The following is a 230,686-nucleotide window of genomic DNA, read 5'->3' as shown; positions in this document are numbered from 1 at the left end:
TCGGCTCCCAGCACCTGATCGACGATCGGTGCGATCGTGGGATGGACGTCCTCGATCACGACCAGGCACAGAATCGGCACGATCAACAGGGCAGCGTAGAGCCCGAGGGCCACCGCCAGCACGGATATCGGTCGCCACCAACGCCACGGCTGAGACAGCTGGGCCAGGCGATGAAACTCGAGGAATTCGGGGACCGGGTTTGATGGTGTGGTCATGATCGCCACTCTCGGGGAGCCAACTGGTCGGGCACATCGGAGCGCGGACCTGAGTAGGTTCAACCCTTCGGTGGAGGCGGCGGTGGAGCGGCCTCGGTACCGTCTACGGGTGACCTCGACGCCTCAGCCGCCGGCTTCGGTGACACCGGCTCGCGACCGGTGGCGGAGCCTCCGCACGGTGGCGATCTGTGGCGTGCTCGGGTTGGGGCTCTTCGTGCTCACTGCTGGCATCACGCTGGAGTTGTTGCCGGATCCGCCGCGGCCGGAGCAAGATCTTGCGCTCGGTGCCCTGCTGGTGCTCGATCTGGCGGTCGGCACGATGGCGCTCGTCGTCTTGGCGGCGGTGGGACGCCGTACGCGGGTCTGGGCTGCCGTGCTGATCGCGATCACGACCTCGGTGTCAGCGCTGGCGGTGCCGGCCCTGGTCGTGGTCTTGGTGCGGGCCGCCGCCTCCCGGGCCTATCGCCTGCTGGCACTGGTCGGTGCCATGGTGGTGGTTGCGGCGGTGGTGAGTGACTGGATCTGGTCGACCGCCCTCCGCCTTCCGCCGCAGCCCTGGTGGCAGGTGGCCGGTCTCGCCGTCATCCTGCTCTGCGTCCCGGTGCTGATCGGTGTCGCCCGAGGCCGACGCGATGCCGAGGTCACCGCGCTGGCCGAGGCTGCGGCGGCCGCCCAGCGCGAGCACGCCGCGCTGGTGCGGCAGCGAGAAGCCGAAGAGCGCGAGCACGAGGCCCGGCTGGCCCGGACGCGAGAAGCCGAGCGCACCCGGATCGCCCGCGAGATGCACGACTCGCTGGCCCATCACCTGAGCCTGGTCGCGGTGCACGCCGGAGTGCTGGAGTATCGAGCCGATCTCGGTCCGGAAGCGACCCGGGAGGCGGCCGCGACCGTCGGGTCCGCCGCTCGGAGCGCCAATGCGGAGCTCCGGGAGATCCTGGGCGTGCTGCGCAGCGGTCAGGATGCGGCGGCACCGCAGTCCGATCTCGGCAGACTGGGCGAGCTGATCACCGACGGTGTGACGCTGCTGCCTGCCGAGGAGTTCATGGTCGGGGACGTTCCAGCGGGAACGTCGCGGCACGCGTACCGGATCGTGCAGGAGGCGTTGACCAACGCGCGCAAGCATGCGCCCGGTCAGCCGGTCATGGTGCGGTTGTCCGGTGCACCCTCGGCGGGGGTCTCGATCGAGATTCGCAATCAAGTGGCCGCCGGCGAGTCACCTGGAGTCGCCGGGCTCGGGTCGGGCCTCGGGTTGGCCGGCATGGCCGAGCGGGCTCGCCTGGCCGGTGGTTGGTGCCGCGCCGGAACTGAGGGACAGGAGTTCGTCGTGACGGCGTGGCTGCCGTGGTGAGAGTGCTCATCGCCGATGACGAGGCGCTGCTGCGTACCGGGCTGCGGATGCTGCTCGACGGGGCCAGCGGGATCGAGGTGGTGGCCGAGGCCTCTGATGGTGACCAGGCGGTGGAGCTGGCCCGGGCGACCAGGCCGGATGTCGTGTTGATGGACATCCGGATGCCGCGGCGGAATGGCCTCGATGCCGCACGTGAGCTCGCCTCCGACGGCATGGCGGTCGTGATGTTGACCGCTTTCGACACCGACGACTTCATCCTGGATGCGCTGCAGGCCGGTGCGGCAGGGTTTCTGCTGAAGGACACAGAGCCCGCCGACTTGGTCGATGCCGTGCTGCGGGCGGCGGAGGGTGATCTCCGGCTGTCTCCGGCGGTGCTTGCCCGGTTGGTCACGCTTGCCGGCGCCGGCCGTTCGCCGGATCGCCCAGCTCCGGCGCGGATCGATCCGCTGACCAGGCTGACCAACCGGGAGCAGGCCGTGGCCGAGAGGGTGTCTCGCGGACTGACCAATGCCGAGATCGCTCGGGAACTCCACGTCGGGCTCGCCACGGTGAAGACCCATCTGGTCAACATCAACACCAAGCTCGGCACCACCAACCGTGTGCAGGTCGCGCTGCTGTTGCACGAGAGACAAGCCTTCACCCAACTGGGCGAGGGTCAGGGCTGCTCGCTCGACGGCGGGAAACGGGCGGCGGACGCCTCACGCTGAGCCAGTCGGCGGAGAGCGAGCAGCACGGGTTCCGCCAGGACGGTGCCCAGCACCACGTACCGCACGGCGGCGTCGGCCGACTCGGTGGGGATCCTGGCGATCTCGGCCTGGGCGACCTGCATCATGGCGTCGGCGTAGGTGTCGAAGGTATCGACGGGGATCTCGAACCCGGCCTCGGCCAGGGCAGTCACGGCCATCGCCAGGGCCGCCAAGGCGTCGTCGACCTGACCCGGATCGGTCGCGGCAGCCGTCAGACACGCCGCCCAGCCCCATCGACGGAGGAGGTCGACGGCCGGGGTCAGGTCGACGTCCTCGGGACGATCGGGAGACACGGCGGCGTGCGCGGCGCCGAGCACGGCCAGCGTCAACTCGGCGGGTTCGTCGACCTGGCGGAGGACCTCCCGGGTGGTGGCCAGGGACAATCCGCCGGCTCCGACCAGGGCGCGGATCAGGCGTAGTCGTTGCAGGTGGGAATCGTCGTACTGGGCTTGATTCGGCGAGGTGCGCACTCCCTCGGACAGCAAGCCTTCTCGCAGATAGAACTTGACGGTCGGCACCGGGACGCCGCTGACCCGAGACAGCTCCGAGATGCGCATCCTCGTCCTCCTCATTCGTCGCCCTTCTCTTGACAACGGACAGTAACACTATCTAATAATAGAGAGTAGCCAGTGACACTATCTATAAGACGGAGAAGGCGATGGCGAAGATCGAGAACGGCCGGATCACCCACGACTACGACGGCGAGTTGGTCGTGTTCCTGATCGGGATGCGGATCAACCGATGGTGGCGGCCGGATCTGTGGCTGCCTGTTTTCAACGCGATGCCACCGATGCTCGCCGAGCTGGCGAAGGACCCCGACTCGGGGATGCTCGGCTACCGGCTGACCATGGGGGAGGGCGGGCCGCTGGTCGTCATGTACTGGAACAGTCACGACAAGCTGTACGCGTATGCGTCCCGGCCCGACGCCCGGCACCGGCCGGCCTGGGCCCGCTTCAATCAGCGCGCTCGGCGAGCGCCGGGTGCGGTCGGGATCTGGCACGAGACGTTCCAGGTCGCCGTGGCTGAGTCCGTCTACGCCGGCATGCCCATTCGCGGACTTGCCAAGGCGACGGCCGCGATCCCGGTCGGCCGACGTGGTGATCGCGCACCCGATCGGTTCCGCCGGGGTGGGACGGACGTCCGCGCCGTGCGAGTGTCGGTGGGCGCTGACACGATGAGGACATGACGCGTACGCAGTATTTCACCGCGACCAGCATCGACGGATTCATCGCCGATCCGGACAACTCCTTGGACTGGCTGCTGGCCCTGCGGCAGTCCGAGGAGGGAGAGCAGGAGTATCCGGCATTCATCGCCGAGGTCGGCGCGATCGCGATGGGCTCCACCACCTACCAGTGGGTTCTCGATCACGAAGAGCTGCTGGAGGAGCCAGGGACGTGGCCGTACGAGCAGCCGACCTGGGTGTTCACCAGTCGTGATCTGCCGGCAGTGCCGGGTGCCGATATCCGCTTCGTGAGCGGCGATGTGGCGCCGGTGCACGCACAGATGGTCGAGGCCGCGGCCGGTAAGAACGTCTGGCTGGTCGGCGGTGGCGAACTGGTCGGTCAGTTCGCCGATGTCGGGCTGCTGGACGAGATCATCCTCGGCGTCGGCTCAGTGTTCCTCGGTGGCGGGGCGCCACTGCTCCCGCGCCGTCTCACCCCGCCTCGGCTCAGACTGATCAGCGCGACACCGGACGGCGAGGACTTCGTCACCCTGCGGTACGCGGTGGGTCCGCCGGCGAGTGGCTGAGGAGTTGGCGCGCTCAGGAGCGGACCAGGCGGGCGATGGCTTGGGAGGCCTCGTGCAGCTTCGCTTCGGCTTCCGCACCGCCCTCGGCGGCGGCTTGGACGACGCAGTGCTGGAGATGTTCGTCGAGGAGCCCGAGAGCAACCGACCGCAGCGCGCTGGTCATCGCGGAGACCTGGGTGAGGATGTCGATGCAGTACTTTTCCTCTTCGACCATTCGCTGCAGACCTCGGGCCTGGCCCTCGATCCGGCGAAGTCGCTTGAGGTAGTCGTCCTTGGCGTCGATATAGCCGTGCTGAGCGTGCCCGGTGGGGCCCTCGGGGTGGGTCGGATCGGCGATGGTGGGCTCGGCCGGGTGGCTCATCGGACTCCTCGGAGACGGGCCGGACGCATCCGGCGCGATACCCCCCTAGAGTATGCGATCGGGAGCGTTCGCCCAAGTCCGGACCGGAAACGCCGATCGAACGGCAGGTGTCCGAAAGCGGCTGGACAATCGGTTGGGTTGTGCACAAGGCCTGTGGAATCTCATGTGAAGGAGGGCTTTGTCAAGGTGGGACAGACGCTGTCCGAGACGGCGAAGACGCGCCCGAAAGAAGTTTCTGTCCACCGGCTGCCATTCACATCGCACCTAGTCAGAGAGCAGTTTGTCGGAGTAGGCAGGAACTGTCCCCAGGCTTGTACCCAGGGAGTGCACAACCCCGTCGCGTGTCCTCCACACGGGTCCCCAAGTTGTCCACACCCCCTGTGGATAACTTGTTCACCTGGGCTGGCGCCGGACCGAGGAACGGGCGTAGCTTGGCACGCGCTGCCCCGGCCGACTCCGATGATCGCGGTCATCGAAGGGCTGTCAGTGGTGGCTCGTAGCGTACGAACATGCTTGCTAATGACGCCGCCCGTCGGGTGCGGCACGAAGGGGGACGTGGCGTGAGTCTGGCCGAGGCAATCCCCCAGTATGGTGACGACTCGGTCCGCGGTCTTGATCGGACTCCGCCTCAGGACATGACGGCCGAGCAGTGTGTGCTCGGCGCGATGATGCTGTCCAAGGATGCGATCGCCGAGGTCGTCGAGGCACTGCGCGGCAACGACTTCTATCGCCCGGCCCACGAGCTGGTCTATGACGCGATCATCGACCTCTACGGCCGGGGCGAGCCCGCCGATGCCGTCACCGTGGCGGCGGAGCTGGGCAAGCGCGGCTCACTGCTCCGGGTCGGTGGTGCGCCCTACCTGCACGACCTGCTGCAGAGTGTGCCCCTGGCGGCGAATGCCGGCTTCTATGCCGACATCGTGCGGGAGAAGGCGATCCTGCGCCGACTCGCCGACGCGTCCGTACGGATCGCCCAGATGTCGTACTCGGGCGAGGGTGAGGTCGACGAGATCGTCGACCGGGCTCAGGCCGAGGTGTACGCCGTCACCGAGCGCCGCGCCACCGAGGACTACAAGCCGCTGTCAGAACTGATGCAGCCGACCCTGGACGAGATGGAGGCCATCTCCTCCCGGGATGGGTCCTTCGGCGGCGTGCCGACCGGCTTCTCCGAGCTGGATGAGCTGACCAACGGACTTCATCCGGGCCAGATGGTGATCGTGGCCGCGAGACCTGGCTGCGGCAAATCGACCCTTGCACTAGATCTGGCGCGGTCGGCGTCGATCAAGAACGGTCTGACCTCGGTGATCTTCTCGTTGGAGATGAGCCAGATCGAGATCACCATGCGGCTGCTCTCGGCCGAGGCGCAGATCCCGCTCGGCCATATTCGTGGCGGCCGGATGAGTGACGACGACTGGAGCAGGGTCGCGGCGAAGATGGGCCAGGTGTCGGAAGCGCCGCTCTACATCGACGACTCCCCGAACCTCACCATGATGGAGATCCGGGCCAAGGCCCGGCGGCTGAAGCAACGGCATGATCTCAAGCTGGTGGTGATCGACTACATCCAGCTGATGACCTCCGGCAAGCGGGTCGAGTCCCGTCAACTCGAGGTGAGCGAGTTCTCCCGCCAGATCAAGCTGCTGGCCAAGGAGCTCGAGGTGCCTGTGGTCGCCCTCTCCCAGCTCAACCGTGGCCCGGAGCAGCGCACCGACAAGCGGCCGATGCTCTCGGACCTGCGTGAGTCCGGCTCGCTGGAGCAGGACGCCGACATGGTCATCCTGCTCAACCGTCCTGATCTGTACGACAAGGAGTCCGACCGGGCCGGCGAGGCCGACTTCGATGTGGCCAAGCACCGCAACGGACCGACCAAGAGCATCACCGTCGCCTTCCAAGGCCACTACAGTCGCTTCGCGGACATGATGCATTGAGTTGAGTTGATGGTTATCAGGATGCGACGAAGTTGGCACAGCCGCACTCTCAGTGCGGCAACGTTGGTGAGCCTTGGTGGCTCTACCTGCGCCGTGACCTGCCGTCGGCGTACCCGCAACGCTTGGATCGCGCGATGAGCGCTACTGCTGAGGGCTCGGAGTCGGAGTTCGTGCCGACTCCCGAGGGCCAGCGCGTGCGTGACGTCTTCGACTTGCATGAGTTCGGGGTGGCGCTTTACCGCCAACGAATGCGCCGGGAGAACCCCGACGCTGACGACGTGGAGATCGATGCCTTGACTCGCGCGTGGCTGATCGCACCGCCGCAACCCGACCGGCTCCGGAATGCGCTGGGGGATCGGGCATGGTGAGCGCCTTCGACGCCGCCGTGAAGCGAGCCGCGAACGACCTGGACGAGGTCGAAGCACGTTGGGCGATGATCGGTGGGCTGGCGGTTGCTGCCCGGTCGATCCCGCGATTCACGAAGGATGTCGACTTCATCGTCGCAGTCGACGACGACGCGGCCGCCGAGTTGGTCATCCATCAACTCGGCGCTCGCGGCTACCCGCCTCAGGGGATCGTCGAACACGAGTACCTCGAGCGTCTCTCGACCGTCCGCCTCATCGCCGACCCGTTGAACGTCGCCGTCGATCTGCTCTTCGCCAGTTCGGGGATCGAAGCCGAGATCGTCGCGGCCGCGACCTCGATCGAGATCCTGCCCGACCTTCGGGTGCCGGTCGCTTCGACGGGACACCTGATCGCCCTCAAGGTGCTAGCTCGACGCGGCCAGGACCTGACCGACCTCGACGCGCTGCTCGCCGCAGCAGTCGAGGCCGACATCGCACAGGCGCGCGAAGCTGTCGCGCTCATCGTCGCCAGAGGATTTGACCGCAGCCAGGATGTCGTCGGCGACCTCGAGCAGGTCATCGCTGCGCGGGACGCGTGATGGCCGACCACACGAGACTGTCTTCGAGTCCGAGATCTGCGGGCACTGACAGCGGAGGCGCCTCAGATCAGCCGGTAGCTCGGGTAGCGCAGGGTGATCTCTCGCAGGATCGCCCAGAGCGGAGCCGAATCGAGGTATTCGGAGAAGTCCGGGTTGGTGGGGAACGAGTCGGCGGCGGGGGTCCACAAGGTGATGTTGGTGCGGCCCGTCAGTGTGCTCTGGCTCCAGAGTCCGTCGAGATCCGGCCAGGTCTCGGCAATCGCGCGGGCCCAGGTCCGGCAGGTTGACCTCGGGCCCGAGACCAGGGAGTGGGAGGCACCGTTGCGCAGTGCCCAATCGCCAGTCAGGTCCAGCAAGTGCAACGGCCGGGTCGGTCGCCACGAGGTCGCCTTGGGACGACCGCCTGCGACATCGATGACCCGCTGCTGCTGGAAGACCTCCACCACGGCGGTGGCGAGGTCAAGTGCGACATAGCTGACGCCGATCTCCCGATGGATCCCTGCTGGGGGTGGATGCGGATCGAATCGCATGGTGACCGCCGGTCCCCAGTGCCGCAGCGCCGACCACGCCAGCACGTTCTCGCCGACGGTTCGGTGGACGCGCCACAGGACCGGCTGTTCGACCAGGACGTCGCTGTCACGGCGGGTGAGCGGCGCCTGCGGCTTGGTCGGGCGCTTGGGGTACCGAGGACTCACCGATTCCCCAGCGCGTCCAGCCACTCCTTGATGACCTCGACCGACCCGTACGAGCACACGTGCTCAACCGGTGACCTGCCGCCGAGGTCGTCCAAGGGCTCGGTCATGAACGCCTCGACCGCGAGTGGGTGCATCTCTCGTGGGATGGCCGGCACGATCTGTGTCAGTCCGGGAATGGTGTCTTGCGAACCCCCATCGGGTTCCTGACGGAACTGCCAGCGGGGGAGATAGCGCCGGTCCCGGAGGGTGATCGCGTACAGGCTCCGGTCCCTGATCCGATGCGAGATCCGGGACCGAGACAAGCCCAGCGCCGTCGCCACCTCCTTGATCGTCAGACTTGTTCGCAGCAGTTGCTCCAACGTCTGTGCCGTGGTGACCGCCTGGTCCTGTTGAACGGCAATCTCGTCGTACCGTTCGAGCGCCGCGCGAGCCTCTTCGCCCCCGTGCTCCGCGAGGTAGTGCATCGCGGTCGCTGAGATCGGTGCAGCACCCGCTGTCGGCGTACGGCTGAGCTCGACGTCAACCTCTTCCGGTGTAAGCCCAGGGAAGTGTCGCGCGAGGACATCCTGCGCTGTGACAGTCATGCGCATATTCTAGCAATGTATGCGCATATCTGCGCCTTCGGGCAACGCTGAGGGATACGAATCCAGCTGTTGCCTATCCTGACCAGCATGTCCACCCAGGTCACGACGGAACCACGCCCGGAGGGCGTGGCGGTGCCGAAGGCCATCGGGTTGGTTGTGGCGGCCATCGTTGCGGCGCTGGCGCTGGTCAGTCTCGCGGTCACGCTCACCGCGGACCGGCTGCCGACCGGGCCCGCGTTGGACCCGCCCCCGCCGCCGGCACCCACGCTGGGCTATTCCGCCTCGACGCGGAAGGCGACTGTGGGCCCGGTCTCGGTGACCATGCCGAACGACCCGTACCTGTGTCCTCGCTCGCCCCGGCCGCTGGGTTCGCTGCTCACTGACGCGGTCGTCTGTGATGCCGCCGTCCACTCGAACTTCCGCGGCACTGACAACTGGTCGGCAACAGCCGGCTTCGGGCTGCTGTCTGCCGAGCTCGCAAAGCCGACCGCCGCCGCCACTGCCCAGGCCGCCTTCGAGGACATCAGGGTCAGGTTCTTCGCCGACCAGAAGACGACGCTGACCGACCAGGCCGCCGACACGGTCCGGCTCGGCGGCCACGAGGTCGCGGTCGTCTCCGGTGAGGTGCACTACCGGGTAGCCGGGCTGCCCAGTCGTTACGACCGGGTCCTCGTGATCGCGCTGCCCCTGGATGATGGGGCGTACTCGCTCTACTTCTCCAGCCGGCCGAACGACACCCCGAAGTCGACTCTCGAGGTGCTGGACGCCTCGATCAGCACGTTGGGCTATCGATAGCGCGAGTCCGGACCTCAGCGCCGTCGTCGCTCGTAGGCATACAAGGCCAAGCCGAGCACCGCCAAGGTGATGAGGAAGGCGTAGATGCCGGGCAGCAGGGTGTCCGTCCGCCAGACCACGTACGCGCCGACCGTCGCGCAGACCAGCGACAGCCCCCAGAGTCGGGCCGTCTTCGCGATATCGGCGCGGATGTTCGTGCCCGGCGGTCCGGGAGTACGTCGTCGGCGCGGCGGATCGGCTGGCATGGCTCGATTCTTGCGCATCCGCGGCCTTTGACTCACGCCCTCTTGACATTCAACGGTCAGATCCGATTACATCGACGTATGACGATGAATCGCGAGGAGCTGACCCTGCCGCTCGAAGACGTGGCCGAGTCCGACGTCACGGCCGCCGTCGCGCTGTTCCGCAGCCTGGCCGATCCGGCCCGGCTGGCGATTCTGCGCCATCTGACGCTGGGTGAGCATCGGGTGGTCGATCTCACCGCGCACCTCGGCCTGGCCCAGAGCACGACCTCGGCTCACCTCGCCTGTCTACGCGACTGCGGTTTGGTCTCGGTCCGCGTGGTCGGGCGTTCCTCGCACTACTCGCTCGCTGTGCAACCCGAGCTGATGGATGTGCTGGGTGCGGCCGAGCGCTTGCTCGCTGCCACCGGAGACGCTGTCGCCTTGTGTTCGACGAACGCCATCGGGGTTGCCAACCCGGTCGAAGCCGCCACCGCCGGAGCGGTGATCGAGTGACCGGCCATGGACACGGCCACGATCACGGCGCCGGAACGGCCACCGGCAGGCACCGACGCCGACTGATAGCCGTCCTCGCCGTCAGCGCGGGGGTCTTCGTGCTGCAGGTGATCGGCGGCCTGCTCTCCGGCTCGCTCGCGCTGCTGGCCGATGCCGGGCACGTGCTGACCGATTCGACCGGTCTGATCATCGCCTTGATCGCAGCGTCACTGGCAGCGCGACCGGCGACGCCCAACCGCACCTTCGGACTGCAGCGAGTGGAGATCCTGGCCGCCCTCAGCAACGGGCTGCTGCTGGTCGGGATCGCGGTGTGGGTGCTGATCCAAGCAGTGCAGCGCTGGTCGGAGCCCGAGCAGGTGGACTCCGATCTGATGCTCGGCGTCGCCGTCGTCGGTGCCGTCGCCAACACCGCCGGGTTGCTGATCCTGCGGGGTGGAAAAGACGAGAGCCTCAACTTGCGTGGTGCCTACCTGGAGGTGCTCGGCGACCTGATCGGCTCGATCGCGGTCATCGTCGCCGCGGTCGTCATCGCGGTGACCGGCTGGGTTCGCGCCGACGCCGTCGCCTCGCTGGCGATCGTGGTGCTGATCCTTCCTCGGGCCTGGTCACTGCTCCGTGACGTGGTCGACGTCTTGCTCGAGGCGGCGCCCAAGGGCGTGGATCTGGCGATGGTCCGTGAGCACATCCGTACGCTTCCCGGAGTGGTCGACGTCCACGACCTGCACGCCTGGACGATCACCAGCGGAGTCCCGGTGCTGTCCGCGCACGTGGTGGTCGACGATGCGTGTCTGGCCGAAGGGCGGTCCGGGGAAGTGCTGGACCGGCTGGGGGAGTGTCTCGGCCATCACTTCGACGTCGAGCACTGCACGTTCCAGCTGGAACCGGTCGGACACGCTGCGCACGAGGGCGCCCGGCACGCCTGACGCCTCAACAAGCCTGAAGGCGGTGGTCAGTGTGGGCTGGGGACCGGTTCCGGCTCTGCGGAGGCCGGCGTCTCGTCCTGGGCCTCATCGCTCTGGTCGCTCGACTCGGCCGCCGGAGTGGGCTGAGTCGGGACCGGTGCCACCCGGACTGTGAGCGCACCAGGAACGACCTCCGCCACCAGTCGAGCGCAGTCGCCCACCGTGTCGCCGTCCATCTGATACTGATCGCGAGGCTCGACGGTGATCTCCACCCGCCGTCCGGTGAGCCGGTCGAGCTGCTCGTCGTCTCGCTGCCGGCGAGCCAGCACCTGCGTGATCAGCCGGGTCCAGTCCCGCAGCGTCCGCGGTGAGGCGACCAGCACATCGAGCAGACCATCGTCCGGCTTGGCGTCGGGGATGAGCAGGATGCCGCTGGGCAGCAGACCGACGTTGCCGACCACGATCACCGCCGCCTTGCGCCGGATCGGCGGCTGGTTGTCGACCCGGATGGTGGCATGCAGCGCGGGATGGTTGGCGTTCTTGGCCGCCGAGACGAAGTACGCAGCGGAGCCGACGGTCTTCTTCAGATCGGGATTGGTGTCCTGCATGATCACCGCGTCGACGCCGACGCCCGCCATCACCGCGAAGTAGTCCTCACTTCCGCCGTCGGCGGTCAGCCGGACCAGGTCGATCGTCTTGCCGTGCCCGTCCAGGGCAACCCGAAGCGCTGCCGCCTCGTCCCGAGGAATGCCGAGATTGCGAGCGAGCAGGTTCGACGTACCGGCCGGGATCAGTCCGAACGGGATGCCGGTGCCGGCCAGACCGGAGCAGATCACCCGTATGGTGCCATCGCCGCCCGCACCCAGCACCAGGTCGACCCGTTCAGCCACCGCCTGGGCGGTCTGGGCCCGCCCCGGGTCGTCGACCGTGGTCTCCAGCCACAGCGGTGGACCCCAGCCTCGGGACGTGAGCTCGTACTCCACATGGCGACGGAAGACCACACTGTCGACGACCTTCACCGGGTTGTAGATGACAGCGCATCGCTTCAGCGGTGCGGCGGGCGGCGGACTCGCCGCCACCTGCCGCTCGCGGACGATCTCGACCACGTCGATGTGTGGGGTGGGGACCGTGACGCCGCAGACGACCAGGCTGAAGCTGGCGACGAAGGCGCCGAGCAGGGCGCCCCCGATCAGATCACCGATGTGATGGGCGCCCAGGAACCACCGATTGAAGCCGACCAACGCGATCAGGACCAAGGCACCGACCATCCATCGCAGCCTGGCCTCGGGACTACGCCGGATCACGCGGAAGATCGCGCCGACTGCGACGCAGGAGGCCACCACGCCCACCATGTGCCCGGAGGGGTAGGAGTAGCCGATCGCGGTGATGACGTCCAGATGATCGGCCGGTCGAGGCCGGGCGATGATGATCTTGAGCAGGTCGGCGGACCCCCAGCCGAGAGCCACGGTCAGCAGCAGGGCCGTGGCGAGCGCACGCAATCGCCGTCGGAAGGCCCAGACGGCCAGGCAGGCCAAGGCGATGTACTCCAGGCCCGGCCAGGTCAGCAGGGCAAAGGCGGCCATCACCTGCGCGCCGATGGACATGGGATCGAGCGGTGGCGCCACCAGCCGCTCGTCCAGGGCCCACAGCGCCGGCGAATGGAACAGCAACAACGACCAGGCGATGAACGCCACGCCGAAGGAAACGGTGATGATGATGGAGCTCGTCCTGCGGCGCCGGCGCGTCATGGGCAGAATCATCCCATCGTCACCGGCCTGGAGCCCGCACTGAAGTATTCGCGGTGCGTGTCACACCAGGTCTGGATAGGCTGCCACGGTGATTGATGTCAAGGTGCTACGCGCTGAGCCCGACCGGATCAAGGCGTCGCAACGCGCTCGCGGGGAGTCGGAGGCGATTGTCGACGAGGCCTTGGCGGCCGATAGTGCGCGTCGGGCGTCCATCGCTGCGTACGAGGCGCTGCGTGCCGAACAGAAGGAACTCGGCAAACAGATCCCGCGGGCTTCGGCTGAGGAGCGGGTCGAGCTGCTCGGTCGGACCAAGGAGCTCGCCGAGCAGGTGAAGAAGGCCGAGGCCGCCGAGCGTGACGCCGGCGAGAGCTTCGACCGGTTGCTCAAAGCGGTGCCGAACCTGATCATCGACGGCGTCCCGGCTGGTGGCGAGGACAACTTCGTGGTGCTGGAGGAGCGAGGCACCGTTCGCGACTTCGCCGCCGAGGGCTTCACCCCTCGGGATCACCTCGAGTTGGGGCAGCTGCTGGGTGCGATCGACGTCGAGCGCGGTGCGAAGGTCTCGGGATCGAGGTTCTACTTCCTGACCGGTCAAGGGGCCGAACTCGAGCTTGCCCTGCTGAACCTGGCGATCGGCACAGCCCAGCGAAATGGGCTGGTCCCGATCATCCCGCCGTCGTTGGTGCGGCCTTCGGCGATGGAGGGCACCGGATTCCTGGGTCAGGCCGCCCAGGACGTCTATCACCTGCCCGACGATGACCTCTATCTGGTCGGTACGGCCGAGGTGCCGCTGGCGGCGTACCACAGCGACGAGATCCTCCCCGCCGAGTCACTGCCACGCCGCTACGTCGGCTACAGCCCCTGCTTCCGACGTGAAGCGGGCGCCCACGGCAAGGACACCCGCGGCATCTTCCGGGTGCACTGGTTCGACAAGGTCGAGATGTTCGTGTTCTGCGCGCCTGAGGACGCCGAGGCCGAGCACGCTCGGCTGCTGAGCTGGGAGAAGCAGTTCATCGATGCCCTCGAGATCCCGTACCGGGTGATTGATGTCGCGGCCGGCGATCTCGGGCTGAGCGCGGCCCGCAAGTTCGACTGCGAGGGCTGGCTGCCGACCCAGCAGCGCTACCGGGAGATCACCTCGACCTCGAACTGCACCCAGTTCCAGGCACGACGGCTGAACATCCGGGGCCGGTTCGCCGGCGGCGTCGGACCGGTCGCCACCCTGAACGGGACGCTGTGCGCCATGCCGCGGATGATCATCATGCTGCTGGAGAACCACCAGCAGGCGGACGGCTCGGTCCGGGTGCCGGCCGCACTCCAGCCCTTCCTCGGCGGTCGCACGCACCTCTCCCCGGTGTGACGCGGCCGCGAGTGCTAGGACGGCCCTGACCGGATCCACGAACGAGCGTCAGCGAGTGAGTCCCCGTCGCGAGCGGCCGCGCGACTCTGCCGGGGGTCCACGAGGGAGCGTCAGCGAGCGAGTCCCCGTCGCGAGCGGCCGTGAAGCGGAGCGCCCGATTCTGTCTGGACTGAGGAGTGAGCAGACAACGCTTTATCGTCTGCGAACGACGAGGGAAGACAGAATCAACCGGCGCGCAGCGGAACAGCGAGTGACGACCAGCACAGCGAGTGATGAGTAAAGGGAACGCCCACCCGAGGCCCTGCGGTCTCCCAGGTGAGCGTTCAGTTGAAAGGTACCGTTTCTCAGGCCGCAGCGCGACGGGATCCTGAGTTTTCGGCAAGAACTTCTGCCGTGGCCTGCCGGACCTCGGTGTGCGTGGGTCGCGGCCTGGCCGCCAGCGAGGCACCGGACGGCTGCTTACGCTCCTTCCGCAGGTGCCGTTTCACGGTCGAAAGGGAGCAGCCGAGGCGTCGGGCGATCCGTTCCAGGCTCTCCTCGGGATGGGCCTTGCGCAGCCGTACGACCTCGTCGTGGTCCACCGTGCGCTGACCGCCGACCACTCCGGCGAGATTGTCGAGGTCTTCCGGCTCGACCTCGATCTCCAGCAGATCGCGGATCGCTGACCGCTGCCGCTCGGTCGTGCCGGCGACGAAGCCGGCCACGTCGTACTCGACCACGGCGCGGTAGAGACACGCGGTCAGCAGCGGGCAGGAAGCGCAGACCTCCGTGGCCGCCGCGGCGAGCGCGGCATGCTGCCTGCGTACTCGGGCAGGCGCGCTCGGCACCGGCTCGGTCTCCAGGGCAGGATCGAGGAAGAGCTCCGGGTACGCCGCGCAGGCCGGCTGGCCCGGCTCGACGTACCGCTGGGGCTCCACCGGCACACAGGGCTGGGCGCTGCTCTGACGGACAGCGCTGCTCTGACGGATAGCGTTCCTCTGACGGACAGCGCTGCTCGGGCGGACGGGGTTGCTATCACGGACAGGGGAGTAGGGGCGGTCGACAACAATGGTCGGCATGCGATCTCCAGTCTCTTCGGCGCTTACAGGGCGCGGATGAGACGTTCCTCCTGAGCTATCGGTTCCCTCCGCACCACAGAAGATCCCTGACGAATCCTCTGACTGCTCCCGAGTCGGCTCCGGCCGTGGAGATACATCGTCTGCCGATTCTTTTCTAGTGATCCACCTCTCACTTCGGGTTGTCGGGCCTACAGGTACATGCCACCAGCGCCGGGCGGTGGAGCGGCGTCCGGACCCGGATGCGCCTGACCCATCGGCAGAGCGCGTCGCATCTGCTCGAGCTGGGCGCGGGCAGCCATCTGCTGGGCGAAGAGCGCGGTCTGGATGCCGTGGAAGAGACCCTCCAGCCAGCCGACCAACTGGGCCTGGGCGATCCGCAGCTCCGCGTCCGTCGGGGTGACGTCCTCGCCGAACGGCAGACTGATGCGTTCCAGCTCGGCGACCAGCTCCGGGGCCAGACCTTGCTTGAGTTCGGCGATCGAGGCGGAGTGGATGTCGCGTAGTCGTTGTCGGCTGGCTTCGTCCAGTGGCGCCGACTTCACCTCCTCCAGCAGCTGCCGGATCATGTTCCCGATCCGCATCACCTTGTCCGGCTGCGCCACCATCTCGGTGACGGACTTCTGGTCCTGCCCCGCATCCTCGACCTCCACCGGCGGTGGGCCCTCGACGGCCATCGAGGTCGGTGTGACCACATAGACACGGCCGTCGTCGGTCGTGCCTGCGATCCCGCGGGTGCTCGGCTCCTCGGGCTGTTCACTCATGGTCGCGATCATAGGTAGCGCCACCGACACACCTCGGCGCAGCCGGTCTCGCCCGCCTCGGCTGATCCGCTCAGCCGTGGCGGCGAAAACTCGCTGGTGGGCTGTCGGTGCTGCCACATACGGTGGTCTGGTTATGCGCGACTTCCCGCCGGATGTTCCGGAGTTCAGCACCGTCGTGGCCAGCGAATCGACCATCGTCACCGGCCGCGGCGGGCGTTCCGCGCGCCGGTGGTCCTTCGCCGAGCCAGACACCTCCTCGCCCGCGCGCTACCTCTGGTGGCTGCTGCGACAGCAATGGCCGGTGCTGGTCGTGCTCAGCCTGCTCGCGATGCTGCAGTGGTTCCCGGGGGCCGTCGGGCCCTATCTGGTGGGCCAGATCATCGACCAGGGCCTGCTCGGCGGTGACAGCTCAGCGGTCTGGAGGTACGCAGCGGGCCTGCTCGGTCTCGCGCTGGTCGGCGTGACGGCCGGCGTCCTCGGCCACACGGTCGTGGTGCGCTCCTGGCTGATCGCGATGTACGGCTCGATGAAGCTCATCACCCGCAAGACCACTCAGCTGGGCCATGTGTTGCCGCAGCGGGTGCCGACCGGTGAGGTGCTGAGCGTCGCCAGCGGGGACTCCGACCAGATGGGTGCCCTCACTGAGGTGCTGACCCGAGCCGTCGGCGCGCTGCTGGCGTACCTGGTCATCGCGGGCATTGTCCTGCACACCTCGTTCGAGTTGGGCGTGGTGGTGCTGCTGACCGCCCCGCTGCTGGTCATCTTGGCCATGCCGTTGCTGAAGCCGTTGGAGCGTCGCCAGGAACGGGAGCGCACCCGGTTGTCCGATCTCACCTCGCTGGCGACCGATATCGTCGCGGGGCTGCGGATCCTGCGCGGCATCGGTGGCGAGCAGACCTTCGCGGGCAACTACGCCGACCAGTCGCAGCTCACCCGGCAGGCCGCGGTCTCCGCCGGACGCTGGCAGGCAGCGGTGGACGCCGCAAGCGTGCTGTTCTCCGGCATGTTCTTGGTGACCTTGACCGTGCTCGGTGCGCGGGAAGTCGCTGCCGGCGAGTTGCAGGTGGGTCAGCTGGTCAGCTTCTTCGGGTACGCGGTCTTCATGGTCTGGCCCATCCAGACCTTCTTCGAGCTCGCCCAGAAGTGGGTCCGGGCTCTGGTCGCCGCGCGCAAGACGGTCGCGGTGATGGAGCAGCAGCCGCCGTGGCAACAACCGGAGCAGCCGTTGACGCTGCCGCACGGAGCCGATCTGCATGATCTCGAGTCGGGATTCGTGGCAGGTCATGGTCGCTTCACCATCGTGGTGTCGGGCACGCCGGAGGACTCGGCGGCGCTGGCTGACCGGTTGGGTCGCTATCTGCCCAGCGATCACGATCCGGTGGGACTCGACGTCGAGGACGGGCTGAGCGGCCGAGCCGCTCGGCGTGCTCGCCAGCGGAAGGCCCAGCAGCGGGCCGAGTTGAAGGCCAGGGACGCGGCGCTGGCTGCCCGGCGGTGGGGCGTCACCCTGGGCTCGGTGGACCTGGCGGACGTGCCGATCGCGGACGTACGCGATCGGATCCTGGTGAGCCACACCGCCGCTGTGGTGTTCGCCGGCACGTTGCAGGACACCGTCGACCCCGCCGGCCGGCTGACCCGGGAGGAAGCAGAGCGGGCGTTGCTGACCGCGGCTGCCGAGGACGTGTTCCAGCTGATGCCGGCCGGTTGGCAGGGCCAGATCGACGAGCGCGGCCGGGGGCTGTCCGGTGGGCAGCGGCAGCGACTGGTGCTGGCCAGGGCGCTGGCCGCCGATCCCGAGATCCTGGTGCTGGTCGAGCCGACCTCGGCGGTGGATGCGCATACCGAGGCCGCGATCGCCGCGCGGCTCGCCGAGCATCGGCGGGGACGGACCACGGTCGCGATGACGGTGTCGCCGCTGCTGCTGCATCACGCCGACCAGGTCGCCTATCTGGAGGCAGGCAAGGTCGTCGACGTGGGCACCCACGACGAACTGCTGGCACGCAGTGCCGGCTACCGCCGAGTCGTCGTGCGGTCGCTGGACGAGGACGAGGGGAAATTCGAGGATGAGGGGAGCCGATCATGACTGAGGTCGTGACACGGCTGACCGGGTCGGCCGAGACCTGGCGTACCGGGCCTGCCGAGCCTCGGGTGCCTGCCACCTTGCTGCCGCCGCCCCCGGCCAGCGCCTCGGGCCGAGAGCGGCTTCGGCTGTGGCACTCCCGCCACCTGGAGCGGGAGCAACGAGCGCGCGACACCTTTGCGCGGTCGCGGAACCCGGAACGCGGTCTGCCGGTGGCGAGCATGCCGGCCGTGGTGACCTTCTTGACCGAGCTGCTGGCCCGCCGGCGGTGGATGGTCGTGGTGCTGCTGGCGCTGCATGCCCTGGCGGCGATCGCGGGGCTGATCGTGCCCCGGATCCTCGGCAACCTGGTGGACCGGGCGGCGGCACCGGGCACGGTGGCCTCACAGCTGACCTACCTCGGTCTGGCTGTCGGTGCGGTCGTGGTGCTGCAAGCCCTGCTCACGTTCGGCGCACTGCTGGCCTCGACGGTGTTCAGTCAGGACGTGCTTGCGAGCGCCCGGGAACGGATCGTTCGTACGGTGCTGCGGCTGCCGCTGGGCAAGGTGGAGAGCGCGAGCTCGGGTGACCTGGTCACTCGGGTCACCCGGGATGTCTCGACCATGAGCGAGAGCGTTCGGTATGGGCTGCCGGAGGCAGTCATCGCGGCGGTGACCGCTGCGCTGACGCTGGTGGCGATGCTGCTCAACTCGGTGGTCTTGACCCTGCCGTTGCTGGTCGTCGCGCCGCTGCTGGTGGTCAGCGTCCGGCGTTATCTGGCCCGTGCGCCGAAGGGCTACATCACCGAGGGTTCGACCTATTCCACGATCAACACCACCTTGACCGAGACGGTCGAGGGAGCGCGGACCGTCGAGGCCTTCGGGCTGCAGCGGGAGCGGATCGCGATCGGTGACGAGGACATCGCGGTGTCGGCGCAGGCCGAGCGCTACACCATGTCGCTGCGCAACATCTTGTTCGCGTTCATCGGGTTGGCCTACGACACGCCTCTGGTGATGGTGATGGTGATCGGCGGGATCGGTTACGCCAATCACAGCCTGACCTTGGGGCAGATCACCGCCGCCACGCTGTATCTGCAGGCGCTGATCGAGCCGCTGGATCGACTGATCCGCAACCTGGACCGACTGCAGGTCGGGGTGGCCTCGACGACCCGGTTGCTCGGCATCGCTGAGGTGCCGCAGGACCGGGTTGCCGGTGACGAGCAGCCGGCCGGGACTCAGCTGGCTGGACACGATCTGTGGTTCTCCTACCGGGAGGGCCAGGAGGTGTTGCACGGGGTTTCGTTGGAGCTGACCCCGGGCGAGCGGCTGGCGATTGTCGGACCGAGCGGATCGGGCAAGTCGACCTTGGGTCGGCTGCTGTCCGGCATCAACCCGCCAGGATCCGGTCGGGCCACCGTCGGTGGGGTCGATCTGGTGTCGCTGCCGCTGGACCAGTTGCGTACCGAGGTGGCTCTGGTGACCCAGGAGCATCACGTGTTCACCGGAACCATCCGGGACAACATCGTGCTGGCTCGGGAGGACTCCTCCGACGATCGGGTGTGGGAGGCGTTGCGGGCGGTCGAGGGCGCCGAATGGGTCGACAAGCTGCCGCAGCGGCTGCGTACCATGATCGGCGCCGGGCACCTGACACTCACTCCGGCGCAGGCGCAGCAGGTCGCCCTGGCCCGGCTGGTGGTGGCGGACCCACACACGCTGGTGCTGGACGAGGCGACGTCGCTGATCGACCCGCGGACGGCGCGGCACCTCGAGGGGTCGATGGCCTCGCTGCTGGACGGACGGACAGTCGTCGCGATCGCCCACCGGCTGCACACGGCGCACGATGCGGACCGGATCGCGGTCGTGATCGACGGGCAGGTCGCCGAGCTCGGCAGCCATGAGGAGCTGGTCGCCGCCGACGGGGAGTACGCGGCCCTCTGGCGGGCTTGGACCAGCTAGACCTGGCCGGCGTCGAAGTAGGACCGCAAGGCCGGATCGAGTTCGGGCACCTGCAGGGCAGACCCGTCGCCCCGAAGCGACTCGGTGGCCGTGGCTCCGGCCGCCACGGCCTGCCGGGCCGCGACGGGCGAGGTCTGGGTGGGCTCACCGGTACGGACGAATCGCAGGAACTCGGCCACCATCAGCTCGTCCGCACCGCCGTGGCCGTCCTGGGTGCCGGTGATGGGGATCTCCTCGTCGGGCGGAGCCCAGCTGGGATGCCGCCGATCCCAGATCGCCACGCGACCACCCGGACCGTCACCGAAGTTCTCGATCCGCCCGGCGTCACCGATGACGGTGTAGCTGCGCCAGTAGTCCGGGGTGAAGTGACACTGCTGATACGAGGCCAGCACACCGTTGTCGAGCTCCATCAGCATCAGCGACAGATCCTCGACATCGACCACCGGGTTGAGGTCGGTCAAGGAGGCCGGGGGCCAGCCGGTCGGGTCGTGCCAGTCGGTCATCCGCGCCTCTCCCTGGTCGCGCCGGGCGGTGAGTGATCCGTACACGGCCAGCTGACCCATCGCCGACGTACGCCGTGTGTAGCCGCCCGCCAGCCAGTGGATGACGTCGAGATCGTGAGCGCCCTTCTGCAGCAGCAGGCCGGTGGAATGGCTCCGCTCGGCGTGCCAGTCCTTGAAGTAGTAGTCCCCGCCGTGGCCGACGAAGTGTCGACACCAGATGGAGCGGACAGCGCCGATCCGACCGGAGGCGATCACTCCGCGAAGCAGGTGGATGACGGGCATGTGCCGCATGTTGTGCCCGACATACAGCCGAGTGCGCGTTGCATACGCCACCGCAAGCAGGTCGTCGCAGTCGGCGACGCTGGTGGCCAGCGGCTTCTCGCAGAACACCGGGATGCCGGCGTGCAGCGCAGCGACGGCCACGTCATGGTGGGTGTAGTCGGGGCTGAGCACCAGGACCGCCTCCACTCCGGAACCGAGCAACTCGGTCAGCGAGTCGGTGAGCCGAATCTCCGCGCCGAGCATGCGTCGCGCGTCGGAGCGGCCACGTGTGCTCGGATCCCAGACTGCGGTCACCTCGCCGAGACCGCTGGCTTGCACGACTGAGGCCAGCGAGGCCCGCACCCCGAAGCCCACAACGCCGACTTGGACCATTCCGGTCATGCGGTGTCGATCGTGAGAACCACTTTGCCCAGGTTGTCGCCGGATTCCAGGTGCCGGTGGGCTTCGACGACCTGCTGCAGGGTGAATCGAGTCTGCGGGGCTGAGACGATCGCGCCCTCGGCCACCAGCGGCCAGATGACTTCCTCGACGCGACGGCAGATGGCGGCCTTCTGGTCGATAGGCCTGGAACGCAACGTGGTCGCCAGCACGGACCCGCGGATCCCGAGCAGCCGACCCAGATCCAGCGTGGCCTTGGTGCCGCCCTGCAACCCGATGACCACCAGCCGACCGCCGGTGGCGAGCAACCGGACATGCTGCTCCAGATACTTGGCGCCGATCACATCCAAGATCACGTCGGCGCCGCGACCATGGGAGAGATCGCGTACCGCGCCGACCCAGTCGTCACGATAGGAGACCGCCAGGTCGGCACCGATCGAGCGGCAGTAGTCGAGCTTGCCCGGCGAGCCGGCAGTGGCCGCGACCACCGCGCCGAGCGCCTTGGCGTACTGGATCGCCATCGAGCCGATCCCGCCCGCCCCGCCGTGGATCAAGACGACCTCGCCTGGCCGCACGGCCGCGGCATCGAAATTGGACACCACCGTCGCGGCCACCTCGACCAGCCCGGTCGCGGTCACCAGGTCGACGCCCTCCGGAACCGTCAGCAGTTGGCCGGCGGGCACGCTGACGAACTGGGCGTAGCCACCCCCGGCCAGCAAGGCCAGGCAAGGGTCGCCGATCCGCCAACTGGACGGCTGCTCCGCCGGACTGCTGACACTCGCGTGGCCGAGACCAGCCACGTACCCGGCGCACTCCAGCCCGAGGACCTCGCTCGCTCCGCGAGGTGGCGGGTAGTGCCCCTGGCGTTGCAGTAGGTCGGCCCGGTTCACGCCCGCGGCGACCACCCGGACCAGCACCTCGCCCGGTCCGGGCTCCGGGACCGGCCGCTCGGCCACCTGCAACTGTTCGGGACCACCCGGCTCGGGAGCGACGACCACCAGCATGCCTGCCAACCTTGCATACGGACCCCCGATCCCCACTTCGCACCAGGTAGTGCGACTGCGCACCGGGCGTACCCTGTGCGCAGTCGCATCAAATGGTGCGAAGTGGGAGAGGCGGGTCACGCTAGGATGTCCCGCGACGTGGGCGAGGTCGCATAGTGGACTAGTGCAGCCGCCTTGAAAGCGGCCGAGCGGCACAAACCGTTCCGTGGGTTCGAATCCCACCCTCGCCGCCCTCCACCCCCGAGACGACGCACGCCGGTTCCCGGCCGATGACCTTAAGGATTCGATCAGGTGAGCAATCCAGCCCTGCGGCCGGAGGACAGCCAGCGATTCGCACTCCGGGCGACACCGCCGATCCGTGCCTATCTGATCGCCGCCGTCGGCTCGGTCATCGGTGCCGTGCTGGTCGTCGGCTGGCAGTCCGGCTGGCACCTCGTGCTCGGGGTGGTCGGCATCGCGGTCCTACTGCTCGCGCTGCTGCTGGCGCTGGCCGCGACGGTACTGACCTGGATGTTCCAGACCACCCTGCTGGTCCAGCGGGACACGCTGACCGTCACGTCGGGCCGGCGGCGGACGGTGTTCAACTGGCGCGATATCGCCGAGATCAATGTCAAGGGTGCTCGACTGGTGGTGAGTCCGGTCGACGGCAGCAAGCCGATGGTCGCGTACGTGAACCCGCGTCAGATCGGTCAGCCGGGATTCCAGGCCCTGGGGTCCTTGCTGGCCGCCCGACTGGACGCCAGCCGCGGCTATCGCATCGACTGACTACACGACACCAGCTACCGCGCGGGTTGTGCCGTGGCGGCCACCGAGGGCTGGTACGCGCACGAGTCGGCGATGTCCTCACTGGCCTGGCTCTTACCCGATCCGCCACTCGTCGACGGCTTCGGCGACTTCGTCGACTTCTTGGTCGAGCCCGAGGACGGCTTCTCGTTCTTCGTCTCGCTGAGGGCGTCCTTGACCCGCTTGCGCATCAGCGCGAAGTCGGGGTGCGGGCTGGAGAATCCGTCGACGCCGTGCTTGAAGACCACGCTGCGGACGTTGCCGTCCTTGACCCGCAACGACAGATCCACCATCAGCGGCAGCACTTCCTGGGGGATATCGGTCTTCACGATCTGCTTGCCGGCCTTGGCGATCTCCTCGTAGCGAGCCAGCATGTTCGCTGGATTGGCCTGCTTGATGATCGCGTTGATGACACAGCGCTGCCGGTCCATCCGGGCGAAATCGTCGGATCCGTAGCGGCCACGGGCATACCAGAGCGCCTCCCGGCCCTTCAGGTGCTGCTTCGGCCCGGGCTTCAGATAGTCATCCGGCGGGATGCCGAGGTCGGTGTTGCCGCCGATCGGGATATAGGTGTTGATGTTGACCGTGATCCCGCCCAGCGCGTTGATCATCTTCTCGAAGCCGGCCAGGTTGATCAGCACGTAGTAGTCGATCTTCAGCCCGGTGGCCTCCCCGACGGAGAGCTTCATCACATCGGCACCGAGATTGTCGGTCTCGCCCAGAATGTCGTGCGGGACCTGCTGCGGCACGTTGTCGTACATCGAGTTGAGGAAGTATTCGGCATTGTCACCGTTGCCGTCGGTGAAGCCGTTCGGCCAGCGCTCATGCAACGGGGAGTTCTTCGGGAACGGCATCCGGCCCGTGTTGCGCGGCAGGCTGATCAAGGTGGTGTCGCCGGTCTTGGTGTCGATGCTGGCGACGATGACGGTGTCGGTCCGGGTGCCGGTGCGTCCCTTTCCGGCGTCACCACCGAGCAGCAAGATGTTCAACCGGGGCTTCTTGGCCCACGGATCGGCGGAGGGCTGATCGGACGGCTTCTCCCAGGCGCTCGGCTTGGTCGCGGACTTGGTCTCCTTGTCGCTCTTGAACAAGGTGGACATCAAGCTGGCGGAGTCATAGCTGTAGCGAGCCGCGACCGCCATCGGAGCAGCCACTGCGAAGGCCAGCACACCGACCAGGATGCCCCCGGCGATGCGTTGCGGCTTGCTCGGCGTGGTGCGCAGGGCAAGGTGTGTGGCGATCACGATCCCGACCCAGATGACTGCCGTGACGACCAGGATGACGGCCAGAGCGTTGAGGATCGACGGCCGAACTGCCAGGGCGGCGAGTCCCTGCGGATCGGAGATCGCCCAGCCGGCGACGACCACGATCACGCCGAGGAAGACCGCAAGCACGATGCCACCGGCGATGCGTCGCCTGGCCGCGAGCAGTCCGAGACCAGGGATGATCGTCCCTGCCACGGTGAAGCCCATCGTGCGTCGGAAGTGCGGGTCGGACGCGGGTTGGGGAGGTGCCTGATTGGTCCCGACGGCGGTAGTTTCCGCTGCGCTACGGTCCTCGTCAGCCATCGACCATCCCTTTCACTTCTCCGCACCGCCCCAGACCGGATCGGCTTTTTCGCTCCTCCCGAGTGTCGCTTGGCCGGAGTCCGGCTGCCTTCTGGTATGGATCGCGGCAACCACTGTACGTGTGACTAGGAAGTCCGCGCCATCTGAAGCGTTGGTAGAGGTTCACAGTCGGGTCACTCGGAGTTCGTACGGAGTTGGTCGGACTGCGGCCCACTGATCGCAGGGCGGCTGCTTTTGCTCCGTTCGCCGCACATCGGTACGCTTACCGGGCGGTTCCGCGGGTTCCCTGAGGATTCGTGAGTCGCAGCATTGGGGAGGCGTCGCCTAGTCCGGTCTATGGCGCCCGCCTGCTAAGCGGGTTTGGGTCTTAAAGCCCATCGCGGGTTCAAATCCCGCCGCCTCCGCCACCAGAATCACTCGCCTGGGTCGCCTTCGGCCCAGGCGAGTGACATTTCGAGGCCTGACTGTGTCGAAGCTCAGCCCGAGATGGGCATCAGCAGGTAGATGCCGAAGAGCACCAACAGACCGGCCAAGCCGAGCAGCGCGTAGCCGGCGAGCTTGACGACCTGTGAGCCGGCTGACTGCTCAACCGGAGTGGCGCCCTGCGCGACGAGTCGGATTCCGCCGGAGAGAAGTGCGGTGAAAGCCAGCGTGACGAAGATCGAGACGATGGCGACCACGCCGAGAGCGGCCCAATCGATCTTCATCATGCGGCACTCCTCTGTTTCTTGCGCTTCTTCTGCTTCGGTCGCTCGGCCTTGGCCGGCGGCGCGATGTCGCTCCGCCGAGAGCCGTTCAGCTGCGGTTCGCCAGGAGTGTCCGAGGCCGCAGCCGAGGACAGGACCGCGACATCGGCGCTGTCGGTCACGTTGTGATGACTGATCTGGTTGCGACGAGACAGCCGCCAGATCACCACGCAGGCGATGGCGAGCAAGCTGACCAGGATGATCGAGCCGACCACGCCGTGCTCGGCGAGCAACGCGGCGAGCCCGCCGACAATCGCGGCACCGGGCAGAGTCAGCACCCAGGCAGTTACCATCCGCCGGGCGACACTCCACCGTACGGTCGCGCCGCGACGCCCGAGCCCGGAGCCGAGGATGCTGCCGGTGGCCACATGAGTGGTGGACAGACCGAAACCGAGGTTCGCCGACGCCAGGATCGTGGCGGTGGTCGCCGCACCCGCGGCAGCCCCCTGGGGAGTCTCGATGTCGACGATCCCTTTGCCCATGGTGCGCATGATCCGCCAGCCACCGGAGTAGGTGCCCAGGCCGGTCGCGAGACCGGCCGCCAGCACGACCCACCAGTGCGGCCCGGTGCCGGAGGCCTGGAAGCCGGAGACGATCAGCACCAGGGTGATCACGCCCATGGTCTTCTGTCCATCGGAGGTGCCGTGGGCGAGCGCGACCAGTGACCCGGTGAACGCCTGGCCGCGCTTGAACCCCTTCTCGCTGTACTTACGTGGGGTTCTCCGGGTGACACGGTAGGCCAGCGCGGTCGCTCCGGCGGCAGCGATACCTGCGACGGCCGGCGCGACCAGGGCCGGCAGCAGCACCTTGGACACGACCACCGAGTAGTGAACGCTGGCGAAGCCGGCGCCTACGATCACGGCGCCGATCAGGCCGCCGAACAAGGCGTGGGAGGAACTGGACGGGAGGCCGAGCAACCAGGTGACCAGGTTCCAGATGATGGCGCCGACCAGTCCCGCGAGCACGATCGGTGCAGTGATCAGCGTGTCATCGAAGAAGCCGCCCGAGATCGTCCTGGCGACCTCGGTGGACAGACAGGCGCCGACCACATCCAGGACGGCTGCAATCAGCACGGCAGTCTTCGGTTTGAGTGCTCCGGTGGCGATTGGCCCCGCCATGGAGTTGGCACTGTCGTGGAACCCATTGGTGAAGTCGAAGATCAGCGCGACAACGATGACGGTGATCACCACGAACAGCACAGTCACGTAGAGGTCCCATCTGGGAAGGGGGGAATGTCGGTGTCAACCAACACCGGGTTACGACTCGACGTTAAAGCGACGAACGTGAAGTGAACAATAGGTCACAAGACCCGAAAGTTGCACAACGGCTAGTACCAGTGAGCCAGTGGTTCTGTCAAAGCCGTGCGGGGGTGATCAACCGAGTTGGGCAAGCGTGACACATGCGGCTAGACTCTGGCGTCGTTGCCTCGATATGAGATCGTCGAGGTGCGAGGGCACCCGTAGCTCAACGGATAGAGCATCTGACTACGGATCAGAAGGTTTGGGGTTCGAATCCCTACGGGTGCGCGATGAACCGCGACGAGGTTCTTGCCACGCTTCGCCGGACCAGTGTGTTCGGTGGGCTCGATGGCACCGCTTTGGGCGAGTTGGCCGCTGTCTGCGTGCCGCGCACCTACCGTCGGGATCAGTACCTGATGTATCAAGGCGACCCCGGTGATCATCTGGCGGTGGTCGTCGAAGGGCTGGTCAAGATCACGGTGACCTCCGATCGCGGGGACGAGATGGTGCTGGCCACGGTCGGTGCCGGCGAGGTGTTGGGCGAGTTGTCCCTCATCGACCAGGGTCCACGGTCGGCCTCGGCGGTCGCCGTGCAGGCGACCACGGCCCTGGTCGTCAACCGTGCCGCCTTGCTCCAGGCGATGCAACGCAGTCCTGTGTTGCTCGATGAGTTGCTGCGGACCTTGGGTGCGATGGTTCGGCGGCTCACCGAGCAGGCCAGTGATCTGGTGTTCCTCGACCTTGGCGGCCGGGTGGCCAAGCTGCTCGTCCAGACTGCCGAGCGGCAGCCTGGCAGGGCCGCCAGCCGCCTGTCGGTCGACCTCCATCTGACGCAGACCGAGCTGGCGCAGATGGTTGGTGCCTCGCGTCCGGCGGTCAACCGGGTGCTGCAAAGCCTGGTCGGGCGGGGCTGGATCGACGTCGACGGAAAGACGATCGAGATCCGGGACGCCGCCGCGCTCCGCCGCCGGGCCGGGCTCTAGCGGGCCCATCAAGGTCAGCTTCGGTCGATCAGATAGTCGACCAGCGCCCGGAGCGAGTCCAACTCGGCGGAGGCCGGCAGGTCGGCAAATGCCTCGTCGAAGCTGCGGCGGGCGGCTTGGCCAAGCACCTCGGCCAGCTGTTCGGCGTACGCCAGACTGCCGGCCTCGACCATCATCCTCAGCAGCTGGCTCTGCTCGAGCTGAGTTCGCTCGTGCTCTGCCTTGCCGAGGTAGCCGACGATCCACTGCCGCTGGTCCGGGGGAGTGACTGACAACAGGTGGATCAACATCACTGTGCGCTTGCCCTCGGCGATGTCGCTGTGCGGTTCCTTGCCCTCCTGCCCGCCGGGAGTGACATCCAGTAGATCGTCGCGGATCTGGAAGGCACAGCCGGCCAGGAACCCCAGCCGGTCCAGTGCGGCTGATGCCGGTTGCCAGCGCCCGAGCAGGGCAGCGATCCGCAGTGGCGCCATCGTCGTGTACCAGCAGGTCTTCCGACCTACCAGTTCCAGGTAGTCCACCTCGGTCAGGTCCACCACCGTGTGACGACGCCAGCCGAGCTCCAGCGCCTGCCCCTCCGTCGTCTGCCGGATCGCCATCCGCAGCTCGGCCAGCACCTCCCGGGACCGATAGCGCGGGAAGGCGCTCGACATCAACGGCTGGGTGGCGAGGTTGGCGAGCGCATCACCGGCGTTGATCGCCAGCGGGACCCCGTGTAGCTCGTGCAGCGTGGGCTTGCCGCGGCGCAGCCGGCTGTGGTCCTCGACGTCGTCATGGATCAGGAACGACGTGTGCAGCAGTTCCAGGGCCGTTGCCGCCGGCAGCGCGGTCCGGATCGACGCGCCACAGGCTTCGGCGGCGGCCAGCAGCAGCCCGGGACGCAGACCTTTGCCCTGCCGGTCGGTGTAGTCCCGGAGCAGCTCATAGAGATAGCTGCCGGGGGCGCCGCCGGCCACGGTCTCGGCCATGGCTGCGCGGGTGAGGCAGGCATACGACTCCAGCAGCTCGGTGGCAGTTCTCATGTCAGCGTGCTCATGTCCAGGTTCTCATGTCAGGGTCACCACGATCGGTACGGCGGCACCGATCACCCCGTGGGCGAAGACGTGCCCGTGGTAGCAGCCAGCAGCTGCGCCGGCCGGCACCCAGAGCCTCAAAAGAGTGCCCGCGCCGGCGGTGACCGGGGTGGCGATCTGTTCCGGTGTGAAGCCGGCCAGCGACCCGGGAATCGTCCCACCGCTCGCGGTGACCAGGTCGCTGAGCAGGAAATGCAGCGCGCCGGAGGCGAGATCCCCCACCGGATGCACCCAGACCCGGGCCTCGGCCACCGTGCCGGCCGTGGCCTGCACCCGCACCGGCTCGCCGTTCGGCATCGGTGTGGTGGCTCCGGACTCGTGATCGAGACCCAACAACGACTCCAGCGGCAGCTCCGACAGACCCGCCAGCAGCTCGGTGACTCGGTCGCCGGCCCAGCGGATGGCGTCGGCGAGGTCCAGATCGGGTGGCATGGTCGCCAGTTGTTCGGGCACCCCGGCCATCACTCTGGCGAAGGCCTCTTCCGCGGCCTGCAGCACTCGATCCTCGAGGACGGATTCGCTGATCGGCGCTGTCTGGTCCCGCTCCGACTCCTTCACACTCCGACCCTGCTCACGATTCAACCCTGCTCACGATTCAACCCTGCTCACGATTCAACTCCGTACCAGGAACCGGAGACATCGCTCATCAACGGGCGACCGAGCACCGTGTTCGCCGCCTCCAAACCGCTGAGCACCGCCGCCTCGACGCAGCCGGCATTGAGCCCGCAGTTGGTCCAGTCGCCGGCCAGCACCAGATTCCGGTAGCCGGACTCGTCGACCCGGAGCCGGGATCGCTGCGTTCCCGGTATCGACTGGACATAGCGCTCGGATCCGGTGACGTTGGCCCGGACGTACTGCCCGGCCAGCCGTCGGCCAGATTCGGTCGGCGAACTCGTGCCGTCGGCCAGCAGCTCCCAGCGAAAGCCGGTGGAACTGGCTGCCGCAGGCCAGAAGTGTCCAGCATGCCGGTCGAGAAATCGGATCGCGTTGGTCGTGACGACCTCGACCGGATCAGCGGCGGCATCGCTCAGCTGCAGCGAGCCACAGAAGTAGCCCAGCGTCTCCGGCCGGTTCTTCTCCGGCCACGCCTCCCGGGCCAGTAGGTGGGTCATCGACGCGTACGTGTCGAACGGCGGCAGATAGCCGCTGACGGTGGAAGCGGGGAAGCTCCAGCCCAGGGCGGCCTCGGCGGGTCGGAGCCACAGCTGCAGGGACTGGGTGGCGACCGTCGCCACATCGGCGATCATCGCCTGCCAGCGCGCCGAGCTCTCGATCAGCTCCACGCAGGGTTCCGGCAGCGAGCCGATCGAGGCGGCCAGCACGACCGTGTCGAAATCGTCACCGGCCCGCAGCTCGAACTCGGTGGACTCGTCGCCGGGCATCAACTGCGTCTCGTCGGGCTCAGCACCGAAGCAGGGCAGGCCCTCGACGCTGATCAACGGCGCATACTCCGCCGCTGTCACCGAGCGGGTCCGGGTCAGGCGGAGACCCGCGATCTGCTGTCGATCCGCGTCGAGCACCAGCCGGTCGAGTCGATGGAAGAACTCGAACCGTACGCCGCGCGCTCGCAGCACCTGATACATCGGGGCGAACACGACGTCACCCATTCCGGCCTGCAGGTGCCAGAACAGCGAGCCGCGATAGTCGAAGAAGAACTTGCCGGCCAGGAACAGACCGAGCCCGGCGCAGAACTGCGGCTGCGTCCGGTCGCCGTTGCGATAGGCGAAGACCAGGTCGTACATGCCGCGGACCAGGGCCGACTCCAAGGTGGGAGGACGTGCCCCGTGCCGACGCAGCCAGTCGCGGAAGTCGAGATCGTCGATCGCTCCGAAGCCCCGTGGATCGGTCAGCAGCCGGTCCTGAACGATGCCCAGGCAGCAGCTGACGACCAGGTCGGCCAGCTCGCCGAGGCGTCGCAGGCTCGGATCCCCGCGACTGACCACGACATCCAGGTCGACCCGCATCCGGTCCAGCTGTTCGGTGAGCGCATCGAACATGCCCGGTGGCACGGACTCCCCGAGCAACCGGATCCCTTCGATGGTGGCGATCACGGCCGCGAAGCGGGCCTGTTGCAGCAACCCGCCGAGATCCCGGCGACCCGCTCTGGGAATCGGCGGCGGTTGCGGAGACCCGCTCAGCACGACCGCCGGTGTCGAGGCGGCCTGGTCGGCGGCGCGCATCTCCAGCAGCGAGGCGGAGAAGTCGGCCAGCAGCCCGACGGCACGGCGCAGGAACTCCGCCGGCGCCGCGGTCCCGCCCACCGCGCCGGCATCGCCAGGCTCTCCGCTGGTGGCCCGGAAGGTGGCGACCCAGTGCTGCCAGCTCTGTCCGGTCTTCTCCTCGACGCCGACCCGGCCGGCGGGTGCGAACCCGTCCCGCCAGGTCTTGATCGGACACCCCGGGGCGGTGCGCGCACGGTCCAGCTCGGTGTAGACCTCGCGGATCAGCCGGAACGCGTTCTCGTAGTAGCCGAGCCACACATGCAGGCCGTGCTCCTCGATGCGTCCGTGGACGCCACGGCCGCTGGCGCCCTTGCCGCCGAGCTGCCAGCTCTGCTCGTAGACGGTGATCTCGATCGGTCCTTGGTCCGGCTCGCCGACCGCGTGGCTCAACCGCCAGGCTGCCGTCATGCCGGCCATGCCGCCCCCGATGATCGCGATCTTGCGAGGGCGAGCGGGCTCGGACCCACTCATGCCGTGACGGCCAGGGCATCGTGTGCGCGAGCTGCGAACAGCTTCGCCCCTTGCCGCTCGGCCACGAACAGTGCCTGCCGACAGTCCTCCAGCGCACCGGGTCGGCCGAGGGCGGACTTGGCCTGGGCCCGGCCGCGGAGGGCCTCAGCCTCATAGAACCGGCTGCCGTTGGCGTACGCGATCTGCAGCGACCGGTCGAACGCGGCGAGCGCCGAGGTCGCATCACCGACCAGCAGGTGAGCGAAGCCGAGATCGGCGAACCACTGCGGTGTCCACGAGTCGATCGCGACCACGTGGTGCCAGGCGTCGACCGTCTCGGCGAATGCCGGCAGCAGACTGTGATCGCCGAGCCGGATCCCGGAATAGAGACAGTGCATCCGACCCGACAGGCTCCAGATCGTAAACCCGTGGCGGTCCCCGACCTTGACCAGGCGTTGGCCTATCTCGGCAGCGCCCACGGGGTCGCCGTCCATGCTGCGTGCGGTGGCCAGCAGACTGTCGACGTACTGGCCACTGAAGGGGCCGATGGGGTAAGGCAGCGACTCCGCGCGCGCAAGTCCCTCGTCGGCAGCCTGCTCGGCAGCCGCGCGGTCACCCAGCGCCACCAGCGTCGGCACGAGATGCGCGAAGGCGGCGGCCCGGGGATCATTCGGCAGGGTCCACTCCGGCGGCAGCTGCAGGTCGGCGGTCCAACCGTTGTCCACGGCGTCGCGCAGCTGCCTGGCGGCTTCGGCGAAGTCTCCCTGGAAGAAGTCGACGACGCCCTTGCCCAGCGAGACGCCAGGAAAATAGATCCCGGCGGCTTCGGTCCGGCGGATGACGTCGTTGTTGATTTCCTCGGCCTGGACGAAATCGCCGCGCGCGCTGTAATAGGTCCACTGTCGGATCAGGTACGGCAGCACCTCGGCGTCGCGGACCGACTCCTCGATCAGCTGCCGGCAGCGTGGATAGTCCTCGGCGGTCTCCGTCGCGGCGTAGCCACGCGCCGTGACTGCGCTGAAGCTCCGCAGCTCGCGGACCGCCAGCTCGGTGCGGTCACGTTCCAGCCCGGCCGGGGTCGGCTCCAGCAGCTCGAGCACGCGCGTGAGCCGTCCCGCCGCTTCCTCGTGAGCGCCGAGGGCCTGATCGGCCTGGGCGATCTGGATATGGGCCGCCACGGCGTGGGCCAGACGCCCGGCGCGTTCGAGGTGATGGGCGGCCGCGACCTGGGTGGCGCGATGCCCGGCGCCCTCGCCGCTGGCCAGCAGATCGGCGAGGGTGCTGTGCCGTTCCCGGAGGACGGTACGCCGCTGCGTCTCGTACGCGACCTCGCGGATCAGCTCGTGACGGAACCGGAGTTTGGCGCCGGTCAGCTCCATCAGACCGGCGTCCAGCAGCGTCCGCAGCCGGCGCTCGAACTCGGCGTTCTCGATTCCCGCGGCCCGCTGCAGCAGGTCCCGATCGACATCGCGACCGATGATCGAGGCGAGCTGCGCGAGCTCCAGATCGACCTCGGGACGGGACAGCCGAGCCAGCAGCGGATCGCGGAGCGCGGGCGGGATCTTGTAGGCACTGAACTGCAGCGAGCGGTGCGGGATCCCACCGGACTCGGTCTGAGCCGCCGTCACCAGCAGTTCCTCGACGAACAGCGGCACCCCGTCACTGCGCTCGATCAGCTCGCGACTCCGCTCCGGACTGAGCATGGCCGCTCCGGGAGCGTGGCGGACCAGCTCGGTGGTCGCGTCGGCGTCCAGCGGGTTGAGCACGATGCGCCGCACCAGCGTCTCCGGCCAGGGTGGCTCGTACCCGTCGCGCGCCGCGATGACGATCTTGAGCTCAGGCAGGGTGAGCAGCACGGCGAGCAGGTCGAGGGTGGACTGATCTGCCCACTGGATGTCGTCGACGAACACCAACGAAGGCTCCCGGCCGGCATGAGCGTGGGCGAGCTGCGCGGCGGCGAGCAGTGCTTGGCGGCGCAGTCGGTCCGGCTGCACCTCGCTGGGGGGCGAGATCAACTCCAATCCGATGTCGAACACTGCCGCGAGGAACGGCAGGTCGCCACCAGCAGCGGCATCGGTGCCCGGCTCAGGCTCCGGGTTGCTGCTCGTGGCCTGCACCCGGGCCCGAAGTTTCGCCAACCGGACCTCGGGGCGATCGTCGACCGTCATGCCGCAGGCCTGGGCAAGCAGATCCCGGAACGGGTGCAGGCTGACATCTCGTTGCATCCGCGAGCAGGCGCAGACCAGTGGCCGCAGACCCAACCGGCGCGCGGTCTCCATGGTGAACCGGGTCTTGCCCATGCCGCCCGGACCGATCACGCAGACCGCGCGAGCCACGGTGGGGGCGGATTCCTGATCGTCCGCCGGGGCTGGGCCGTCGGCGTCGGGGCTGTCATCGCTGTCGTTGCCGGACGGCAATGGGACTGGCGCCAGCCAGGCCATCTTGCCGAACTCCGCCTCCCGGTTGACGAACGGGCTGACCCGGTCTCGCCAGGTCCGGCCACGAGGAGCCGGCAGGGCGGCCTTGACGGTGAACACCTCGATCGGACGCGAGACGCCGCGCAGCGATTGAGGGCCGAGGGACTCGGTCTCGAACCACGGCCACACCAGGTCCTGGGTGGTGTCGCTGATCACGACGGTGTCCGGCGCGGCCAGCGCCTGGATGCGGGCGCATTCGTTGGCGGTCGACCCGGTGATGCCATCGGCCACCACCACCAGGTCGGTGTGCACCGAGATCCGGACCTGCAGTCGTGAGCCCGGCAACCCGGCGACCGACAGCCGCTGCACCCGCTCGACCATCTGCAGTCCGCACAGCACGCCGCGCCGAGCGTCGTCCTCATCGACCTGCGGATAGCCGAACAGCACCAGCATCCCGTCGCCACGATGATCGTCGATGTAGCCGTCGAACTCGGCGACCGCCTCGACGCAGGCCGCGCGATACTGCTCGATGATCGCGGTGACCTCCTCCGGATCGCGCTGGTCGGCGAGCTCGGTGGAGCCGACGACGTCGCAGAAGAGCAGCGTCATCTGCCGTCTGGTGGCAGCGCCCGCGCGCATCGCGGCCGCGTCCGCGTTGCCCGGGTCGAGCGCGTTGACCGCGTCCAGCAAGGAGCTCGCGGTCTTCCAGTCGCCGGCGTCTCGCGCTTCCTGGGCATCACTCAGCAGGTCGGCGATCCGGCTCGCGATCCGCGAGCTAGGCATGCCGGTGCCTCGGCGGCTGCATCATGGCGATCACTACTTGACAGACTCCTACGACCCTCGATCCGACATCCTCGCATCCCCCGGACCGGTGACGGCTACTCGACCACGACTCGCAGGTTCGCCAGCGGCAGCGGCGGACCGGTCAGATAGATCAGTCCGACGTAGGTGCCCGCGATCAGCTTGCTCTCGGCTGCGTCGAAGTTGAGGGCTTCCAACAGATAGGAGCGGGCACTGCCGTCCCGGTTGGCCCGCAACCGGAGGTCGAGCGCGCGGAGTGCTTTGCCGGCCGACGCCTTGGGATCGGTGGGATTGCCGCTGATGGTGATCTCGGCGGAGTCGGCCAGAGTCTCGCGCTGGTGGTTGACCGGAATGTGCACCGGATCGGGATTGTCGTGGCCGCCCGACTGATCGGGATTCTTGGTGAAGTACATGAACGCCGTGGGCAGCGTCTGCGCGTACACCTCGCGCTGGGCCGGCTCGAAAGCGGTCAGCCACAGATCTTGCGCCGTCTCCATCGCGACCGACATGGCACGGGCAGTGTTGGCGGCGAGGGTGTCCGCGGTGACGGGACCGGTCCGCAGGCTGCCTGCGACGTCCTTCCAGAAGTCGAAGTTCCGCTGGGCGAGGCGGGTCCAGGTCTGCTGGGCCGTCTCCATGTAGATGCCGACCTGATTCCAGGCGTCCTTGACCGCCTGCTGATCGGCAGTCGATGTCGTCGACTTCTTCTCGTTCTCGCTCATGCTGCTCCATCCTCGCTGGTCGGGGCCGACAGCTGACTGGCTGCCGCCCGCTGTCCCAGGCTGTAGGTCTCAGTCTCCACCCACCAGCTCAAGGCCGCGGGGGCGAGGTAGTTGAGCATCTGCCCGAAGTCCGTCAGGCCGGTGCCACCGCTGTACGGCGTCCGGTCGCTGAACTTGAGCAGCTTACGGGAGGTGATCCGCCAATGGCTTCGGCCGAGCGGGGTGATCCGCAGGAAGCCCTCGTTCATCGTGATGCCGCCGCGGCGGTGATCCCACAAGACATCGCTGGAGATGCTGCGGCACAAGGAGAACTTGACCTTGATGGTGGGCCGCGCGGGCCGGGGTGGCTTCTCGACCGACTGCGTCACGTTCAACACATTGCGGAACTCAGCCCGCTGCGCCTGGTCATCTCCCCAGGTCATGGCCGCCACCTCGTGCAGGAATCCGGTGACCCCCGGCTTCGGTGCGGTCTGCGAGTGGTCATCGGGACGCATCGGGTCGCTGATGTAGTCCGATCGGCTGATCACGTCGCTGCCGTCGTGCCAGTTGGCCGGATCGGCGGCCTTCAACAGGTCGTGATAGTTGCCGGTGGCCAGGGTGGTCACGGTGGCTCTGGTCCACAGCTGTTCGGTGCTCTGCTTGATCACCGAGGACACCGGATAGACCGTCAGCGGAGCCCGCTTGGTGTCATTGCGCCAGCGTGGACGCTTCTCGATGAAGGCCTGGTACGCCGCGGTCGCGGCCAACTGCTCGACATAGGCGGCGATGCCGATGCCGACCTCGCGCTCGACATCGTCGATCTGTCGCCAGGTGTCCGACCAGTGCTCGTCGATCCGGCTGATGAAGGCCTCCGGCTCTTCGTTGAACAGCAGCCGAACGACATCCTTGAAGCCCTGATTCTGCCGCAGTGTTCCGACCTCGGTCGCCTGGCGGAGAGCGTCGAACAGCGGGCGGTCATCGTGGTGACAGGCCCGCAGACAGGCGCTGACCAAGCTGGCGCCCCGGCGGTACTTGATCCGCTCGTCGTCGAGCTCGAGTTGGTCCGCTCGCGACAGGTACGGCTCGATCTCTTGGGGATAGCGCGGGTCATCGTCGTGGGCCTGGCGGATCGGGGTGGTGCGGACGATCTGCCACAGCGCCTTGGCGAGCCGATCCGGATCGTTTCGCAGGATCCCAAGTGCCTCGGCCAAGGGAAGCGGTTTGACCTCTGGTGGGATCGCGATCGATGGCGCACCGGACACGGTGAACTGGTCGTCGATCGAGTCGTAGTAGACGCTCAGCATGGCGTACTTTGCCAGCGCGTCGCTCACGGGCTGCGTGGCCGTGTCCGCGCTGGTCACGCTCGGCTCCGGTGTCGCGGGCCCATCGTCGGGGATTTCACAGTTCCACGATAAATGAGGGCGTCGCACCTCATCAGGTCACGCTGCCAGCAACACCTCGTCGCCGGTCGTCAGCAACGCCTGGACCGATGGTGCCGACTGCAGCTTGCGCAGGCAGCGCGCCCGAGTCGGACCGATGCTGCCGATCGGCAGTCCGAGCTCGGTGCTGATCTGTGCGTACGGCACGGCCGGCTCGGCGACCAGCATCAGCAGCAGATCTCGCTGGTTGGCCTTCAAGGTCGCCAGACCCGCCCGGATCGCGGCCTGCTCCTCGGTCCGCAGCAGGTCGGTGTCGATCTCCTCGACGCTGCTGGAGAACCGGAGCTCAGCAGGACTGGCCTGTCCCTCGTAGAAGTCGGCGATGGGCTCCAGCGAGGTCGTCCGCCGTCCGATCCGGATCAGCCGGAACGCCTCGCGCTCCGCAGTGACCTTGATCCAGCCCGGCAGGGCGCGTGGCTCGCGAATCGAGTCCAGATGGCTGGTCAGCTGGAGCCAGACGGTCTGGCTCACATCGGCGGCGTCCTCATGGCCGAGCCGGTAGCGCCGGGTGACCGCATCGATGATCGGCTGGTGCTGGAGAACGAGCTCGCGCCAGCAGTCCTGATCGCCTTCCCGGGCGCCGTGGACAAGATCCTCGATATCGATGGTGGTGAAAGAGATAGTCACGATCGTTGTCCCGTCTGCGAGCTCTGGTTGCTATACGTCAACCCTGGTCGCTCGCCGGCGGCGACGCTGTGCTCTGGGTAACACCCCCGCTGTTCACTGTGGCACACGCGTTTTGGAGCCGGGGCCGCGCGGAACGGGGGTGGTTGCTACCTGCAGGTCAGGCGGAATGCGTACGCCGCAGCCAGCCGGGCAAAGCCGGTGTCGAGGTCGATCCGCGGTTGCCAGCGCAACAGGTCGCGGGTCTGCCGTTGGTCGAACCAGTGCGCGGTGCTCAACTGCTCGGCGAGGAACCGGGTCATCGGCGGGTCGTCGGCGGCCGGCCGGCCGAGGAGCCGACGGGCGCCCCAGACCGCCTCGACCACGCCACCGGCGGCTCTCCCGACAGCGGCCGGGAGGTGGCGGTGCGGTGCCGGAGCGCCGCCGGCGATGGCGAACCCGGCGATCAGCTCGGCGATCGGCCGCGGCTCGCCGTTGGTGATCACCAGCGCGCAGCCGTGCACCTGGTCGACCCGATCGAGTGCCGCGACGGTGGCGTCGACGGCGTTGTCCACATAGGTGGAGTCGACCAACGCGGCTCCGGTGCCGAGCACCGGCAGGCTGCCGCGGCGAGCCCGATCGACGATCCGCGCCACGAGCTGAGTGTCGCCGGGACCCCATACGACGTGCGGGCGGATGGCCAGCACCCGGAGATCGGGCTGATCGGCCGCCAGCGCGAGCTGCTCGGCCATTGCCTTGCTCCGGGCGTAGTGACCGCTGGCCTGGTCGGGATCGGCGGGCGTGGCCCCGACGCCGATCAAGGCCGAGCCACTGTGCGCGACCGAGGGCGAGGAGACGTACACCAGGCGGGGAATGCCCAGCTCGCGGCAGGCGGCGACGATGGTGGCGGTGCCCGTCACATTGGTGGCGACGAACTCCGGCCAGCTGCCGGAGATGCCGACCTTGGCGGCGAGATGAAGGACGGCGTCCTGACCGTCCACAGCACGGCGGACCGCGCTGCCGGCCGCCGGATCGGCCAGGTCGGCAAGGACCTCGGGCAGCCCGAGCCCGGCAGGACGGCGCTGCAGCAGCGTCACCTGGTCGCCCCGGTCGGCGAGCTGCCGCGCCACGGCCGCCCCGAGCATGCTCCGGCCCCCGGTCAGCAAGACCCTCATGGTCGGCGATCCCGATGCAGGAGTGAATCTCCGGCCAGCACCTGCTCAGCCCATCGGGCCACCCGGGATCTGTCGATCTTGGAGGCGTGTCGGATGTCGACCGGGAGCCGGTCGGTGACCAGCACGGCGGCGATGGGGCTGCCGGCGGCCTGCCGCACGCTCGCCGCCAGAGCGGCCGGGGCCAAGGGCCGCCGAGCGGTGGCGCCGCCGGTCGGGACGAGGACGACGACCGTCTGCTGGGTGCCGGCGGGCCCGACGCCGACCGCTGCAGCCAGCTCGACACCTGGCAGCGCCTCGACCCGCTGCTCGATGCCGACCGGCGTGATCGGTCCGGCTGGGCTGGTGATCACGTGCACGAGCCGACCTTCGACCCACAGTCGCTGCCGCGCGTCGACATGGCCGACGTCGCCGGTGCGATGCCAGCCCGTCCGTCGTTGGCCAGCCTGCTGCTGGCCGGCGGCCACGCTGCGCTGCTGGGTCAGCCAGAGCCGGTCATAGTGGTCCTTGACATGCGTCGCGGAGATGCAGATCTCGCCCGTGCAATCGGTGAGGTCCGTGCGGTCGGTGACGTCGACCGGCTCGCCGGCGGGAACTGCGTCCGGGCCCAGCGGCGCGATGCCGATCCGTACGCCCGGCACCGGCCGGCCCACGCAGACGCCGTTGGCCCGGCTGCCGACCTCGGCTACCGCTTGTTCGATCTCCGCCATGGTGACATCGGTAGCCGGAAGTGCCTCGGTCATGCCGTACGGCGTATGCAGCTCGGCGTTGGGCAGCAGCGCCTGCACTCGGCGCAGCAGCGGCAGCGGCACCGGCGCTCCCGCGGAGAGCAGGATTCGCACGCTGCCCAGCTGGGCGCGGAGGTCGTCGGTCAGCCCGTCTGCGGTCGCGACGACGTTGCGCAGCGCAGCGGGCGAGGCGAACACCACCGTGGCCGAGACCGCGGCGACCGCTTCGGCCAGCGCCTTCGCCGTCAAGGTGCCGGGTTTGGTGACATCCATGTCCGGCACTGCGGCGGCCGCGCCCAGCGCAGCCGCATAGAGCGCGAACGGTGCGAACGCGGCAACCAGCCGGGCGCCCGGTCGGAGATCGCCCACCCGGCCGAAGAGGTCGATCTGCGCACGCAGCTGGCGGTGCCGATAGACGACACCCTTGGACGGACCGGTGGCGCCGGAGGTGAACAGCACGGCTGCCTCGGCGTCTGGGCCGGGGCTGGGCGGAATCGCGGCCAGCTCAGTCAGCTCAGCGGGGGGCGTCAGCTCGGGGATGCCGGCCCGCTGATCGAGCTGGCGCGCGTGCCGGCCAAGCTCTTCGAGCTCGGCGAGTGTGTGGCTGACTCGCATCCGGGCCCGCATGATCGGCGGCAGATCGCCGGCGACGATCCGGTGCCCCGGTACGCGGAGGGCATGGGCGGCGGTGAGCCCGGCCGGAATGGCGATCAGGTGATCAGGATCGGCGCTGCGCAGCGCCCGGCCAAGATTGCGCAGGCCGAGACCGGCGTCGGCCACCACGATCGCGGCTCCGGCGCGCCAGCAGGCGTACACCGCGACAGTCAGGTCGATCCCCGGCCGAACCAGCACGGCCACCCGCTGGCCCGGCCCGACTCCGGCTCGGACCAGCCCGATCGTGAGGTCGGCCACCCGGCGTTCAAGCGCCGCGAAGCTGATCGGGACGACGCCTCGCGGACCCAGCTCAGCGATTGCGGTGGCGGGATCGTCCGCCCGCTCCAGCAGCCCGGCCCACAGCGGGCGTACCTCGGTGGTGATCTCGGATTCGGGGTCGGCCGGGTGCCGGAGAGCCCGGTGGGGGTCGGCGGAGAGGGGTGCCTGCTGCACCCACTCCCAGATGTCGGCGGCCGCGGTGGGCGCATCCTCGACGACCAGGTGCGATGCGGCGGGATAGAGCTGGATGTCGGCCTGGGGGAGCCGGCGACGCAGATCGTGCAGATAGCGGATCGAGAACACCGGGTCGCGGGGGCCCCAGGCGAGCAGGGTCGGCACGTCTGCCAGATTCGCGAGTCCGTCGACCACCTGGTCGAGCGCAGCCCGGCTGGGATGGTCGGACTCCAGCGGGATGTCGGCGACGAAGTCCCGGACGGCCCGACGACGGCCGGCGATCGCGTACGGACTGGCGTACGCGTCGCGGATCTCCTTCGGCAGTCGTGGCCGGGAGATCGCCGTGGCACCCCGGACGAAGGCCGGGGTGCGGACGCAGACCGATTCCAACATCGGTGCAGAGCGGGCGATCCGGATCAGCGGGGGCAGGGTGGTGCCGGCCGGAATCGCGACGCCCGTGTTGGTCAAGACGATGCCGGCCAGTTGATCGCGATGGCGTTCGGCCCAGCCGAGCAGCACCGGCCCGCCCCAATCGTGTGCCACGGCGACCACCGGTCCGGTCACGCCGAGCGCCTCGGTCAACCGAGCGAGATCGTCGATCCGCTGCGCCAGACTGCGCGGTTGCTCGAGTTGCTCGGACCAGCCCATGCTGAGCTGATCGGGAGCGATCACCCGCCAGCCGTCCGGCGCGAGCTGCAGGAAGCGGCGCCACAGGTAGGACCAGGTCGGATTCCCGTGCAGACAGATCATGGTGCCGATCGGCGATTCGGAGTTGGCTGGTCGCTCCAGCAAGTGCCAGGTCCTCACGATCTGGTCGGCGTCGGGCACGTCGACCCGCCGTGACCAGGTGGGATCGATTCCGGGCAGGCCGTCCAACAACGGCGCCGCTGCCGTCCTTGCGGAGTTCACCAGACGATCTCGGCGAAGGAGGTGTTCAGCCCTGAGCCGATGCCGATCAGCACGATGCGATCCCCGGCCCGCATCCGGTCGGCGTGGTGGGCCAGGGTGAACGGCACGGCGGCCGGGCCCATGTTGCCGTACTTCTCCACCGTCGTGGGGAAGTGAGCCGAGCTCACACCGACCGCTTTGGCCATCGCTCGTAGATGCACGGTCGAGGTCTGGTGGGCGATGAACCAGTCGACGGCACCGTCCCAGTCGAACTCGTCCTTGGCGTCCTCCCAGGTCGCCACGGCCAAGGCGATGCCATGATCGAACAGCTTCTTGCTGTCGGTTCGCATCATGTCCAGACTGCCGACACACAGATCGTGGTGCTCGGAGCCGGTCCGGCTGGCGCCGCCGATCACCCGATGACCCTCCGGGTGCCGATCGGCCCGACCCAACACGAAGGCGGCGGACCCGGAGCCGATGGTCAGCGACGCAAACTGTTCCTTGAACTCGGCCGCGGTCGCGGTCGGTGACGACAACCGGTCCAGGGTCAGCTCGTGAATCTGGCGCGAGCCCTCGGCGTCGACGATCAGCGCGTAGTCGAGCTGACCCGAGTCGATCAAGGTGCCCGCCAGCTGGATGGCATTGACGAAGCCCAGACAGGCGTTGGCGACGTCGAAGTTCAAGCAGTTGGTCGGCAGCCCCAGCTGGTGGTGGACCGCGACCGCGACCGAGGGCTCCAGATGGCTGCGGCAGACCGAGGTGTTGATCACCACACCGACCTGTTCTGGTCGGATCCCGGCCTCGGCGAGCGCCTTCGCTCCGGCCATCGCCGCCGCATCGGCAAAGGTCACATCCTCCGGCCACCAGCGACGTTCCTGCACGCCGGCCAGCCGCACCAGCAGACCCGGCCTGGTCCCCACCCGCCGGTAGGTCTCGGCCAGCCGCTCGTCGAAGGCGGCGGACGTCGCCACGATCGGCGCTTCGACCGCGCAGGCCGCCAAGATGGTGGTGTTGCTCAGCCGATAGGTTGCATTCCCGCTCATCCTCGTCCTCTCCCGGGGACGCCGATCCCAGGTTGCTCGTACGACTTGTGCCGCCCTATCGTGGCACGTTCTTTTCGCATGCCCTATTGCGCCTGAGATCACATTGCCGCCATGCTGCCTCCTATGGCGACCAGCAAAACGTCGAAAAGTCAGCAGGCAGCCCCATCTCATCCGGTCGGAAACACGGCCCCACCGCACCAAGCCCGATTGGTGCCGATCGCCGACTATGGGTTTCTCAGCGACGGTGAGGTGAATGCGCTGATTTCTCCGGGTGGGTCGGTGGACTGGATGTGCGTGCCACGATTCGACTCGCCGAGCCTCTTCGGCCGGGTTCTCGGGCGCCATGCCGGCGCGTTCCGGATCTCACCGGTCGATATCGAGGTGCCGGCCGACGTCCGCTATCTGCCGGGCACGATGATCATCGAGACCAGCTGGGGCACGCCGACCGGCTGGATCGTGGTCCGGGACGCGTTGCTGATGGGCCCGTGGCGGCATGAGGACACCCGGTCCAAGACCCACCGTCGGACGCCGACCGATTATGACGCGGAGCATGTGCTGCTGCGGACGGTGCGCTGCGTCTCTGGCGAGGTGCAGGTCTCGATGGAGTGCGAGCCGGTGTTCGACTACGGCCGCAAGACCGCTTCGTGGGACTACACCGAGCACGGCTACCACCAAGGCCAGGCGACGGCTGACGGTGAGGATCTCCGGCTGACCCTGACCACCGATCTGCGGCTGGGCTTCGAGGGTGGGCAGGCGAATGCTCGCACCTTGCTCAAGGAGGGGGACACCCGCTTCGTTGCCTTGTCGTGGGGCAGCAAGCCGCCGCCGCTGACGTACGCCGAGGCCTATTCTCGCCAGGTCTGGACCGCGCATCACTGGCAGCACTGGCTGGCCCGGGGCAAGTTCCCGGATCATCCCTGGCGGACCTACCTGCAACGCAGCGCCCTCACGCTCAAGGGACTCACCTACACCCCGACCGGCGCCATTGCTGCCGCCGGGACCACCTCGCTGCCCGAGACCCTGGGTGGTGGCCGGAACTATGACTATCGCTACACCTGGATGCGGGACGCGACGTTCGCGCTGTGGGGGCTCTATTCGATCGGTTTCGACTGGGAGGCGTTGGACTTCTTCTCCTTCATCGCCGATGTGGCGACCCGCGACGACCACGTCCAGATCATGTACGGCATCGCCGGGGAACGGGAGCTGGACGAGTACGAGCTGGACCATCTGCCGGGCTATGCCAATTCCCGGCCGGTCCGGATCGGCAATGCCGCATACAACCAGCAGCAGCACGACGTCTGGGGCGCCCTGCTGGATTCGGTCTATCTGCACGCCAAGACCGCCGACCACCTCGACGGGCGGATGTGGCCCATCCTCAACAAGCAGGTCGACGAGGCGCTCAAGCACTGGCGCGAACCCGACGCCGGGATCTGGGAGGTACGCGGCGGGCTGAAGCACTTCACCTCGTCCAAGATCATGTGCTGGGTCGCGGTGGATCGCGGCGCGAAGCTGGCCCGAATCATGGGGGAGACGGGCAAGGCGCAGGAGTGGGAGCTGGCCGCCGAGGAGATCAAGGAGGACATCCTCACCCACGGCGTCGACAAGCGCGGGGTGTTCACCCAGCACTACGACACCACTGCCCTGGACGCATCGCTGCTGCTGGCGCCGCTGCTCCGGTTCCTGCCGCCCGACGACCCGCGGATCCGCGCCACGGTGCTGGCGATCGCCGACGAGCTCACCGTGCACGACCTGGTGCTGCGCTACAAGGTGGAGGAGACCGACGACGGGTTCTCCGGCGAAGAGGGCTCGTTCACCATCTGCTCGTTCTGGCTGGTCTCAGCCCTCTGCGAGATCGGGGAGTATCAGCGGGCCCGCAAACTGTGCGCCAAGCTGCTGTCGTTCGCCGGGGCGCTGAACCTGTACGGCGAGGAGATCGACGCACACACCGGCCAGCATCTCGGCAACTTCCCGCAGGCGTTCACCCATCTGGCCCTGATCAATGCCGTACTACACGTGATCAAGCTCGAGGCGCGGCATCATCACGACGGCAACCGGCAGGAGGACACCATGATGAGCTCACAACCTCACCCTGCCGACTGATCACCCTGCCGACTGATCACCCTCCACTGATCACGCTGGGCTGATCGGCTGATAGGTCCGCTGCACCTGCCACCGCCGCGCGAACAGGACCAGCACCGCGGTGACGATGAGCAACGCCGCCATCGGCACCAGCATGAAGGCGCCGCCGACTCCGGCGCTGCGGTCCAGGTTGATCTCCTGGCCGGCCAGGATCACGACGCCGAAGGCCAGCATGTTGTTGACCGCGTGCAGCACGATGCCGGCTTCGAGTCCGCCCGTACGCCAGGCGAGAATCGACATCGTGACGCCGAACAGGAAGTAGTAGACGTTCAGCCACGGGTCGCCGGCGCCGTGGGCGAGCATGAAGAGCACCGACGGCACGAGGGCAGCGATGATCAGGCCGGGCAGCGGGGAAGCCACCCAGGAGCCGGCAGCTCGCATGATCAGGCCACGCGTCCCGTACTCCTCACCGGCCGCCTGCAGTGGCGTGGTCAACAGCATGATGATCAGCAGCGCGACGCTCTCGGCGGTGAAGCCGCCGCCTGATGGGGTACCGGCCGGTGCGGGAAACGCCACCGCTGAGATCACCATGTAGGCAATCCACAGTGGCACCACGATCAGGGCGCTGCGTGCCATCAGCCGCCATCGGACGTATCCGGTCACCGAGTGCAGCCAGCGGACCGGCTGACCCCAGACCAGCCACTGGACCAGCATGGCGAGCGGGATCGCCAAGGCGTTGCCGATATTGGTGGCCAGGAACAGCGCCGGGGTGAACTCGACGGCCCCGGTGCTGACCGATTCCCAGGCGGCGCGTCCGGTGGCGAAGTCGATGATCATGGCCGCGACGGTGAGCGCACTGGTGATCAGCAGATAGCCGACGACGAAGCTCCCGATCGCCACCACACCCTTCCACCACACATTGCGAGGGGTGCGGAAGAACCGGTGGTACTCGCTGCCGGCTGGTGGCAGTGGGTCACGCCACGCCGTCGGTCCCAACGGTCGATACCCCTGGGTTGGGTACGGCGCGTGAGCCGGGTATGGGGGTGCTGGGTATGGAGACGGTGCTGCAGGCGGGAATGCCGGCTGCGGTCCGGTGGTTGAGCCTGCGACGGGCATGCCGGGCAGGGGATCGGGATGCTGCTGGGACGAATAAACGGGCTGCTCTTGATTCATATGTCTGCGATGATCCTACGCCGTCGGCCTGATCCAGGCCCTCCAGACCGACCTACAGGAGCATGATCATGACGACGGCCGCTGTCGCCGAGACAAAATTGCCTCGCCGCCACCGCAATGTGATCGCGACGTTGCTGGTGGCGACCTTCGTCGTCATCCTCAACGAGACCATCATGGGCGTCGCGCTGCCGGTGCTGATGGAGGATCTGCACCTGTCGGCCGGCACCGTGCAATGGCTGACCACAGCGTTCATGCTCACCATGGCCGTGGTGATCCCGACCACCGGCTTCCTGCTGCAGCGGTTCTCGACTCGCAGGATGTACGGCATGGCGCTGGGCCTGTTCAGCGCCGGCACTCTGCTCGCCGGCATTGCTCCAGGATTCTGGGTGCTGTTGCTGGGCCGGATCGTGCAGGCCAGCGGCACCGCCATCATGCTGCCGCTGCTGATGACCACCATCTTGACTCTGGTCCCGGTGTCCCGGAGAGGCGCGGTGATGGGCAATGTCAGCATCGTCATCTCCGTGGCGCCGGCAGTCGGGCCGACGCTGTCCGGGCTGATCCTGCAGTATCTGCCCTGGCGCTTCATGTTCTTGCTGGTGCTGCCGATCGCCCTGGCCGCCTTGGTCTTCGGGCTTCGTGGCCTGACCAACGTGAACGCCGAGGGCGACCAGCCGCTGGACATCGTCTCGGTGCTGTTGTCGGTGCCGGGCTTCGGCGGCATCGTGTTCGGGCTCAGTCAGCTCGGCGAGTCCAGCAACGGTGGCGTCGGCTGGCTCGGGCCGGTCGCGCTCGGCATCGGGGTGATCTGCGTGGTGCTGTTCGTGCTGCGCCAGCAGGCGCTGGTGAAGGGCAAGGGTGCGCTGCTCGACCTCCGAGTGTTCGGCTACGCGATGTTCCGTCGCGGCGTCGCGCTGCTCGTCATCGCCGCGGTCGCGCTGTTCGGGGCAATCATCTTGCTGCCGATCTATTTCCAGAACATCCGTGGGCTGAGCACCCTCGGGACGGGGATGCTGCTGCTGCCCGGCGGGCTGCTGATGGGTCTGCTCGGACCCTTCGTCGGCCGGCTGTTCGACCGGTACGGCCCGCGCTGGCTGGCCACCAGCGGTGCCACCTTGTTGATGCTCACGATGCTCGCTCTGACCCAGGTCACCCCGACGACGCCGGTTCCGGTGCTGCTCGGCATCCACCTGGTGCTGTCGACCGGGTTCGCCTTCTTGTTCACGCCCGCGTTCACCACCGCCCTGAATCCGCTCCCGCCGCATCTCTACTCGCACGGCAGCGCGATCCTGTCCACCATGCAGCAGGTAGCGGGTGCCGCGGGCGTCGCCTTGCTCGTGGCGGTCATGACGCTGCGGATGGTGGCTGCCCAGGCCGGTGGCACCGAGGCGGTAGCCGCCGAGGTGTCCGGGCTGCATCTGTCGTTCGCGGTCGCCGCGGGTATCGGTGCCGTGGCCGTCGGGTTGGCGCTCTCGCTGCGCAAGACCGAGGCGGCCGCCCCGCACTGAGTCTGGTCGGGGCCGTCCCTGTGCAAGACCGAGGCGGTTTCGTGCCGCCGGACCGGCGAGTTTCTGCCCGGCGGTGTGACTGTCCACCTGCTCCTCGCTGATCGAATACATGTTCTGATGCTAATCGGCTACGTATTCGATCACAAGGGTTGGGGCAGGTCCACCGAGAAGGAGCAGTTGCAGGTCAAATCGCCCGTTTGACCTGTAACCGCGCCTTTTCGAGGACCACTTCTCCTTTTCGGTGAACCACGAAGGCACGAACAGGGTGCCGCTCGTTCCGCAATCTGGTAGGGAAGTGACGGATGTGACAAATGAGACTCCGGCAACCCGTCCAGCCAACCGACCCGAGCGAGGCCGACAACCCGAGCAAGAGTCGAGCCGCTGATCGGATTGTCAGCGGGTGCCGCTAGCGTTTCGTGGGTGAGCGATGCAGACAGCCTTGAAGCCAGCATTTCCTCCCCGGCACCGACCCCGGACGCGGCCGGGCAGCGGATCGCGATCGTGACCGGCGGGGGCTCCGGCATCGGTGCCGCGTCGGCCTTGGCGCTGGCTCGTGACGGGTGGACCGTCGTGGTGGCCGGCCGGCGGTCCGAACCGCTCACCACTTTGGTCGCCGAGCATCCGGAGCTGGACCTGGACTGCTGCGTCACCGATGTGACCGACCCGACCTCGGTGCACAACCTGTTCGCGCGGACGGTCACGCGCTATGGGCGGGTCGACCTGCTGTTCAACAATGCCGGTCGGGGTGCCTGGGCGTCGGAGATCGACGAGCTCGACGTCAAGGAGTGGAAGGCGGTCGTCGACGTCAACCTGAACGGCGCGTTCCTGTGCACCCGCGAGGCGTTCCGGGTGATGCGTCGGCAGGACCCGCAGGGTGGCCGGATCATCAACAACGGCTCCATCTCGGCGTACGCGCCTCGGCCGCTGTCGGTGGCGTACACCACGACCAAGCACGCGATCAGCGGACTGACCAAGACCACCGCATTGGACGGCCGGCGATACGGGATCGCCTGCGGCCAGATCGACATCGGCAACGCCGCGACCGATCTGACCACGAACATGGCCGACGGGATCCTGCAGGCGAATCACGAGAAGCTGGTTGAGCCGCGGATGGATGTGGCCGATGTGGCGCGCGCGGTGGTCTACATGGCGAGTCTGCCGCCCGAGGCGAATGTCTTGTCGATGACGGTGATGGCCACCACCATGCCGTTCGTCGGACGGGGCTGACCATCGCGACCGTCCTGCTGGATCCCGCTGCTGTCGGCCCGGACCCGGATGCGATCTATGAGTCGTTCGTCGGCTGGGCCGCCGGACGCGGGCTGACGCCCTATCCGGCCCAGGACGACGCACTGCTGGAGCTGGTCACCGGCTCGAACGTGATCTTGGCGACGCCGACCGGATCCGGCAAGAGCCTGGTGGCGACCGGTCTGGAGTACGCGACCGCGGCGCAGGGCGGTCGGACCTTCTACACCGCGCCGATCAAGGCCCTGGTCAGCGAGAAGTTCTTCGCCGCCACCGAGATCTTCGGTGCCGAGCGGGTCGGCATGATGACCGGCGACGCCTCGGTCAACGCCGACGCCGACATCATCTGCTGCACCGCCGAGGTGCTCGCCAACCTGGCACTTCGTCAGGGCCCGGAGGCACGGATTGCCAGCGTGGTGATGGACGAGTTCCACTTCTATGCCGAGCCCGATCGGGGCTGGGCCTGGCAGGTGCCACTGCTGGAGCTACGCGATGCCCAGTTCCTGTTGATGTCGGCCACGCTGGGCGATGTCACCCGATTCGAGCGGGATCTGACCCGGCGGACCGGTCGGCCGACGGCGGTGATCACCTCGGCCGAACGCCCCGTGCCGCTGCACTACGAGTGGGTGACCACGCCGGTGCACGAGACGATCGAGGAACGGTTGGCCACCCACCAGGCGCCGATCTACGTGGTGCACTTCAGCCGTGCCGCGGCGATCGAACAGGCTCAGGCGCTCAACTCGTTGCGGGTCTGCACTCGTGAGGAGAAGGACCAGATCGCCGATCTGATCGGCAACTTCCGGTTTGCCGCCGGCTTCGGCAAAGTGCTGTCCCGGCTGGTCCGCAACGGCATCGGTGTGCATCACGCCGGCATGCTGCCCAAATATCGTCGGCTGGTCGAGCTGCTCGCCCAAGCCGGGCTGCTCAAGATCATCTGCGGCACCGACACCCTCGGCGTCGGCATCAACGTACCGATCCGCACGGTGCTGTTCACTTCGCTCAGCAAGTACGACGGGGTGAAGCCGCGGTTACTCACCGCCCGCGAGTTCCACCAGATCGCTGGCCGGGCCGGTCGCGCCGGGTATGACTCGTCGGGCACCGTCTTGGTGCAGGCGCCGGATCATGTGGTGGCCAACCTCAAAGCCTTGGCCAAGGCCGGCGACGACCCGAAGAAGCGCCGCAAGGTGGTCCGCAAGAAGCCGCCGGAAGGTACGGTCGGCTACGGCGAGCCGACGTACGAGCGGTTGATCAGCGCACCGCCGGAGCCGTTGGAGTCCAGCTTCGCGGTCACCCACGCCATGATCATCAACGTCATCTCCCGGCCAGGGAACTGCTGGACTGCGATGGAGCAGCTGCTGACCGACAATGACGAGCCTCCCAAGCGCCGTCGCAAGCATGTCCACGATGCGCTGACCATCTATCGCGGGCTGCTCCAGACCGGCGTGGTGGAACGGTTGGACCGGCCTGACGACCAGGGCCGGTTGGCTCGGCTGACCGTCGACCTGCAGGCCGATTTCGCGCTGAACCAGCCGTTGTCGCCGTTCGCGCTGGCTGCGGTCGATCTGCTGGATCAGCAGTCGGAGACCTATCACCTGGATGCGCTCTCGGTGATCGAGTCGATCCTGGAGAATCCCCGGCCGGTGCTCTCGGCGCAGCGCTCCATCGCTCGCGGTGAGGCCGTCGAGGCGATGAAGCGGGAGGGACTGGACTACGAGGAGCGGATGGAGCTGCTCGAGGACGTCACCTATCCGCAGCCGCTGGCCGAGCTTCTCGAGGTGGGCTATCGGGCGTACGCGCGGAGCCATCCCTGGGTGCTCGATCACGAACTGGCGCCCAAATCGGTGGCGCGCGACCTGTTCGAGCGGTCGATGACCTTCACCGAATACGTGGCGTTCTATCGGCTGGCGCGAGCCGAAGGGCTGGTGCTGCGCTATCTCGCCGATGCCTACAAGGCATTGCGGCAGACCGTGCCCGAGACGAAGCGGACCGAGGCGCTGGAGGACCTGATCGCCTGGCTGGGAGAGCTGGTCCGCCAGGTCGACTCCAGCCTGCTGGACGAGTGGGAGAAGTTGCGGCAGGGTGATTCTGTGCCGCTCCGCGGCGTGGCGGATCCGGAGGCCGAGCTGGTCGCCGAGGCGGACCGTCGCCCGCCGGCGGTCACTACCAACGTTCGTGCCTTCACTGTGCTGGTCCGCAATGCGCTGTTCCGTCGGGTGGAGCTCGCGGCACGCCGCAACTGGTACGAGCTCGGCGAGCTGGACCGAGAATCGGGCTGGAACACCGCCCGCTGGGAGTCGGCGATGGTCGACTACTTCGCCGAGCACACGACCATCCAGACCGGCGCCAATGCCCGCGGCCCGGCCTTGCTGATCATCGACCGACAGCCGGCGACCTGGCAGGTACGCCAGATCCTGGACGATCCCGAGGGCGATCACGACTACTCACTCACCGCCGAGGTCGACCTGGCCGCCAGCGACGAAGCCGGTGAGGCGGTGATCCGGCTGACCGGGGTTGGTCGCACCGCGTCCTGGTGACACCTCGACCGCTCCAGACTCGACCGCATCCAGCCGCAACCAGACGTAGCACTGTCATGCTTGGCCGATGGTTCAGCCTTTGGTCCGCCTGGAGGACGGCACCGTACGTCAGGTCGGTCCGCTCACCGGCACGTACGTGTGGACCATCCCGGGTCGGGCGAACCGCCCGATCAGCCACGCCGCCGCGTCGTCGCACCCCTTGGTCGGCGACGACGCCGACCGGCTGTGCTCCTTCTGCCCGAAGCGCTATCTCGAGACCACGCCGGAGAAGTCCCGGCTGATCGGTACCGGACTCGACGCCAGGATCGAACGAGGTCGGCTGCCAGCGAGGCTGCAGCAGGGCGTGGCTGCCGCACGCCGGTTCGCGAATCTGTTCGAGATCGTCTCGACCCGCTCTTGGCGGTTGAACCACGGCTTCCGGCCGTCGCCCGCGGTCCTGAGTTGGGCGGAGGACTATCTGGCCGATCCGCTCGGGATCGACCACATCACCGCGATTCTCGGCTTCCGGCACCGGATGGGCGGGCCACCGGCTCCCGCCCGCGACGATCGGGCCGCGCTGATCGCAGCGACCGTCGACCTGCTGGCCGGTTCCCACGACGTGATCGTCCCTCGGCGTCATGTGGTCGATGGAGCAGCCACCAGCGACCAGCTCGCCGCCTCCGGCACGATGACCCCGGCCGAGCACGCCGACGTCCTCTCCTACACCGTCGACACACTCGCCGACATCTTCCGCGCCCAACCTGCCGCCGCGTACGTCGCCGTGTTCCAGAACTGGCTGCCACCGGCGGGTGCCTCGCTGGAGCATCTGCACAAGCAGCTGGTGGCGATCGACTCGTACGGACCGCAGGTGCGGCACGAGGCCGCACTGCTGAGCGGAGACCCGCAGCTCTATCAGCACGCCGTGCTCGATCTGGCCGTGAAGGAGCACCTGGTTGTGGCGGCCAACGACCATGCGATCGCGTTGGCCGGGGTAGGACACCGCTATCCGAGTCTGGAGGTCTACTCCACCTCGCTGCACCAGCTGCCCTGGGAGCAGTCAGTGGCGGAGCGAGCGTCGATGGCGGACCTGCTGCACGCGCTGCACGCCGCCACCGGGCCGGCGGTGCCGACCAACGAGGAGTGGCACTACCGGCCGCCCGGACTCGATCGGCCGATGCCGTGGCGGATCGTGCTGAAGTGGCGCATCTCGGTGCCCGCGGGATTCGAGGGCGGCACCAAGATCTACGTCAACACCATCGATCCCTGGACGCTCCGCGACCGGATGCTCGCCGCGCTGCACACGCTGCGCCGGGATCGACTGATCGCGCCACTGCGGATCGGCGACGAGGTGCTGGCCAGTGAGGTACGTCTCCCGCGGTTGTCCTGAACCCAGGGACCTGAGACCAGATCGACCGAGTCGTGCAGTTGGTCCGAGCGGCAGGATGAGGACATGGCAGCGACGCACGAGGTGCTCAATCAGGTTCCGCCGTTCCGGCCGACCGATCTGCTGCAGACCGACCGAGGGCTGCTGGCCGGACAGACGCACTACGCCGGAAAGTCGACTGAGCGCTCCTTGGCCGAGCTGGGCAGCCTGACCGGCTCACCAGAGGTCGAGGAATGGGGCGAGCAGGCCAACGCCAATCCGCCAGTGCTGCGGACCCACGATCGCTTTGGCCATCGGATCGACGAGGTCTCCTTCCACCCCGCCTGGCACCGTCTGATGCAGGCCTCGGTGGAGAACGGCCTGCACGCTGCCCCCTGGGCATCACCCGAACCGCATGCGCATCTTCGTCGGGCGGCCGGCTTCTTCCTGATGAGTCAGGTCGAGGCCGGGCACGGCTGCCCGATCTCGATGACGTACGCAATCTGGCCGGCGCTGCAGCACAATCCTGAGCTGGCTGCCGCGTACGGTCCGGGGCTGACCGCCAAGGCGTACGCGCCCGGACTGGTCGACCCGCTGACCAAGCCCGGACTGCTCGCCGGGATGGCGATGACCGAGAAGCAGGGCGGTTCCGATGTCCGGGCCAACACCACTCGTGCGGTCGAGCAGCCCGACGGCAGCTATCGGTTGACCGGGCACAAGTGGTTCTGCTCGGCGCCGATGTGTGATCTCTTCCTGGTGCTTGCCCAGCTCGAGGGCGCCGGACTCTCCTGCTTCCTGGTGCCGCGAGTGCTGCCCGGCGGGGAGCGGAACGCCTTCGCTCTGCAGCGGCTCAAGGACAAGCTCGGCAACCGGTCCAACGCTTCCTCAGAAGTGGAGTTCGACCAGACCGTGGGCTGGCTGATCGGGCATGAGGGCAAGGGCGTACGGACCATCATCGACATGGTCACCATGACGCGCCTGGACTGCGTGATCGGCTCGGCCGCTGGTCAGCGCGCTGCGTACGCGCTCGCCCGGCATCACGCCGAGCACCGATCCGCATTCGGCGCCCAGCTGATCGACCAGCCGGTGATGCGAGCGGTGCTCGCCGATCTCGCGCTGGAGTCCGAGGCCGCCACGGCCACCTTCCTCCGGCTGGCGGCGGCGGTCGACAACACCGAGCAGGCCCTCACCAGGATCGCGGTGGCGGCCGCGAAGTTCTGGGTCTGCAAGCGCTCGCCGATGGTCGTCGGAGAGGCACTGGAATGTCTGGGTGGCAATGGATACGTCGAGGAATCGGGCCTGCCGCGGCTGTTCCGGGAGTCCCCGCTCAACTCGATCTGGGAAGGATCGGGCAACGTGATCGCGCTCGATGTGCTGCGGGCCTTGACCCGTGACGAGGCAGCCGCGACCGCGTTGCGGACCGAACTAACCGAGGCCCGCGGTGCCGACACCCGCTACGACGCTGCCTTGACGGGCCTGGAGCGCCGGCTCTCCTCAGATCTGGAGCCGAGCAGCGCTCGCCGTTTGGCCAGTGAGCTCGCCCTGCTTCTGCAGGCCTCGTTGCTGCTACGCACCGCACCCGGTGTGATCTCCGACGTCTTCTGTGCGACCCGCCTGGGCCCGCAGTCTGCCGCGGTGATCGGCTCCGGCGTCAGCCGGCAGCAAGCCGATGCCGTCCTGGCAGTGCGCTGAGAGCAGCTGATGTCGGCTGTGTGGCCGGTCTCGCCAGGTGTCAGTTCTTGGTGGCGTGCTCCACCGCGTCGGCGGCTGCGCGGACGGCGCTCGAAGCCGGGTCGGGGAGCTTGTCGGCATGCGACTTCACCTGGCCAGCCAACGATGACACCTGCGAGCGAACCCGGGGATCGTGGGCGAGCTCGTCGGCCTTCGCCTTGATCTGCTCGAACTGGGCCCGGCCGGCCTTCGTGCCGAGCAGATAACCAGCCGTGGCCGCAGCGGCCACGAACACCAGTGTCTTCAGCTTCATGCGCCTTCTCTTCCTTGGGTGAGGATCAGTGCGTCGCCGAGTCTAGTGCTGTGTTGGTCGTCCCTCGCTGTTCGGCTGCGCTCCCAGGACTCCGTCTTCCTTCCTCGCTCGCAAGACGAAGAACGTGTCTTGCTCCCTCGTCGGTCCAGACGGAGCCCTCGCTCCGCCTCACGGCCGCTCGTGACGGGAGTCGTCGAGCAGGCCGGCGAGCGTCGCGGCCCGGTAGGCGGAGCCGAGGGCCTCCTTGGTTGCGGCGACGGTGGCAGCCCGGTCGCCCTGCTCGATCGCCGGGACCGGGGTCTTGATGTCGGCGCGGAGGCGGTCAGCGGCGCCGAGCTGGGCCGCGGCCTGCCGGAAGTCGCCGGTCTCGACCGCTATCGCTGCCAACTCGTCGTGCACACTGGCCATCCGCCACCGGTCACCCAGTTGCGAATGCCCGGCCAGGCTCGCCTCCTGCAGCTCGCGGGCATTCTGGATCTGCCCGGTCAACCTGGCGACCACGCCGAGCTGGTTGCGAGTCCAGGCGATCCCCTCGGCGTAGCCCACCTGTTCACTGACTTCGAACGCCTGGTGCAGCAAGATCTCCGCGCCCACGAGATCACCGCGATAGCGCGCGGTCACCCCGCTGTTGATCAGTGCCCAGGCGATCTGCTCGCGATCGCCGCCGCGGCGCAGCCGGTGCATGGCAGCATCGCCGAGGCTGTCGGCGGCATCCAGATCCCCGCGCAGCCAGGCGACGAAGCTGAGGTAGTTGAGCTCGGTCGCCACCATCTGCTCGTCGTCGAGCTGCTGAGCGATCGCCAGCGACCGACGATGCCGACGCTCCGCGGTGGTGTAGTCGCCGAGCTCGCGGGCGATCGACCCGAGTCGGGTCAGGCAGGAGGCCATGCCGGTGTCGTCGCCGAGCTCTTCGTACAGGGCCAGCGCCTGGCTCAGCGTCTCGCGAGCTACCTCGTAGTCACACTGGAGGAAGGAGAGCATCCCGGCTCCGGCCAGCACCGGAGCACGCAGCTCCGCAGGCGCGGCGGCGGCGGCATCCAAGGCACCGCGCATCCAGCTACGACCCTCGGTGTAGCGGCCACGCAGATAGCACCAGCGCCATAGATGGCGGGCCAGCCGAAGGGCGCCCTCGGGGTCGTTGGCGGTCAGGTAGTCCATGGCCAACCGGATGTTGCCGGCCTCCGCGTCGAGGACCCGCAACCAGTGCTCCTGCTCGGCCGAGGTCAGATGCTCGGCTGCTTCGGCCGTCACCTTGGTCACGTAGGTGGCCTGCCGGCGATAGGTCATTGCTGCGTCGCCGGATGCCTCCAGCTGCTGGCGAGCGAACTCCCGGACCAGTCGCAATAGGACGAATCGGGCTGGATCGGTGGCCTCATACATACGGCTGACCAGGGATTTCGCTGCCAGCGAGGAGAGAGCGTCAAGCACCTCGTGGGTTGAGTACAGGTCGTCGCAGACGGCTGCCGCCGACTCGTGACTGAACCAGATGAACACCGACAGCCGGGCGAGGATCCGCTGTTCGGCCGGGCTCAGCAGCCGATAGCTCCAGCCGACCACCCGCTCGATGAGGCTGTCCTCGGATGTGCTCTCCGGTTCCAGCAAGCTGCCGACGGTGTCGTCCAGGGCATCCGCCAGGGATCCGACCGACAGCACCTGAGCGCGCGCGGCGGCGAGCTCGATGGCCAGCGGCAGCCCGTCGAGACGCCGGCAGATCCGGGCAGAGGCGGCGTACTGGCGTGCCGTAGGGCGACTTCTGGTCGCCAGACCGGACCGATCCCAGAACAGCTGTACGGCAGGTGCCTCGGCGATCTGCGTGCTGCCGTCGCCGACGTCCGGTGTGCCCAGCGGACGGATGACCATGGTCACCTCGCCGGGGAGCTGTAGCTGATGGCGGGTGGTGACCAGGAAGGTGATGCCAGGGCAGGCCGCCACGATGGCGCGGATCAGTTCGCGGACCGGGTCGAGCTGGACCTGGGCGCCATCGGTCACTAGCAATTGTCTGCGGGTCATCAGACCTTCGACGATTCCGCCGATGCTGATATCGGGATCGCCACTGATGCCGAGGACGGCCGCGAACGCCGGCACCAGGTCCTCGGCGCGGGCGACGCCACCGATCGGCAACCAGGTGGCCCCGTCAGGGTAGCTGTCGGTTTGTGTCGCGGCCTCGTGAGCGAGCGCTGCCGCCAGTCGGGTCTTGCCGATCCCTCCAGGGCCGGTCAGGGTCACCAACCGGTGGTCGACGAGCAGGGTCCGGATGGCAGCGAGGTCCTCGCTCCGGCCGAGCAGCGGATCCGCGAAGGTCGGGGGCAGGGGCTTGGGCAGCGGACGAGGCGGCGGCGGTGCCGGGGGCGCCGCGAGAAGGGCGCCGAAGAAGCGCTCTCGCTCGTCGGGGCGAAGGCGGAGTGCATCGGCCAGCAGACTGAGGGTCGTGATTCGCGGGGAGCGGCGGCCCCGTTCGAGCAGCGAAACGGCCTCCGGGCTGAGCCCTGCTCGAGCGGCGAGTCCCTCCTGGGACATGCCGGCGCGCTGTCGGTACCACCGCAGTTCGCTTCCGAACGTGCTCACACGCACCATCCCGGTAGATCCGGCCAGTTCAGCCACACACTAGGCCATGACCCGCCGGCTCCGCCCGGGTGCTGTTGGGGGCATTGTCCGTCCGTTGTCCGTGGCTGGTGTCGGTGGACTGGCGCGAGACTGCCGGTGTCGCGGGTCGAGGTGCGTCGGGGGATCCCCAGATCTAGCGCTGGGACCGTGAAGCTTGAGGGGCGTACTCCACGGGGAGCGACTCGGTTTCGGGGGCCGAGGAGCTGGGGTCGCCCTTCAAACATGTCTGCTCCCCGGGTCGGACTGGGTGAATCAGGGCTGGGTGGAAGCGGCAGAGGTTAGGTAAGCCTGTTCTTGGTACGTAGACTGCTCGCTATGAGCAGGCGAGCGGACCGCTGAAGTGGAGCACTTTCGAGGGCTGCCTTTCCCGCTGGCGGTGGCGACTCTGTTCGTCATCGTGTTGCTCCGCGCGGGTGGCACATATGCCCTCGGGCGGGCCGCGCGGTCTGGCGCCAGTCGGACCCGGGTGCAGCGGCTGGCCGAGTCACCCCGCTTCGAACGGGCGCAGGAACTCCTCGCCAGGTGGGGCGCTCCGGTGGTGGTCCTCTCCTTCCTCACCGTGGGATTCCAGACCCTGGTCAATCTGGCTGCCGGGATCGGCCGGATGCCGTTGCGGCGCTATCTGCCGGCACTGGTGATCGGTGGCGCGATCTGGGCTGTCCTCTACGCGACGGTCGGACTCGTCACCTTTGCGGCTTTGGCGCGCCTCTATCAGCTCTCGCCCGTCGGCGCGGTCGTCGGCGGGCTCGCCCTGATTTCCGGCCTGGTGGGCTACATCGTCTGGCAGGTCCGCCGCAATCACCGGAGTTCTGGTCACTGGTCCACCGCTGACGTGGACCAGTAACCAAAAGTTGTGCGAGTTGGGCCGGTAGGGTCCGGACGTGACCTTCGACCCGCAGCTCTGGTCGCCCGTCCCGGGCTTCGACCTGACCGATATCACCTATCACCGGGCCGTTGACGCCCCCGTCGTCCGGATCGCCTTCGACCGGCCCGAGGTACGCAATGCGTTCCGGCCGCACACCGTGGACGAGCTCTATCGGGTGCTCGATCACGCCCGGATGAGCTCCGATGTCGGCGCGGTGCTGCTGACCGGCAACGGGCCGTCCCCCAAGGACGGCGGCTGGGCCTTCTGCAGTGGTGGTGACCAGCGGATCCGCGGTCGGGCCGGCTATCAGTACGCCGAGGGGGAGACCGCCGAGACCGTGGATCCGGCGGCGCTCGGCCGGTTGCACATCCTGGAGGTACAGCGGCTGATCCGGTTCATGCCCAAAGTGGTGATCGCGCTGGTCAACGGCTGGGCCGCCGGCGGCGGACACAGCCTGCATGTGGTGGCTGACCTGAGTCTGGCCAGTCGGGAGCATGCTCGGTTCAAGCAAACCGATGCGGACGTGGGCTCTTTCGACGGCGGGTTCGGGTCGGCGTACCTGGCACGTCAGGTCGGGCAGAAGTTCGCCCGCGAGATCTTCTTCCTCGGCGACGTCTACGACGCCGAGGAAGCCCACCGGATGGGCATGGTCAACAAGGTGGTGGCGCACGACGACCTGGAGCGGATCGGCCTGGAGTGGGGGATCAAGATCTGCGGCAAGAGCCCGACCGCCCAGCGGATGCTCAAGTTCGCTTTCAACGCCATTGACGACGGTCTGGTCGGCCAGCAGGTGTTCGCCGGTGAGACGACTCGGTTGGCGTACATGACCGACGAGGCCGTCGAAGGCCGTGACTCCTTCCTGGAGAAGCGCGCACCTGACTGGTCCCGCTTCCCCTACTACTACTGAGTCGAGGGCATGCTGGTCGTCGGAGATCTTTCGGCCCGCCGAAAGATGACAGCGGGCGTAGACTGTGGGCCATGTCGCTGAGCGCATCGGAGTTCTATGAGGCGGGGATGAACCTGCCTCCTTCGGCGCGGAAGGACGTTGCCCTCCGGCTGTTGGAGTCGCTTGAGGTCGCAGACCAGGAGTCGGTCGATGAGGCGTGGACGGCTGCGATCGGCTCACGCATTGATGACGTGCTCAGCGGCAAGGTCGAGACAATCCCCGGCGAAGAGGTCTTTGCTCGAATCGATGCGCGCCTTGCCGCACGCGAAGCTGCCCGGAACGCATGAGCCTTGCCTTCGAGTTTCACCCGGAGGCGGATGCTGAGTTCGACGCGGACGTTTTCTGGTACGAGGATCGAGAGCCTGGTCTGGGGCGTCGGTTCAGGATGCAGGTCGGTGCAGCCGTCGATGCTGTGGTGCAGGACCCGGAGGCGTGGGCGGTTTGGCCGGGCTGGGATCGTGAGCCCGTGGTGCGGTCCAAGGGTGTCCACAGCTTCTCGTACCGGGTCGTCTACTTCGCGCAGGACGACGTACTGACGATCGTTGCGGTGGCCAATACGAAGCGGCGACCCGGCTATTGGCGAGACCGCGTCGGCGTCTGACTGCTCCGGTCCCGAACTCAGACCACGCCGTACAGCCGATCCCCGGCGTCGCCGAGGCCGGGCACGATGTAGCCGCGCTCGTTGAGCCGCTCGTCCACAGCAGCGGTGACCAGGGTGCACGGTGTGTCCAGATCATCCAGCAGCGCCGAGACTCGCTCGATTCCTTCGGGTGCGGCCAGCAGACAGATGCAGGTGATCTGGCTGGCGCCGCGCAGCACCAGATAGCGTACGGCCGCGGCCAGGGTGCCACCGGTCGCCAGCATCGGGTCCAGCACGAAGCACTGCCGTCCGGACAGGTCCTCCGGCAGCCGTTCCGCGTACGTCGAAGCGGCCAGAGTCTCCTCGTTGCGGACCATGCCGAGGAAGCCCACCTCCGCGGTCGGCATCAGCCGGGTCATGCCTTCCAGCATCCCCAGGCCGGCTCGCAGGATCGGGACCACCAGCGGCCGAGGTCGAGCCAGCCGCACCCCGGTGGCCGGGGCGACCGGGGTCTGCACCGTGACCGGAGCGACCCGGATCTCGCGGGTGGCTTCGTACGCCAGCAGCGTCACGAGCTCCTCGGTCAGCCGGCGGAAAGTCGGCGAGTCGGTCTCCACGTCGCGCAGCGTGGTGATCTTGTGGGCGACGAGCGGATGATCCACGATGCACAGGTCCACAGCCGAACGGTACCGAGTCGGCGGCCGATCTCGACGCCCGAGGATCGGTGATATCGGGGTCGTGGATCTTGGCCCGGTCTGACACGATGGGGACGGCTCAGTTCGGGCCGAGGCGTTGGAGGAGATGGCATGTCGCAGATCGACGACGAGGGCTACGAGTCGTTCGAGCCGGACGACGCCGTGGACGACCGGCCCGGGCTCGACGAGGATCTGGACGAGGCCGAGGATGAGGCCGCCGAGACCGACGACACCGACGACCTCGAGGATGGCGACGAACTCGACGATCCTGACGAGGGCGACCTGGATGATGACGACGAGCCGGAGGACGCCCAGGCGGACGAGATCGACTTCGTCGTCGCCGCCTACCGCGAGGACGGGCAGCTGAATGTCGTCGCGTTGGCCGCAGATCTGGCCAACGACCTCGAGGAGCTGATCACCCAGCTGCGTCGGCTGCCCGGCGATGCCGGTGCCATCGGGTTCGTCAGCCTGGTCGAGGAGGTGCTGGTCATCGTTCGGGTACGTGGGCGCCACGTCCAAGTGCTGCTGAACGACACCGCAGCCGCGTTGGACTGGCCGATCGCTCGCGATGTCCTCGACCTGTTGGGCGAGGAACTGCCCGACCCCGATGACGACGCAGAATCGATCGGCGATCTGGGCATCTTCGCCGATCTGGGTCTCAGCGAGTTCGACCTCGGCGCGATCGTCGACGACCTTGATCTCGCGTCCGACCAGGCGCTGATGGACATCGCCGATCGGATCAAGATCGGGCCGCAGTTCCGCAAGGTCGCCGAGGCAGCCCTGCACGGCTGAGTCCTCGGACCAAGCTCATGGCCGGTCGCTGGGATGACGCGATGCGGCTCGCCCTGGCCGAGGCTGCCCGGGCGGCCGCACGACCCACCCGGCCTGATGTGCCTATCGGGGCGGTGGTCCTCGACCCGGCCGGCCAGGTGGTCTCGGTGGCCGCCAACGAGCGTGAGCTGACCGGCGATCCGACGGCCCACGCGGAGGTGCTCGCCCTGCGCCGGGCCGCAGCCCAGCATCGCGGTATCGATGAGGGCCGCTGGCGGTTGGACGGCCATACCCTGGTCGTCACCCTGGAGCCGTGCACGATGTGCGCCGGTGCGCTGGTGCTGGCGCGCATCGAGCGGTTGGTCTTCGGCGCGTACGACCCCAAGGCTGGCGCGGTCGCCTCCCTCTTCGACGTCGTACGCGATCCACGGCTCAACCATCGCGTCGACGTCCGGGGTGGCATCCTCGAGACCGAGTGCGGCGAAGCCCTGCGGGCCTTCTTCGGGCGCTGAACCCGGCCGCTGATCCGGCCTGGCCGAAGAGCGTCGATTGTCCTGGGCGACCCGAGGTCTTGCCCTGAGAACGGATTTCCTCTGATCTGCCCGCGTTCGGTACTGTTCTCCGCGGTGGCGTGTCTGAGCGGCCGAAAGAGCGCGCCTCGAAAGCGCGTGAGGGGCAACCCTCCGCGGGTTCAAATCCCGCCGCCACCGCCATAGGACCCCGTCTTCGATCTGGTTGAGGACGGGGTCGCTTCGTAGTCGGCAGAAACGTTACGGCGAGGTTTCATCTGGAGGGGGAGACGTTGATCAATCTCGACCTGATCCTGCTCGTCGGATCGGTCGTCGTGATGGTCGCGATTCTCGCTGCTCGGCTGGGGACTCGGGTCGGTCTGCCCGCCCTGTTGCTGTTCCTCGGCGTCGGCATGCTGCTCGGCGAGACCAGGGTCACCTTCGACAACCCAGAGCTGGCCCACGCGCTCGGCTTCGGCGCCCTGGTGATCATCCTGGCCGAAGGCGGCCTGACAACGAAGTGGAACGACATCAGACCGGCGATCGGGTTGGCGGCCGTCCTCGCCACGGTCGGCATCGGCATCAGTGTGTCGTTGATGGCGTTCTTCGGACACTTCGTGCTCGGACTCGACTGGTGGGTCGCGATCCTGCTCGGCGCGGTCTTCTCGCCCACCGATGCTGCTGCGGTGTTCTCGGTGCTGCGCAATGTGCCGCTGCCCTATCGACTCCGCGGTGTGGTCGAGGCCGAATCCGGTCTGAACGACGCACCCACCGTGTTGCTGGTGACCTTGGCGTCCACGGCAGCCCTGACCGGCCACAGCGAGCACGGCCCGGTCGCGCTGGTTGCGCTGGTCGGCCTGGAACTGATCGCCGGCATCGGGATGGGCTTGGTGCTCGGCTGGGTCGGGGTGCAGATGATGCGCCGAGTCGCGTTGCCCGCCTCCGGCCTCTACCCGTTGGCCACGATGGTGTGGATCGTGTTCAGCTACGGAGTCACCGCCGAGATCCACGCCAGCGGGTTCGCCGCGGTCTACGTCTGTGCCCTGATGCTCGGCAACGCCCAGCTGCCACACCGGTGGGCGACTCGATCGTTCGTGGAAGGCACCGGCTGGATCGCCCAGATCGGGTTGTTCGTCATGCTCGGCATGTTGGCCGTCCCGGGCCGGCTGAACCTGCAGGAGACGATGGTCGCCCTCGCCGCGGGTCTGTTCCTCACCTTCGTCGCCCGACCTGTCTCGGTGATCGTCTCGGCGGTGGTGTTCCGGATGCCCTTCCGGGAGCAGCTCTTCTTGTCCTGGGCGGGCCTGCGCGGGGCGGTCCCGATCATCATGGCGACCGTGCCACTGTCGATGGGGGTGCCCAATGCGCCGTACCTGTTCGATGTGGTGTTGATCTTCGTCATCTTGTTCACCTGTCTGCAGGCGCCGACCCTGCCGTACGCCGCCCGCAAGCTCGGCCTGGTCGATCTGGAGGCGGCTCGCGATGTGGAGATCGAGGTCGCGCCGCTGGACAAGATCGCCGCCGACCTGTTGCAGGTACGCATTCCCGACGGATCCCGGATGGCCGGCCTGGAAGTGAGCGAGCTGCGACTGCCGCCGCATTCCGCGGTCACCCTGATCATCCGCAACGAGCGACCGTTCGCGCCGGCGGGCCGGGAGCGGCTGAAGGTGGGCGACGACCTGCTGATCGTCACGCCGTCGGCGGAGCGGGAGCGGACCGAGCAGCGACTGGCGCTGCTCAGCCGCCGCGGTCGGCTGGCCAAATGGCGCGAGGGCGCCCGAGAACGTCGGAACAGGACCGGCGAACGAAACGGCGCAGCTCCGGAAGACCTCTAGCGTTGGGTTGGCCGTCCGCTGATCAGACCAGATCGCGCTCCCAGGCCACCCGGACGGCCGACGATCCGCTATCCGGCGGACGCGTCGTACTTCGTACGGAATCAGTTGGCGGCTGGTGTCGCGGACTGCGACGGCGGCAGGCACGCCTTCGCCGATTTCACGGTGACGGCCTTGGGGGCCTTCTTGTTGAAGCCGCCGTACTTGTCTCCGACCAGCACATCGACGGTGCCGTCCTTGCGCTTGTCGGCACGCACGGTGGCACCCTTGAAGAAGCCCTTGACCAGCACGACCTCAGGGTTGGACGCGTTCGCTCCGACGATGACGGTGGAGGAGATCTTCTCCTTGGTGTTCGTCGTCTTCAAGACCCGGAAGCCCTTGTCGCGCAAGGCCCGGCCCACGTCGCCGGCGAGTCCTCGGCGGTTGCCGCCGTTGTAGATGTTGACGGTGACCTGGGTCGAGCGCAGCTGCGAGTTCGGCAGCTGCTGCTCCACACACGGTTCGGGCGGCAGCGGCGGCACGGGTGCGAGCACATTCGTGTAGCCCCACCAGGCCCCGTAGCAGAGGACCCCGAGCAGGATCAGCAGCGTCAGGGGTGTCCGGACAATCCGGAACACGCGACCGATCACTGCTGGGTTTCCCTTCTCCGCGCCACCGGAGATCGAAGGCTGGGGGTTACTGGACTAGGTCAGGACTACTTCAGGTCGAGGACTCTGGCATGCATGGTCTGTCGCTGCTGGAGCGCGGCGCGCAGCGCCCGGTGCAGGCCGTCCTCGAGGTAGAACTCGCCCCGCCACGACACGACATGGGCGAACAGGTCGCCGTAGAACGTGGAGTCTTCCTCGAGCAGCGCCTCCAGATCGAGCGTGCGCTTGGTGGTGACGAGCTGGTCCAGGCGCACCTGGTGCGGGGCGATAGCAGCCCACTGCTTCTGCACGTACCCATGGTCAGGGTAGGGACGCACATCGCCAACGCGCTTGAAGATCACGCGCCCAACCCTAGACGACCTAGTCCGGGGGTCTTGCTCACGACCCGATTACGATTTCTACTCGATCAGAGGTCGTTACGATGCCCTGTGTATCTGCCGCCGGGTATACCGAGAGGTTCCGTTCATGAGTGATTCCGTGGAGACATCGGAGCCGGCCGGCCTGCCGCCCGAAGTGACCAAGATCCAGGCGGGCTACACCTTCGAGGAGCCCGCCATCGATCTCGGTGTGCTGATGGAGAACGATGCGCCGGTTCGCCAGGTACGCGTGCGCATCCCGCTGTCGATGCTGAACAGGCACGGTCTGGTCGCGGGCGCGACGGGCACCGGCAAGACCAAGACGCTGCAGGTGCTCACCGAGGCGCTGTCCAACGCGGGCGTGCCGGTGTTCGCCGCCGACATGAAGGGTGACCTGTCCGGTCTCGCCGCGCCGGGGCAGCCGAGCGAGAAGCTCCTGGCCCGGACCCAGAAGATCGGCCAGGACTGGCAGCCCCAGGGCAGCCCGGTGGAGTTCTACTCCCTGGGTCGCGGCGACGTCGGCGTGCCGCTGCGCGCCAGCGTCAGCTCGTTCGGTCCGATCCTGCTCGCCAAGGTGCTGGGCCTGAACAAGACCCAGGAGTCCTCGCTCGGGCTGATCTTCCACTACGCCGACACCGCAGGGCTGCCGCTGCTCGATCTGGCCGACCTGCGCTCGGTCCTCACCTACCTGACCAGCGACGAGGGCAAGGGGGAGTTGAAGGGGATCGGCGGCCTCAGCTCCACCACGGTCGGGGTGATCCTGCGCAGTCTGATCACCTTGGCCGATCAGGGCGCGGATGAGTTCTTCGGCGAGCCCGAGTTCGACACCGCCGATCTGATGCGGACCACCGCCGACGGCCGTGGGGTGATCTCGCTGCTGGAATTGCCGAGTCTCGCGAGCCAGCCGGTGCTGTTCTCCACCTTCTTGATGTGGCTGCTGGCCGACCTGTTCGCCGACCTGCCTGAGGTCGGCGACGTCGACAAGCCGAAGCTGGTGTTCTTCTTCGACGAGGCCCACCTGCTGTTCAACGGAGCTTCCGAGGCGTTCCTGACCGCGATCACCCAGACCGTGCGGCTGATCCGCTCCAAGGGCGTGGGGATCTTCTTCGTCACCCAGACGCCCAAGGACGTGCCCGACGATGTCCTCGCGCAGCTCGGCTCCCGGGTGCAGCACCAGCTCCGAGCGCACACCCCGAACGACGCCAAGGCGTTGAAGCAGACGGTGGCGACGTTCCCGAGCTCGCACTATGACCTGGCCGAGACGCTCCAGTCGCTCGGCATCGGCGAGGCGATCGTCACGGTGATGGACCCGGATGGGGCACCGACGCCAGTGGCCTGGACCAGGATGCTGGCGCCCCAGTCGCTGATGGCGGCGATCCCGCCCGACGATCTGCGTCCGGGGATCGCTCAGTCGTCGATGATGACCAAGTACGGCCAGGCGATCGACCGAGACTCCGCGTACGAGATGCTCACGCGCAAGCTCGAAGCGGGTGCTCAGGCCGCCGAGCAGGACCGGCTGGCGCAGGAGGCGGCGAAACAGCAGGCGGAGTACGCCAAGCAGCAGGCAGCGGCCGCCACCCAGGCGGAGAAGGATCGGATCGCCGCCGAGAAGCAGGCCGCGAAGGCGCGAGCGGACGCCGAGCGGCAGGCAGCCCGCGATCGGGCCGAGGCGGAGCGGCAGGCGAAGGCGCAGGAGCGGGAAGCGGCGCGGCAGCGAAAGCAGGCGGGCAACATGATCGGCTCGGTGCTGCGTTCCGGCGTGGCACGCGAGATCGTCCGCGGCATCTTCGGCAACGCCCGCCGGCGGTAGTCGACGCTGCACAACGTACGACACCCCCGGCTGCCTCGTGAGCTACCGGGGGTGTCGCGGTACCTTCCTTGTCGGCCGCCATCGTCGGGTTCAGACGGCGGTGGTGTAGGACTCTTGGCTGCGGCGGTCAGCGCGGCGCCGACGTTCGGCCCTCCGCTCTCGGAGCGCTTGCAGACGCTCGAATCGCTGGGATGCGTGTCGGCTGACCTCGTACTGGTCGACGGAGACGTAGCAGCTGACGAGCTGTTGCTGATATGCGAACATGACGAATTCCTTTGTGGGATGGGCTTGTCGTGGGATGACTGGTCAGGGTCCAGCTCGGGCAGGATGCAGCCCGGGTAGAGCTCGGCCTGGGCAGGATTCAGCCCGGGTCGTGGTCGGTGTCAGTGATCACCGCTGTCCTGGCCGTCTTCGGTGAACCCGAAGAGACGACTACGCGAGCGCGAGGGAGAGTTGCTCTCAGCGGCCGAGATCGACGGCGTCGGCGAGGGCGGCTCCGGCGCAGGGCGTGGCAGCGCGATCGCGCCACTCCCCGGTGACCTTGAGTGTGAACATTCCGAAGCACCTCCTCTCGCCTGGGGATCGAGATCCCCTGAGCAACTGGATCTGATGTTGATCGGCGGTCCATCCCGCCTGCTCAGCAAGCCTACGAAGGGGCTCTGATCGAGCGCAACGGCTTTTCCGGTATGCCTCGGGACCGCGAGTCTGCACCAGCTGCTGGCTCGTCCCCGATGTCGGGGATCAGCCTGCAGCTAGTCGGGCCATCGGTCGAGTCAGCGGGAACTGGGCTCTGTAGCTCAGACCACGATGTACCTCAGACCACGATGCGCCGGGCGGCAACCAGGTTGCCCTTCTGATAGCCCTGGGCCAGCACCACCGTGCCCGCCGCTGCACCGGTGGCGGACAGGGTGACCGCAGCTCCCGCGACATCGGGGGAGGCGACCGGGCGGCCGTTCACCGACACATCGACTCGATCGACGCCGTCGGCGTCCACCACGATGCTGAGATCGGAGCCGATCCGGGTGGCCGAGACCGCCAGCCGTCGCATCGGCATTCCGGCCAGGATCTCCCCGGCACGTTCCAGCAGATCGACGTTGCCGTGCAGGATGTCGGCCCTGGTCAGCTCGTGCCGCACCGTCGGCGTCACGCCCAGGTCTTCCACGGGCGTACCGGCGAGCGCCCCCACCCGCAGCCCGCGGCGGATGGCTACTCGCATGTTGGTGCCCTGTGGAAGTCGGGTGTAGGGCGAGGTGGACTCGCTGCTGCGGTCGCCGAGCAGCTGCAGCAGCAGCTGATGGGTCCACACGTTCGCACCGCCGGCGCCGGTTCGATCATCGACCCCGAGAATCGGACCGATCTCGTGATCGGCCCAGCCGGCCGCGAAGAAGTCGGTGGCGGAGTAGCAGCGGGCATCGGTCACCAGCACAGTCGGCCCGTGATAGGTCTGCCCGAGCTCGTTCGCCCCCGCCGGCGGAGTGATCGAGTAGCCGGCTGAGAAGGTCGCGCCGGTCTCGATCGCCTGATCCAGGGACGGGAACCAAGGGCCGAGATCGATGCCCTCGGCGCCGGCGGCATGCCGTCGGCACAGCGCGAGATTGAGCGGGGTGGCGATGAACTGCACCGGCTCCGGCGTGATCGCCCGCGGGGTGAGCGTCTGCAGCGTGAACTCGCTGGCGTGCAGGTGACCACCCCCGTTGCCGCGCACGTCGACGATCAGACCGTGCTGCGGCAACAGTCCGATCAACCGGACGAACTCGTCGCGGAAGGCGATCGGATCGGTCACCGAGAAGGTGAAGATCCGGATCTGGCCGAAGGTGCCATGCGTGGTCTGCACTGTCCGAGCTCGGAAGACCGCAGGCATGGTGGTCGGGATATCGGCGCTGCCGACGGCCGCAGGCTCGGCAGGTTGCCCACTCTCGGCATGCACCTGCTGCTCCTGCTCCAGCCGCACCACGTCGTGGTGATAAAGCTGCTTGCGGGCCTGGTTACGGGCGTCGGCGTCGAGATCGACGGCCGAGGCCAGGGAAGCCGGTGAGAGGGTGTCCAGATCGGTCGTCGGCGGCAGGTTCGGTCCGACCTCCCAGGCCACCCGGGTCTCTGCGACGCTGCCGTCCCCGGTCAGATAGGTGACCTGCACCCATTCCTCCTCCGGCGGCAGTTGCGTGATCAGCGGGCGGATGGTCAACGAGTCCAGCCCGCGGGCCAGGTTGGCGGCCTGGTTGCTGCCGGCCAGGCGGAGCCCGTTGATGGCGACCGCCGTGCCGATTGGTACGCCGTTCCAATGGGTCACTTCGACACCGAGCTCGAAACCGGGCGCGCTGAAGCCGGTGATGATGCTGGTCACCAGGTAGTGGTCGATGCCGTCTTCGGTCGCCTTCTCCAGCACGAACGGCAGATAGGCGACCTGTCCGGCGAAGGGCTTGGGCAGCAGGTAGTTGGTGTGCAGGTCGCGTACCGACATGAAGATGCTGGCCATCTCGCGGTGGAACTGCCACTCCGGGCCCATCGTCTGCTGGGTCACGCGGGTGAGCTGGGTACGCAGCAGCCGGAGCCGCTGGACCGGATTGACCGCGTGCATCGCGATCTTGAGCGGCAGATGGACGTAGTTCTGCTCCAGCAGGACCAGGGCCTGATCCACGATGAGACGCCGATCGGCCAGCGTCAGGGTGCCGGCCGAGTTCTTGAGGAACTCCGACACCGAGAGCCCGCCCTCGAGGTCGGCCCGCGCCGGCAGGGGCGCGACATCGGATGCGGATTGGGTGGATCTGCTCATCGTCGGAACCTTTCGCATGGCCTTATCGGAAAGGTGTACCGCACTGGGGTTCCAGATACGTGTTTGCTCGCTCGTCGTTCCAGACGGAGCCGTCGCTCCACCTCTCGGTCGCTCGCGACGGGAGGCGGGTCCGCTACTTGCGGCCGACGAGGGCGCGCAGGAAGAAGACCAGGTTGGCGGGGCGCTCGGCCAACCGACGCATGAAATAGCCGTACCAGTCGTTACCGAACGGCAGGTACGTACGCACATGGAGACCATCGTTGATCAGTTGGCTCTGCTCCGCATCGCGGATGCCGTAGAGCATCTGGATCTCGAATTTGCTGGCGTCGCGTCCGGCGGCGATCGCGTACGCCTGGGCCGAGGAGATGATCTGCGGGTCGTGCGAGGCGACCATCGGGTATCCCTGACCCTCCATCAAGATCCTCAGGCAGCGCAGGTAGGAGGCCGTCACGTCCTCCTTGCTCTGGTAGGCGACCTCGGCAGGCTCCTTGTAGGCGCCCTTGCAGAGCCGGATCCTCGAACCAGGACCAGCCAGGTCTCGGCAGTCGTCCTCGGTCCGGTGCAGGTACGCCTGCAGCACGGTCGCGACGGACGGAAACTCCTGACGCAGCTCGCGCACGATCCGCAGCGTCGAATCGGTTGTGGTGTGATCTTCGGCGTCGACGTTGACCCAGCTGCCGGCCCGGTCCGCCGCCGCGCAGATGATCCGGGCATTCGTCAGGGCCAACTCCTCGCCGCCGGGCAGCGACTGGCCGAGCGCGGACAACTTGATCGACACCTCCAGCGGCTGGGCGCCGGCGACGGGTTCGATGCCGAGGGCCGCGTAGGCGTCGAGCAGCGAGAGGTACGCCGCCACGGTCTGGTCGGCCTCGCTGGCATCACTGATGTCCTCGCCGAGGAAGTCGACCGAGATGAAGCGTCCGGAGTTGACCAATGCCTTGACAGCCTCGATCGCGGCGTCTTCAGAGGCGCCGGGCACGAACTTCGTCACCAGCCGCCGGGTGAGCTTGGAGTGGGTGATAGTCCGCTCTATCCGCTCCGACCGCGCGGCGGCCAGCAGTGCCGGTCGGAGTGGATTGGTGAGAGTTGGCATCTGGCAGGTCTCCCTCGGATCAGCAATGGACTGGCGGATGGTGAGAATTCAACGCCATGGCGTACCACCGCGTCCTTGTCCGATCGGACAGCATTTGCGGCCGCTTGTCGTATGATCGAACGATCACTCGGGCGTGCCCCGCGGGGCGGCTGATCCATCGAGACGAGGCATCCAGATGACGGAGTCGGTGGGGATGACAGGGCTGGCTGGATGACGGCGCCGACCACGGTGTCCGGGGTCTCGTTGGAGACGCTGTTGCAGACTCTCGGATCCACCGTTGCGAGCGCCGTCAGTGCCCCCGCGGCGAGCGGGGCGTTGATTCGCTCCGTGACCTTGTTGGAGTCCTCGGATCTGGCCGAAGAGGCCCATGCCGGACCGCCGCAGTCCGGGGACCTCTGCGTTCTGGTCGGCGTGCGGGCGTCGGAGATCCTCACCTGGTTGATCAGCCTGGCCTCCCGAGGCCGGGAGCAACGGCCACGGGCGGTGGCCACCAAGGTCCTCTCGGCTGAGGTGGAACGGGCCGCGACGCGAGCAGGCGTGGCCTTGGTCGCGGTGCATCCGCAGGCGCGGATCGACCTGGTGCTGTCGACCGTACGCAGCGTGCTGGCCGGTGCGAGCCACGCCCCATTCGGTGGGTATGCAGATGAACCGGTGGCGGGTGAGCATGACCTGTACGGGCTGGCCCAGACCGTGGCGACCATGACCGGCGGTCTGGTCACGATCGAGGACGAGCGCGCGCAGATGCTGGCGTACTCGGCGAGCGATGGCCTGGCCGACGAGCTTCGGATGCTGTCGATCCTCGGTCGGGAAGGACCCGCGGACTACCTGCGGCGACTGCGGGAGTGGGGGGTCTACGACCGGCTCAGGCGCGAGCGCGGAGCGGTCGAGGTGCCTGCCGACAAGGAACTTGGCTGGCGTCGCCGGCTGGCCGTGGACATTCGCGCCTTCTCCGACGCAACCGGAACGCCGGTCGAGCCGTCCTTGGGTACGGTCTGGCTGCAGGAGGGCAGTCGAGAACTGGATCCGGACGCGGCGGCGGTGCTGGAGGGCGCGGCCGTGCTCGCGGCAAGGTTGATCGAGCGATCTCGCAGTGCGCCGACGCAGGAGGCCCTGCAGATCCAGCGACTGCTCGGCCTGCGCGGCGGCGGCGTCGATGTTCCCTCCCTCGCGGCCGCGCTGTCGCTGCCGTCGAGCGGCCCGGCCACCGTCGTCGGGATCACCGCCACGACTAGGCCGGACGGTACGTGGACGAGTGTCATTCACGACGTCGCTGCTGGGGTCCGGCTGCATGCCAGCGCCTACGCCCGTGAGTCGCTGGTGACCACGACCGAGCAGCGGATCTATGTGGTCATCCCGCGGGCGAGAGCGGCCGGCTTGTCGGCCTGGGTGTCCAGCATGCTGGACCGGCTGGGCCGGCGGGCCGGCCTCACTCTGCGGGCCGCCGTGGCGGCGCCAGTGGCGTCGTTGGCCGACCTCGGATCGGCGCGCGCGGAGGCCGATCGGGTGCTGGATCGGGCCGGGGCCGACCAGGTGAGCACGCTCGCCGACTCGCGGACCTCCGTACTGCTGGGTGAGATCGTCGAACTGGTGGCGGCGCAGGAGCAGTTGCGAGATCCCCGACTGCAAACCTTGCTCGACGACGATGAGGCGCGTGGCGGTGCCCTGGTGGCGAGTGTCGAACACTACTTGGACCGGTTCGGCGACGTCCGGGCCGCCGCTGCCGCGCTACATGTTCATCCGAATACCCTGCGCTATCGGATCCGGCGCGCCGAGCACGTGTTGGGCATGCGTCTCGACGACCCGGAGGACCGGCTGCTGCTGCAGATCCAGCTGCAATGCCGGCGCCGCGAGGCTGGGTAGTCGTCACTCGCTGTTCGCTCCCGCGCTTAAGCCCCTCGCGACGGGCCGCCGGCAACCCAATTCCCACTTCGCACCATTTCCTGCGACTGCGCACCAGGTACGCGGGGTGCGAAGTTGCATCAGTTGGTGCGCAGTGGGGATTGGGGTGGCTGCGGTCGCCGGTCCGGCTGGCGCCGCCGGGCCACCGACGATCACCAGTTGCGCGTGCACGGCGTACGTTTCGCGCCGCCGGGCCACAAACGATCGTTGACCGGGCGCGTACGGCGTACGTCTCGCGCCGCGGGGCCGCAGATCAGCGCTGGAGCGGTGACTTCTGGCTCTGTCGGGTGGGATCGCTGATCGAGAAGGAGGCAAGGCACCTGTTCACGGCCGAAACAGGTGCCATAACTCCTTCTCGCGAGGACCGGCGCCGAAGGGTAGGCCGAAGGGGACGTGCCTGCACCCGCCTCTACCGCCGACCGCCAAGATCCCGCATCGACTTCGCACCATTTCCTGCGACTGCGCACCAGGTAGACCTGATGCGCAGTCGCACTAGCTGGTGCGAAGTGGAAATCGGGGATCGGCGATCAGGAACGGCGAGGGCTCAGCCCTGATGCGGGTACAGGTGGTTCTTCGCCGGGACGAAGGTCTCCTTGATGGTCCGCGGCGAGGTCCAGCGCAACAGGTTGAGTGCCGAACCGGCCTTGTCGTTGGTGCCGGAGGCGCGCGCGCCACCGAACGGCTGCTGACCCACGACGGCACCGGTCGACTTGTCGTTGACGTAGAAGTTGCCGGCCGCGAAACGGAGCGCCTCGTGGGCCTGCTGGATCGCGTAGCGATCGGTGGCGATGACGGAGCCGGTCAAGGCATACGGGCTGCCCTGATCGACGAGCTGCAGCGTCTCGGCGTACGCATCGTCGTCGTAGAGGTGCACGGCGAGGATCGGCCCGAAGTACTCGGTGCAGAACGCGTCCGCGGTCGGGTCGGAGCCCAGCAGCACCGTCGGCTGGATGAAGAAGCCGACCGAGTCGTCGTACGTCCCACCGGCCACGATCTCGATGCTCTCGGTGTTGCGAGCCTGCTCGATCGCGGCGACGTTGCGGTCGAACGCCTTCTGGTCGATGACGGCACCGCCGTAGTTGCCGAGGTCGGCCACGTCGCCATAGGTCAGCGCCGAGACCTTGGCCACGAAGTCATCGCCCATCCGGGCCCACAGCGACTTCGGGATGAAGGCGCGGGAGGTGGCGGAGCACTTCTGGCCCTGGTAGTCGAAGGCGCCCCGGATCAGTGCGGTGGTGAGGATGTCCGGATCGGCGGACGAGTGCGCGACGACGAAGTCCTTGCCGCCGGTCTCGCCGACCAGCCGCGGATAGCCGTGGTAGCTGGAGAGGTTGTCCCCGACCTGCTTCCACAGACTCTGGAAGACCGCGGTCGATCCGGTGAAATGGATACCGGCCAGCCGGGGGTCGTTGATCAGCACCTCGGAGACCATCGGCCCGTCGCCGAGGACCAGGTTGATGACTCCGGCCGGCAGCCCGGCTGCCTCGAGCAGCTGCATGATCAGGTACGCAGCCGCCGCCTGGGTCGAAGCCGGCTTCCAGACCACGGTATTGCCCATCAGCGCGGGCGCTGCCGGAAGGTTGCCGGCGATCGCGGAGAAGTTGAACGGGGTGATCGCGTACACGAAGCCCTCGAGCGGGCGGTGATCGACGCGGTTCCACACGCCGCGCGAAGAGATCGGCTGTTCGGTGAGGATCTCCCGGGCGTAATGCACGTTGAAGCGCCAGAAATCGATCAGCTCACAGGGGGTGTCGATCTCGGCCTGGTACGCGGTCTTGGACTGGCCGAGCATGGTGGCCGCGGCGAGCCGCTCCCGCCACGGACCGGCCAACAGGTCGGCGGCGCGGAGGAAGACCGCCGCGCGCTCGTCGAACGGGAGTTCCCGCCAAGCGGCCGCCGCGCTGGTGGCGGCCTCGACCGCGTCGATGACATCCTCGCGGGTGGCATCGGCATAGCTGCCGATCACGCTGGCGTGCTTGTGCGGCTGGACGACGTTGTACACCGGCCCGGACGCGGTGCGGTGCTCGCCGCCAATCACCTGGCGGATGTCCAGCGGGTTGTTCGGGAGAGCCTCGAGTTCGGCGATCAACCGAGCGCGTTCCGGCGAGCCCGGTGCGTATTCGTGCACCGGTTCGTTGATCGGGGTGGGAACCTGAGTCACTGCATCCACGGGGCTGTCCTTTGAGATCGAGAAGGTGGGTGGATCACATCCACTGGTCCACATTCAATCGCATGGCGGACGCCGCGTCCTTGTCAGACAGAACAGCGTTCGCGCTGTCCATTTGTATGATCAGCCAATGAGTCGTGCGATCGTGGTGGGTGCGGGGATCGGCGGGCTGGCTGCCGCCGTCGGTCTGCGCCGGATGGGTTGGGACGTGACCGTCTACGAGCAGGCGTCCTCGGCCGAACCGGTGGGTGCGGGCATTTCGCTGTGGTCGAACGCGCTCCGCGCGCTGGAATGGCTCGGCGTCGGGGAGACCATCCGCAGCCGCGGCGCGGTCCGGCTCGGCGGCGGCGTCCGTACGCCATCGGGACGCTGGCTGTCGCGGTCGCTGGCCGATGCGGTGCTGTCCGACGAGGACGTGACCATGGTGATGGTGCACCGGGCGGATCTGCATGAAGCCTTGCTTGCGGCGCTGCCTCCTGAGGCCGTCCGCTTCGGTCACCGCCTGGAGCGCGTCGATGAAGGACTGGACGCGGTCACGGTTCACCTGGCCACCTCGGCGGGACAGGTCACCGATCGGGCCGACCTGCTGGTCGCAGCCGACGGTATCCGCAGCGTGGTTCGCGCCCAGTTGTGGCCGGTCCAGTTCGCTCCTCGCTATTCCGGTGTCACAGCCTGGCGCGGCGTCACCGACCAGCCGTTTCCGCTCGCCGAGCAGTCCCAGACCTTCGGGCCGGCAACGGAGGTGGGAGTCATCCAGCTACAGGACGGGCGGGTCTATTGGTACGCCACCGGTGACGACGCCGAGGGGACGACGGCGCCGGACGAGCGCGCCGAGGTGCTTCGCCGGATCGGTGGGTGGCATGCGCCGATCCGCCAGGTCGTCGAAGCGACGTCGCCCGAGCGGGTGCTCCGCCACGACCTCTATCGGCTGCCGCGCCCGTACCCGTCGTTCGTCCGCGATCGGATCGCGCTGCTCGGCGATGCCGCACATGCGATGCTGCCGACCCTGGGGCAAGGTGGCTGCCTGGCGCTGGAGGATGCGGTGGTGCTTGCCGCGGTGTTGTCTTTGACAGGCGACGAGCCTGGTGGTGTTGACCTCAACGCCGCACTGCTGGCGTACGACCAGGCCCGGCGGCCTCGCGATCAGCGATTGGCGGCTGCCTCGGATCAGATAGCGAAGATCACTCAGGTACGTCATCCGGTCGCGCTGTTCCTCCGGGACCTGATGGTGCGGCTCACCCCACCGAGGATCGCCGCTCGCAGCGTCGCGCGTGCGACCGACTGGCATCCGCCGCGATAGCGGGGCGCGGTATGGCTCTTCGGATGGCACGCACGCCTACTAAAGTCAGGACATGGTGCACCAAGAGCTGCCGCTGAGCGGGCTGCGGGTGGGACATGCCGAGCGCGACGCTGTTGCCGCGATCCTGCAAGAAGCTGCAGTGGACGGACGGCTCGGCATGGATGAGCTCGACGAACGACTGGGCAAGGCCCTGCAGGCGAAGACCTACGGGGATCTCGAACCCCTGGTCGCGGATCTCTCGGCCGAACTGCCGTGGCGGTCGAGCAGAAGTGCCTCGGCGCCGCCGGTTCCCGTGCCGCCGTCCGTGCCGCCAGGACCGCCGCCGGCCGGATACTCACGGGAGGATCCGCTGCGGCTGGACGGCGGGATGGGCACGGAGAAGCGCGAGGGCGTCTGGACGGTGCCGCCCTACCTTCGCATCAGCTCCGGCGCTGGCACGGTCAAGCTCAATTGCCTGCGGGCCACGGTGGCGGCACCGGTGATCGAGATCGAGGTAGTCGCCGGCGCGGGCAGTGTGCTGATCATCGTCCCGGACGGCTGGGCGGCCAATGATGACCGGCTGGGCAAAGGCATGGGCAGCAAGGCGATCAAGGTGTCACGGATTCCTGCTCCGGGTGCCCCGCTGCTCGTGCTCTACGGCAGCGTGGGCCTCGGCAGCCTCAAGATCCGTCCAGCTTCCGCCCGGGAGCTGCGCCGCCTCGGTCAGTAAGACCGAGACCGACGCTCAGGCTGGCTGCAGGGCGGCCGCGACATCTTCCATGGCGTGGATGACCACCGCGGAGCCCTTCGACTTGGCTGCCCCGACCACGAGCGGCTTGCCACCCACGGTGCCGAGATAGATCGCGGTGTAGCCCTCCCGCCAGAGCACGTCACCCGGCTGTGCATCGGCCAGCTTGACGTTCTTGACTTCGCGCTGCTGCGCCTCGGACTGATGCGGCAGCGTGATGCCGGCCGCGGCCCAGGCGCCGGCCGTCAGCCCGGAGCAGTCCCAGACGTTGGGCCCGGCGCCGCCGTACTCCCAACGGTCGCCCACCTGGTCAAGGGCCTTGTTCAGCACCTTGCCGGCGACACCGGTCGGGATCGGCACCAGATAGGTCTGGCCCGAGCTCGGGTCGGTGATCGTGCGCATGCTGTAGATCTCTTGCTTCGGGCTGCCGTTGACCGGAGTCATGGTGCCGGAGACGCCGGTCGACGGCGGGTAGGTCACGAAGACCGTGGAGTGATCGGAGCCGTACTTGCTGCCGACAGTCTGCTCCGAAGGCGCCCGGTTCGACCAGACATAGTCCAGCCGGGTCTTCTTGCCGATGGTGGCCGCACCATCGAGATGCTGCCAGTTCGGCGTCAGCCCATGGTCGGACAAGACGTCGACCGCTGCGGCATCGCGGTTGTAGTTCACGTTGAAGTCGCCGGTCACGTACACGGCGGCGCCGTTGGCCTGGAGACTGTCGACCAGGTTGCCGAGCGCGTTGAGCTGCTGCTTGTAGAGCGCCACCCGACGGCTGTTGTGCTTGGCCTTGGTGCTGTTGAATGCTCCGACCAGCATGTGGGTGTTGACCACGTAGAAGGTCTCGGAGGTCGCATTGTCGCGCAGCTGGATCCAGGTGATCGACTTGCCGGTGGTCTTCTCGGTGCCCTTGCCGCTGCGCCGCTCGACGGTCTCTCCGCTGGGGAAGGCGCGGACCTTGCCCTGATCGACCGCGGTGTACTTGTCGCTGCGATAGAAGATCGGGACCGCGGTCCGATCGGTGGTCATCGTGTAACCCTCCGCGGCCTGGGCGGCCACCGCGCGGTCGGAACGGCTGCCCATCTCCTGCAAGCCGAAAACGTCCGCCTTGCCGGTGAGTTCGCGGATTCCCTTGCCGATCTGGCCCTTGGCGTTGGTGTTCAGCACGTTCCAGGTGGCAACGGTCACCGGGGCGCTGCCGGTCGCCTCGACGCAGACGGTCGCTTGGCTGGACGGATCCTGGGAGCTCGACGAGGCACGCAGGTAGGCCTTGTAGCTGCCGGAGTTGTAGACCGACCACGGCTTCCAGGAACCCTGCCTGTTGCCTGTCGTGCCGTCGGCGGCATCCCAGACCTGATAGGCCATCCAGGCGTTGTCGCTCGGATTGCTCCACTCCCTGGCCTTGAGCAGGCTCTTGTGGACCGAATTGATCTGCCACAGACCGTAGTTGCCCCGGGCCGCCTTGTTGACTGCGGTCGGGTTCCAGGACGACTCCGCCCCGGCGATCGCGGTGGCCATCGCGATTTGATCGGCCGGGAAGTACTTCGCGGCGGCCTTGGCGGCAACGCGCTCGCGGTCGCTCTTGGTGGCCGGCAGCGCGGAGTCGTTGGCGAGACAGGTTTCGGCGTTCGGCGCGGCCGCGGCCGAACGCGGGGTGATGGCTTCGGCGAGTCCGAACAGCGGTACGGCCAAGGCGAAGGCGGCGGTCACCGAGACTGCCTTGCGGGCGCGGCGAGCAACTCTCCGGGAGTGCAATGCGGGCGCACTCGAACGACCGGACTCGTCGCGGACCCTCATCGTCTCGTCGCTCATACTGCCTTCCCGTGACGCCGACGCCCCAGCATCGTACGCCTTGCTCCGGCCCACTGTCGCGGGCCCAATCCCCTGGCTACAGAGAATAGGTGACTGGGGTGCCATCCGGGGAGAAGTCGAGAAAGTTGGTCATCAGATGAAATCGCCTGTGCGCTGTCTGAGTGCCACCCGCGCTCACCCGGTCGGAACAAGACTGCGGCCAGCCGGGAGACCCGGCTGGCCGCGACTTATGTACTCGCCTCAGCGCTGCGGCGGTGCTGCCGCCACCGCGTCGATCAGGGTCGAGCTGAAGGCCTTCGCGTCCCTGGTGCGGACATAGGCGTTCACCGCGCTGTAGAAGCCCTGCTGGAAGCTCGGGCTCATCAGCGACCCGTGCGTGATCGACCACAGCACGCGGGAGTCACGCAGCGCCTTGGACGCCGACTGCTGGTACGGGCTCAGTGAGCTGACGTCCACATCGGTCCGCACCGGCACCGACCCCTTCGCCTTGCTGAAGTTCAGCTGCACGGTCGGATCCGCGAGGACGGCGAGGAACTCCGCGGCGTTCTTGCCGTTCTCGGCCGCGCGGGCCTGGACGAAGGTGTCGACCACCGCGACGTAGCTGGACTCGGTGCCGGGGAACGGCACCTCGCCGAAGGTCCTGCCGTCGACGGCGCCGGCCTTGACCAGCTCGCCGTACGCCGAGTCGTTCATGGTCTCGAACGCGCAGCCGCCGTCGCCCAGCTTCTTGGTCGCCGCATCCCAGGACAATCCGGCCGCTGCCGGGTCGGCCAGGTCCAGCACCTCGCCGAACTGATCGAGGGCTTCCCTGACCTGGGCGCCACGCCAGTTGAACCGGTCGGCCGCGATCTGGTCCCAGCCTGCGGGCCCGATCACCGACAGCAGGATGTTCTCGAACAGCGCGACGGTGGTGAAGGAGTCCTGGGCGCCGAGGCAGAGCGGGACGCCGCCGGACGCCTTCACCTTCTTCAGATCAGCGATCCAGGCCTTGGTGGTGTAGCCGTTGCCCGGCTTCGCCACGCCGGCCTTCCGTAGCTCGTCGAGGTTGAAGAACAAGACGTTGCCGCGGTGTGAGCTGGTCGGGACTCCGTACTGCTTGCCCTCCACCGTCAGCCCGTCCAGGACGACCTGCGGCAAGGCCTTGTCCAATCCGGTGTCGGTGACGATCGTGCTGACGTCGGCGACCTGGCGCTGGCCGACGTAGGACTGCAGGGCCCCGTTCGGGAAGGTCTGCCAGACGTCCGGCGGATCACCCGCCAGCAGCCGCTGGGCGAGGACGACCTGCGCTGGGGCACCGCCGCCACCGGTGACCGGGGCGTTGACGACCTCGACATCGGGGTACTTGGCCTTGAAGGCGTCGATCAAGACGTTGAGCGCCTGCTCCTCCGAACCCGAGGTCCACCACGAGATCACCTCGAGCTCGTTGGTGGCCTCGGTGTTGGGCGAGGACGGGGCTCCGCAGGCGGCGATACCGGTGGTCAGCGCCATGGTGGCCGCGACGGCGGCTAGTGCGCGCTTGAGCTTCATGCCAGTTCTCCCTCTGCTGCCGAGCTGATGTGCACGTCTTCCTTCGCCTTCAGGTCAAAGAACGCGAACGCGGCGACCACGGCGAAGCAGATGGCCGGCACCAGGAACGAGAAGGCCGCGCTGGTGGCGTCCAGCAAGCTGCCCTGAACCAGCGGCATGATGGCGCCGCCGACGATCGCCATGACCAGACCCGCGGCGCCGAACTTGGTGGCCGGGCCGAGACCCGTCAACGCCACGCCGTAGATCGTCGGGAACATCAGGGAGAGGCAGAACGACACGCCGACCAGCGCGATGGCACCACTGAGGTTGGACGCGACCATCGCGTACAGGCACAAGACGACAGCGAGGACCGAGAGCACGGCCAGCACCTTCGTCGGTCTGATCCGACCGATCAGCCAGGTCATGATGAACCGGGAGATCAGGAAGAGGATGAGGCTGACCTGCAGGAAGAGGCCACCGAGCGCCAGCGACCCGTCGAGGGCTTCCTGGACGTAGACGATGATGTAGGTCCAGGTGCAGACCTGGGCGGCGACGTTGAAGAACTGTGCGATCACCCCGAAGCGATAGCGGCGGCTGCGCCACAAGATCTTGAACATCGCGCCGGAACCGCCACCGTCGCCGGTGTCGGGGAACTCCTCGACGATCTTCGGCGACTTCTGCACCGCGATCAGGATCCAGATCACCACCAGCAGCAGACCGAGGCCGATGTAGGGCCCCATCACCGCTGCCAACTGACCGGCTCGGATGTCATGTATCTGTTCAGGTGTGGCTGACGCGAGGTCGACCGGAGCGTCCAACTTCGGCAGGATCAGCGATGCCGCGAGCAGCACGCCGATGTTGGTGCCCACCGGGTTGAACGCCTGCGCCAGGTTCAGCCGCCGGGTCGCGGTCTCCTCGGGGCCCAACGACATCACGTACGGGTTGGCGGATGTCTCCAGGATCGAGCATCCGGCGGCCATCGCGAACAACGCAATCAGGAACGCCGAGAAGGTCATGATCTTGCTGGCCGGATAGAACAGGAACGCGCCCGCAGCAGCCAGCGCGAGGCCGGTCAGCAGGCCGACCTTGTAGCCGAACTTCTCGTTGATGAAGGCAGCCGGCAGGGCCAGCAGGAAGTAGGCGCCGAAATAGGCCAACTGGACCAGACTGGCCTGGAACGTGGACATGTCGAAGATGCGCTTGAAGCCCGCGACCATCGGCGTGGTCAGGTCGGCGGCGATACCCCAGGCGGTGAAGCAGCCGACGATGGCGACGAACAGCAGTCCCATCCCGGGGTAGACCCACTTCGCCTTTTGTTCACCCCCTGATCCGGGTGGACTGGATTCCTCATGGGTCACGGTTTGGGTCATCGCCTATCGGCCTTTCGTCGGTGGGGACGTCGTTGTCGAGTGGCCGGCAAGGGGAGCCGACCAGCCCGAGACCAGCGCTGACGTTACGCCACTGCCCACATTTCTTCGACCTGCGGACACCATGTGCACCGAAGACGCCAGATCGTGATCAAAGCAGGAGGTTGTGCGAGGTCCCGGATACAGAGACCAGAACTGAACGTTCCATCCCGACGGTCACCGTCGGGATGTCACTGCGGGGATGTCACTTCACTGCACTGATGTCACTGCACTGATGTCACTGCAGGGATGACGTGAGCCGCATGAGGTTGTCGAAGACCTTCTCGCTGGTCGGGCGCTTCAGCCACTCGTCGAGGTGGATCTGCTTGCTGTTCGCCCGGTAGGAGTCCTCGACGGCGCGCATGCGGTCGCAGAACTCCTTCCCGTGCACCATCATCATCATCTCCATGTGCAGACTGAGGGAACGGATGTCCATATTGGACGATCCGATCACCGAGACGTCTTCGTCGATGGTCATGTGCTTGGCGTGCAGGATGGTCGGGGCGGCGTACGCGTAGATCTTCACCCCGGCCCGCAGCAGTTCCTCGTAGTAGGAGCGCTGGGCGTGGTAGACCATGAACTGGTCGCTGATCTCGGAGACGAACAGTTCGACGTCCAGTCCTCGGGCCCCGGCGGTGACCAGGGCCATCTGAATGCTGTCGTCCGGTACGAAATAGGGGCTGGTGACGCTGATCCGGCGGCGCGCGTTCTGGAAGAGGGCGGCGAACAGCTTCAGGTTGTTGTCGTTCTCGAAGCTCGGTCCGCTCGGCACCATCTGCATGTCCAGCTTCGTGGCGTCGAGCTCGCCCAGCTGGATGTCGCCGACCTCGGGGAGCAGCAGCTCATCGCACTCGCTGTACCAATCGGTGACGAAGACGGCCTGGATCTCACGCACGGCCGGGCCCTCGATCCGGCACATCAGCTCCTTCCAGTGCAGCCCACGCTGGATGTTCTTCTTCTGGTGGTAGTGGTCGATGATCAGGTTCTGCGAGCCGACGAAGCCGATCAAGCCGTCGACGACGACCAGCTTGCGGTGGTTGCGGAGGTCCGGCCGCCGGTAGTGCTTCTTGAACGGCTGGATCGGCAGCATCGGCAGGTAGTGCGCGCCCATCGCCTTGAAGCGAGCGACCGTCCCCTTGCGGTTCGGGTAGGAGAACTGGGCGATGTGATCGGACAGCACCCGGACCTGCACTCCTCGGGCGCAGGCGCGCTCGCAGGCTTCGATGATCGGGGCGGTCCACTCGTCATCGACCAGGATGAAGAACTCGATGTAGACATAGCGCTCAGCGGTGTCGATCGCATCGGCCATGGCCTGGATCGATTCCCGATACACCGGGTACAGCTCGGCGGTGTTGCCGCCGACCATCGGTAGGGCGCCGAGGTTGCGGTTCAAGGTGACGATGGTCGGGAGCCAGTCCGGCCACTTGTCGGCGTGACTGACCAGGTGCAGCCCCTTGGTCCGTTCGAGGAAGAGCTCCGAGACGTACGCCTGCTTCTCGCGGCGGTGCTTCGGGAGCCGCCAGTTCCCGATCAGCAGGAAGAACAAGATCCCGATGTACGGGATGAAGACGATCGCCATGATCCAGGCGATCGCCGAGGACGGCTTGCGATTCGAGGCGATATAGACCGCGGCCACGATCGCGATCACGACATGCGCCACGGAACCCAGCAAAGCAATCCATTCGCCCGTGGGCATGACGCCTTCCTCCGTTGCTAGATCTTCTGGTGCTGCGTCGAGTTCGCTCGGCGTACTCAGCCAACGCTTGGCGAGCGTATCGTGCCGCACCGCCGATGAAGCCCGATCTGGTCGCCGCTGAGCCCGGGCACCCATTTGCACGACCCGAGAACGGCGTGATACAAACGATAATCATTTTCATTAAATGCCGGGGGTCGGGTTGAGTTCGCCATCGTTCGCGCCGGCGGGTGCCCGGACAGCCGGGAACGGGCGGCGGCAGAGATCGGCCGCCGCCTTGGCGGCGCTGCCGGTGCTGATCGGGCTGCTGGCGACAGCAATTGTGGTGAGCATCGGAGTCGGTGCGGTGGCGGTGGCGCCGGGAACCACGATCGGCGTCATCGGTCATCGCCTCGGCTTCTGGGGCCAGGGCGGCTGGACCACCGTCGAGGAAGTGATCGTCTGGGACTACCGCGTCCCGCGGGTGCTGCTCGCCGCCCTGGTCGGTGGCCTGCTCGCCCTGGTCGGTGCCGTGCTGCAGGCGGTCGTGCGCAACCCGCTCGCGGACCCGTGGGTGCTCGGGGTCTCGTCCGGTGCGGGTCTCGGAGCCGTCGCGCTGGTGCTGGCCTCGGGCACGGCGGTAGCAGGCGTGCCGTTGGCAGGCGGTGCCGCGGCAGGCTCCGCTCTCGCCACGACGGCGTTGTTCGTGTTGGCCCGTCGACAGGGACGGCTTACCCCGGTGCGGCTGGTGTTGGCCGGGGTCGCGCTGTCCTATCTGTTCAGTGCCGGCACCAGCTATCTGGTGCTCACCAGCGACGCCAACAAGGTCTTCGGCATCCTCTATTTCCTGCTCGGCAGCGTGGCAGAGGCGGACCGCACTGACCTCTTGCTGCCCGCCATTGCCCTGCTGCTGGGTGCCCTGCATGTGCTCGGGCGTGCTCGCGCGCTTGACGCCTTGATGACCGGCGACGAGACGGCCGTCGCGCTCGGCGTGTCCGCGGACCGGGTTCGCGGCGAGATGCTGCTCACCACCTCGGTGCTGACCGGCGTGGCCGTCGCGGTGAGCGGCGGCATCGGCTTCGTCGGTCTGGTTGTGCCGCACATCACCCGGATGGTCGTCGGCGCGGGGCACCGGCGCTTGCTGCCGACCGCCGTCGCCGGGGGTGCGGTGTTCCTTGTGCTGGCCGACACGGTCGCCCGGACCGTCGCGGCTCCGCTGGAGTTGCCGATCGGCGTGGTCACTGCGCTGGTCGGGGCGCCGTTCTTCCTCTGGCTGATGCGTCGCGACGGGGCCGCTCGGCGCGGCGGGGTGGACAGCCGATGAGGGTGCAGGTCGAGGGAGTCACCGTCCGAATCGGGGCAGCCGAGCTGCTCCGTGACGTCGAACTCGTCGTGCCGGCGGGCGCGGTGGTCGGCCTGGTCGGGCCCAACGGCAGCGGCAAGTCCACGTTGTTGCGCACCGTCTACCGGTCGCTGCGACCTCAGGTGGGCGTGGTGCGTCTCGGTGACGACGATGTCTGGTCGCTGTCGGCCCGCGGGTCGGCGACCCGGGTCGCGGTGGTCGCCCAGGACCCGGGTGTCGATGTCGAGTTCAGCGTGCTGGACACCGTGCTGATGGGACGTACGCCGCACAAGCGGCCGTTCGCCGGGGACAGCTCGGAAGACCTCGATCGCGCCTACTCCGCGCTAGCCAGGGTCGACGCGACGCACCTGGCGGATCGCTCGACCCCGAGCTTGTCGGGTGGGGAGCGGCAGCGGGTGCTGCTGGCCCGAGCGCTCACCCAGGCCACGCCCGTGCTCGTGCTCGACGAGCCGACCAACCACCTCGATGTCTGCCACCAGCTCGACCTGCTGGCGCTGGTACGTGAGCTCGGCATCACGGTGGTGGTCGCGCTGCACGACCTCAACCTCGCGCAGACCTACTGCGACCTGGTCACCGTGCTTTCGGCCGGCAAGGTGGTTGCCGCCGGGGCACCCGAACACGTGCTGACGCCCAAGCTGCTGCGTGAGGTCTTCCGGCTCGACTGCCACCGGGTGCTCCATCCCGTCACCGGTCGCACCCTGCTCGCACTGGATCGGCTCCAGTGACCACCGCTTTGCCGAGCGCTCGTCTCCGTTCCCATCCGATCGCCCATTCATGCCCGAGGAGGCACTCATCCATGTCCACAACGTCCATGTCCACAACGTCGGTTTCCGCCGCTGAGTCCGCGGCTGCCGCACGGCCGAGAGCGTTTCGCCCGTTCCGCCGCGGCGGTCCGGTATTGGTCGCTTCCGTGCTGCTCGCGCTGACCGCGGCCTGCGGCAGCAGTACGCCCGAGGCCGGCGGATCAGCACCGTCGAGCGCATCCTCGGCCAAGCCCGCTGGGGGCGCCTACCCCGTGACGATCAGCAACTGTGACCGCACCCTGACCTTCGACCACGCGCCGAAGCGCGTCGTGAGTCTGGCGCAGCCGCAGACCGATGTCGTGGTCGATCTGGGCTTGGTCGACCGGGTCGTCGGGCAGGCCCAGCTGGGGGTCGTCGACGGCCTGGCGGGCAGCGCCGAACCCGAAGGGAGCGAGAACATCCCGGTGATCGCCAAGAGTGGTGTCCCGGCCAAGGAGGTCACCGTCTCGCAGTCGCCCGACCTCGTGCTGGCTCCGACGACCTATGAATTCGACGGGGAGCAGGGGTTCGCGACGATGAAGGACCTCGAGGCAGCCGACATCGCGCCGTATCTTGCCGCCGGCGGCTGCCCGGAGCGGCGGATCCACCGTTCGGTCAAGGACACGCTGGTCGACCTCGACTCCCTCGGCCAGATCTTCGGAGTGCAGGACCGCGCCAAGGAGTTGGCGAGCGACTACACGGGCCAGCTCGACGAGGTCGCCGACGCGCTCCAAGGCACCAAACCGGTGAAGGTGGCCGAGGTGTACATCTGGGGCAGCGACATCCAGAGCCTGGTCGGCTCGACCGAGAACGATCTGGTCCGCGCTGCCGGTGGCGTGAACGTCTTCGCCCCTGGAGACCCACAGTTCAAGGGGATGCTCTTCGCCAATCTCTCGGCCGAGGTCGTGGCTGCCACCCAACCCGAGGCGTTCGTCTTCAGCGCCGGCAGCGAGAAGGAGGCAGACCAGGTCCGCGCGACCCTGCGCAAGACCTTCCCCAGCACACCGGCGGTGCGGAACGACAAGCTGATCGCCTACAGCTCCTCGGCGTCGCTGCCCGGCTCGATGACCACGCCGGCGGCGGTGCGGTACGTGGCCGAGCAGCTCCATCCCGACGCGTTCTGAGGTCCGGAGCCCCCCGGGGCACGATTGCGATGGTCGACGGTGCTTGATCGACGCGAGCATTTGGTCGGCCGTGAGGCCGGCGAGGACCTGGCCCTGGCGGAGCGGAGCATCGCCCTGGTCCGCCAGGGGGTCCTCGCCACCTGGGCCGAGCACCCGAGCGGAGACGCCTGGTTGCTTGATCTCGCCGGCACCGGGCATCTGGTCACCGGCCACGGCACGGACCTGTGTCACATCCGGCACCACGCGCTGACTGACGTGTTGGTCGAGGAACTGGTCTGGGAGCAGGCGCTCGCCTCTGCCGAGGTCGCCGGCGCTCTGCGTGACCAGCTGCATTGGCGGGAGGCGTGGGCAGCGGCGATGGCCCACTCCCACACCGAGGACCAGCTGTTCGAGCTGCTGGCATTGCTCGCCGCGCGGTTCGGGGTGGTGGCGGGGTCGTGGGTGCGGATCGACGTGGCCCTCACTCACGGGCTGTTGGCTGCTGCCACCGGCCGCACCCGACCGACAGTGACCCGCGCGCTGCAGCGACTGCGGCGCGCGGGTCAGCTGACGATTGCCGGCAGCGGACCGGCTCAGCGCTATTTGCTGCCGATCGCAGCGCTCGACAGCGCGGTACGCCACCGACCCTGACGCCAGCGCAGCACGGTGAAGACAGCGCGGCCGAGGATCCCGGTGGCGAAGCCGAGATAGGCACCGGCGATGCCCCAGCCCAGCACCTGCACCGCGAACCAGGCCACCGGCAGCGCGAGCACGAACTGGCTCAGGCCACCCGCGTACATGATCCCCTTGGTGTCGCCACCGGCGCGGAGCAGCCCCGCCAAACTCATGGCGACGACCATGGCGGGCACGAGCAGCAGCAGCACCCAGACCGCGCTGGTGGCGGCGTCCACGACGCCGCGGTCGGTGGAGAACAGGCCGAAGTACCAGTACGGAACAAGCAGCGGCAGCAGCACGACGAGCACGCACAGGCCTGCCATCAGCACCGCGCCGGCTCGGAGCGCCGCGCGAGCACCAGGCTCGTCGTCGGCGCCGAGTCGCTGCCCGGCGAGGATCGAGATGCCGCTGCTGCAGGAGAACACGACCACCCACAGCACCGTGACGGTGGTGACCATCAAACGGTAGCCCGCGAGGTCAGCCGTGCCGATGGTCGCGACGATGGCGGTCAGCAGCACGTCGGCGCCGTAGACGATCACCGCGAAGGTGGTGTCGGGCCAGCCGATCTTCCATACCTCCCCCGCAAGGGCCCGGGACGCAGGTCCTTCTGCCTTCTCATCGCCCCCCGCCGCACGGCGCCAACGGGATCGGTGGATGGGCGGTGCCGGATAGTCGGGGCGCAGCTCACGGCGTGCGAGCCAGGCAATGTAGCCGGCGCCGCTGGCGACGGCGGCGAGCGTGCCGAGGGCGGAGCCGACGGCGCCCAGACCGAGTCCATAGACCAGGAGCACGTCCAACGGGATGTTGACGATGTTGACCCCCAGGGCGACTTGCATGGTGATGCGAGTCCTCCCCAGGCCGCCGAAGACCCCTCGGTAGTGCGCGGTCACCGCGGTCAACGGCAGGGTGCAGGCAAGGATCCGGACGACGGTGCTCGCCTCGACCGGCACCTCTCCTCCGGCCAGCACGTGCAGAATCCACGGCGCGGCCGCGATGATGGTCAGGGTCGGCAGTAGGGCGGCCGCGAGGCAGACACGCAGACCGATCCCGAGCAGCCGACCGATCCTGGCGGTGTCCTCGGCCCCGTGGAGCCGGGCGATGAGGACCTGCACGGCGGTTCCCCACGGCACCACCAGAGCCGAGCCGAAGACGAAGACCGGTGTCGCCAACGCGATCGTGGCGAGGGCCGCGGTGCCGAACCGACCCAGCAGCAGCGTGTCGACCACCGCCAGTGTGGTGCTGGCCGCGCTCGCGACGATCAGCGGATACGTGACGATCCACGCCGCACGAACCCGCCTCGGCAGCGCCGCCGGTGCTGCCGGCGCCGTGGCAGCGGCCGGGGCACTCTCGGCGTTGTCCGCCGCGCCGGTCACGGCGTCGTCCGCGTCAGCCCGACCACCTCCGCCGAGAACGCCCAGCGGTCGCTCAGATCGGACAGCCCGGCATCCAGCCGGGCATCACGGCCATGACCAGCCTCCTCGTCGACGCGCAGCAGCGCTGGGGCGCTCGTCGCCTGTGCCCGCTGCAGGGCCGCAGCGAATTTGAAGCTGTGCGCGGGCACCACCCGGTCATCACGGACCGCCGTGCAGATCAGGGCAGCCGGATAGGCGGTCTCGTCAGTGACGTTGTGCAACGGCGACAGAGCCAGCAACGCGGCGAAATCGTCGGGGCCGCCGGGGTCGCCGTACTCGAACCGCCAGGACCAGCCGATGGTGAACCGGTCGAAGCGCACCAGGTCCATCACCCCATTGACCGCCAGCACCCCGGCGCACACGTCCGGCCGGCGGGTGAGCAGCGCGGTGGTCAGCAGACCACCGTTGCTCATCCCGCCGACCGCTAGCCGCTCCGGCTCGGTCCAGCCAGACTCGGCCAACCACTCGGCGGCGCCGATGAGATCGTCGACGGCGCGCACCTTGCGCCGGCCCGAGCCGGCCTCGTGCCACGCCTCGCCGAACTCACCGCCGCCCCGCACGTTGGCCAGCGCGTAGATGCCGCCCAGCTCCATCCAGGCCAGGGGCCCGGGGGTGAACGACGGCGTGATGGCAAACCCGAACCCGCCGTACGCGGCGAGGAAGGTCGGTCGGGCGCCATCGCGAGGCGTATCGCGGTGCCGGCCGAGCCAAACCGGCACCTCGACACCGTCGTCGGCGGTGAAGCGGACCTGCTCGACGACGAAGTCGTCCGGGTCGAAGGTGAGCTCGGGCTCGAAGAAGACGGTGCTGGTGTCGTCGCGGGTGTCCAGCCGATAAACGGTGGCCGGGCGCAAGAAATCGGTGAAGGAGTAGAAGCACTCGGTGCCGGCGGGATCGCTGCGCAGTCCCTCGACCGTGCCTGCGCCGGGCAGCGACACCTCGCCGAGATACCGGCCGTCGTACGGGTCGTGTACGTGGATCCGGCTGCACGCGTCGACCAGCTGGACGACATAGAGCTTGCCGCCGATCAGACCCGCGCCCTGGATCGCGTGGCAGCCCTCGGCCACCACCTCGACGATCTCGCCGGGACGCCGGGCATCGGTGCGGATGATGCGGCCCATCGGGGCATCCCGATCGGTCTGGAACCACATGATCGGCCCCTCGCCCGCGACGTAGGAATAGGACGCGTCGAAGTCGGGCAGCAGTTCCACGAACCCCGGGTCTGTCGCCGAGGCTGCGTCGGTGATGTCTTTGACGATGATGCCGGTGGTCGCCGCATCACCCCGCCAGAGAAAGAGGATCAGGTGGCTGCCGTCCTCGGAGGTGAGTACGGTGATGCCCTGCTCGGGGTGTGCTGGGTCTTCGTAGACGAGCTCGTCCTCGGCCTGGTCGGTGCCGACCCGGTGGAACGCGACGACCGGGTCGAGATCAGGTTCCCACTCAGCACTGGTCTTGGCGGCGGCTTCGGAGTTGGTCTCGGCGTCGGGCTCCGCTGCGCTGTCCCGTTCAGCGAAGCAGGTGTAGTAGAAGCCGGTCGAGTCGGCGTTCCAGCCGGCGGCCGAGAATTTGCTGCCTTCCAGCCGCTCCGGCAGATCCTCGCCGGTCGCGACCTCCCGCACCCGCCACTGCTGCCAGTCCGAGCCGCCGAAGCTGAGGCTGTAGGCCAGCAGCGACCCGTCGGGGCTCGCGGTGGCATAGGAGATCGTGGCGCTGCCCGCCTCACTGTGTTCGGCCGACGGGTCGAGCAGCAGCCGCGGCTCACCGTCGGGCGCGTCCATCACGTACAGCCCGTCTTGTTCCTGGCTGCCGTCGTTGAAGAAGTAGAAGTACTTGCCCCCTTGCATCAATGCGGTGTGGCAAGTGCGTTGGCTCCACACCTGACGGAGCCGCTCGCTGAAGTGGGCCTTCCACGGGGAGGCATCCAGGACCGTGCGGGCGAGAGCACCTTGAGCCCGGACCCAGGGCAGGGTGTCGGGATCACCGAGGTCTTCGAGCCAGCGGTACGGATCGGGCACGTCGACGCCGTGCAGCCGCTCGACCACGGCATCTTGCCGAGCCACGGGGTAGGTGAGGTTCAGGTCCTGCAGTTCGCTCATGCGATCGACTCGCTTCTCGGTGTCAGTGGTTGGGTGGTGTGTCGTTCGGTCACGAGGCGTTCTCGGGCTTGAGACCTGCGAGGTGGCGGAGGACCAGGGCGCGCCGCAGGTCGTCCTCCGAGGCGAACCCGGCTGCCCGAGCAGAGCGCCGACGATGGTTGCCGTCGGACGCGATGCCGGCATGGGCGGCGAGCAGCGCCTCGTCACTGGTGCCGATTTCCGTGGCGCGGGGCACCACGCCGCCGAGCTCGGCAAGCACATCCCGGATCCGACGAGCGCATCGGACGGCAGGAGTCAGATCGTCGGCGGCGGCCAGCACACCGGGCAGCCGGGCGAGGACACCGTCGTAGACCTGCGCCTCGACTCGGCGCAAGACCTCCTGCTCCGCCTCGGCGCGTTCCTCGGCCGTCTTTGCGGTGAGATCGGGTCGGCCCAGTTGCAGGGCGCCGGCGAGTTCCAGCAAGGCGTGTCGGAGCAGCGCCTCGCGGTAGGCGGCGGCGTACCGGCTCGCGGCTGGTCGCCCAGGGGTCAGGCGAAGCTCGTCGGCGATCAGCTCGAACGGCACGTCGGAGTGATCCGAGGAGGTCGTGTCGGCAGCGGCGGTGCGCGCCCGAGCCCACACCTGGCTGTCCTCGACCGCCAGGTCGACCGGGCGGGGCGCGATCCCGGCGACGAGGCGGTCGGCGACGGTGCGCAGCACCTCTTCGGCGTCGCGGCGCTTCTGCTCCACCCGGCCGGTCGGCAGCCAGTCCGCCAGTGCGGTCTGCGGACACTGCTCCAGCAGTTCGCCCCAGGTCCGGCGAGGGTAGTGGAGCCGTTCAGCGGTCGCGGCCAGTGCCGCCGCCGTCTCGACATCCACGATGCCGGCCGCGTGCGCCGCGTCAAGGGTGGCCTGGATGTCGACCAGAGCCTCCGACAGGCGGCGATGTCCGCTCTCCGGCCCCGCGTGCGCCACCGCGACGGCGTCGTCAGCGGTCAGTTCGCCGCGGTGATATCGGCCGAAGATCACACCGTGGCCCTCCATCCCGAAGTCGGCGAGCTCGGCGGCGCGCAGCGCACCCATGCTGGCGGCCCCGAGCACATGGACGCCTTGGGCCAGCGCAGCCAGCACCTCCTTGTGCCAGACCGCGGGGACGCTGCCGAACCGGCCATCGATGAGCACGATCACCGCGGCGCCGCCGAGCGCGGCCCGATACACGTCACCCTGAGCGGCGGGCGGCCGGAAGTCGGCATCGAGCAGCCGACGGGCGGCGTCCGCGGGGAGCGACGGCCCGAGGAACACGACGATCTGCTGCGGGTCGTGGATGACCCGCAGCTCGGTACCGGACCCGACGCTCATCGCGGCTGCTCGGCGGCGTGCTCGGCGGTGGTGTCTGTTGCTTCCAGCACCGCCAGGGCACGTTTTCCCGGCACGAACTCCTCGTGCGCGAACGCCAGGTGCTCCAGCCCTGGCACCACGACCCGGACGACGTCGATGCCCAGGTCGGTGCGGCTCAGGTCGACCGCGACCACGTGATCCAGCCCCGCGGCGGCGAGCGCGTCCAGCAGCTGTGCCAGGTCCTCGTCGAGGGTGTCGCGGACCGCGTGCGGAGCCTGGGCGAAAGACCTGGTCGCCTGAGCATTGACCCGCTGCAGCTCGGCTCGGTGCAACGCCAGGGTCGCGGGATCGTGCGCCACCGCGTACGCCGACGGTGGCTGGTCGTCTCGTGACCCGGCGATCGCGGTCAGTCGGCTCTGGGCCGCCTCCGTCAGCGCACGCGCCAGCGCGACCGTCGCGTCGTGGTGTGCGCCCATCCCGGCTGCCGCCGGCGCACCGTCCATCCCGTCGGCGCTGTCGATCACCTCGACCGCGAAGACCGCGATGCCGATGTCGCTGGTCTGTTCCCAGCAGGCGACCACCAGCCCGGCCTCGGCAAAACGATCCAGCACGCCCCGGCAGCCCGGGTCGGTGACGGTACGCAGGTCGACCGCCGTCGCGTCTTGCTGAGCGGTGTCGGACAGTTCCCACAGCACGGTGGCGTCGCGCTCGACCACCTCGTACAGCCCGTGCAGCACCGCCTCGAGCGGATGATTGCCCGACGCCAGCCCGTTGGAGCTGGCGAGGAACGCACCGGCCCCGGGCAGCGCCAGCGTTGTGTAGTGGGTGTGCACGAGTTCGTAGGGCAGCTGGACAGGGGCGCCGGTGCGCAGATCGACACCGGAGGCCCAGAGCAGCATCCGATCGTCGTCGAACGAGCCGTAAGGGTGCCGGGGCAGCCGGTGGCAGTCGACGGTCTCGAGCTCTTCGCGGAGGTGACGCCAGGACGAAAGACGCAACGGCAGCCGCGGGTGCTCGGCGTGGAAGGTCTCGGCAGCCTCCATCAGCCCCGATGCCCGCGCCGCGTCGAGGGTCAGTCCCTTGCCTTGGTTCACTGCCAGCGAGCGGGCGTTCGGCCGGGTCACCATCGTGACCGGCACCCCGACTCGGTCCAGGCCGGTCACGTCGGCGATGCGGGTGATTCCCATCGTCCGTCGGTGTGCCCAGACCCGGGCGACGGTGACGGCCGGATCGGTGGTGCGGTGGGTCCCGCTGCGGTGTGTCTTCGGCACGGCGGTCGGTCCGGGCAGCAGTCGACTGCGTGGTGACGCGTCGAGCAGATCGGTCATCGGGGTCCTCCGGGCAGCTTCTTCAGGCATGGGCAGGGTCAGGCATGTGGCGGGATCAGGCATGCGGTAGGGGCGGCGGGAGCAGCTCGGACTCGGGTGTGGAAAGCGGCTGCGGCCAGGCACCGCCGAGATGTGGGAAGGCGGCCGGCGCGGTGCAGCGGAGCCCGGGGACGACGCTGGCCGCCGCCGCGAATCCGACACGGGCGAGATCCGGCGTGGTGAGGTCGACCAGGTAGGGGAGGCGCCCGGCCGCGACCACGCGCTCGACATAGACACGGCGATCGGGCACATCAGCCGCCTCCGGCCAGCCGGTCGCCGGTCGTCCGGACGCCAGCCGGTCAAGCACATCGGCGCGGGCGCGCGGATCCAGATACAGCTGCACGTGGCAGAAGACATCGACCAGGTCGTGCAGATCGGCGCGATACGAGTCGCGATAGTGACGATCGGCACGCCAGGCCCGGAGCGGTCCGCCGGCCCAGGCGGCGAGCGTCTCGGGATCGTCGAGCTGGTGGGCTGCCTGGCACGAGACGACGGCCTCGGCGGCAGCCTTGGCGATCGCGTCGGCACGCCGGGGTCGCAGGGCGGTGCCCATCCCGAGGACCGGACCGTCCTTCTGGGTCAGCAGGACCGCGGTGACGGGCAGACCGAAGGGATCCGGGACGGCGTGGACCGCTATGTCGTAGCACGCTGCGCGGCCGCCGAGCACCGCGAGGAGCCAGTCGGGGACGGGCAGACGCGGCCAGCTCAAGCCGCCGATCCACGAGGTGGCGACGGCGTGCCGCTCGAGCGCCTCCTCCAGGGCCGCGGCTCCGGCTCTGGCCAGATCCGACCCGGCCGCGATCCCGGCATTGATCGGCAGGTGCGGAATCGGCTCACCACCGATGATCTCGAGGCCGACCCGACTGGCCGGCACCAGCACCTCGGCGCCCGGCACGTCCACGGCTCGGCACCAGGAGATCGTCCGACCGCGGTCGGGCGCGGTGAACGGGAAGCCCGGGGCGGCGTACTGGCCGGCGGAGTGGGGGGCGAGGGCGACGGGGTCAAGATGCGCCACGCCCTCGGCGGTCAGCTCATCGGCACTCGCGCGGCGAATGATCACCCGGTGGGTGGCGGCATAGCGTTCCACGGCCTCACCGAGGGCGGCCGTGCGCGCCGTCGTCCGGGACCACCAGGCGGCTCCGCCGGGGCTCGCCGCTCCCGGAGGCAGGCCGGCCAGCCGCGCGGAGGCGATCGACAACGCATCCGGCAGGCTCGGGTGCCGCGCCGGCTCGTCGATGGCGGTCACCAGGCCCAGCCGAGAGTCGACCAGCCGGGTCAGCGAGTTGGTGTCAGTGCTCATGGTCACCTCACACGTGCGGGATCGGGGCGCGGACGAGGTCCTGCTCGCGCAGTGGCGCCGGCACCAGCCCGAGCCGGTGCGGCTCGGTGCGGATGCGGTCACCGCCGAAGTACGGTGCGGAGGCGGGAGCGTTGGAGGTCAGATCCGGGGTGAGGACGCGACTGACGTGCAGACCGACCCGGGCGATGTCGGGCGTGGTGACATCGACGGCGTACGCCCGCATGCCTTGCTCGGCGAGGCCGTCGAGCAGTCGAGCCCTTCGTACGGCTGGCTCGCGGTTGGTTCTGGTCGGCGGTGCGGCCAGCGGGATCCGTACGTCTGGGTCGGTGATCCGGGTGACCAGCGATCGAGCGCGCGGGTCGAGATAGAACTGCATCTGGGCGCCGAGGTCGATGATGTCGCGATAGTCATCGCGGAAGTCGTCGAGGTAGCACCGGTCGGCGCGATAGGGCTTGTACGCCCGCGGGTCCAGACCGCCGGTAGCGATCGCCTGCCAGATGGCGCCATCGGGATCGAGGATTCCGGTCGAATAGAACCAGGTGCCGATGGCCTCGGCGGCGGCCTTGAGCGCGGCCTCACCGGGATCGGACCGGCAGGCGAATCCGGCACCGACGATCTGCAGTTCCCGGTCCTCCAGCAGACAGCCGACGACCTGGGTGTCGAAGGCGGTGGGGATCTCGAAGAAGTGATAGTCGACTCGATTGGCGTCGTCCCGGACCGCGAGTGCGGCGGTCAGCCGTGGGTCACCGCTCACGTCCAGGCCGCGAGGCGAGGCGCCGCTGTGCCACCACAGCGCCGTGGCGTCGCGTTCGATCAGCTCCTCCAGGGCGGAGGTCTCGGCGAACGTTCGGTCCGGCCCGGCGGCGATGCCGGCGTAGACCAGGCCGTTGGTGCGCGGCTCGGTCGTGCGATCCGGACTCCAGTGGAAGTTGCAGTAGACGAGCGAGGCCGGCAGCAGGCATGGGCTCCCGTCGTGGAGGTCCTCTCCCGGCGCCCACAGCACGTCGAGGTCACGGGTGAAGGGCACGAACGGGAAGCCAGCGGTGTGATACTGCTCGGCGGAGAAGAGCACGATGCTCGTCGGGTCGAGGACGCGGTGACCGCGCCGGAGCAGCTCGGCGTAGCTGCCGCGTACCAGGTTCGTCGGCACGTGATTGCCGCAGTAGCGTTCGACGGCCTCACCGATCGCCGCGACCGCGGCTCCGATCGGATCGCCGAACGTCGCTCCGATCGCCGCCCGGTCCGCGTGCCAGTGCACGGGGTCGAGCGAGTTGGCGACGTCGGCGCCCCTGGTGATGAGTCCCTGCGGGAACCACGGGGGCATGGGGTAGTCGACGAGTCGCCGCACCAGCCCGAGCTGCTCGTCGACGAGTCGACGGTGGGCGGCGGGTAGCCCGTCCAGATCCATCTCGGTCACCGGGTCGGCAGCCAGGCCGAGCCGGGCACGGGCAGGACGGGGTGGCTGATGATGTCGCGGGTGCGCAGGTCGAGCTCGCGCTGCTCGGTCGACCCCAGCGGCACCCGACCGGCGAGGAGGTCGAGTGCATCGGCTGCGAGCAGTCCAGCTGCGATCGCCGCACTGCCGGGATCGGGCGAGGGATAGTCCGGGGCGGTGCGGTCCCAATGGCTCCAGAGAGCGAGCAGCAGGTCAGGCGAGTCCGTTGCGGCGAGCTGGCGGCGGCGGACGTCGTCGTAGCCCGGGCCTTCGCCGGGCACGGTCAACGGGCCGATGTGCAGGGCGGTGCCGTCGCCCCAGCAGCGGTGCCAGGCGATGCCCCGGGCGGCGAGCTCGGCGTCCAGCCGCAGCCAGGCGGCATCGGGGAGCCAGCCTGCGCAGGCGATGACGAGGTCAGTGACGTCGTCGGTGAGGCTTGTCGCGGCGCCGGGCAGCAGGGTGCGGACCGCATCGGCGACGACGCCGTCACCGAGAATGACGGCGTGCGCGTGAGGCGGGGTCGAGAAGGAGAAGGCGCCCGGCTCGGCGAGTAGGCCCTCGGCGGCGAGCTCGGCCGTCACCTCGGCGGCGATCGCCTGGTCGAGGGCAGTGCAGCTGCTCAGATCCGTTTCACCGCGCAGCACGCTGACCAGTTCGGCAGCTGCTGCGGCGCCGAGCTCGAGGGTCAGGAAGTCCTCGCCGCCGGCGTAGACGACGAAGTCTTCCCCCACCGTGAACAGGTGGGTGGTGGAGATCGGCCGAAGGGGGCCGCCCTGAGCGGGTGCTGCGGGTTCGAGAGAGATGGTCACGGATCCTCGTCGGGTCGGTGGACGACGGCGGCGTGCCGGGGCGAGTCAGCAAGACCCGCCCCGGCCGATGCTCACTCCCAGGCGAACGGCGCGGAGGCCGTGGCGTGGTTGCCCGAGTGGAGCACGGGGGCGCCAGTGCGGGTGCGGGTGCTGACGCGACGGAGCAGCTTCTTGTCCATGGGGGACCTTTCCTTTCTGCGTGACTGACCACCGGCGGTCGCCGGTGACGAGCCGAGTGTTCGCCAGCCTCCGGCGCCCTGCAGTGCGAAATTGCACCGAGTGCGAAATTGCACCGAGGCCCAGCTGGGCGGGGAGTGCTCGACTGAGTGGGTAGCTCGACTGAGCGGGGACAACTCGACTCGAGTGGCCCATCGACCGTCTGGGCTGGTACAACATCTGACAATGATATCGATAATGGTTTTCAGTTGCGATGTGATGTTCTGCTGTGCAAGGGCGCCCAGATGCTGGTGATCCCGCGTGCCGTGACGTACGTCGCCGCGGCACCGCTGGCGTTTGCCGGGACGGTCCTGGCCGGCGTCGCTGTGGTGGCCGCCCGGGTGACCCTGCTCGGGTCGTTGGCGCTGGCGATCGACCGGGCCCTGATCCAGGCCCGACCCTTCGCGGAGGTGACCCCGCTGCTCGTGGTGGCGTCGGCTGCCGGTCTTGCCGAGCTCGGCATCCGGGTGCTCGGTGCCCTGGCCGCCGCTCGGTTGTCGACCCGGGTGCTCGGACAGGTCCGCGCGCGGCTGGTTGCCGCGCTGGTCGAGCTTGGTCCCGGCTGGCTGCGTGGTCAGCGGGCCGGGCGGGTGCAGGCGACCGTCGGCGATGGCGTCGAAGCGCTGCAGGGTTATGTCTCGGCATATCTGCCGCAGCTGGCTGTAGCGACGATTGCACCGACGGTGCTCGTGCTCCTGGGCATCGTGATCGATCCGCCGGCCGGGCTCGCCGCAGGCATCGCCGCGGTGCTGCTGCCACTGTCCAAGCCGTTGTGGACCCGTCTGGTCGGTGATCGCAGCCGCGCCCACTGGGAGGCGTACGCGACCTTGTCGGCCCGCATGCAGGAGGCGCTGGCCGGCATGCCGACGCTCCGGCTGCTGGACGCTACCGGCGATCGTCGCGCCGAGATCGCTCGGGACACGGAGCGACTGAAACGCGAGAATCGTTCTGGTCTGGCGATCTCGCTCATTGCGTACTGCCTCGCGACCGTGGCGGTCGGGCTGGGCACGGTGGTGGTCACGGTGCTGGCCGGTCTCGGTCTGGTGAGCGGCCGGATCGGGCCGCTCACCGCCCTGGTGCTGGTGCTGGGCGTAGCCGAGGTGTTCCGGCCACTGCTGGAGTTGGAAAGCTTCTGGAGTGCCGGCTTCCGTGGCCGCGCCGCTGCGGAGGCCATCGACGAGATCCTGGGTGCACCACGGCCGCTCGTGATGTCGGCCGGCTCGGAGGTGTCTGCCGGCTCGGGGGTGGTGTCCGGCGGCTGTTCAGCGAGTCTGGGCGGCCCGGCGGTCCGCTTCGAGCGGGTGTCCTTCACCCACCCGGGGTCGGCCGCGGCGGCACTGGTCGGGATCGACCTCGACATCGCCCCTGGTGAGACGCTGGCCCTGGTCGGGCGCTCGGGTGCGGGCAAGTCGACTCTGGTGCACCTGCTGCAGCGCTGGTACGACCCGGACCAGGGCCGGGTGCTGGTGAATGGCCAGGACATCGCCACCATCGAGCTGACCGACCATCGGCACCGGATCGCGGTGGTCTCGCAAGATGTTCACCTGCTCGGATCCACCATCCGGGATCATCTGCTCCTCGCCCGGCCTGACGCCGAGGACGCCATGCTGCTCGACGTCTTGCATCGGGCTCGTGCCCTCGACGTGGTGGCCGGTCTGCCTGATGGGATCGACACGCCCCTTGGCGAACGCGGCGCCCGGTTGTCGGGCGGGGAACGGCAGCGGATCGCGATCGCCACGGCCTTCCTCTCCGGTGCCCCGCTGCTGGTCCTGGACGAGGCGACCTCGGCGCTGGACGGCCGCACGGAAGCCGCGGTGATGGGGGCCGTTGCCGACCTGCGTCAGGGGCGGACCACGCTGCTCATCGCCCACCGCCTCTCGACCGCCGCCGGGGCGGACCGGATTGCCGTGCTGGAGGCGGGACGGTTGCTCGAAGTGGGCACGCCGACCGCACTTGCGCGCTCGGGTGGTCGATTGGCCGACCTGGTTGCGGCGCAGGTGGTCTTCGCATGAGTGGTCTTCGGATGAGCGCAGTCGGGGCCGCACAGTGGGAGCCTGGCCGGTTGGCGCCCGACGTCGCCGGCCGACGCGGACTCCGAGGGCTGTGGGTCGTGCTCGGTCGGCATCGGCTGCCGTTCGTGCTGTCGGCCGTAGCCGGGGTCTTCACCCGGGGCCTCGGCGCGGCCACCCTGGTGCTCGGGGCGGTGCTGCTCGGCACCGCGCTCGAGGGCGGCTCGGGACGCGAGGTCGTCGGCTGGGGTGTCGCCGCGGCTGCGGCCGTGCTGCTGCGCGCGGTCGCGTTGTGGCTCGAAGCGCACCTGTCTCACGAGCTCGCCTATCGGATCCTCGCGGAGGTGCGGATGTGGCTGTTCGATGCGTTCGTCCGGCTGGCGCCGGGCCGGCGGGGGCGGCATCGGTCCGGCGACGACGTGAGCGCCGCCATGGACGACAGTCAGGCGATGGAGATGTTCTATGCCCACTCGCTGCTCTATGCGGTGGTGGCGGCGATTCTCAGTCCGATGGTCGTGATCGTGTTGTTCGTCGTTGATCCGGTCAGCGGCGTGATCGTGCTGTTCGGCGCCGCGGTGGCAGGTATCGGGCCGTTGCTGTTGCGCCGTGCCAACCACCGCGACGGGCACGAGCTGCGGAGCGCGCTGGCTCGTCTCAACGCAGATGTCGTCGACATCGTCGACGGGTTGGCCGAGGTCACCGCGTTGCCGGGTGGGAACCAGCTGGTGCAGCGTTTGGTCGGTTCCGGGCATCGGACGGCGAGACTGCAGGCCAGGCAGTCGGCCCGGGCCGCGCTCGAGCAGGGCCTGGCGTATGCCGCGTCCGCCATCACCCTCGTCGCAGTCGTTGGCTGGCAGTTGCTGGGCCGCGACTCGCCGGGGCCGGTCGCCGTACTCGTCGTGGTCGCGCTCACCCTTGCCACGTTCGATCCCCTGCACACGTTGCTGGCCGCGACCAAGGTGTGGGGAGTGACAACAGCCGCCGCAGACCGAGTCTTCGATCTGCTCGAGCAGCCCGCCGCCGTGCCCGATGCCGGCACCGCGGGGCGGGGGGACCTTGACCCGGACCGCGGCTTGGAGATCCGTGGGGTCCGGTTCAGCTACCCGGGATCGGCCACGCCGGCGCTCGATGGGGTCGACCTGGAGATCCGGCCGGGGGAGACTGTCGCGCTTGTGGGCCACTCCGGGGCGGGCAAGTCGACTTTGGCGCATTTGGTGGCCCGGATGTCCGATCCGGACGACGGAACGATCCTGGTTGGCGGCATCGAGATCACCGCCTTGGCGCAGCGGGAACTGCATCGCGCTGTCGTCACCGTGCCGCAGGATGTGCTGCTCATGCACGACACCCTGGCGGCGAATCTGAGACTTGGCCGGCCGGAACTGGCCGACGAGGTGCTGGCGGACATCGTGACGACCGTCGGACTCGACTCCGTGGTCGAACGCCTGCCGTCCGGGCTGGACACGGTGGTAGGCGATCGGGGCGCCCGGCTCTCGGGTGGCGAACGGCAGCGGGTGGCGCTCGCTCGGGCCCTCGTCCGGGCACCGGCTGTGCTGGTCGTGGACGAGGGCACTTCGATGCTCGACGCGCTGAGTGAGCAGGAGCTGCGGGCGTCGATGGCGGAGGGTGCGGCGGGCCGGGCGACCTTGCTGATCGCCCACCGGCTCTCCACCGTCGTCGCCGCGGACCGGGTCGTCGTACTCGAAAGAGGTCGGGTGGTCGCGACCGGCAAGCACCCGGAGCTGCTGGCTGGGTCGGCGACCTACCGACACCTGGTGCTCGACCAGTGGCGTGGCCTGCAGGAACTGCTCCCGCGCGACTGACTGTTCGCGAGATCGAGTGGGTCACTCTCGACTCCTGCGACTCTTGCGTTCGGTGACGCCCTGAGTGCGCAGGAGTCTCTTCACTTCGTCATGCTCGCCGAAGACATAGGCCCTCGCGAGTAGGTCGTTGAACGAGTCGGACAGGGTTGGGTCATTCTCATCGACGGGGATCGTCAAAAGCTTGGGGGTCCGGGAGCCGATCAGCAGACTGTTCGCAACGAACAGCGCGGTGCGCTTGTTGCCGTCTTCGAACGGTTGAGCCTTCGCTAGATTGACGAAGAGGTCCAAGGCGTTCTCGATCTGGTCGCCACTGTGGAGCGCGGTGTCGATGATGCGCTGGAGTTCTGCTTCCGTGAGTGCATCGGGCGTATGTCGGCCGTAACGGGTGCGTACGCCGATCTGCTGGTCCTGCGCCCTGAGCTGTCCAGGGTGTATCGCTCCGCTGCGGGTGATCTTGGCGTTGACGGCGCGGACGAACTTCACGTCGATCGGCTCTGCCCGGTGGTCGATGATGAACTGCGCGACATCGCGCAGATCCTCGAGCAATGCCAGGTCCGCACGAGAGCGGACTCCCGCCAGGCTCCCGGAGCGGAGAAAGCTCTCAGTGTCGAGGCGCCCGGTCGACAGCCCGTCGAACACCTTGCCCGAGGAATACACGACTCCGGCGAGGTCGACGACTTCGATCGCTGGCATGGCGTGCTCCTTGTCCTAGGTCGAGCAAATCTTGGCTCAATCATTCCGGATGACGCACCAGATCTGATCGAAGCGACGTGCGCATAGCTGAGTCACGCCTGTCATTGCCTGGGCTTGGTTACTACGCTCAGGCCCTGTCAACGGGCTTGGATCGACCAAACCGACGAGGTGACCAGATGTCTGACTCCAGGGCCAATGACCAGTCGGCGCGGCTGACCGATCTCGAGCGGCGACTGGCTTTGCTCCGGGTCGAGAACCAGCGCCTGCGAAACCTGCTCAAGGTGAGCGATGGCGTCGAGCCGCCGCCGGACCAGCCCACCTTGGCACCCTCCGATCCCGGCTTGGTGACGAATTCCTCACCGCCCGCGGCGAAGCTCGCGCTGTACCAGCGGTTGTTCGCGGCACGCCCAGACGTCTACGCGAAGTACTGGGAGAACCCGAGGAAGCGAACCAAGGGCTGGTATCCGGTGACGCGGGATCCGTTTCGCAAAGGCTCACTGTGGGACCGGCGACCGCTCCCGCTGACCGCCGAGGTCGTGGCCGACCACCTGCACAAGGACACGGAGCTGTTCATCGGCCTGTATCCGTTGCTGGCGGATGCGACTTGCTGGTGGCTGGCCGCCGACTTCGACGGTCCGCAGGCGATGCTCGATGCCCATGCCTACGTGAAGGCTGCTGCCTCGTTGGGTGTGCCATGCGGGCTGGAGATCTCCCAGTCGGGTCGTGGGGCACACGCCTGGACCTTCTTCACCGCGCCGGTCTCAGCCGCGGACGCGAGAGCGATGGGCACTGCCTGCCTCCACCGCGCGATGGCGCTGCGCGGTTCCATGCCGCTGACCAGCTATGACCGGCTGTTCCCCAACCAAGACACGGTGCCGGTCGGGGCGTCCGGTGTCGGGAGCCTGATTGCGGCTCCATTGAACGGGAAGCGACGCATCGAGCGGCGTACGACCGTGTTCGTCGACCTTGCGACCTGGGAACCGTGGCCCGATCAATGGGAGTATCTGTCCCGACTGGACCGGATGACGCCACGCCAGGTTGCGTCGGTCGCTCGTAAGGACCGGATCAGTGTCGGCCCGGAAGTGATCAGGCTGGAGGCCTCGCCCGCGACCGCGATCCAGCCGCGGCCGCCCGCCCACGTACGCGGCACGCTGGCCGCAAGACTGACGATCCTGGACAAGGACCTGACGCCGGGATTGTCGGCGGCGCTCCGGCACGCGGCGACGATCCACAATCCGGGCTTTTATGAGGCGCAGCGCGCACGACGGTCGACCTGGCAGATCCCGAGGTTCATTCAGGGTTTCGATGTTGCGGTCAACGGGGACCTGATCTTGCCTCGTGGGCTGCTTGAACAGGCAACGGCCCTGATCGCGCAGTCGGGCGGTGAACTGACCTGCGAGGACGAACGCGGCCAAGGCAACGAACTGGCGGTGTCCTTCCTCGGGAGACTTGATGACCGGCAGACCGCGGCGGTGGACGCGCTGCTGGCTCACGAGGACGGGATCCTGCATGCGCCGACAGGCTCCGGAAAGACCGTGATGGCCTGTGCTGTCATCGCCGAGCGCGCCGTCAGCACGCTGATCTTGATCAACAAGACCGCGCTCGCCGCGCAATGGCGAGCGCAGCTCCGCGACCTGCTCGGCATCAAGGCCGGCCAGCTCGGAGGCGGACGGACCAAGCTCCGAGGGCAGGTCGACATCATGCTGCTGCAGACCTTGGCCCGCCATGACTCGGCCAAGGTCCGCGAGCTCACGAAGGACTACGGTCAGGTCATCGTCGACGAATGCCACCACCTTGCTGCCGGATCCTTTGAAGGCGTCGTATCCCAGATCGGCGCCGCCTGGTGGCTGGGTCTCACCGCGACACCCGAGCGCAAGGACGGTCTGGAGCAGGTCACCAGCTGGCAGCTCGGTCCGATCCGGCATGTCATGAAGGACACGCTGCCTAGCGAGTCCAGCCTGGTCACGCCGTACGAGGGACCGCGTCGCGAACTGCGCATCCGCGAGACCGCCTACCGCTGCCCAGTCGATCTGGACCCCGCTCTGCCTGGTGCCATGACTCAGCTGGACGGCTTGCTCGCCGTCGACGTCGGTCGCAACCAGCAGATCGCCGCCGATGTTGCGATCGCCCTCGAACAGGGACGTAAGTGTCTGGTGCTGTCCCGTCGGCGCGATCACCTCACCACGCTTGCCGAGCTGCTGCCGGACACGGAGGCCTTGATCATGCGTGGCGGCATCGGTGCCAAGGCGCTGGCTGCCATCCGCGGCCGCATCGCCGATACTGATCCCGGTGACCCGCTCCTGGTCATGACGACCGTCCCGTACGGAGGGGAGGGATTCGACGCGCCCATCATCGACACGGTCTTCCTGGTCGGCCCGATCTCCTTCCCAGGACTGCTCACACAGGCAGTCGGCCGGGCGCTACGCCGCCACGAAGGCAAGACCGAGGTCATCGTCCATGACTACGTGGATGCCGACGTCCCGGTCCTGAAGGCCCAGTTCTCCCGACGGCGAACTGCGTACCGACAGATGGGCTTCACGGCCACATTCTCTTGATTGACCCATCCGCATGGATGTGCCAGAAGGTTGCCGAAAAGCGGGCAGCAGCCCGGGGAACGGCGCGGGCAATGGACGGTAGCGCCACGAGAAGTCGTGTGACATCTCAGCTACCGTCGCGTTGCCGGTCAAGGAAGAACTCAGGCGGCGAACCGGAGGACATCCTCAACTATGTTCACGTCGAGGTCATACTCTTCCGCGACCCCGGCAATCGGCTCGCCCGCGCGCCACAGTTCGACCAGATCCGTCACGCGGACTTTCGATCTGCCGAGTACCGGCGAGCCCCACCCGAAGCGCGGATCGATGATGACGTCGGCAAATTCAGGGAACTGCTTGAGCCGAAGACGCTGTGCTCCGCCTTCGGAGTCCCACTCGATGTAGCGGAGATGCTCTTCCAGCACCTCTCGGATCGCTAGCTGTCCGCTGGACGCATGAACCAGCTGCTCGTCAGCGAGACGGACGAAGACGGCAACGCCATCCGTAGCGATCCGCTGACGCGCTAGCGCGTAGGGGTCGTCGAACTCTTCCCGCGCGATTGCGGCGGCTGCGCGGATGTCCCGCATCGGCATTCGTAGTTCCCTGAGAGCGCGGAGTACGTAGGCCTCGATGACACCAACGAAGGGAACTCGCGGCCAGCCGCGGCGCTCAGGTGTCACGCTGTGGACCAGCGGGTCATCCGTGGCCAGCCAGCGGTCAAGAGTGCTTTCGTGCATGCGGAGATACCGAGCGGTCTCGCGCGCGGTCAGGATCGGTGTCTTGTAGATGTTGGTCACCGTCACCTCCGGGATCGACGGTACCGTCTGAGACCCTCAGCCGAACAGATCAACCCGTCTGAGTGGGCGTGCGTCAGTTCTGCGGCGGGTCCGCAGTTTGGCCCGATCTCTTTCCCACGTTGTCTCGGGCCGGTGGAAGGCCGACTTGCGTCGGAATGCGCGGCCGCGGCAGTTGGTGGCGCTGAAGACACCGACGAGGAGGGCGGACATAACAAAACCCTCGGACCGCTTTCGCGTGTCGAGGGTTCAACGTGACTCACTTGGCGGAGGATGCGGGATTCGAACCCGCGAGGGCGTGAACCCAACCCGCTTTCCAAGCGAGCGCCATAGGCCTCTAGGCGAATCCTCCGCGCGGAACCTTACAGGGCTCTGCCGCGTCCCGCGAATCCCCAACCGTCCTCGGACAAGCCCAGTCCGAGCAGGTGACCCGGAGCACGATCAGCGCGGCCACGGCAGCGGCCAGCTCGCCGGCGGCCAGCCCGAGCCAGACGCCTGACCGCCAACGGTGCCGAGCGCGGCACCGCGTACCCCCATCCCGAAACCGAAGATCAGCAACGGATCCAAGGTGATCTGCACCAGCACCGGCACCACCCACAGCAAGGTGGAGAACCGCATTCGTCCCTCGGCCCGGACCAGGGAGGAGAATCCGGTGGCGAAGATCGCCCCGGCCAGGATGATCACCGCATAGTCGCGGGCCATGCCCCGCAGTTCCTCGGTCGTCCCGAACACCGTGAGCAGCGGTTCCAGCGCCAGCAGTCCACCGACGGAGGTCAGCACCGCGACGGCCCAGAACATGATGAACGCGTTGCCCGCGGCGCGGGCGGCTCGGGCCGGATCACCGGTGGCTGGCCTCGGCGCCTGCTCCGTGATCCTCTGCAAGATCGGGTTCCTCCTCAGAACCGCGATCCTGGCTAGAACCCGATGCCGACGTCAGCGCGACCGTCCGAAGAGCGCCAGTAGCTCGGCCATCCGCTCTCGCGCCCAGTCGTACTGGACGGTGTCGGTGTGCCCGCGATAGTCCGTCTCGATGATCATGATCAAGATCAGGTAGAGCGAATACAGCCGGCGCCGAGTGACCTCGTTCTCGGTCAGAGGACCCCAGCCGTACCCGCGCATGAACGGTGCCGGATCGCCGAACACGGGCAGATCCAGTGCCGTGAAACCGGCCTCCATCAGCGGATCGCCGTAGCAGGCACGCTCGTGGTCGATGATGCAGACGATCTCGCCGTCGCGGATCATCACGTTGCTCGTCCACAGGTCCCACTCGATGAACCGAGGCTCAGTCACCGCGTCCAGGCTCGGCTCGGCCTCGGCGATCAACTCACGGACCAGGTCATAGCTGACACCCAGATCGACCGAGCGGCGTTCGCCGTCGGACAGGACGTCGTCGATCATCCGCCGAAACGCCGTACGCCAGGTGGGATCCGGTGGACCTGCCAGCCGGCCGAACCACGGCCCGACAACGGAGTTGAGCTTCCGGTTCAGCGCACCGAGCGACTCGTTGTAGGCCACCCGCTCAGCCGGCTCCAGCGTGGCCTCGACGATGCCGAGGTTGTCGCCGTCGATGTAGGGCATGAAGAAGTAGTCGGCGTCGCACAACTCGTGGCTCTGATCCGCGTAGTCGACGTGCGGCACCGGCACATCGGTCTGCTCCTCGATCATCCGCAGCGATGCCAGTTCGATCCCCATGGCGCCCTGCTCGTAGGTCATCACCTCCACCCCCGGGGGCGGAGCGATCTTGAGCACGGACTCGCGCCCACTGCGCAGTCGGATCCGGTAGGCGACGTTGAACCAACCGTGTCCCAGCTCGCTGACCCAGTCCTCGCCGTCCGGGATCACTTCGTCGGGCCCGTACGCCCGCGAGACCATGGCTCGCAGGGTGTCCAGCGACTGCCGGTTCTTCGTGATGCTCTCCATAGTGGGCTGATGGTAGGGCACCGGTCTTGGGCGGCCACCAGCCCCTGGTCAGGGGGCGTTAGGTGTCTACCCGACCTATGCCGGGATCGGTTCGCTGGAGTCCCCGGCGAGCAGCAGTTGCGGCACCTGGTGGCAGTAGAAGGTGCCCGGAGCAGCTGGATTCGAGGTGAGGGCGACCACGACGTCGAAACGGTCGGAGGGCCACGGTCCCGGCACGTCGCCGCCGGAGATCACCGGCGCGAGCCCGGCAGTGATGTCTGAGATGTGGTCGTGCTCCCAGCAGACCAGGACCGTCTGGTCGGCTTGCTGCAACAGCCAGTCGACCAGCTGATCCTCCTCACCGACCGCGACGGTGACCGTCGGGGTGGCGCCGAATCTGAGCGCCAACGGCCAGACCGTCTGGTACGTCCGGTGTTTCTCGGGCTTGCCGTACGAGGGCGAGGTGATCAGCGTCGGACGGCTCAGGTACGGGCTGGGGAATTGGTCGTCTGTTGGATCGAAGAGCGTCGCCAGACCGCCGGCCCGCTGCCAACCCTGGGGGATGAGCGAATCGCCGTCGTTCTGCCCGTTGATGTCGACCCCGAGGATCTGCTGGGGCTTCCCGTCCGAGGTGCTGGCGTTGGAGTCGGGGGTGTCTGTTGCGCTGACCGTGGTCGGCTTCTCACCGTGCCGGATGATGAAGATCGCGGCCGGCAGGCCGATCGGCGCTGCTGGTGGATCTGCTGGTGCGGTGCTCGACATGGTGACTCCGGTCCTGGTTTGTTCGATGCACATACTGCCGGACGGGCAATCGCCAGCTCGTTGGGCCGCGATTGCGGCAGTCCTGATTCCGGTCGACCAGTCCGACGCCCATCTCACGAAGTTGCGTGTGACTTCAGGGTGCCAACTCGGCGCAAGATTCACACACAAGCCGGCATGAGCAGCGTGGCGGCGCCGGTACCGGATGATCTGTACACTGGTCGCCGGTCCCCCGCGTGGCGATATCTCGCCCAATCCCCCCAGGGCCGGAAGGCAGCAAGGGTAAGTGAGCTCTTTCGGGTGCGCGGGGGACTTCTATGTCTTCATCGCCGGGGCGTCGTCGCTTGGCGACAGCCCAAGGCGCTCCATGAGGCCCATGGCGTCGTACGGCGCGTGGATCTTCGCGTCGTTGTCGCAGTAGACGTACACGTCTTGGCCCGTGCCCGACCATGCTGCGATCCGCGCAGCCCAGCTGTCGAGTGCCGCCGCCGAGTACCCGCTGGCGTACAGCTCCGTGTCGCCGTGCAGGCGGACGTAACGGAAGTCGGTGGTCGCCTCGTCCAGAACGGGCCAGCTGCCCGGGTTGTCGGCCAGCACGAGCGCGATCTCGTGCGCACGAAGCAGTTCGGCCAGCTCGGGGGTGCGGAAGCTGTCGTGGCGCACCTCGAGCGCATGCCGGATCGGGTGTCGTGGATGGCCCGTGGTGAGCAGTTCCCGATCGGCGGAGATGCGGTGATCGTGCTCGCGAGCGAGCACGGCCGCCTGGCCGAGAGTGCGCGGCAACAGCTCGAAGAATGCCGCGAGCCGCTCCCGGTCATAGCCGAGATTGGGCGGCAGTTGCCACAACAGCGGGCCGAGATGCTCCTCCAGAGCCAGCACGCCCGAGGCGAAGAAGTTGGCCAACGGAGTCCGTACGTCGCCGAGCTTCTTGAGATGGGTGATGAACCGGCTGCCCTTGACAGCGAACACGAAGCGTGATGGCACTTCGGGCACCCAGCTGGCGAAGGTAGCCGGCCGGAGCAGGCCGTAGAAGGTGCCGTTGACCTCGATCGAGCCGAGTCGGGAGGCGGCATAGCCGAGTTCACGCTTGTGCGGCAGCCCCGGCGGATAGAAGTCCCCGCGCCACGGTGGGTAGGTCCAGCCGGAGATGCCGATGTGCACCTCAGTCATTCACGATCAGCCTGCCTCGGTCAGAGCGATACCCGCAGGATTTTGTCGTCGTCCCGGCGGGGGTCGATCCGCCCGTCGGTGTTGGAGGTGGTGATCCACAGTGATCCGTCGGGCGCAGCCACGGCGTTGCGGATCCGACCGAGATCGTCGGCGAAGTAGGCCTTGGACTTGCCTGCTTTGGTCCCATCGAGCGGGACGGCGAACAGGCACCTGCCTTGGAGAGCGCCGACGAATGCCGTGGAGCGGGTGATCGCCAGTCCGGCCGGAGAGCAGCTGCTGGTGGGCTCCCAGGTCAGCTTCGGATTCACGAAGGCCTTGTCGTCGGACTCACCCTCGACCTTGGGCCAGCCATAGTTCCCGCCCTTGCGTATCAGGTTGAGCTCATCGGCGGCCTTCTCGCCGAACTCGGTCGCCCACAAGCGACCGCCGGCATCGAAGGCGAGGCCCTCGATGTTGCGGTGACCGTACGACCAGGTGCGATTGCGGTACGGGTTGCCCGGTGCGGCGCGCCCGTCGGGCCGGATGCGCAGGATCTTGCCGGCGAGCGAGTCCCGGTCTTGAGCGAGCGAGGACTGCTCAGCATCGCCGGTCGAGATCAGCAGCATGCCGTCCGCGTCGAACAGCAGCCGGCCGCCGTGGTGATGGGTGCTCGTCGGGATGTCGGTCAGCACGGCCTTGGGTTTGCCGACCTTGCCGCCGCGGAGACTGATCCGGGCGACCCGGTTGTCCGAGGACGAGGTGTAGTAGACGAACAGGGTCTCCTCGTCGCCCGGGGCAGTGGCGATACCGAGCAGACCGCCCTCGCCGATACCGCTCGGCGGGACCACGCCGGAGACGGTGCCGAGGGTGGTCTTCTTGCCTGTGGGTGTCACTCGGATGATCTTGGCGCTGTTGCGCTCGGAGACCAGGGCATCGCCGTTGGCGAGGAAGATCAGTCCCCACGGGACGTCGAAGTTCTCGGCGATGGCGTCGCCGAGTTTGGGTTTCGGCGCTCCGGTCGCGGAGGCGGTCGGCGTCGGGGTCGGTGAACTCGCCGATGCGCTGACCGAGCTGCTCGGCGTCGGGGTCTCGGGCGGGGCGGGGGTGCTCGACGGACTCGTCGAACCGGTTGGCGCATCGGTCGTGGAAGCGCTGCAGCCGACGAGAGCGCCGAGACCGAGGCCGGCGGAGGCGTACAGCAGTTGTCGTCTGGTCACCACCATGCTGATTCTCCTCGCCGTACCTGTGAGCTTCGGGGGCAGAATCGCGTCGTGCCCTATGAGTCCTCCGATCGCTCCGGCAAGATGGTGGAAGAGCCACGCCCGGACCGCTGGCGGATCCTGGGTGTGACCCTGGCCGTCGGATTCATGGCACTGCTCGACGTGACCATCGTGAACGTCGCCATCCCCTCCATGCAGACCGGTCTGCAGACCGACACGGCGACGATTCAGTGGGTGGTGTCCGGCTACGCGCTTGCGTTCGGTCTCACCCTGGTTGCCGGCGGACGGCTGGGCGACGTGTACGGTCGCCGGGCGCTGATGATGATCGGTCTGGCCGGTTTCATTGCGGGGAGCGCAGCCTCAGGTCTGGGTTCGGACGCGCGGCTGGTGATCGCGGCTCGAGTCGTCCAAGGCATGGCGGCAGGCTTGCTGACTCCGCAGAGCAGTGGGCTGATCCAGCAACTGTTCCGGGGCAAGGAACGCGGGATCGCGTTCGGCTACTTCGGCACCACCGTTGGTGTGGCGAGTGCGATAGGTCCGATCCTGGGTGGCGCGTTGATCGCTCTGTTCGGCCAGAGCGACGGGTGGCGTTACATCTTCGGGATCAATGTGCCGATCGGGCTGGTCGCGCTGATCTTCATCTGGCGCTGGGTGCCCGGTCGTCCGAGTCCGGCAGATCGGTCTGGCGCCGAGCTGGGTGCCAAGGCGGAGCGCCACATCGACGTGGTCGGTGCGCTGCTGCTCGGCGCCGCAGTGTTCAGCCTGTTGCTGCCGGTGGTCGAGTCGGAGGAGGGGCTCGGACCCTGGCTGTTCCTGTTGCTCGCCGTGCCGGTGTTCCTGGTCGCGTTCGTCCGGTGGGAACGGCGGCAGCAGGCGGCGGGTCGGGCGCCGCTGCTGGACCTCACCCTGCTCCGGGGCACCCGCGGATTCGCCAACGGCGTGCTGATCGGGACGCTCTATTTCACCGGGTTCACCGGGGTGCTGCTGGTGGTGACGATCTTCCTACAGGAAGGGATGGGATTCACGCCGCTGCAGGCCGGGTTGATCACCACACCGTTTGCCGTCGGTACGACCGTGATGTCGCCGATCGCGGGCCGGCTGGTCTCCCGGGTGGGCCGTCGGCTGACCGTGATGGCGATCGCCGTCATGATGTCAGGCCTGATCGTGCTGTGGATCGCGCTGCCCTCCTCGGTGGACCAGTTCCGCTGGTGGGTGGTGGCCGCACCGCTGCTGCTGGCCGGGATCGGCGGCGGTGCGGTGATCTCGCCGAACCAGACCCTCTCGTTGGCCGCGGTGCCGCCGCGGATGGGTGGTGCCGCAGGTGCCGTGGTGCAGACCGGTCAGCGGATCGGCAGTGCCCTCGGTGCCGCGGTCTTGGTGACCGCCTATCAGGTGGGTCACGCCGGCGGCCCGATCGCCGGGCTCGAGGTCACCTTGGCGGTATCGCTCGCGATCCTGCTGGTCGCCCTCGCCGCCGCGTACTGGGACTTTCGCAAAGGCAACTGAGTTCCGACTTCGCACCAGCTGCTGCTACCCCGCTCGCGAGAAGGAGGTTTGGCACCTGTTTCGGCCGTGAACAGGTGCCTTGCCTCCTTCTCGATCAGCGATCCCACCTGACAGAGCCAGAGGTCACCGCTCCGGCGCTTGTCTGTGGCCCCGCGGCGCGAGAGGTACGCCGTGCGCGTCCGCTCAACGACCGTCCGTGGCCCGGTGGCGCAAACCGTACGCCGCGCACGCGCAACTGGTGGTCGTCGGTGGCCCGGCGGCGCGAAACGACTCAGCATCCCGTCAGGGCCGCGTACATCTTTGGCTGGCGGCGCCAGCCGGACCGGCGACCGCAGGTCAGCCACCCCAATCCCCACTTCGCACCAGCTGATGCAACTTCGCACCCCGCGTACGTGGTGCGCAGTGATAGCAGTTGGTGCGAAGTTGCGATCGGGCCGCGCCGACGGGCCCAAGATGATCGGCAGTCAGCCGTGCCCGGCGCACGGTTTCCCCCCGGCCCCGGCGCCACGGCCATAAGTGACCGTGGATCAGACGGAAGACCCGTACGTCTGGTGCCCGTGGGCCACAGACGACCAACACGACGGCGGGCTGCCCGCGCCACTCACAGGTCCGGCCGAGCCCGACCACAGAGCTGACCTACGCCCCCGAGCAGCGAGTGACGAAGACACTGTCTGAGGTGGGGCATAGGGTGCGTTGCGTGGGTGAGGGCATGACGTGGTCTGAGACGGCCGAGGGCGCCGGCCGCTGGGATGCGCCCGATGACGCCGATCTGCCGCCGGATCTGCCGGAGTTCAGCCAGGAGGAGGCCCTGTTCGAAGGGGCCGAGGAGGGGCTCGAAGGGGCCGACGAGGGCGAGCCGTCCGCTCCGGATGATCAGCCTCCGACTGCCCGTCCCACCGAGGCGACCGCCTCCTCAGCGTCCGCACCGCCGCTGGCCCTCTATCGGCGCTATCGGCCGGATACCTTCAGCCAAGTCATCGGCCAGGAGCACGTCACCGAGCCGTTGCAGCGGGCGCTGGCCAACAACCGGGTCAATCATGCCTATCTGTTCTCCGGACCGCGTGGCTGCGGCAAGACCACCTCGGCCCGGATCCTCGCCAGGGCGCTGAACTGCGAGCAGGGACCGCGGCCGGAGCCGTGCGGGGAGTGCCGGTCTTGCCGGGATCTGGCGCGCGGTGGCCCGGGCAGCATCGACGTGATCGAGATCGACGCCGCCAGCCACGGTGGTGTCGACGACGCCCGGGATCTGCGGGAGCGGGCGTTCTTTGCGCCGGTGGCAAGCCGCTACAAGATCTACATCGTCGACGAGGCGCACATGGTGACCACGCAGGGCTTCAATGCCTTGCTGAAGCTGGTCGAGGAGCCGCCGCCGCATGTGAAGTTCGTCTTCGCGACGACCGAGCCGGAGAAGGTGATCGGCACCATCCGGTCGCGTACCCATCACTATCCGTTCCGGCTCGTGCCGCCGAAGGTGCTGGGCGACTACCTGGCGCAACTGTGCGAGGCCGAAGGCATCGCCGTGGAACCGGCAGTGCTGCCGTTGGTGGTCCGCGCCGGCGCGGGATCGGTACGCGACTCGTTGTCGGTGCTCGATCAGCTCCTGGGCGGGGCTGACGAGCACGGGGTTGGCTATCGGCAGGCAGCCGCGCTGCTCGGCTATACCCCGGATTCGTTGCTCGATGAGTTCGTGGACGCCTTCGCGGCCGGCGATGCAGGCGGTGTGTTCGCCTGCGTCGACAAGGTGATCGAGGTCGGTCAGGACCCCAAGCGGTTCGCGGAGGATCTGCTGAGGCGGCTGCGTGACCTGGTGATCGTCGCCGCGGTGCCGGATGCCTTGACGTCCGGACTGGTCGATGTCGCTGCTGACCAGGCCGAACGGCTCACGTCGCAGGCCGCGGGTCTGGGCGCTGGCGAGCTGACCCGGGCTGCTGAGGTGATCGCCAAGGGCTTGACGGATATGCGTGGCACGACCGCACCGCGGCTTCACCTGGAGCTGATGTGCGCCCGGGTCCTGCTGCCTGGCGCCGACGTTGATGGCCGTGGCATTCATGCTCGTCTCGATCGGGTCGAGAAGCGGCTCGGGATGACTGGGGCGGGCGACGGACCGACACCGACTGGCTCGGGATCAGCCGGCCCGGGACCGGCCGATGTTCCGGCAGGAGGCGCGCCGGCCGAGCCTGGGGCAGCGGCGTCAGGGTCGGCTGCCGCCCGCGCGGCGCTGCAGCCGACCAGAGCGGTAGGTGCCCCCGCGCAGTCACAGGACGTTCAGGCGGACAGCACGCCCCGCCCAGCCGCCCCGCCCAGCCAGACATCGAGTTCGGGGCCCGGTGGATGGGGCGGACTGTCCGACCGAACGGCAGCACCGGTCCCGACCCAGCCGGCGTCAGCTCCGCCCCAGGTGCCGGCAACCCAGGTGCCGGCAACCCAACCGCCCGGTCCTCGAGCGCCTGCCGCACCGCCGCCGACTGCCGGGTCGCCAACGGCAGCGCCGCCAGCCGCAGGCCAATCGGCCGGACGCCAGCAGCTCACGGTGACCGATGTCCGGCGGCTCTGGCCGGAGGTGCTGGAGGAGGTCAAGGGTCGGCGCAGATTCACCTGGATCTTGCTGAGCCAGAACGCGCACGTCGCCGATGTTCGCGACGGGGTGCTGGTGCTGGCGATGGCCGGCATCGGTCCGCGGGACAGCTTCGCCAAGGGCGGCAGCGAGAACATCTTGCGAGACGCCCTGAACGATGCTCTCGGGGTCGATCTGCGGATCGAGACGATCGTCGACCCGAGTGTTTCTTCCGGTGGCCGAGGAGGTCCTGGCCCAGGTAGTGGCTCCAGAGTCCCTGTCGGCAGTGGTTCTGGGGCCCCCGGCGGGTCGGCCGCCGGTGGCTCGTTCGGCAGCGGCTCGTCCGAGGCCAGCGATGGCTCGACACCGACCGCGAGTGCGGCAGGTTCAGCTGCGCTTGCCCCTGCTTGGAATCCCCCTGCGCCGAGCGCTGCAGAGCCGGGTCCCCTCAGTCATTCGGAGACTGCTGCTCGAGACAGCGGGAGCGATGACGACAGCCAGCGCGGTGGACCGCCGGGCGGGGTTGACCCACGATGGCGGGAACAGGCCCGGCAGGGCATCCGACCGACCCGACAAGGTGGGGTAGGAGCTTCCGGCGAGGTCGAGGACCTGCGCGATGAGGCGGTGTCGGTCTATGACTCCAACATCGAGGATCTCGAGGAGTCCCACACCGAGCTGCTCGCCCGGCAGCTCGGCGCGGAGATCATCGGAGAGGAGCCGCATGAGGTATGACCCATACGCTCGACTCCCACCTCAGGCGGCGTACGGCACATAGGCTTGAGTGCGACCACCCGGCGATCCTCAGATCCCACCTATTCCACACCAACACGGCCCACCACGAGAGAACGGTTCTTCGATGCTTCCGTCCGATGGCGACATGTCCGGCTTCTTGGCTCAGGCCCAGGCGATGCAGCAGCAGCTGCTGCAGGCGCAGCAGGAGCTGGCCGAGACCGAGGTGACCGGCTCGGCTGGTGGTGGTCTGGTGACGGCGACAGTGCGCGGTACGGGCGAGTTGGTCGGCCTGGTCATTCAGCCCGAGGCCGCGGATCCCGAGGACACGGAGACACTGGCCGACCTGGTCGTCGCCGCCGTCCGAGACGCCAATCATCAGGTGCAGGCTGTGACGGCCGCAAAGCTCGGTCCGCTGGCTGGTGGTCTTGGTGGCGGTCTTGGTGGCGGGCTGCCGTTCTGACCTGCGGCGATCACACGTACGGCATCAAGGAGCGCAGGTAGGTGTACGAAGGCCCGGTCCAGGACCTGATCGATGAGCTCGGCCGACTGCCCGGCATCGGTCCGAAGAGCGCGCAACGACTTGCGTTCCACATCCTCGCGGCCGACGCGGAAGATGTGCTGCGGCTGGCCGACACCCTGCGGCTGGTCAAGGACACCGTCAAGTTCTGCGAGATCTGCTTCAACGTGTCGGAGGAGACACAGTGCCGGGTCTGCCGTGATCCCCGGCGGGATCCGTCGCTGATCTGTGTGGTCGAGGAGTCCAAGGACGTCGTCGCGGTGGAGCGGACTCGGGAGTTCCGCGGGCGCTACCACGTGCTCGGTGGCGCGATCAGCCCGATCGATGGCATCGGACCCGGCGACCTGAAGATCCGCGAGCTCTGCCTGCGGCTCGCCGATGGCGTGGTCACCGAGGTCATTCTCGCCACCGACCCGAATCTCGAGGGCGAGGCCACGGCCACCTATCTGAGCCGGCTGCTGATCCCGATGGGTGTGCGGGTCAGTCGGCTGGCGAGCGGCCTGCCTGTCGGTGGCGATCTGGAGTATGCCGACGAGGTCACCCTGGGACGTGCCTTCGAGGGCCGCCGCTACATCGACGCGTGAGCCACCGGTCAATTCGCACGGTAGGGACATCTCGACACTCGAATCCGACGAGCCCCGCGGGCTGTCAGGTGCGCGGCTCGGGCGTCTGGCGCCGCGGGGCCAAGAACGTACGCAGGTTGGCCGCCTTAGACCACGCCTAGACCTCGATCGAGTCGTCCTCGCGGTGGAAGACGCCGAGTCGCTCGGATGCCTCGTTCAGGATCCGCTGCACGGCAAGAGTGTCGGACAGCGGCATCACCGATGATTCCGTCCGACCCGCACGCAGGCATTGGGTGGCCTCAGCCAGCTCGTGCGAATAGCCCACTCCGTCCGGCGGTCGGATGATCTGCTCCGGGTCGGCTCCCTTGCGGTGTAGCACGATGCGGTCGGGATGGTGGAAGCGCGGTGGGACCTCGATCCATCCCTTGGTGCCGAAGATCCGCGCGGCCCCCGGAGTGTGGTGTCGCAGTGAGCCGAGCAGCGTGGCTGCCCGCCCGTCCGCATAGCCCAGCAAGAGCCCGATTTCCCAGTCGACCCCGGTCGGGGCCAATGAGCCGGTGACCTCGATCCGGTCGGGCTCGCCCAGGAAATACTGGGCGAAGCTCACCACATAGACCCCCAGATCCAGCAGCGCACCGCCCCCTTGGGCGGGGTCGAAGAGCCGATCGGACTCGTCGTACGGGCGGTCGACGCCGAGATCGGCCTGCACCTGGCGAACCTCGCCGATCGCACCGTCCTCGATCAGGGAACGGGCGGCGATGATCGCCGGTTGGAATCGGGTCCACATCGCCTCCATGGCGAAGACGTCGCAGGCCCGCGCGGTGGCGATGATGTCCTCCGCCCCGGCCACTGTTGCAGTGAACGTCTTCTCCACCAGCACGGCCTTGCCGGCCTGCAGCGCCGCCACCGCGAGCTTGTGGTGCTGTGGATGCGGGGTGGCGATATAGAGGGCATCGATGTCGGGCGCAGCGATCAGCTCGCCGTACGACCCGTACGCTCGCTCCAGGCCAAACTCGTCGACGAACGCCTGCGCCCGATCGAGGGAGCGGGAGGCCGCGGCCACGCAGACCGCATTCGGCACGTACGCGAAGTCAGGCATCACCTTGGCCGCGATCCGGCCCGGTCCGACGATGCCCCATCTGATGTCTGCTTCGGCGCCCATGGGACTCACCCTACGAGTTTGGTGGGAGTTGGCGATGCTGAGCTTCCCGCCAGAGCTTCTCGCGGCGGTTGAGTTCCTGCCGTTGCTGGCCGGCGATGGAGGACAACACGATCGGCACGAACACCAGCCACCACAGGCCTGGGCCGACGATGAAGTTGAGGACGAACAAGGCCCAGGCCACGCCGGTGACCGTCGCCAACACATTGGCGACCGTGCTGCTCGGCATCGGCGGTATCGGCTGCAGGGCCGATGACGATGATGAGGTGGCTGCGCCATAGCTGGTCGGTGACGGGAGAGCCGGTGCCTGGTAGACCGGCCAGGGGCTGCCGGTCGAAGCGTTCTCCTGTCCGGGCTTCGGCGCGGGCAGATCGGCGAACAGCGGCTCGAGGTCAGCGGAGGTCCGAGCCTGCAATGCCGCGGTGAGGCGCTCGTCGAATTCGTCCTGGGTGAGTCGACCGACGCTCATGTGCTCCCGGAGGTACTCCGCGGCGCGGTCTCGTTCCGCGTCGCCGATCCGCTGCGGAACTGGCTCACTCACCGCGCCAGTATCCCACCGGGCGGCTCACCCGCGCCGTGACATTCCTCAGTGCTCGGGTCAGGCTGGGATGTCCGGGTCAGGCCGGCAACGCCTTCTCCAGTTGCGGGACGAGAGCGTCGAGCACATAGGGCAGGCTGAGCACGGTCGCGAAATAGATGGCTCCGGCCAGCTCGGCGCCGGTGTAGATCGACCGCCCGGCTTTCACCGCCTCCAGCTGGCCGAACAGCTTGTTCTTCGCCAGTTCGGCCTCGGACTTGTCGTTCTCGGTCGCCCAGATGAGTACGTCGCCGGCGTTCAGCACGTCCAGCTTCTCGACGGGGATGAAGGCCTGCTCGCCGTCGCGCTCATAGGCGTCCAGCTCCTTCGGGATGACGAAGCCCAGATCGGTCAGGAAGTCGGTGCTGAGCCCATCCTGGTACGCGATCGCGTGACCCTCGTAGTACGGCGACTGCAGGAAGATCGCCGGCACCCCGGCGAACTGCTGGTGCGAGGCTGCCGTGTCGGCGAACCTCTTGGTCAGCTCGTCGACGAGCTGCTGGGCCTCGGCTTCCTTGCCCACGGCCTTGCCGACCAGGAGCGTCTGGACCGGCCAGGGTTCGAACCAGTCGCTGTCGTACTTGCCGCTGTTGGCGATGGTGGGCGCGATCTTGCTGAGGGAGTCGTAGACCTCCTTGCTCAGACCCGCGTTGGTGCCGATGATCAGGTCGGGCGTGAGCGCAGCGATCTTCTCCAGTGGCAGCTTGTCGGGAGCCCTGATGACCTCGGGCTTCGCCTCGCCGAGCTTCGAGGTTGCCCACGGCCACACGGCGTACGGCTGGTCTCCGTACCACTCGGTGGTCGCGACGGGAGTGATGCCGAGTGCCAGCAGGATGTCCTGTTCGGTGAAGCCGACGACCACGATCCGTTCCGGGGCGGTCGGGACGACGGTGTCTCCGTACTTGTGCGTCACCGTCACCGGGAAGACAGCAGCGGCAGGGGCCGAGGGCTGTTCCTCGCCAGCCGGGGCGGCCGAGGAGTTGCAGGCGGCGAGACCGGCGACGAGGGCGGCGGAAAGCGAACCACCCAGCAGCAGGCGTCGGCTGACTCGGGCAACGGGCCGGGAATGAGCGGAACTGGCCAGGTCGGACATATAGGCGAGCCTAACCTAAACCATTTGTCGATTTGCTCGATCTTGTCGGCTTCGCTCTACCTGTAGGTCGAGCAAGCCCGACAAACTCGAGCAGATCCGGGAGGGCAGACTCGGGCTGGCCTGAGGATCAGGCCGGTACGACCTCGTCGAGCTTGGGGATCAAGGCGTCCAACACGTACGGGATGGACAGGATCGAGCCGAAATAGATTGCTGAGGTCACCGTGTCCCCGGTGAACACGACGCGTCCGGCCTTCATCGCATCCAGCTGGCTGAGCACCTTGTCAGCGCGGATGTCGGCCTCGTCCTCGGCACCTTCGTTGCCCCAGACCAGGACCTTCGCGTCATTGAGCACCTTGGTGTCCTCGGCCGGGATCTCTGCCTGGGCGACCTGCTCGTCGACGAATTTGTCCAGCGACTTGGGGATGACGAAGCCCAGATCGGTGAGGAAGTCGCTGCTCAGCCCGGCCGGCCAGGCGATCACGCTGCCATCGGTGTAGGGCGCCTGGACGAAGGCGGCCGTGACCCCCTGGAACTTGGGATGGTCTGCCTGCGCGTCGGCGAACCGCTGATTCAGATCGGCGATCAGCTGCTTCGCCTCGGGCACCTTGCCGACCGCCTCGCCGATCATCTCCGTCTGCGTGTCCCAGGGCTCGTACCAGTCGCTGTCGTACGTGCCGCTGTTGGCGATCGTCGGCGCGATCTTGCTCAGCTCGGTGTAGTCGTCCTTGCTGAGGCCGGCGTTGGTGCCGATGATCAGGTCCGGCTTGAGCGCCTTGATCTGGTCGTACTGCAGACCCTCGGTGGAGTCCAGCACGGTGGGCTTCGCGTCGCCCAGCTTGTCCTTCGCCCACGGATAGATGTTGTACTCCACGTCGTCGCCGGCCCAGGTCGCTGTGGTGGTCGCGATCGGTGCGACGCCGAGCGCCAGCAGTGCGTCCTGCTCGGTGAAACCGACGACCACGATCCGCTGCGGTGCCGCCTTGATCGTGGTCGTCCCGTACTTGTGCTCGACCGTCGCCGGGAAGGCCGGGTTCGACGCCGGGCTCGGCCCAGTCGGCGACTCCGACGATTCCACTTTCTTGTCGCTGCAGGCGGCCAGACCGCCGAGCAGGATCGCCGACAACGAGCCGCCGAGGAACAGGCGGCGGCTCAGGGATGGTACGGGGGTGGTCACGGGTCGAGAGTAGTCAGTGGAAACCCCACCTGCCGGCAAGCCGCGTCTCGGCCGGTCCAGATCGCCGCCCTCGGTGGCCGGGAGGGCATAGAGTTGCCTGCGGATTTCCAGCGGCGGGAGCCCGAGGAGAGATGACAGAGCCGAGCGGAGAGTAGGGAGGCGGCGTGGGCCGCATAGTCCAGAAGTACGGCGGTTCGTCGGTCGCGGATGCGGAGAGCATCAAGCGCGTGGCGAAGCGGATCGTCGCAACTCGCCAGTTGGGTCATGACGTGGTCGTGGTCATCTCGGCGATGGGCGACACCACCGACGATCTGATGGACCTCGCGCTCAAGGTGTCCCCGCAGCCTCCGCCCCGTGAGTTGGACATGCTGCTCACCGCCGGCGAGCGGATGAGCGCGGCGCTGCTCGCCATGGCGATCGCCGATCAGGGCCTGAAGGCTCGTTCGCTGACCGGTTCACAGGCGGGCATCATCACCACCGGCACGCACGGCAACGCCCGCATCATCGACATCACCCCTGGTCGGATCACCAAAGCCCTGGAGAAGGGCGACATCGTGATCGTGGCCGGCTTCCAAGGCGTTGCTCAAGACACCAAGGACGTGACCACCCTGGGTCGGGGTGCGTCGGACACCACCGCGGTCGCGCTGGCGGCCTCGCTCGGCGCCGACCACTGCGAGATCTACACCGATGTCGACGGCGTGTTCACCGCCGACCCGCGGATCGTGCCGAGCGCGCGGCGGATCCCGCGGATCTCGTACGAGACGATGCTGGAGATGGCAGCGTGCGGGGCCAAGATCCTGCACTTGCGTTGTGTGGAGTACGCGCGCCGTGAGCACGTGAAGGTGCACGTCCGGTCCTCGTTCACCGACAAGGACGGCACCTGGGTCGAAGACTGGGAGGAAGGAAGCCAGATGGAGCAGGCGATCATCTCGGGCGTTGCGCACGACCGCAGCGAGGCCAAGATCACCATCGTCGGGGTGCCCGACGTGGTCGGTGAGGCGGCTCGCATCTTCGAGGCCGTGGCCGCCGCCGACATCAACATCGACATGATCGTGCAGAACGTGTCGGCGGTGGAGACTCATCGCACCGATATCTCCTTCACGCTGCCGAAGACCGATGGTGCGACCGCGATCGCCGCGCTGAGGCAACTGCAGGATGAACTGGGCTTCTCCGACATCTTGTACGACGACCGGATCGGCAAGGTCTCGGTGGTCGGCGTCGGAATGCGCTCGCATCCCGGCGTGACCGCCAGGTTCTTCACCGCACTGGCCGAGGTCGGGGTCAACATCGAGATGATCTCCACCTCCGAGATCCGGATCTCGGTCGTCGTCGACACCGACGACGTCGATCGAGCCGTGGCCGCCGCCCACACCGCCTTCGGCCTGGACGCCGAAGAGGAGGCCGTGGTCTACGCCGGCACTGGGCGCTGATCCTCGCCTCCGCGCAAAGAGGTAAAAGAGGTATCTGTATCCCTCGGCTCATCCTCTGACGAGTAACGTCTGATGAGGGAGCGTTGCCGTGAGCAGCATTGCCGGAGGAGGTCGGTCGACCATGCACTCCATCGTGTGCGAGGCGTGCGGGGACTCGAATCCTGCCGACGCGACCTTCTGCCAGAACCAGGGGTGTGGTGCCTTTCTCGGCTGGGACCGGACCTCCATGATCCCGAAGCCGGACTCGACCGCCGGCCCGCGTGCCGTACCGCCCGACGAGGCGAGCGTCGAGACCCGGGTGATCCAGCGGATCTCCTTCGACGAGCACCCCAGCGAGCGAAAGCCGGTGCTGGCGGTCCGGGCCGAGCAGGACAGCCTCACCGTGCCGGTCTCCGGTGAGCCGGTCCAGCTCGGTCTGGTGATCGTCAACCGATCCAGCATCGTCGACGGCTATGAGGTGGACGTCAGCGGGGCCCCGGGGTGGCTCCGGGTTGAGTCGTCGACGGTGCGGCTGCTGCCCGGCAGCGAGGATCGGCTCGTCCTCTCCTTCCGGATCGAGTCCGAGGCATTGGTGCCGGCGGGGTCGGGTGTCGTACGGCTGTCCGTTCGCTCCCTGGCCCAGCCGACGGCGCAGGAGACCGTCAGCGTCACCGTGCTGGTGCCGGTGGTGGAAGCCCCGGTGCAGCTGCGGACCGAGCCGAGCGTGGTGCGGATCCGCGACGTGGAGACCGGCCGGTTCGTCGTCGTGGTGGACAACGGCGGCTCCAACCGAGCCGCACGGATCCGGCTGTCCGGTAGCGATCCCGAACTCGCCGTGAGCTTCCATTTCGACCCTGAGGTGGTCGTCGTGAGCCCCGGGGAGTCGGTTCGAGTTCGCGCGGTGACGACATCTCGTCGGCCCGAGCCGGGCACGGAGCTGTCACGTACCCTCACTGTGTCCGCGACTGAGGGCGCCCGCCGGGTGAATACGACGGCGACGCTGGTGCAGTCGACGTCTGTGGTGATCGAGGATCCGGCCGTCGAGCTGGTCGTGGCACCGGCCCTGGTACGCGTGCGTGACGACGTCGCCGCCCAGGTCTGGCTGACCCTCGACAATCGTGCCGGACGGCACGCGACCACCGTACGGCTGGCGGCCACGGACCCCGAGGGCGTGGTCCAGGTGTACTGGAGATCCGCCGATGTCCACGTGCCGGCCGGTGGCACCACCAATGTCGAGCTGCAGTTGGTCGGACCCGCCCCCGAACCAGGGACCGAGACCACTCGGATCGTGACGCTGACCGCCTCGGACGGCCGCCGGGTCGCGCGTACCCAGGTGTCGATGGTGCACAGCGCGAGCGCTTCGCCGATGACCACGCTGGTGGTCGGGCTCGATCCGAGCGTGCTCCGACTGGGCTCCGGTCGAAGGGGCGCGGCGTCGGTCGTGGTGGACAATCGCCGTGGCGCCAGGGCCGCTCGGGTCTGGCTGCAGGGCGATGACCCCGAGAACTCCGTCTCCTTCGGCTTCTCGCCGACCGAGCTGATCGTGGGTCCGGGTCAGCTGCTGACCAGTCGGGTCACCATGTCGGCGCCTCGACCGCCTGCCGGTCGTGAGGTCAGCCGCCCGGTGACGGTCTTCGTGACGGATGGGCAGAGCTCGGTGTCGGCTGAGGGCACGATCATCCAGACCGCCGCTGATCGGCGACCCTGGGCGCGGGTGCTGCTCACCCTGGCCGGCGCGGTGGCGGTGGTGATGGGTGCGATGCTGCCGTTGCGCGCAGTCGGCAACCCGACCTCGTTCGGTGTCAGTGCCGCCACGGTGGTTGACCTGATCGACGCGCCCGTCGACCTCGGTGTGTTGGGTCAGCTGGTCAACCTCGGCATCGTGCTCCTGGTGCTGACCGGATTGATGGCGTTCGGTCTCACCGGCAGCTCTGGCCGGTTGACCCGCTTCAGCGCCGTGATCGCAGTGCTGCTGACGGTGGCGCTGCTGGTCACGATCGGAGTGGTCGGTCTGAGCGCCACACCTGGCTCGGGGACGATCCTGATCGTGGTGGGTGCGGTGCTCGGCTATGTCGGCGGGTTGCTGGCCCGTCGCGAGTGACGACAGCACAGCCCTAGCGCGCGTAGGCGGCGAGGAACCGGTTCCGGAAGGACTCCATCGGCCAGACCGGGGCGTCCGGCGCCGGACGCAGCCCGGACGACCAGCCCCAGCTGTCGATCCGTTGCAGGACCGCCGGATCGCCGCTGATCACGGTGATCGGCACGTCCTTGCCTGCGTCAGGGCCGGTGACCGCCGGTGCCGGTTGGTGATCACCGAGCATGACCACCACCAGGTCGTCGCCGGATTCCTTTGCTGTGTAGGAGATGAGGCTCTGCAATGAATAGCTGATCGAGCGTGCGTAGTCGGCGCGTACCCGGGTGGGGTCACGGGCCAGGATCGCCTCGGGCTGCTCCGTGTCGTCGGCGGAGGATCCGTAGACACTGCCGTCCCCGAGATCATCCCAGGGAAGTATCGGCGGCACGGCCGACCACGGTGCGTGGCTGGTGATCAGCGGCACCATGGCCATGGCCGGCCGCTGTGGAGATCCCGAGGTGAGCTGATCGAGTCTGGCCAGGGTGAACTGGTCCGGGATCCGCGACCAGCCGAAGGCAGGCCCGGCATAGTCGAGAGCGGCGGAGTCGTAGATCTCGTCGTAGTCGTAGAACGCACCCTCCGGCCAGGCTCTGGTGACTCCAGGCATGACCCCGAGCGTGTGCCAGCCCGCGCGGTGGAATGCCTCGGTCAAGGTGAACCGATCACTGGCCACCAGCGTCAGATATCGCCGTTGGTGATCGATGCGCAGCCCGGACAGCAACGTGGCGTGGGCCAGCCAACTGCCGCCGCCGGCGATGGGGGAGGTGAGGTAGCCGCTGCGGGCCTGAATCCCGTGTGCCGCCAGCTCGGTGGTGCCGGAGTCGAGCACCGGGCGAATCTGTGCGCCGATCGTGGGATCCTCCAGTGCCACCCGACCGTAGCTCTCCACGAAGACCAACAGCACTCGCTTGCCCCGCAGCCCGGTGAGCAGCTGGTCGGCCGGCGTCGCGGCGACCTGGTCGGCGGCGATCTGAGTGGCGAAAGCCTGTTGCTCCTGGCGGCCGTCCCGGATGCGCTTGACCTCGTTGATGACCTTGGTCGTGCTGGCGTGGGAGGCGACCGGGTAGGGTGCGGCGATCACGATCCCGGCGACCCAACAGGCGAGCCACAGCGCCGCGGCGGCGACGACCGCGACGACGACAGACGTGTGCGTATCCAGCAGCCGGGTCAGCCGGCGAACCGCGAGAAGCAGGGCCACCGGCACACCGAGGACGACCAGCAAGGCGGCGAACGCGATGAGGAGGGCAGCAGGCAGACCGAGGGACGAGGTCAGCAAGGCCCATGCGCCGCCGGCCAGCCCCCAGTCGAGCACCAGGTCGAAGGGTCGCGACAAGCTGGCGTAGAAGCAGGCATCGATGATCTTGAGCACGGTCAGGGCGGCGAGCAGCAGTGCCAGGGTGGTCGCCACCGGCAGTCGCACGGTCGATGGCAGCAGCAACAGCAGCATCGCGCCGAGCATCAGCTCCAGCGGTATCGCGGCGAACGAGCCGAAATCGGTGGACGTCAGCCGGTCCGGGAGCAGCAGAGCTGCCACCACGATGAGCAGCGCGATCGCGTCAGCGAGGCGAACCTTCCAGGCAGCACGCGACACTGACATCTCACTCCTCAGTGGATCCCGTTTGATCCTGCCTCATCCGAGGGTTGTCGCACCACGAGGGGTCCTGTTGACGATCGGCCTGACAAGCACAAACTCCGCGGGTGATGCTCACCCGCGGAGTCTGCTGGTCGATCTGTTCAGGCGTTCACGAGGTCAGGAGCTCTTCTCCGGATCGCCCATGACCTGTGAGACGTGGTCGGGCACGTAATGCGAGAGCTCCCGCGGCGGCCGCTGGTAGTTCTCGCTGGCTGGCAGTCGCTTCGGCAGGTGCACCTTCTGTCCCGGTACGTCGGTGTAGGGGATGGTCGACAGCAGGTGCGAGATCATGTTCAGCCGGGCATGCTTCTTGATGTCGGATTCGACGACGAACCAGGGGCTGACCGGGATGTCGGTGTGCACCATCATCTCGTCCTTGGCCCGGGAGTAGTCCTCCCATCGGTTGATCGACTCGAGATCCATCGGCGACAGCTTCCACTGCCGGACCGGGTCGCTCATCCGGGAGCGGAACCGTCGGAGTTGCTCGGAGTCGGACACCGAGAACCAGTACTTGCGAAGCAGGATGCCTTCATCGATCAGCATCTGCTCGAACAGCGGGGCCTGCCGCATGAAGAGGGCGTACTGCTGTGGCGTGCAGAAGCCCATCACCTTCTCGACGCCGGCCCGGTTGTACCAGGAACGGTCGAACAGCACGATTTCGCCCGCCGCGGGCAGATGCTGGATGTAGCGCTGGAAATACCACTGAGTCTTCTCACGCTCTGTCGGTGTCGGCAGGGCTGCGACCCGCGCGACGCGAGGGCTCAAGTATTCGGTGACCCGCTTGATCGTGCCGCCCTTGCCCGCCGCATCACGGCCTTCGAAGATCACCACGACGCGAGCACCGGTGTGGCGGACCCACTCCTGCAGCTTCACCAACTCCGACTGCAGTCGGAAGATCTCGGCCTCGTAAACGTCGTTGGGGATCTTGCGTGGCTTTTGCTTCTTCTTGCTCACCTTGGGCCTCTCGAGTTACCGGACGGGTCGATGTTTGTGGAGACCGTAGCGGAGTCCCGCCGCCAGCGGGAGGGACCTTCGGTCCGTATCCCTCAATGTGAGCGATAGATGCACGAATGATGAACCACAGATGTACGAATTCGCGACGCGGATTCTCCGGTCAGCCCAGATGGATAAACTCTGGACCGAAGCGAGAACGAGGTACGCGGGTAGCCTCCCAGTTCAGCTTTGACGGCGCCGGGCGACCAGCAGGGCTCCGCCGACCAGTATCAGCACGAGGCCGGCGAGCAGGATGATCCTGCTGGGTCCGCCGGTGTCTGCCAGCGGGCTGCGATCGCTCGGCGTGCTGGGTGTGTCGGGTGTGGGCGGCGGATCGAAGGTGTTCGTGGCCAGTACGTCCACGGTGGTGGCATTGCCGATCGTCACCTGTTCGGGTTGCACGATGCTGTTGTCGGCACCGCCGTTATCGGTCTCGGTGACGGTGCACACTGCCCCGGTGGGCAGCCCCGCGAACGTCTGGCTGAGCCCGCCGTCGATGGAGAGGTTGAACTCGGCGTCGTCGCCGAGGTCGATCGGCACTGGTTCGCCGTCGACCGTCAGCTCGCAGCTCAGCGCGAACCAGAACAGCTGATCGTCACCGACCTGCGACTCGTCGCCGACGATCTTCTTGACGACCCGGAGCGAACCGACGTCGAACCGGTTGGTGACGCTGATCTGCACCGGCTCCTCGGCCGACTCGGCGGTGACCCGGAACGGCCCGGCTGGAGACACGGTCGAGCTCGTCGCTCCGCCGGTGCCGGTCTCGGTGACCCGGCAGATCGAGTCCACGTACAGATTCTCGACCGTCACCGACAGCGGCTCGCCGTCACCGAGCTGGGTTTCTCCCTCGAACACCACTCGCCTGCGGTCCCTGGCATCGACACAGGTGAGCTGGACGAAGAACGGGCCGGTGCCGTACGCCTCCGCGCCGGGCCCGGTGATCTCCTTGGTGATCGTCAGTGCACCCGTGTCGAAGATGTTGACGAAGGCGACCTCGTTCGTCGGCGGTTCGTTCTCCCCGTCGGCAGCGAGCACCAACGGGCCGATCACGGTGGTGCCGGTGATCGGGTCGGCATCGCCGGCGGTGCCGGTCGAGGTCGTCGAGCTCGCGCCGTCGTCCTCGGTTTCGGTGGCCGTGCAACTCGCACCGGCCGGCAGTCCGCTGAAGGTGACCGACTCACCGGACGAGAACGCCGCCGTCATCGGACGATCGGGGTCGTAGTCGGTCGCATACACCGGCTGACCCAGATAGCTGCACTCGACTTCGAAGACGAACGGTCCGTACGTCAGCGGATTGCCGTCGGCGTCGACCGCCGACGCCTCGACCGTCTTCCTGATCACCAGGGAAGCGCTCGGATAGATGTTGGTCGCGATCACGATCGGCACGGTCTGGTCCTCCCGGACCACCGTCACGGTGGTGGCGGAGAACTCCGGATCGCCTGCGGCGGCAGTGTCTTCGGACACCGTGCACTCCGACCCCCACGGCAGGTCCTCGATGGTCACCGTCTCGTCAGCGGTGATCGTCACCTGGGCCCGGTCGCCCAGATCGACATCTTCACCGACGGAGGTGCATTCGACGGTGAGGGCGAAGCTGGCCGGGGCATACTGCGCTGCCGGCCCGGAGACCTCCTTGCGGATCTTCAGTGGGCCGGTGGCCAGTGCCACGCCGACCTTGTTGCCTTCGGTCGGTGGCGTTGCGGTGTGGGTGTCGCCGTCCAGGTTGCGGGCCGCGACGGTCACGTTGTTCCAGGCGATCGTGTCGGGCCCGGCCGTGGGCGACTGCGCCGGCGTGGTGGTGATCAGGTCCACCGAGACGGTCCCGGTCGGTTGGAACAGGCCTTCGTCGAAGAAGTCCGCCTCGATCTTGATCGCCGTCGCGTTCGCCGGCAGGTCGACCGTGCCGCCGACGACCGGATTCGGGATCGTGGCGAGCAGCGTCCACGCTCCTTCGGGGCACTCCTCGCCGAGTTGGAGGTCGTCGGTGCACAGCTCCTCGTCGGTGTCGTAGTAGATCCGCACTTCACTGACCGAGCCCTTCGCCACCCCGCCGTAGTGGATCGCTTTCGGGATCGGTCGCCACTGGGAGCCGCGCTCACCGGTGATGACGCCGGTGTCGCCGGGGATCGGCAGCCGGTCGATCGCATAGACGCGGTCTTGCGGCAGGTTGCCGGTGTTGGTGAAGGTCATCCGCCAGATCTCGTCGCTGCCCGGCTTGGTGATCGGGGTGCAGCCATTGCGGTAGAACCCGTCGCTGTCGGGTACGCAGCCGGGGTCGGGCAGATTGCGGGTGTTCAACACGCCGAGATCATCGTCATCGGCAGCCTTGACCGACTTCTGACCGCTCAGCGAGCCCGCCGTGACGGGAGTGACGGTGCTGCTCGCCTGACACTCGCCGGACTCGTCGTCGAGGCTGGCCTCGCACTCGTCCCAGGGGCGGTCACCGGTGATACCGGTGGTGTTGGTGACCTCGGTGCCGCCGGCCAGACCCGGCCGGAACTGCAGCGGCAACGTGATCGTGTAGGTCTGATCCACCTCCAGCACGGTCCCTTCCGGGAAGGTGAACTGGATCGCGTCGGCTTCCTCGCGCACCGTGATCTCGGCCGGATCGGTGGGCATGGCCGGACCGTTCGCCGGGTCGGGTGCGGCAGCGCCGGTCAGGGCGTAGGTGTACCCGGTGCCCGGTTGATCTCGGCTCGGATCAAGGACCAGCAACGGGCCGTCGCCGTCGGAGGGGATGTGGTCGGTGATCACCGGGTTGGTGATCGGCACGTCGCCGGTGTTGGTGAAGGTCAGCGTGTACGGGATGTTCGTCCCCGGCGAGTGGGCGCCGTCGGGGGCCTTGGTCACCAAGACGGCGTTGTTCGCGTGCTGGTAGACGATGGTGTCGGTCGCCTCGTCGTGCGCGGTCAGCGGCTCGCCGTCGATCGTGTCCGCCGCCCGGTTCTCACCTTGGATGGTGTCGCTGGCCTCGCCGGGGTTCTCCTCGCCCGGAGCAGGGGCGTTCCCGGTCAGGTCGCTCAGCACCGGTCCGCCGGACCGCAGGGTCTCTCGCCGCTCGACCTGGAACTCGATCGCCTGAGTGGGAGTCGCGGGGTTCTCCCAGATCGTCCCGTCGGCCTTGGTGAAAGTGAAGCGCAGCCCGATCACCTCATCTGGGGTCACTCCGTCCGGCAGCACGAGGGTCGATCCCGGCTCGCCGTTCACCCAGCTGCCGCCGACTCTGCTCACCGTGTCACCGGCAGCCTCGAAGGTGCCGCCGACGTACGCGTCCACCTGCACTCGGTCGATCGGTGCCGTGAAGGAGAACGAGCCGAATCCCACGAAGTCGTACTGATTGAAGAAGGTGTAGTCCTCGTCGACGATCTCCATCCAGTTCGTCCTCGACGGTCCCTCCGGCTGCCCGGTCAGTCGCACGGTGACGGGGGAACGGTCCGGCTCGGTCTGGGTCGCCGGATCGATGGTCTTGGTCACCTCCAGATCGATGCCGGCATCGACCAACGTGATCGAGGCGTCGTCGGCGTCGCCTTGGGACTGCGGGTCGACATCCGGATAGTCGATCAGATCCTCGACCAGCACGGTGGCCACGTTGGGGACCGTCGCCGGAGCGGTGACCGCGGCGTCGGTCTCCCGGTTGGTCTGTCGCAGCCGGGTGTCGAAGCCGACCAGGGCATGGGCGTCGGCGTCGATCCGGCCGGTGTAGACGATGGTGAACCCGATGACATCGCTCAACTCGGCCTCGGTTGCGGCGAGCGCCTGATCGCGGGTGAGGTCCTCCGTGGCGCCGCCCTGCCGCTCGAGTGTGATCACCACCTCGGTCGCGCCGATGTCAGCCGGTGCGGTGATCTGGGTGAACGCACGCAGATTGAACTGGTCGAACGGGCTCGTGCCGCCGGCGGGCTCCCTGATCGTCAGCCGATCGACCTTCCGCGGGGTGGTGTTGTGCGCATCGATGGTGACCCGGCCGGTGGGGTACTCGTCCGGGAAGACCGCCGTCCCCGGAGCCGGGACGCCCAACGGTCCACCGTCCCAGTCCTTGGTGATGTCGGCGGTCACCGGGACCGGGGTGATGGTGATGATGTCGGAGTCGCGCTCGGTGTAGTAGAGGTCGCCGTCGACCCAGAGCTGGGCGGAGACGTCGTTGCGGACCTCGCCCTCGTCGTCGCCGACGTTGTAGACCTGGTCGGCGACGACCGGTACGTCGGCGTTCGAGCGGAGCTCGTCGCGGAGTTGGAACACCGGGTGGATGGTGCGGTTGTTGCCTGAGGAACGGGCTACGCCGCTGCCGACCTGTGGGGCGGTCGGGTTGCCGCCGATCCGGTCGGCGCGGGTCGGACTCTCCTCGAACACCAGGGCGAAACCGATGACATCAGCCCGCTGCTCGGCAGTCAAGGTGTAGCCGGGGAAGGTGCCGTCGCAGGCGGCTGGGCAGGGGTCGTTGGGAGCTGCGACCCAGTCATTCGCCGAGCGGCTGAACAGCTGGATGCCGGCGACCCGGTCGTAGGTCAGCAGTGGATCCATCGTGGCGGTGATCGGGTCGATCCGGACCAGGTCGAAGCTGTCGTACACGCTGCCCGGCAGTGGGGTCGGATCCGGCACGTCGTAGATGCGCATCTGGTCGATGCCGGTCGCGCCGCTGGTGGACCAGCGCAATGATGCGCCGTGCTCGTTCTGTGAGCGCTCGCCGACCAGCTTCGGACTGTCCCAGTCCTTCTCGATGAAGTCGGCGTTGCCGGGGTCGGGGTCGATCAGCTCGATGACCGGGCAGTCGGGGGACTCCTGGGCGGCGCTGGCATCGTCGACCCCGGGTGCGGGCGTGCTAGCGCCGAGCTGGCACAATTCTCGACGCTCAGCTCCTGGCCCGCCATCTCGGGCTTGAGCTCGAAATTGATATTGGGATTGACCGTGGTGCCTGGCGGGAAACCCTCCTCGGACTCGTAGACGAACCGGATGCCCTGCGCGTTCTCCTGGACCTCGGGCGGCAGTTCGCCGGTGAAGATCTGCGGGCCCTCGAGGTCCACCATGCCGGGCACGTCCACCCACTCGGTCCCGTTGTAGTACTGCACGGTCAAGGTTGCGTCGGCGGGGATCGGGGTCTCGGCAATGGTCTGCGGGGCGAACGCGTCGTACCAGCCGTCATTGGTCAGATCGGCGGGGTCCTGGACGATGATCTGATGGGCGTCGGTCGTCGACTCGGGGAAGTCGGACACCTTGCCGGTCAGCTGGACGACGGCTTCCTGGCCGGGGATCGCAAAGATCTCGTCGGGGCTGATTTCCTTGTCCACCTCGACGGCGAGCCGCTGCTCGATGGTGGTGAGGGTGTCGTCGGCTTCGGCCTCGCCGTGATAGCCGCCGGGGGCGCTGGACTCGGCGCTGATGGAGTTCGGGTGCTGGATCTCTGCCTCAGCCTGGGTCTCGTCGGCGGTCACCGTGAAGGGGATGCTCGCCTCGGCGCCGGGAACGATCGGTCCGGTGAACTCGACCGTGAAGCCGGTGACCACCTTGCCATCCGGCGGATCGGGCAGGGTGTCGGGTGAATCGGCGGTGAGTGTCTCGCTGCTGCCGTCGTCGTAGGTGTAGGTGACGCTCGCTCCGGTCGCCCCGCTCGGCCACTGCACGTCGTCCGTCCAGCCGCTGAAAGTGAGGCCGTTCTCGAACAGGTCGGGATCGCCGCCGGGTTCGGTGATCGAGAGGCTGGTGAGCGTACGGTCGCTGCTGTTGGTCGCGCCGAGAGTGACGGTGCTCTGGCCACCGGCGGCGATGACATCGGGCTGGAAGACCTTCGAGGCATCGAGTGGCAGCTCGGCCGAGGTGATGACGTAGTCGTCGGATGCGGTGGCCGGGTCAGAGGTCTCGTCATCGAGGGTGACGGTGGTGGCGACCTCGTTGCTGATCGGGCCCTCGCCGGCATCGCCGATATTGTCACGCTGTTCCAGCCCGACGGTGATGGTGCCGCTCTCGCCAGGCGGGATGCCCTGGCCGTCGGTCGAGATGAAGTGGACCCGCAGTCCCGCGCAGTCCGCTGGATCGACGCCATCAGGCAGGGTGGCTGGTGGCGCGTTCGGTGAACCGTCCACCCAGCCGTCGTCCACCCAGCAGTCGACCTGAACTTGCTCGGCGCCCTCGGGCAAGGACACCTCGAGGGTGTCGCTGGTGAGTCCGAGATAGGCGAAAGCGCCCGGCGGGTCACCGCTGGGATCGGTGAGCACGATCTCGTCCACAGCGATGTTGGACGCATTGCCGCCGGTCAGCGTGAGCGTGGTCTCGGTGCCGGGATCGGCGACTGCGGAGTCGGGATCGAAGGATTTGTCCGTGCTGGCCTCGAGGTCTGTCGGCACGCTGGGGACGACGGTGAAGTCGTCGGTTGCCGGGTCGGTGTTGGTGCCGTCGACGGTCGCGGTGTTGGTCAGATCTTCGCCGTCGAGCTCAGGGGAGATGTCCGGATCGACCCGGACCGGGATGTGCACTTCGATCGTCGCCTGGTCCTGGATCCCCTGGCTGTCGGCTGGATCGGTCAGCGGCTGGGTGAAGGTGACGGTGACCTGGTTGCCGTCCACCGTGGCGGTCCCGCTCCCGGAGGGTTGGACATCGATATCGCTCGCGTCGCTGTCGAGCACGATGCCGGCCGGCAACTCGTCTTGCAGAACGGCATTCGTGCAGCCGCCCGAACCGCCGTTGGAGCAGCCGATGACGATCGTGTAGACGAAGGTCTCGTCCGGGTCGACCTGATGCCCGTCGGTCCCAGCCATTGACGCCCTTGCTGATGCTCAGCACACCGTCGTCCTCGGCGTGGGCCACCGCCGGCGTCACCAGCACCGACCCGAGAGCGAGCAGCAGGGCGATCACCGACCGCAGGGCGGCACCTCGGGGGCGGTGGGTGCGCTGCGGAGTTCGGGCGCGTGGCGCTGATGAGGACACGGGCACTCTCCGGTGGGGGACGGGGTGACAGTGAGACGGCGTGTCGCACGTACGGTGCCGGCTGTCGCACATAAAACTCGCCCCGGCCAAACTATCTGGGTAGAACTCACCCTCGCGGTGTGAGGCCGGCCCGGTTCATCTCAGGTCCGAGAAAGCGGCCGGCTCATCCTGGCGGTATGAAATCTGCCCCTGAGGCTGGTTGGTGCCGGCTCCTGGTTGGTAGAACCCGTCCATGAATCTGGTCGGCTGGATCATCCTGGTGGTCCTCCTGGTTCCGGCGGTGGGCATCCTCGCTTGGGTCGTGCTCAGCGAGTCCTTCCTCCGCATCCCGTCCGGCCGACTCGGCCTGCTCCTGGTCCGTGGTCGGCCAACAGACGCCGTGCTGTCGCCCGGGCTGCATTTCGTGCCTGCGCTGCGGCGGCGCACCGTGGTGACCTATCCGTCGACCGAGCTGAGCTATCGGGTCGGGGGCGAGCCGGAGCCGGTCGACCAGGCCGGGTTGGACAGCTGCGGACCGGCCATCGAGGTGTATCTCGGCGACCGGACCCGAGCCGTGGTCGGCTACACCGTTCGGTATCGGCTCCGCCTGGAAGGTCTGCGCGACGTCCATCTGCGTTTCGGCCCAGGCGGTATCGGTGCCGCCGTCCGCGACTGCTGCCACGCCGGGGTGACTGCGGCATTGGGCGCCGAACAGGTGGGTGTGGACGATCTATTCGGCCCCGCGCGCGAGGCGTTGCAGCGCGAGGTCGGCGAGCAGTTGACCGCTGAGCTGGCCGAGACCGGGTTCGAGCTCGCATCCTTCCAGCTCCGTTCGGTCGATCTCGGTCGCACGGGTGAGGCTGTGCAAGCGGTGGTGCGGGCTCGTCACGAACTGGCTGCGGAGAATGCCGCCGCCGAGACACGCATCGCCCAGCTGAGCAACGATCAGGATCTCGTCGCGCAGGCGGGATCAGCGGAGGCACCGTGGCGTTATCGCGAGACTGAGCTGTGGCGCGAGCTGATCCTGCGCCGGGAGAATCTCAATGTCACCCTGCCGGCGGGGGTTCGACCGTTGCCCGGTCCCGGTGGACTGCCGCCCGATCCGGCGGCTCCGCTGGATGGGTCAGGGGAGCCGGGGGCGGAGCGTGCTGGGGGTGATCAGCGGTGAGCTTGATGACCGGCGCGACGACCGACACGGTCTCGTTCGGCCTGGTGGCGCCGGGCTCACCCGGCAAGGAGTCTCGGTTCGAGAAGATCGTGGAGATCGTGGCGGTGATCCTGTTGGGGATCACCACGATCGGGACGGCCTGGTGCGGATTCGAGTCCGTACGCTGGAGCGGATCCAGCGCTGACCATGCGCAGGTGGCATCGGACAAGCACGTCGAGGCGGCTCGGCTGTTCGGACTTGCCACACAGAAGATCGCGTACGACGCGATGATCACCGCTCAGTATGCCCAGGTCGTGGCGTCGGGCAATACCAAGGTGGAGCAGTTCTATCGTGACAGCCTGGTACGCAAGGACTTCCTCCCGGTGCTGGACACCTGGCAGCGCGAGGTCGAGGCCGGCCGGACACCGACCCCGCTGGCCGACGACCAGCAGTACCTGAACGGCCAGCTGGCCGGCTACCGGACGGCGATCGCCGAAGCAGAGTCGGCGTCGCAGCTGGGTCGTGAAGCTGGCGCCACCGCCAGCGCCTACGTGTCGGTGACCATCCTGCTGGCGGCGGCCCTGTTCTTCTCCGGGGTCATCTCCAGCTTCCGCTATCGAGCCGCGCGGGCCCTGCTGCTGGCTGCTGCCCTGGCGACCCTGGGTATTGCCGCCTCGCGCATGGCCAGTTTGCCGGTGCTCTTCTGACGACGCCCATGAGCAGATCGCCCAAGGCATGAGAAGCGTGAGCGGCCGGACAGGCCGGTGGTCCTCACGTGACTATCTGGTCGGGGTGACAGGATTTGAACCTGCGACCTCTTCGTCCCGAACGAAGCGCGCTACCAAGCTGCGCCACACCCCGCTGGCCCCGTAGGGCCTCGCAGAGTCTAGCCCAAAGCGCGCCAGACCTCACATCTGGTTCCTGACCGTGGGCCAGATGGTTTGTGACCGTGGGTCAGCCGCCTTCTGAGCCTGGATCAGACCCGTGGCACCAGGGTCAGCAGGGTTGCCTCGGGCCGGCAGGCAAAGCGGAACGGCGCGTAGGGCGAGGTGCCCAGTCCTGCGGACACATGCAGGAACGAGGTCTTGCCGCCGGCGCTGTTGGTCGACAGCCCTTTCACCCGGCCCGGGTCGAGATCGCAGTTGGTGACCAGGGCGCCGTAGAATGGGACGCAGACCTGACCGCCGTGGGTATGGCCGGCGATCACCAGCTCGCAGCCGTCGTAGGTCATCGCGTCGATCACGGTCCGGTACGGCGCGTGGGTCACCCCGATGACCACCTCGCCCTCGGCTTCGGAGTCGACCGGGCCGGCCACCAGCGCGTACTGGTCACGGCCCAGGTGTGCATCGTCTGCGCCGCGGAACCCGAGCCGGGTTCCATTGATCTCCAGGGTGAGCCGTCGATGGGTGAGATCAATCCAGCCGGCCTGCTCGAATCGCGCCCCGAGGTCGCGCCAGGGCAGCTCGCCCTGATGCTCGCGTCCCATTCGACTTGGCCGGGTCAGGTACGCGAGTGGGTTCTTGAACGTCGGTGCGTAGTAGTCGTTGGATCCCCAGACGAACAGTCCCGGCTTGTCGAGCAGCCGACCGAGTGCGGCGGTGACCACGGGAACCGCGTCGGGATGCGACAGGTTGTCTCCGGTGTCGATCACCAGATCCGGCTCCAGCCCGGCCAGCCGGGAAACCCACTCGACCCGCTTGATGTTGCGCGGCGTCAGGTGCAGGTCGGAGATCTGCAGCACCCGGATCGGGCGCGCTCCCCGCGGCAGGATCGGCACCTCGACCCGACGCAGCGCGTACGCGTTGACTTCGTACAGGCTCGCGTACGCGAAGCACCCCACCCCGACGGCTCCGGCACTGAGCACCGTCTTGCCGATCACCCCTGCTGCTGACACACGATGCAGGCTACCCACCCGACGTGGTCGTGGAGTCAGCGGTCGAGCAGCGTCCGTTCCTCATGGTCGAGCTCGCGTCGCAGGATCCGCAGGCTGGCGTCCGGCAGCCGTCCGGCATCACGCCAGCGCAGCAGCTCCTCTCGTTGCGCATTGATCACCGCTCGCCGTGCGGCGATGGCGGCCTCGTAGTCCTCGGTCCAGGTGACCTGGCCGTCGTCGGACTCCCGCAGTGCGGCCATCCGGGCGTGGTAGCGATCGGCCCGTGCGGCCAGCCCGGCCCGGATCGCGGCCGCCAGTTCCGGTCCGATCCGATCGACCGCGACAAGATCATCGACCCGGGCCAGGCCGGCGTCGATCGTCGCCAGTCGGGCTTGGTTGCGTAGCTGCTCCACCTCGGCACGATTGATCCGCAGCCGGAGTCGGCGCAGCAGCGGGGCGAACGTCAGCCCCTGGCCGACCAGGGTGACCAAGACGACGACGTACGCGCAGAAGGAGATCAGGTCTCGGTACGGGAAGGGGGTGCCTTGCTCTGTGGTCAGCGGCACCGCGAAGACGGCCACCAGTGTGATCACACCGCGCGTGCCCGCCCAACTCAGCGCTACCAGCTCCCGTCCGCGAAGCCGATCTGTCGACCTCACGCCGAGCCGCGCATGCAACCGCGCCGGCAGCCACTGGGTGATCACCAGCCACAGCGGGCGAACGAGCAACACCGCGCCCACCGACACCGCGGCGGCCGCCACCACGATGGACAGGGGCTGGTCCTGCAGCCCACGGATCACACTCGGCAGCTGCTGGCCGATGAGGAGGAAGACGAACCCCTCCAGCAGATACTCGACGAACTCCCACACCGCGCCGGTCTGCAGTCGCGAGGCGCCGCTCTCTGTACGCCCGGCGTTGTGTCCCACCATCAGGCCGGCCACGACGACAGCCAACACACCCGAGGAGTGAATGGCCTCGGCGACCAGGTAGGTCACGAACGGGACCGCGAGCGACACCGCATTGGCGATCAGCGGATCCCTGAGCATCGGTCGTGCCAGACGGATCAGCAGTGCGACGAGGATCCCGACGGCCAGCCCACCGGCGACAGCCAGCAGGAACAATCCGGAGGCGATGGTCCAGGAGAACGCGCCGCCGACGGCTACCGCGACTGCAACCTGATAGGTCGTCAGGGCCGTCGCGTCGTTGAGCAGACCCTCGCCCTCGATGAGCACGATCAACCGTGGTGGCATCCCTGCCCGGCGCCCGATGGAGAGGGCGGCGACCGGATCCGGCGGTGCCACGGCGGCGCCGAGAACCAGACCCACGGCCAATGGCATGCCCGGGACCACCAGGGTGACCAGCGCGCCGACCGCGAAGGCGGTGGCCAGCACCAACAGCACCGACAAACTCACGATGGGACGCAGATTCGCTCTGATCGCCAGCAGGCTGGATCGGCGCGCGGTGCTGTAGAGCAGGGGCGGCATCACCAACACCAGCACTGCCTCGGGATCGAGTTCCAGCTTGGGGCCGGGGACCAACGCGTACGCCAGTCCGACCAGAGTCAGCAGGATGGTGAACGGCACACCGATCCGTCCACCCACACCCCGGGCGAGGATCACCACCACCAACATGGCCAGCGCGAACCAGATCTGCGCGATCATGGGGACAAGTCTTGATCCTGGTCGCCTGGATGTCCTGGCTCGCCGCGAAAGTCTGTCCCGTCGCCCACGTGTGGGGTGGACCACTGAACAAAAATCGGAGGGACGCGCAGGCCCGGGCTGGGAGACTGGGCTCATGAGCAACGACACCGGCCTCAAGCAGCGCCTCCGTACCGATCTGACCGCCGCCATGAAGGCTCGCGACAAGGTCCGCTCCGGCACGCTCCGGATGGTGCTCACCGCGATCAGCGAGGCCGAGGTGTCGGGTACGAAGTCACACGAGCTGACCGAGCAGCAGGTTCTCGACGTCGTCATCAAAGAGGCCAAGAAGCGCCGTGAGGCAGAGGAGGCGTACACCAACGCCGATCGCCCCGAGCTCGCCGAGAAGGAGCGCGCCGAGGCCGACGTGCTGGCCGACTACCTGCCCCGGCAGCTGAGCGCCGCCGAGATCGCAGCCCTGGTCAGCGAGGCCATCGCCAGCACCGGTGCCGCCGAACTAGGCATGAAAGGCATGGGCAAGGTGATGGGCGTGCTCACGCCACAGACGCGAGGCAAGGCAGACGGTGGCGCTGTCGCCGCCGAGGTGCGGCGACAGCTGGCTGGTTAGCCGTCGTCCTTCTCGGCCTTCTTCTTCTTTTCTTCCGCAGCCTTCTTCTTGGCCGCTGCCTTCTTCGCGGCCTCGGCCCGCTTCTTGGCCGCCCTCTCCGCCGCGACCTTCGCCGGGTCGCGACCCATGGAGTACATCCGGTAGATGGTGCTGTACTGGCCGACCCGGGCGCCCGGACCCGGCGACCAGCCGACGAATCCGCCGCGCGGAGTGCGATCGCTGTAGACACGGGACGTCTCGACGGTGAAGCCCGCCTTGCGCAGCTTCTTGGAATAAGCGTCGATGCCGAGTCCGAAGCTGCTGGGCACGGTCACGATCTTGCCGCGTTCGATCCGAGACGGCGGGCTCTTGAAGCTGGTCCGCGGCACGCCGTCCAGGTACTTCTCCATGGTCGGCTTCCAGATCTTCTGCCCGGCGTCGCCGCCGCCCGAACCCTCCAGATAGACGCCGGTGGAAGGCACTCGGTAGTACTTGACGCCCTGGCGGCGGAACTGACCGGTCGCCTTGGCCTTCTTGCTCTTGATGAATGGCTTCTTACGGTTGTCGATCGAGATCATCGCGACCCCGGCGACATCTGGTGTGTAGCCGGCGAACCAGACGGCCTCGTTGGAGTCGATGGTGCCGGTCTTGCCCGCCTGGGGTCGGCCGTCCGAGGTTCGCGCGCGCGTGCCGGTGCCCTTGGTGATCACCGAGGCGAGCAGCTTGTTCATGCCGTCGGCGACATCCTTGCTCATCACCCGCTTGCAGTTGCCGTCCGGCACCTCGAGCTTCTTCTTGGTCCGCGTGGTCACCGACTCGATGATGATCGGATCGCAGTGGATGCCGCGGGCGGCGAAGGTGGCATACGCCTCCGTCATCGACAGCGGGCTCACCTCGACGGAGCCGAGGGTGAACGACGGCGTGTGCTGGTAGTACTTCACGATGTCGCGATCGGTAGTGCCGAGCTTGAGGCCGAGCTTCTTGGCCATCTTGGTGACCCGGCACATGCCGGTGGTCATCTCCAACTGCACGAAGTAGGTGTTCACCGACATCTGGGCGCCGCGATACATGTTCATGTTGCCGTTGGCGCCGGTGGAGTTCTTCACATTCCACCGCCCGTAGACCTGCTCGCGGCCGTTGCAGGTCTCGAAGGACTTGCCGCCGAACTCCATGCTTGCCCGCGCGTTGAACCGCTTGGACAGCGGGATGCCCCGCTCCAGGGCCGCTGCAGCGGTGAACGCCTTGAAGGTCGAGCCGGCCTGGTAGCCCTGGGTGCCGCCCATCTTCGGGTCGACCGCGTAGTTCCAGTAGGACTCGCCCTTCTTGGTGTCGGTGCCCATCACCGGCCGGCTCTGCGCCATGGCCAGGATCAGACCGGTGCCGGGCTGGATCATGTTCATGGTGGAGATCAGCGGATCGGTCGGTCCGACCACCTTGGCGACCGCCTTCTCCGCGGCATCCTGGGTCTTCGGATCGATCGCGGTCTGGATGGTCAACCCACCGCGCTTGACCAGGTTCTCCCGGTCCTTGACCGTCTTGCCGAGGCTCGGCATCGTCTTCAGCGTCTGGTAGACGTAGTCGCACAGGAACGGATATTTGGTGCCGACGCAGCCGGCCCGAGTGTGCTTGACCTTCTTCGGGTTGAACTTCTGCTTCTTGGCTGCGGCCGCCTGCTGCGGTGTGATCAGCTTCAACTCCGGTGAGGCCATGCGGTTCAACACCACGTCGCGACGATCCGAGGCGGCGCCGGGGTTGTCCACCGGGTTGTTGGCATCCGGGTTCTGCACCAGACCCGCCAACAGGGCCGCCTCGCTGAGGTTCAGCTCGGACGCGTTCTTGCTGAAGTAGTGCCGGGCGGCCGCCTCGACGCCGTACGCGCCCTCGCCGTAGTAGGCGATGTTGAGATACCGCTCCAGGATCTGGTCCTTGCTGAACCGCTTCTCCAACGCGATCGCATAGCGCAACTCACGGATCTTGCGCTTGTAGCCCTCCGGTCCGGAGGAACGCTGGGCGTCCGCGATGCACTCACGATCACCCTGGCAGGCCTCGATCTGGACCATCTTCACGTACTGCTGGCTGATCGAGGAACCGCCCTGGGTCTCGCCGCCGGCGGAGTTGCGGACCAGCGCCCGCATCGTGCCGCGCAGGTCGAGCGCGCCGTGCTCATAGAACCGGTGGTCCTCGATGGCGAGTTGCGCCTGTCGCATCACCGGGGCGATCTTGTCGAGCTTCACATAGATCCGGTTCTCGTCGTAGAAGTACGCGAGCACCTTGCCGTTGCCCATCAACACCTTGGACCGGGTGGGCGGGATCGGGGTCTCGAGCTCGGCGGGCAGGTTGCCGAGCTCTTCGGCGGCAGCCTTGCTGCTGACACCGGCGAGACCCGCGATCGGGACGAACAGGCCGGCGATCAGGACACCCGACAACACGCTGACGACGATGAACATCACCAGCGAGTACGCAACACCGCCCACTCTCTTAGGGGTAAAGGGCATGGCGAACAGGGTACGTGAGGAAAATGGCCGCGCCGAATCGTTCGTGGCGGTGTCGGCCGCAGCATAGCGGCTGACGGGTCACGACTCCGCCGTCCTCACCGGGCGAGACGTCTCGTCATATCGAAATGATCACGAAGGTACGAACGCCGAGATTTGGGCTGGCCAAGGCCTTGACGCATTCGTACCATACGAGTGTCGCATCCGCAGTGGGTACTGGGGAGTGCCAGGAGGCGACACGCGGCCTCGGGGGAGTAGCCGCGGTTATCCAAGGGGGATGACAGCGTGACCGCTGTACAACAATCAGAAGACTGGACGATGCTCGCCAAGTGCCGTGGCATGGGCGATGCGCTGTTCCCAGAAGCCATCGATCAGAAGCGGGCCAAGGCCGTCTGCATGGGCTGCCCGGTGCGCTTCGAGTGCCTGGCTGAGGCGCTGGACGATCGGATCGAGTGGGGCGTCTGGGGCGGGATGACCGAACGTGAGCGTCGGCAGCTGCTGCGGCAGCGGCCGGACGTGCGGAGCTGGCGCTCAATCCTGCTCAGCAAGCAGACTGCCGACGCGACGAAGTGAGTCGGCGTCGGTGACGTCGCTGGGGAGCGACGCCACCAACGTGTGAGCCACGGTCAGTCGGCTGGCCGAGAATCGGTCGAGCAGCAGGTGCTCGTTCTCGATCACTCGGACCAGGTCGGCGTGCTGGCGCAGTGCTGAGATCTCGACGGCGTACGCGTCCGGATCGAGGTCTTCGGCCTGGGCGAGCGCGCGCTCGGCGGACACGTCGAGGGCGGACCGGTTGACCCGGTTCACCACCAGACCGGCGAGCGGCATGCCCTCGTCACTGAGACGATCGACGAAGTACGCCGCCTCCCGCAGCGCATCGCGCTGTGGGGTGGCGACGACCAGAAACGTCGTCTGAGGTGAGGCGAGCAGCTCGAAGGTGTGGGTGGCACGCTCTCGGAAGCCGCCGAAGATGGCCTCGAAGCCGGCCATGAACGTCTGCAGATCCGTCAGCAGCCGTCCGCCGAGGACTTTGTTGAGCGCGCTTGAGACTAGGTTGAATCCGACGCTGACCAGGCGGAACGGTCCGCGAGCTCCGGACAGAAGGACCTTCATCAACCGGCCGTCCAACAGCGCGGACAGGTGCTCGGGTGCGTCCAGGAAGTCCAGGGCGGATCGGGCCGGCGGAGTGTCGACCACGATCAGGTCCCACGTTCCGCTCTCGGTCGCCTCGGCGTGCAGTTGGCCCAGCTTCTCCATCGCCATGTATTCCTGGGTGCCGGCGAACTGGGAGGACAGCGCGACGTAGAACGGGTTCTCCAGCACCGAGGAGGCGGTCTCCGGATTGGCGTGGGCGAGCACGACCTCGTCGAAGGTGCGCTTCATGTCCAGCATCATCGCGTCGAGACTGCCGCCGTTGCTGGTGTCGATGCCGTGGACCGGGCGCGGGGTGTTGTCCAGTTCGGCGATGCCCAACGATTGGGCCAGGCGGCGGGCCGGGTCGATGGTCAGCACGACGACCTTGCGCCCTGCCTCGGCCGCTCGCAAGGCCAAGGCTGCCGCGCTGGTGGTCTTCCCGACGCCGCCTGCCCCGCAGATGACGGCGATCCTGATCTGCCGGTCGGCGATCAAGGCGTCGATGTCGAGGAAACCCGGTGTCGTAGTCACGAGTGCTCCAGGGCGAGCTGTGCTCGGAGTTGGTCGGCAATCGCGAAGACGGCGGTCTCGTCGATGCCGCCCGGGTCGAAAGCGACTTCGGCGACCGGTTTGCCGAAGCCGTCCAGCACCGTACGGAGTCGCCGGTGATCCAGCGTCCGGGTGGCTTCGGCGCCGAATTCGGCAGCCAGCGCCTTGTTGTCGGCTTCGTCGAAACCGGGGACTCGAAGCACGCCGTTGCCTTCGGCGAAGGTACGCAGCTGCTCGTCGGTGAGCGGCATCGAGCGGACCATATTGGCGATCACCGTGCCGACCGCGATCTGGGTGGGCGCCAGCTGCGCGATGGCCTCGTCGGTCTCGGTCACCGGCATGTCCTCCAGCAAGGTGACCAGGTGCACGGCCGTGGCCGAGTCGCGCAGCATCGCGTTGATCGAGTCGGCCTGGCTGCGGATCGGCCCGACCTTGGTCAGTCCGGACACGGCCTCGTGGATGTTGAGGAACTGCGCGATCCGGCCGGTCGGCGGGGCGTCCAGGACCACGGCGTCGTACGCATCCGAGAGCCCTTTGCGCTGGCGGCGGACGGCCTCGTACACCTTGCCGGTCAGCACCACGTCGCGCAGGCCGGGGGCGATCGAGGTGACGAAGTCGACGAAGCCGAACTTCTCCAGCGCCTTGGCCGCGAAGCCGAGGCGATAGTAGGTGTCCAGGTATTCCAGCAATGCGTCCTCGGCATCGATCGCCAGACCGTGCACGGCGCCGCCGCTCGGCGTCCGGGTCAACCGCGGCTCCTCCGCACCGTCCAGCGGTAGACGGCCGAACAGGTCGGTGATGCCGTGCCGGCCTTCCACCTCGCACACCAGCACTCGGCGCCCGGCGGTGGCCAAAGCGCAGGCAAGGCTGACCGCGATGGTGGTCTTGCCGGTGCCGCCCTTGCCGCTGACGATGTGCAGGGTCTGCCGAGGGGGCGTCGGTGGCGCGGCCAACGGGCCGTCGGCGCGAGATCGGTTCATCACAGCTCCGTGATGCGCAGCCCGGCGTGGGTCTTGTAGCGGCGGTTGATAGCGATCAGGTTGGCGGTGAGGGCCTCCACCTGGCCGGCGTTACGCAACCGTCCTGCGTACACACCGCGGCTGCCCGGCAACGCTGCGGTGGCCAGGGCGATGACGACGCCGATGGCGGCCCGGTCCTCGCCCAGCACCAGGACGTCCTCGTCGAAGTCCTGGACCGCGGGGTCCTCCAGCCGGGCTGCGCTGAGGTGATGGAACGCCGCGATCACCGTCGAGTCCGGCAGGATCCGCTGAGCCTCTTGCGCGGCCGAGCCGTCGGGAACGTCAAGGGGGTACGGGCCCTGCTTGTCGAAACCCAGTGGGTTGACGCAGTCGATCACGATCTTGCCCGACAGCGGCTCGCGGAGCGATTCGAGGAGTTCGGCATGACCCGCGTACGGGACGGTGACGATCACCAGGTCGGCCTCGGCAGCCTGCTGGTTGTCGCCGCCGGTGATCTGATCGGAGCCGATGCCAACGGCCACGCTTGCGGCCCGGTCCGCCGATCGGCTGCCGAGCACCACCGAGTAGCCCGCGGCAGCAAGCCTGCGTCCCAACCCTCGTCCCTGTGGCCCGGTGCCGCCGAGGATCCCTACGCTCGACTCGCTCAGCACGTGAGTGCGATCGTGGCGGGGCGCGGCAGGCGCAAGTGGGGCATGCCGCCGATCCTAGTGGCGCGCCGCTTGGTCAGTTCTCCGGCGACAGCGGTCAGGAGGCTGCGTCCCAGAGTTGGGTTGCCCATTCGGTGTGGCCGAGGGTGAGGGTGCCTTGGTTGGTGGTGATCATGATCCAGCCTTGGGGTGATCGCCACAGGTAGGTGCCTGGTTCGGGTTGTTTGGACCGCCAGTTCCCGATCGTTTTGGCCCGGTGTTCACATCGGGCGAGGGGGCCGAGGGTGTGCATGCCGGTTTGTCCGGGTGGCCCGTTGTGGAGGTAGGCGGGGGTGTGATCGAGATCGGTACGGCCGGTGGTGGGTGAGTGCGGGAACACCGATCGGGGATGCCGAATCTGCATGGCACGACGCAGCCGGAGCGGTGTCTCATATCCGTCGGCGGCGGCGGTCTCGGCCGGATCAATGACGGGATACACCGTGAGGTGGGCTTCGTGTTGGACCAGGAACCGTTGCAGTTGTTCGATCAGGATCGGTCCCCAGTCGGTCCGCACCACCCCGTGACCATCCCGCAGGGTCTGTTCACTGAGGTGGACGTGCAACACGACCGTGGGTGCGCACGCTGCCAACTGGGCCGGGGTCAAGGGTCGCCAACCGGGTGGCCGGAACGCCTCCGGTAATGGTGGTCGCACTGGGCCGGTCCGTGCCGGGCCGGTCCGCGCCTCACCTGTGGTAGTCGAGGTGGTCTCGGTGTCGCTGGTGTCGGGATCATCGGGATCGCTGCGTCGCGGGTTGTCGTGACCGGTGGTGTTCTGGTCGCCTGCCGTTGTGGCGCCTGTCCAGTCGCGACTGGTCTGCTTGGTGCTAGGGCGATGCCCGCCGGTTGGAGGGGTGTCGTTGCTGTCGGGATCACGCTGGCCGGCATTGTTCGGTCCGGTCTCGCCTGGACCACCGTCACTTCGCCTGGGGTCTGCTTGACCGGAATCGGCGCCACTGCTCGGCTGGTCGACCGCGGGGGTGTCGTCGCTGGCCCGCCCTGGCTGCTCGTGGTTGGCGTCCCGGTCGCCAGTGTTCTCACCGCGGCCTTCGTTGCTCGCGGTGCCGCCGTCCGGCCTGGTATCGCCGTCCGGCCTGGTGTCGCCGTCCGGATTGGTGTCGGCGTCCGGATTGGTGTTGTCACCAGCAGGGCTGGCGCCACCGTCGAGGTTGCCACCGCTGGCACTGTCGCGGCCGGCACTGTCGCGGCTGGCACTGTCGCGGCTGGCATCACCGTCACTGGTGCCGTCGTGCTGGTGCTGAAACCAGGCCAGGTCGTCGGGATCGGGCGGCGGATCCGCCGGCCAATACTCGTGCCCATCACCGTCGCCGGGGGCGCCAGGCTGGTCGGGGCGGGGTTGGGTCCACCACTCATCCTCATCAAAGGCGGGCTGATGATAGTTGCCGTGTTGGGCGGTCTCCCAGCCTGCAGCCGGAAGGTCATCAGCCCACGGATCAGTGTCGTCGGCGGCATGCGCAGCAACTTGTTCCCACGGATCTCGGTGCGGGTCCGGATCGGTCGCGTGCCGGGCCAGCAGGTCCAGCACCCGGGCGGGATGCGCGATCCAACCCATCGCCTTCGACATCCGCACCGGCAACGGATCCTCATCACCCTCGTCGGCTAAGCATTCCGCGACACGTTGATGCAGGGTGAGGTTCCCCCTGTTCCACGGACACTCGGGGTTGAGGGTCAGCCCGGACGGTCTGACCCTGTGGAACGGGTTTCAAACTCTATCGGCGACAGCATTCCAATACTCGAATGCCGACGTCTCCGATTATACCATGATTCTATCCATCGAAACATCGCGTTGGCAAGCTCGTCCCGGGTGAACCATACCTGCGAATCGAGCAGCTCGAGTTGCATTCTCTCCCAGAAGGACTCCATCATCGCATTGTCGTAGCAGTCGCCCACACTGCCCATCGACGGCACCAGCCCGGCATCATAGACTTTCTGACTGAATGCCCACGATGTGAATTGCGACCCGTGATCGGAATGCATGATCGTGTTATTGTCGACGTCCATCGGGTTGCGCCGCAGCACCGCCATCCCGAGCGCGTCGACCACGAGCTCCTTCCGCATGTTGTCGTCGATGGACCAGCCCAGGACCCGGCGGGACCAGGCGTCCATGACCGCGGCGCAGTACACCTTGCCCTCCACCGTCGGGTGCTCGGTGATGTCGGTCAGCCACAACCGGTTCGGACCGTCCACCGTGAACCGGCGGTTGACGAGGTCCTTGGCGGGGATGGCGTGCGGGTCCCGGATCGTGGTCCACGACCGACGCCGCCGGTACAGGCCCTGGATGCCGGCCTGGCGCATCAGCCGGGCGACCCGCTTCTGGTTCACCTGCAGGTCGTGCCCCAAGACCAGCTCGGCGTGCACCCGCGGCGCCCCGTACGTCTTCATGTCCTCATCGGCATGGATCTCCTCGATCAGCTTCAACAGCAGCGTGTTCTCCTGTTCCCGTGCCGATGCAGGCCGGCCGCGCCAGTCGTAGTATCCCGACCGCGACACATTCAGCACCCGGCAAGCCACCGCGACATCAATCCCGTCATCGGCCATTTCATGGACCAGCCCGTACACTATTTTGGGAGAACATTCTCCTGGGCAAAATAGGCGGCCGCCCTTTTCAAGATCTCGACTTCCATCTCCAGGCGCCGTTTATCCCGGCGCAGCTCGACCAGCTCCTTCTTCTCCCGACTGGTCAACGCCGTCTCGCTACCACCGGCAGCGTCGGTCTCGGACTGCTCCATCCAGCGACGCAGACACGATTCGGAAATTCCCAGATCTTTCGCCAACTCAGCAACTGGCTTGGACCGCTCACGAGCAAGCTCGACCGCACGACGGCGGAACTCAGGCGGGTGAGGAGCAGGCACAACGACATCCTCCCTGGTGACCAGTGGCCACCTCAGGTCAGGTGTCCGTCAAACGGGGGGAAGTCCAGGGCGAGGAGCATCGCCACATCCCCGGCCTCACCGCGAGCAATCAACGTGCGGAGCCCGTCTTCGGATTGGGTGGCGCGAACCTCACGTTTCGCGGCGATGATCTTCTCCCGCTCCCGATAGGAGGTTTCATCCACCTCGAGCATGGTGGCATCCAAGTTCTTCAGGAACGTCTGCCACGGGAGTTGGGTGACCCAGCCGGCGGTCTGCTCATCCACCATCCCCACGATCGCGATCGACAGGTGGGCGGTCAGGTTCGCGATCTTCCGGGCCTGCCACGCATGGATCTCACCCGCTTGGACGCGTTCCCACAACCTGGGGAGTCGGTGCCGGACCGTCAACGCGTCGGACATCCAGGACCGGGCGGAGGCGGTCGAGGTGCCGTACGGGCCGATCAATCCCTCAGGGGCGAACTCCGCGACCGGCGGTGTCCCGACCGGCCCGATCTTGATGAGTCGTTCGACCAGCACCCCACCCTCGAGATGATCCACCTCCGAATGGGCGTCGGCCCACGCGGCGGCGACCACAAGCTTGCGGCAACCCCATCGTTTCGACTGCTGCTCGGCCCGGGCGGCGAGGTCGGCCAGGGCGCGCCGGTCCCCGAGCGCCGCCTCCAACCGTTCCTCGAACATGTCACCCATTCTAGTCGAACAGGTGTGCGATGACTAGTGTTTGAGCCCACGTTTTTCCTGTCTGCACACGGAAAAGTGATCATCTGTGGCCCCCAGGCGGCAGACGTACTCGCGGCCCGGCTGGCTCGCGTCCATGTGTGGCCCGGGGGCGCGAAACGGACCCGGTTCCCGCGTGACTGGCGATCATCTGTGGCATCCCCCAGGCGGCAGACGTACCCGCAGCCCGCCCGACTGGCGACCACCTGTGGCATCCCCAGGCGCGGCGGAAGGCTTCAGCGGGGCGTGGTCTGTCAGTGCCGGCGGGCAGGATGGCGACATGAGCGATTCAACGATCGACCGGCCGAGCATCGCGCTCGGCCATGTGGTGCTCGACACCGACGACCCGCCCCGGTTGGCGGAGTTCTACAGCCAGCTGCTGGGTTGGCCCATCGTCTGCACCGACGAGGACTGGTGGACCGTCCAGTCCGACGGTGGGGGAACCAAGCTGTCGTTCCAGCTGGCGGGGCCTGACCCCAGTTCTTGGACACGCCGAATCCCGCACCCGTGATGGGCAGGGAGTGAGCGAGATGATCCGAGAATCATGGCCAGGAAGAACTACTCCGAGGAGTTCCGTCGTCAGGCCGTCGACTTGTATGAGTCCACACCGGGGGCCACGGTCCGCGGCATTGCTGAGGACCTGGGCATCGTGCGTGGCACGCTGCGGCACTGGCTCGAGGCGTACGGGACCGGCAAGAAGACCGCCGCCGACGGGACGCTGACCTCCAGCCCACTGCACGCCAAGCCGCCGATGACGCCTCCGTCAGGGCCTGTCGATGAGACACAGGAACAGCGGATCGCGCGGCTCGAAACAGAGAACGCGGCCCTGCGGGCAGAGACGACGAAGTTGACCACCGAGCGGGAGATCCTCCAGCGGGCGGCCAAGTATTTCGCCGGGGAGACGCGCTGGTGAGTCGCTTCCAGTTCGTCGCCGACAACTCCGCCACCTTCGAGGTGAAGCGACTGTGTGCACTCGTCGAGATCGAGCGCTCCTCCTACTACGCCTGGAAGGCTGGAGCGCCAGCCCGTACCGACCGTGCTGCCGCGGATGCGGAGTTGGCCGAACGGATCCGGGTGATCCACGAGGCCGACAACACCGTCGGCGCGCCACGGGTGACCGCGGAGCTCAACGACGGTGTCCCTGCCGGGGAGCGGGTCAACCACAAACGCGTCGCGCGGGTCATGCGTGCGGCTGGGATAGCCGGCTACGTCAAGAAGCGCCGTGTGCGGACCACGATTCCCGAACCGTCGGATCAGTTGATCCCCGACCTGCTGAAGCGGGACTTCACCGCGGATGCGCCGGGGCGACGCTATGTCGGCGACATCACCTACCTGCCGCTGGCCGACGGGACGAACCTGTACCTGGCCACCGTCATCGACTGCTACAGCAGACGGCTCGCCGGCTGGGCGGTCGCGGACCACATGCGCACCAGCCTCGTCGAGGACGCCCTCACCGCAGCAGCTGCGACCCGCGGCGGCTCAGGTGGGCTGGCAGGGGCCATCTTCCACAGCGACCACGGGTCGGTCTACACCTCGAAGGACTACGCCAAGCTCTGCGCGCGCCTCGGCGTGACCCAGTCGATGGGTGCCGTGGGCACGTCGGCCGACAACGCGCTCGCGGAGTCGTTCAACGCCACCCTCAAACGAGAGGTCCTCCAAGACGCCGCCTGCTGGCCCGACGAGCTCATCTGCCGCCGGCAGCTCTTCAGGTGGCTGACCCGCTACAACACCAAGCGGCGCCACTCCTGGTGCCGATACCAGTCCCCGTCCACCTACGAGGCCCGCTGGGCCGCTACGCTCCCAACCGCTGCGTAATCAACCCCCGTGTCCAAGAACCGGGGGTAGGCCCCGGCGCTCGACTACCGGCCGCCGACCTGGCCGGTCAACGAGGTGCCCCAGCAGTCCCACCTCGACCTCGATGTGGCCAAGGCGGACCTCCCGGCCTCCGTGGCGTACGCGCAGTCGCTCGGTGCCGTGCTAGCCGACAATTCTGCGTCCAATGCGTCGTTTGTGGTGCTGCTCGATCCGAGCGGGCATCCGTTCTGCCTGTGCGCCTGCTGATCGGGCGGCCCCTGGGTGGGCTGGACCCCGTCGCGAGCGGCGGCGGTGAGGCGGAGCGAGGGCTCCGTCTGGACGACTGAGCGAACAAGACACGCCTTTTCGTCTTGTGAGCGAGGGAAGAAGACGGAGTCTTGGGAGCGCAGCCTCGCAGCGAGTGACGAAGGCACCGTCCGTAGGATCACCTCATGACCAAGTGGGAATACGTCACCATTCCGTTGCTCGTCCATGCCACCAAGCAGATCCTGGACAACTGGGGCCAGGACGGCTGGGAGCTGGTGCAGGTTGTGCCTGGGCTGAACCCGGAGAACCTGGTGGCCTATCTCAAGCGCCCGATCCAGGACTGAGCCGTGGCGCTCCAGGGTTCGGCATCGTTGCCGTCGGCGAGACTCGCCGAGTTGGGCTTGACGCTGCCGCCGGTCGCAGCGCCGGTTGCGGCGTACGTGCCGGCCGTTCGGGTGGGCGACCTCGTCTACTCGTCCGGTCAGCTGCCGACTGTGGCCGGTCAGCTCGTCGCGTCCGGCAAGGTGGGGGCCGAGGTGTCGGTGGAGACCGCGGCCGAGTGCGCGCGGACCGCGGTGCTGAATGGACTGGCCGCGGTCAGCGAGCAGGCAGGCGGCATCGACGAGATCGAGCGGATCGTGCGCCTGGTGATCTTCGTGGCGAGCACGCCGGACTTCACCGGCCAGCCGCAGGTCGGTAACGGCGCCAGCACCGTGATCGGCGAGATCTTCGGTGACGCCGGTCGCCATGCCCGCAGCGCGGTGGGCGTCTCGGTGCTGCCGCTGGACGCGCCGGTCGAGGTGGAGGTCGTCGCCCAGCTCCGCAGCAGGCCGAGCGTTCAGCCCGCCTGAGAAATCCGCCTGACCAGCAACCCGGGTCGATCTGGAGGTCCAGCCGTGCCGAGTCACTCACTCGACGTCTTGACCTCACTGAGGCTCACAGTGCCGGCCAAGCTGGCCGCATTGGCCGATGCCTGGCCGGCGGGATCCGTGCCGGCATCGCCGCGAGCCTCAGCCAGTGTCGTCCTGTGCCGGGACGGCGATGCCGGGCTGGAGACGTACCTGCTGCACCGGCATGCCCGGATGACGTTCGCGGCGTCGATGGCGGTGTTTCCCGGCGGTGGTCTCGATCCGGTCGACCAGACCGCGCCGGATCCGAGGCTGGCGTGCGCGATTCGGGAGACGCGGGAGGAGACCGGGGTCGAGCTCACCGCGGACGCCCTGGTGCCGTGGGCACACTGGATCACGCCCGAGCAGCAGCCGATCCGCTACGACACCGCCTTCTACCTAGCTGCCCTGCCCACTGGTCAGACAGCTGAGGACACGTCCAGCGAGACCCTCGATGCCGACTGGGTTTGTCCGCGGGCGGCGGTCGTTGCTTTCCAGGCCGGTTCTTTGCAGCTGATGCCGCCGACCCTGTCGATCCTGCTGGAACTCTCCGAGCTGTCGTCGGTGACCGCGGCGATCGAGTTCGGCCGTGATCGGGTCATCGAGCCCGTGCTGCCTCGGGTGGTACGCGAGGCGGACGGCTGGGTGTTCCGCTATCCGCGGCGCATTGATGGACCGGCTGATGAGTGATGTCGCGCCGGACATCCGGCTACGGTTGGCGCCCAACCCAGGTCCGATGACGCTGGAGGGCACCAACACCTGGATCCTGGGTCGTCCCGGAGGGCCCAGCGTGGTGGTCGATCCAGGCCCACCCGACGAGACCCATCTCCGCGCTGTCCAGGCCGAGGCCGGCGAGGTCGTGGTCACCGTCCTGACCCATCGCCATGTCGACCACTCCGAGGGTCTGCCCCGGTTCGCCGAGCTCACCGGTGCCGGGGCACGGGCGGCCGACCCTGCGTACGTGATTCCCACCGGCGACCACGATGGCCGGCTTCGTGACGGCGACCTGATCGAGGGGACAGACCTCACGATCCGGGCGCTCGCCACACCAGGCCATACCAGTGATTCGACCTCCCTGCTGGTGACCAGCGAGCGGGGCGCCTGGCTCCTCACGGGTGACATGGTGCTTGGCCGGGGCACGACCGTGATCACCCACCCGGACGGAGACCTCGGCGCCTACCTCGACTCCCTCGAGGTGCTGCTCCAGGCCGTCCGCGAGCATGACGTGAGCGCCATCCTGCCTGGTCATGGACCGGTGGTCAGCGAGCCGGAGCGGCTGCTGAGGTTCTATCGCGAGCATCGGCTGGGTCGCTTGGAGCAGGTCCGCGAAGCCCTGCGGCTCGGCGACGAGACCGCCGCCCAGATCGTGACAAGGGTGTACGCCGAGGTCGACCGCTCCCTTTGGCCCGCCGCCGAGCAGTCGGTGCGCGCCCAACTGGACTATCTGCGCACACATTGACCGCCGATGAGGGGTGGGTTGAGGCTCATCTCAGCCCATCCTGACCTTGCTCTCAGGCTCCACCACGAGACGTAGCCGAGCCATGGGAAGCGCACAGAATCTGCACAGGATCGGGCCCCAACCTGGAGAACGTGAGCACACCGCAACAGCCTTCTGGAATGAACACCCCGCCTTTCGGGCAGCCCACGGGCCCCGACTATCACCCGATGCAGCCGATCGGCGGCTATCACGGGCAGGACTTCCCAGCTCCGGCTGGCGTACCGCCGCTCGGTCAGCCCTCCGCGGGCTCCGCCACCCCGTCCGACGCCTATCAGTCCGGCGCCTATCGAGGTCAACACGACGGATATCAGGGCAGCTTTGACCCCGATGCGACCCTCATCCAGCCAATGGCGCAGGCTCCGGCGGCGCCCGGACCGGCAGCACCGGTAGCCACCGCCACCCTGCCCAAGCGCCGACCGGGAGTCGTGGTCGCAGCGGCGGCACTCGCGGCGGTGATCGGTGCCGGTGCCGGCATCGGCTCGTACGCCTATCTGGGCGGCGGCGCGGCCGGAGCGAACTCGCCGGTCACGGTGACCACACAGACCGCGGCGACCACGCCGAAACTGGACGGCACCATCTCGGCCGCCGCCAAGCAGATCGAGCCCTCGGTCGTGACGATCACGGTCCAGGCCGGTCAAAGCGGCGGCATCGGTACCGGCGTCGTGCTCGACAAGCAGGGTCACATCCTGACCAATGACCACGTGGTCTCCGAAGCGGCCAGCAGCCAGGGAGGCCAATCCGGTGAGCAAGGCGGCGATCCGCAGGATCCGTTCGGTCAGCAGGGTGGTCAGCCAGGCGAGACCCAGCAGGGCAGCGGGGCGACGTCGATCACGGTCACCTTCGATGACGGCACATCGGAGAAGGCCACCGTGGTAGGCACCTCGAACACCAACGATCTCGCGGTGATCAAGGTCGCGGCCAGCGACAAGCTGGTGCCGGCAGCCTTCGCGAAGTCCGACTCGATCGAGGTCGGTCAGTCGGTGGTGGCCGTCGGCGCGCCGCTCGGTCTCTCCGACACCGTGACCAGCGGGATCGTCTCCAACACCACGCGACCGGTCCGATCCGGCACGACAAACGATGCGGTCTACCTCGCCGTACAGACCGATGCGGCCATCAACCCCGGCAACTCCGGCGGGCCGTTGGTCAATCTGAACGGTGCTGTGGTCGGCATCAACTCCTCGATCGCCTCCACCGGATCCGACGGCTCCAGCTCGGGAAACATCGGCATCGGTTTCGCCATCCCGGCTGATGTGGCCGTACGGGTGGCGACGCAGCTGATCGAGACGGGCAGCTATACCAACGCCGCGCTGGGTGTGAGCGTCGGTGGCCAGGACTCGGCCGCGGTCTCCACCGATGGCGTCACCCTGCAGAGCGTGTCCGCCGACGGTGCCGCCGCGAAGGCCGGGTTGAAGGAGGGCGACCAGGTCACCAAGATCAACGACTTCGCCACGGCCGACGCGGACGGGCTGATCGCGGCGACCCGCTACTACGCACCGGGCACCAAGGTCGAGGTGACCTACAACCGCGACGGCCAGTCGCACACCGTGGAGGTCACCCTCGGCACGGCCTGAGCCGACGATCGGCGGGGAGCTGGCTCAGCGGGCCCGGCGCTCGACTCGTACGGTGTCCAGGATCGTGACCGAGCGTGGCTCCAGTCTGATCCAGCCGCGGGCGGCGAAATCGGCCAACGCCTTGTTCACGGTCTCCCGGGAGGCGCCGACCAGTTGGGCCAACTCCTCCTGAGTGAGGTCGTGGTGCACGTGAATGCCGTCCTCGCGACGCTCGCCGAATCGGCGGGCCAACTCCAGCAGCTGTTTCGCGACCCGGCCGGGCACGTCGGAGAACACCAGGTCAGCCACCACGTCGTTGGCCCGCCGCAGCCGGGCAGCCAACTGACCGAGTAGCCCCAGTGCCACCTCCGGCCGGCCGGACAGCCAACCCATGAGCTCGTCGTGCTCGAGCGTACGGATCTCGCACGCCGTGACCGCGGTCGCGGTCGAGGAGCGCGGCCCCGGGTCGAACAGCGACAACTCGCCGAACATCTGCCCCGGCCCCAGGATCGCCAACAGGTTCTCCCGGCCGGCCGAGCCACTCCGGCCCAGCTTGATCTTGCCGCTGACGACCACGTAGAGGCGGTCTTCCTTGTCGCCCTCGTGGAACAACACCTCGCCGCGGTTGAGTTTGATGGTGCCCATCGCCGCGGCCAACGCCGAAGCGGCCTCGTCCTCGAGTCCGGCAAAGAGCGGAGCCTTCTTCAAGACCTCCGGATCCACACGACCTCCTGCTGTCAGCGCCTGTCGGTGTCAGGCTACCGTTGAACCTACCGCCTGTGTCACGGGTCACAGCGCAGATTCCGTTCCCGGCCCGTCGCGAGCGGCCGAGAGCGTAGCGCGGCAGAGTCTCGAGCGCGGAGCGAACAGCGAGTGACGAAGACACTGTCAGTGTCACAAACTAGGGTGATCCTCATGTCACAGAGCGCGTCTTCCGCCGGTGTCGTCGAAGCCGTGGTGGACACCCTGCCCAATGCCGGGGGGCGGGTTGGTGGGAGGAATCGAGGGGGCGATGTGTCACGGACGGCCCTGGTCCGGCGCGCGCGCACCATCAACCGGGTGCTGCACGAGACCTATCCCGACGCTCACTGCGAGCTCGACTTCAGCACTCCTCTCGAGCTGCTGGTCGCGACGGTCCTGTCCGCCCAGACCACGGACAAACGGGTCAACCTGATCACGCCGATCCTGTTCGCGCGCTATCCCACCGCAGCGGCGTACGCGGCGGCCGATCGGATGGAGCTGGAGGAGTTGCTGAAGCCGGTCGGCTTCTTTCGGGCGAAGTCCGACACGCTGCTCAAGCTGGGTGCGGCCCTGACGGAGAACTTCGGTGGTGAGGTGCCAGGCAAGCTGGCGCAGCTGGTCACCCTCCCTGGGGTCGGACGCAAGACCGCCAATGTGGTGCTCGGCAACGCGTTCGGGGTGCCGGGCATCACCGTCGACACGCACTTCGGCCGGTTGGCTCGGCGATTCGGCTGGACGACCTCGGTCGACCCCGATCAGGTGGAACGGGACGTCGGTGCGCTCTTCCCGCGCAAGGATTGGACCCAGCTCTGCCACAACGTGATCTGGCACGGCCGGCGGCGCTGTCATGCCCGCAATCCGGCCTGCGGGGCGTGTCCGGTTGCTCGCTGGTGCCCGGCGTACGGGGAGGGCGAGACCGATCCGGTCAAGGCGGAGAAGCTGGTTCGCGAGCCGCGCGGATGAGTGGGCCGGGTGGCTCGGGCAGATGAGCCGATGAATCAACACGAGCAGTCACTGACACCGCCGACCGAGGAACTGCCGGTCTGGCTCCAGCCGCTTGATCGCGCGTTGCTCGATGACGCCCGGCTGCAACGATCGGTGGCCCTACGACCGGGTATCGGTGGGCGGGCGGCGGCTGTTCTGGTGCTCATCGGTGAGGGGGAGCGGGGCCCGGAGATCCTCTTCGTCGAGCGCGCGGCGACCCTGCGAACTCATGCCGGCCAGATCGCCTTCCCCGGCGGCGCGAACGAGTCAACCGATCTCGATCTGATCGCCACGGCGGTCCGTGAGGCGCGGGAGGAGGCCGGCATCGACTCCTCCGGGGTGGTGCCGATCGGCGCACTGCCGCCGGCGCATGTGGCGGTCAGCGGGTTCGATGTCACCACCGTGGTCGCCTGGTGGCGGCACCGGGGCCTGATCGGCCCACCCGATCCGCGGGAGGTGGCGTCTGTCGTCGTCGTCTCGGTGGCCGATCTCACCGACCCGGCCAACCGCGGTCGCGTACGGCATCCGTCCGGCTATTCCGGGCCGGGCTTCGAGGTGGCCGGGCATCTGATCTGGGGGCTGACCGCGCATCTGCTGGACGGGGTCCTCGACCTCGCGGGCTGGCAACGGCCGTGGGACGAGCAACGGCGCTTCGACATCCCGGCTCGCTATCTGACCGACATCTCCCGAGGACAGGGACACGATGAGCACTGACACCGAGCGGCTCCAGCAGATCTGGGACGCAACGCTGCGCGACCAGCCCAAGCTCGGGACGCGAGTCATCGCCCGCTATGCCGAACCGCACCGCCGCTATCACGGCCTCGAACACCTGGCGGCGGTCCAGGACCGGATCAGCGAGTTCGCGACCGCCGATCACGACGTGTTTCTGGTCCGGTTGGCCGGTTTCTACCACGATGCGATCTACGACGTCCCGACCCGGGAGCTGACGAATGAGGACGCCTCGGCCCGGCTGAGCATCCGTGAGCTCAGCCGCGCCGGACTGGAGCAGGAGGATCTCAACGAGATCGCGCGGCTGGTGCGGCTCACCGCCACGCATGTGCCTGGTTCCCGGGATGCCAACGGAGAGCTGCTGTGCGATGCCGACCTGGCGGTGCTGGGCGGCAGCCCGGAGGCGTATGCGCGCTATGTCGCGCAGGTGCGTGAGGAGTACGCCCACGTACCCCGGCTGGATTTCGCCCGGGGGCGGTTCCAGATCCTGCGGGAGCTGGCTGGGCGTGACCTCTTCAACACGCCGCGAGGGCGTCAGCTCAACGGGCGGGCCCGGTTCAATCTGGTTGCCGAGTGCCGGGAACTGGTGGCCGAGCTTCGCGCTGCGGGCGTGTCTCCGGACGAGCTCGGACCTGTGCCAGGATCGTCCGCATGAGCCCCGAAACCACCGCAGTCGACCCGCGCCCGGCCGGCTGGTGGAAGTCCGCCGTCGTCTATCAGATATACCCGCGGTCCTTCGCCGACTACAACGGCGACGGGATGGGTGATCTGCCCGGCATCCTCGGCAAGCTGGACTACCTGAAGCAGTTGGGTGTCGACGTCGTCTGGTTGTCGCCGGTGTACAAGTCTCCGCAGGATGACAACGGGTACGACATTTCCGACTACCACGACATCGACCCGCTCTTCGGCTCATTGGCGGACCTCGACGCGATCATCGCCGGCGTGCATGACCGGGGGATGAAGCTGGTGATGGACCTGGTCGTCAACCACACCTCCGACGAGCATCAGTGGTTCGTCGAGTCGCGGGATCCGGCCTCGCCGAAGCGGGACTGGTATTGGTGGCGACCGGCTCGGCCCGGTTTCGAGCCAGGAGCCCCCGGGGCTGAGCCAACCGGTTGGAAGGCGGCGTTCGGCGGTTCGGCGTGGGAGTTCGACGAGCGGTCCGGGGAGTACTACCTGCACATCTTCTCCCGCAAGCAGCCCGACCTGAACTGGGAGAACCCAACAGTGCGGCAGGCCATCTACGCGATGATGCGGTGGTGGGTCGACCGCGGCGTCGACGGCTTTCGGATGGACGTCATCAATCTGATCTCCAAGCCTGCTGAACTGGCCGATACCGCGCCGCCGGAGGGCCAGGCGTATGACGCGAACTTCGGCTCGGTGATGAACGGGCCCCGGCTGGACGAGTTCCTGGCCGAGATGAACCGCGAGGTCGGGTTGGACGAGCAGCAGCTGATCACGGTCGGCGAGACGCCCGGCGCCACCATCGAGGTGGCTCGCTCGATCACCGATCCAGATCGGCACGAGCTCAACATGGTGTTCACCTTCGAGCACGTCAGCCTGGATTCGCAGCCGGGCGGCGTCAAATGGCACCTCGCCGAGCTGCCGCTGCCGGTGCTGAAGAAGAACCTGGCCGACTGGCAGGAGGGGCTCGCCGACGCGGGCTGGAACTCGCTCTATTGGAACAACCACGACCAGCCCCGAGCCGTGTCCCGGTTCGGCGACGACTCACCGGAGTTCAGGGTGGCCTCGGCCAAGACCCTCGGCACGGTGCTGCACCTGCACAAGGGCACGCCTTACGTCTATCAGGGCGAAGAGCTCGGCATGACGAACACCTACTTCACCGATATCAGCCAGTATCAGGACTTGGAGTCGGTGAACTACCACGCGGAGGCGCTGTCGCTCGGTCTCGAGGCGGAGGCGGTGCTGCATTCGCTGTCGGTGAAGAGCCGGGACAACGCCCGTACGCCGATGCAGTGGAACGACCGCTCGCACGCCGGCTTCACCGAGGGTATTCCGTGGCTGCCGGCCAACCCCAACTACCTGGTGGTCAACGCCGAGGCGGCCGTGGCTGATCCGGACTCGGTGTTCCATCACTACCGGAAACTGATCGAGCTCCGACACGAGAACCCGGTGGTCGTCGAGGGTCGGTTCGAGCTGCTGCTGCCCGATCACGAGCGGTTGTGGGCGTTCGTCAGGACTGGTGCAGACTCGAGCTTGCTGGTGCTGGCGAACCTGTCCCGGGAGCCGTTGGAGCTTCCCGTGGCTGAGCTGCCTGACCTGACCGGCTCGACTCTGCTGCTCGGCACTCATGGTGCTGGGTCGCCGACCGTGCTGGCACCCTGGGAATCCCGCATCCTCCGGCTCGCCTGATTCCATCGCTTGGTCCCGGGGTTTGGCCTCGGGGTGCCGCCGGAGGAGCTGTGAATGACGACTCCGCCGCGCGTAGCCGAGCAGCGGGCGCCCGGGTCAGCGGAGCCAGTCGATGACGGCGGCCGTCACGGCGTCCGGCGACTCCTCGTGCGGGAGGTGACCGGCACCGGGGATCTCCACGTGACGGTGCGTGCGCGGTGCGTACGGGCTGCGCGGCAGCATCGAGTCGGCTGGCACCAGCCGGTCATGCTCGCCTCGGATGGCCAGCACCGGCACGTCAACGGGCGCCGACAGCGCGCTCCGGTAGGACCGACCGGCCGGGCGCAGCTGATCACGACCGAACATCCGCAGATACTCCAGGGCGCAGTGCGGGCTCGGCCACAGTCGTAGCGCCTGCCGATAGTGCCAAGCTTCCTCACTGGTGAGGAAGGCCGCTCCGGGGTCGGCTCGTCGACGGAGCAGCCATTCGACGTACGCGCCGTGGCGGGCGGTGATCACCCGCTCCGGCAGGATCGGCAGCTGGAACCAGGCCAGGCCGGCGCCCATGGTCCGCCAGGGGAATCGAAGCGGGTGGGGGGCACTGATCGTGATGATCCGGTCGACCTGCTCCGGCGCGTACGCATACGTCGACCAGGCCGCAATGCCGCCCCAGTCATGGCCCACGATGGTGGCCGAGCTGAACCCGAGGCTACGGATCACCGCCGAGACGTCCAGCCCGGTCACCGACTGGCGATAGCCGCGCGGGGTCTTGTCGGTTGCCGCATAACCCCGCAGATCCAGCGCCGCCACGCTCACTCCGGCCGCATCCAAAGCCGGCAGCTGATGCCGCCAGGCCCACCAGAACTCCGCGAACCCGTGCAACAGCAGCACCAGTGGACGCTCTCGGGTGAAGCTCAGCCCGGTAGCCAGATGGAAGCGGATCCCGTTGGCGGTGATCTCCCGATGCCGCCACGGACCCTCGATCAAGACCTCGCGTACCGACCACTCCGGCGCGGGCGGACGCCTACCACGCCGCACAGTGCGGGCTCAGCGCAACGCCTTCTTGTCATTGGCCACGGTTCCCTCGATCCGCGGCGCAGTGGCGGCGGCGGTGGCCCGGCTGACGGCCGCCTGAAGCTCGGTGACGAGTGCCTTGCCGTTGGCGATGGTCTTCTCCGGCGGCTTGACCTTCTTGATCCGGGAGTAGCCGATGGCGCCCAGGATCCCCGCGATGATCAGCAGCACTGCGGCCACGATCAAGAACGCAGCCCAGTAGGGCAGACCCAGCGCCGCCAGACCGAGGGCCGCTGCGACGAAGATGAGGGTGCCGGCATTGATGCCGAAATAGCCGGCCGCGCCGAAGAGCCCACCGCCGATGCCGGCGTTCTTGGCGGCCGGCGCCAGCTCCGACTTCGCCAGCTCTACCTGGTCATTGACCAGGAGCTGGGCATCGCCTCGGATGTCCTTGATCAGGTCTGCGACCTTGCGATCCGCCATGGGATCTCCTCTCGCTCTCAGCCCTGAGCCTAACGGTCCGGTCGGTTGGCGCCACGCAACCCCGTCCTGAGCGCGGAACGAAACAGCGAGTGATGACTACGCAGCCCGGGATCGCGTACGCCGGCGCAGGGAGATCGAGGCCAGGACGGCCGCGATCACCGAACCGACCAGGACGCCGGTCTTCGCCACCTCCTGCAGGGCCGGATCGTCGGCGAATGCCAGATCGCCGATCAGCAGGGCAACCGTGAAGCCGACGCCCGCCAGCAGCGCCACCGAGGCAATCTCACTCCAGCGCAGTTCCGCGGCCAACTCGGCCCGAGTCAGTCGCGCGGTCAGCCAGGCACCCCCGAACACCCCGAGGAACTTGCCGCCGACCAGGCCGAGCACCACCCCGATGCCGACCGGGCTGGTCAGGGCTGCGCTCAGTTTGTCGATCGACACCGGCACTCCCGCCGCCACGAGCGCGAAGACCGGTACGGCCACGCCCGCCGAGATCGGCCGCCAGCGGTGTTCCCAGACGTCGACCACGGACGGACCTCGGCTGACGTTCGAGGAGGTCAACAAGCCGAGCACCACGCCGGCCACCGTTGCGTGCACGCCGCTGGCGTACATGCAGGTCCAGCACAGGATCCCGAGCGGCAGATAGAGATACCAGCCACGGATCCGCCGCCATTGCAGCAGCAGCCACAAACCGGCGCAGCCGAGTGCCGCGAGCAGCCAGAGCGCGGAGAGCCCGTGGGCGAAGAAGATCGCGATCACGGCGATGGAGCCGAGGTCGTCGACGATGGCCAGGGTCAGCAGGAAGGCGCGCAGCCCGGTCGGCAGCCGCGAGCCGACCAGCCCCAGGATCGCGAGAGCGAAGGCGATATCGGTCGCCATCGGAATGGCCCAGCCCTGCGGCCGCCCACCGGCCAGCGTCAGGTTGACGAGGACGAAGATCGCCGCGGGGACGGCCATTCCGCAGAGCGCCGCCGCGATCGGCACCAAGGCCTGCGCCGGCCGGCTCAGCGCCCCGACGGTGAGCTCACGCTTGAGTTCCAGTCCGGCTACGAAGAAGAAGATCGCCAGCAGGCCGTCGGCGACCCAGTGCTCCAGGTCCAGTGGGCCCAGCGGCAGGTGCAACACCGCGGCATAGCTCACCGGTGAGACATTGGCCCACGACACCGCGACCACGGCGGCTGCGAGCATCAAAGCGCCACCGACGGTCTCCTGCCGCAGGACGTCGGTGATGGCGATCGTGTCAGCGTCGCTGGCATTCCGCCCGAACAGCACGACGCGAGGGCGGGGTTGGACCACGGCTGCTCCTGGGGTCGGCTACGGAATCGCCGACCAGACTTCCCGGCACACCGCCGGTCACCCTACCGCGCCCAGGCATTCCTGCCGAGAAGCCCGAGCAGCATTCGCTTGCCGGCGGACGGGCTATGGGCCGGACAGGAGAGGACTACTCGGCTGAACTCGCCGCGGAGGCGCTCAGGTTCTCCTTGATCAGGTTCATCACGGTCGAGTCGGTCAGGGTGGTGACGTCGCCGAGCTCACGGTTCTCGGCGATGTCACGCAGCAGCCGGCGCATGATCTTGCCGGAGCGGGTCTTGGGCAATTCCTCCACGACCATGATCTGACGCGGTTTGGCGATCGGGCCGATCTCCTTGGCCACATGGGCCCGCAACTCGGCGACGACGTCCGGACCGCCGTCGCCGGCATCGGCGCGCAGGATCACGAAGGCGACGATCGCCTGTCCGGTGGTCGCATCACTCGCCCCGACGACGGCGGACTCGGCCACCTTCGGATGGGACACCAGCGCGGACTCGATTTCGGTGGTCGACATCCGGTGGCCGGACACGTTCATCACGTCGTCCACCCGGCCGAGCAGCCAGATGTCTCCGTCCTCGTCACGCTTGGCCCCGTCTCCGGCGAAGTACAAGCCAGGGAACCGGGACCAGTACGTGTCGACATAACGCTGATCGTCGCCCCAGAGGGTACGCAGCATCGCCGGCCACGGCTTGGTGATCACCAGATAGCCACCCGAGCCGTTCGGCACCGACTCGGCCTCGTCGTTGACCACGTCCACACTCACCCCCGGCACCGGGGTCATCGCCGCACCGGGCTTGCCGGAGGTGACACCCGGCATCGGGGAGATCATGTGCATCCCGGTCTCGGTCTGCCACCAGGTGTCCACCACCGGCACCCGGTCGCCGCCGATGTTGGTGCGATACCAGACGTACGCCTCCGGGTTGATCGGCTCCCCGACCGAGCCCAGCACCCGCAGCGAGGACATGTCGAACTGCTCGGGGATGTCGGCACCCCACTTCATGAAGGTGCGAATTGCGGTCGGCGCGCAGTAGAGGATCGACACTCGGTACTTCTCGATGATCTCCCACCAGCGGCCCTTGTGCGGGGTGTCGGGTGTGCCCTCGTACATCACCGAGGTCGTCCCGTTCGCCAGCGGCCCGTACACCAGGTAGGAGTGCCCGGTGACCCAGCCGATGTCCGCAGCGGTCCAGAAGATGTCGGTCTCCGGCTTGAGATCGAAGGTCGCCCACTGGGTGTACGTCACGCCCACCAGGTAGCCGCCGGTGGTGTGCAGGATCCCCTTGGGCTTCCCGGTGCTGCCCGAGGTGTACATGATGTAGAGCGGATGCTCGGCCGGGAAGGCCTCCGCGGTGTGCTCCGCGGACTGCTGGCCGACGAACTCGTCCCACCACAGGTCCCGGCCCTCGGTCATCGGGGTGTCCTGGCCGGTCCGCTTGATGACCAGCACGTGATGCACCGACGGGCACTTCGTCAGCGCCTCGTCGACAGCCGGCTTCAGCCCGGACGGCTTGCCGCGCCGGTAACCGCCGTCGGCAGTGATCACCACCTCGACCCCGCAATCCTCGATCCGCGAGGCCAGTGCGTCAGCGGAGAAACCCCCGAACACCACCGTGTGCGGGGCGCCGATCCGGGCGCACGCCAAGATTGCCACCACGGCCTCGGGGATCATCGGCAGATAGATCGCCACCCGGTCCCCGGCCTCGACGCCGAGCTCGAGCAGCGCGTTCGCCGCCTTCTTCACGTCCGTGGTCAGCTCCGCGTACGTGATCACCCGGGTGTCGCCCGGCTCGCCCTCGAAGTAGTAGGCCACCCGGTCGCCGTTGCCGGCCTCGACGTGCCGGTCCAGGCAGTTGTAGGCCGCGTTCAAGGTGCCGTCGGCGAACCACTTCGCGAACGGTGGGTTGGACCAGTCCAGCACCTCGGTCGGTTTGGTGTCCCAGGTGATCCGCTTCGCCTGCTCGCCCCAGAACGCCTCCAGATCGGCTTCCGCCTCCGCGTACGTCGCGGCAGTCACGTTGGCCGAGGCGGCGAGGTCGGCCGGCGGCGGGAACCGCCGATCCTCGTGCAGCAGATTGGACAATGCTTCGTTGGCGGATGGGGCCTCATTGGCGGGCAGGGCTTCATCGGTCACGGCGGAACCTCCACATCGACGGCGCACAGACAGCCCCGCATGCCGGCGTGGCAACCGCGTACGGCTGCCGGGATCCGGCGACCAGGGCCTTTTCGCAGCCTAGGCGATGTGCTGTTGCCCAACGGCATCGGTGCGGTCGATTCCGATCCGCTCCTCAGCCGAACCGGGCCAACCAGCCACGACGTCGTCGACGACCGCGGCGAACCCGCTCGCCCCCGATGCCGCCGCCATCTCGGCCGCCACCGTCGACGCAGCCGTGCGGAACCGAGAGTCGGTCAGCACCCGCCGGACGGCGTGACGGAGCCGACTCTCGCTGGGGCGCTGTCTGCGTACGTTCACTCCGGTGCCCGACCAGGTGATCCGAGCCGCGACCTCGATCTTGTCCTCTTTGCCGGGGGCGACCACGACCGGCACCCCGTGGGCGAGGGCGAACTGGACACCGCCGTAGCCGCCGTTGGTGACGAACACATCGGTCCGCTCGAACAACTCGCTGTACGGCAGGAACTCCGCAGCTCGGGCGTTGTCCGGCAACGGCCCCAGGTCCGACACCGGCCGACCGCCCGTGGCAACCACGACCAGCACCTCCTGGTCGGCCAGGGCGCGCATGGTGGGGATGATGAGCTCGGTCAGGTCGTCGTTGGCGATGGTGCCCTGCGTGACGTGGACCACGGGTCGGCTGCCGTCGAGCTCGTGCCACCACGCCGGCCGGGGATGCTCCAGCGACGACGAGGTCGAGATCATCCCGGTGAACGCCAGCCGGGTGGCTGGCTCTGGGCGTGGGTATTCGAAGGAAGGCACCGTCAGCTGGATCACCGCGTCGGCCCGGGTCAGCCAGTCCATGATCGGCCCGCTGCCCGCGCGTCCGTGGATGCGCTGCATGATCGCCGTCCCGGCCTCCTCGGCCGGCCGCAGCACCCGGGCATTCACCGCCGCCAGGATCTGGTTCCGGATGGCGCCGATCGGCCCGGACATCGGGCGCACGCCCAACCCGTACGGCGCGATCCCAGGACCGGCCAGCGCCAGTGGCACGACCCCACCGACCACGATCGGTGGGCGTCGGTCGGCCGGCAGCTCGCCGAGCAGCACGCCGCCGGCGAACAAGGGATCGACGATGACGGCGTCCACGGGCTCGCTGTGCAGGAGTTGCTGGAGACCGGCGTACTGACCTTCGCCCGGCCGGATGAAGATGTGCTCGATGTCGAAGGCGACCGCGGCCAGCGGTGACATCCCGGCTCGTTCCGGGAACTGGGCGACGACATTGCGGTCGTCGAAGTCCGACTCCGGCGGCAGCGCGACATGGGTGGCACCGGTGGCCGAGACGGCGGCGGCGAACCGGGCTCCGGTGAGGAAGTGAACCGTGTCGCCGCGGGCCACCAGGTGCGCTGCGATCGGCAGCAGAGGCGAGACATGGCCGTGGATCGGTACGGAGGCGATGACGTAGCTGGACATGAGTGGACTCCTGACGGTGGTGGGGGCCCTGCTGGTACGGTTCGGTACAGGACCCAACTATTCAGTACAGCAATACAGGAGTCAATATGGTGTCCCCTGATACATCGGATGTGTTGACGACGTCGGAGTCATCCACTCGAACGTACGTCTCCGAGCTTCGCCAGCAGCAGGCGGCGGCCACACGAGAGCGCGTGGTGCAGGCCGCTGCTGAACTATTCGCGGAGAAGGGCTACGCGGGCACCACGATGCCGGCCATCGCACGTCGTGCTCGCGTGTCGACCGAGACGGTGCAGAACCATGGCCCCAAGATCCAGCTGCTCCGAGCGGCCATCGCGGCGTCCTCCTTCGGCGGGGCGCCGGGTACGCCCGTTGGTGACACCGAGCTGGGTCGTCAGCTAGTAGCCGAGGTCGACACCCCCGTGGCCGCTGCCCGGGCCGGTGCCGTGGTGATGGCGACCGTCAACGGAGGAGCGCATGGCGTCTGGATGGCACTCTCTGAGGCATCTCGCTCGGATCCGGCACTGGCTGACGAGTTGCGAGCGCTCACCGAGGAGATCGCCGACCAGATCCGGCTGACCTTGCAGGGCTGGGCACAGCGCGGTTGGCTGCGGGCCGATCTTTCGATGGAAACCATGGTGCAACGCACAGCGGCGATCGGCTCGGTCGAGCTGTGGGACCGCGTCGTGCGCGCCGAGGGGCGGGATGCGACCGAGTATGTCGACCTCATAGCAGGAATGCTGCTGGATCTGGTCGCAGACAGGGCGTGATCCGGGACCTTCGACCTACTCGGTCGGGTCTGCTAGCCCTCGGCCGAGGCGGTGAGCTCCAGCAGAATTGAGGCATCGGGATCGGGTGACGATCCCAGCGGCTGTGGTGGCGGCCCGGTGGCCCGTGGTGGGGACGGATCCGGGCCGCCCCGGTCGTCTTCTGGGAAAGTTCTGGTCCCCTGTCCACGTCTCAGGTGGACAGAGGACCAAAAGTTCCCCAGGTCAGGTCGGGTCGAACTCGAGGATCAGTCCGCCGACTCAGAGTGTCTCGGTGACCTTCTTCAGCCCACGGGGTGCGTCCGGATCGCCGCCCCGGGCGACGGCCAGGTGGAGTGCCAACTGCTGGAACGGGATGATCTCCAGCAGCGGCGAGAGCTCCTGGCTGACTCCGGCCGGCAGTGCCACCCCGGCGTCGGCCGCCGCGACGGCGTCGGCGTTGCCGACACACATAACATCCGCGCCGACCTCGGCCAATCGGGAGATCACCTGCTGCATGGCCTGACCGCCGGCGCCGTCGGCGACGATGGCCAGCACGGGCACCTGCGGGTCGATCATGGCCAGCGGTCCGTGCAGCAGATCGGCGCCGGAGAACGCCTGCGCACCGAGATAGGAGGTCTCCATCAGCTTGAGCGCTGCCTCCCGTGCAGTCGGGTAGGAGTAGCCGCGGGCGGTCGTGACCAGGCGGGAGGCGAACCGATAGCGCTGGGCCAGCGTGCGTACGCCGTCATCACCCGCGATGAGCCGATCGGCGAGGTCAGGCAGGGCTGCCGCCGAGTCCGGGGAGCCGCCCCGCAGCCGATCGAAGATCAGATAGAGCGCGAGCAACTGCGCCGTGTAGGACTTGGTGGCCGCGACCGCCTGCTCGGGACCGGCCAGGACATCGAGCTCCAGCTCGGCCGCCTGGGCCAGCGGCGAATCAGCCTGATTGGTGATCGCCAGAGTGAGCGCACCCTGTTGCCGGGCCACCTCGAGAGAGTGCACCAGGTCCGGGGAGCCGCCGGATTGGCTGACGCCGATCATCAGCACCCGGTCCAGTGCGGGACGGGCACCGTACGCAGTCATGGTCGAGGGGGACACCATGCCGGCCGGCAGCTGAAGGACTATCTCGGTCAGGTATTTGCCGTAGAGCCCGGCGTGATCGCTGGTCCCGCGGCCGACGAACAGGATCATCCTCGGGTCGTACTCGGCGATCCGTCGGGCGACCGCATCGACCTGCCGGGTGCTCTCCTCGAGTTGGCGGCGCCAGACCGCGGGCTGCTCGGCGATCTCGGCGGACATCAACGCGCCGGCCCTGGCCATGATCGTCAGTTCCCCTCATCTCCGGGTGGTGGGTCTTCGGTCCTTCAGATGGTCCAGAGACACGAAATTGGTATAGACCACCGACGTATGCTCAAGAATGGCATAGACCAATTTGGCTGTCAACTGTTCGTCACTCGCTGTGAGCCTCCGCTCCCAGGACTCCGTCTTCCTCCCTCGCTCACAAGACGAAAAGGCGTGTCTTGTTCGCTCAGTCGTCCAGACGGAGCCGTCGCTCCGCCTCACGGCCGCTCGCGACGGGGTCGTCACTCGCTGTGAGGCTCCGGGTACGGAGCTGGTCAGAGCTGGATCTGGACCACGTCCAGGTCATCCTCATCCAGCACCAGTCCGGTGTGGTCGACGCGGGCGCGCCAGCACGAGGCCCGGTAGGGCAGCAGCAGCGGATCAGGCGCGCGGGCGATGGAGTCGTAGAGTGCTGCGACCTCGGCGAGCAGGGCGTGCCGAGACGCGGTGTCCAACTGGGCGGTGGAGGGGCGGCGCTCGACCATCGAGACCAGGCCCTTGCGGGTGATCGGCACCCAGTTGCGGAAATCGCGGCGGACCAAGTCGCTGAAGTAGGGACTCTCGGTGACGTCGGTCAGCGACTCGACGCCGTAGTCACCGCGCATGGCCAGGGGATCGCTTTGTTGGACCAGGGCGGTCAGCCGGCGCACCCAGGGCACGGTGTCGTCCCGGGTGTTGTATGCCACCGCGAGGTGACCGCCCGGCCGGAGCACCCGGGCGATCTCCGAGAGGGCGAGCCCAGGGGCGAATCTGTGCAGATTCTGCGAGGCCGTGACCACATCGAAGTGGCAGGAAAGGTACGGGAGCGACTCGACCTGCCCGGCGACATGCAACCTGGTGCCCAGCCGCCCCGAGATGGCTGCGACGGCGTCGACATCGCGATCTATGCAGAACACCTCATGGCCGTCGTCGGCCAGCAGCTGAGCGAACGCGCCCGTGCCCGAGCCGAGATCGAGGATGCGCCGCCGCGACCCGCCTACCATCCACGCGGGGGCGGCCGCAGGATAGAGGGTTCTCCGAGGCGGACTCATGGTGCAAACTCTAGTCGTGCCCGACCCGCTGACCGATCTGGCGCGGCTGGAGGGCGTGCCGTCTGGACTCGCTGCAGCCCGCGATGCCGTCGACGTCGTCCTGACTGACCGTGCTCTGCGAGCGATGTCGGCCGAGCAGGTCGCTGCCGCGCTGCTGACCGGCGCGCGGGCCAGTGCTCAGTTGACCGACGATCCGGAGGCTTGGGCAGCGGGCGCAGTCCGGCTGTCGACCGAACTGCCGGCGCTCGCCGCGGTGCTCCGGGTGGCACCCGGCCAGGCGCTGGCGAGGGCGCACACTCTCGCAGGGTACGGAATGGTGGTCGACGACGAACTGGGTCGGCCGCGGGAATCGCGTGAGGTCGCCGCACGGTTGACGGGTCTGACGGAGTTGCTGACGGCGCGTTCCGAGGTTCCCGCCTTGGTGTTGGCCGCCATCGCACACGCCGAGATCGCGACCACGGTCCCGTTCGGGAGCGCGGACGGGCTGGTCGCGCGGGCGGTGGAACGGATGGTGCTGATCTCGTCAGGCTTCGACCCGCGCGGCGTGATCGTCACCGAGGTCGGACACCTCGGGCGGCGAGGCGACTACCACCGATTGCTCAGCGGCTATCAGGACGGCAGTGTCGAAGGCGTACGGGACTGGATCCTGCATGTGGCGCAGGCGGCGGTCGATGGTGCCGAGGCGTCGCCGGTGAGTCCAGTCCAATGAGTTCGGTCAACTGCGGCCAGACGTGACACGACGCCCGGGGCTCCCAGGCGTCGTGTCTGGCACGTCGACTCGAGCGACCATGCGTGCACCTGCAGTGTGTTGGCCCGGGCTGACCCGGGTCGCAACGCCCCAGTTTGGATGGGTGGTCGCCGCGTGGGTACTCGGTTGGCGTGCAAAACCAGGGTTTCGGCCACCAACGACTACGGAGTGGAGGGTCCACTCTCCTCGTACTCACCGGTGTCCGAAGACTGGTTCGTGACTCCCTTTCTATCGCGAACGGGCCGCATTGAGAACCCCCTCAGATAAGAAGATTCTCAGGGTTTTGTAGGTCTCGACGTCGGGCGTTGTTGGAGCCCTTCTCGACTTATCCACAGGGCCGAACGGGATTCGAAGCGCTGTCCACAGATCTGCAAGAGCACCGTACGAAACCGACCCGACGTACGCATTGTCTAGGCGTGGATGCCTATGCCGCCGTGCTCACTACGGATGACGAACTGCTGGACCGATTGCTGACCACGCTGGCCGCGGTGGGTCTGGAGCCGAGGGTGCTGTCCGACCCCGGGGCGGTGCGGGCTGTGTGGCGGGAGGCGACCGCGGTCGTGATCGGCGGCGACAAGGCGGAGCGGCTCGCGGCGTTGGGGCTGCCGCGACGGGCCGATGTGTTCGTCGCCGGCGAGGACCGGGACAGCGACGAGCTCTGTCGCTGGTCGGTGCCCTTGGGGGCGGCGGTGGCGGCCCTGCCTTCGGCAGACAGCTGGTTCGCCGCGGCCCTGGCCGATGCGACCGGGCGTCGGACCGGTGCCGGCCGACTGCTCGCTGTGGTGGGAGCGGTCGGCGGCGTGGGTAGCTCGACCTGTGCGGCCGCGCTGGCCGTCACAGCGGCCGCCGACGGTCTCCGTACCGTGCTGATCGACGGAGATCTGCGAGGCGGTGGCCTGGACTTGTTGCTGGGCGCCGAGCAGCTGGATGGCTGGCGCTGGCCTCAGCTCGCCCACGCGACCGGGCATGTCGGTGACCTCAGCGGCCAGTTGCCGTACGTCGATGGGATCGATCTGCTCACCGGGGTGCGGGGCGGTCAGCCAACTGCACCGATCGAGATCGGGGCGGAGCAGTTGGCTACTGTGCTGCGGTCCACGACCCGCAGCCACGATCTGACGATCGTCGACCTGCCGCGGTGGTTGAGCCCCGACGTCCTGGAGGCGGCCCGTCGGGCCGAGCTGACCCTGCTGGTCGTCCGAGCCGACCTGCGAGGTCTGGCGGCGGCGCGGGAGGTGGCGGCCTGGCTGCCTTCGGCCGGCACTCAGGTGCTGTTGCGCGGCCGTCGGGTCGCAGGGATGAGCCCGGATCTGGTGGAGGAGAGTCTGGGGCTGCCCGTGGTCGCCTGCCTCGCCGACGAGGGCAGCGCCCGGCTGTCCGCTGAACGAGGTGAGCCGCCCGGCCGGCTACGTCGCTCCCACCTGGGTCGCGCCTGTCGTCAGATCCTCGGTCAGTTGCCTGTTCGCCAGTTGCCTGTTCGCCAGGGTCGGTCATGAGGGCGCTCGCGGAACCGGCAGAGTCCGGGGACTCGGCCGGCGCCCTCGGAGCTGGGTTTCCCGGAGCGGGAGTGCATGGCGCCGTGATCCGCGGCGCAAGGAGTCTGAGTGCGAGGGGCCAGGGTGCCGGGCTGGACCTGGAGCCGATCCGGCGACGGCTGGCCGATCTGTCGCGGGCGCACACTCCGGCCGATGTCGCGGATGCGATGCGCGCCGAGGGTCGGCTGGTCACCGATGAGTCGTTGCTGGCAGTGGTCGAGGCGCTGCGGCGAGAGATGGTCGGCGCCGGGCCGCTCACCGGCCTGCTGCGCGAGCCTGGTGTCACCGATGTGTTGGTGAACGGACCGGATCAGGTGTGGGTCGATCGTGGCGATGGGTTGGTGCCGGCTGAGGTTCGGTTTGCTGATGATGCACAGGTACGCCGGTTGGCTCAGCGTCTGGCCGCAGCCACCGGTCGGCGGCTCGACGACAGCTCACCCTTCGTCGATACCCGGCTGCCCGACGGCACGCGGGTGCACGCGGCATTGGCTACGCAGGCGTTGCCGGGGACCTGCCTCTCGCTGCGGGTGCCGGCTCGACGGGCCTTCTCCCTGGCGGATTGCGTGGCGACGGGCGCCGTGAGCCCAAGCCTGGCGGCCGTGCTGGAACGGCTGGTGGAGAGTCGGGCTGCCTTCTTGGTGTCCGGCGGCACCGGCTCGGGCAAGACCACGTTGCTGGCGGCGCTGTTGGGCCTGGTGCCGCCTGCCGAGCGTCTGGTGGTGGTCGAGGACTCCCGTGAGTTGAGGCCCGATCATCCGCACGTGGTCAGTCTGGAGGGTCGGCCGGCCAATGCCGAGGGGCGTGGAGCGATCACGCTGACTGATCTGGTGCGCCAGTCCTTGCGGATGCGGCCCGATCGACTGGTCGTGGGCGAGGTGCGGGGTGCGGAGATCTGCGATCTGCTGGCGGCGATGAACACCGGTCACGAAGGTGGTTGCGGCACCGTGCACGCAAACTCGGCCGAAGACGTTCCGGTTCGGCTCGAAGCGCTGGGTGTTCTCGGCAACCTCGACCGCGCGGCCCTGCACGCCCAGCTGGCCTCCGCATTGGACGTCGTCGTGCACATTCGCCGTGATCGGGCGGGACGTCGCCGGGTCAGTGAGCTGCACGTGCTCGAGCGTGATCCCGGCACCGGCTGGGTCCGGACCGTGCCAGCCATCGACTGCTCCGGACCGCGTACCCGTCGAGGACCGGGCAGCCAGCAACTGGAGAGGATCCTCGACCGATGAGAACGCAGGGGGTCCTGACGCGACCGGTGACGCCAGGACGGATCCGACCGAGGCGAGCGGCGGCAGACAGGTTCGAACCGTGATCGGACTGACCCTGCTCTGCTCCGCCGCTGCCGCGTGGTTGTGGATCGGACCAGCCGACCCGGTGCGGGGCCGATTGGACCAGTCGGCCAGTCGGCGCCGCCGACGAGCGCGGCCGTGGCTCCGCTGGGCTGCGCTCGGGTTCGCCGGTCTCACGGTCGTCGTCGGAGCCGCTCTGATCGCCGGACCGGCCGCTGCCGCGGTTGCCTTCGCGGTGCTGATCGCTCTCGGCGCCGCCGGGCGACTCTTCGCGTTGGGCCGGCGGACTCGCCGGGAGCACGCGATCCGCGCCGAGGTGGCCCAGGCATGCTCGGTGATTGCCAACCAGGTGCGCGTGGGCCGGATCCCGGCTGAGGCGCTGACCCTGGCCGCGGCGGACGCGCCGGTGCTGGCGGTGACCGCCCGGGTGCATCGCAACGGTGGCGACGTCGTCGCCGCACTGCTGGAAGAGGCCCAGCAACCCGGTTGCGCGGGGTTGCGGGACCTGGCCCGCGCCTGGCAGGTGGGCACCAGGACCGGTGCCCCGATGGCGGAGCTGTTGGATCAGGTCGCCCACGCTCTGCGTAGCGACCAGTCCGTCGAACGTACGGTGGCGGCCGAGTTGGCGGGTCCACGCGCCACCGGCCGGGTGATGGCGGCCCTGCCTTTGTGCGGCATCGGTCTCGGCTATCTGTTGGGTGGCGACCCGCTGGGATTCCTGGTCGGGGGCCCGTTCGGGTGGGCCTGTCTGGTGCTGGGCGCGATCCTCGCCGCCTGTGGAGTGTTGTGGATCGAGTGGCTGGCGCGTCAGGTGGGGAGACCAATGTGATGTGGGACGAGGTGTTGGTCGCAATCCGGACCGCTGCTGATGCCGTGGTCGCCGGCGCGACGCGTGCTGATGCGTGGGCTGCCGATGCGGCGAGCTCGATCACCGGCTGGATGGTCGTTACGGCCGCGCTACTGACCCTGGCGCTGTCCTTGTCGTGGCCGCCGCCGATCGATGCTCGTGTGGTCCAGCGGTCGGTTCGGCCGCTGCCCCGGTGGCTGCGAGGGCGTCCGGACGCTGCGCCGCTCACCCGACGACTGGGCCAGGCGGCGATGCCGGGCGTGGCAGTTGCTTTCGTCCTGCTCCGGGCCGGGCCGTCCGCGGCCGGCTGGCTACCGTCGATCGCCGCCTTGGCGATCGGTGCCGTCGTCGCCTTGACCGGCGCGGTAGTCCTGGGTTGGTTGGAGCCGTCAGCGACTCGGCGAGCCCGGCAACGCCGGATCGCCGACGCGCCGCAGGCGCTCGACCTGTTGGCGGCCTGCCTGGCCGCAGGACTGCCGGTCAGGGCGGCGCTGCGATCCGTGGTCGAGGTGGTCGACGGTCCGTTGGGTGATGACCTCGGCCAGGTGCTGCGGCTCACCGATCTCGGTCACGACGATGTCTCGGCTTGGCGATCGCTGGCCAGCCATCCGGAGCTGGGTCCGGCCGCTCTCGATCTTGCTCGATCGGTGGAGACCGGAGCGCTCTTGGTGGAAAGCCTGCTCGTGCACGCGGAGGTCGCTCGGGAGGAGCGTCGTGGTCAGGTCGAGTCGGCGGCTCGTCGAGTCGGCGTACGGAGCGTCCTGCCGTTGATGGTGTGCTTCATTCCCGCATTCCTGCTGATCGGAATCGTGCCGACGGTGGCCTCCGCCGTGCTCAATGCACTCCACTTCTGAGTGAAGGCAGCCTTCCGGATCAGGTCCGCGAGAAGGAGGTTCGGCACCTGATTCGGCAAGATTTGGGTGCCAAGCCTCCTTCTCGATGAGTGTTGGACGCCGCCTCAGGGCGCCGGCACCGGGATCACTACCCTTCGGACATGCGGGTGCTCCTGGTGGCGGCGGGTTCGCGAGGCGATGTACAGCCGTTTGTCGCTCTCGGAGTCGGATTGCGGCGCGCCGGTCACGAGGTCACCGTCTGCTCGACCGGAGACTTCGGCAGCCTGGTCCGCGAGCACGGGCTGGCGTTCATCGGCTCCAAGCTGAGCGCTACCGCGGTGATGGATTCGGAGCTTGGTCGAGAGTGGCTGGGCCACAGCAGCCACAACCAGTTCGTCGAGCTGCGTCGCTTCCGGGCGTTCGTCCGGACTTGGGGAGTCCAGATGGCCGGTGAGACGGCAGCTCTGGCTGGCTCATTCGATCTGGTCATCTCCGGCGTACTGACCGCGTACGGTTCCCAGGCGCTTGCCGAAGCATCCGGCGCCAGGCACGTGATTGCTTTGTTGGCGCCGTTCGAGCCGACCAGAGCGGGCTGGGCGGGCGTCCAAGCTCCGCTCCCGGACCGGTGGTCGCGGCGGAATCTGGTCGCCGGCATCATGGGTTCCTGGATCCTGGCGGACATCATCCAACCTCCCGGCGAGCGGGTACGGGAGTTGCTGGGACTACCACGAGGGAGCCGGCGTCAGATACGTCAGATCTTCCGGGACACGCCGAGCCTGCTCGGGTTCTCCGCCGCTGTCGTGCCACCGCCTGCGGACTGGCCCACCGGGCAGCTGATCACCGGCTACTGGTTCCTCGACGGCGGCGCTCCACCCGAGCCTGTACGCGGTTGGATCGAGGAGTTCCTGACCGCCGGCGAACCCCCGGTCTATGTCGGCTTCGGCTCGATGTCGACCCAGGATGCCGCGGGCACGATGGCCTCGATCCTCGAAGCCCTGGCCAGGACGGGCCGGCGCGGCATCGTCTCCTCCGGTGGAGCCGGGCTGGCTTCAGTCGGCGCGGAGTCGGACGACGTATTGATGGTCGGGTCGGTTCCGCACGGTTGGCTGCTTCCACAGTGTGCCGGCGCGATCCACCACGGCGGCGCCGGTACGACCGCGGCGGCTCTCGCCGCGGGCATCCCGCAGGGCGTCGTGGCGCACATCGGCGATCAGCCGTATTGGGGTCGTCGGGTTTTCGAGCTCGGCGTCGGTGCCTCGCCGATCCGCCGGCACCAGCTCAACGCCGACTCGCTGACGGCGATGATCACTGACGTGGTCGACCCGGTCCGAAAGCTCCGGGCAGCTGCGTTGGGCGACCGGATCCGGTCCGAGGACGGGGTGGCGCGGGCCGTCGCCCAGCTGGGCGAGCTGGTCAGGTGAGCTTGGTCGCGGGAGATCGGCCGACACCTTCGTTCCAGGATTGGTGCTGCTCGGGCAGCCCTACCACACGCCTGCTCACCGGTTGGCGAAGTTGTCCACAGGCCTGAGCGCCATTTGAAGCTCTGTCAACAGATTGCAGACGACCCCGTACGAAACGACCCCGACATCCACAGACTCCCTACGCATCCAGGGCGGGTGCAGCTCACCAGTTGGTGGGGAAGCAGGAGGTCTGGGAAATGGGTACGACAAGGTTCGAGGTCGTCGATGGCACCGAGATCGGAAGCGGGGCAGTCGGGATCGGGGCAATCGGGACGAGCGGCTGGTCCGAGGACGGTGGTTCGAGGCAGACCATGGGCATCGCGTTGGTGTCGGCCGACGGCGCCGGAGCAATGGCGGGCGGGGGAGCCCGGCGCAGTCAGCGCGGCATGGTCAGCGCGGAGTGGGCGGTGGGCATCATCGCTGCCATCGGGATCGCCGGGGTGTTGATCGCGGTGGTCACCAACGGTGCCGTGCAGGACGCGCTGCTGAAGTTCGTGCTGCAGCTGATCCACTCGTTCAGCGGTTTCATGGTCAAGAACTGAACGATGTCGCTTCGTCCGTACGGCGGCAGCCGACGCGGGGAACGGGGGATGGTGACGGCCGAACTGGCCGTTGCCACCCTCGCCGCCCTGGTGGTGATGTTGCTGCTCAGCTGGGGCATCTATCTGATGGTGATGCAGGTGCGTTGCATTGACACGGCCGCCGAGGTGGCTCGGCAGGCCGCTCGCGGCGACGATTCCGCGGTAGCCGTGGCCAAGCGGGAGGCTCCACCTGGTGCCCGGGTCACGATCACCCGTACCCATGGCGTCGTACGGGTGGAGGTCGCCGTCGTAGCTCGGCCGCTGGCCCGGAACCTGGTGGCCGTACCGCTGCGGGCTCAGGCTGAGGTCGTGCCGGAGCCGGAGGAGCCACGGTGATCGGGTCGGGATCTTCAGGAGCAAAACCCACGTGGGAAGTGGATTCCGGTGCAGAACGCGGGGTTCGGGACGAGCGGGGCAGCGGCACCATGCTGATGGTTGGGGTCTGCGCTGTGGTGATGATGCTGGGCTATGCGGCGATGCTCATCAGCGGGTACGTCATCGCTGGGCACCGGGCGCGGGCGGCAGCCGACCTGGCGGCCCTGAGCGGAGCGACGACGGCCAGTCAGGGCGGTGATCCTTGTGATGCGGCTCGGGCGAACGCCACCGCCCATCGGGCTCAGGTCGTCGCCTGCAAGCGCGTGGGCGATCAGATCGACTTCGTGGTGACCGTGACGGCATCGGTGGCCGTCGCGCTCACCGCCCCAGGGTTGCCGAGCACGGTGTCCTCGGTGGCGTACGCAGGCTCGGAGGAGGTGCGGTGACCGTGAGGTCAGCGGGTGGTCGTGTGCTCGTTCGATGACTCGGGTTCGGTGAGCTCGTTGGGGCCGGGGTGGCCCCCGGGCTCCGGGCTCGCCTGGCCCGCCCGCGTGGGGATCAGGATGGTGGCGGTCCCGGCGTCCAGGTTGATATCGACGAGCGGGTCGGCGCCATCGGTGGGATAGGCGATGTCGTGCTGTTGCCGCTGCCGCTCTTCGCGCAGGTGTTTCAGCCCGGGCTGGAAGATCTCCATGAAGCTCACGGCTTCCGGGTCTCCTCGAGATCCAGACCGGACATTGCAGCCTCCCAGAAACGCCACGCGGCAAGCGTCTGAGGCTGAGACTAGCCGCGCTGTTCAATTCGAGCGGAAGGGTCGAGCTTTCGAGGCCACCACGCGGGGCTGATCCGCGACCCCGGTGCCTCGTCGGCGACTGATCGCTGCGCGATCCGAGCTGGCTGATGATGCGGCCACGCTTGCAGCTTCGGCGGCCAGCCTGCCGAGTCGGAGAGGTGCTTCCGAAGTCGGAGTGACAATGGAGTGGTGACTGGATCGCAGCCGACGGCGGACAGCGCGTGCCGAATCCCGACCGCGGCGTCTGGACGCGAGTTCTTCAGTGCGATAGTCGGTTATGAGCTGACCGGGTTCCCGGCGGGCGTGCACGTGGGGCTGCCGGCGCGGTCGCTGACCCTGATCGTGCCGTTCGGTGGTGCGACCGTCGTGTCTGGCGACGCGCTCGACGGTGCGGGCCGTCCGCTGCACGAGCCCACTCCGTTCGCCGGATTGATCGGAGGGATTCACGATCTCCCGGTACACATCCACCACGACGGGCACCAAACCGGGGTACAGGTGGACCTGACCCCGGCCGGCGCACGGGCCTTGCTCGGGGTCCGCGCGGCGGACCTGGCCGGGCGCGTGATCTCGCTGGCCGACGTGCTCGGGCCCAGTGCGCGGAGACTGTCCGACCGGCTGGCGGAGGCGGCGGATTGCCGCAGCCGCGTCGCCATCGTCGAACGGCACCTGATCCGGCTGCTGGGCACCGGCTCGGGGTCGCTGCAGCGGGCCACCCAGCGGGATCCGGCGACCTGGCACGCCTGGCGATTGCTCAGCGGATCCGATGGCGGGCTGCCGGTGTCGGAGGTCGCACAACGAGTCGGGTGGTCCCGGCGGCAGCTGACGGCCAGGTTCACCGCCGAGTTCGGTCACCCGCCGAAGGTCGCAGCCCGGGTGATGCGATTCGAGCAGGCCCATCGGCTGCTGCGCCTGCAACCCACCCCGAGACTGGCGGACGTGGCGCTCAGGTGCGGGTATGCCGACCAGGCGCACCTCAACCGGGAGTGGCGCCGGCTGGCCGGTTGCACCCCTACCCAGTGGCTCGCCAACGAAGTGTTCCCAAACGTTCAAGACGAGGACGGCACCGAGCAGTCAGCATCGGTGGCATGAGCGAAACAATCTCCCAACCAGCCATCGACCAGAAGGATCACAACGTCTGGGCCGCGGTCAGCAGCCACGACCCGATGGCACTACGCGCTTGGCTACGCGGACTCGGCTTCGTCGACGGCATCCTGGTTCCCGGCGAAGACAACACGGTCAACCACTCGGAGATGATCTGGCCCGAAGGAGGCCGGGTCATGGTCGCGACCTACACCGAAGGCGGCGCCTTCGATGTCCCGGTAGGCACCGCGTGCCTCTACGTCGTGACCGATCACCCCGCCGACGTCTGTGCCCAGGCGAAGGCACTGGGCGCCAGGTTCATTCGCGAGCTCGAAGACACCGACTACGGCTCGACCGGATTCTCCGTGCGCGACGACGACGGCAACTCCTGGAGTTTTGGAACCTACGCCGGCTAGCTGGTTCCTCGACAAGCGACCCCTCGGGTAGCGATCCGAGCCCGCTCACCGCGGGTTCCTACCGAGAGTCACACTGCGTCCCGCACGCTGCTCGGCTCCGGATTCCTGGCCTGGTTCCGAGACCTTGCTCGGTGTGGTGAGTGTGTCCAGCAGCCTGCGACAGGTCGGCTTGTCCAGCGGGCGGCTAGATCCGCAGCCGGGCGTGAGGATGCAGCCGGGACAGCCGCCGTCACAGGAGCACTCGGCGATTCGGTCAGCAGCAGCCGCGAGCCAGGCGTCGGCTCGCTCGTACGCACGCACCGCGTAGCCGCTGCCCGGCTGCCGGTCGAACATGGCGATCACTCCGGCACCTCGGCCGCCGATCCGTGGTCCACCGGCTCCTGGCCCACCCGGTGAGCGGCCAGGCAGGGCACCGGTGGAGCCGTCGGCGAGAGGGTCGCCGCAGGCATCGCTCTCCTCGAGCCAGGAGTGCGACCCGATGTCGTCATGGTCGCTGGTCAAAACCGCCGGCAGCATGCCTGCGAGCAGGTGCTCGAGCGCATGCAGACCGGCGTCCAGTCGGGCCGGGCTGAGTGGCACAGCTCCATCCCGTCCGGTCTGCAGCGTCTCCGTGGCCACGGTGAGCGTCACCGCGGAGGTTGCGAGCACCTGCTCCGGACAGTCCAGTGGCGTCGAGTCCCACACCTGGCCGGTGATCTCGTCGCGGCGCAGGAAGCCGGTGACCACGCTGCGTACCTGAGCCGGGCCGTACGCCAACCTTCCGCTGCCGACAGTTCGACCGTGAACGCTGGTGCCAGGCGCCACTTCGGTATCGACCAGCGCCTGCGTCAGATAGCCCGGTCGTGCCGCCCGGACATAGACCTCGCCGGCCTCGGCCTCCGCATCCCCGCACAAGAAGGTGTCTCCTTGGTGCAGGTAGACCGCGCCCGGGTGCACCACCCGATCTACTTCCGCGGCACTGACAGTGCCGAGTACCCGGCCGGTCGGCACCTCCACGATGTCGAGGGTGCGGCTGTCGGCGGTACGCAGGTTGATCCGATCGACAGCCCGGTTCGGCGAGGTCCAGTACCAGCCGTCGGGTCTCTTCCGGAGCACGCCGAGGTCGGTGAGCCGCGCGGTGATCGGCCAGGTCCGCGATCCGAACCACTGCTCATCGCCGGGCCGCAGCGGCCGCTCCTGTGCTGCGGCTGCCAGCTGCGGACCGAGCACCGGAGCCGCCTCCGGGTCCAGCACCGATGCCTCGACGGGGAGGTCGAACAACGCGTTCGGGTGATCCAGCAGATAGGCGTCCACCGGGTTCGGCCGAGCGATCAGCACCACCTCGGCCGGTCCTCCTCGCCGCCCGGCACGGCCGGCCTGCTGCCAGAAGGCAGCCCGCTGGCCCGGATAGCCGCAGAGCACCACGGTGTCGAGACCGGCGATGTCCACCCCGAGCTCGAGCGCGTTGGTGGCGGCGACACCGCGTACCGATCCGTCGTTCAGCCCTCGCTCGATCGCTCGCCGGTCCGTCGCGAGATAGCCGGCGCGGTAGGCGACGACTTCCCCACAGTCGGGTCCGGCCCGTTGGGCGGCCGAGCGGGCCACCTCTTCGGCGAGTCGTCGGGACGGCACGAAGGTCAGCACCTGCTGCCCGGCACCGACCCGGTCGGCCATCAGCTCGGCGGCTGCATCCTCTGCCGCCCCACCAGTTGATGAGGCCAGGCTGATCCGGACCGGCCCACGAGGAGAACCGTCGTCGGACACGACGAGGAGGGAGTCCGCGGCGATCCCGGTCAGCGCCGACGCGGTCTGCTCAGGTTCGGCCGTCGTCGCGCTCAGCACCGCGAAGACCGGATCAGCGCCATAGTGGGCAGCTATCCGCCGCAGCCGACGCAGCACCACTGCGACCTGAGCGCCGAAGAGCCCTCGATAGCGGTGCGACTCATCGACCACCACGAACCGTAGCGAACGCAGGAATGAGGCCCAGCGTGCATGGTTCGGCAGCAGCGAGGCGTGCAGCAGATCCGGATTGGTCAACACGTGGTGGGCGTGATCGCGGGCCCATTGGCGGTCGGCACGATCGGTGTCGCCGTCCACGGTCGCGACCCGCCACCCTGGCACTGCCAGCTCGGCGCAGACCCGAGCCTGGTCGTGCGCCAGTGCCTTGGTCGGCGCGAGATAGAGCGAGGTCGCCGGCCGGCGACGCCACCGTACGCCGCTGCTCGGTTCCGGGCTGCCCACCCCTGTCGTTCCGGCGCCTGCCGTCTGCGCGTCAGCCGGTCCGACCCCGGTGGACACCGGGACAGCCGGACTCGCGCCGATCGCCGCGGACGCAATGGGCAGGAGGTACGCCAAGGACTTCCCCGAGGCCGTACCAGTCGTGAGCACCACATGACGTTGAGCCGCCAATGCATCGGCGGCGACCGACTGATGAGCCCACAGCCGGTCGATGCCCGCGGACTCCAGGGCCGCTCGAACCGGCGAGTCCGTGGAGAGCCAGGACGGCCACGGACCGTACCGGACCAGGCGCGGTGGCAACTCCCGCACGTGACGGACCTCCAGACCGGGCAAGCTTCGGTCCGGCATGGGCAGGTCCTCCTGCTGCCGACCGGCGACCTGAACCTCCCTCACCCCTTCAGCCTGACACGCCCTACCGACAACCACGCCTATCTCCCCTTCGCACAGGTACGCGTCAGGAATGTGGTGGGTTCCGCTGACAATGAGGGGCCTGACGTATGTCCTTCCTCGGGGTGAGGCACACCGGTCTGCTGACAGAAATGTGCTCCGACCTCCCCGCTGACACCCCTCCTCGCACCAGTCAGGCCCCGGGCCGAACGCGCTTTGACCAGGGGAAACACCCCTAGGTGCACAACCACGACACGCACCCCCCTCGCGCAGGCGCGCGTCGGCTCTGTGGTTGGGCTGCAGGGTCTATGAGTGGCACGGGCAGCTGTTAGTCGTCGTGTCGGTCGTCTATGGCCCGCGGGCGCGAACCGTACGCCGGGTACGCCTCACCGCCGATCGTCCTTGGCCCGCGGGCGCAAGACGTACGGGTCTTCCGTCTGATCTGCGGCCAGCTGTGGCCCGCGGGCGCAAGACGTGCCGCTGTCGGCTCGAGCTGCGATCGTCTCTGGCCCGGCGGCGCCAACCATCCACAATCCAGCTGCCGCGGTGACAGGAGCACCCATTGAAGTGACGGGAGCACTGCTGGAGTGACAGGAAACACACTCACAGGGGAATGACAGGAAGTGTCCGCCGGATCGATCAGAGGCACCGCCCGGATTGAGCCGCTCCGGAGTCGGTTTCGAGGACCCGAGCACCTCCAGAGGACCCTGCGGACAGGGCTCAGCACACCGGCGGAAATCTTGCAAGTCGCGTACCGTCTCCGGGTCTTGGCAGCAGACCACTGCCACACCTGGTTAGACTTCGCCGGTCGCACTGTATGTCTGCGCGACTGATCCAGCTGTCTGCAGGAGGACGTTGCATGTCCGGGCTTCCGGTCCTGATGGAAACAATCCCACTCGAAGTCACCCTCTCCGGCTCCAACCTCACCCTGGTTGCCGCGGTCGGAGTCATCGCCGTCATCGCCTTGATCATGGGCGCTCTGTTCCGGCGTGAGGTCATTGCCGCCAACGACGGCACGGCCAGAATGAAGGAGATCGCTCTAGGCGTGCAGGAGGGCGCCAACGCCTACCTGGCGCGCCAGTTCCGCACGCTGGGCGTCTTCGCGATCGTCGCGTTCGTGCTGTTGCTGGCGCTCCCGGTGCATGCCGGCGAGTTCGGCACCTGGACGCTGAAGATCTCTCGCTCGATCGCGTTCCTGGTCGGCGCACTGTTCTCCGGTCTGATCGGCTATCTCGGCATGTCGCTCGCCGTCCGGGCCAACGTCCGCGTCGCCGCCGCCGCCCGTTCAGAGGGCCGCGACCCGGCGATGCGGATCGCCTTCCGCACCGGCGCGCACGTCGGCATGGCGACCGTCGGCCTGGGCCTGTTCGGTGCCGCCCTGGTGGTGCTGATCTTCCGCGGCGATGCGCCGACGATCCTGGAGGGCTTCGGCTTCGGTGCCGCGATGCTGGCCATGTTCATGCGTGTCGGCGGGGGCATCTTCACCAAGGCCGCCGACGTCGGTGCCGACCTGGTCGGCAAGGTCGAGCAGGGCATCCCGGAGGACGATCCGCGCAACGCCGCTACCATCGCCGACAACGTCGGCGACAACGTGGGTGACTGCGCCGGCATGGCCGCCGACCTGTTCGAGTCGTACGCCGTCACCCTGGTCGCCTCGCTGATCCTCGGCAAGGCCGCCTTCGGCGAGTTCGGCCTGGTCTTCCCGCTGATCGTGCCGGCCGTCGGCGTGATCACCGCCATCATCGGCATCTACCTGACCAAGCCCCGCCCCGGGGAGGGTGGTCTGACCACCATCAACCGGGCGTTCTACATCTCCGCGGTCATCTCGGCAGTGCTCTGTGGCATCGCGGCCTTCGCCTATCTGCCGTCCAGCTTCGCTGGACTGGAGGTCGAGGGGCTGCAGTTCGCCGGCCCGATCGACGATCCGCGGATCGTGGCCATCGGCGCGGTGGTGATCGGCATCGTGCTCGCCGTCATCATCCTCTCGCTGACCGGCCGCTACACCGGCACCGAGCACCGCCCGGTGAACGACGTCGCCAAGACCTCGCTCACCGGTGCGGCCACCGTCGTGCTGTCCGGCATCTCGGTCGGCCTGGAGTCCGCGGTCTACACCGCCCTGGTCATCGCCGCCGCTGTATACGGTGCCTACCTGCTCGGTGGCATCGGGATCGTGGCGCTGTTCGCCATCGCGCTGGCCGGCTGCGGCCTGCTGACCACCGTCGGCGTGATCGTGGCCATGGACACCTTCGGCCCGGTCTCCGACAACGCCCAGGGCATCGCCGAGATGTCCGGCGACGTGGACGGCGAGGGCGCGAAGATCCTCACCGAGCTCGACGCCGTCGGCAACACCACCAAGGCCATCACCAAGGGCATCGCCATCGCGACCGCGGTGCTCGCTGCGACCGCGCTGTTCGGCTCCTACACCGATGCGATCCGCGCAGTCCTGGTCGACAAGTACAACGACTTCGAGGTTCAGGCCGTGGTGTTCGCCCCGCCGACTCTGGTCGGCTTGATCCTCGGTGCGGCCGTGGTGTTCCTGTTCTCCGGTCTGGCCATCAACGCGGTCAGTCGGGCGGCAGGTGCGGTCGTCTACGAGGTACGCCGCCAGTTCCGCGAGATCCCCGGGATCATGGAGGGCACCGGCAAGCCGGAATACGGCAAGGTGGTCGACATCTGCACCCGCGACTCGCTGCGCGAGCTGGCCACCCCGGGTCTGCTGGCCCTGCTGGCCCCGATCGCGGTGGGCTTCGGTCTCGGCGCACCGGCGCTGGCCGGCTACCTGGCCGGTGCGATCGCCTGCGGCACCTTGATGGCCGTCTTCCTGGCCAACTCCGGTGGCGCCTGGGACAACGCCAAGAAGCTGGTCGAGGACGGCAACTACGGCGGCAAGGGCTCAGACGCTCACGCCGCGACGGTGATCGGCGACACGGTCGGCGATCCGTTCAAGGACACCGCCGGCCCGGCCATCAACCCGCTGATCAAGGTGATGAACCTGGTCGCGGTGCTGATCGCCCCGGCCGTGGTGGCCATGTCGCCGCTCAGCGCGACGCCGTCCGCGCTGCGCTATCCGATCGCGCTGGTCGCCTTGGCGATCGTCGTCATCGCGGTCGTGATCAGCACCAAGCGGCAGACCGGCATCGCCAGCTCGCCGGCCGAGGTGGAGAACGCGAGCGAATCGCGCGGCTGACCGCCTCTCCCGCGTAACAACGGATGATGAAATCCCCGATGTCAGGGATTTCATCATCCATAAGTACTTGATCTCGCGTCCGCGGAGTGAATGTTGAGCACACCGGGGTCCGACCCCTCTGGCACCCGCCCTCCTACCGGGGGCGGGTGGTTCGGTTCTGGGTTCGACGGCTCCGAGTCCGACGCGCCCGGTGCGACTGCACCGCGGCAGCCCCCGACTGACGCCGGTCAGCAGGCCGGTGACGGCACGAAGGCCACCTGGCAGCCGATCCCGAGCTTCGTGCCCCGTGGTTTCGAGCCAGGGGGTTTCGAGTCGGAGAGTCTCGAGTCTGGGGGTTTCGAGTCCCGGGGATCCGAGCCTGGCGGATCCGAGCTCAGTGGACACACACCCTGGGGATACCCGCCTGGGGGATTCACTCCTGGGGGATTCGGTCCCGGCGGGACGAACTCGCCGCATGTCCCAGCACCTGTTGCGCCCCAACCCCGACGTCGACCGGTACGTCGACGGCTGCCAGAGGTCCCGGTCAGCTACGCCCAGCTCTTGCGGGGGCCGACCTGGGCCTGGTGGCGCCCGATCGTGTCGTTCCTGGTGCTGGCAGTGTTGTTCGGGGTCTTCACGATGCTGCCGATCCCCGTCGCGATCGCGTACGGACTGCTGTCCGGTGAGACGACCATCGACGGAATCGATCTCTGGCTCGATGAGATCTCGTCCATCGAGGGATCGATGGGCCCGGGCGGCTACCTCTACTCGCTGCTGACCCTGACGGTGCTGATCCCCGCGGTGATGCTGTCGGTCTGGGGAGTGCATCGAATCCGGCCGGGCTTCCTGTCCTCGGTCGCCGGCCGGATCCGCTGGCGCTGGCTGCTGCGCTGCCTGCTGGTCCTGACCCCACTGTGGGCGGTCTACCTCGGCGTATCCACCGTGATCGAGCCGCCGGAGTCCGCGCGCCCCGAGCAATGGGCCGTGCTGCTGGTCATGGGTGTGCTGCTCACTCCTGGCCAGGCCGCGGCAGAGGAGTACGCGTTCCGTGGCTGGGTTCTGCAGAACATCGGAGCCTGCTTCCGTCGCCCGGTGCTCTCGTGGGTGATCCCGGCGATCGTGGCGGCGGCAGCCTTCGCCGTTGCGCACGGCAGCCTCGATCCGTGGATCCTCGCCGACCTCGCAGCGTTCTCGGTGGCTGCGACCGTGATGACCTGGCGTACCGGTGGTCTCGAGGCTGCCATCGTCCTGCACACGGTCAACAACATCGGCATCGCCGTCATCACCTCGCTGATCGGCGGCTGGGATGAGGCGTTCGTGGGCGAGGAGACTCGCGGCACCCCGATCACCTTCGCGGTCTCCCTGGCATTGAACTCCATCGCGGTCGCCCTGGTCTGGTGGCAGGCCCGCCGTACCGGGATCGATCGGTTCTACCGTCCTGAGCCCCCGGTCACTGAGCCGCCCGTCGCCTGATGGTCGGTCGCGAGCTGCCCTGCTGCGCAAGGGCCCAGGCGCCCCCGCCCAGCCCCGTTTGGTCAGACGTACCTGAACCCGCATTCCCTAGGTTAGGCTCGCCTTATGGCGGTGACGGTGATCCCGCAGCATCGGGCTGCGCCAGTGGCGCCCGTCGCCCGACGCCGAGTATCGACCCGAGTCCTGGGCCTGCTGATCTGCACCGCCGCGGTCGTCGTTCTGTGCTTTCTCAGCCTGGCGGTCGGCACCCGAGTGACTCCGTTGCAGGCCGTCTGGGACGCCGTGGTCGCGTATGACCCGACGAGCACCGACCAACTCGTGATTCGCGAGCTCCGCGTGCCACGCACCATCCTCGGCGTACTGGTCGGGGCGGCGCTAGGCCTGGCCGGCGCGGTGATGCAGGGTGTCACCCGCAACCCGTTGGCCGATCCCGGCATCCTCGGGGTCAACGCCGGCGCGGCACTGTTCGTGGTGCTCGGCATCTCGATCGGAGTCACCTCGCCGAAGGGCTACGTCTGGTTCGCGTTCCTCGGGGCGGCCGTGGCCTCGGTGGTCGTCTATTCGGTCTCCGCGCTGGGCCGGGAGGGCGCGACACCGGTCAAACTCGCCCTTGCCGGAGCTGCGGTCACCGCGGCTCTCAGCGCCGTGACCAGCGCGCTGTTGTTGCTCGATCAGTCCACCTTCGACCAGTTCCGGTTCTGGGCCGTGGGCGCGCTGACCGGCCGCGACATGTCGATCGTGGCGCAGATCTCCCCGTTTCTCGTCCTCGGTTGCCTCTTCTCCCTCTTTCTCGGCCGGGTGCTCAACACCTTGTCCTTGGGCGAGGATGTGGCCCGCGGGCTCGGCGCCAACGTGTTCCTCTCCCGCGGCCTCTCCGCCGGCGCCGTCGTGTTGCTCTGTGGCGCCGCGACAGCCGCCTGCGGTCCGATCGGCTTCGTCGGCCTGACCATCCCGCACGTCGCCCGGATGTTCGTCGGTCCGGACTATCGGTGGGTGTTGCCCTACTCGCTGCTGCTCTCGCCGATCCTGTTGCTCGCCGCCGACATCGTCGGCCGGGTGATCGCCCGCCCCGGCGAACTCCAGGTCGCCATCGTCACGGCGTTCCTCGGTGCCCCGGTGTTCATCGCTCTGGTCCGCCGCAAGAAGCTGGCCGAACTGTGAGGGGGCTGTCTCGTGGTTCCGCCCGTGGGACTTGGGGGAGATTTGGCGTGACCTCGCACCAAATCCTTCCCAAGATCGGCACTTGCACGAGGCCCCTATGACCGCCCTTCTATTCAGCCGTGGAACCGCCGCTCCGGCAGTCGGCGCGAGCGGCCCGGCGATCGTCCAGGCGGCCCGATCCAGGCGGCACCGGCGTACAGCCATCGTGATCGTCGGCCTGCTGATCTTCCTCACCGTCATGTTCGGTCTGGCGATGATCGTGGGCGACTTCCCGATCACCATCAAGCAGGTCTGGCTGTCGCTGACCGGCCGCGGAACCCGGGCGACGGACTTCATCGTGTACGAGCTGCGCCTCCCCCGCGCGGTCACGGGTCTCGCCGTCGGCGTCTGCTTCGGGCTGTCCGGGGCGATCTTCCAGTCGATGATGCGCAACCCGCTGGCCAGCCCGGACATCATCGGGATCACCTCCGGGGCGAGTGCGGCAGCGGTGATCGCGATCTTGATGCTGCATCTGAACGGCTTCGTGGTCTCGGCCTTCGCGTTCGTCGGTGCCCTGGTCACGGCGCTGTTGATCTATCTGCTGGCCTGGAAACAGGGCGTCGCCGGCTATCGGCTAGTGCTGGTCGGGATCGGCATCGCGGCCATGCTGGAAGCCATCATCGACTACCTGATGACCCGGGCGCAGATCTGGGATGCCCAGGCGGCGTTGCTGTGGCTGACCGGCAGCCTCAACGGAGCCTCGGCAGATGGCATGGCGCCGCTGCTGATCCTGATGGCGGTCACCGTGCCGCTGGCACTGTGGGCCGGCCGGGCGCTCGGCGGTCTCCAGCTCGGCGATGACGCCGCCACCTCGGTCGGTGTACGGGTCGAGCGCTCGCGCCTGTTCTTGATCCTGATCGGCGTCGCGCTCGCCGCGATCGCCACCGCGGCCGCCGGGCCGGTGGCCTTCGTCGCCTTCGTCTCCGGCCCGATCGCCCGCCGGCTCACCAACGGCACCGGCATCGCCCTCGTCCCCGCCGCCCTGGTCGGGGCGGCGGTGGTGATCAGCGGTGACTTCGCCGGTCAGCATCTGCTGCCGGTCCAGCTGCCGGTCGGCATCCTCACCGCCGCCGTCGGCGCCCCGTACCTGCTCTACCTGCTTGTCAGGTCCAACCGCATCGGTCATGGAGGTTGATCGACCATGGTGCTCAGTGACGCCCCAGCCATCCGCCACACCCTCGCCGCCAGCGAGCTGGGCCTGGGCTACGGCGACCGTCAGATCGTCGAGAATCTCACCGTTGACATCCCCACCGGCAAGGTGACGGTGATCATCGGCGCCAACGGATGTGGCAAGTCGACCCTGCTGCGCGGTCTGGCCCGACTGCTTCCCCCGCAGCATGGCGCGGTGCTGCTGGACGGCCGCTCGATCTCCTCGATCCCGAGCAAACAGGTCGCCAGGGTGATGGGACTGCTGCCGCAGACTCCGATCGCGCCAGAGGGCATCACGGTCGCCGACCTGGTGGGACGCGGTCGCTATCCGCACCAGGGCTGGTTCCGGCAGTGGTCTGCCGACGACGATCGAGCGGTCGCCGAGGCGCTGACCGCGACCAGCACGCTCGAGCTGGCTGACCGCCCGATCGAGGACATGAGCGGTGGCCAGCGGCAGCGCGTCTGGATCGCGATGGCGCTGGCCCAGGAGACCGACCTGCTGCTGCTCGACGAGCCCACCACCTATCTGGATCTGTCGCATCAGCTCGAGGTGCTCGATCTGCTCACCGATCTCAACCGGCGTCGGGGCACCACCGTGGTGATCGTGATGCACGATCTCAATCTCGCCTGCCGGTATGCCGATCACCTGATCGCGATGAAGGACGGCCGGATCAGTGCCGAGGGCAGCCCATCAGAGGTCGTCACCAGTGAGTCGATGCTGGAGGTGTTCGGGCTGCGTGCCCAGATCATCACCGACCCGATCTCACGCACCCCGACCATCATCCCTATCGGCCGTCACCACTGTCTCGAAGGCGACAGTGCCGACGACAGGGTTGACGGGGACGCTCAGCTCAGGTGACCTTCTGGGACTGCGCGTACGTGGTCGCGAACTCGGTCAGGATCGGGGCGTTCGTCTTCCACGAGTACGGGGCTGCGGGCCTCCAGGCCACGACCTGTCCGGCTCGGACGGCCGGCAGGGCTCGCCAGGTCGGCTGGTTGTCGGCCGCCTCGTTGTATCCGGCACGGCTGTCGTCATAGATGATGTCGGCGCTGAACTTGTCCAGCTGCTCGTAGCTGATCTCGGTGAAATAGGTGTCCGGCTTGCCGCCATGGTCGATCATCTTCGCCCCAAGTGACTTCCAGTAGGCGAGGTCGGGTGCCTGATTCGCGTTGGTGATCCACACCTGGTCGGCGGTTCGACTGATCCCCACAACCGTCAGCCCAGGCTTCGCGGCGATCGCTTCCTTGGCCTGGGCAGTGGCGTCATCGAAGGCCTTCTTGGCATCGGTCACCAGCGGAGCGTTCAGGTCGGCGCCGAGCTTTCCGGAAAGCTCAGCGAAATCGTTGATGATCTCGACCAGACCGAGATCCAGCATCTCCATGGCGATCGTGGGGCAGACCTTCTCGACCTTGGCCAGCAGATCGTCGGGCAGATACCACAGCTCGTCCTTCACGAACATCAGATCGATCACGACCTGTGGGTTCATCGCGGCGAGCTTCTCGACGTCGAACTCGCCGTACACGTCGGCGAGCACGGTGACTTTGCTCAGGTCCAGATCGCCTGCCTGATAGCTGAGCTTGCCGTCGACCGGCTTGAGATCCCCGTAGACGCCGGCGACCTGGTAGCCGAAGTCGAGCAAGGTCGCGGCTACGCTGCTCTGTGCGACGATGCCGGTGGCCGGCAGATCGAACTCCACGACCTTGCCGCGCGCGTCTGTGTAGCTGAACCTGGCCGCGCCGGTTGGGCTGGCCTCGTCGCTTGAGCCGCCCGCGCTGGCGTTGCAGCCGACCAGACCGGCCGCACCGAGAGCTGCGAGCCCGGCGAGGAGAGACCGGCGTCCAAGGAGACCGCGATGCATAAGGGGAGCCTAGCCTAAGGCTTTCATGGCTTGGACTCTTCTCTCCTGGCCCACCGGGGAGGGGGCCAGGAGAGCAAAGACTCTCGGAACGTCGGATCCGCAGAGCTCAGCGAGTCGCAGCCGGCAGTTGGTAGTCGGGGACGATCAGCTGCTTGCCGCCGACGGTCACGGCGGTGCTGCCGTCGCTGACGCGTACGTTCTTGGCCACCCAGGCCTTGGTCGCGATCTCGCCGTCGACCAGGATCTCGCCCTCCAGCAGGATGTCGTCGCCGGGGCCACCGTCCAGCCGGTCCCGACCGGGACCGCCGATGAGAACATCGTCACCGGCCTCGCCGAAGATCTCGTCGTCGCCCTGGCTGCCGACCAGCACGTCATGGCCGACCCCGCCTCGGATCACCAGGCCGGCAGGTGCTCTGAGTTCGTTGCCGGAGACGACATCGTCGCCGATGGCGGCGTTGATGGTGACCCGGTCCGTCGGAGCCGGGTCAGCATGAAGCACGGCGACGCTTGCGGACAGGCCCGTGACCAGCTGGCGGGCGGACCGACCCTTGACCTGGATCACGTCGTCGCCGTTTGTTCCCACGACCTCGACGTCGTCGCCCGCACCGTCGGGAGCCCCGCCGCCGTCGGCAGCCAGATCGACGGTCTGCCGAACGATGTCGGTGCCCGACAGATCGCCGACCTTGACCTGGTCGTTGCCGCCCTTGGCATTGAGCAGGAGGTCCTCGACATCGTTCAGGTCCATCACGATGTTTCCGACGTCGCGGGTGAATCGCACCCGGCTGCCGACCGCGATGGTCTCGAACGCCTCGTCGCCGTTGCTGCCATTGAACAGCATCCGGTCGCGACCTGCCTGGCCCTCGACGATGTCGCTGCCCTCGCCGGGGTCCCAGTCGAATCGGTCATCGCCGGCACCGAGGAGGGCGACGTCGTTCCCGCGAGCGCCGACGACCACATCGTTGCCGGCGCCGCCCAGCAGGATGTCGTTGCCGTCCCCGCCGCGCAGGTTGTCGTTCCCCTCGCCGCCGTCGACGGTGAGCTCGATCAGCGCGGCCAGTCCGTTGCCGCCGACGAAGCTGTCGTCGCCGCCGTTGGCGGCCAGCTGCAGCTTCTCGCCGCCGCCGATGTCCAGACTGAATGGGGCCGGCGTGACCCGGTCGAAGCGGACCCGCTGGCCGTTGGCGGTGGCAGAGAACTCCTCCGCGCCGCTCCCGCCGTTGACCACGATGGTGTCGATGCCCGTGCCGCCCTCGTTCAGGTCGGTGTCGTCGCCCGGGTTCCAGATCAGCGTGTCGTTGCCGGCTTCCCCGAAGGCTTGGTCGTCGGCGTCGCCGCCGGTCAGGCTGTCGTTGTCCGTTCCGCCGAACAGCACGTCGACCCCACCCCGACCAAGCAGTGTGTCGTCGCCGGCCTGGCCGAACAGCTGATCACCGCCGGAGCCACCGGTCAGGGTGTCGTTGCCGGTGCCGCCGAAGAGCAGGGCGCGAGGAAGGGCGCCGTTGGCCTCGTTCATGGTCAGCACATCGTTGCCGCCGAGGCCGAAGATCTGGATGGTGTCGGTGTTCGCCACCGTGGGTACGCCGCCGGACACGGCGATGGCGCCACCGTTGACGATGATGGCGCCCGCGGCGTTGCGCGAGACGACGATGGTGTTGGCGTTGTTGTCGCCGATCACGGTCAAGGTCCGGGCCGAAGCCTGATAGGAGGCGGTGGTTGCCGCGCTGGCTTGCGGAGCCGAGAGATAGGTCGCGCCGAGGGCCAGGGCGCTGATCCCGGCGACGGTGAGGGCCCGTCGGGCCCGGGTGTGGGAGGGGCGTTGCACAGTCATGCTGATCTCCATTCCTAGGTTGGTTAGGAACATTGCAGCGGTTGTGCGAGCGGCGAACCTCGGTAGCGGATACCCATCTTCGCCACGGTGACTACCGAGTTGTGCCAACATGGCGCGGTGCAGCAGCCGTCCTCCTATCAGCTCGCTCCGGCCATGCTCGTGGATCTGCGGGACACCCTCGCCGGACATGCCTACACCGTCGATGCGGTGCTGGCGGCGATCGGGTCGACCGCGCACGCCGCCCTTGGCCGTAACAGCACCGTGCCCGCGGTCGAAGCGCTGGCCGGTCGGGACGATCCGCTGGCCACCTTGATCCGGTTGTGGCCGTTGCAGCGGGCCGTGGACCGGTCAGCCGTCGAGCGGGCACTGCCGGGACTGGTCGAGCCGTTGGTCGATACCGGCGTGCTGGTCGTGGAATCCGGTGGCGTTGACTCCCCAGGCCCCCCAGGCGCTGACTCGCGAGCCGGCGAGATGGTACGGGCGGAGGTGGACCTGCGTCCGTACGCCGCCGACGACCGCGATCTGCTGGTGTTCTCCGATCTCACTCCTGGCCTGGACACCCAGGTCGCGCCGATGCGGCCCGATTTCGTGCTCGGGGTGTCGTCGGCCTCCAGCACCTTGGCCCAGCTCACCATCCGGCGGCCGGTGAGCGCCGCGCTGGACCTGGGCACCGGCTGCGGCGTACAGACCCTGCATCTCGCCGGCCACGCCGCGGCGGTCACCGCGACCGACGTCAATCCCCGGACGTTGGAGCTGGCCGCGCTCACGCTGGCTCTCAACGGGGTGTCGGCCGAGCTGCTCGATGGCTCGCTGTATGAGCCGGTTGCCGGCCGCCGGTTCGATCTGATCACCAGCAACCCGCCGTACGTGATGTCGCCGCCGCGTGCCGGGGAGGAACGGCTGGCCTACCGGGAGACCGGCTACCGCGGCGACGCCATGATGGAACACCTGGTCCGGCGCGCCGTCGACCACCTCAACCCGCACGGCACCTGCCAGATCCTCGGCAACTGGGCACACGTCGGCGGGCAGCCATGGCAGGAGCGGCTGGGCGGTTGGGTCGCCGGCACCGGTCTGGACGCCCACATCGTGCAGCGGGAGGTGCTGGACGTGCCGGCGTACGTCGAGCTCTGGCTGGCCGATGCCGGCCTGGCCGGGTCAGCCGACTACCGGCAGCGGTATGCCGAATGGCTCGACTATTTCGCCGGACTGGGCATCGAGGCGGTCGGGATGGGCTGGCTGCTGCTCACCAGGGCCGGCCGGGAAGACCCGTGGCTGCGGATCGAGGACTGGCCGTACGCGGTCGAGCAGCCGATCGCCCCCGCGTTCGCCGCCGAGTCGGACTGGATCACAGCCTCCCGCCGATCCGATGACGAGCTGCTGGCGCAGGCGTGGTCGCTCACCGATGACGTGATCGAGGAGACCACCGGACAGCCCGGCGCCGCCGATCCCCAGCACATCGTGCTCCGCCAGCAGCGAGGTTTTCGCCGGGCTATCGACGCCGATACCGCCCTCGCCGCCGTACTTGGAGCTTGCGACGGCGACCTTCCGCTGGGCGTCGTGATCGACGCCGTCGCCGGCCTGCTGGAGGTTGATCTCCGCCAGCTTCGTGCCGACCTGCTGCCCCGCTTCCGTATCCTGATCGCCGACGGCTGGTTCGCCTGATGGAGCCCGCCGCAGCCGCCTCACCCCCCACCCCTCCTCACCGGCCCGCCCACCCCTCGCCCTCCTCCCTGGCCCATCCCTTTCCCGACTTCGCACCATTTGATGCGACTGCGCACCAGGTAGACGTGGTGCGCGGTGGACCTAAATAGTGCGAAGTCGGAGTTGGGCCACACGAACTGGTGCGGAGTGGGGTCGGCCGGGCGAGCGTCGGCGGAGTGGGAAGGGCGGTGAGTGGGTGGGGCCATGTATCTTCCGTCCGTGGTCGTTCAAGCTGCCGTACTGATGAGTACGGGGGTCGTAGAGTGGCCGCGGCTCGGCCGATGGGCGGCGCACAGCGTGATCACAGGCAGAGTTCAGCAGCACTGAGTTCAGCAGTACAGAGCACGAGGCAGTAGAAGAGGACAGCGTGGCAACCACTACCGGTCGACGACTGGTGATCGTCGAGTCGCCGAAGAAGGCGACCCAGATCGCCAGCTTCCTGGGCGATGGATACATCGTCCAGTCCAGTCGTGGGCACATCCGTGACCTGCCGACCGGTGCTGCGGAGGTGCCTGCCAAGTACAAGGGTGAGAAGTGGGCGCGCACCGGCGTCAACGTCGACCATGACTTCGAGCCGCTGTACGTGGTCGCACCGGACAAGCGGCCCACCCTGCGCTCCCTCAAGGACGCACTCAGCAACGCCGACGAACTCCTGCTGGCGACCGACGGTGACCGCGAGGGCGAAGCGATCGCTTGGCATCTGTTGCAGGAGTTGAAGCCGAAGGTGCCGGCCAAGCGGATGGTGTTCCACGAGATCACCCCGCACGCCATCGCCGAGGCCGTCGCCAATCCTCGCGACCTCGATGTCGACCTGGTCGATGCGCAGGAGACCCGGCGCATCCTCGACCGGCTGTATGGCTACGAGGTCTCCCCGGTGCTGTGGAAGAAGGTCATGCCGCGGCTGTCGGCGGGCCGGGTGCAGTCCGTGGCGACCCGACTGATCGTCGATCGGGAGCGGGAGCGGATCGCCTTCCGCAGCGCCTCCTACTGGGACATCGACGCGATCCTGGATGCCGGCGCCGAGGCGGAACCGCCGCTGTTCGCCTCGCGGCTGGTCACCGTCGGCGAACAACGGGTCGCTCAGGGACGCGACTTCAACTCTCGCGGCGCCCTGCAGAGCAAGGGCAACGAGCAACTCGTCCATCTGGACGAGAAAGCCGCCACCACGCTGGCCGAGGCGCTGCGGCAGGCCGACTTCACGGTCCGCAGCATCGAGTCCAAGAAGATCACCCGCCGTCCTTCGGCGCCGTTCCGAACCACGACCATGCAGCAGGAGGCCGGCCGCAAGCTCGGCTTCACCGCGCAGCGGGCGATGTCGGTGGCGCAGTCGCTGTACGAGAACGGCCACATCACCTATATGCGTACCGATTCGGTGCAGCTGTCCGGCACCGCGATCTCGGCCGCCCGACATCAGGTACGCCAACTGTTCGGCCCGCAGTATCTGCCGGAGAAGCCGCGCGTCTACTCCTCGAAGGTCAAGAACGCCCAGGAGGCGCACGAGGCGATCCGACCGGCCGGCGAGGTGTTCCGTACGCCGGCGCAGACCGGCCTGACCGGCGATGAGTTCCGGCTGTACGAGCTGATCTGGATGCGGACCATCGCCTCCCAGATGCGCGACGCCGAGGGCGAGCAGGTGACGATCAAGATCGACGCCCGACCCCGCCCCGAGTCCGGTCAGCCTCAGTGCGGGTTCACCTCCACCGGCACCACGATCACCTTCCCGGGCTTCATGAAGGCGTACGTGGAGTCGACCGACGACGCCAGCAGCGACGACGAGTCAACCCGGCGGATCCCGCAACTGCACGAGGGCCAGTCGCTGCGCCCGGAGGAGATCACAGCCGCCGGGCACGAGACGAGACCGCCGGCCCGTTACACCGAGCCGTCCCTGGTGGCGAAGCTGGAGGAGCTGGAGATCGGCCGGCCGTCGACGTACGCGTCGATCATCCGGACCATCACCAGCCGGGACTACGTGTTCAAGAAGGGATCTGCGCTGGTTCCGACCTGGCTCGCCTTCGCCGTCACCAGACTGCTGGAGGAGCACTTCCCGAAGCTGGTGGACTATGCGTTCACCGCCGAGATGGAAGACGTGCTCGACGAGATCGCCGGCGGCCGGGCGCAACGGCTCGCGGTGCTGACCGACTTCTACTTTGGCTCGAAGGCCGGTGCCGCGGACGATCGCGAAGGGCTGCAGCGGCTGGTCTCCGAGCTCGGCGACATCGACGCGCGGAAGCTGTCGACGTTCCCGATCGGTGACTTGGAGTCCGACCCTGGAGCCGGTGGGATCGTCGTGCGGGTGGGCAGATACGGCACCTATGTCGAGGACGGCGAGGGCCGACGTGCCAACGTCGCCGATGACCTGCCGCCTGATGAGCTGACGGTTGAGCTGGCTCGAGAACTGCTGTCCAAGCCGATGGGCGAGGAGCGGGAGCTTGGCCTCGATCCGGAGAGCCACCACCAGATCGTTGCGCGGAACGGCCGTTACGGTCCGTACGTCACCGAGGTGCTGCCCGAGGACGCGCCGAAGAGCCAGAAGCCGCGGACCGGCAGTCTTTTCCGCTCGATGACCATCGAGGGCGTGACCCTGGAGCAGGCGCTGCGACTGATGAGCCTGCCGCGGGTGGTCGGGGTCGACAACGACGGTGCCGAGATCACCTCGCAGAACGGTCGCTATGGCCCGTACCTGAAGAAGGGCACGGACTCGCGCTCGCTGGAGACCGAGGATCAGATCTTCGACATCACCCTGGACGAGGCGAAGGCGATCTTCGCCCAGCCCAAGCAGCGGGGCCGGGCTGCGGCCAAGCCGCCGCTCAAGGAGCTCGGCAACGACCCGGTCAGCGGCAAGCCGATGGTGATCAAGGACGGCCGGTTCGGCCCGTACGTGACCGACGGGGAGTTCAACGCGACTCTGCGGCGCGGGGATGAGATCGAGACGATCACCCCGGAGCGGGCCGCTGAGCTGCTCGCCGAGAAACGGGCCAAGGGTCCGGCGCCGAAGAAGCGTGCCGCGGCGAAGAAGGCGCCGGCCAAGAAGGCGGCTACCACGCGGACCGGCACGGCGGCCGCTGCGAAGAAGACGACGACTGCCAGGAAGACCAGCACAACTGCCAAGAAGGCCACGAGCGCGAGGAAGGCTCCGGCGAAGAGGGCCGGCTCGACGAGTTCGTCCTGATCAGGGCCGGTGGTGACCAGGGTGTCGATCAGGGTGCGGGCCGGCCGACGGCCATCATCGAGCGGCGAGAGAATGTCTCGGTGAGCAAGTCCAAGGCACGGCACCACAAGCCCGACTCGGCGCAGCGGCCAGTACGTCCGCCGGCTCGGCAGGCGGGCCAGCGGCTGTTCGACATGCCGTACAGCGCGCAGGTGCCGAGCCCGGTCAAACAGGAGATCGGGCTGGCATCGCTGATCGCCCGGGTAGGTCACAACGCCGCCTATGACATCGACGTGACCCTGCTCGATGCCGCCGATCACCGACTGATCCGCACCGGTGTGCTGTTGGCGCACCGGGTCCTCGACGGGCGTGGTGAGTGGTATCTCGGCGCACCCGACTGGGTGCCGTTGTTGCCGAAGGAGCTGATCCTGCCGATGGGGCAGGCCGAGCTGCCTGAGGGTCTGGCCGAGCTCATCCGGCCGTTCCGGCGTGGCGCACCGCTTTCCCCGGTGGCGGCCCTGCGCTGCGAGCGGCGCGAGTTCGCCCTTCGCAACGCCGACAACGTGACGGTGGCGCTGCTGCGCGACGACAAAGTGACGGTACGCCGCAACGGGCTGATCACCGCGCGTTACCGCGAGGTGATGATGACCCCGGTCGGCCCCGGAATAGACGCGGCGCAGCACAACTGGCTGCGGGAGTGCCTGACCAGCGCCGGCGCGACCGAGCTGGATCGCTTCCCACGGTTGGTGCGGCGGCTCGGTGCACCGGCGACCGGCCCGTCCGACCTGCCGGTGCCGGCGGATCTGACCGGAGGCACGTTCGGGCAGTTCCTGACCCAGGTGCTCGGGGCAAGCGCTCGAGAGCTGATCTCCGCCGACCTGGCTCTGACCGGCGATGGCCGCGACATCCGCGGTGCCGAGAAGCAGCTGCGGGAGACGGTCGGCGTACTGCGTAGTCGACTGCTCGGCCTGCCCGAGGTGCTTGGCGCGGACTGGGTCGCTGAGGCGGTGGAGGACCTGGACTGGATCATCGCCCCGGCGGACTCGGCGCCCGGCGCCGACCCCAACTGGCTCGGCGGCTCGCATCCATCGGATGATCTTGCCGCCCTGGGCGGGCCGGGCGCCGATGTCGGCAGCATGGACGCCGAGCGTGCGCCCACCGGCTATCGGTCCCGGCTGCGCAGCCTGCGCTATCTCAACCTGCTGGAGAGGCTGGTCGCCGCCGCGCGTGCACCCCGGGTAGGGGCGCCTGCTGCGGTGCCGGCCATCGAGGGCGTCAACGCCCTGTACGACGGCGCGCGGTCCCGGTTCCTCCGTGCGGCTGACCGGCTGGCCGTCGGCGGCACGCCACAGACCTGGGCGACAGCCCGATCGGCTGCCCGGGATCTGACGCGGGTCGCGGTGATCCGGGCCCTGGTTGCTCCCGATGAGACGACCAAGGAGCGAGACCGACTAGCACCTGCGCTGGACCTGTTGGAGCAGGCGGTACAGGTCGACGAGGACAGCGCCGCCGCTACCGCGGGCATCGACGGGCTCACTCCGGCCGAGGCGTTCGAGGCCGGTCGCCGGTTCGAGCGGGATCGGGAACGGTCGAGCGACGTACGATCGGCGTTCGTGTCCAGCTGGCCCAAGCTCCGCCGGAAGCTCGGCTAGGTGCCGGGCGTGGTCGAGCATGTTGGTAGGCAGTCTGGGACGGGTCTGTTCATCGTCTTCGAGGGCGGCGACGCGGTCGGGAAGTCGACCCAGGTTCGGGCCTTGACGCAGTGGCTGCGTGATGAGGGCATATCCGTCGTGCAGACCTTCGAGCCAGGCGACACCGCGGTCGGTCGGACGATCCGGCAGGCTGTGCTGGACCCGGCCACCGGGGATCTGTCGCCGCGCACCGAGGCTCTGCTCTATGCGGCTGACAAGGCGCAACACGTCGCCGAAGTGATCGCGCCGGCGTTGTCGGCCGGACAGGTCGTGGTCTGCGATCGGTATCTGGACTCGATGCTCGCCTATCAAGGGGCGGGCCGGGTGCTGGCTATCGACGAGGTCGCGATGGTGGCACGCTGGGCGACTCAGGATCTGAGACCGCAGCTGACCGTGCTGCTCGATCTCGATCCGAGCGAGGCGGTCTCGACCAAGACCGACAAGGATCGGCTGGAGTCCGCCGGCGAGGACCTGCACCACCGCGTCCGGCACCATTTCCTGGCACTGGCCGAGGCTGACCCTGAGCACTATCTGGTCCTGCCTGCTCGGCTACCGATCGCCGAGATCGCCGCACGGGTCCGCGACCGAGTCCGTCCGCTGCTGGCTGATCTGCCGTAGGCGCCGACCTGCAGTAGCGCTGACTTGCAGTAGCCGCTGGGCTTCATCCGCTGCAGCCCGCCTTCGCCGCAGGTCCCGTCAGCGAGTCACCATGTGGAGCGGACTCCGCGCCCTGTCGCTCCGCGCCCTCTTGGTCGGCGCCCTGTCGCTCAGCGCTTGACCCCTCTTGCTCCGACCCCTCTTGGACGGCGCCCTTTGGATCCGTCTTCGCACCGGGGCTCTATCAACTCCGCACCATTTCGTGCAGCCCGATTCCCCACTTCGCACCAACTGGATCATCTGCGCATCAGGTAGACCGGGTGCGCAGTCGCAGCAGCTGGTGCGAAGTGGGGGTTGGGTGGCTGTCGGCAAGGCGAAGCTGGCCGGAGCACGGTTTGCGACTGCGGGTCACGAACGAGACCACCCGTGCCGTACCGTGCCCGTACGTCTTGCGCCCGCGGGCCAGAGACGATCGGTGGTCACGCGTGGCTGGAGTACGGCTTGTGCCCGGGGGCCACAGACGACCACGGGCTGGGCGCCGTGCCCGTACATCTTGCGCCTGGGGGCCAGAGACGATCGGTGGTCAGGCGTGGCCGGAGTACGTATCGCGCCACTGGGCCAAAGAAGACCAAGACCAACAGGGCGACGGGCGGCCCTGGCCGCTCACCGGTTCTGTGACCCACCCGCCGACCTGACGCAGTCGGCGTGCGCCCTGAGTTGGGCGGTTGTCGGTGGTGGCGGGCAGACTAGGGCACATGCCGACGAGTCCGACCCTGCCTGCAGGCGTGTGGTCTGACCTGATCGGCCAGGAGCGATCAGTTGCCGTGTTGCAGCGCGCCGTCTCCGGGCGAGGGCATGCGATGTCGCATGCCTGGCTGGTCACCGGGCCGCCTGGCTCGGGGCGCTCCAATGCAGCCCGGGCCTTTGCCGCCGCATTGCAGTGCTCGCGTGGTGGCTGCGGGGACTGCACCGACTGCCGTACGGCTTTGTCCGGGGCCCATCCCGACGTCACCTTGGTCCGCACCGAGCTGTTGTCCATCGGTGTCGACGAGGTACGCGAGCTGGTCCGCAGAGCCTCCATGAGTCCGACCCTCGGGGGCCATCAGGTGCTCGTGATCGAAGACGCCGACCGGGTCACCGAGCGAGGCGCGGACGCGCTGTTGAAGTCGATCGAAGAGCCGGCGCCGCGCACCGTCTGGATCCTGTGCGCGCCGACCGCCGATGATGTGGTGGCGACCATCCGATCTCGCTGCCGGTCGCTCACCCTGCAGACCCCGACCATCGATGCGGTTGCCCGGCTGCTGGAGACTCGCGATGGCATCGAGCCTGAGCTTGCCGCCTATGCCGCCCGGGCATCCCAAGGGCACGTCGGTCGGGCACGAGCGCTGGCACGTCACGAGGATGCCCGCGATCGGCGGGCCGCGATCCTGCAGATTCCCTTCCAGCTCAAGGATCTCTCGGCCTGCCTGAATGCCGCGGCGACCCTGGTCAAGACGGCATCCGAGGAGGCCGGCGCTGCCACCGCCGATCTCGACGCGAAGGAGCGTCGGGAGCTGGAGGAGGCATTGGGCTTCGGCACCAAGGGTGCCCGGCCGCGCCAGGCCTCCGCGGCGATCAAGGACCTGGAGGATCAGCAGAAGGCGCGGGTCAAGCGGTTGCAGCGCGACGCCATCGACCGCGCGCTGACCGAGCTGACCAGCTTCTATCGCGACCTGCTCGCCGTTCAGACCAATGCTGGGGCGCCGTTGATCAACGAGGATCTCGCGCCGAAGATCGCCGTACTCGCTCGCAAGTCCACCCCAGAGACGACCCTTCGTAAGATCGACGCCTTACTCGGCTGTCGGGAAGCCTTGGAGGGCAACGTGGCACCCCTGCTGGCGGTGGAATCGACCCTGATCAGTCTCGCCCGGCCCTGATCAAGGGCCAGAGGGGACAGACCTAGTCGGCGAGGCGCTGGAAGAGCAGATGATCCTGCCATTCCCCGGCAATCCGCAGATAGCGTGGCGCCCGACCGATCAGCGAGAATCCGTTGCGCTCCAGGACCCGCTGCGATCCGTGGTTGTGCAGCAGGGTCGCGGCCTGGAGCCGGTGGAGACCGTACTCGCCGAAAGCCAAGTCCATGGTGGCCGCCACAGCGGCGGTCGCGACTCCCTGACCGTTGTGACTCTCGCTCACCCAGTAGCCCAGGTGAGCCGAATGGAAAGAGCCACGAATGATGTCGTTCACCGTGATCCGGCCGACGATGCGCTCCTCGACCAGGATCACCAACGGCACCATCTCACCGCGGTCATGTCGGGCGATCGCATCGGCGATCAGTCGCCGCTGGGCCGTCTCCGTGGCGAAATCCGGCGCGCGTTGTGGATCCCAGGGAGCGAGGAAGTCGAGATTGGTCGCGACCAGCGCCGTGAGCTCGACGACGTCGTGCGCCGAGACCAGGCGGACGGTGACACTCATGAGACCGGCTTGGCCAGATAGGCAGTCTTGGCGTCAGGCTCGAGGAACTGCATCACTGCGTCGAGGTCTCCGGGCCTGGCATCCCTGATCACAGCAGGAACACTACGTGGGCCCGTGACAAACCCGTGGCTCAATCGACGTAGGGGGGCGACACGCCGTGGTGAGGGGTTTGAGGCGCTGTTTTGTCACCGGTTGCGGCTCTCACCAACGTGGCACGAAGTCCTAGGGTGAGCGAGTGAGTTTCGAGGGCATCCCTGTTGCGGCGCTGGACTTCTATGACGATCTGGAGCAAGACAACTCGAAGACCTTCTGGCAGGCGCACAAGTCGGTCTATGACGAGGCTGTGCAGCGGCCGATGAGTGACCTGATGGATCAGGTGGCTGCCGACTTCGGTGAGCCGAAGCTGTTCCGGCCCTATCGTGACGTCCGGTTCTCCAAAGACAAGACGCCGTACAAGACGCATCAAGGCGTGTTCGTGGCCGCCTTTCCCGGCGGTGGTTGGTACGTACACGTCGACGCGGCCGGCGTGTTGGTGGGTGCGGGCTGGTACGCCGCAGATGCGAAAGCGCTGGCCGCCATCCGACACCACGTGGACCTTGATGGTGAACGACTGCGGGGACTGATCGCGGAGTTGGAACGCGACGGCTGGGAGATATCCGGCGATCGGCTCCGGACCACACCTCGTGGTTGGTCCGCCGACCATCCGCATCTGGATCTGCTGCGGCACAAGACGATGTTCGCGAGCCGACGCTATGACAACGACCCGGTCGTGCACACCGCTGAGTTCGCTGACCGGCTGCGTACGGACTGGACCGCCGCCCGTCCGCTCGTCGAATGGGTCGCCGCCGCGGTAGCCGACGGGTAACCGAGTCCGACTTGTCAGACGGAGGGGGTCGCTGGAGCGACCCTGCAGTCTGACAAGTCGGAGTCAGCAGTCGACCGCGCGATTTGCCCGGAGGCTCCGAAGTCCCCTACCGTGGCCCGAGCTTCGTGTCCGTTTCGTTATCAAACACGCAGTCCACTTCCCTTCGCGACTGCCGTCGTTATGGACCGGTGACCGAAGTGCCAGGGCCGGCGCTGACCAGCGTGGGTGAAAGCGAGCGAAGGGAACGGCATGACGACCCCAGACGTGACGATCACAGGCAGCTCCGCGTCAGGACCCACATCGGAACCGGCCGGACCAGAACCGATCGCGTCAGTACCGGCGACCTCCGGTCGAACCGCAGCCTGGGTACCCATCGCGCTGCGTCGGCTGATCGGCGTCGTCGCAGCAGTCGCCCTGGTCGTCGGCATGTCGTTCGGCGCGGCCAAGCCGGCCGAGGCCAAGGGCAACGTCTGGAACCGCGTCGCCAAGTGCGAGAGCGGCGGTCGCTGGAAGATCAACACCGGCAACGGCTACTACGGCGGATTGCAGTTCTCGGCCAGCACCTGGCGCGCGTACGGCGGCAAGAAGTACGGCAAGCAGGCGCACAAGGCGAGCAAAGCCGAGCAGATCGCCATCGCCCGTCGGGTGCTCGCTGGCCAGGGACCTGGTGCCTGGGGCGGTTGCGCTCGCAAGGCGGGGCTGACCAAGAAGACCGGCAAGGCCAACCGGCACGCGAAACCGGCGTTGACCAAGGCACAGAAGAAGGCCAAAGCCGCCAAGATCAAGAAGCTGAAGGCCACCAAGGTCGCCACCGTCACCAAGAAGACCCATTCGCTGAAGGAGCTCGCGAAGCGTTATTACGTCAAGGGCGGGTGGCAGGCGGTCTACCGGCTCAACGTCGGCAAGGTCGTCAAGCGGCCCAAGGCGCACATCAAGCACGGCACCAAGATCCGGCTGCGCTAGCCGATCGTTCGTGGCCCGGCGGCGCGAGACGTCCTTGTGCTCGCCGTGGGCGGTTCGGCATGGGCGGTGGGCGTTGTTGGCCCGGCGGCGCGAAGCGCTCCGCGCGCAGCTTGGCGACAAGTTGGCGTCAAGGTGACGGCAGGGTGACCAGTCCGTTACGAACCTGATGGCGCTCAGCACCGCTCAACGGGCTTAGCCTTGGCCCATGGCTCGGGTGATGGCCGTCTCGTTCACGAGATATGGCCGCCTCTACTACCTCGATGCCGGCGATGAGGCCTATACCGTCGGCGAGAAGGTGCTGGTGCCCACCGAGTCCGGGCCGGAGGTGGCCGAGTGCGTCTGGGCCCCGGAATACGTCTCCGATGTGGACTTCGGTGAGTTGCCGCGCTGCGCAGGACGTGCCGAGCAGGCACAGCTCGACCGGGACGCGGCGAACCGCCAGCGCCGGGCTGAGGCGAAGGTCGTCGCCAAGCGGCTGATCAAGCGGCACGACTTGCCGATGAAGGTGATGGGCGTCGACTACCTCGACCACGGGAAAGACTTCGACGAGTTGATCTTCATCTACTTCACGGCTCCGCATCGGGTCGACTTCCGCGGACTGGTCAGCGACCTGGCTCGCGCGCTGAGAGCCCGGATCGACCTGCGCCAGATCGGCTCCCGCGACGGGGCGAAGCTGGTCGGCGGGCTCGGCTCGTGTGGTCGGGAGCTGTGCTGCGCCACGTTCCTCACCGGGTTCGAGCCGGTCAGTCTGCGCATGGCGAAACTGCAGGACCTGCCCGCCAACCCGCTGCGCATCTCAGGTGCCTGCGGCCGGCTGATGTGCTGCCTGAAGTTCGAGCACCCGCTCTACCTGGACTTCGCCCAGTCAGCCCCCGCGGTGGGCAGCCAGGTCAGCACGCCGGCCGGCGACGGCACGGTGATCGCCCACCAAGTGCCGGCGGATGCCGTTGTCGTACGGGTGAAGGGCGCCGGCGTGCAGGTCTGCGCCAAGGCGGATGTGTGCCCCTCACGCGCTGCGTACAACCAACGCAGTCCGCGCAATGCACAAGCTGCTGGCTGAGCACCCGACATCGGTGACGAGCCAGCAGCCGACTCGCGGTCAGCCCACCTATAGTCAGAGGAATGCCGCCCCGAAGTCGCCGACAACGTGTCGTTGTCGTGGTGGCGCTGGTGTCCGTCCTGGCGGTGATCCTGGGCTCGGCGCTCCTCCCGTACGTCAGCAGAACCGCTGCGCCTGACCCAGCGCAGACCGAGGCGCCCATCGAGTCGTCGACGGCATCGGCGATCCGACCGGGGGCTTCGCGGTCCGAGGCAGGGCGCCCGATCCTGCCGATCACCGACGTACAGCCGCGCGGCTTCACCAACCCACCGCCCGGGCATGGCAAGCAGCGCTATCTCGATCAGCGGATCGCCTGGTCGGACTGCGGCGACAAGGGCCTGCAATGCGCGGTGGTGAAGGCGCCGCTGGACTACGCCGAACCGGACGGGCAGGCCATCACGCTGGCGCTGGCCAAGCGGGCGGCCAGTGAGCAGCCTCGGGTCGGTACGTTGTTCCTCAATCCGGGTGGCCCGGGGGCGTCGGGGGTCGACTTGGTGGCCCGGTTCGACGCGAAAGGGCTGGAGCGCTACGACCTCATCGGTTGGGATCCGCGCGGCACCGGTGCGTCGACACCGGTCGTCTGTGCCAATGGCAAGGCGATGGACGCGTATACCTCCGTCGACATCTCGCCCGACGATGCGGCCGAGGAGGCCGGGCTGGAGCAATCCCAGCTCGACTTCGGTCGCGGCTGCCTCGATCGGTCGGGTGCCTTGCTGGCCCACATCTCCACCGTCGAGACGGTGCATGATCTCGATCTGCTGCGACAGCTGACGGGCGAGGATCGGCTGAACTATCTCGGCTTCTCCTACGGCACCAAGATAGGCGCCTACTATGCCGAGCTCTATCCGCAGCAGGTAGGCCGAGTGGCCCTGGACGGCGCCGTCAATCTCACTGATGACAAGCGCATCAGCCAGCTGGATGGTTTCGAGCGGGCGCTCAACAGCTTCGCCGCCTGGTGTGCAGAACACGAGTGCAAGCTCGGCGATACCAAGGCGGCGGTGCTCGATTCGATCCGAGACTTGCTGCGCGGCCTGGACGACAAGCCGATCGACGGTGGTCGGGCTGAGCTCACCCAGCAACTGGGGCTGACCGGGATCTTGGCTGTGCTGTACGAGAACGAGGAGGGCTGGCGCTATCTGGAGCGAGCCCTGGAGATGGCCATCGATGATCGTGATGGCCGCTATCTGCTGTATTTCGCCGACGTCTACAACGAGCGTGGCAAGAACGGTCAGTACGGCCAGCTGCAGTTCTCCTTCGAGGCCATCCGCTGCCTCGACTCCCCGGAGGACAGCGTGGCGAAGGCGTGGCGAGAGGCGGACGCCAAAGCGAAGCGCGCGCCGGTCCTGGGGCCGTTCGCCGGCGCGGATCTGAGCTGTCCGTTGTGGCCGGTTGCGTCGGCGCCCAAGCTGTCGAGGATCACCGGTGAGGGAACTGCGCCGGTCCTGGTCATCGGCACGACCGGGGACCCGGCGACGCCGTACGAGTACGCCGAGCGGATGGCTGACCAGCTCGAGTCCGGTCAGCTGCTGACCCTAAGAGGTGAGGGGCATCTTGCCTACAGCCAGAGTCCCTGCATCCGTCGTTATGTCCAGGCCTATCTGCTGACTGGCGCGATGCCGACCGCGGGAACTCGCTGCTGACCAGGTGTGATGCAACCGCTCGGGAGCGGGCTGGGCCATTGGGGTGAACCGAGAGCCCGGGGAACAAGCCGCCCGGGCCCTCAGTTCTGGGTGGAACACCTTGGCTGTCGGGCGAGCACTCCGGCTGTCGGGAGAGGGAGGGTGCTGAGCCCGAATCAGAATGCGTTGAGTCTCGTCTTTGAAGCTGTGATCCACCTGAGGACCGGCGGTGAACTTGGTGAGGATGCAGGCGGTCGGGTCGGCGCTCCCATGAGGCGACGAGTCCGAGTGTCATCATGCAGGTCGCCCGTCTCGCCGTGTCGCGGTGGCGCGAGGTTGCTCGCTATAGTTGGCGCTCGCGTGTCCGCTGCGGCGTACGCGCTTGCCGCCTTAGCTCAGTGGTAGAGCAACGCACTCGTAATGCGTAGGTCTGGGGTTCAAATCCCCAAGGCGGCTCCCAGCATCAGCCCTGGTCACGAGCCAGATGCCGTCCCGGCCGCACCGTCTTCATCATCGTCCGAGGGGTCGCGTGTCCCCGAAATGTCCCCGAGACGTGCCGCTGCGTCCCACAGGTTGCGGTCGATCAGGTGCCCGTAGAGGTCCATCGTCATCGCCGCCGAGGCGTGTCCCAGCACCCGCTGCACCACCTTCGGATCGGCACCCGAGCCCAGCCACATCGACGCCGCCGTGTGCCGCAGATCGTGGACGCGCAGCTGCGACCGGCCAATCGCCGTGGTCGCTTCGGACCACCGCACGGATCGCTTCCAGTTCGTCTCGCGGAGCGGGCCGCCCTCCGGGGCTGAGAACAGCCATTCGTCCGACGCCTTGCCCTCAGCCCAGCGCTGCACGATCGGCACGACCGCGGCGACCAGAGGCACCGTCCTGGCACGCCGGTTCTTCAAGGTGTCGACGTAGAGCGCGCCACCGCCGTTGCTCGCCAGCACCGTCCGCGACAGGCGCAGCCCAGGCCCAGGCACCGCCACCCGGTCACCGACCTGCAGGCCGGCCAACTCGCCCCAGCGCAGGCCCTGCAGCCCGAGCACCAGGACCAGCTCGCCGTACCGACCGTGGCACGCCTCCGCGAGAGCGGCCAACTCCTCGACGCTCAGCATCTGACCCTCGCGTCGAGCCTGACCACCGGTGGGCGGCTTCACGAGTGCAGCAGGATTCACCGCGATGCGCCCATCTGCGACGGCGTACGACAGCAGAGACCGCAACGTCGCCAACGCCCGCGTCACCGTCGAGCGGGCCAGCCCTCGGGCCATGAGGTCGCCCAGCCAGGACGACACGTCCGCAGCCGTGATCGAGGAGACGGGCCGATGCTCCCAACGCGGGCGGATGTAGTTCCGCCACACGCCCCGGTCACTCTCCAACGTGCGCCGCTTCACCGTCGTACGCGATGCCAGCCAGTCCTCAGCCACGGTCCCCAGCGGGACTCGGCCGCGACGCGGGTCCAGCCACTCGCCGCTGCGCAGACGCCGGTACTGATCCTGCTCCCAGGCCACAGCGTCACGTTTCCGGGAGAAGACCCGCGAGGCGACCGCACGACCGTGCGACTTCACCCGAGCGCGGTAGCGAACCTCACCCGACGCGGTCGTGTACCGGTGGATGCTCATGCTGCGGGTTCTCGGTTCTGAGCCATCCAAGCCGCGAGTTCGGCCTCGTCCCACACGAGACGCCGACCGACCCTGATCGCGGGGGCGAAGCGGCCCTCTTGCCGCAACCAGCGCACCGTCGCCACCGGCACCCGCAACGCCTTGGCGACCTCCTCAACCGTCAGGTACACCTTCATGATCATGCTCGCTTTCTCTGCGTGGTTGGGTTCTCGGCCTCCCCCGGCTGATCTAGGAGGGTGGTCTTCGGCCTGGACGTCAAGGGCACTTCGTGTCCTGCGGATTCGCTGCGCTCACCCTTGACCCCCACACCTACGACCACTGAGCGGCTGGTCATCCGGGGGAGGCCGAGGTGTGGTCCCTGCCAGCAGCTTCTGTCGTCGCCACGGTCACGGCGGGGGACCGGTATCTGCCGAACTGTTGTCCACAAGGTCTGCTGCTTCCTTGGCGGCTTGGTACTGCGCACGCCAGCACTGCTGTTCGGCGATAGCGGCCAAGACCAACGTCACGTATGTGGTCGCGTCAGGCCGGGTGTCGGTCCACACGAACCGAGGTTTGCCGTCCTTCGCCAGCACGGTTGCCGCCATCCGTTCAATCTCGGGAGCGAGCATCCCCGCCGCTTCCAAGGCTTCCCGGACCACGGTGGCGCGGTCGGCGCGATGCTCAGACAAGGTCTTGCCGGACCACTGCCGGGAGACCAGGACGCGGCGGCCGCCAAGCCCGAGATGGTCGCGATCATGCGCCTTCCCACCACAACGCCCGGCGACCAGCCCGGGTCCGGCATCCAACGGTTGGATGCCGTAGCGGAGCCAGTTGGCGCACCGCTCACCACACGGCAGGAACTGCAGCTCGTCGTGCAGCCGGTCGATGTGCGCCAGGTAGCGGGGATCGGGTGGCAGGTCGTCATCGTCGCTCGGCGCATAGGCGTCGGCGATGGACTTGGTGAGGTACTTCGTCAGATACCGGATCGCCCGGTCCGCATCCTTGGACGGGGCAATGATCCCCGCCAGGTCGTACTGCGCACCGAACCGCGCCACGTGTGCCGGGGTGTCGGGGTCGGCCTGGTCGAGGGCTTCCTGCCAGGTCGGGAGCAGCTCGCCGGTGTCGGGATCGCAGTAGTCGTGCCCGTCCCAGCACGGTTTGCGGTGCACGTAGACGGGCTCGTCGAAGGCGGGCCACCACACCTGCAGGTAGGTGGCCTCAACGACCTGTTTGATCACCTTGCGGGGGATGGTGCCCCGGATCGCGGCGTGCAGATGCGGCGCGAGCCGGTGCTGCGGTTCGACGGCGGCGAAGTACTGCACCCGATACCCGGCGACCCGGCGCAGGTTCTGCCAGAACCGGTCCACCAGCCGCGGAAACACCACCGCATCCAACGCGGCACGCCGGTAGTCGTAGGTGTCCGGGTCGAGCGGCGCACCAGCCCGCACCGCACCGTAGGAGGGCAACGTCAGGGTGAGGAACATCGACGGCCGATACTCGCGACCCTGAGGCGAGGTGTAGGTCCGTCCGATGGTGCGGTCCTCGACGGGCACCCGTGGCAGGTCCGGCGCATCCGAGCGTCGCTTGGTCGAGCGTGCTCGCCGTGACCCTGCCTCACCGCTACTGCTGTCGTCCTCGTCCTCCTGGTCGACGCCGTCGCCAGCGTCCGGGTCGTGGTCGCAGGCCCTCTCGGGTTCGGTGTCGCGGTGCCAGCCTTCGGCGCACTGTTGGATGCGGAGCCGTCGAGCCTTTGCGGCGCAGGCTGGGCAGACCCGTTCGCGGGTGGAGCCGCAGGGGATCGCCACCTGGGTGTCTGTGCCGGTGTCGCGGTCCAGGACGCGCCGGATCAGCGGCCGGCCGCACACACCCTGGGAGGCGGCGACCTCACGGGCCATCTCGCCGGTGACCAGGGCCAGCGGGTTCGCCAGCAGCAGTGGATCAGCCACGGTGACGGTCCTCGGCGGCCTGCTCGGCGAGTTGGATGCGCAGCAGGAGTGCATGCCAGGCGAGCTGGTCGATCACCGCGAGCGCTGTCACATCGGTGGGCTGGCTCTGGCAGTACTCCCGCAGGTGGTTCAGTGCGCGGTCGTCGTCGAGGAAGAACTCGTAGCAGTGGTCGAGCAGCTCGACCAGGTCAGCGACGGCCCGCCCGGACAACAGCACAGTCTCCGGAGGCTCCTCGGTGATGGCATCGGAGGTGGTGGGGTTGGTCATGATCGGCTCCTTGCGGTTCGACTCCGCGACCTGGGCGCGGGATCAGGTTCGGGTTCGGGCAGGCGGATCGGGATTTGGAGGGGTGCGCGGAAGTGGACGGCGAGGGCGCGGATCATGTCGTCGGGCACGAACGCGCAGCGGACGCGGGTGACGTCGCCGTCCTCGGTCAGCGCGTAGCCGACACCGGGTGTGGTGCGGGGAATCTTGTGACACAGCGCCCCGGCCGCGACCGCACCATCGGAGAGGACCATGGCGACCTCTTCGCGTTCGCGGAGGCGGAGGGCGATGGTCTGGGTGAACATGTGCCGCTGCGGCACAGTGTCCTTGCGGGGGTCCTGCAGGAAGCCCCACACCACGAACCCCGGAGCCCGACCCAGCCCGAGCAGCGCGCGAAGGGCTTTGTCAGCCCGCTGGAACAGGTCGCGCTGGTTCGACAGGTACGAGGTCAGCATCGCCAGCTCATCGACCAAGATCACGACGAGCGGCGCGGCCGTCGACGGCGTGTGCGACCGAGCGTGCCCCGCGAGCATGGCGGCGCGGGCGGTCATGGCCTGGACGGCGTCCTCGAGCAAGATCACGGCTTGCTCGGGGGTGGTGGCGTAGCGGGTGAACAGCCGGGTGCCGAGCCCGAGCTCCATCCCGCCTTTCAGGTCGACGCCGTGGACCTGCACCAAGCCGGACCGGATGGCGGGGGCGAGGTTCAGCAGCAGCATCCACATCGCCGACGCCTTACCGGACCCGGTGCACCCGGCCGTGAGGGTGGAGACGGGGATCGGGAGCCGCCACGGCTGCCCGTCCTCGGTGACACCCATGTCCGCGGTCTGGATGGCTGCTGCCAGGTTCGGCGAAGGGAATCTGGCCTCCACCACCGCCGCCAAGGGATCGGCGAACAGGAACCGGACCGTGCAGCCCGTATGGGTGGGGTTGGGGACGATCCGGACCTGCCGGGAGCCGACCGTCACCCGGAGCCGTTCGGAGACGCTCACTACGTCCTCGACGGTCTGGCCGACCATCAGCTGCGGCACGACGACCAGCACGTCGGGGTCCTCCCACCGGCTCCGGGCCAGGGTCGGGACGCGCAGCTCGGTGCCGTCCTTGCCGATCACCCGACGACCGAGCCCGCACGCTTCCATTAGCGCGGGCCACTTGCGGCGCACCGAGCGGCGAATCTTGCGCCGCCACGCCGGGTGCACGATCCGTTGCAGGTAGGAGGTCGGCCAGCACCTGGCCCACAGCGCAGGCACCAGAGCGATCATCACCAGACCACCCAGCAGGAGCCAGGTCTGATGGAGGTAGCCATAGACCGTGGCACCCGTCCAGACCAGGGCGCGGCCGGGTGCGCGGATCAGGAACCGGAGCGCGCCGCCGATCCACCACCAGACCTCGCCGAGCCCGAGCCGCAGACCACGAAGAGTCCAGCCGAGACCGGTCGCCACGGCACGGCTCCACGAGGCGACCGCCGTGATCATGCTGCTGGCCGACCCCGACGGCGGGCAGGGCCGAGAGCGATCACGTCCTCACGGCGGAACATCAGCCGGTGCCGGCTGTCCTTGTCCGCGACCAGCTCGTGGGCACGTCGCCACTCCCCGTTCTTCAACGTCGTGACCGCCACCCCGCTCAGCTCGGAGGCTTCCTCCACACTCAGCCACTCCGAGACCTGATCCGGAGGCTCACCCGGCAGCCGCTGAGTCGGTTCCTCCCGCCCTGGCGACTCTTCCTCGATCGGGTCCTGCCAGCCGAGCCCGAGAGCGCTGTAGCGGCGCTGCAACACATCAGGGCTGTCCTCCCCGCACCGCCACACCTGATCAGTGGCAGCCAGAAGCGCTGCGCGGGCGTCCATCACCGCCGTGGCCAGGGCGTCCAACGGCTCCACATCACAGGCCAGCAGCGACAACCCGCCCGGGCATCGCAGCACCACGTACGGGCCACTGGTGGCTGTGCAGGCGTCCACCGTGTACCGGCTCGACCGCCGCAGATGCAGCAACGACCGCAGCACCGACTCCTCGCCGTACATGGTCAGGCCGCCTTGCTGTCGGTCGCCCGCTGCTGACGAGGTGCGGCCATGCCCGACGCTCGCAGTGAGTACGCGATCTTGACCCGCTGCTGCTGGGTCCTGCGGTCGGTGCCCATCTCCTTCAGATACGGGGTCACGGTCAGCCCCTCCAACACCACCGGACGGACCGGGCTCCCCGCCACCACCGGCGGCATCACCGGCTCGGTATCGGCGCTGATCTTGACCTTGAACGACCGCTCACGAGCCTCCGGGTCGAAATCGATCACGTCGACCACCCACACCGGCAGACCCGTGTCCTTGTCCCGCGACTGAACCTTGTTCTCCCGCGTCGACGCGTCGAAGTCCGACAACTCCGCGACAATGCCGACCACACCCAGCCCGTGCGGGAACAGCTCCTCGCACGCCACCTTGAACGGTCCCTGAACAGCCATCACGTCCTCCTTCTTGTCAGTGGGCTAGCCTGCCTAGCCAACTTTGGACGTGATGAAGATAACACTAGGTTGGCTAGTCATGTCAAGCATTTGGCCAACTGGTCTAGCGGACCTAGCCAGGTGCCATAGAGTTGGCCCGTGACTGGCCTAGACCCCGACGACCCACGACCCCCGTACATCCAGGTCGCCAACGTTCTCCGCGCGGCGATCCTCACGCGCAAGCTGGAGCCCGGGGAGAAGCTGCCGTCGCAGGCAGACCTGGCCGAGCGCTACGGCGTCGCGAGGATGACCATCCAGCAGTCTCTGCGGCTGCTTCGCGAGGAGAAGCTGATCGTCTCGCGGCAGGGGAGTGGCGTGTTCGTGCGCGAGCGCACCGCGCGCCCGGTCGGTCTGCGTCCCCATATCGAGGCCGCGTTCGAGAAGCCAGATGTGCAGATCGACTTCTCGGGCTACACGGCCGAGACGCTCCACACCGCGATTCAGGAACCGCTCGACAAGATTCGCAACGGGCTGCTCACCCCGGAGACGATCCACGTTCGACTCCTGCTGTCGGACATGTCCGTGCCGATGGCGATCCCGTCGCGAGCCGGCGACGACCCCGGCGACGACCCGCGCGTGCGAGCCCGGATGGAGCGCACCGCCACCCGCTACGCAGGAGGCATCGCCGAGTCGGTGTCCGAACTCGCGCAGCTGCAACTCGTCCAGCGTGCAGGGGTCGAGGTGAAGGTCCACTCGTCAGCGCCGCTGTTCAAGCTCTATCTGATCAACGGCTCCGACCTGTTCTTCGGCTTCTACCCGGTGCGTGAACACGAGGTCACCCTCGATGGCGACCAGGTCGCCATCTTCGACCCCATGGGCAAGGACACCGAACTGTTCCACCACACCAGCGGGGAGCCCGACAGCATCGGCACGCTCTACCTCAGCGAGGCTGCAAAGTGGTTCGACAGCATCTGGACGACCATCGCCCGCCCGTGGCAACCGTGACCGCCAATCAGCGCCTGGTCGATGTGCTCGCCGCGACCAGGCCGGTCCTTCTCGACTTCGACGGACCCGTCACCCACCTATTCATCAACGGCCGGAACCGCATGGTGGCCGACCGGATGCGCGAAGCGATCCCGAAGGACTTCCAGCCCCCGCCCGACGTGTGGGACACATACGACCCGCTGATCGTCCTCCGCTGGACAGGCTCCAACACGCCGCGCTCCGTTCAGGAGGCCGTCGATGCCGCCTCCGTGGAGGGCGAAGTAGACGCCGCACATCAGACGGAGCCCACGCCCGGATCGGTCGAGTTCCTCCGCGCCTGCAAACAGGTTGGCCGTCCGGTCGTCATGGTCAGCAACAACGCAGAGCAAGCAATCCGCGCCTACCTTGACCGATTCGACATTGCGGACCTCGTGAGAGCGGTTATTGCGAGGACACCAGGACGACCTGACCTGATGAAGCCGCATCCGGATTCGATCAATCGTGCCCTGGCGGTCCTCGACGCTGAACCGAGCGCCTGCTGCATGGTCGGAGACTCAGTCACCGATATCAGGGTCTGCACTACGACGGGGGTCCACTCCATCGGCTTTGCCAAGAACCCGAAGCGTGGCCAAGAGCTTGCCGGCGCTGGCGCTGAAGCGCTAGTTGACTCGATGGTCAGTTTGGCGAACGCGTTGATCACCGTCTAGCGCTGTCACAACCAGAACCCAGGGTTTGCTTGCCCTCTATCGTCTCTCGTGATCTCCAGGTTGATTTCTGTGCTCACTCTCCAGGGCCCAATCCGCGAATCGCTCCGCTACACACACCGACGCGGATAGCCAACCGTCAAACGAGATCTTGTCTTCTGTCCATACATCGAGGAGACGCACCTTCTTGGCGCGACTTCCGGTCGTCTCACGGTGTTCGATTTCTGCTATCTCCACCAGTATCTGGAACGCGCTAGTTCTGTCGAGTGGCGCGATCGCTTCCGCTGCGGCGTTCAGAATCTTAGGACTCTTCAATACAAGTTCAATTGCGGCTGTACCAACTCCATGCACACCAGCAACATTTATAAGCCGGTGCCCGCTTTCTAGAGCGGTGCGCGTCAGAAAATTGGGCATACTCGTTATTAGTAGCAAGTCCGAATCTAGAAGACCTGTCCGTGAGTCTACCCTTGGTATAAGACGCCGCTCGGTTCCGTCGGGTAGGCTCTGGATTATTGGCCAATTAGGTCTGTCCACACGACCGTGGCCTGCTAGAAATCTTCCGCAGATCGCTTGCACGTCGGACGGATCTTCGTGCCACCGGTAGGCGAGGTCAATTGTTTCCCCGTGGTGCTTAAGTCCGGGACCATTCGACGGTCGCCGGTAGTCAAAGGCGAGTTGGACGATAGGTTCTACTTCTGGCGAGCCAATGGTGACCAGATTCTGGGCTAGATCAACATCGAGTTGATCAACTTCTTCGAGCCAGCCGTGTCGACGAGCGTGCGTCAAGAGCGGGCCGGCAATCGCTGCGAACGCAGCCGTATCGTCTGGGTGCGGGTTATCTAGTTGAAGGAGTGGATGCTTAGTGGAAGGGAGACGATAGTAGAAGCTTGACTCAGATCCCACACCTAGAATTTTCTTTAAAGCTCGTCGCTGTTTCCACGACTCATACCGCGACGGTACCGCTCGTCCCGCCCTTGTTCCTAGTGCCTTTGCAAGTGGAACCAGAATCTTTCCGGCGTCTGGGCCCAGAACTGCAGCGCCGCCTATTGCGCTAAGCATCGCCACGCTGCGGAGGGGAGTTGAGGTCTAGTTCCATGCCCGTTCCGAATCTGGGCCCAAACTTCTGACGCGCCCGTTCCATGGCCAAGACTACTGCCTCGAAGCGCTCCAAATCTTTGGCAACAATCATCGGAGGTATAACACGTGCATCTTGAGTCATCACAACATCGTTGAATACCTTGGCAAATGCAGGACCGGTCACACGGTCTCCGTCAAGATTTCCGACCACTGCATCGGTATATGTCGCCATGAGTATTCCCACAGCATCCCACGTGTACTGAGGTCGCCAAGTGACGCAAGCAGAAAGACTTCCGGCAATCACGTACGGGGTGACTGGGTTGCCTCCAATGGATAGGCAACTCCAGCCCGGCAATTCACCTATGAGGGTGCTGAATGATCCGCGATCTTTCGACTTGAAGCCAGTTATCGCCAACGACGGTTCTTCGAGCGTGTCTGGAAGGCATGAAGTAAGCACAATGTCACCATCACTCGACCCGTTCGTGGGCCCCATCATGAGTGAGTTGTTGACAAGCGTGAAGGCGTGAACCGGATTGACCACCACTGCGCTCTCAACCGACAAACTGCCTGTATCGTCGGCCAAGAGCATCAAGGCGGAGACACAGTGACCCGTTCGAATCATCATCCATTGCGTAGACCCGTCGAGGGGGTCCAGCACAATGATTCGGCTGCCCGGAGCGACGGTCGGTGGGCTCTTGAGAATCTTCTCCTCGCCCACGATGTGTTCAACGGCAAGTTGAGCGCTCGCTACGTGGTTGTTCATTACGGAAGCGAACTTATGATGCGCGTCGTAGTCGGCCTCGACCGGCGTATCACCGGGATGTAGTTCGCCTTCCTGGAGCACAACCCGCGCCCAGCCGCGCGAAGTCTCCAGATGTTGAAGGGTCTTCATCGCAGCTAGGCGCATGGCCGATGCGCCGACCTTCGCTATGGATGCGTCCCATGACCTCGAATGTGAACTGGCTGCCACAGACGTGACGCTAGCGAAGATTGTTCGGCTCGGGGCTCAATCCGCGGAACTTGCCGCCATCACTTTGGAGGCATTGCTCGTTGCGGTCACCTGCTGTCCGAACTTCTGAACGAGGTCCAGTCGGCGCTGGTTAGCCTCTTCGACGCGAGCTGCAAAGGCTGGGTCGTTGAACTGGCGGTCGGTGTACGCCACGATCGCATCTCTGATCACTTGGGCGACGTTCGATCCATCGAGTTCGGCCAGCAGACGGAGATGCTCAAGCTGCTCATCGTCCAAGCGGACGCTCGTAAGCTGTGAAGCCATTACTACTCCTTTGACGTTCGTGTTCGGGTAGCCTGACATCTAAGATGTCAGTAGGTCGTCGAACGGTACCACCGTTGCCGAATCGTTACCAAACCCTAGAGCGTCTCGTCACAGTGTGGTCCGACCGCGCGGCGCACGGACCGCGGTGCCGGCGCTGCCGACTACGGGGGCTGCTACCGGTACGGCTATCGAATGACCGGGACCCGCTCCGCGGAACCGCTACAAGACACGTGGACCCGCTCCGTGTCCCGCTCCGTGTCCCGCTCCGTGTCTTGAGTCAGTGTCTTGAGTCAGGCTCTGCTGAATTGACCTCTTATGGATCAAGACGGCTCGCTTCGCTCGCCGACGCTGCGGTCCGTGTCCTCGCTCGCTGGCGCTCGCTGCGGGCCGGTCCTCGCTTTCACGGGTTCAGACATGCCCAACATGCCGCCATGATTTTCAGCCCAGAGGACGAGAGACCGCCCCTGACGATCGCCTCGCGCTTCGAGCCGAGTGCCGAGAGCAGGAGGGGCGAATCAGTCCGATGTTTCAGCCGGGGCAGCAATCTGGACTCGCATTGTCGGCAGGAGCAGACCTGGCAGACCCAGGCGAACCGTCATGTCCGCCACTAAGGCCCTGACGTATGGGTAGAGCGCTAGCCGAGCAGTGGTGTGGGTGAAGGCAGCCACCTCGGCCTCTTCGTAGGTCCCAGCCCCGGTCTCTCCGTCAGGCAACTCATACAGGGCGCCTACGTTCAGACTGACTTCAGCGATGTCCTTGCGATTACCGCCGTCGTCCTCGAGCTCCTGGAAAATGCGGACTTCGTACTCGCCGTCAATTACAAAGGTCGGCTCGTCGTCCACGTTTGCGCTGAGGTTCTCGTCTATCTCCCACGACAGGGGCACGTCGGCTGTCGGGAAGGCAGCAAAGTCGGCGTGAATCCGAAACGTTCGAATGTCCTGCAGGCTTGCATGCCCAGCGACTCGTGCGCCCACGTGTAGCAAGTCGCTGCTAACGTGCATTAGCCGCTACCTTGCGGTGGCCCTCTAGCCGCCTGTAGGCGTCGAGATCGACGACCTCCGCGCCCTTGTAGGGCGGCGCGACATTGCCGAGAGTGCATGGGGTGGCGCTGGGACGCCACCCCTTCCACAAGCCCGCGGGCGCCCACGCCCCGTCTTCATCCCTGGCGTGAATCCGCATCGAGATGCACGCATCGACAGCCCGAGCGTACCGATGCATGGTCGAGAGACGCGGATCCGTGTCCTCGTTCTCGAAGCCAGAGACCGTCGGCTGCTTCACGCCCATCCGTCGGGCAACCTGAGACTGCGACAGCCCCAGCGCCTTCCGACGACTGACGAGCTCGGCAACGATTGCGCGCCGCGCCTCATAGTCCTCGTGTCCCGCACGCAGTTCAGGATCAGCCAGCCGCTCGTTCAAGTAGGCGCTGAACGACCCGCTCGTCGACGTCATCTTTGAGACTCCCCAGTCACATTCGATCCACACGACTAGAGCCGCGTGGTGGAGATTATCGGTTCGAACCGATACTAGTAGTTTCTTAAGAACCTGCAAGTCAATAGATCAGACTGGATCAACCGTCAGCCTTGATCGAAGGGTACTGACGTGCCTGAGCGCATCCGCTTGCGAGCCGTCTCGCCTTCCTTCTTCGGCAGCTGCTGCTGGTTCTTATAGAAGGCGCTAAGAGCGATGCACAAGCGACCTTCGATGGCGAAGAGCACCCGGAAGTGATTGTTGCCCTCGCGCACTCGCAACTCGTGGAGACCGCGACCAAGGCTGTCGTACTCGTGCCTCGCATGCGTCTGTGAGAGCCACCTGCTCATGATGCCCAAGAACTCACCCTGGATGCCCACAGGAAGCTTCTCGAACTCCTTCTTCGCAGCTGCGCGTCCGTCCGCTCGCGAAGACCACCAACGCCAATCTTCGTAGCCCTGGTGCTGTTTCGCCATCGGCTCCGTCCGTCGTCTTCACGCTCACTGCCTGGAAGTGGCACAGAGATTAACGCACCCCTGCCGCATACTTCCCGCAGTACAGAAAATCGGGTGCGCGGACGCCGCACGCACCTCGATCATCGTGCTACTTGCGTCCGCTCTTGTTCTTGGTCGGATCGACGTTCACCCACGTGACGCCAGGTCGAGGACCCGGCGGCAAGCGGTGACCCTTCGGCACGGTCACCTCGGGGCCACCACCAACAGGCCTGTACTGCCCAGACGTAGGAGCCGGGGTTCCCGGCTTATTGCCCTTCGCCATTTCTCCACCCCCTAACCGAGCATCACCAAGACTCTCGGGACTGCCCATGGCGTCGGGCGGCCCGAGTCCGCTAGAGTCGTCAGTGCGCTCGCAACGCATTCAGACCCCGCGAAGGTTGACCCCTTGACGGGGTCTTTGTCTGCTCTGGCACCTACTATATCGGTTCTATCCGATATCGGTCAAGACCTATAGTTCTAGGCGCGGGTGGATTGCCCAAAGGGTCGAAGGGCAGGAGCAGGTCACGGCCTGCCCCCCGTCCTCACCACCCGCCACGTCACCGACCCGCCCCGCATCGACTCGCACTTGTGCATCAATGCCCTGCGCAGCTATCGGGCGACTGAGGCGGCAGCGGCGACGATGTCTGTGTCCCCGACATGTCCCCGTCGATCCAGCGATACCCATCGCGACACCTGGAGGAACAACAGGATCGACGCCGTGGCACGCCTATCCATCGCCAGCCATCAGTCGCAGGACTCGCTCGTAATGCGTAGGTCTGGGGTTCAAATCCCCAAGGCGGCTCCACCAAAAGCCCTAGTCAGCACCACTTTTACTATCGGCACCATCGACTTCATCCGCTGAAGGTGCGGCTTCGGCAGCCAAACTGGCAGCCACGACCTCCGAGGCCCCGCCGAGCAGCAGCTGCATCCGGTCCGCTGCCTCACGCGACAAGCCCGCCGACACATGCGTGTACGTGTTCAGCGTGATCGAGATCTGAGAGTGCCCCAGCACCTCCATCACCACTCGCGCCGGCACCCCCTGAGCCAGCATCAGCGACGCCGCCGTATGCCGCAGATCATGCAGCCGAATCCGACGAAGACCCACGCGCTCGACGATCAGCTGGAAGTCGCGGTAGTCGTTGCGCGGGTGGATCGGCGTCCCGACCTCCGTGGAGAACACCAGACCCCAGTCCTCCCAGAACTCCCCAGCCTTGACCCTGCTCTCGGCCTGCCGCACCTGGAGCAACCGCAGGGCGTCCACGGTGACCTGGGGGAGCGGGACCGTCCGCCGAGACCGCGCCGTCTTCGGCGGCACCAACTGCAACCCATTGCCCGGCTGGTACTGCAGAGCCTGACGCACCCGCGCCGTCCCCTCGACCAGGTCGACGTCCTGCCACGCCAAGCCCAGCACCTCGCCCTGCCGCATCCCCGACATCACCCCCAGCAGCCACCGGGCCTCGAACCGCGACCCGGCTACGGCAGCCAAGAGCTGGCGTGTCTCTTCCTCGCTGTACGGCTGCACCTCCAGCCGCGACAACGACGGCGGATCAACCGCCGTGACCGGGTTCCACCCCACCAACTGCCACCGCACCGCCACCGTCAACGCCCGCCGCAGCAACGCATGCAGCCGCCGCACACTCCCCGCCGAAATGCGCGTCAACTGATCCTGGTAGAACGCCGAGATCTGGTCCGGCCGTAGCTTGTCCAGCGGCACCTTCCCCAACGCCGGCCCTATGTAGAGCCGGACCTCCTGGCGATACCGATGCACCGTGTTCGGCCGCACCGTCGCCGGAGCCACCTCCGTCAGATACCGCTCCAACCAGACACCCAATGTCGGAGCCCGCCCGGGTCGCAGCCGACCCTCCTCAGCCTCCAGCGCCAGCCGACGAATCGCACCCGTCACCTCAACCTTGGTACGGCCCCGGACATACCGCCGACGCCGCTTCCCGCCATGCCAACCAAGATCAACAACACCCCGCCACGACCCATCATCCAGCCGGTAGATCGATCCTTCACCGGCAGCGCGCCGACCACTCATGTCGCAGGAGTTGCCGACTCCACGAACCGGAGGATCGAGGCCCGCGACACCCGACGGGAGCGCCCGATCTTGATCGACGCCAACTGCTCGGCATAGATCAGCTCGTAGACCCGATTCCGGCTCACACTCAACATCTCCGCCGTCTCCCTAACGGTGAACAGCATCTTCTCCATCGAACTCGCCTCTCTGCGTGGTTGGGTTCTCGGCCTCCCCCGACTTCGGAGAATGTGCTCTCCGGTCCACTCGTCAAGGGCACTTCGTGTCCTACGGATTCGCTCCGCTTCACCCTTGACGACCGAACCTCCGACCACAGGCGGCTGGTCATCGGGGGAGGCCAAGGAATGGGCCCTGCCAGCGCGCTTGGTGCGGGTCACTGCCTGTCAGCTCACGGTGGCGCTGCTGAACGGTTGTCCACAGGCGCCGCTGCTGCTTCCTTGGCGGCCTGGTACTCCGTCCGCCAACGCCGTTGTTCGGCGACAGCGGCCAAGACCAGGCGAATGTAGGTGGCCGCGTCGGGTCGAGTGTCGGTCCACACGAACCGAGGTTTGCCGTCCTTCGCCAGGACCGTGGCGGCCATGCGTTCGATCTCCGGACCGAGCATCCCCGCCGCTTCCAGGGCTTCGCGGACGACGGTCGCCCGGTCGGCGCGATGCTCGGCCAGGGTCTTCCCGGACCACTGCCGGGAGACGAGGACACGGCGGCCGCCAAGCCCGAGATGGTCCCAGTCATGGGCCTTCCCGCCACACCGACCAGCGATAAGACCAGGTCCGGCATCCATCGGTTGGATGCCGTAGCGGAGCCAGTTCGCGCACCGCTCACCACAGGGCAGGTACTGCAGCTCGGCATGCAGCCGGTCGATGTGCGCGGCGTAGCGGGGATCGGCCGGAGTGTCGTCGTCGGTCGGAGTGTAGGCGTCGGCGATGGACTTGGTGAGGTACTTCGTCAGATACCGGATCGCCCGGTCCGCATCGACCGACGGGGCGACGATCCCAGCCATGTCCAGCTGCTTCCCGAACCGGGCCACATGCGCAGGGGTGTCGGGGTCGACCTGGTCCAGGGCGTCCTGCCAGGTCGGCAAGAGCTGCCCGGTGTCGGGATCGCAGTAGTCGTGGCCGTCCCACCGGGGTCTGCGATACACGTAGACCGGTGTCTCGAACGACGGCCACCACACCTGAACGTAGGTCGCCCGCACCACCTGCTTGATCACCTGGCGCGGGATCGTCCCGCGGATCGCTGCGTGCAGATGCGGCGCCAACCGATGCTGCGGTTCCACGGCGGCGAAGTACTGCACCCGGTAGCCGGCGACCCGACGCAGGTTCTGCCAGAACCGGTCCACCAGCCGCGGAAACACCACCGCATCCAACGCAGCACGACGGTAGTCGTACGTGCCCGGATCAACCGGCGCACCCGCCCGTACCGCCCCATACGACGGCAGAGTGAGGGTCAAGAACATCGACGGCCGATACTCCCGACCCTCCGGAGAAACGTAGGTCCGACCCACGGTGCGGTCCTCGACCGGCACCCGAGGCAGGTCCGGTGCGTCGGAGCGTCGTCTGGTCGACCGCGCCCGCCGCGACTCTGCCTCACCGCCAGCGCAGTCGTCCTCGTCCACCTGGTCGCTGTCGCCGTCGTCCGCGTCGTGGTCGCCGGGCGTCTCGGGTTCGGTGTCGCGGTGCCAGCCTTCGGCGCACTGCTGGATCCGTAGCCGTCGAGCCTTCGCCGCACACGACGGACAAGCCCGCTCCCGGGTCGAGCCGCACGGGATCGCGACCTGCGTGTCCGTGCCGGTGTCGCGGTCCAGCACACGGCGGATCAGTGGCCGTCCGCAGACACCCTGCGCGGCGGCGACCTCGCGGGCCATTGCCCCGGTGACTAACGCGAGCGGGTCGGCCAGCCGCAGCGGATCAGCCACGGCGGTCCTCCTCGGCTTGCTCGACAAGCTGCAACCTCAGCAGCAGCGCCTGCCAGGCGAGCCGGTCGATCACCCAGGCCGGCGTGACCCCTGCGGGTGAGGTCAGGCAGTACTCCTCCAACGCGACCCGTGCGGTCTGGTGGGTGTCGAGGAAGGCGTGGCAGTGGTCCAGCAGCTCGACCAGCCCGGCCACGGCGCGACCCGAGAGCGTGACCAGGTCGGGAGTCTCCGCAGCAGCTGTGGCGGTGTGATGGGCAGTGATCATGATCGGCTCCTGGCGGTGCGGGTCCGCGACTTGGGCGCGGCATCGGGTGCGAGTTCGGGTGCGTGGATCGGGATCTGGACGGGTGCCCGGAAGTGGGCGGCGAGGGCGCGGATCATGTCGTCGGGCACGAACGCGCACCGGACTCGGGTGACGTCGCCGTCCTCGGTCAGCGCATAGCCGACACCGGGTGTCGTTCTCGGGATCTTGTGGCAGGCAGCGCCGGCCGCGACAGCACCATCACTGAGCACCATCGCGACTTCCTCGCGTTCGCGGAGGCGGAGGGCGATGGTCTGGGTGAACATGTGCCGTTGCGGGACGGTGTCCTTGCGGGGGTCCTGCAGGAACCCCCAGACCACGAACCCCGGCGCCCGACCCAAGCCCAGCAGCGCCCGCAGCGCCTTGTCAGCGCGTTGGAACAGTTCCCGCTGGTTCGACAGGTATGAGGTCAGCATCGCCAGCTCGTCAATGAGCACCAGGACCAGCGGCGCAGCCGTCGACGGGGTGTGGCTTCTCGCGTGGCCGGCCAGGGTGGCGGCCCTGGCGGTCATGGCCTGGACGGCGTCCTCGAGCAGGACCACAGCCTGGTCGGGGGTGGTGGCGTAGCGGGTGAACAGGCGAGTGCCCAGCCCGAGCTCCATCCCGCCTTTCAAGTCGACGCCGTAGACCTGGACGAGCCCGGACCGGATGGCGGGGGCGAGGTTCAGCAGCAGCATCCACATCGCCGACGCCTTGCCCGATCCGGTGCACCCGGCCGTCAACGTCGAGACCGGGATAGGAACACGCCAGGGCTGCCCGTCCTCAGTCACACCCATCTCGGCTGTTGTGATGGTGGCTGCCAGGTTCGGGGATGGGAACCTGGCCTCCACCACCGCCGCGAGCGGGTCGGCGAACAGGAACCGGACCGTGCAGCCGGTGTGGGTGTCGTTGGGGATGATCCGGATTTGCCGGGACCCGACGGTGGTCCGCAGTCGTTCCGAGACGGCGACGAGGTCCTCGACGGTCTGCCCGACCATCAGCTGCGGTGTCACCACGAGCACGTCGGGGTCCTCCCACCGGCTGCGGCCGAGCGCAGGTGTGTGGAGTTCGGTGCCGTCCTTGCCGATCACCCGCCGTCCGAGCCCGGATCGCTCCATCAACATCGGCCACGTCCGACGAAGGGAGCGGCGGATGCGACGCCGCCACGCCGGATGCACCACGAGCCGCAGGTACGAGGTCGGCCAGCACCTGGCCCACAACGCCGGCACCACAGCCACGACCAGCGCGGTCAGGAGAAGCCAGGTCTGATGGAGGTAGCCGTAGACCGTGCCAGCCGTCCAGGCCAGGGCCCGAGCTGGTGCCCGGCGCACGAACCGCAGTCCGCCGCCGATCCACCACCACACCTCGCCCAGACCGGTTCGCAGACCACGCACGATCCACCGGATCCCGGTGATCACGGACCCGCCCCAGGAGGCGACCGGGGTGGTCATGCTGCTGGCCGTCCCCGACCCCGCGGCGGGCCGAGCGCGACCACGTCCTCACGACGGAACGTGAGCCGATGCCGGCTGTCCTTGTCCGCGACCAGGCCGTGGGCACGTCGCCACTCCCCGTTCTTCAACGTCGTGACCGCCACCCCGCTCAGCTCGGAGGCTTCCTCCACACTCAGCCAGTCGGAGATCCCGTCCGGAGGCTCACCCGGCATCCGCCGGGTCGGTTCCTCCCGCCCCGGCGACTCTTCCTCGATCGGGTCACGCCAGCCGAGCCCGAGAGCGGTGTAGCGGCGCTGCAGCACGTCGGGGCTGTCCTCCCCGCACCGCCACACCTGCCCGCAGGCGGTTAGCAACGCGGCTCGGGCATCCATCACCGCGGTCGCCAACGCGTCCAACGCCGCGACGTCGCCGGTCACCAACGACAACCCTGCTGGGCACCGCAGCAGCACGAACGGCCGACCGGATCGGGCCCGTGCCTCCACCCCGAACCTGGCCGTCTCGCTCAGTTGCAGAATCGTCTGCAACGTCGCTTCGGCAGCCATGGCTCAGGCCGCCTTCGGATCGGTCGTCCGCTGCCGGGGTGCCGCCATGCTCGCTGCCCGCAACGAGTACGCGATCTTCTGCCGACCGTTGCCGACCTCCTTCAGGTACGGGGTCACGGTCAGCCCGTCCAACACCACCGGACGCACCGGGGTCCCCGCCACCACCGGCGGCACGACCGGCTCGATGTCGGCGGTGATCTTGACCTTGAACGTCCGCTCCCGTGCGTCGGGGTCGAAATCCATCACGTCGACCACCCACACCGGCAGACCGGTGTCTTTGTCCCTCGCCTGCACCCGGTTCTCCCGCGTCGACGCGTCGAAATCCGCCATCGGCGCTACCGCGCCCACGACACCGAGCCCGTGCGGGAACACCTGCTCGAACACCACCTGGAACGGACCTTGAACCGCCATCTCTCCACCTCCTGTGATCGCCCTTTCTGGGCATGCATCCAGGAGAACCGAGGGGTAGGGGACGCCGAAACTTCGCGGACGGGCAGTTCGGACGTCAGGGGACGCCCGAGGACGAAGGCGACGTGTCCCGAAATGTCCTACGTCAGGTCGAGGAGCCGGAGCAGTTCACTCGTGTCGGCCAGGTCTTGGACGACGAGTAGCCCGCCTGCCGCTCGCAGCTCATCTGCGCTGTACAGGCCCGAGGCAACGGCTAGGACTTCTGCACCCCCACGCTTCGCTGCCTCAATGTCTCTGGGGGTGTCACCGACGACAATCGCGCAGTGCGGTTCGCCATACTGCGGCCCGTATTTCGCGGCCGTACGCTGGCGCGCGATCTGCACCAGCCGGTAACGCTCCATGTGATCAGAGCCGTAGCCGCCGACGTCAAGATCGAAGTGGTCTCCGAGGCCAAGTGCCTTGAGCTTGACTTCCGCATTAGCCCGAATGTTCCCCGTCACCACCGTCTGCACCACGGGTGGACGAGACGCCAGAGCAGTGATCAACTCGACCGTTCCTGGAAGCACAGCGCCTCTGGCAGCCAAAGCTGCACGGTGTACGGCGCCCGCGCGCTGGAGGGCGTCAGCCGTGTCCACCCATTCGACGTCGCTGATTCCGTTCTCTACCAGCATCGCCTCCATGATCGCCAGATCCGTTCGACCGTTCGTTCGGGCGGCATGTCGAGGCACACGCCCGGTTAGAAGCTCGAACGCCGTCGAGTAGATCTCCTTGCTCACGCCAGAGTTCTCGATCAGCGTGTGATCGATGTCCCAGAGGATCACGCGCGGCACCCGATCACTGTAGCGTCGAGAAGAACGTCCTTCCGCGTCCTTGACATGGCCTGATACGTCCCGTGTACTAATGGAATGAATGAGCGGCTGAGATCCACGATGCTGCGCCGGGGGTTCACCCCTTCGAAGCTCGCCCGAACCTGCGACGTGAACGCCAAGACGGTCGAGCGCTGGATCAACTCTGGCCGTACGCCCCATCGAGAGACGCGATGGCTCGTGGCTCAGACACTCGATGTGGACGAGGTCTATCTCTGGCCTGAACTACTTGATGAGCCCACCCCAGAGCAGCGGGTCGAGTCTGTCGAGTCCGAACTGGTGAGGGTGTATCCGGACCGGTCGTCTGTTCCACGCGACACGTGGCTCCAGCTGCTGGGAACTGCGACCCGCAGCATTGACGTCCTGGTCTTCGCGGGAACATTCCTCGCGAACGTCAACCCGCGGATCGCCGACATGCTGGCCGAGAGGGCAGCAGCAGGGGTCGGCGTGCGCCTCTGCTGGGCCGACCCCACCAGCGATGCGGTCGAGATTAGGGACCGCGAAGATGGTCTGCGAGGAACCCTTGCCCACAAGGTCCGGGCGGCACTCACCTACTACCGGCCGCTGACCCCCGTCGCGGGCTGCGAAATACGACTTCACAGGGTCGGCGTCTACGCATCGCTGTTCCGCTTCGATGACGTCCTCCTCGCCAATCCACACATCTGGGGTGCGCCTGGGTCAGCGAATCCGGTGCTCCACCTTCGACGCATCGAAGGCAGCACATGGTTCGACGCATACCGGCGCAGCTTCGATGACGTCTGGGAAACCGCCATCCCGATAGATGAGGCGGAGGCAAGTCCTCAAGCACTCGCGGGATAGATCAAGACGGTCGCCCAGGCTTCACATGCACGACCCGTGCCGGCGTCGCCGAATCCGTCGTTTGACCGTGCCTTCACGGACACTTGAGACAGGTCGACGCCTAAAGCATCGGAGAGGTTTATGCGCATCGCCTCTAGATGCGGTCGCAGCTTGGTCGTTCCTAGGACCACGAAGGTGTCCACGTTGGCGATCTCATATCCGGCCGCTCTGACCAGGCCAGCTAGATGCCCTACGAAGTCAAGGCTGCGCGCGTCTTGGGCCGCTGGGTCGTCCTCGGGAAAGTGCGTGCCAAGGTCGCCGTCCGCGATGGCACCTGCGAGCGCGTCGACCAGGGCGTGGCTGAGCACGTCTCCATCTGAGTGAGTGTCGAACCCGGAAGGCGACGGCACGACGACACCGCCAAGAACCAGCGTGTGACCCGCGAACAGACCGTGCACGTCGTGCCCCGACCCGATACGAAAGGGCTGCTCCATCCGCCAACCGTAATAGACGGGCGCCACGGGCGGCGCAGCATGACGTACGTCTGATCATCATTCGTTCCACGGCCCGCCAGAGTCAGGCCCAGGGCGTGTCGCGAGACGACATGTCGGCGCTAGCGTGTCGATCCGCAAACGTCGGGAGCCAAAGCACTCGGCAGAACCACCCTACTTACCAGTTGCTCGGCGAAAGGACCGGCAACTAGGAATTTCACCCGCGTCGCCCGTTTATGGGCGCGCGCCAGAGGCGCCGCGTCTGCCTGCGCGGCCCCCCTCGCCGGTTTATCCGAGGCGCTCCCAAAGGGATGCTTAGGCGGCCTTGCTATCGATGTCTGCTGTCAGAATGCGCAACCAAGCAGCCGCTTCTCGCAGTCGCTCAGGAGGAAGGTCTTTCGACCCCCCGTGAACAACTCGGTTGCGCAATTGGCGCATAAATTCGAGTTCACGGAACTGCTGCGGAGAAATTAGTTTCCTCGCTGCCAGTCGCTTAGCCAGAGTCGGTAGGGGAGCAAGCCGCTCCCCCTCATCTCCCACAACGTCCCTCAGTAGGGTCTCAAACAGCACCCATGCAGCGATGAATTCTCCGACTGCCAACGTCTCCGGTGAGTCTGCCAGCAAGCTATCAACGGTAGTGCGACGGCGTTTCGAGGCGTGACGCGACGTCGACATTGCTCTTAGGTAGGCGTCGTACCGAGACTTGTCTCCGGCGAGCATGAGGTCTGCTAATTGATCAGCTACTGGCCGACGTTCGAAGTCCCGCTCGAGTAGATCGAGGTAGGGCTCTACCGACGAAGCAGTGGCGACTCCCTGCTCGACAAGGTACTCGAACAGGACGTCAACCCGACCCAAGGTCGCGTCGGTGAGTGAGGCGCCTAGCGCGGAAAGGCGGGTTCGGAGGAACTCCGCGAGCTCGTAGTGGTCTCGGAACGGCGTCGCGGCGGCAGCGACGCGCGCGTCCCCAGCCTTTTGCAGTTGTTCAAGGGCAATCTCGCCCGCGACCACCAGCCCGTTCAGCTGATCAAGGAGGGCATGTTCCGACGGCGATAGGCCACCTTCTAGCGGCTTGTAGACCAAGTCGTGCTCGACCTCCGACCACGCATGCATCAGGACCGACGCCACTTGAACCTCGACGATTGCTGACCCGTAGCGCTCTTGCCCGACGCTCAGTCGAGACGCAGGGATGAAGACTCGGAAGTGCCGCGCGCCGTAGCCCGGAAATCGTTGCCGGTGCTTATCGGTGTCCCCAGGCGATGACGGACCTTGACTCGTCGCATCGGTCTCGGCAGCGGTCTTCGGTACGGGCTCTATGGAGGGAAACCGCTTAGCCTTCCTCACATCAAGCGTGTCGCGGATAACCCGTTCGACCTCCTCCATCTGACCGGGAAAGTAGAGTGCTACGCGTGCTCCAGCTAGGTCCGCAATGTCCTCGCCAATTTCAGCGACGGAGCCGTAGGGCTGATTTTGACTGCGCTGCCGCAACTTCTCAATCAATCGATCCACCGACTTCGCTCGACTCGTCACAATGGCGCGAACCCCTGAACTGGCGAGATCCGCTTCGAGGAGACCTTGGGCGGTATGCGCCAGCGCCTCCCAGTAGTCGAACTGACGCTCGTACTGGCTCACAAAGTCGTCGATGACTCCCACGACACCCCCTTTTTCCGGATCGACAGACATGCTCGAAGGAGTGTATGACCCGACTCGTGGTTTGCAGCCAGCGAGGGCGCTCGCCGTGATCTGCGGCCTGCATGCCCACCTACCCGTAACGCCTCAACTCACCCGTAACCCCCCAACTTGTGTCGCCGGTGCCCAAGCCAGTACCGGACGGACCGCCCCCCAATGTCGCTTCTTTAGAGTTACATGGGTGTAGTCTCTGTTTGTGGCTGGTGTGACGCGTGAGGTGAGGTCGGCGGAGGAGCGGTTGCCTGATCGGGTCTCGATCGGGGTGCTGGCACGGTCGTTCCCGGCGGCGGTGCTGGATGAGGTGATCGAGGCGGCAGGGGTGCGGGAGGTCCGGTATCGGCGGCTGCCGGCTCGGTTGATGATGGTATTCACGCTGGCGTGCTGGCTGTTCATGCGGTCGGGGTACGGGTTGGTGCTGTCGAGGCTGGCCGATGCGCAGGCGTTGACGGGTGGCGGCTGGGGAGACTGGCAGGCTCCGGGAACGGGATCGATCACGAAGGCGAAGGCGAAGCTGGGCGCGGAGCCGTTCAAGCTGTTGTTTGCGCGGACGACGGTGCCGGCGGGGACGCCTGTGACGCCCGGGGTCTTTCATGCCGGGCTGCGGGTGGTGACGGTCGACGGGTTCACCCTGGATGTGCCGGACACGGCGGCGAACGAGGGGTTCTTCGGCCGTGGTGGCAACGGCAGCAGGTCGCAGAATCCGTATCCGCAGCTGCGGGCGCTGGTGCTGGCCGAGTCCGGAACCCGGGTGCTGCTGGCCGCCGCCCATGGGCCGTCCAGCACCGGCGAGCAGACCCTGGCCGTCGATCTGCTGCCCGCGCTCGACAGCGGGATGCTGGTGCTGGCCGACCGGAACTTCGCCTCCTGGAAGCTGTGGCAGGCGGCCGCCGGGACCGGCGCGCAGCTGTGCTGGCGGATGTCGGCATCGTTCACTCTGCCAGTGCGGCAGGTGCTGGACGACGGCACCTACCTGTCCCAGCTGAACCCGCCCTCCAAGAAGGACGGCGACCCGATCCCGGTCCGGGTGGTCGAGTACTCGGTGACCACCACCGACACCCACGGGGTCGAGACCTCCGAACTGTTCGCGCTGGCCACCACCCTGCTCGACGCGCAGGCGTACCCGGCGATCGAGCTGGCCCAGCTCTACCACGCCCGCTGGCAGGCCGAGACCGGTATCGCCGACCTGAAGACCACCATCCGCGGCGGCCCCGAAGTGCTGCTCCGCTCCAAGACCCCCATCATGGTCGAGCAAGAATTCTGGGCCATGCTGTGCGTCTACCAGGCGATCCGCGACCTGATCGGCTACGCCACACCCGCCGGGCTCGACCCCGGCCGGATCAGCTTCAAACGCGCCTTCCAAGCCGCCCAGGACTCCACGACCCGGGCGGCTCTCTCCCCCCAGCCGACCTGACCCGCGCCCTGGCCCACCTCGCCACGCAACTGACCAAACCCGCCAACCTGATCCCCACCCGCGACGGCCGCACCGCACCCCGCGCCCGTAAACGCGGCGGCTCCCACCGCTACGAACGCCGCAAGAGCAACGCCGCACCAGTCCGCACCGTCACCCACACCATCTGAGGTTCCCCCTGTTCCACGGACACTCGGGGTTGAGGGTCAGCCCGGACGGTCTGACCCTGTGGAACGGGTTTCAAACTCTATCGGCGACAGCATTCCAATACTCGAATGCCGACGTCTCCGATTATACCATGATTCTATCCATCGAAACATCGCGTTGGCAAGCTCGTCCCGGGTGAACCATACCTGCGAATCGAGCAGCTCGAGTTGCATTCTCTCCCAGAAGGACTCCATCATCGCATTGTCGTAGCAGTCGCCCACACTGCCCATCGACGGCACCAGCCCGGCATCATAGACTTTCTGACTGAATGCCCACGATGTGAATTGCGACCCGTGATCGGAATGCATGATCGTGTTATTGTCGACGTCCATCGGGTTGCGCCGCAGCACCGCCATCCCGAGCGCGTCGACCACGAGCTCCTTCCGCATGTTGTCGTCGATGGACCAGCCCAGGACCCGGCGGGACCAGGCGTCCATGACCGCGGCGCAGTACACCTTGCCCTCCACCGTCGGGTGCTCGGTGATGTCGGTCAGCCACAACCGGTTCGGACCGTCCACCGTGAACCGGCGGTTGACGAGGTCCTTGGCGGGGATGGCGTGCGGGTCCCGGATCGTGGTCCACGACCGACGCCGCCGGTACAGGCCCTGGATGCCGGCCTGGCGCATCAGCCGGGCGACCCGCTTCTGGTTCACCTGCAGGTCGTGCCCCAAGACCAGCTCGGCGTGCACCCGCGGCGCCCCGTACGTCTTCATGTCCTCATCGGCATGGATCTCCTCGATCAGCTTCAACAGCAGCGTGTTCTCCTGTTCCCGTGCCGATGCAGGCCGGCCGCGCCAGTCGTAGTATCCCGACCGCGACACATTCAGCACCCGGCAAGCCACCGCGACATCAATCCCGTCATCGGCCATTTCATGGACCAGCCCGTACACTATTTTGGGAGAACATTCTCCTGGGCAAAATAGGCGGCCGCCCTTTTCAAGATCTCGACTTCCATCTCCAGGCGCCGTTTATCCCGGCGCAGCTCGACCAGCTCCTTCTTCTCCCGACTGGTCAACGCCGTCTCGCTACCACCGGCAGCGTCGGTCTCGGACTGCTCCATCCAGCGACGCAGACACGATTCGGAAATTCCCAGATCTTTCGCCAACTCAGCAACTGGCTTGGACCGCTCACGAGCAAGCTCGACCGCACGACGGCGGAACTCAGGCGGGTGAGGAGCAGGCACAACGACATCCTCCCTGGTGACCAGTGGCCACCTCAGGTCAGGTGTCCGTCAAACGGGGGGAAGTCCAATCGTCCTCCACCCCCTCAAACCACCCCAACCCTAAAAGAAGCGACATTGGACCGCCCCCACTCTCACTTCGACAGAAGATCAGAGCCATTCGGGCGGACAGGACGTACTGCTGGATCTGGCTCTACTGGATCAAGCGGCTCGCTGCGCTCGCCGGGCTGCGGTCCGTGTCCTCGCTCGCTGCGCTCGCTGCGGGCCGGTCCTCGCCAGGCCTAGTACTCGTCCCGCAGGCCCAACTCATCCCAGAAGTCTTCTGCGTCCTCGAACGCGTCTTCGCTCTCGCTTCGGCCTACAAGTAGTCCCGCTTCTCTTATAGAGTCATGGAGCTCTGCGCCCAACCACGGCTCGACGCACTTGGCGTAGTTGATTAGGCCAATCAGCCGGCGCTTACCTGTTGAACCACTGCCGAATCCGTGAAGCGTCGCATAGTGCACTTCCAGGCGCAGGAACCGCTTCATTCGTCTGGGCAGGTGTGGGCCGCTCTCCACGTCGACCGACAAGCCAGTGACGTACTGCGCCCCCCCGGATCGCATGAACCTCGTCTTCCGAGCGTTTATCGTCCAGCCCCGCGCCACTATCTGTTCGGCTATAGTTGCCAGCGTGTCATCAGTGATGGTCTCTCCTGAAAAGACCAAGTCGTCGACATATCTCGTGTAAGTCAGATCGAGCCGAGCCGCGATTTCCTGCAAGTCGCGGTCCGTAGAATTGAATACGAGATTGGCGAGGAGCGGGCTGGTGCTCAAGCCGGCGCGCATTCGGCCGTGAATTGTTGTACAGCGCGCGAGCAGCTCAGCGGTCTCATCGTCGACATCGAGAACTTTAAACGCATCGCTGATATCGCTGGTAGATATAGAGTCGAAAAAATCCTTTAGGTCCACCCGCAACACAACGGGGCGCGCCAAATGCATGCTCGCATTAGTCAGTATGCTGCGCCCGCGCACGCATCCGTGCACGCAGTCCATAGGTTCGAAACCCAACTCGGCCTCAAGGACTCTTCTCAACGACTTCAGCATCCCGTCAAGTGCAACAGTTGGCCGCACGACGTGTCTGGTCTTGGATTTTCCGGACGAGATTCGTATTACGGAGTGGCCGGCCCCGGCATCGAAAATTCGCGCCAGCCGATCGAGACTCCCGGGAGCGTATCCCATCTTCAATTCGAGCTCTCGCACTCGCGAAAGAGTCATGCGAGGCTCATAAGGAGGTGGGG

The 230,686-nt window shown here is 67.6% G+C and carries 199 protein-coding genes, 7 tRNA genes and 1 other RNA gene (1 of these 207 only partly in view); 97 read left to right on the top strand and 110 right to left on the bottom strand.

Annotated features, from left to right (window positions below):
* Positions 1–215 carry the beginning of a CPBP family intramembrane glutamic endopeptidase gene (locus MLP_RS24735; protein ID WP_156821292.1) on the bottom strand. 784 nt of this gene lie to the left of the window's left edge, so only the first 215 of its 999 coding nucleotides appear in the window; its start codon is at positions 213–215; its stop codon lies beyond the left edge, outside the window.
* Between the two features lie 109 nt (positions 216–324).
* On the opposite strand from MLP_RS24735, the gene MLP_RS26870 reads away from it, so the two are divergent.
* Positions 325–1,563, top strand: coding sequence for a sensor histidine kinase (locus tag MLP_RS26870; protein WP_172641632.1), 1,239 nt, complete (start codon positions 325–327; stop codon positions 1,561–1,563).
* Entirely contained in the window at positions 1,560–2,270 is a 711-nt protein-coding gene (locus MLP_RS24725) for a response regulator transcription factor (RefSeq protein WP_331441689.1), read from the top strand. The genes MLP_RS26870 and MLP_RS24725 overlap by 4 nt, the downstream gene beginning before the upstream one ends.
* Here the strand turns inward: MLP_RS24725 and MLP_RS24720 are convergent.
* Positions 2,219–2,866, bottom strand: a complete 648-nt coding sequence (locus tag MLP_RS24720; protein ID WP_013865959.1) for a MerR family transcriptional regulator — start codon at positions 2,864–2,866, stop codon at positions 2,219–2,221. The two genes, MLP_RS24725 and MLP_RS24720, sit on opposite strands and share 52 nt — an antisense overlap.
* A gap of 101 nt (positions 2,867–2,967) precedes the next feature.
* Between MLP_RS24720 and MLP_RS24715 the strand changes: the two genes are divergently transcribed.
* Together MLP_RS24715 and MLP_RS24710 are read left to right on the top strand one after the other, a co-directional pair.
* A complete protein-coding gene (locus MLP_RS24715) occupies positions 2,968–3,495 on the top strand; it encodes a DUF4188 domain-containing protein (protein WP_013865958.1) in 528 nt (175 codons plus the stop codon).
* Positions 3,492–4,058, top strand: a complete 567-nt coding sequence (locus tag MLP_RS24710) for a dihydrofolate reductase family protein (RefSeq protein ID WP_013865957.1) — start codon at positions 3,492–3,494, stop codon at positions 4,056–4,058. Before MLP_RS24715 ends, MLP_RS24710 begins: the two co-directional genes overlap by 4 nt.
* Positions 4,059–4,071: 13 nt before the next feature.
* Here MLP_RS24710 and MLP_RS24705 read toward each other — a convergent pair whose 3' ends face one another.
* The gene (locus MLP_RS24705) at positions 4,072–4,419 is read right to left on the bottom strand and encodes a metal-sensitive transcriptional regulator (RefSeq protein WP_013865956.1); all 348 of its coding nucleotides are present in this window, start codon (positions 4,417–4,419) and stop codon (positions 4,072–4,074) included.
* Positions 4,420–5,054: 635 nt separating this feature from the next.
* Here MLP_RS24705 and dnaB point away from each other — a divergent pair.
* The 3 genes from dnaB (at position 5,055) to MLP_RS24690 (ending at position 7,287) form a co-directional block, all read left to right on the top strand.
* The gene (gene dnaB, locus MLP_RS24700) at positions 5,055–6,344 is read left to right on the top strand and encodes a replicative DNA helicase (protein ID WP_231851508.1); all 1,290 of its coding nucleotides are present in this window, start codon (positions 5,055–5,057) and stop codon (positions 6,342–6,344) included.
* Positions 6,345–6,478: 134 nt separating this feature from the next.
* Positions 6,479–6,712, top strand: coding sequence for a hypothetical protein (locus MLP_RS24695; RefSeq protein WP_013865954.1), 234 nt, complete (start codon positions 6,479–6,481; stop codon positions 6,710–6,712).
* The gene (locus tag MLP_RS24690) at positions 6,706–7,287 is read left to right on the top strand and encodes a nucleotidyl transferase AbiEii/AbiGii toxin family protein (RefSeq protein WP_013865953.1); all 582 of its coding nucleotides are present in this window, start codon (positions 6,706–6,708) and stop codon (positions 7,285–7,287) included. The genes MLP_RS24695 and MLP_RS24690 overlap by 7 nt, the downstream gene beginning before the upstream one ends.
* A gap of 62 nt (positions 7,288–7,349) precedes the next feature.
* On the opposite strand, the gene MLP_RS24685 is transcribed toward MLP_RS24690, so the two are convergent.
* Both MLP_RS24685 and MLP_RS24680 read right to left on the bottom strand, forming a co-directional pair.
* Positions 7,350–7,982: an RES family NAD+ phosphorylase gene (locus tag MLP_RS24685; protein ID WP_013865952.1), complete on the bottom strand. Its 633-nt coding sequence runs from the start codon at positions 7,980–7,982 to the stop codon at positions 7,350–7,352.
* On the bottom strand, positions 7,979–8,566 hold the full coding sequence (locus MLP_RS24680; protein WP_156821289.1) for a hypothetical protein: 588 nt from the start codon (positions 8,564–8,566) through the stop codon (positions 7,979–7,981). The genes MLP_RS24685 and MLP_RS24680 overlap by 4 nt, the downstream gene beginning before the upstream one ends.
* An 87-nt stretch (positions 8,567–8,653) precedes the next feature.
* Between MLP_RS24680 and MLP_RS24675 the strand changes: the two genes are divergently transcribed.
* Positions 8,654–9,361: a hypothetical protein gene (locus MLP_RS24675; protein ID WP_013865950.1), complete on the top strand. Its 708-nt coding sequence runs from the start codon at positions 8,654–8,656 to the stop codon at positions 9,359–9,361.
* A 14-nt stretch (positions 9,362–9,375) separates the two neighbouring features.
* Here the strand turns inward: MLP_RS24675 and MLP_RS24670 are convergent, their stop codons facing one another.
* The gene (locus MLP_RS24670; RefSeq protein WP_013865949.1) at positions 9,376–9,606 is read right to left on the bottom strand and encodes a hypothetical protein; all 231 of its coding nucleotides are present in this window, start codon (positions 9,604–9,606) and stop codon (positions 9,376–9,378) included.
* A 78-nt stretch (positions 9,607–9,684) separates the two neighbouring features.
* Between MLP_RS24670 and MLP_RS24665 the strand changes: the two genes are divergently transcribed.
* The gene (locus MLP_RS24665; protein ID WP_013865948.1) at positions 9,685–10,098 is read left to right on the top strand and encodes an ArsR/SmtB family transcription factor; all 414 of its coding nucleotides are present in this window, start codon (positions 9,685–9,687) and stop codon (positions 10,096–10,098) included.
* A complete protein-coding gene (locus MLP_RS24660; protein ID WP_013865947.1) occupies positions 10,095–11,021 on the top strand; it encodes a cation diffusion facilitator family transporter in 927 nt (308 codons plus the stop codon). Before MLP_RS24665 ends, MLP_RS24660 begins: the two co-directional genes overlap by 4 nt.
* A gap of 26 nt (positions 11,022–11,047) precedes the next feature.
* Here the strand turns inward: MLP_RS24660 and MLP_RS24655 are convergent, their stop codons facing one another.
* Complete coding sequence (locus tag MLP_RS24655; RefSeq protein WP_049804677.1) at positions 11,048–12,748, bottom strand: bifunctional phosphatase PAP2/diacylglycerol kinase family protein; 1,701 nt, start codon at positions 12,746–12,748, stop codon at positions 11,048–11,050.
* Between the two features lie 88 nt (positions 12,749–12,836).
* On the opposite strand from MLP_RS24655, the gene serS reads away from it, so the two are divergent.
* Positions 12,837–14,108 carry a serine--tRNA ligase gene (serS, locus tag MLP_RS24650; RefSeq protein ID WP_013865945.1) on the top strand — a complete coding sequence of 424 codons (1,272 nt, stop codon included), beginning with the start codon at positions 12,837–12,839 and terminating at the stop codon, positions 14,106–14,108.
* A 344-nt stretch (positions 14,109–14,452) separates the two neighbouring features.
* On the opposite strand, the gene MLP_RS24645 is transcribed toward serS, so the two are convergent.
* Positions 14,453–15,025 (bottom strand): WhiB family transcriptional regulator, encoded by a 573-nt coding sequence (locus tag MLP_RS24645; protein WP_231851393.1) that lies wholly within the window; start codon positions 15,023–15,025, stop codon positions 14,453–14,455.
* A 329-nt stretch (positions 15,026–15,354) separates the two neighbouring features.
* Positions 15,355–15,927, bottom strand: a complete 573-nt coding sequence (locus tag MLP_RS24640; RefSeq protein WP_049804822.1) for a bacterial proteasome activator family protein — start codon at positions 15,925–15,927, stop codon at positions 15,355–15,357.
* Positions 15,928–16,060: 133 nt separating this feature from the next.
* Between MLP_RS24640 and MLP_RS29125 the strand changes: the two genes are divergently transcribed.
* Positions 16,061–18,010: an ABC transporter ATP-binding protein gene (locus MLP_RS29125; RefSeq protein WP_013865942.1), complete on the top strand. Its 1,950-nt coding sequence runs from the start codon at positions 16,061–16,063 to the stop codon at positions 18,008–18,010.
* On the top strand, positions 18,007–19,941 hold the full coding sequence (locus MLP_RS24630; protein ID WP_013865941.1) for an ABC transporter ATP-binding protein: 1,935 nt from the start codon (positions 18,007–18,009) through the stop codon (positions 19,939–19,941). The genes MLP_RS29125 and MLP_RS24630 overlap by 4 nt, the downstream gene beginning before the upstream one ends.
* Here the strand turns inward: MLP_RS24630 and MLP_RS24625 are convergent.
* Both MLP_RS24625 and MLP_RS24620 read right to left on the bottom strand, forming a co-directional pair.
* On the bottom strand, positions 19,938–21,107 hold the full coding sequence (locus tag MLP_RS24625; protein ID WP_013865940.1) for a Gfo/Idh/MocA family protein: 1,170 nt from the start codon (positions 21,105–21,107) through the stop codon (positions 19,938–19,940). The two genes, MLP_RS24630 and MLP_RS24625, sit on opposite strands and share 4 nt — an antisense overlap.
* Positions 21,104–22,108 (bottom strand): NAD(P)H-quinone oxidoreductase, encoded by a 1,005-nt coding sequence (locus MLP_RS24620; protein WP_013865939.1) that lies wholly within the window; start codon positions 22,106–22,108, stop codon positions 21,104–21,106. The genes MLP_RS24625 and MLP_RS24620 overlap by 4 nt, the downstream gene beginning before the upstream one ends.
* A 141-nt stretch (positions 22,109–22,249) precedes the next feature.
* On the opposite strand from MLP_RS24620, the gene MLP_RS24615 reads away from it, so the two are divergent.
* Positions 22,250–22,338 (top strand) — tRNA-Ser (locus tag MLP_RS24615).
* A 61-nt stretch (positions 22,339–22,399) separates the two neighbouring features.
* The gene (locus MLP_RS24610) at positions 22,400–22,873 is read left to right on the top strand and encodes a hypothetical protein (RefSeq protein ID WP_013865938.1); all 474 of its coding nucleotides are present in this window, start codon (positions 22,400–22,402) and stop codon (positions 22,871–22,873) included.
* A 14-nt stretch (positions 22,874–22,887) separates the two neighbouring features.
* On the opposite strand, the gene MLP_RS24605 is transcribed toward MLP_RS24610, so the two are convergent.
* A complete protein-coding gene (locus tag MLP_RS24605; protein WP_231851392.1) occupies positions 22,888–24,459 on the bottom strand; it encodes an LCP family glycopolymer transferase in 1,572 nt (523 codons plus the stop codon).
* A gap of 313 nt (positions 24,460–24,772) precedes the next feature.
* Between MLP_RS24605 and MLP_RS24600 the strand changes: the two genes are divergently transcribed.
* Positions 24,773–24,866: transfer RNA gene (locus MLP_RS24600), tRNA-Ser, on the top strand.
* 69 nt (positions 24,867–24,935) lie between these two features.
* On the opposite strand, the gene MLP_RS24595 is transcribed toward MLP_RS24600, so the two are convergent.
* Both MLP_RS24595 and MLP_RS24590 read right to left on the bottom strand, forming a co-directional pair.
* Positions 24,936–25,169 (bottom strand): hypothetical protein, encoded by a 234-nt coding sequence (locus tag MLP_RS24595; RefSeq protein ID WP_013865935.1) that lies wholly within the window; start codon positions 25,167–25,169, stop codon positions 24,936–24,938.
* Complete coding sequence (locus MLP_RS24590) at positions 25,166–26,410, bottom strand: inorganic phosphate transporter (RefSeq protein WP_013865934.1); 1,245 nt, start codon at positions 26,408–26,410, stop codon at positions 25,166–25,168. The genes MLP_RS24595 and MLP_RS24590 overlap by 4 nt, the downstream gene beginning before the upstream one ends.
* A 248-nt stretch (positions 26,411–26,658) precedes the next feature.
* Here MLP_RS24590 and MLP_RS24585 point away from each other — a divergent pair.
* Positions 26,659–26,731 (top strand) — tRNA-Arg (locus MLP_RS24585).
* A 2-nt stretch (positions 26,732–26,733) separates the two neighbouring features.
* On the top strand, positions 26,734–27,426 hold the full coding sequence (locus tag MLP_RS24580) for a Crp/Fnr family transcriptional regulator (RefSeq protein ID WP_013865933.1): 693 nt from the start codon (positions 26,734–26,736) through the stop codon (positions 27,424–27,426).
* Positions 27,427–27,440: 14 nt separating this feature from the next.
* Here MLP_RS24580 and MLP_RS24575 read toward each other — a convergent pair whose 3' ends face one another.
* The 10 genes from MLP_RS24575 to MLP_RS24530 form a co-directional block, all read right to left on the bottom strand.
* Complete coding sequence (locus tag MLP_RS24575; protein ID WP_013865932.1) at positions 27,441–28,448, bottom strand: polyprenyl synthetase family protein; 1,008 nt, start codon at positions 28,446–28,448, stop codon at positions 27,441–27,443.
* 24 nt (positions 28,449–28,472) lie between these two features.
* Positions 28,473–29,057, bottom strand: coding sequence for a hypothetical protein (locus MLP_RS24570; protein WP_013865931.1), 585 nt, complete (start codon positions 29,055–29,057; stop codon positions 28,473–28,475).
* 47 nt (positions 29,058–29,104) lie between these two features.
* The gene (locus tag MLP_RS24565) at positions 29,105–31,192 is read right to left on the bottom strand and encodes an FAD-dependent oxidoreductase (protein WP_013865930.1); all 2,088 of its coding nucleotides are present in this window, start codon (positions 31,190–31,192) and stop codon (positions 29,105–29,107) included.
* Entirely contained in the window at positions 31,189–34,371 is a 3,183-nt protein-coding gene (locus MLP_RS24560) for an AAA family ATPase (protein WP_013865929.1), read from the bottom strand. Before MLP_RS24560 ends, MLP_RS24565 begins: the two co-directional genes overlap by 4 nt.
* A gap of 95 nt (positions 34,372–34,466) precedes the next feature.
* Entirely contained in the window at positions 34,467–35,111 is a 645-nt protein-coding gene (locus MLP_RS24555; protein ID WP_013865928.1) for a hypothetical protein, read from the bottom strand.
* The gene (locus MLP_RS24550; RefSeq protein WP_013865927.1) at positions 35,108–36,451 is read right to left on the bottom strand and encodes a hypothetical protein; all 1,344 of its coding nucleotides are present in this window, start codon (positions 36,449–36,451) and stop codon (positions 35,108–35,110) included. Before MLP_RS24550 ends, MLP_RS24555 begins: the two co-directional genes overlap by 4 nt.
* A gap of 78 nt (positions 36,452–36,529) precedes the next feature.
* Positions 36,530–37,156: an RNA polymerase sigma factor gene (locus MLP_RS24545; protein WP_013865926.1), complete on the bottom strand. Its 627-nt coding sequence runs from the start codon at positions 37,154–37,156 to the stop codon at positions 36,530–36,532.
* 146 nt (positions 37,157–37,302) lie between these two features.
* Positions 37,303–38,307 carry an NAD-dependent epimerase/dehydratase family protein gene (locus MLP_RS24540; RefSeq protein WP_013865925.1) on the bottom strand — a complete coding sequence of 335 codons (1,005 nt, stop codon included), beginning with the start codon at positions 38,305–38,307 and terminating at the stop codon, positions 37,303–37,305.
* Positions 38,304–41,048 (bottom strand): alpha/beta fold hydrolase, encoded by a 2,745-nt coding sequence (locus MLP_RS24535; RefSeq protein ID WP_013865924.1) that lies wholly within the window; start codon positions 41,046–41,048, stop codon positions 38,304–38,306. Before MLP_RS24535 ends, MLP_RS24540 begins: the two co-directional genes overlap by 4 nt.
* On the bottom strand, positions 41,045–42,070 hold the full coding sequence (locus tag MLP_RS24530) for a 3-oxoacyl-ACP synthase III (protein WP_013865923.1): 1,026 nt from the start codon (positions 42,068–42,070) through the stop codon (positions 41,045–41,047). Before MLP_RS24530 ends, MLP_RS24535 begins: the two co-directional genes overlap by 4 nt.
* Positions 42,071–42,280: 210 nt before the next feature.
* On the opposite strand from MLP_RS24530, the gene MLP_RS24525 reads away from it, so the two are divergent.
* Entirely contained in the window at positions 42,281–44,170 is a 1,890-nt protein-coding gene (locus MLP_RS24525; protein WP_013865922.1) for a glycoside hydrolase family 15 protein, read from the top strand.
* A 30-nt stretch (positions 44,171–44,200) separates the two neighbouring features.
* Here MLP_RS24525 and MLP_RS24520 read toward each other — a convergent pair whose 3' ends face one another.
* Positions 44,201–45,145: a CPBP family intramembrane glutamic endopeptidase gene (locus tag MLP_RS24520; RefSeq protein ID WP_013865921.1), complete on the bottom strand. Its 945-nt coding sequence runs from the start codon at positions 45,143–45,145 to the stop codon at positions 44,201–44,203.
* Between the two features lie 245 nt (positions 45,146–45,390).
* Here MLP_RS24520 and MLP_RS24515 point away from each other — a divergent pair, with 245 nt between their 5' ends.
* From MLP_RS24515 to MLP_RS24495, 5 genes are all read left to right on the top strand, one after another.
* On the top strand, positions 45,391–46,827 hold the full coding sequence (locus tag MLP_RS24515) for an MDR family MFS transporter (protein WP_197536470.1): 1,437 nt from the start codon (positions 45,391–45,393) through the stop codon (positions 46,825–46,827).
* Between the two features lie 420 nt (positions 46,828–47,247).
* Positions 47,248–48,054, top strand: coding sequence for an SDR family oxidoreductase (locus MLP_RS24510; protein WP_013865919.1), 807 nt, complete (start codon positions 47,248–47,250; stop codon positions 48,052–48,054).
* On the top strand, positions 48,051–50,603 hold the full coding sequence (locus tag MLP_RS24505; RefSeq protein ID WP_049804674.1) for a DEAD/DEAH box helicase: 2,553 nt from the start codon (positions 48,051–48,053) through the stop codon (positions 50,601–50,603). The genes MLP_RS24510 and MLP_RS24505 overlap by 4 nt, the downstream gene beginning before the upstream one ends.
* A 67-nt stretch (positions 50,604–50,670) precedes the next feature.
* Complete coding sequence (locus MLP_RS24500; RefSeq protein ID WP_013865917.1) at positions 50,671–51,969, top strand: DUF4921 family protein; 1,299 nt, start codon at positions 50,671–50,673, stop codon at positions 51,967–51,969.
* A gap of 63 nt (positions 51,970–52,032) precedes the next feature.
* Positions 52,033–53,637 carry an acyl-CoA dehydrogenase family protein gene (locus MLP_RS24495; protein ID WP_013865916.1) on the top strand — a complete coding sequence of 535 codons (1,605 nt, stop codon included), beginning with the start codon at positions 52,033–52,035 and terminating at the stop codon, positions 53,635–53,637.
* Between the two features lie 40 nt (positions 53,638–53,677).
* Here MLP_RS24495 and MLP_RS24490 read toward each other — a convergent pair whose 3' ends face one another.
* Both MLP_RS24490 and MLP_RS24485 read right to left on the bottom strand, forming a co-directional pair.
* Positions 53,678–53,929, bottom strand: coding sequence for a hypothetical protein (locus MLP_RS24490; RefSeq protein WP_013865915.1), 252 nt, complete (start codon positions 53,927–53,929; stop codon positions 53,678–53,680).
* 168 nt (positions 53,930–54,097) lie between these two features.
* Positions 54,098–56,494, bottom strand: coding sequence for an ATP-binding protein (locus MLP_RS24485; protein ID WP_172641630.1), 2,397 nt, complete (start codon positions 56,492–56,494; stop codon positions 54,098–54,100).
* A gap of 379 nt (positions 56,495–56,873) precedes the next feature.
* Between MLP_RS24485 and MLP_RS24480 the strand changes: the two genes are divergently transcribed.
* The 4 genes from MLP_RS24480 to MLP_RS24465 all read left to right on the top strand — a co-directional run bounded on the left by MLP_RS24480 (position 56,874) and on the right by MLP_RS24465 (position 58,945).
* The gene (locus tag MLP_RS24480) at positions 56,874–57,377 is read left to right on the top strand and encodes a DedA family protein (protein ID WP_013865913.1); all 504 of its coding nucleotides are present in this window, start codon (positions 56,874–56,876) and stop codon (positions 57,375–57,377) included.
* Positions 57,378–57,414: 37 nt separating this feature from the next.
* The gene (locus MLP_RS24475; protein WP_013865912.1) at positions 57,415–58,305 is read left to right on the top strand and encodes a 1,4-dihydroxy-2-naphthoyl-CoA synthase; all 891 of its coding nucleotides are present in this window, start codon (positions 57,415–57,417) and stop codon (positions 58,303–58,305) included.
* Positions 58,306–58,376: 71 nt separating this feature from the next.
* Complete coding sequence (locus MLP_RS24470) at positions 58,377–58,631, top strand: addiction module protein (protein WP_013865911.1); 255 nt, start codon at positions 58,377–58,379, stop codon at positions 58,629–58,631.
* Positions 58,628–58,945, top strand: a complete 318-nt coding sequence (locus MLP_RS24465; RefSeq protein WP_013865910.1) for a type II toxin-antitoxin system RelE/ParE family toxin — start codon at positions 58,628–58,630, stop codon at positions 58,943–58,945. Before MLP_RS24470 ends, MLP_RS24465 begins: the two co-directional genes overlap by 4 nt.
* A 17-nt stretch (positions 58,946–58,962) precedes the next feature.
* Here MLP_RS24465 and upp read toward each other — a convergent pair whose 3' ends face one another.
* Entirely contained in the window at positions 58,963–59,601 is a 639-nt protein-coding gene (upp, locus tag MLP_RS24460; protein WP_013865909.1) for a uracil phosphoribosyltransferase, read from the bottom strand.
* 129 nt (positions 59,602–59,730) lie between these two features.
* Between upp and MLP_RS24455 the strand changes: the two genes are divergently transcribed.
* The 4 genes from MLP_RS24455 to MLP_RS24440 all read left to right on the top strand — a co-directional run bounded on the left by MLP_RS24455 (position 59,731) and on the right by MLP_RS24440 (position 62,734).
* On the top strand, positions 59,731–60,411 hold the full coding sequence (locus MLP_RS24455) for a tRNA adenosine deaminase-associated protein (RefSeq protein ID WP_013865908.1): 681 nt from the start codon (positions 59,731–59,733) through the stop codon (positions 60,409–60,411).
* 17 nt (positions 60,412–60,428) lie between these two features.
* Positions 60,429–60,902 (top strand): nucleoside deaminase, encoded by a 474-nt coding sequence (locus tag MLP_RS24450; protein WP_013865907.1) that lies wholly within the window; start codon positions 60,429–60,431, stop codon positions 60,900–60,902.
* Between the two features lie 113 nt (positions 60,903–61,015).
* Positions 61,016–61,103, top strand: a tRNA-Ser gene (locus MLP_RS24445).
* Between the two features lie 89 nt (positions 61,104–61,192).
* Positions 61,193–62,734: a potassium/proton antiporter gene (locus tag MLP_RS24440; RefSeq protein ID WP_013865906.1), complete on the top strand. Its 1,542-nt coding sequence runs from the start codon at positions 61,193–61,195 to the stop codon at positions 62,732–62,734.
* Positions 62,735–62,835: 101 nt separating this feature from the next.
* Here MLP_RS24440 and MLP_RS24435 read toward each other — a convergent pair whose 3' ends face one another.
* Positions 62,836–63,360 carry a LytR C-terminal domain-containing protein gene (locus tag MLP_RS24435; protein ID WP_013865905.1) on the bottom strand — a complete coding sequence of 175 codons (525 nt, stop codon included), beginning with the start codon at positions 63,358–63,360 and terminating at the stop codon, positions 62,836–62,838.
* 65 nt (positions 63,361–63,425) lie between these two features.
* On the bottom strand, positions 63,426–63,719 hold the full coding sequence (locus MLP_RS24430) for a type II toxin-antitoxin system VapB family antitoxin (RefSeq protein ID WP_013865904.1): 294 nt from the start codon (positions 63,717–63,719) through the stop codon (positions 63,426–63,428).
* Positions 63,720–63,843: 124 nt separating this feature from the next.
* On the opposite strand from MLP_RS24430, the gene MLP_RS24425 reads away from it, so the two are divergent.
* Complete coding sequence (locus tag MLP_RS24425) at positions 63,844–65,544, top strand: helicase HerA-like domain-containing protein (RefSeq protein ID WP_049804673.1); 1,701 nt, start codon at positions 63,844–63,846, stop codon at positions 65,542–65,544.
* Positions 65,545–65,634: 90 nt separating this feature from the next.
* Here MLP_RS24425 and MLP_RS28200 read toward each other — a convergent pair whose 3' ends face one another.
* The 3 genes from MLP_RS28200 to MLP_RS24415 form a co-directional block, all read right to left on the bottom strand.
* Complete coding sequence (locus MLP_RS28200; RefSeq protein WP_013865902.1) at positions 65,635–65,808, bottom strand: hypothetical protein; 174 nt, start codon at positions 65,806–65,808, stop codon at positions 65,635–65,637.
* A 550-nt stretch (positions 65,809–66,358) separates the two neighbouring features.
* A complete protein-coding gene (locus MLP_RS24420; RefSeq protein WP_013865901.1) occupies positions 66,359–68,317 on the bottom strand; it encodes a S41 family peptidase in 1,959 nt (652 codons plus the stop codon).
* 133 nt (positions 68,318–68,450) lie between these two features.
* A complete protein-coding gene (locus tag MLP_RS24415; protein ID WP_013865900.1) occupies positions 68,451–69,410 on the bottom strand; it encodes a proline dehydrogenase family protein in 960 nt (319 codons plus the stop codon).
* A gap of 210 nt (positions 69,411–69,620) precedes the next feature.
* Here MLP_RS24415 and MLP_RS24410 point away from each other — a divergent pair, with 210 nt between their 5' ends.
* The gene (locus MLP_RS24410) at positions 69,621–71,270 is read left to right on the top strand and encodes a PucR family transcriptional regulator (RefSeq protein ID WP_013865899.1); all 1,650 of its coding nucleotides are present in this window, start codon (positions 69,621–69,623) and stop codon (positions 71,268–71,270) included.
* Between the two features lie 583 nt (positions 71,271–71,853).
* Here the strand turns inward: MLP_RS24410 and pruA are convergent.
* Positions 71,854–73,479: an L-glutamate gamma-semialdehyde dehydrogenase gene (pruA, locus tag MLP_RS24405; RefSeq protein WP_013865898.1), complete on the bottom strand. Its 1,626-nt coding sequence runs from the start codon at positions 73,477–73,479 to the stop codon at positions 71,854–71,856.
* A 127-nt stretch (positions 73,480–73,606) separates the two neighbouring features.
* Here pruA and MLP_RS24400 point away from each other — a divergent pair, with 127 nt between their 5' ends.
* Together MLP_RS24400 and MLP_RS24395 are read left to right on the top strand one after the other, a co-directional pair.
* On the top strand, positions 73,607–74,776 hold the full coding sequence (locus MLP_RS24400; RefSeq protein WP_013865897.1) for an FAD-dependent monooxygenase: 1,170 nt from the start codon (positions 73,607–73,609) through the stop codon (positions 74,774–74,776).
* 52 nt (positions 74,777–74,828) lie between these two features.
* Complete coding sequence (locus tag MLP_RS24395) at positions 74,829–75,485, top strand: DUF1707 SHOCT-like domain-containing protein (protein WP_013865896.1); 657 nt, start codon at positions 74,829–74,831, stop codon at positions 75,483–75,485.
* A 15-nt stretch (positions 75,486–75,500) separates the two neighbouring features.
* Here MLP_RS24395 and MLP_RS26865 read toward each other — a convergent pair whose 3' ends face one another.
* The 4 genes from MLP_RS26865 to cls form a co-directional block, all read right to left on the bottom strand.
* Positions 75,501–77,312: an NlpC/P60 family protein gene (locus tag MLP_RS26865; RefSeq protein WP_013865895.1), complete on the bottom strand. Its 1,812-nt coding sequence runs from the start codon at positions 77,310–77,312 to the stop codon at positions 75,501–75,503.
* A 240-nt stretch (positions 77,313–77,552) separates the two neighbouring features.
* Positions 77,553–78,839, bottom strand: a complete 1,287-nt coding sequence (locus tag MLP_RS24385) for an ABC transporter substrate-binding protein (protein WP_013865894.1) — start codon at positions 78,837–78,839, stop codon at positions 77,553–77,555.
* Positions 78,836–80,188 (bottom strand): L-fucose:H+ symporter permease, encoded by a 1,353-nt coding sequence (gene fucP, locus MLP_RS24380; RefSeq protein WP_013865893.1) that lies wholly within the window; start codon positions 80,186–80,188, stop codon positions 78,836–78,838. Before fucP ends, MLP_RS24385 begins: the two co-directional genes overlap by 4 nt.
* A gap of 274 nt (positions 80,189–80,462) precedes the next feature.
* Positions 80,463–81,920 carry a cardiolipin synthase gene (cls, locus tag MLP_RS24375; protein WP_013865892.1) on the bottom strand — a complete coding sequence of 486 codons (1,458 nt, stop codon included), beginning with the start codon at positions 81,918–81,920 and terminating at the stop codon, positions 80,463–80,465.
* Between the two features lie 199 nt (positions 81,921–82,119).
* Between cls and MLP_RS24370 the strand changes: the two genes are divergently transcribed.
* The 4 genes from MLP_RS24370 to MLP_RS24355 all read left to right on the top strand — a co-directional run bounded on the left by MLP_RS24370 (position 82,120) and on the right by MLP_RS24355 (position 85,795).
* Positions 82,120–83,220 carry a FecCD family ABC transporter permease gene (locus tag MLP_RS24370; RefSeq protein ID WP_231851391.1) on the top strand — a complete coding sequence of 367 codons (1,101 nt, stop codon included), beginning with the start codon at positions 82,120–82,122 and terminating at the stop codon, positions 83,218–83,220.
* Entirely contained in the window at positions 83,217–83,984 is a 768-nt protein-coding gene (locus tag MLP_RS24365) for an ABC transporter ATP-binding protein (RefSeq protein ID WP_013865890.1), read from the top strand. The genes MLP_RS24370 and MLP_RS24365 overlap by 4 nt, the downstream gene beginning before the upstream one ends.
* Before the next feature lie 71 nt (positions 83,985–84,055).
* A complete protein-coding gene (locus MLP_RS24360) occupies positions 84,056–85,165 on the top strand; it encodes an ABC transporter substrate-binding protein (RefSeq protein WP_013865889.1) in 1,110 nt (369 codons plus the stop codon).
* Positions 85,166–85,204: 39 nt separating this feature from the next.
* Entirely contained in the window at positions 85,205–85,795 is a 591-nt protein-coding gene (locus MLP_RS24355) for a helix-turn-helix domain-containing protein (protein WP_013865888.1), read from the top strand.
* On the opposite strand, the gene MLP_RS24350 is transcribed toward MLP_RS24355, so the two are convergent.
* From MLP_RS24350 to MLP_RS24320, 7 genes are read right to left on the bottom strand one after another with little or no spacing between them, the layout of a single operon-like run.
* On the bottom strand, positions 85,744–87,192 hold the full coding sequence (locus MLP_RS24350; RefSeq protein WP_013865887.1) for an MATE family efflux transporter: 1,449 nt from the start codon (positions 87,190–87,192) through the stop codon (positions 85,744–85,746). The genes MLP_RS24355 and MLP_RS24350 overlap by 52 nt on opposite strands.
* Positions 87,189–89,327, bottom strand: a complete 2,139-nt coding sequence (locus tag MLP_RS24345; RefSeq protein ID WP_013865886.1) for a prolyl oligopeptidase family serine peptidase — start codon at positions 89,325–89,327, stop codon at positions 87,189–87,191. The genes MLP_RS24350 and MLP_RS24345 overlap by 4 nt, the downstream gene beginning before the upstream one ends.
* A gap of 49 nt (positions 89,328–89,376) precedes the next feature.
* On the bottom strand, positions 89,377–90,666 hold the full coding sequence (locus MLP_RS24340) for a TfuA-like protein (RefSeq protein WP_013865885.1): 1,290 nt from the start codon (positions 90,664–90,666) through the stop codon (positions 89,377–89,379).
* Positions 90,663–91,973, bottom strand: coding sequence for a YcaO-like family protein (locus MLP_RS24335; protein WP_013865884.1), 1,311 nt, complete (start codon positions 91,971–91,973; stop codon positions 90,663–90,665). Before MLP_RS24335 ends, MLP_RS24340 begins: the two co-directional genes overlap by 4 nt.
* 55 nt (positions 91,974–92,028) lie before the next feature.
* Positions 92,029–93,312 carry a YcaO-like family protein gene (locus MLP_RS24330; RefSeq protein WP_013865883.1) on the bottom strand — a complete coding sequence of 428 codons (1,284 nt, stop codon included), beginning with the start codon at positions 93,310–93,312 and terminating at the stop codon, positions 92,029–92,031.
* 7 nt (positions 93,313–93,319) lie between these two features.
* On the bottom strand, positions 93,320–94,720 hold the full coding sequence (locus MLP_RS24325; RefSeq protein WP_070100618.1) for a YcaO-like family protein: 1,401 nt from the start codon (positions 94,718–94,720) through the stop codon (positions 93,320–93,322).
* Positions 94,721–94,725: 5 nt separating this feature from the next.
* Entirely contained in the window at positions 94,726–95,556 is an 831-nt protein-coding gene (locus tag MLP_RS24320; protein ID WP_013865881.1) for a hypothetical protein, read from the bottom strand.
* Between the two features lie 461 nt (positions 95,557–96,017).
* On the opposite strand from MLP_RS24320, the gene MLP_RS24315 reads away from it, so the two are divergent.
* Together MLP_RS24315 and MLP_RS24310 are read left to right on the top strand one after the other, a co-directional pair.
* Entirely contained in the window at positions 96,018–97,784 is a 1,767-nt protein-coding gene (locus MLP_RS24315) for an ABC transporter ATP-binding protein/permease (protein ID WP_013865880.1), read from the top strand.
* Positions 97,781–99,601: an ABC transporter ATP-binding protein gene (locus tag MLP_RS24310; RefSeq protein WP_083843945.1), complete on the top strand. Its 1,821-nt coding sequence runs from the start codon at positions 97,781–97,783 to the stop codon at positions 99,599–99,601. Before MLP_RS24315 ends, MLP_RS24310 begins: the two co-directional genes overlap by 4 nt.
* A 21-nt stretch (positions 99,602–99,622) precedes the next feature.
* Here the strand turns inward: MLP_RS24310 and MLP_RS24305 are convergent, their stop codons facing one another.
* Positions 99,623–100,240, bottom strand: coding sequence for a Fic family protein (locus MLP_RS24305; RefSeq protein ID WP_231851390.1), 618 nt, complete (start codon positions 100,238–100,240; stop codon positions 99,623–99,625).
* Between the two features lie 230 nt (positions 100,241–100,470).
* Between MLP_RS24305 and MLP_RS24300 the strand changes: the two genes are divergently transcribed.
* On the top strand, positions 100,471–102,849 hold the full coding sequence (locus MLP_RS24300; RefSeq protein WP_013865877.1) for a TOTE conflict system archaeo-eukaryotic primase domain-containing protein: 2,379 nt from the start codon (positions 100,471–100,473) through the stop codon (positions 102,847–102,849).
* Positions 102,850–102,989: 140 nt separating this feature from the next.
* On the opposite strand, the gene MLP_RS24295 is transcribed toward MLP_RS24300, so the two are convergent.
* The 5 genes from MLP_RS24295 to MLP_RS24275 all read right to left on the bottom strand — a co-directional run bounded on the left by MLP_RS24295 (position 102,990) and on the right by MLP_RS24275 (position 106,280).
* Entirely contained in the window at positions 102,990–103,622 is a 633-nt protein-coding gene (locus tag MLP_RS24295; RefSeq protein ID WP_041793429.1) for a DUF433 domain-containing protein, read from the bottom strand.
* A gap of 261 nt (positions 103,623–103,883) precedes the next feature.
* Positions 103,884–103,971: transfer RNA gene (locus MLP_RS24290), tRNA-Ser, on the bottom strand.
* Between the two features lie 89 nt (positions 103,972–104,060).
* Positions 104,061–104,501, bottom strand: coding sequence for an MATE family efflux transporter (locus tag MLP_RS24285; protein ID WP_013865875.1), 441 nt, complete (start codon positions 104,499–104,501; stop codon positions 104,061–104,063).
* A 51-nt stretch (positions 104,502–104,552) separates the two neighbouring features.
* A complete protein-coding gene (locus MLP_RS24280; protein WP_013865874.1) occupies positions 104,553–105,539 on the bottom strand; it encodes a phosphotransferase family protein in 987 nt (328 codons plus the stop codon).
* A 75-nt stretch (positions 105,540–105,614) separates the two neighbouring features.
* Positions 105,615–106,280 carry a hypothetical protein gene (locus tag MLP_RS24275; protein WP_013865873.1) on the bottom strand — a complete coding sequence of 222 codons (666 nt, stop codon included), beginning with the start codon at positions 106,278–106,280 and terminating at the stop codon, positions 105,615–105,617.
* Positions 106,281–106,500: 220 nt separating this feature from the next.
* Between MLP_RS24275 and ffs the strand changes: the two genes are divergently transcribed.
* An RNA gene (gene ffs, locus MLP_RS26955) (signal recognition particle sRNA small type) lies at positions 106,501–106,597 on the top strand.
* Here ffs and MLP_RS24270 read toward each other — a convergent pair.
* Positions 106,593–107,447 carry a DUF72 domain-containing protein gene (locus MLP_RS24270; RefSeq protein ID WP_013865872.1) on the bottom strand — a complete coding sequence of 285 codons (855 nt, stop codon included), beginning with the start codon at positions 107,445–107,447 and terminating at the stop codon, positions 106,593–106,595. The genes ffs and MLP_RS24270 overlap by 5 nt on opposite strands.
* A gap of 20 nt (positions 107,448–107,467) precedes the next feature.
* Positions 107,468–108,649 carry a PQQ-dependent sugar dehydrogenase gene (locus MLP_RS24265; RefSeq protein WP_013865871.1) on the bottom strand — a complete coding sequence of 394 codons (1,182 nt, stop codon included), beginning with the start codon at positions 108,647–108,649 and terminating at the stop codon, positions 107,468–107,470.
* A 48-nt stretch (positions 108,650–108,697) separates the two neighbouring features.
* On the opposite strand from MLP_RS24265, the gene MLP_RS24260 reads away from it, so the two are divergent.
* The 4 genes from MLP_RS24260 (at position 108,698) to recR (ending at position 114,539) form a co-directional block, all read left to right on the top strand.
* Entirely contained in the window at positions 108,698–110,152 is a 1,455-nt protein-coding gene (locus MLP_RS24260) for an MFS transporter (RefSeq protein WP_013865870.1), read from the top strand.
* A 709-nt stretch (positions 110,153–110,861) separates the two neighbouring features.
* The gene (locus tag MLP_RS24255; protein ID WP_013865868.1) at positions 110,862–113,438 is read left to right on the top strand and encodes a DNA polymerase III subunit gamma and tau; all 2,577 of its coding nucleotides are present in this window, start codon (positions 110,862–110,864) and stop codon (positions 113,436–113,438) included.
* 124 nt (positions 113,439–113,562) lie between these two features.
* Positions 113,563–113,898, top strand: coding sequence for a YbaB/EbfC family nucleoid-associated protein (locus MLP_RS24250; RefSeq protein ID WP_013865867.1), 336 nt, complete (start codon positions 113,563–113,565; stop codon positions 113,896–113,898).
* 41 nt (positions 113,899–113,939) lie between these two features.
* On the top strand, positions 113,940–114,539 hold the full coding sequence (recR, locus tag MLP_RS24245; protein ID WP_013865866.1) for a recombination mediator RecR: 600 nt from the start codon (positions 113,940–113,942) through the stop codon (positions 114,537–114,539).
* A 136-nt stretch (positions 114,540–114,675) separates the two neighbouring features.
* Here recR and MLP_RS24240 read toward each other — a convergent pair whose 3' ends face one another.
* The 4 genes from MLP_RS24240 to MLP_RS24225 form a co-directional block, all read right to left on the bottom strand.
* Complete coding sequence (locus tag MLP_RS24240; RefSeq protein ID WP_013865865.1) at positions 114,676–115,680, bottom strand: Gfo/Idh/MocA family protein; 1,005 nt, start codon at positions 115,678–115,680, stop codon at positions 114,676–114,678.
* A 10-nt stretch (positions 115,681–115,690) separates the two neighbouring features.
* Complete coding sequence (locus MLP_RS26860; RefSeq protein ID WP_013865864.1) at positions 115,691–116,218, bottom strand: DUF1707 SHOCT-like domain-containing protein; 528 nt, start codon at positions 116,216–116,218, stop codon at positions 115,691–115,693.
* A gap of 76 nt (positions 116,219–116,294) precedes the next feature.
* Positions 116,295–117,347, bottom strand: a complete 1,053-nt coding sequence (locus tag MLP_RS24230; protein ID WP_013865863.1) for an ABC transporter substrate-binding protein — start codon at positions 117,345–117,347, stop codon at positions 116,295–116,297.
* Between the two features lie 127 nt (positions 117,348–117,474).
* A complete protein-coding gene (locus MLP_RS24225) occupies positions 117,475–118,521 on the bottom strand; it encodes an ABC transporter substrate-binding protein (protein WP_013865862.1) in 1,047 nt (348 codons plus the stop codon).
* Between the two features lie 164 nt (positions 118,522–118,685).
* Between MLP_RS24225 and MLP_RS24220 the strand changes: the two genes are divergently transcribed.
* Together MLP_RS24220 and MLP_RS24215 are read left to right on the top strand one after the other, a co-directional pair.
* Positions 118,686–119,951 carry an aspartate kinase gene (locus MLP_RS24220; protein ID WP_013865861.1) on the top strand — a complete coding sequence of 422 codons (1,266 nt, stop codon included), beginning with the start codon at positions 118,686–118,688 and terminating at the stop codon, positions 119,949–119,951.
* Between the two features lie 121 nt (positions 119,952–120,072).
* Positions 120,073–122,031: a hypothetical protein gene (locus MLP_RS24215; RefSeq protein ID WP_013865860.1), complete on the top strand. Its 1,959-nt coding sequence runs from the start codon at positions 120,073–120,075 to the stop codon at positions 122,029–122,031.
* A gap of 13 nt (positions 122,032–122,044) precedes the next feature.
* On the opposite strand, the gene MLP_RS24210 is transcribed toward MLP_RS24215, so the two are convergent.
* From MLP_RS24210 to MLP_RS24195, 4 genes are all read right to left on the bottom strand, one after another.
* Positions 122,045–123,661, bottom strand: coding sequence for a sulfatase-like hydrolase/transferase (locus MLP_RS24210; RefSeq protein ID WP_013865859.1), 1,617 nt, complete (start codon positions 123,659–123,661; stop codon positions 122,045–122,047).
* 153 nt (positions 123,662–123,814) lie between these two features.
* The gene (gene ppk2, locus MLP_RS24205; protein WP_013865858.1) at positions 123,815–124,651 is read right to left on the bottom strand and encodes a polyphosphate kinase 2; all 837 of its coding nucleotides are present in this window, start codon (positions 124,649–124,651) and stop codon (positions 123,815–123,817) included.
* A gap of 222 nt (positions 124,652–124,873) precedes the next feature.
* Positions 124,874–129,526 (bottom strand): DUF5979 domain-containing protein, encoded by a 4,653-nt coding sequence (locus MLP_RS24200; protein ID WP_013865857.1) that lies wholly within the window; start codon positions 129,524–129,526, stop codon positions 124,874–124,876.
* Positions 129,436–131,436 carry a DUF11 domain-containing protein gene (locus MLP_RS24195; protein ID WP_013865856.1) on the bottom strand — a complete coding sequence of 667 codons (2,001 nt, stop codon included), beginning with the start codon at positions 131,434–131,436 and terminating at the stop codon, positions 129,436–129,438. Before MLP_RS24195 ends, MLP_RS24200 begins: the two co-directional genes overlap by 91 nt.
* 401 nt (positions 131,437–131,837) lie before the next feature.
* On the opposite strand from MLP_RS24195, the gene MLP_RS24190 reads away from it, so the two are divergent.
* Entirely contained in the window at positions 131,838–132,752 is a 915-nt protein-coding gene (locus MLP_RS24190; protein WP_013865855.1) for an SPFH domain-containing protein, read from the top strand.
* A gap of 5 nt (positions 132,753–132,757) precedes the next feature.
* On the top strand, positions 132,758–133,438 hold the full coding sequence (locus tag MLP_RS24185; protein ID WP_156821496.1) for a hypothetical protein: 681 nt from the start codon (positions 132,758–132,760) through the stop codon (positions 133,436–133,438).
* Positions 133,439–133,515: 77 nt separating this feature from the next.
* On the opposite strand, the gene MLP_RS24180 is transcribed toward MLP_RS24185, so the two are convergent.
* The 3 genes from MLP_RS24180 to MLP_RS24170 form a co-directional block, all read right to left on the bottom strand.
* A tRNA-Pro gene (locus MLP_RS24180) sits at positions 133,516–133,592 on the bottom strand.
* Positions 133,593–133,707: 115 nt separating this feature from the next.
* Positions 133,708–134,625 carry a metallophosphoesterase gene (locus MLP_RS24175; RefSeq protein WP_041790568.1) on the bottom strand — a complete coding sequence of 306 codons (918 nt, stop codon included), beginning with the start codon at positions 134,623–134,625 and terminating at the stop codon, positions 133,708–133,710.
* 35 nt (positions 134,626–134,660) lie between these two features.
* Positions 134,661–136,265, bottom strand: coding sequence for a Na+/H+ antiporter (locus MLP_RS24170; protein WP_013865852.1), 1,605 nt, complete (start codon positions 136,263–136,265; stop codon positions 134,661–134,663).
* A gap of 133 nt (positions 136,266–136,398) precedes the next feature.
* On the opposite strand from MLP_RS24170, the gene MLP_RS24165 reads away from it, so the two are divergent.
* Positions 136,399–136,869, top strand: coding sequence for a GatB/YqeY domain-containing protein (locus MLP_RS24165; protein WP_013865851.1), 471 nt, complete (start codon positions 136,399–136,401; stop codon positions 136,867–136,869).
* On the opposite strand, the gene MLP_RS24160 is transcribed toward MLP_RS24165, so the two are convergent.
* Positions 136,866–139,343 (bottom strand): transglycosylase domain-containing protein, encoded by a 2,478-nt coding sequence (locus MLP_RS24160; RefSeq protein ID WP_013865850.1) that lies wholly within the window; start codon positions 139,341–139,343, stop codon positions 136,866–136,868. The two genes, MLP_RS24165 and MLP_RS24160, sit on opposite strands and share 4 nt — an antisense overlap.
* A 315-nt stretch (positions 139,344–139,658) precedes the next feature.
* Between MLP_RS24160 and MLP_RS24155 the strand changes: the two genes are divergently transcribed.
* Entirely contained in the window at positions 139,659–139,913 is a 255-nt protein-coding gene (locus MLP_RS24155) for a WhiB family transcriptional regulator (RefSeq protein WP_083843944.1), read from the top strand.
* On the opposite strand, the gene MLP_RS24150 is transcribed toward MLP_RS24155, so the two are convergent.
* The 7 genes from MLP_RS24150 to MLP_RS24120 form a co-directional block, all read right to left on the bottom strand.
* On the bottom strand, positions 139,872–141,005 hold the full coding sequence (locus MLP_RS24150) for an ArsA family ATPase (protein WP_013865848.1): 1,134 nt from the start codon (positions 141,003–141,005) through the stop codon (positions 139,872–139,874). The two genes, MLP_RS24155 and MLP_RS24150, sit on opposite strands and share 42 nt — an antisense overlap.
* Positions 141,002–142,003, bottom strand: coding sequence for an ArsA-related P-loop ATPase (locus MLP_RS24145; protein WP_083843943.1), 1,002 nt, complete (start codon positions 142,001–142,003; stop codon positions 141,002–141,004). The genes MLP_RS24150 and MLP_RS24145 overlap by 4 nt, the downstream gene beginning before the upstream one ends.
* Positions 142,003–142,653 (bottom strand): NADPH-dependent F420 reductase, encoded by a 651-nt coding sequence (npdG, locus tag MLP_RS24140; RefSeq protein WP_013865846.1) that lies wholly within the window; start codon positions 142,651–142,653, stop codon positions 142,003–142,005. Before npdG ends, MLP_RS24145 begins: the two co-directional genes overlap by 1 nt.
* 94 nt (positions 142,654–142,747) lie before the next feature.
* Positions 142,748–144,271: a hypothetical protein gene (locus MLP_RS24135; RefSeq protein ID WP_041790563.1), complete on the bottom strand. Its 1,524-nt coding sequence runs from the start codon at positions 144,269–144,271 to the stop codon at positions 142,748–142,750.
* A gap of 104 nt (positions 144,272–144,375) precedes the next feature.
* Positions 144,376–145,245 (bottom strand): IS3 family transposase, encoded by an 870-nt coding sequence (locus MLP_RS24130; RefSeq protein WP_041790759.1) that lies wholly within the window; start codon positions 145,243–145,245, stop codon positions 144,376–144,378.
* A 20-nt stretch (positions 145,246–145,265) separates the two neighbouring features.
* Positions 145,266–145,559 carry a transposase gene (locus MLP_RS24125; protein ID WP_013861031.1) on the bottom strand — a complete coding sequence of 98 codons (294 nt, stop codon included), beginning with the start codon at positions 145,557–145,559 and terminating at the stop codon, positions 145,266–145,268.
* Between the two features lie 32 nt (positions 145,560–145,591).
* Entirely contained in the window at positions 145,592–146,257 is a 666-nt protein-coding gene (locus MLP_RS24120; protein WP_231851388.1) for a hypothetical protein, read from the bottom strand.
* A 316-nt stretch (positions 146,258–146,573) separates the two neighbouring features.
* Here MLP_RS24120 and MLP_RS24115 point away from each other — a divergent pair, with 316 nt between their 5' ends.
* The 8 genes from MLP_RS24115 to MLP_RS24080 all read left to right on the top strand — a co-directional run bounded on the left by MLP_RS24115 (position 146,574) and on the right by MLP_RS24080 (position 152,310).
* Positions 146,574–146,804 (top strand): VOC family protein, encoded by a 231-nt coding sequence (locus MLP_RS24115; protein ID WP_013865843.1) that lies wholly within the window; start codon positions 146,574–146,576, stop codon positions 146,802–146,804.
* A 33-nt stretch (positions 146,805–146,837) separates the two neighbouring features.
* Positions 146,838–148,108, top strand: a protein-coding gene (locus tag MLP_RS24105) for an IS3 family transposase (protein WP_156821080.1) whose coding sequence is annotated in 2 segments (ribosomal slippage) — positions 146,838–147,186 and positions 147,186–148,108 — 1,272 coding nt in all. Because the reading frame shifts where the segments join, the coding sequence is not laid out codon by codon here.
* A 75-nt stretch (positions 148,109–148,183) separates the two neighbouring features.
* Positions 148,184–148,354, top strand: coding sequence for a VOC family protein (locus MLP_RS27695; protein ID WP_013865842.1), 171 nt, complete (start codon positions 148,184–148,186; stop codon positions 148,352–148,354).
* Positions 148,355–148,539: 185 nt separating this feature from the next.
* The gene (locus MLP_RS28395; protein WP_013865841.1) at positions 148,540–148,698 is read left to right on the top strand and encodes a DUF4177 domain-containing protein; all 159 of its coding nucleotides are present in this window, start codon (positions 148,540–148,542) and stop codon (positions 148,696–148,698) included.
* 3 nt (positions 148,699–148,701) lie between these two features.
* Positions 148,702–149,205 carry a RidA family protein gene (locus tag MLP_RS24095; RefSeq protein WP_013865840.1) on the top strand — a complete coding sequence of 168 codons (504 nt, stop codon included), beginning with the start codon at positions 148,702–148,704 and terminating at the stop codon, positions 149,203–149,205.
* Between the two features lie 45 nt (positions 149,206–149,250).
* A complete protein-coding gene (locus MLP_RS24090; RefSeq protein WP_013865839.1) occupies positions 149,251–149,931 on the top strand; it encodes an NUDIX hydrolase in 681 nt (226 codons plus the stop codon).
* Complete coding sequence (locus MLP_RS24085; RefSeq protein WP_013865838.1) at positions 149,924–150,700, top strand: MBL fold metallo-hydrolase; 777 nt, start codon at positions 149,924–149,926, stop codon at positions 150,698–150,700. Before MLP_RS24090 ends, MLP_RS24085 begins: the two co-directional genes overlap by 8 nt.
* Before the next feature lie 158 nt (positions 150,701–150,858).
* Positions 150,859–152,310, top strand: coding sequence for a S1C family serine protease (locus MLP_RS24080; protein WP_049804667.1), 1,452 nt, complete (start codon positions 150,859–150,861; stop codon positions 152,308–152,310).
* 24 nt (positions 152,311–152,334) lie between these two features.
* Here MLP_RS24080 and MLP_RS24075 read toward each other — a convergent pair whose 3' ends face one another.
* Positions 152,335–153,012 carry a Crp/Fnr family transcriptional regulator gene (locus MLP_RS24075; protein WP_013865835.1) on the bottom strand — a complete coding sequence of 226 codons (678 nt, stop codon included), beginning with the start codon at positions 153,010–153,012 and terminating at the stop codon, positions 152,335–152,337.
* Positions 153,013–153,204: 192 nt separating this feature from the next.
* Between MLP_RS24075 and nth the strand changes: the two genes are divergently transcribed.
* From nth to MLP_RS24055, 4 genes are read left to right on the top strand one after another with little or no spacing between them, the layout of a single operon-like run.
* A complete protein-coding gene (gene nth, locus MLP_RS24070; RefSeq protein WP_083844061.1) occupies positions 153,205–153,993 on the top strand; it encodes an endonuclease III in 789 nt (262 codons plus the stop codon).
* Between the two features lie 30 nt (positions 153,994–154,023).
* Complete coding sequence (locus tag MLP_RS24065; RefSeq protein ID WP_049804816.1) at positions 154,024–154,728, top strand: NUDIX hydrolase; 705 nt, start codon at positions 154,024–154,026, stop codon at positions 154,726–154,728.
* Positions 154,718–155,398 (top strand): HD domain-containing protein, encoded by a 681-nt coding sequence (locus MLP_RS24060; protein WP_013865832.1) that lies wholly within the window; start codon positions 154,718–154,720, stop codon positions 155,396–155,398. The genes MLP_RS24065 and MLP_RS24060 overlap by 11 nt, the downstream gene beginning before the upstream one ends.
* Positions 155,395–157,116 carry a glycoside hydrolase family 13 protein gene (locus tag MLP_RS24055; protein ID WP_013865831.1) on the top strand — a complete coding sequence of 574 codons (1,722 nt, stop codon included), beginning with the start codon at positions 155,395–155,397 and terminating at the stop codon, positions 157,114–157,116. The genes MLP_RS24060 and MLP_RS24055 overlap by 4 nt, the downstream gene beginning before the upstream one ends.
* Positions 157,117–157,212: 96 nt before the next feature.
* Here MLP_RS24055 and MLP_RS24050 read toward each other — a convergent pair whose 3' ends face one another.
* From MLP_RS24050 to MLP_RS24030, 5 genes are all read right to left on the bottom strand, one after another.
* On the bottom strand, positions 157,213–158,082 hold the full coding sequence (locus MLP_RS24050; RefSeq protein WP_041790560.1) for an alpha/beta fold hydrolase: 870 nt from the start codon (positions 158,080–158,082) through the stop codon (positions 157,213–157,215).
* A gap of 60 nt (positions 158,083–158,142) precedes the next feature.
* Positions 158,143–158,592 (bottom strand): phage holin family protein, encoded by a 450-nt coding sequence (locus MLP_RS24045; RefSeq protein ID WP_013865829.1) that lies wholly within the window; start codon positions 158,590–158,592, stop codon positions 158,143–158,145.
* A 96-nt stretch (positions 158,593–158,688) separates the two neighbouring features.
* On the bottom strand, positions 158,689–159,888 hold the full coding sequence (nhaA, locus tag MLP_RS24040) for a Na+/H+ antiporter NhaA (RefSeq protein WP_013865828.1): 1,200 nt from the start codon (positions 159,886–159,888) through the stop codon (positions 158,689–158,691).
* A 145-nt stretch (positions 159,889–160,033) separates the two neighbouring features.
* Positions 160,034–162,034 (bottom strand): acetate--CoA ligase, encoded by a 2,001-nt coding sequence (gene acs, locus MLP_RS24035; RefSeq protein WP_013865827.1) that lies wholly within the window; start codon positions 162,032–162,034, stop codon positions 160,034–160,036.
* Positions 162,035–162,133: 99 nt separating this feature from the next.
* Complete coding sequence (locus MLP_RS24030) at positions 162,134–163,483, bottom strand: glycosyltransferase (protein WP_013865826.1); 1,350 nt, start codon at positions 163,481–163,483, stop codon at positions 162,134–162,136.
* An 86-nt stretch (positions 163,484–163,569) separates the two neighbouring features.
* On the opposite strand from MLP_RS24030, the gene MLP_RS26855 reads away from it, so the two are divergent.
* Entirely contained in the window at positions 163,570–164,250 is a 681-nt protein-coding gene (locus tag MLP_RS26855) for a TetR/AcrR family transcriptional regulator (RefSeq protein WP_013865825.1), read from the top strand.
* Positions 164,251–164,508: 258 nt separating this feature from the next.
* On the opposite strand, the gene MLP_RS24020 is transcribed toward MLP_RS26855, so the two are convergent.
* Positions 164,509–165,549: an SIS domain-containing protein gene (locus MLP_RS24020; protein ID WP_013865824.1), complete on the bottom strand. Its 1,041-nt coding sequence runs from the start codon at positions 165,547–165,549 to the stop codon at positions 164,509–164,511.
* Between the two features lie 296 nt (positions 165,550–165,845).
* Entirely contained in the window at positions 165,846–166,601 is a 756-nt protein-coding gene (locus MLP_RS24015; RefSeq protein ID WP_013865822.1) for a class I SAM-dependent methyltransferase, read from the bottom strand.
* Here MLP_RS24015 and MLP_RS24010 point away from each other — a divergent pair.
* From MLP_RS24010 to MLP_RS23970, 9 genes are all read left to right on the top strand, one after another.
* On the top strand, positions 166,600–167,310 hold the full coding sequence (locus MLP_RS24010) for a Fic family protein (RefSeq protein ID WP_013865821.1): 711 nt from the start codon (positions 166,600–166,602) through the stop codon (positions 167,308–167,310). The two genes, MLP_RS24015 and MLP_RS24010, sit on opposite strands and share 2 nt — an antisense overlap.
* 455 nt (positions 167,311–167,765) lie before the next feature.
* The gene (gene ssd / locus MLP_RS24005; protein ID WP_013865820.1) at positions 167,766–168,842 is read left to right on the top strand and encodes a septum site-determining protein Ssd; all 1,077 of its coding nucleotides are present in this window, start codon (positions 167,766–167,768) and stop codon (positions 168,840–168,842) included.
* Between the two features lie 71 nt (positions 168,843–168,913).
* Positions 168,914–170,110, top strand: a complete 1,197-nt coding sequence (locus MLP_RS24000) for a TadA family conjugal transfer-associated ATPase (RefSeq protein WP_013865819.1) — start codon at positions 168,914–168,916, stop codon at positions 170,108–170,110.
* A gap of 79 nt (positions 170,111–170,189) precedes the next feature.
* Positions 170,190–170,999, top strand: coding sequence for a type II secretion system F family protein (locus tag MLP_RS23995; RefSeq protein ID WP_013865818.1), 810 nt, complete (start codon positions 170,190–170,192; stop codon positions 170,997–170,999).
* Positions 170,999–171,871, top strand: coding sequence for a type II secretion system F family protein (locus MLP_RS26850; RefSeq protein ID WP_013865817.1), 873 nt, complete (start codon positions 170,999–171,001; stop codon positions 171,869–171,871). Before MLP_RS23995 ends, MLP_RS26850 begins: the two co-directional genes overlap by 1 nt.
* A gap of 140 nt (positions 171,872–172,011) precedes the next feature.
* Positions 172,012–173,271 carry a glycosyltransferase gene (locus tag MLP_RS23985; RefSeq protein WP_013865816.1) on the top strand — a complete coding sequence of 420 codons (1,260 nt, stop codon included), beginning with the start codon at positions 172,012–172,014 and terminating at the stop codon, positions 173,269–173,271.
* A gap of 236 nt (positions 173,272–173,507) precedes the next feature.
* Positions 173,508–173,852, top strand: coding sequence for a DUF4244 domain-containing protein (locus MLP_RS23980; protein ID WP_013865815.1), 345 nt, complete (start codon positions 173,508–173,510; stop codon positions 173,850–173,852).
* Positions 173,853–173,855: 3 nt separating this feature from the next.
* Entirely contained in the window at positions 173,856–174,227 is a 372-nt protein-coding gene (locus MLP_RS23975; protein WP_013865814.1) for a TadE family type IV pilus minor pilin, read from the top strand.
* Positions 174,228–174,265: 38 nt separating this feature from the next.
* A complete protein-coding gene (locus tag MLP_RS23970) occupies positions 174,266–174,652 on the top strand; it encodes an Rv3654c family TadE-like protein (protein ID WP_013865813.1) in 387 nt (128 codons plus the stop codon).
* Positions 174,653–174,660: 8 nt separating this feature from the next.
* On the opposite strand, the gene MLP_RS23965 is transcribed toward MLP_RS23970, so the two are convergent.
* A complete protein-coding gene (locus tag MLP_RS23965; protein ID WP_231851505.1) occupies positions 174,661–174,900 on the bottom strand; it encodes a DUF6191 domain-containing protein in 240 nt (79 codons plus the stop codon).
* Positions 174,901–175,188: 288 nt separating this feature from the next.
* Between MLP_RS23965 and MLP_RS23960 the strand changes: the two genes are divergently transcribed.
* Together MLP_RS23960 and MLP_RS23955 are read left to right on the top strand one after the other, a co-directional pair.
* Positions 175,189–176,088: a helix-turn-helix domain-containing protein gene (locus MLP_RS23960; protein ID WP_041793393.1), complete on the top strand. Its 900-nt coding sequence runs from the start codon at positions 175,189–175,191 to the stop codon at positions 176,086–176,088.
* A complete protein-coding gene (locus MLP_RS23955; protein WP_013865810.1) occupies positions 176,085–176,495 on the top strand; it encodes a VOC family protein in 411 nt (136 codons plus the stop codon). The genes MLP_RS23960 and MLP_RS23955 overlap by 4 nt, the downstream gene beginning before the upstream one ends.
* A gap of 45 nt (positions 176,496–176,540) precedes the next feature.
* On the opposite strand, the gene MLP_RS23950 is transcribed toward MLP_RS23955, so the two are convergent.
* Positions 176,541–179,060, bottom strand: coding sequence for a DEAD/DEAH box helicase (locus tag MLP_RS23950; RefSeq protein ID WP_156821287.1), 2,520 nt, complete (start codon positions 179,058–179,060; stop codon positions 176,541–176,543).
* Positions 179,061–179,958: 898 nt separating this feature from the next.
* On the opposite strand from MLP_RS23950, the gene MLP_RS23945 reads away from it, so the two are divergent.
* The 5 genes from MLP_RS23945 to MLP_RS23925 all read left to right on the top strand — a co-directional run bounded on the left by MLP_RS23945 (position 179,959) and on the right by MLP_RS23925 (position 186,946).
* Entirely contained in the window at positions 179,959–182,286 is a 2,328-nt protein-coding gene (locus tag MLP_RS23945; RefSeq protein ID WP_013865807.1) for a sodium-translocating pyrophosphatase, read from the top strand.
* 540 nt (positions 182,287–182,826) lie between these two features.
* Positions 182,827–183,738: a CPBP family intramembrane glutamic endopeptidase gene (locus MLP_RS23940; protein ID WP_013865806.1), complete on the top strand. Its 912-nt coding sequence runs from the start codon at positions 182,827–182,829 to the stop codon at positions 183,736–183,738.
* Between the two features lie 105 nt (positions 183,739–183,843).
* Positions 183,844–184,899 (top strand): FecCD family ABC transporter permease, encoded by a 1,056-nt coding sequence (locus tag MLP_RS23935; RefSeq protein ID WP_013865805.1) that lies wholly within the window; start codon positions 183,844–183,846, stop codon positions 184,897–184,899.
* Positions 184,900–184,996: 97 nt separating this feature from the next.
* Positions 184,997–186,073 (top strand): FecCD family ABC transporter permease, encoded by a 1,077-nt coding sequence (locus MLP_RS23930; RefSeq protein WP_013865804.1) that lies wholly within the window; start codon positions 184,997–184,999, stop codon positions 186,071–186,073.
* Between the two features lie 6 nt (positions 186,074–186,079).
* Complete coding sequence (locus MLP_RS23925) at positions 186,080–186,946, top strand: ABC transporter ATP-binding protein (protein ID WP_013865803.1); 867 nt, start codon at positions 186,080–186,082, stop codon at positions 186,944–186,946.
* Here MLP_RS23925 and MLP_RS23920 read toward each other — a convergent pair.
* Together MLP_RS23920 and MLP_RS23915 are read right to left on the bottom strand one after the other, a co-directional pair.
* Positions 186,939–187,946 carry an ABC transporter substrate-binding protein gene (locus MLP_RS23920; protein ID WP_013865802.1) on the bottom strand — a complete coding sequence of 336 codons (1,008 nt, stop codon included), beginning with the start codon at positions 187,944–187,946 and terminating at the stop codon, positions 186,939–186,941. The genes MLP_RS23925 and MLP_RS23920 overlap by 8 nt on opposite strands.
* A gap of 106 nt (positions 187,947–188,052) precedes the next feature.
* Positions 188,053–189,774: a calcium-binding protein gene (locus MLP_RS23915; RefSeq protein WP_013865801.1), complete on the bottom strand. Its 1,722-nt coding sequence runs from the start codon at positions 189,772–189,774 to the stop codon at positions 188,053–188,055.
* Positions 189,775–189,861: 87 nt separating this feature from the next.
* Between MLP_RS23915 and MLP_RS23910 the strand changes: the two genes are divergently transcribed.
* The 5 genes from MLP_RS23910 (at position 189,862) to MLP_RS23890 (ending at position 198,827) form a co-directional block, all read left to right on the top strand.
* Entirely contained in the window at positions 189,862–191,436 is a 1,575-nt protein-coding gene (locus MLP_RS23910) for a DUF7059 domain-containing protein (RefSeq protein WP_231851387.1), read from the top strand.
* Between the two features lie 406 nt (positions 191,437–191,842).
* Positions 191,843–194,644: a type I DNA topoisomerase gene (gene topA, locus MLP_RS23905; protein ID WP_013865799.1), complete on the top strand. Its 2,802-nt coding sequence runs from the start codon at positions 191,843–191,845 to the stop codon at positions 194,642–194,644.
* A gap of 80 nt (positions 194,645–194,724) precedes the next feature.
* Positions 194,725–196,275, top strand: a complete 1,551-nt coding sequence (locus MLP_RS23900; protein ID WP_013865798.1) for a hypothetical protein — start codon at positions 194,725–194,727, stop codon at positions 196,273–196,275.
* A gap of 9 nt (positions 196,276–196,284) precedes the next feature.
* Positions 196,285–196,932 carry a dTMP kinase gene (tmk, locus tag MLP_RS23895; RefSeq protein WP_041793379.1) on the top strand — a complete coding sequence of 216 codons (648 nt, stop codon included), beginning with the start codon at positions 196,285–196,287 and terminating at the stop codon, positions 196,930–196,932.
* Between the two features lie 734 nt (positions 196,933–197,666).
* The gene (locus MLP_RS23890) at positions 197,667–198,827 is read left to right on the top strand and encodes a DNA polymerase III subunit delta' (RefSeq protein WP_013865796.1); all 1,161 of its coding nucleotides are present in this window, start codon (positions 197,667–197,669) and stop codon (positions 198,825–198,827) included.
* Positions 198,828–198,849: 22 nt separating this feature from the next.
* Here MLP_RS23890 and MLP_RS23885 read toward each other — a convergent pair whose 3' ends face one another.
* Complete coding sequence (locus MLP_RS23885; protein WP_013865795.1) at positions 198,850–199,365, bottom strand: GNAT family N-acetyltransferase; 516 nt, start codon at positions 199,363–199,365, stop codon at positions 198,850–198,852.
* A gap of 235 nt (positions 199,366–199,600) precedes the next feature.
* Between MLP_RS23885 and MLP_RS23880 the strand changes: the two genes are divergently transcribed.
* The 5 genes from MLP_RS23880 to MLP_RS23860 all read left to right on the top strand — a co-directional run bounded on the left by MLP_RS23880 (position 199,601) and on the right by MLP_RS23860 (position 204,367).
* Positions 199,601–200,230 (top strand): DUF2461 domain-containing protein, encoded by a 630-nt coding sequence (locus MLP_RS23880; RefSeq protein WP_013865794.1) that lies wholly within the window; start codon positions 199,601–199,603, stop codon positions 200,228–200,230.
* Positions 200,231–200,479: 249 nt separating this feature from the next.
* A complete protein-coding gene (locus tag MLP_RS29305) occupies positions 200,480–201,193 on the top strand; it encodes a transglycosylase family protein (protein ID WP_269453372.1) in 714 nt (237 codons plus the stop codon).
* A 205-nt stretch (positions 201,194–201,398) separates the two neighbouring features.
* On the top strand, positions 201,399–202,253 hold the full coding sequence (locus MLP_RS23870; protein ID WP_013865792.1) for a PSP1 domain-containing protein: 855 nt from the start codon (positions 201,399–201,401) through the stop codon (positions 202,251–202,253).
* Between the two features lie 62 nt (positions 202,254–202,315).
* A complete protein-coding gene (locus MLP_RS23865) occupies positions 202,316–203,932 on the top strand; it encodes an alpha/beta hydrolase (RefSeq protein WP_083843937.1) in 1,617 nt (538 codons plus the stop codon).
* A 363-nt stretch (positions 203,933–204,295) separates the two neighbouring features.
* Positions 204,296–204,367 (top strand) — tRNA-Thr (locus MLP_RS23860).
* 17 nt (positions 204,368–204,384) lie between these two features.
* On the opposite strand, the gene MLP_RS23855 is transcribed toward MLP_RS23860, so the two are convergent.
* From MLP_RS23855 to MLP_RS23825, 7 genes are all read right to left on the bottom strand, one after another.
* Positions 204,385–205,527 carry a tyrosine-type recombinase/integrase gene (locus tag MLP_RS23855; protein ID WP_013865790.1) on the bottom strand — a complete coding sequence of 381 codons (1,143 nt, stop codon included), beginning with the start codon at positions 205,525–205,527 and terminating at the stop codon, positions 204,385–204,387.
* Complete coding sequence (locus tag MLP_RS23850) at positions 205,524–205,709, bottom strand: helix-turn-helix domain-containing protein (RefSeq protein WP_013865789.1); 186 nt, start codon at positions 205,707–205,709, stop codon at positions 205,524–205,526. Before MLP_RS23850 ends, MLP_RS23855 begins: the two co-directional genes overlap by 4 nt.
* 204 nt (positions 205,710–205,913) lie before the next feature.
* Complete coding sequence (locus MLP_RS23845; RefSeq protein ID WP_041790554.1) at positions 205,914–207,452, bottom strand: replication initiator; 1,539 nt, start codon at positions 207,450–207,452, stop codon at positions 205,914–205,916.
* The gene (locus MLP_RS23840) at positions 207,445–207,720 is read right to left on the bottom strand and encodes a hypothetical protein (protein WP_013865787.1); all 276 of its coding nucleotides are present in this window, start codon (positions 207,718–207,720) and stop codon (positions 207,445–207,447) included. The genes MLP_RS23845 and MLP_RS23840 overlap by 8 nt, the downstream gene beginning before the upstream one ends.
* Positions 207,717–209,189, bottom strand: a complete 1,473-nt coding sequence (locus MLP_RS23835) for an FtsK/SpoIIIE domain-containing protein (RefSeq protein WP_013865786.1) — start codon at positions 209,187–209,189, stop codon at positions 207,717–207,719. The genes MLP_RS23840 and MLP_RS23835 overlap by 4 nt, the downstream gene beginning before the upstream one ends.
* Entirely contained in the window at positions 209,186–209,734 is a 549-nt protein-coding gene (locus tag MLP_RS23830) for a helix-turn-helix domain-containing protein (protein ID WP_013865785.1), read from the bottom strand. The genes MLP_RS23835 and MLP_RS23830 overlap by 4 nt, the downstream gene beginning before the upstream one ends.
* A 2-nt stretch (positions 209,735–209,736) precedes the next feature.
* Positions 209,737–210,165 (bottom strand): hypothetical protein, encoded by a 429-nt coding sequence (locus tag MLP_RS23825; RefSeq protein WP_013865784.1) that lies wholly within the window; start codon positions 210,163–210,165, stop codon positions 209,737–209,739.
* A gap of 138 nt (positions 210,166–210,303) precedes the next feature.
* Here MLP_RS23825 and MLP_RS23820 point away from each other — a divergent pair, with 138 nt between their 5' ends.
* Together MLP_RS23820 and MLP_RS26845 are read left to right on the top strand one after the other, a co-directional pair.
* The gene (locus MLP_RS23820; RefSeq protein ID WP_013865783.1) at positions 210,304–211,149 is read left to right on the top strand and encodes a GntR family transcriptional regulator; all 846 of its coding nucleotides are present in this window, start codon (positions 210,304–210,306) and stop codon (positions 211,147–211,149) included.
* The gene (locus MLP_RS26845; RefSeq protein WP_013865782.1) at positions 211,137–211,835 is read left to right on the top strand and encodes an HAD family hydrolase; all 699 of its coding nucleotides are present in this window, start codon (positions 211,137–211,139) and stop codon (positions 211,833–211,835) included. Before MLP_RS23820 ends, MLP_RS26845 begins: the two co-directional genes overlap by 13 nt.
* Positions 211,836–212,883: 1,048 nt before the next feature.
* Here the strand turns inward: MLP_RS26845 and MLP_RS23810 are convergent.
* The 13 genes from MLP_RS23810 to MLP_RS23755 all read right to left on the bottom strand — a co-directional run bounded on the left by MLP_RS23810 (position 212,884) and on the right by MLP_RS23755 (position 223,604).
* Complete coding sequence (locus MLP_RS23810; RefSeq protein WP_156821285.1) at positions 212,884–213,879, bottom strand: hypothetical protein; 996 nt, start codon at positions 213,877–213,879, stop codon at positions 212,884–212,886.
* A gap of 36 nt (positions 213,880–213,915) precedes the next feature.
* A complete protein-coding gene (locus MLP_RS23805; protein ID WP_013865780.1) occupies positions 213,916–214,155 on the bottom strand; it encodes a hypothetical protein in 240 nt (79 codons plus the stop codon).
* A gap of 542 nt (positions 214,156–214,697) precedes the next feature.
* Entirely contained in the window at positions 214,698–215,156 is a 459-nt protein-coding gene (locus MLP_RS23800; RefSeq protein WP_156821284.1) for a hypothetical protein, read from the bottom strand.
* 16 nt (positions 215,157–215,172) lie between these two features.
* Complete coding sequence (locus MLP_RS27080; protein ID WP_013865778.1) at positions 215,173–215,631, bottom strand: helix-turn-helix domain-containing protein; 459 nt, start codon at positions 215,629–215,631, stop codon at positions 215,173–215,175.
* A 125-nt stretch (positions 215,632–215,756) separates the two neighbouring features.
* Positions 215,757–216,125, bottom strand: coding sequence for a type II toxin-antitoxin system RelE/ParE family toxin (locus MLP_RS23790; protein WP_013865777.1), 369 nt, complete (start codon positions 216,123–216,125; stop codon positions 215,757–215,759).
* Between the two features lie 832 nt (positions 216,126–216,957).
* The gene (locus tag MLP_RS23785; protein WP_172641627.1) at positions 216,958–218,046 is read right to left on the bottom strand and encodes a tyrosine-type recombinase/integrase; all 1,089 of its coding nucleotides are present in this window, start codon (positions 218,044–218,046) and stop codon (positions 216,958–216,960) included.
* A gap of 131 nt (positions 218,047–218,177) precedes the next feature.
* Entirely contained in the window at positions 218,178–218,354 is a 177-nt protein-coding gene (locus MLP_RS27685; RefSeq protein ID WP_013865774.1) for a helix-turn-helix domain-containing protein, read from the bottom strand.
* Between the two features lie 212 nt (positions 218,355–218,566).
* The gene (locus tag MLP_RS23780) at positions 218,567–220,093 is read right to left on the bottom strand and encodes a replication initiator (RefSeq protein ID WP_013865773.1); all 1,527 of its coding nucleotides are present in this window, start codon (positions 220,091–220,093) and stop codon (positions 218,567–218,569) included.
* A complete protein-coding gene (locus tag MLP_RS23775; RefSeq protein WP_013865772.1) occupies positions 220,086–220,358 on the bottom strand; it encodes a hypothetical protein in 273 nt (90 codons plus the stop codon). The genes MLP_RS23780 and MLP_RS23775 overlap by 8 nt, the downstream gene beginning before the upstream one ends.
* On the bottom strand, positions 220,355–221,824 hold the full coding sequence (locus MLP_RS26840; protein WP_013865771.1) for an FtsK/SpoIIIE domain-containing protein: 1,470 nt from the start codon (positions 221,822–221,824) through the stop codon (positions 220,355–220,357). Before MLP_RS26840 ends, MLP_RS23775 begins: the two co-directional genes overlap by 4 nt.
* Entirely contained in the window at positions 221,821–222,366 is a 546-nt protein-coding gene (locus MLP_RS23765; RefSeq protein ID WP_013865770.1) for a helix-turn-helix domain-containing protein, read from the bottom strand. The genes MLP_RS26840 and MLP_RS23765 overlap by 4 nt, the downstream gene beginning before the upstream one ends.
* A gap of 3 nt (positions 222,367–222,369) precedes the next feature.
* Positions 222,370–222,777, bottom strand: a complete 408-nt coding sequence (locus tag MLP_RS23760) for a hypothetical protein (RefSeq protein WP_013865769.1) — start codon at positions 222,775–222,777, stop codon at positions 222,370–222,372.
* A gap of 137 nt (positions 222,778–222,914) precedes the next feature.
* Complete coding sequence (locus MLP_RS23755) at positions 222,915–223,604, bottom strand: HAD family hydrolase (RefSeq protein WP_013865768.1); 690 nt, start codon at positions 223,602–223,604, stop codon at positions 222,915–222,917.
* Positions 223,605–223,838: 234 nt separating this feature from the next.
* On the opposite strand from MLP_RS23755, the gene MLP_RS23750 reads away from it, so the two are divergent.
* Positions 223,839–224,459, top strand: coding sequence for an XRE family transcriptional regulator (locus MLP_RS23750; RefSeq protein WP_197536469.1), 621 nt, complete (start codon positions 223,839–223,841; stop codon positions 224,457–224,459).
* Here MLP_RS23750 and ispF read toward each other — a convergent pair.
* A complete protein-coding gene (gene ispF / locus MLP_RS23745) occupies positions 224,441–224,932 on the bottom strand; it encodes a 2-C-methyl-D-erythritol 2,4-cyclodiphosphate synthase (RefSeq protein WP_013865766.1) in 492 nt (163 codons plus the stop codon). The two genes, MLP_RS23750 and ispF, sit on opposite strands and share 19 nt — an antisense overlap.
* Before the next feature lie 312 nt (positions 224,933–225,244).
* On the bottom strand, positions 225,245–226,609 hold the full coding sequence (locus MLP_RS23740; protein ID WP_013865765.1) for a GTP pyrophosphokinase: 1,365 nt from the start codon (positions 226,607–226,609) through the stop codon (positions 225,245–225,247).
* 202 nt (positions 226,610–226,811) lie between these two features.
* Here MLP_RS23740 and MLP_RS23735 point away from each other — a divergent pair, with 202 nt between their 5' ends.
* Positions 226,812–228,026, top strand: coding sequence for an IS4 family transposase (locus MLP_RS23735; protein WP_013862764.1), 1,215 nt, complete (start codon positions 226,812–226,814; stop codon positions 228,024–228,026).
* Between the two features lie 203 nt (positions 228,027–228,229).
* Here the strand turns inward: MLP_RS23735 and MLP_RS23730 are convergent, their stop codons facing one another.
* The 3 genes from MLP_RS23730 to MLP_RS23720 all read right to left on the bottom strand — a co-directional run bounded on the left by MLP_RS23730 (position 228,230) and on the right by MLP_RS23720 (position 230,648).
* Positions 228,230–229,099 (bottom strand): IS3 family transposase, encoded by an 870-nt coding sequence (locus MLP_RS23730; protein ID WP_041790759.1) that lies wholly within the window; start codon positions 229,097–229,099, stop codon positions 228,230–228,232.
* Between the two features lie 20 nt (positions 229,100–229,119).
* Positions 229,120–229,413, bottom strand: a complete 294-nt coding sequence (locus MLP_RS23725) for a transposase (RefSeq protein ID WP_013861031.1) — start codon at positions 229,411–229,413, stop codon at positions 229,120–229,122.
* A gap of 278 nt (positions 229,414–229,691) precedes the next feature.
* On the bottom strand, positions 229,692–230,648 hold the full coding sequence (locus tag MLP_RS23720; protein WP_172641626.1) for a reverse transcriptase family protein: 957 nt from the start codon (positions 230,646–230,648) through the stop codon (positions 229,692–229,694).
* Positions 230,649–230,686: the final 38 nt, after the last annotated feature.

This window comes from Microlunatus phosphovorus NM-1 (genome assembly GCF_000270245.1).
GTDB lineage: Bacteria > Actinomycetota > Actinomycetes > Propionibacteriales > Propionibacteriaceae > Microlunatus > Microlunatus phosphovorus.
Note: the sequence above shows the minus strand (reverse complement) of the source record. Positions and strands in the feature narration are given on the sequence as shown.

What these genes read in the sequence shown, in the direction of transcription:
- MLP_RS24720 (WP_013865959.1), bottom strand. Translation starts at nt 2,866, where the DNA reads ATGCGCATCTCGGAGCTGTCTCGGGTCAGCGGCGTCCCGGTGCCGACC.
- MLP_RS24715 (WP_013865958.1), top strand. Translation starts at nt 2,968, where the DNA reads ATGGCGAAGATCGAGAACGGCCGGATCACCCACGACTACGACGGCGAG.
- MLP_RS24710 (WP_013865957.1), top strand. Translation starts at nt 3,492, where the DNA reads ATGACGCGTACGCAGTATTTCACCGCGACCAGCATCGACGGATTCATC.
- MLP_RS24705 (WP_013865956.1), bottom strand. Translation starts at nt 4,419, where the DNA reads ATGAGCCACCCGGCCGAGCCCACCATCGCCGATCCGACCCACCCCGAG.
- dnaB (WP_231851508.1), top strand. Translation starts at nt 5,055, where the DNA reads ATGACGGCCGAGCAGTGTGTGCTCGGCGCGATGATGCTGTCCAAGGAT.
- MLP_RS24695 (WP_013865954.1), top strand. Translation starts at nt 6,479, where the DNA reads ATGAGCGCTACTGCTGAGGGCTCGGAGTCGGAGTTCGTGCCGACTCCC.
- MLP_RS24690 (WP_013865953.1), top strand. Translation starts at nt 6,706, where the DNA reads ATGGTGAGCGCCTTCGACGCCGCCGTGAAGCGAGCCGCGAACGACCTG.
- MLP_RS24680 (WP_156821289.1), bottom strand. Translation starts at nt 8,566, where the DNA reads ATGACTGTCACAGCGCAGGATGTCCTCGCGCGACACTTCCCTGGGCTT.
- MLP_RS24675 (WP_013865950.1), top strand. Translation starts at nt 8,654, where the DNA reads ATGTCCACCCAGGTCACGACGGAACCACGCCCGGAGGGCGTGGCGGTG.
- MLP_RS24670 (WP_013865949.1), bottom strand. Translation starts at nt 9,606, where the DNA reads ATGCCAGCCGATCCGCCGCGCCGACGACGTACTCCCGGACCGCCGGGC.
- MLP_RS24665 (WP_013865948.1), top strand. Translation starts at nt 9,685, where the DNA reads ATGACGATGAATCGCGAGGAGCTGACCCTGCCGCTCGAAGACGTGGCC.
- MLP_RS24655 (WP_049804677.1), bottom strand. Translation starts at nt 12,748, where the DNA reads ATGACGCGCCGGCGCCGCAGGACGAGCTCCATCATCATCACCGTTTCC.
- MLP_RS24640 (WP_049804822.1), bottom strand. Translation starts at nt 15,927, where the DNA reads ATGAGTGAACAGCCCGAGGAGCCGAGCACCCGCGGGATCGCAGGCACG.
- MLP_RS29125 (WP_013865942.1), top strand. Translation starts at nt 16,061, where the DNA reads ATGCGCGACTTCCCGCCGGATGTTCCGGAGTTCAGCACCGTCGTGGCC.
- MLP_RS24630 (WP_013865941.1), top strand. Translation starts at nt 18,007, where the DNA reads ATGACTGAGGTCGTGACACGGCTGACCGGGTCGGCCGAGACCTGGCGT.
- MLP_RS24625 (WP_013865940.1), bottom strand. Translation starts at nt 21,107, where the DNA reads ATGACCGGAATGGTCCAAGTCGGCGTTGTGGGCTTCGGGGTGCGGGCC.
- MLP_RS24620 (WP_013865939.1), bottom strand. Translation starts at nt 22,108, where the DNA reads ATGCTGGTGGTCGTCGCTCCCGAGCCGGGTGGTCCCGAACAGTTGCAG.
- MLP_RS24605 (WP_231851392.1), bottom strand. Translation starts at nt 24,459, where the DNA reads ATGGCTGACGAGGACCGTAGCGCAGCGGAAACTACCGCCGTCGGGACC.
- MLP_RS24595 (WP_013865935.1), bottom strand. Translation starts at nt 25,169, where the DNA reads ATGATGAAGATCGATTGGGCCGCTCTCGGCGTGGTCGCCATCGTCTCG.
- MLP_RS24580 (WP_013865933.1), top strand. Translation starts at nt 26,734, where the DNA reads ATGAACCGCGACGAGGTTCTTGCCACGCTTCGCCGGACCAGTGTGTTC.
- MLP_RS24575 (WP_013865932.1), bottom strand. Translation starts at nt 28,448, where the DNA reads ATGAGAACTGCCACCGAGCTGCTGGAGTCGTATGCCTGCCTCACCCGC.
- MLP_RS24565 (WP_013865930.1), bottom strand. Translation starts at nt 31,192, where the DNA reads ATGAGTGGGTCCGAGCCCGCTCGCCCTCGCAAGATCGCGATCATCGGG.
- MLP_RS24560 (WP_013865929.1), bottom strand. Translation starts at nt 34,371, where the DNA reads ATGCCTAGCTCGCGGATCGCGAGCCGGATCGCCGACCTGCTGAGTGAT.
- MLP_RS24555 (WP_013865928.1), bottom strand. Translation starts at nt 35,111, where the DNA reads ATGAGCGAGAACGAGAAGAAGTCGACGACATCGACTGCCGATCAGCAG.
- MLP_RS24540 (WP_013865925.1), bottom strand. Translation starts at nt 38,307, where the DNA reads ATGAGGGTCTTGCTGACCGGGGGCCGGAGCATGCTCGGGGCGGCCGTG.
- MLP_RS24530 (WP_013865923.1), bottom strand. Translation starts at nt 42,070, where the DNA reads ATGAGCGGGAATGCAACCTATCGGCTGAGCAACACCACCATCTTGGCG.
- MLP_RS24515 (WP_197536470.1), top strand. Translation starts at nt 45,391, where the DNA reads ATGACGACGGCCGCTGTCGCCGAGACAAAATTGCCTCGCCGCCACCGC.
- MLP_RS24500 (WP_013865917.1), top strand. Translation starts at nt 50,671, where the DNA reads ATGGTTCAGCCTTTGGTCCGCCTGGAGGACGGCACCGTACGTCAGGTC.
- MLP_RS24495 (WP_013865916.1), top strand. Translation starts at nt 52,033, where the DNA reads ATGGCAGCGACGCACGAGGTGCTCAATCAGGTTCCGCCGTTCCGGCCG.
- MLP_RS24490 (WP_013865915.1), bottom strand. Translation starts at nt 53,929, where the DNA reads ATGAAGCTGAAGACACTGGTGTTCGTGGCCGCTGCGGCCACGGCTGGT.
- MLP_RS24470 (WP_013865911.1), top strand. Translation starts at nt 58,377, where the DNA reads ATGTCGCTGAGCGCATCGGAGTTCTATGAGGCGGGGATGAACCTGCCT.
- MLP_RS24465 (WP_013865910.1), top strand. Translation starts at nt 58,628, where the DNA reads ATGAGCCTTGCCTTCGAGTTTCACCCGGAGGCGGATGCTGAGTTCGAC.
- MLP_RS24455 (WP_013865908.1), top strand. Translation starts at nt 59,731, where the DNA reads ATGTCGCAGATCGACGACGAGGGCTACGAGTCGTTCGAGCCGGACGAC.
- MLP_RS24450 (WP_013865907.1), top strand. Translation starts at nt 60,429, where the DNA reads ATGGCCGGTCGCTGGGATGACGCGATGCGGCTCGCCCTGGCCGAGGCT.
- MLP_RS24425 (WP_049804673.1), top strand. Translation starts at nt 63,844, where the DNA reads ATGAGTGATTCCGTGGAGACATCGGAGCCGGCCGGCCTGCCGCCCGAA.
- MLP_RS28200 (WP_013865902.1), bottom strand. Translation starts at nt 65,808, where the DNA reads ATGTTCGCATATCAGCAACAGCTCGTCAGCTGCTACGTCTCCGTCGAC.
- MLP_RS24420 (WP_013865901.1), bottom strand. Translation starts at nt 68,317, where the DNA reads ATGAGCAGATCCACCCAATCCGCATCCGATGTCGCGCCCCTGCCGGCG.
- MLP_RS24415 (WP_013865900.1), bottom strand. Translation starts at nt 69,410, where the DNA reads ATGCCAACTCTCACCAATCCACTCCGACCGGCACTGCTGGCCGCCGCG.
- MLP_RS24410 (WP_013865899.1), top strand. Translation starts at nt 69,621, where the DNA reads ATGACGGCGCCGACCACGGTGTCCGGGGTCTCGTTGGAGACGCTGTTG.
- MLP_RS24400 (WP_013865897.1), top strand. Translation starts at nt 73,607, where the DNA reads ATGAGTCGTGCGATCGTGGTGGGTGCGGGGATCGGCGGGCTGGCTGCC.
- MLP_RS24395 (WP_013865896.1), top strand. Translation starts at nt 74,829, where the DNA reads ATGGTGCACCAAGAGCTGCCGCTGAGCGGGCTGCGGGTGGGACATGCC.
- MLP_RS26865 (WP_013865895.1), bottom strand. Translation starts at nt 77,312, where the DNA reads ATGAGCGACGAGACGATGAGGGTCCGCGACGAGTCCGGTCGTTCGAGT.
- MLP_RS24385 (WP_013865894.1), bottom strand. Translation starts at nt 78,839, where the DNA reads ATGAAGCTCAAGCGCGCACTAGCCGCCGTCGCGGCCACCATGGCGCTG.
- fucP (WP_013865893.1), bottom strand. Translation starts at nt 80,188, where the DNA reads ATGACCCAAACCGTGACCCATGAGGAATCCAGTCCACCCGGATCAGGG.
- cls (WP_013865892.1), bottom strand. Translation starts at nt 81,920, where the DNA reads ATGCCCACGGGCGAATGGATTGCTTTGCTGGGTTCCGTGGCGCATGTC.
- MLP_RS24365 (WP_013865890.1), top strand. Translation starts at nt 83,217, where the DNA reads ATGAGGGTGCAGGTCGAGGGAGTCACCGTCCGAATCGGGGCAGCCGAG.
- MLP_RS24360 (WP_013865889.1), top strand. Translation starts at nt 84,056, where the DNA reads ATGTCCACAACGTCCATGTCCACAACGTCGGTTTCCGCCGCTGAGTCC.
- MLP_RS24345 (WP_013865886.1), bottom strand. Translation starts at nt 89,327, where the DNA reads ATGAGCGAACTGCAGGACCTGAACCTCACCTACCCCGTGGCTCGGCAA.
- MLP_RS24340 (WP_013865885.1), bottom strand. Translation starts at nt 90,666, where the DNA reads ATGAGCGTCGGGTCCGGTACCGAGCTGCGGGTCATCCACGACCCGCAG.
- MLP_RS24335 (WP_013865884.1), bottom strand. Translation starts at nt 91,973, where the DNA reads ATGACCGATCTGCTCGACGCGTCACCACGCAGTCGACTGCTGCCCGGA.
- MLP_RS24330 (WP_013865883.1), bottom strand. Translation starts at nt 93,312, where the DNA reads ATGAGCACTGACACCAACTCGCTGACCCGGCTGGTCGACTCTCGGCTG.
- MLP_RS24325 (WP_070100618.1), bottom strand. Translation starts at nt 94,720, where the DNA reads ATGGATCTGGACGGGCTACCCGCCGCCCACCGTCGACTCGTCGACGAG.
- MLP_RS24315 (WP_013865880.1), top strand. Translation starts at nt 96,018, where the DNA reads ATGCTGGTGATCCCGCGTGCCGTGACGTACGTCGCCGCGGCACCGCTG.
- MLP_RS24310 (WP_083843945.1), top strand. Translation starts at nt 97,781, where the DNA reads ATGAGTGGTCTTCGGATGAGCGCAGTCGGGGCCGCACAGTGGGAGCCT.
- MLP_RS24300 (WP_013865877.1), top strand. Translation starts at nt 100,471, where the DNA reads ATGTCTGACTCCAGGGCCAATGACCAGTCGGCGCGGCTGACCGATCTC.
- MLP_RS24280 (WP_013865874.1), bottom strand. Translation starts at nt 105,539, where the DNA reads ATGGAGAGCATCACGAAGAACCGGCAGTCGCTGGACACCCTGCGAGCC.
- MLP_RS24275 (WP_013865873.1), bottom strand. Translation starts at nt 106,280, where the DNA reads ATGTCGAGCACCGCACCAGCAGATCCACCAGCAGCGCCGATCGGCCTG.
- MLP_RS24270 (WP_013865872.1), bottom strand. Translation starts at nt 107,447, where the DNA reads ATGACTGAGGTGCACATCGGCATCTCCGGCTGGACCTACCCACCGTGG.
- MLP_RS24265 (WP_013865871.1), bottom strand. Translation starts at nt 108,649, where the DNA reads ATGGTGGTGACCAGACGACAACTGCTGTACGCCTCCGCCGGCCTCGGT.
- MLP_RS24255 (WP_013865868.1), top strand. Translation starts at nt 110,862, where the DNA reads ATGACGTGGTCTGAGACGGCCGAGGGCGCCGGCCGCTGGGATGCGCCC.
- MLP_RS24250 (WP_013865867.1), top strand. Translation starts at nt 113,563, where the DNA reads ATGCTTCCGTCCGATGGCGACATGTCCGGCTTCTTGGCTCAGGCCCAG.
- MLP_RS24240 (WP_013865865.1), bottom strand. Translation starts at nt 115,680, where the DNA reads ATGGGCGCCGAAGCAGACATCAGATGGGGCATCGTCGGACCGGGCCGG.
- MLP_RS24230 (WP_013865863.1), bottom strand. Translation starts at nt 117,347, where the DNA reads ATGTCCGACCTGGCCAGTTCCGCTCATTCCCGGCCCGTTGCCCGAGTC.
- MLP_RS24215 (WP_013865860.1), top strand. Translation starts at nt 120,073, where the DNA reads ATGCACTCCATCGTGTGCGAGGCGTGCGGGGACTCGAATCCTGCCGAC.
- MLP_RS24210 (WP_013865859.1), bottom strand. Translation starts at nt 123,661, where the DNA reads ATGTCAGTGTCGCGTGCTGCCTGGAAGGTTCGCCTCGCTGACGCGATC.
- MLP_RS24195 (WP_013865856.1), bottom strand. Translation starts at nt 131,436, where the DNA reads ATGGCTGGGACCGACGGGCATCAGGTCGACCCGGACGAGACCTTCGTC.
- MLP_RS24190 (WP_013865855.1), top strand. Translation starts at nt 131,838, where the DNA reads ATGAATCTGGTCGGCTGGATCATCCTGGTGGTCCTCCTGGTTCCGGCG.
- MLP_RS24185 (WP_156821496.1), top strand. Translation starts at nt 132,758, where the DNA reads ATGACCGGCGCGACGACCGACACGGTCTCGTTCGGCCTGGTGGCGCCG.
- MLP_RS24170 (WP_013865852.1), bottom strand. Translation starts at nt 136,265, where the DNA reads ATGATCGCGCAGATCTGGTTCGCGCTGGCCATGTTGGTGGTGGTGATC.
- MLP_RS24165 (WP_013865851.1), top strand. Translation starts at nt 136,399, where the DNA reads ATGAGCAACGACACCGGCCTCAAGCAGCGCCTCCGTACCGATCTGACC.
- MLP_RS24160 (WP_013865850.1), bottom strand. Translation starts at nt 139,343, where the DNA reads ATGCCCTTTACCCCTAAGAGAGTGGGCGGTGTTGCGTACTCGCTGGTG.
- MLP_RS24155 (WP_083843944.1), top strand. Translation starts at nt 139,659, where the DNA reads ATGCTCGCCAAGTGCCGTGGCATGGGCGATGCGCTGTTCCCAGAAGCC.
- MLP_RS24145 (WP_083843943.1), bottom strand. Translation starts at nt 142,003, where the DNA reads ATGAACCGATCTCGCGCCGACGGCCCGTTGGCCGCGCCACCGACGCCC.
- MLP_RS24135 (WP_041790563.1), bottom strand. Translation starts at nt 144,271, where the DNA reads ATGTCGAAGGCGATGGGTTGGATCGCGCATCCCGCCCGGGTGCTGGAC.
- MLP_RS24130 (WP_041790759.1), bottom strand. Translation starts at nt 145,245, where the DNA reads ATGGCCGATGACGGGATTGATGTCGCGGTGGCTTGCCGGGTGCTGAAT.
- MLP_RS24120 (WP_231851388.1), bottom strand. Translation starts at nt 146,257, where the DNA reads ATGTTCGAGGAACGGTTGGAGGCGGCGCTCGGGGACCGGCGCGCCCTG.
- MLP_RS24115 (WP_013865843.1), top strand. Translation starts at nt 146,574, where the DNA reads ATGAGCGATTCAACGATCGACCGGCCGAGCATCGCGCTCGGCCATGTG.
- MLP_RS28395 (WP_013865841.1), top strand. Translation starts at nt 148,540, where the DNA reads ATGACCAAGTGGGAATACGTCACCATTCCGTTGCTCGTCCATGCCACC.
- MLP_RS24085 (WP_013865838.1), top strand. Translation starts at nt 149,924, where the DNA reads ATGAGTGATGTCGCGCCGGACATCCGGCTACGGTTGGCGCCCAACCCA.
- MLP_RS24080 (WP_049804667.1), top strand. Translation starts at nt 150,859, where the DNA reads ATGAACACCCCGCCTTTCGGGCAGCCCACGGGCCCCGACTATCACCCG.
- nth (WP_083844061.1), top strand. Translation starts at nt 153,205, where the DNA reads ATGTCACAGAGCGCGTCTTCCGCCGGTGTCGTCGAAGCCGTGGTGGAC.
- MLP_RS24065 (WP_049804816.1), top strand. Translation starts at nt 154,024, where the DNA reads ATGAATCAACACGAGCAGTCACTGACACCGCCGACCGAGGAACTGCCG.
- MLP_RS24060 (WP_013865832.1), top strand. Translation starts at nt 154,718, where the DNA reads ATGAGCACTGACACCGAGCGGCTCCAGCAGATCTGGGACGCAACGCTG.
- MLP_RS24055 (WP_013865831.1), top strand. Translation starts at nt 155,395, where the DNA reads ATGAGCCCCGAAACCACCGCAGTCGACCCGCGCCCGGCCGGCTGGTGG.
- MLP_RS24045 (WP_013865829.1), bottom strand. Translation starts at nt 158,592, where the DNA reads ATGGCGGATCGCAAGGTCGCAGACCTGATCAAGGACATCCGAGGCGAT.
- MLP_RS24030 (WP_013865826.1), bottom strand. Translation starts at nt 163,483, where the DNA reads ATGTCCAGCTACGTCATCGCCTCCGTACCGATCCACGGCCATGTCTCG.
- MLP_RS26855 (WP_013865825.1), top strand. Translation starts at nt 163,570, where the DNA reads ATGGTGTCCCCTGATACATCGGATGTGTTGACGACGTCGGAGTCATCC.
- MLP_RS24020 (WP_013865824.1), bottom strand. Translation starts at nt 165,549, where the DNA reads ATGGCCAGGGCCGGCGCGTTGATGTCCGCCGAGATCGCCGAGCAGCCC.
- MLP_RS24010 (WP_013865821.1), top strand. Translation starts at nt 166,600, where the DNA reads ATGGTGCAAACTCTAGTCGTGCCCGACCCGCTGACCGATCTGGCGCGG.
- MLP_RS24015 (WP_013865822.1), bottom strand. Translation starts at nt 166,601, where the DNA reads ATGAGTCCGCCTCGGAGAACCCTCTATCCTGCGGCCGCCCCCGCGTGG.
- MLP_RS26850 (WP_013865817.1), top strand. Translation starts at nt 170,999, where the DNA reads ATGTGGGACGAGGTGTTGGTCGCAATCCGGACCGCTGCTGATGCCGTG.
- MLP_RS23985 (WP_013865816.1), top strand. Translation starts at nt 172,012, where the DNA reads ATGCGGGTGCTCCTGGTGGCGGCGGGTTCGCGAGGCGATGTACAGCCG.
- MLP_RS23980 (WP_013865815.1), top strand. Translation starts at nt 173,508, where the DNA reads ATGGGTACGACAAGGTTCGAGGTCGTCGATGGCACCGAGATCGGAAGC.
- MLP_RS23975 (WP_013865814.1), top strand. Translation starts at nt 173,856, where the DNA reads ATGTCGCTTCGTCCGTACGGCGGCAGCCGACGCGGGGAACGGGGGATG.
- MLP_RS23965 (WP_231851505.1), bottom strand. Translation starts at nt 174,900, where the DNA reads ATGGAGATCTTCCAGCCCGGGCTGAAACACCTGCGCGAAGAGCGGCAG.
- MLP_RS23955 (WP_013865810.1), top strand. Translation starts at nt 176,085, where the DNA reads ATGAGCGAAACAATCTCCCAACCAGCCATCGACCAGAAGGATCACAAC.
- MLP_RS23950 (WP_156821287.1), bottom strand. Translation starts at nt 179,060, where the DNA reads ATGCCGGACCGAAGCTTGCCCGGTCTGGAGGTCCGTCACGTGCGGGAG.
- MLP_RS23945 (WP_013865807.1), top strand. Translation starts at nt 179,959, where the DNA reads ATGTCCGGGCTTCCGGTCCTGATGGAAACAATCCCACTCGAAGTCACC.
- MLP_RS23935 (WP_013865805.1), top strand. Translation starts at nt 183,844, where the DNA reads ATGGCGGTGACGGTGATCCCGCAGCATCGGGCTGCGCCAGTGGCGCCC.
- MLP_RS23930 (WP_013865804.1), top strand. Translation starts at nt 184,997, where the DNA reads ATGACCGCCCTTCTATTCAGCCGTGGAACCGCCGCTCCGGCAGTCGGC.
- MLP_RS23925 (WP_013865803.1), top strand. Translation starts at nt 186,080, where the DNA reads ATGGTGCTCAGTGACGCCCCAGCCATCCGCCACACCCTCGCCGCCAGC.
- MLP_RS23920 (WP_013865802.1), bottom strand. Translation starts at nt 187,946, where the DNA reads ATGCATCGCGGTCTCCTTGGACGCCGGTCTCTCCTCGCCGGGCTCGCA.
- MLP_RS23915 (WP_013865801.1), bottom strand. Translation starts at nt 189,774, where the DNA reads ATGACTGTGCAACGCCCCTCCCACACCCGGGCCCGACGGGCCCTCACC.
- MLP_RS23890 (WP_013865796.1), top strand. Translation starts at nt 197,667, where the DNA reads ATGCCGACGAGTCCGACCCTGCCTGCAGGCGTGTGGTCTGACCTGATC.
- MLP_RS23885 (WP_013865795.1), bottom strand. Translation starts at nt 199,365, where the DNA reads ATGAGTGTCACCGTCCGCCTGGTCTCGGCGCACGACGTCGTCGAGCTC.
- MLP_RS29305 (WP_269453372.1), top strand. Translation starts at nt 200,480, where the DNA reads ATGACGACCCCAGACGTGACGATCACAGGCAGCTCCGCGTCAGGACCC.
- MLP_RS23870 (WP_013865792.1), top strand. Translation starts at nt 201,399, where the DNA reads ATGGCTCGGGTGATGGCCGTCTCGTTCACGAGATATGGCCGCCTCTAC.
- MLP_RS23865 (WP_083843937.1), top strand. Translation starts at nt 202,316, where the DNA reads ATGCCGCCCCGAAGTCGCCGACAACGTGTCGTTGTCGTGGTGGCGCTG.
- MLP_RS23855 (WP_013865790.1), bottom strand. Translation starts at nt 205,527, where the DNA reads ATGAGCATCCACCGGTACACGACCGCGTCGGGTGAGGTTCGCTACCGC.
- MLP_RS23850 (WP_013865789.1), bottom strand. Translation starts at nt 205,709, where the DNA reads ATGATCATGAAGGTGTACCTGACGGTTGAGGAGGTCGCCAAGGCGTTG.
- MLP_RS23840 (WP_013865787.1), bottom strand. Translation starts at nt 207,720, where the DNA reads ATGACCAACCCCACCACCTCCGATGCCATCACCGAGGAGCCTCCGGAG.
- MLP_RS23835 (WP_013865786.1), bottom strand. Translation starts at nt 209,189, where the DNA reads ATGATCACGGCGGTCGCCTCGTGGAGCCGTGCCGTGGCGACCGGTCTC.
- MLP_RS23830 (WP_013865785.1), bottom strand. Translation starts at nt 209,734, where the DNA reads ATGTACGGCGAGGAGTCGGTGCTGCGGTCGTTGCTGCATCTGCGGCGG.
- MLP_RS23825 (WP_013865784.1), bottom strand. Translation starts at nt 210,165, where the DNA reads ATGGCTGTTCAGGGACCGTTCAAGGTGGCGTGCGAGGAGCTGTTCCCG.
- MLP_RS27080 (WP_013865778.1), bottom strand. Translation starts at nt 215,631, where the DNA reads ATGACGTCGACGAGCGGGTCGTTCAGCGCCTACTTGAACGAGCGGCTG.
- MLP_RS23790 (WP_013865777.1), bottom strand. Translation starts at nt 216,125, where the DNA reads ATGGCGAAACAGCACCAGGGCTACGAAGATTGGCGTTGGTGGTCTTCG.
- MLP_RS27685 (WP_013865774.1), bottom strand. Translation starts at nt 218,354, where the DNA reads ATGGAGAAGATGCTGTTCACCGTTAGGGAGACGGCGGAGATGTTGAGT.
- MLP_RS23775 (WP_013865772.1), bottom strand. Translation starts at nt 220,358, where the DNA reads ATGATCACTGCCCATCACACCGCCACAGCTGCTGCGGAGACTCCCGAC.
- MLP_RS26840 (WP_013865771.1), bottom strand. Translation starts at nt 221,824, where the DNA reads ATGACCACCCCGGTCGCCTCCTGGGGCGGGTCCGTGATCACCGGGATC.
- MLP_RS23765 (WP_013865770.1), bottom strand. Translation starts at nt 222,366, where the DNA reads ATGGCTGCCGAAGCGACGTTGCAGACGATTCTGCAACTGAGCGAGACG.
- MLP_RS23760 (WP_013865769.1), bottom strand. Translation starts at nt 222,777, where the DNA reads ATGGCGGTTCAAGGTCCGTTCCAGGTGGTGTTCGAGCAGGTGTTCCCG.
- ispF (WP_013865766.1), bottom strand. Translation starts at nt 224,932, where the DNA reads ATGGAGCAGCCCTTTCGTATCGGGTCGGGGCACGACGTGCACGGTCTG.
- MLP_RS23740 (WP_013865765.1), bottom strand. Translation starts at nt 226,609, where the DNA reads ATGTCTGTCGATCCGGAAAAAGGGGGTGTCGTGGGAGTCATCGACGAC.
- MLP_RS23730 (WP_041790759.1), bottom strand. Translation starts at nt 229,099, where the DNA reads ATGGCCGATGACGGGATTGATGTCGCGGTGGCTTGCCGGGTGCTGAAT.